Below are 226,999 nucleotides of genomic sequence, written 5' to 3' on the forward strand. Positions count from 1 at the left end.
CGTGGTCGACATGTGGCCGCCGACACCCTCGATTACCGTCATGACCATCCCCCGAAGAAGTGAGCCCTCGCCCACAGATGACTTGCTTCCCAGCAAGATCACTTCCCACACCTAGAGGGATACCCCCGACAGACCGTTCACTGGACAGACCCCCAAGCGGTCCTCGCAGAGCGTAGTAGGCGATACGGCTCACTGGGCATGCCGGTGTCTTACGGCTATCGGCCGGTGTACTGGCGGAGGTGGGTGGCGGTGAGGGTGTCGGCCTTGGTCACCAGGTCGGACGGGGGGCCGGTGAAGATGATCTGGCCGCCGTCGTGGCCGGCGCCGGGGCCGAGGTCGATGATCCAGTCGGCGTGGGCCATGACGGCCTGGTGGTGTTCGATGACGATGACGGTGTTGCCGTCGTCGACCAGGCGGTCGAGCAGGCCGAGCAGCTGGTCGACGTCGGCCAGGTGCAGGCCGGTGGTCGGCTCGTCCAGGACGTAGGTCGTGCCGTTCTTGGCCATGTGGATGGCGAGCTTGAGCCGCTGGCGCTCGCCGCCGGACAGCGTGGTGAGCGGCTGGCCGAGGCCGAGGTAGCCGAGGCCCACGGCCGCCAGGCGGTCGAGCACCACCCGGGCCTGCCCGGAGGGGAAGAACTCGCGGGCCTCGGCGACCGTCATGGCCAGCACCTCGCTGATGTCCTTGCCGCGCAGGCGGTACGACAGGACCTCGGGGGTGAAGCGCTTGCCCTCGCACCGCTCGCACACCGAGGCGACCTCGGCCATCATCATCAGGTCGGTGTAGATCAGGCCGATGCCCTTGCACGCCGGGCAGGCGCCCTCGGAGTTGGCGCTGAACAGCCCCGGCTTGACGCCGTTGGCCTTGGCGAACGCCGTCCTGATCGGGTCGAGCACCCCGGTGTAGGTGGCCGGGTTGCTTCGGCGCGAACCGCGGATCGGCGACTGGTCGGCGACCACGACGCCCTCGCGCCCGGCGACGTAGCCGTGGATGAGCGAGCTCTTGCCCGACCCGGCGACGCCGGTGACGACGGTGAGCACGCCGAGCGGGATGTCGACGCTCACGTCCCGCAGGTTGTGCAGGGAGGCGCCGGTGACCGGCAGCCATCCGGCGGGGGTGCGGACCTTCTCGCGCAGCTCGACCTTGTGGTCGAGGTAGCGGCCGGTGAGCGTGCCCGACGCGCGCAGCCCGGCCAGGTCGCCCGCGAAGCAGACCTCCCCGCCCGCCGAGCCGGCCCCGGGCCCGAGGTCGACCACGTGGTCGGCGATCGCGATGGTCTCGGGCTTGTGCTCGACCACGAGCACGGTGTTGCCCTTGTCGCGCAGCCGCAGCAGCAGGTCGTTCATGCGCTGGATGTCGTGCGGATGCAGCCCCGCCGTCGGCTCGTCGAAGACGTAGGTGACGTCGGACAGGCTGGAGCTGAGATGGCGCACCATCTTCACCCGCTGCGCCTCGCCGCCGGACAGCGTGGAGGACTCGCGGTCGAGGCTGAGGTAACCGAGGCCGATCTCGACCAGCGAGTCGAGGGTCTCGGCCAGGGTGTCGAGCATCGGGCCCACCGACCGGTCGCCGATCGCCCGCACGAACGCGGCCAGGTCGCTGATCTGCATCGACGAGCACTCGGTGATGGTGCGCCCGTCGATGACCGCCGACCGGGCGGCCTGGTTCAGCCGGGCGCCGCCGCAGGCCGGGCACTCCATCAGCTTGACCGCGCGGTCGGCGAACGCGCGCGCCTGCGCCTGCATCGACTCGCGGTCCTTGGCCAGGTACAGCCGCCGGACCTTGGGGATCAGCCCCTCGAAGGTGACGTTGTGCGTGCCCATCTTCACCTTGGTGGCGGGCTTGTGCAGGAAGTCCTCCCACTGGGCCGGGGGGTAGTCCTTCAGCTTGACGGCCGGGTCGAACAGGCCCGACTGCGCCATGAGCTGCCAGTACCAGGTGCCGACCCCGAACCCGGGCACCTTGACCGCGCCGTCGTCCAGCGACAGCTCGACGTCCACCAGTTCGGCGACGTCGATGTCGGACACCTTGCCCAGCCCTTCGCAGTCGGGGCACATGCCCTCGGCGCGGTTGAAGCTGAACGCCGACGGCGGGCCGACGTGCGGGGCGCCCAGGCGGCTGAACAGGACGCGCAGCATGGTGTGGGCGTCGGTGGCCGTGCCCACCGTGGAGCGGGCGTTGCCGCCCATGCGCTCCTGGTCGACGATGATCGCCGCGCTCAGGTTGCGCAGGGCCTCGACGTCGGGGCGGGCGCGGCTCGGCATGAAGTTCTGCAGGAACGCGGTGTAGGTCTCGTCGAAGAGCCGCCGCGACTCGGCGGCGATGGTGTCGAAGACGAGCGAGGACTTGCCGGAGCCGGACACGCCGGTGAAGACGGTGAGCCGTCGCTTGGGGATGTCCAGAGAGACGCCCTTGAGGTTGTTCTCGCGGGCGCCGCGCACCTGGATCAGGTCGTGACCGTCCGCCGCGGAGTGGTCGCGCTCGCGGAGCGGTTCATGGCTTCGGACGGGGCCGGCCTGCTGGCTGGACATCAACGGGACCTTCCATGGTCGAGAGAGGGGGAGGAGGGAGGAGGTGACGCCGAGGATAGGGGTCGGAACCGACAGAAGCCGGCCCGAGCCGTCCCCCGCCCTCTCCGGACGGAGAGGGGGGAGCAGCAACATCGTACAACGTACGGCGTGATGGCGAGGGCGTGATCACAGGGGGCGTTGCAGTGCTTTGGCGCGGCGGGCGGCGACCGCCGACCCCGACTCGCGGCGGGCCATCCGGCGCAACACGGCCGGTGCGAGCGCGAAGCCGAGCAGCGCCCAGGCGCCGAGGACGCCCGCCGTTTCCAGGTGCCGCCAGGAGTCGCCCACCTCGGCGGCGGCCAGCGCGTCCGGCAGCAGCGCCGAGCGCAGGCCGAGGCCGAGCCAGTAGACCGGGAAGACCTGTGCCACCACCTGCAGCCACCCGGGGAGCGCGGTGAGCGGGTAGAACACGCCCGAGACCGCCATCAGCGCCATCAGCGGCAGCGTGATGACGCCCATGGCCTGCGCGCTCTCGAACAGCGAGCCGAGCACCGCCCCGATCGGCAGCACCGCCACCAGCCCGATCGCCAGCACCCAGCTCAGCGTCAGCCAGGACGACACCTCGCCCAGCCGCAGCCCGTCGAACAGGAACGCCGCGGGGACCAGTGGGACGAGCGCGCCCGCCACCGCCATGCCGGCCCGGCTGAGCACCTTGCCGGTCAGGTAGCCGATCATGCCGTTCGGCGTGGCCTTGGCGCGCAGCAGGGTGCCGTCCTCGCGGTCCATGGTGAGCGTCATGGCCAGGGCCATCATGCCGCTGAACACCACGTTCAGGCCGAGGACGCCGGGGATGGACTGCGAGCCGAGGGAGAAGCCGGTGCCCGGCACTGTGTTGTGCCGCAGCAGGTACATCACGACCAGGGCGATGGCGGGCAGGAACAGCGCCCCCCACACGTCCTGCGCGCTCGTCGCGCTCTGCCGGAACTCGACCCGGGCCCGGTGCAGCCCCGCACGGAAGGCCACCACCCGCGCACCGACCCGGCCCCCGGGCGAGCCGGATTCAACTGGAGGAATGGACGGCGGGAAGGCCGCGGGTTCCGTGGTGCCGGAGGAGTGGGGAGCCGCGGCGTCGGGGGAGCGGGGAGCAGTGCGGTCGGACTCCGGAGGGGAGGCCGCGGGTTCCGGGGCGGTGTGGTCCGGGGGGCGCGGGGAGGAGGGCTCGGGAGTGGTCACGCCGGCACCTCCGCCAGCCGGCCGGGCACCTCGGCGTGCCCGGCGGACTCGAAGTCGCGCACCATCGCCAGGTACACCTCTTCCAGGCGCGTCCTGCGCACCTCAAGGTCGGTGACCGCGTCGCCGTGCCGCTCGAACAGGCCGCGCACATACCCGGCGGCGTCCTCGACCGACGCCGCGTGCCACTCGCCGTCCAGGTTGTAGCGCACCTCAGCCTTCCCCGAGACGCGCCGTGTCAGCTCGGCCGCGCCGCCGTCGGCGACGATCACGCCGCCCACGAGGATCAGGATGCGGTCGGCGAGCCTCTCGGCCTCGTCCAGGTCGTGCGTCGTGAGCAGGATGGTCGTGTCCTCCAGGTCGGCCAGCCGCCGCACCAGCTCGTGGAATTCCTGCCGCGCCTGGGGGTCGAAGCCCACGGTGGGCTCGTCCAGGAACAGCAGCTCCGGCCGTCCGACCAGCCCGATCGCCACGTCGAGCCTGCGCCGCTGCCCGCCGGAGAGCCGGGCGACGCTCGCCTCCGCCTGTCCTTCCAGCCCCACCAAGCCGATCAGCTCCTGCGGGTCGTACGGCCTGCGGCGCTCCGCCGTGCTGTAGGGGGTGTAGTAGCGGCCGAGTTGGTCCAGCAGCTCGCGCACCCGCCAGCGGCCGTGGTCGCGCCAGGACTGCAGCACGATGCCGAGCCGCGCGCGCCACGCCTCGTCGCCGTCGTCCGGGTCGGTGCCGAGGACGCGCACCTCGCCCGCGGACCGCCTGCGGAACCCTTCGAGGATCTCGATGGTCGTGGTCTTCCCGGCGCCGTTCGGCCCGAGCAGAGCCACCACCTCTCCGCGCCGCACCCGCAGATCCACCCCGCGCAGCACGTCGGCGGAGCCGTACCGCATCCTGAGACCACGGGTCTCTATGGCCGGCTCGTCCGGCTTTTCCTTCTCGATGTCGCCCGGATTCATGCCTTCAATTTTCTCATTGAAGTGCCCTCTTGAGAGTTCGTCGTCCAGCTGAGCTGACCTACTGGGCATTGCCCTGGATAACCTTCAAGTCCCTGGTGAACCCCGTCCGGGAAGGAAGATCGTTGGGCCGAGAAGGAGAGGCGAAGCTGCGCCCCGTCGACCTGGCGCGGCTGGTGGGCATCTCCGCCCAGCAGGTGCGCAACTACGCCGACACCGGCATCCTGCCCCCGGCGCCGCGCACGCCCGCCGGCTACCGCAGCTTCGGCGAGCGGCACCGCGCGGCCCTGCTCACCTACCGGGCGCTGGCGCCGGGGTACGGCTGGGACGCCGCGCGGTCGATCATGCAAGCCCTGCACACCGGCGACGTCGCCCACGCACTAGCCCTGGTGGACGCCGCCCACGCCGCCCTGCACGGGCAGCGCCTGTCGCTGCGGGCGACGGCGCGAGCGCTGGAGGAGGTCGCCGGACAGGAGCCCGAGCAGGGGCCAGAGGTGTCCGCGCGGTCGCGCCGGGGTCTGCGCGTCGGCGAGGTGGCCGCGCTGCTCGGGGTGCGCACCTCCGCGCTACGGCTGTGGGAGTCCGCCGGCCTGCTGACCCCGCGCCGCGAGCCCGGCACCCGGTACCGGAGTTACGCCCCGCCAGACGTCCGGGACGCGCGGATGGTCCACATGCTGCGCCAGGGACGCTACCCCCTGTCGCAGATCAAGGGCATCATCGAGGGCCTGCGCCGCACCGGCAGCCGTGACGCCCTCCGCGCGGCCGTCGAGCAGCGCGCCGCGGAACTGACCCGGAGAGCGGCCGGCATGCTCGAAGCCTCCAGCCACCTCCAGCACTACCTGACCGGCCGGTCGCCGGAGCCCTGACCGTCAGGCGTGTTCGGTGGCGAGGAGGTGGCGCAGGCCGAGGAGGTCGATGGCCTGTTCGCGGAGTTCGACCTTGCGGACCTTGCCGCTGATGGTCATGGGGTAGGAGTCCACGGCCTGGACGTAGCGGGGAATCTTGAAGTGGGCGAGTTTGCCCAGGCAGAACGTTCGCAGCGTCTCGGCGGTCAGCGGCTCGGCGTCCGGGCGCATGCGCAGGAACGCCATCAGCTCCTCGCCGTACCGCTCGTCGGGCACGCCGATGACCTGGACGTCCAGGATGTCGGGGTGGGAGTGCAGGAACTCCTCCACCTCGCGCGGGTAGACGTTCTCGCCGCCCCTGATCACCATGTCCTTGATGCGGCCGGTGATGCTGAGGTACCCCTCCTCGTCCATGATCCCGATGTCGCCGGTGTGCATCCAGCCGTCGGGGTCGACGGCCTCGGCGGTCTTGTCCGGCTGCCGCCAGTAGCCGAGCATCACCGAGTAGCCGCGGGTGCACACCTCGCCGGGCGTGCCGCGGGCGACGAGCGCGCCGGTCTCGGGGTCGACGACCTTCACCTCCAGGTGCGGCCCGACGCGGCCGACGGTGGACACGCGGCGCTCCAGCGAGTCGTCCGGGCGGGTCTGGGTGGCCACCGGGGAGGTCTCGGTCATCCCGTAGCAGATGGTCACCTCGGTCATGCCCATGCGCTCGACGACCTGGCGCATGATCTCCACCGGGCACGGCGAGCCGGACATGATGCCGGTGCGCAGCGACGACAGGTCGAAGGAGGCGAACCCGAGGTCGGCCAGCTCGGAGATGAACATCGTCGGCACGCCGTACAGCGACGTGCACCGCTCGGCCTGCACGGCCTCCAGCGTGGCGCGGGCGTCGAAGACGGGGGAGGGGATGACGACGCAGGCGCCGTGGCTGATGGCCGCGAGCGTGCCCATGGTCATCCCGAAGCAGTGGTAGAACGGCACCGGCACGCACACCCGGTCGGCGACGGTGTAGCGGCACAGCTCGCCGACGAAGAAGCCGTTGTTGAGGATGTTGCGGTGCGACAGCGTCGCGCCCTTCGGGAACCCGGTGGTGCCCGAGGTGTACTGGATGTTGATCGGGTCGTCGGGGGCGGTCGCCGCGGCGGCCTCCTCCAGTGCCCGCCGGTCGGCCCGCCGGCCGGCGTCCATCACCGCCCGCCAGGCGTCGCCGCCGATCAGCAGGACGTCCGACAGCTCGGGGCAGCGCGGCCGCACCTGGCCGATCATGCCGGCGTAGTCGGAGGTCTTGAACCGCTCCGCGGCCACCAGTGCCCGCACGCCGGCCTGGTTGAGCACGTACTCGACCTCGTGCGCCCGGTAGGCCGGGTTCAGGTTGACCAGGATCAGGCCGATCTTGGCGGCGGCGAACTGGGTCATCGTCCATTCGGCGCAGTTGGGCGCCCAGATGCCGATGCGGTCGCCCTTGACCAGGCCGAGGTCCAGCAGGCCGAGCGCGAGCGCGTCGACCTCCCCGGCCAGCGCGGCATAGGTCCACCGGCGGCCGGTGGTGCGGTCGACCAGCGCGTCCCGGCCGCCGTGGGCGGCCACGGCCCGGTCGAAGTTCGCTCCGATGGTCTCCTCGAGCAGTGGTGTGGTGCAGATGCCGGTCGCGAGACTGGGCAGGGACCCCGCGCTCGATGTGCCGGGGATCTCGCTTTCCACGATGGAGGCGGTCACGGATCTCACTCCTTCGGTTCGCGCGGCCGGAACGGCGCCGATCGGACGCGTGCGGCGCGGCCGTCCTCGGGGGACGGCCGCGCCGCGGCGGACCTCAGCGGGCCGCCGGGGGAGCCGGGTCGACCGGCACCTGTTCGGGCAGGTCGGGGGAGGAGGCGGGCGGCATCGGCAGCGGCACCCCCGGGCCGGTCCTGCCGTTGCGCGAGGAGGCGAAGCGCCGCATGATCGGCCGTTCCACCAGCGAGTACAGCGCCCACGACAGGCCCAGCGTGATGCCGGCCAGCACGGCCATCATCCCGAAGGCCGCCGGGGTGCTCCAGCCCTGCATGTTGCCGAACCACTGGCGGACGTAGATCAGCACCAGGAAGTGCCACATGTAGAAGGCGTAGGACACCTCGCCGAGCCAGACCATGACCTTGCTGCCGAGCCAGTTCGTCCGCCGATCGGCGTCGCCGACGGCGCCGGCCGCGATGATCAGGCCGAGCGGGACGACCGAGACGGCCACGACGTCGAAGCCGATCGGGAACTGCGGCGCGACGGCGTACAGGACGATGCCCAGGGCGAGCGCCCCGCCGAGGCCCACCGGCAGCCGCCTGCCGGTCATGACGATCCTCGCCAGGATCATGCCGAAGACGAACTCCAGCATCCGGACCGGCGGGAACTGCATGACGAACCACATCTCCAGCTCGGTCATGCCGAAGCCGGGGATGGGAGGCTGGGCCGGAAGCAGCTTGGCCACCAGCGGGACGGCGAAGATGGCCAGCACGGCCAGGCCCGCGTACCCCCACAGCCGCTCGGGCCTGATGCGCCCGATGTAGCGGGCCAGCAGCGGGAAGCACAGGTAGAACAGCGCCTCACACGACAGCGACCACGCGGGGGAGTTGAACGCCGTCCTGACGCTCAGGTTGGGCACGTAGGACTGCAGCAGCAGCGCGTGCAGCAGCGCCGTCCCGCCGTCGATGGCCTGCTTGCCCACCCAGCTCACCAGCACCAGCGCGGCGGCCAGCGTGATGATGTAGTTGGGGTAGATCTTCAGGAAGCGGCGGCGCAGGAAGGTCGCCGTGGTGTCGGAGGACCGCGCGGCGTAGGTCAGGACGAAGCCGCTGAGGATGAAGAAGTAGGAGACCGCCGCCCAGCCGCCCTGGATGACCACCGACATGTACGTGCCGGCGAACGCCGCGGAGGCGAACAGGCTCGCGCCGATGGCGTGGGTGAGGAAGACCATCCCCGCGGAGATGAACCGCATTCCCGTCAGCGACGGAAGGCGGGACGGCAGGGCTACAGGACGGGAACCGACGGATTGCGATAACTCCACCATTAGACGCACCTTCTCAAGTTCTGGCCGGCTCAGGTTCGATCAGCGGGCGGCCCGGCGTGCCCTTTCGCGCGGTCGATCGGGGAGCCACCGTTCATCGATCGGCAGGACTTGACCATTGCATCCCCGCGTACGGCGCCGCATTTTCCAAATTGCGCTCTTGGCGCGCGGCGGCGCGGTTCCCGGCGCGTACGGGAAACGGGTCCGCGCAGGTCAGCGGCCCCGTTCCCGGGCCGGCCCGGCGGGGAGCGGGCGCACACCGCATTCCAGGAGATGCCCGCGCGGCGGGCGGCGGTGAACGCTGGGCTGCACGGCACGATTCCCCGTCAGCCATTCGAGATGAAGGACTGCGCGCCAATGGCAGTGGCCACGAATGTTACCGAGCACGGAGTCGTCCTCCCGTCCGAGACCGCCCTCACGCCGGCCGAGATGGTCGCGCGGGCCGAAGCCATCGCGGCCACGCTCGTCGACCGCCAGGCCGAGACCGAGGAGCGCACCTTCTACGCGCAGGACACCCACGAGGAGTTCCTCAGGGCCGGCTTCTACCGCATCCTCGTCCCGCGGCGCTACGGCGGCCTGGAGTACGGCATCGACACCTTCATGCGGGTGACGATGGCCCTCACCAGGGGATGCCCGTCCACCGGCTGGATGTACTGCCTGGGCCACGCCCACGCCCTGGTCGTCGCCTCGCTGTTCGAGGAGCGCGCGCAGTCGGAGATCTTCGCGGGCGGCGACTTCATCTGCCCGGCCACGGTCGCGCCGAGCGGCACGGCCGAGCGCACCCCCGGCGGCGACTGGGTGCTCAACGGCACCTGGGGCTACAACTCGGGCGCGCCGTACGCGACGCACTTCATCGGCCACACCCTGGTGTCCCCCGGCGAGGGCCTGCCGCCGGCGCCCATGATGTTCATCGCCGAGCGCGGCCAGTGGCGCCGCCTGTCCGACTGGGGCAAGCAGCTCGGGCTCAAGGGGAGCGGCTCGCACAGCATCACCATGGAGAACGGCGTCGTCCCCGGCCACTTCACGCTGGACACCCACGTCAGCCAGGTGGACGTGTCCAAGGGCACCCCGGGGCGCACGCTGCACGGCAACCCCGAGTACGGCGGCGGCCAGCTCAGCTTCATGGTCATCGAGGACGCCATCCTCGCCGTCGGCATGGCGCTCGGCGCGCTCGACGCCTTCGAGGACCTGATGCGCAGCCGCGTCGCCCTGTTCCCGCCGAACCTGCCCCGTACCCAGGATCCCGACTACCAGTTCTGGTACGGCCAGGCCGCCGGGATGATCGCCACCGGCGAGGCGGCCGTTCTGAACGCCGTCCAGCAGTGGCGGGAGATCTGCGCGCTCGGCCCCGCGGCGGTCACCAAGGAGGTGGAGATGCGCATCGCCGCCATCTGCCACCAGGTGGTGGACCTGTGCTGGCACGCGGTCGAGAACTACCTGTTCCCGACCGCCGGTTCCAGCGCCGTGCGGCACGGTGAGCGCATCGAGCGGGTGTGGCGGGACATGTCCATGTTCCACAGTCACGCCGGCTTCGCCGTCTTCCTGTCCACCATCGCCAAGCGCGAGCTGGCCAAGGCCCGCTTCGGCGTGGAGGACCACGCCCACGCCTGACCCGCGCACGGGTCCCCGCGACCCTGCCGGCCGTGCCCACCGACGACGCTGCGCACGGCCGGCAGAGAACGTCCACCGAGCACACGAAGACCCGCGTCCCCCGGAACTCCCGGTGGGTGACGCGGGTCTTCGCGGTGCAGGGCCCGCCCGTCGCGTGACGGGCGGGCGGCGCGCTCGCGGCCGGGCCGGTGCGGTGACCACATCCGTGCACCGGGCCGGCTCCCCACCTCCGGCCACGTGCTGGAGGTGGACGGCGCCGGGTCGGCGGGTCGTGGTACGGCGATGCCGGCGCCGGCAGACGGCGCCCGGGCCGGTCGACGTCCGCTGGACGCCGTGCTAGCGGTTCGGCTTGCGGGCCGCGACGATGACGTACCCGATCTGGTCCTTGCGCGGGGCGAAGAAGCCCAGGTGGCGGCGGGAGAACTCGGCCAGGGCCTCCTCGCCGAACTTGGCGGCGATCGAGTCCCGGTGGTCCATGGCGGCCTTGATGTACTTGCTCTTCTTGCCGAACACGCGCGGGCCGCACTGGGTGTACTCCTCGACCTCGAAGCCGGCCCGGCGCGCGTGCTCGATCCACTGCGCCAGCGTGGGCAGTTCGCGCAGCTTCAGCGTGCTCATGAACCGGCGCACCCGCGCGGGCTCTGAGTCGGACTCCAGGCTGAAGTCGGAGAAGGAGATGCGGCCGCCGGGGCGCAGCACCCGGAACAGCTCCGACAGCACCCGCCCGAGGTCGGGGGCGTTCTGCAGCGACTCCAGCGCCAGGACGGCGTCGAAGGACCCGTCGGGGTAGGCCAGCTGGGTGTAGTCGCCGTACTCGAAGGTCACCCGGTCGGTCACCCCGTTGGTGACGGCGCGCTCGTTGGCCTTGTCGATCTCGAAGGAGCTGACGGTGATGCCGGTGACGCGGGCGCCGTAGTTCCTGGCCAGGAAGACCGCCGTCTCGCCCGGCCCGCACCCGGCGTCCAGGACGCGCTCGCCCGGGCGCAGCCCGAGGGTCTCGGCCACCTTGCGGCTGATGCGGTGGACGGCGTCCTTCAGCGGCGCGTCGTCGTCGTTGTCGTACCAGTACCACATGTGCAACTGGCCGTCGCGCAGCTCGTCGCCGATGGGGGAGCGCTCGTCGTAATGGGTGCCGATGGCGGCCGAGTCGATCAGTTCCCTGGTCATCAATCCCTCATTCCAGACGATGGGCGGCCGGTGGCGGGGCACGCAGAAGGGCCGGGGCGGCCGGCGGCCCGAAGGGATGCCGTCCCGCGGCCGAGGGCGAATGCGGACGCGTTTTCCCAAGGCTCATGGTGACCGCGCGGAGCCTTTCACGCATCTCCGCGGTTGCTGCCTGCGGGCGGCATCAGGGCAGCTCGGAAGGGGGGTCGGCGGTAAGCACGCTCGGAGAAGACTCCCCGCCGGGCCGGTGCGAAGATTTTCGTGGACGCAATTCTCGCCGGACCGGTACCGAACCGTCCTGGCCGTGGAAATCGGCCACCCGGCGGTGCGCATCGAAAAGTGCACATTGGGCGCGGCCGGCGTACGCCGGCGATTCCAGCCGTGCGGCCGCCCATTCTCCCTTCGTGAAAGGACGCGCACATGAGTGTTGCCACCACGGGGCCCGCTGTCGCCGAACTGCTGACCGATTTCACCACCGCGGAGCCGGCGAGCCTGGAGGCGGACTTCCACCGGCTGGTCTCGGCGCTGTGGCACCGTGGGGAGGCGGGTGACCGCGCCCTGACGGCCGTTCCCGCGCTCGTTGCCGCGCTGGAGGAGGCCGGCGACGACCGCAAGGGCCACCTGGCCGTCCTTCTCGGGCTGCTCGCCGAGGCCGACTACCCGGCCATCGACGGCCCGCTCACCGCGGCCGTCCGCGAGGGCCTGGACCGCTACTTGGACCTGCTGGCCCGCACCGGCAAGGACCGGCCGCTGACGCTCGCCCTGCTGTACCTGGTGTCGCACTTCCCCGGCGACCGCGAGCGCATCCTCGCCGCCGTCGCGCCCCTGGAGCTGGACCCCCCCGACCAGAGCCGGCTCGTGCGCGGCCTGGCCTCGCTCGACCACGACGACCCCGACATCGGCCGCATGTGGCCCTCCCCGTCGGTGTGGGACCTCAGCGCGGAGGACCTGGAGTTCCACCGGCAGCAGCTTCGCGCGCTCACCACGGCGCAGATCACCACGAACTGGGAGAACGACACCCGGATGCTGTGGGCCTACTCGGGCGCCATGGCGTACTGGGCCGTCCGTCACGGCATGCCGGTCGACCTCCCGCCGGCTCCCGGGACCGGTGAGGCGCCGGCCCCCGCCGCCGAGCTCGGCATCGAGACCTTCACCCAGTACGCGGACGCGCTGCGCTGCACCGCCTGCTCCGGCTCCGTCGAGTTCGACGGCGAAATCGTCCGCTGCCCGGCGTGTGCGGTCCGCTACCCGATCGCCCTGGGCATTCTGGACCTGTCCGACGGCATCAGCGAGGCCACGGCGGACCTGCCGCACGAGGCGACCGCCAACCTGCTGGCCAAGCTCGCCGAGATGCCCAGCCTCGGGGTGTACTACGAGAAGGTGCTGCGCCCGGCCTATCTGCGCATCGCGGGGGCCAACTGGGGCGGCGCGGTGACCCCGCAGGTCGAGGACGACTACATCACCCGGCAGATCCAACCGGTGGACGGCCCGGTGCTGGACCTCGCCTGCGGCGCCGGGCGGTGGACCACCGTGGTCGCCGCGGCCGTCGGCCAGGAGCGCCTGGTCGGCGTCGACATGGGACTGCCGATGCTCACCGTGATGCGCGGCAAGCTTCCCCAGGTGCCCGCGGTGCGGGGAAGCGCGCTGAACATCCCGTTCGCGGACGCCACCTTCGGCGCGGTGAACTGCTGGAACGCCCTGCAGGCGTTCCCCGACGACGCGGCGGACGCCATCGCGGAGGTCGGACGGGTGCTCAGGCCGGGCGGCACGTTCACGCTGATGACCTTCCTGTTCGACACCGACCCGATCGCCCGCCACTTCCAGGAGTCGCACTACTTCCCCAGCCGCCCCGAGGGCCAGCTGCTGTTCACCATGGAGGAGCTGGAGCGGTGGCTGGCCGACGCCGGCATGTCCATCGCCGACTCCTCGGGCCCCGGCAGCTTCGCCTTCATCACGGCCGTCCGCGGCTGACCGTTCCCGCCGGCCGCCCGCGGCCGACTCTTCATCATGGCCGTCCGCGGCCGGCCCTTCCGGCGGCCGCCCGCGGCCGGCCCTTCCCACGACCGAGCTGGAGGCAGGCGGCGATGACCACGGTCAGCGAGCGGGACACGGGCGTCTCCCTGCCCGGCGAGGCGTCCTACGAGGCCGCGACCCGGGTGTTCAACCTGGTCGCCCCCGCGCGGCCCGCCGCGGCGGTGACCGTGCGCACCCTCCAGGACGTCCGGGCCGCGCTGCGCTTCGCGGCGTCGGAGCGGATGCCGGTGCGGGTGCACACCACCGGGCACGCCTCGGCCACGGCACGCCCGATGGACGGCGCCCTGCTCATCCGGACCCGGATGGAGGGCGCCGTCGAGATCGACGCCTCGCGCCGGGTGGCCCGCATCCCCGCGGGGACGCTCTGGGGCGCGGTCGTCGAGGCGGCCTCCGCGCACGGCCTCACCCCGCCGCACGGCTCCTCGCCCGACGTGGGCGTCGTCGGCTACCTGCTGCGCGGCGGCATGAGCTTCTACAGCCGCAAGGTCGGTCTGGCGGTCAACAGCGTCCGCGCCGTCGAGCTCGTCACCGCCGACGGTGAGCGGCGCCGCGTGGACGACACCACCGACCCGGAGCTGTTCTGGGCGCTGCGCGGCGCGGGCGGCGGCTTCGGCGTCGTGACCGCCGTCGAGGTGGACCTGTTCCCGGTCGCCAAGGTGATCACCGGCGCCGCGTTCTGGCCGGCCGAGCACGCCTCCGCCCTGCTGCGCGCCTGGCGCCGGTGGACCGAGGACGCGCCGTGGGAGGTCGCCACCTCGGCACGGGTGATGAACCTGCCGGCCCTGCCCGACGTCCCGCCGGTCCTGGCCGCCGGGCCGGTGCTGTGCGTGGACGGCGTGGTGCTCGCCGAGTCGGACGGCGACCTGGCCGTGGCCCGCGAGCAGGCGGAGGACCTGCTGGGCCCGCTGCGCGCCGTGGCCGCCCCCGTGCTCGACACCTGGGAGCTCACCGACCCGGCCGGCGTGCTGCAGGCGCACATGGATCCCTCCGACCCGGTCCCGATCGTCGGGGACCACATGCTGCTCGGCGAGATCGGCGACGAGGGCGCGGAGGAGTTGCTGCGGGTGCTCGGCCCGGGCTCCGGGTCGCCGCTGGTCGTCGCGGGCCTGCGTCAGCTCGGCGGCGCGTACGCGGTGCCCCCCGTGGCGGGCGGGGCGCTCGGCCACTTCGACGCCCGGTACGCCTACTCGGGCGCGGGGGTGCCCGACGGCGGGCTCACCCGTGAGGCGATCTTGGAGCACTGCGCCACCGTGCGGGCCGCCCTCGCCCCCTGGGACACCGGCCGCACCGCGCCCACGTTCGTCGAGCGGCTCGACCAGCCGCAGGGCCACCTGAGCGGCGACCAGGTGGCCACCGCCGACCGGGTCCGCCTCCGCGTCGACCCCGAGGGCCTGTTCCGCCACGACGCCCTCCCGGCGACCACCGCCCTGATCTGACGGCCGCCCTGATCTGACGGTCCCCCCGTTCTGACCGGCCGTCCCGGTCCGACGGCCGTGCAGGTCGTGGCGTCGGACCGGCTGTGGCTCGCGTTCGCCGACGCCGGCCGTGGGCGGCGGTGACCTGCCGGTATCGTCGGTAACAGGCTCACCTGCGAGTGTCTCCGTCCCGGCCCGGCCGTCCGTCGCGAGAGGCGGTCCCGGGCGTGTCACCGCGCCCCGCGGGAAATACGGTACAAGGGTATGGTGTTGTCGTAGAGGAGAGCGAATCGGCTCATCGACGACAGGAGTGATCACGTTGACCACCACCACCTACACCGTCAAGGGCATGACCTGCGGCCACTGCGTCAGCTCGGTGAAGGAAGAGGTCGGCGAGGTGCCGGGCGTCACCGGCGTCGAGGTCGACCTGCCCACCGGCCTGGTCACGGTGCGAAGTGAGGAGCCCCTGGACGACGCCGCGGTCGCCGCCGCCGTCGAGGAGGCCGGTTACGCGGTCGTCAGCGGCTGAGGGGTCGACACCGGGCCCCGCCCGGACGAGGGGGAGAGCGATGGCTTCGATCACCGATCACGACCGGCCGGACGCCGGCGGCTCGGTCGAGCTCTCGATCGGCGGCATGACGTGCGCGTCGTGCGCCAACCGCATCGAGCGCAAGCTGAACAAGCTGGACGGCGTGACCGCGACGGTCAACTACGCCACCGAGAAGGCCAAGGTCACCTTCCCCGAGGGGCTGGAGGCGGCGGCCCTGATCGCCGAGGTCGAGAAGGCCGGGTACACCGCCGCGCTGCCCGCCCCGCCCAAGGAGGCGCGGCAGGCCGCCGAGACCGAGGAGCAGGCGGAGGCCGCGGAGCTGGCGCCGTTGCGTCAGCGGCTGGTCACGGCCGTGGTGCTGTCGGTCCCGGTCGTGGCGATGGCGATGATCCCGCCGCTGCAGTTCACCTACTGGCAGTGGATCTCGCTGACCCTCGCCGCCCCGGTCGTGGTGTACGCCGGGTGGCCGTTCCACAAGGCGGCCTGGACGAACCTGCGCCACGGCGCGGCGACCATGGACACGCTGGTCTCGCTCGGGACCATCGCCGCCCTCGGCTGGTCGCTGTGGGCGCTGTTGTTCGGCACCGCCGGCATGCCGGGGATGCGGCACCCGTTCGAACTGACCATCCAGCGCACCGACGGCTCGGGGAACATCTACCTGGAGGCCGCGGCGGGGGTGACGGCGTTCATCCTGGCCGGGCGCTACTTCGAGGCGCGTTCCAAGCGGCGGGCGGGAGCCGCCCTGCGCGCGCTGATGGAGCTGGGCGCCAAGGACGTGGCCCTGCTGCGCGACGGCGCCGAGGTGCGGGTGCCCGCCGACCGGCTCACCCCCGGCGACCGGTTCGTGGTGCGGCCGGGAGAGAAGATCGCCACCGACGGCGTGGTGGAGGAGGGCTCCTCGGCGGTGGACGCCTCCATGCTGACCGGCGAGTCGGTGCCGGTGGAGGTGCGTCCAGGGGACGCGGTCACCGGGGCGACCGTCAACGCCGGAGGCCGCCTGGTGGTCAGGGCCACCCGGGTCGGCGCCGACACCCGGCTCGCGCGCATGGCGCAGCTCGTGGAGCAGGCCCAGACCGGCAAGGCCGAGGTCCAGCGGCTGGCCGACCGCATCTCGGGCGTCTTCGTGCCCATCGTGATCGTGCTGGCGCTGGGCACGCTGGGATTCTGGCTGGGCTCCGGGGCCGGCGCGGGCGCCGCGTTCACCGCCGCCGTCGCCGTGCTGATCATCGCCTGCCCGTGCGCCCTCGGGCTGGCCACTCCCACCGCGCTGCTGGTCGGCACCGGGCGCGGCGCCCAGCTCGGCATCCTGATCAAGGGCCCGGAGGTGCTGGAGTCCACCCGGGCGGTCGACACCGTGGTGCTGGACAAGACCGGCACCGTCACCGAGGGCCGGATGACCCTCACCGAGGTGCACGTCGCCGACGGCGAGGACGAGGACGAGGTGCTGCGCCTGGCGGGGTCGCTGGAGCGCGCCTCCGAGCACCCGATCGCCCAGGCCGTCGCCCGCGGCGCGGCCGAGCGGGCCGGCGGGCTCCTCACCCCGGAGGACTTCGCCAACGTCGAAGGGCTCGGCGTGCAGGGGCTCGTGGACGGGCACGCGGTGCTGGTCGGCCGTCCCCGGCTGCTGGCCGAGTGGTCCCAGCACCTGCCCGCGGGCCTCGAACGGGCCGCGCGCGACGCCGAGGCCGCCGGACGCACCGCGGTCGCCGTCGGCTGGGACGGGCGGGCCCGCGCGGTGCTGGTGGTGGCCGACGTGGTCAAGCCGACCAGCAAGGAGGCGATCGAGCGGCTTCGCGGCCTCGGGCTGACCCCGGTGCTGCTGACCGGCGACAACCAGGCGGTGGCCCGCTCGGTCGCGGGCGAGGTGGGCATCGAGGAGGTCATCGCCGAGGTGCTGCCCGCCGACAAGATGGAGGTGGTCAAGCGCCTGCAGTCCGAGGGCCGCACGGTCGCCATGGTCGGCGACGGCGTCAACGACGCCGCCGCGCTCGCCCAGGCCGACCTGGGTCTCGCCATGGGCACCGGCACCGACGCCGCCATCGAGGCCTCCGACCTGACGCTGGTCCGCGGCGACCTGCGGGTGGCGGCCGACGCCATCCGGCTGTCGCGGCGCACCCTGCGCGTCATCAAGGGCAACCTGTTCTGGGCCTTCGCCTACAACGTGGCCGCCCTGCCCCTGGCCGCGGCCGGCCTGCTCAACCCGATGATCGCCGGAGGGGCCATGGCCTTCTCGTCGGTCTTCGTCGTCTCCAACAGTCTGCGCCTGCGCGGGTTCCGGTGATCCGTCCCTGACCGTCCGCCCGCCCGAGAACGGCGGCGGCCCGCTCGCCCTGTGGCACGTGCCCGCCGGATCGTCCCGCACACGCGCGAGAAGGCGTCCCCCTGGTGAGGGGGACGCCTTCCGGCCGCCGGAGGGGGTGCCCCTCGCGGAGCGCGAGGGGGGCGCCGGCGTCAGGAGAGGCCGAGCTCGCGGGCGATCAGCATGCGCTGGACCTCGCTCGTCCCCTCGCCGATCTCCAGGATCTTGGCGTCGCGGTAGAACCGCGCGACGGGGAAGTCGTTCATGAAGCCGTAGCCGCCGAAGATCTGCGTCGCCTCGCGGGAGTTGTCCATGGCGGCGTTGGAGGCCACCAGCTTGGCGATCGACGCCTCCTTCTTGAACGGCTCGCCGCGCAGCAGCTTGGAGGCGGCCTGGTAGTAGGCCAGCCGGGCGGTGTGCGTGCGCGCCTCCATGTCGGCGATCTTGAACTGGATCGCCTGGTACTCGCCGATCTTGCGCCCGAACGCCTCGCGCTCGCGGACGTACCGGACGCACTCGTCCACGCACCCCTGCGCGAGCCCGACGCTGACCGCCGACAGAGCCAGCCTGCTCTCGTCCAGGATCGACAGGAACTGCGCGTACCCGCGGCCGCGCTCGCCGAGCAGGTTGTCCGCCGGCACCCGGCAGTCGGCGAAGGCCAGCTCGTGGGTGTCGGAGGCGCACCAGCCGACCTTGGAGTACTTCGGCGCCACGGTGAAGCCGGGCGTCCCGGAGGGCACGATGATCGCCGAGATCTCCTTGCGGCCGCCCTCCCGGGTGCCGGTGACCGCGGTGACGGTGACCAGCCGCGTGATGGAGGTGCCGGAGTTGGTGATGAACGACTTGCTGCCGTCGATCACCCAGTGGTCGCCGTCCAGCGTGGCCCGCGTGCGCGTCGCGCCGGCGTCGGTGCCGCCGCCCGGCTCGGTCAGCCCGAACGCGGCCAGCGCCTCGCCCGCGCACAGGGAGGGCAGCCAGCGCTCCTTCTGCTCGCGCGTGCCGAAGCGGTACAGCGGCATCGCGCCCAGCGACACCCCGGCGGACAGGGCGACGGCCGTCGAGGAGTCGACGCGCGCCAGTTCCTCCAGCGCCACGCACAGGGCGAGGTAGTCGCCGCCGCCTCCGCCGTACTCCTCGGGGAAGGGCAGGCCGAACAGCCCCATCCGCGCCATCGTGGCGACCAGCGGGTAGGGGAACTCCTCGCGCTCGTAGTACCCCCCGATGACCGGGGCGACCTCCTCGTGGGCGAACTCCTCGACCGTCTTGCGCAAAGCTTCGTACTCGTCGTCCAACCGGAAGTCGATCACTGGTCTCCTCGCATGGTGGCACGGCGGCCAGAGTGGTGAAGGGCCAGGAGAGGGCCGCCGGGGCGGGGGGAGCCGAGGCGGCCCTCTCCGGCCCGGTCAGAGGGGGACGGAGGTGGTCAGGCCGCCGTCGACGACGATCTCCTGACCGGTGATGTAGGAGGCCCGCGAGGACAGCAGGAAGACCGCGGCGTCGGCGACGTCGGCCGCGGAGCCGAGCCGGCCGAGCGCCACGTGGCTGCGGCACTCCTCCTGCGCCTCCGGGGTGGTGGAGATCGCCTCGAACATCTCCGTCACGATGTAGCCGGGGCTCACGGCGTTCACCCGGATGCCGCGCACGCCGAGGTCGGGCGCGAGCGTGCGGGCCAGGTTGATCACCGCCGCCTTGGTGGCCGCGTAGACCGAGGTGAAGGCCAGCCCGCGGTGGGTCAGCCAGGACCCGTTGATCACGATGGAGCCGCCGTCCCGCAGCAGGGGCAGCGACTTCTGGATGGTGAAGTAGACGCCCTTGAAGTTGACGCCGACCAGGCCGTCGAAGTCCTCCTCGGTGACGTCGGCGCTGCGGGAGAACCCGGCGACGCCGGCGTTGGCGAACACGCCGTCCAGGCCGCCGAAGCGCTCGCCGATCCGCGCCGCCAGGCGGTCGAGGTCGGCGGTGCGCGAGACGTCGGCGGGGACGGCCAGGACGCGGTCGCCCGCGTCGAGGTCCTTGACCGCGGACTCCAGCCGGTCCTCGCTGCGTCCGGCGAGCACGACATCGGCGCCCGCGTCGAGGAGCCGCTGCGCGGTGGCGAGGCCCATGCCGCTGCCGCCACCGGTGATCAATACCGTCTTACCTGTGAACTCGGCCATGCGGTCAGGGTCACATCCGCGCCTCTTCCGGCACATCTCCAGAAATGCTTTTCACCGATTTCCTGCGGTTATCCGGCACTTCCAGGAGGGGTTCCCGGCGGGCGCCGCGCGGCTTCCGGGCAATGGTGCGATGAATTGAGAGCGGTTACGGCGCGGCGCGCCGAATTACCGGTGACCCGCCTTTCCCATCAGGAACTCCGGCACCGGTGCGCGACGCAGCACAGCATTTCGGGAGATGCGACGCCGCGCGATCGGGCGTGACGATGTAGCGGTGCTGACCGGCGGATGGACCGTTTCCCCGCCGCAGGGTCAAGGAAGGAGCCTGCCGTGCCTCGTACCCGTGGCTAGCATCGCCATCGGCATGCCGTCACGAGCCGGGCGGATTCCCCTCCGTCACGGGCCGGGCGGAATCAGCGCCGGGCCGTACGCCCATTCCCGGCCTGCGGATCGGCCCCGGAATCCCGCGGCCTGGGCGACACCATAACGTTCTTCGACTCCCATCTCCGGCCGTCGCCGGCCCCATCACGCGCCGGAAAGGCGCGGTGGATTTCGTGGCGTGAATTTCGCGGCCACGGCCGGCGGTTCGCGCGGCCGGAATGCCGGGACCTCGCGCCACCGGCAGCTCCCGCGGCCGCAGGCCGTGCGGGCGGCCGGCGCGGAACGCGGTTGGGGTGGGTGGTCACCAGGCAGAAAAGGGCCGGTACGTCACCGGCCGGCCGACAGCCGTAACGACGATGCCGGATCAAATACGGAAATTCGAGGAGATGACCACGATGGGCAACGACGCCAATACCCGCGCGGTGGTGCTCGGCGGCAGCCTTGGGGGACTGTTCGCGGCACGAGTGCTCGCCGACGCCTACGACGAGGTCGTCGTAGTCGACCGCGACCTGCTGGTCGATGTGAAGGAGCCCCGGCGCGGGTGCCCGCAAGGACGCCACATCAGCGGCCTGCTGACCCGCGGCCAGCGCGCGATCGAGAGCATGTACCCGGGCATCACCGAGGAGCTGTTCGCCGACGGCGTGCCCAAGGGCGACCTGGCCGGCACCGTGCGCTGGTACGTCCGCGGGAAGCGGCTCAAGCAGCAGGCCGCCGACATGCTCTGCGTGGGCGCGAGCCGCCCGATGCTGGAGTACCACGTCCGCCGGCGGACGCAGGCGCTGGGCAACGTCACCTTCCTCGAGCGGCACGACATCCTCGGCCTGGAGGCCACCCCCGACCGTCGCAAGATCGTCGGCGTGCGGGTGCAGAACCTCGACGGCGGCACGGGCGTCGAGGTCGTCGAGTCCGACCTGGTCGTCGACGCCAGCGGCCGCGGCTCCCGCACTCCGATCTGGCTGGAGGATCTCGGGTACCCCCGGGTCAAGGAGGACCGCAAGAAGATCGGCCTGGGCTACGTCACCCAGCACTACAAGCTGAACAACGACCCCTACAAGGGCGACCTGTCCATCAACGGCGTGGCCTACCCCGCCTCCCCCCGCGGCATCCTGTTCGCCAAGACCGACGGTGACCGGGCCGAGATGACCACCTACGGCATCCTCGGCGACCACCCGCCCACCGACCAGGAAGGGCTGTTCGAGTTCATCCGCTCGCTCGGCATCCCGGAGATCTACGACGCGATCGTCCAGGCAGAGCCGCTCGAGGAGCCCGTGCGGTTCGGCTTCCCGACGACCCTGCGCCGCCGCTACGAGGACATGGACCGTTTCCCCGACGGCCTGCTCGTCGTCGGCGACGCCGTCACCACCTTCAACCCGGTGTACGCGGGCGGGATGACCGTCGCCGCGCTGTCGGCGCTCACCATCCGCGAGCACCTGCACAGCGGCGCCACCCCCCAGCCGCTGGACTACTTCCGCGACCTCGCCCGCAACGTCATCGACCCGCCGTGGCAGATGACCCACAACGTCGACCTCGGCTTCCCCGGCGTGGAGGGCGAGCGCCCGCTGAGCCTGAAGCTGGAGCAGGCGTTCATGGCGCTGGTGCAGACCGCCGCCTCCCGCGACAGCCGGGTCACCGCCGGGTACATGCGGGTCGCCGGCCAGGTGGAGCACCCCAAGACGCTCATGAAGCCGAAGTTCCTGCTCCGCGTGGTGCTGGCCGCGCTCGGCCTGTCGAAGACGCCCGGGCCGCTGGTCACCACCCGGGAGATCGCGAAGGTTCCGGGAGCCGGCAAGCGCAAGGTCACGACCTCCTGAAAGCACGGCGTCCCGCCCCCGGGACGACGCGATGGGACCGGCCGCCGGCGATCCGCGTACGGCGGCCGAACCTCGAAGGGAACACGAGTGACTGAGGCATCTCCCGCCCGCGGCCCGGGCGCCCGGCGGGCGGTGACGTCCCGGGCGCAGGACGGGGCGTGGTTCCTCGACCGGCTGGTCCCCGGCTCGCCCGCGCACCACGTGCACCGGGCCTACCGGGTGACCGGCGACCTCGACCTCGTGGCGCTGGAGGCGGCCTGGCGCGAGGTGGCGGCCCGGCACGACATCCTCAGGACGACCCTGGTGGACGAGGCCGGACGCCCCGCCCAGCACATCGCCGCCCGGCCCGCGCCGGCCCTCACCCTCACCACCGTCGACCTGACGACCTCCCTCCTCGGCTCGACCGGCTCCATCCCGGCTCCGCGAAGTGCCGTTTCCGTCCTTACGGGGGGCGCGGTCGCGACCGGGAGGGGCGCCGTGCTTCCGGTCGCCGTCGAGGCGGCGGCGCTTCGGTGGTGCGCCGGGCAGGTCGCCGCTCCGTTCGACCTCGCCGCCGGGCCACTGGCCCGGCTCGCGGCCGCCCGGCTGGCGCCGGGGGAGTACGCCCTGGTCATGGTGCTGCACCGGGCGGTGGCCGACGACCGTTCCCTGACCCTGCTGGCCGAGGAGGTCTCGGCCTGCTACGCCGGCACGGCGGCCGGCCGCCCGCCGGGTGCGGCGCTGCCCCCGCCCGGCCTCCAGTACGCCGACTTCGCCCGCGGGCAGCGCGAGCGCGAGTCCACCCCCGAGTTCGCGCGGCTGCGCGACGCCTGGATCTCCGCCCTCCGCGCCCCGGAGTCGCCTCTGGCGGGCCCGCCGCTGCCGGTGGACCGGCCGCGTCCCGCCGGGCCGTCCCCCGAGGGCGACTCCATCCGCTTCGACTGGGGCCCCGAGCTCGCCCGCGACCTGGCCGCGCTCGCCCGCGCCGAGGGGACGACGCCGTTCGCCGTGCTGCTCGCGGCGTCGCAGTGCCTGTTCGGCCGGTACGGGCGCGAGGACCGGCCCGTGCTCGTCGTCACGGCCGACGCGCGCCCGCCCGGCCACGAGCGGGTCGCCGGTCCCTGCACCGACCTCCAACTGCTGCGCGGCGACCTGTCCGGAGCCCCGTCCTTCCGCGAGGTGCTCCGCAGGGCGGCGCGGCTGGCGCTGAAGGCGCAGGAGCACCGTGAGGTGCCCTTCGACGAACTGGTCCGGGCGCTCAACCCGGAGCGGGAGCCTTTCCGCGTCCCTCTGGCCGACGTCATGCTCGTCTGGCGCGAGCTGCCGGAGCCGGAGCTCGCGCTGGCCGGAACGGCCGTCCGGTCCGTCCCGGTGGACGGCGGCGCGGCCCGTAGCGACCTGGCCCTGGTCGTGGACCGCGCCTCGCCCTCGGTCCGGGGCTGCCTTGAGTACCGCGAGAGCCTGTTCGACCGGGCGTCCGCCCGCATGCTGCTCGGCCAGCTCCGCACGTTGCTGACCGCCGCGCTGCGCGAGCCGGACCTGCCCGCCGGCGCGCTGCCGCTGGAGGACCCCGCGCGGCTGGCCGCCGCGGTGCGCGACGCCGACCGCATCGCCGACGCGCCGCCCGCCCGCCCGGTCAACGACCTGTTCCACCGGCGGGCGCGGAGCCGGCCGGAGGCGGCGGCGGTGGCCTGGGACGGCGCCGAGGTCTCCTACCGGGAGATCGAGGAGCTGGCCGCGCCGCTCACCGCCGCGCTCCGGGCGGGCGGCGGTGTGGACGGGCTGCCGGTGGCGGTGCGGGTCCCGCAGGGCCCCCGCCAGGTGGCGGCGCTGCTCGGCGTGCTGGACGCGGGCGCGTACCTGGTGTGCCTGGGAACCGGCGACACCGGCGAACGCGGCAAGGCGGTCCTCGCCGACCTCACCCCGGCCCGCCTGGTGCTGGACGGCGAGGCGGCCGACGGCGAACTGGCGGGCTGGTACCGGCGGGAGCTGGGCGGGCAGGTCGTCGACCTGGCCGCCCTGCCGGCGACGGCCGCTCCTTCGACCGCCTACGAGACTTCGACCGGCCACGAGACTTCGACCGGCCACGAGACTTCTACCGCCCACGAGCGGCGGGCCTACGTCGCCTACACCTCGGGCTCGACGGGCAGGCCGAAGGGCATCCCGCAGTCCCACGCGGCGCTGGCGCGGTTCGTCACCTGGTTCGCGGCGGAGTTCCGCATCGGCCCCGGCGCGCGCGTCGCGCAGTGGGCCGCGCCCGGGTACGACGCGAGCCTGGTCGAGATCTTCGCGACGCTCGCGGCCGGCGCGACGCTGTGCCCCGTCCCCGACCGCACCCGGGCCAATCCCGACCGGATGGCCGGCTGGCTCGCCGCCGAACGCCTCACCCACTTCCAGACCGTCCCGAGCTTCGCCCGCCGGCTCCTCACCGCGGTCGCCGACCAGGGCGTGCAGGGGCTCCTCGGCGGGCTCGGTCACCTGCTGCTGGCGGGAGAGCCGCTGGCGGGAGAGGTGGTCGACCAGGTGCGCGCCACGCTGCCGTGGGTGCGGACGGTCAATCTGTACGGTCCGACCGAGACGATCCTGGCCACCTGGCACGAGGTCACCGGCCCGGTGCGCGGCGTCGCGCCGATCGGCCGGTCGATCCCCGGACGGCAGGTCCTGGTGCTGGACGACCAGGACCGGCCGTGCCCCGCGGGCGTCACCGGCCAGATCGTGATCCGCGGCCCGCACATCACCCCGGGGTACGTCGGCGCCGCGGCCGGTGAGCGGGCGCCGTTCCTGCCGCTCGCCGGCTTCGACCCGGCCTGCCGCGGCTACCGGACCGGCGACCTCGGCCGCCGCCGGTGGGACGGGACCCTGGAGTTCGGCGGGCGCGGCGACTTCCAGGTGAAGTTCAACGGCGTCCGCATGGAGCTGACCGACATCGAGGCCGCGCTGGCCGCGCATCCGTCGGTCGCGGAGTGCGCGGTCGTCGCGGTCGCCGACCGCACCGGCCTGGTGACCCGCCTGATCGGCTACGTCGTCCCCCGCCCGCCCGCGCCGGACCTCGGCGGGCCCGCTTCGCAGCGGCGGGAGGCGCCGGACGCCGGGGGTCCCCCGCCGGAAGGGCGGGCCGGGCCGGAGGTCTGGCGGGCGGCGCTGCGGCTCCGGTTCGGCAAGGCGATGCCGCCGGTGTCGTTCAAGACCCTGGACGCGCTGCCGCGAAACGTCGGCGGCAAGGTGGACCGGAACGCGCTGCCGCGCCCGGCCCCCTCCACCGCCCGCCCCGGCGGGCCGCCGCGCGGCCCCGTCGAGGCCGAGGTGGCCGCCGTCTGGTCCGAATTGCTCGGCGGCCGGCGCGTCGAGGCGGACACGACCTTCTTCGCGGCAGGCGGGCATTCCCTGCTGATCCCGCGGCTGCTCGATCGGATTCGCGGGCGTTTCGGAACGGCGATCTCGGTCGCGCGATTCCTCGCCGATCCGACGCCTGCCGGTCTGGCCGCCCTCGTCGAGGCGCGAGCCGTACCGAAAGAAGCTGTTATCCAAACCATGATGGGGTGAGAAGCGTGACTCTGGTGGAAACCGAAGTGTCCGTCGATTTCGACGGCGAGAGCCTGGAAATCGCCGACGTCCGCCGGGTGGCCGAGGACTGGGCGTCCGTCACCATCGCCCCCGCGGCGCTGGCCAGGGCCGCGACCAGCCGCCGGATGTTCGAGGACACCATCCGGCAGGGCATTCCCGTCTACGGAGTGACCACCGGTTACGGCGAGATGATCTACATGCTGGTCGACACCTCCAAGGAGGTGGAGCTGCAGACCAACCTGGTGCGCAGCCACAGCGCCGGCGTGGGGCCGCTGTTCGCCGAGGACGAGGCCAGGGCCATCCTGTCCGCCCGGCTGAACGCCCTGGCCCGCGGGTACTCGGCCGTGCGGCCGGAGCTGCTCGAGCGCCTGGCGCTGTACCTCAACCTCGGCATCACCCCGGCCATCCCGGAGATCGGCTCGCTCGGCGCGAGCGGCGACCTGGCGACCCTGGCGCACATCGCGACCACGCTGATCGGCGAGGGCTACGTGCTGCGCGAGGGCAAGCGGGTCGAGACCGGGACGGTGCTGCGCGAGCACGGCATCGAGCCGCTGCAGCTCCGCTTCAAAGAAGGCCTGTCGATGATCAACGGCACCTCCGGCATGACCGGGCTGGGGTCGCTGGTCGTCGGCCGCGCCATCGAGCAGGTGCGCCAGGCCGAGATCGTCACGGCGCTCGTGGTGGAGACGCTGCGCGGCTCGACCAGCCCCTTCCAGGCCGAGGGCCACGACCTCGCCCGTCCGCACCAGGGCCAGATGGACAACGCCGCCAACATGCGGGCGCTGATCAAGGGCAGCGGCCTCACCCTGGAGCACGCCGAGCTGCGCCGCCAGGCCCAGGAGCAGCGCGCGGGCAAGGGCGTGGACCGCACCGAGGTCTACATCCAGAAGGCGTACACGCTGCGGGCGATCCCGCAGGTCGTCGGCGCGGTCCGCGACAGCCTGTACTACGCCGCCGAGAAGCTGCGCATCGAGCTGAACTCCTCCAACGACAACCCCCTGTTCTTCGAGGGCGTGGAGGAGATCTTCCACGGCGCCAACTTCCACGGCCAGCCCATCGCGTTCGCGATGGACTACGTCACCATCGCGCTCACCCAGCTCGGTGTGTTCTCCGAGCGGCGGACCAACCGGATGCTGAACCGCTACCTCAGCGACGGCCTGCCGGAGTTCCTGGTCAAGGGCGACCCGGGACTGAACAGCGGCTTCGCCGGAGCGCAGTACCCGGCGACGGCGCTGGTGGCCGAGAACAGGACCATCGGCCCGGCCAGCACCCAGAGCGTCCCGTCCAACGGCGACAACCAGGACGTCGTCAGCATGGGCCTCATCGCGGCGCGCAACGCCCGCAGGGTGCTGTCCAACAACAACCGCATCCTGGCCGTGGAGTTCCTCGCCGCGGCGCAGGCCGTGGACGTGTCGGGCAGGTACGAGCAGCTCAGCCCGGCGGGCAAGGCCACCTACGGGCTGGTGCGCTCGCTGGTGCCGACCCTGGACGCCGACCGGTTCATGTCCGACGACATCGAGCTGATCGCCGCCGCGATCTCCCGCGGGGAGTTCCTGGCGGCCGCCTCCAGCGTCAACGTCGAACTGCGCTGAGCCGCGCGGAACGTCGGGCCGCGCTGAGCCGCGCGGAACACAGCAATACAGAAGAACAGTGACAGGGCCCGGGGTGGATAGAGTTCATGGATATGGCCGTGCGACCATTCTCCTCCCCGGGCCGGACCGCCCGATGAATTCCTCTGCGCATTTCCGGAATTCCACGCGGGCTCCCGGCGCCGGCGTCGGCCCGCGCAGACCCGAAGGAGGACCTGGAGCATCATGACGATTTCTGCGCCACCGCAGGCGCCGGCCGGCACGGCGGAACGAATTCCGCTCTCCTTCAACCAGGAATTCCTCTGCAATTTCGACGTGGGCGACGAGGAGGGGCCGTTCGGTCCCAAGTACAACATCGTCTGCGGCTGGCGCCTCACCGGCGCCGTCGACGTCGAGACGCTGCAGGACGCCCTGGACGACGTGGTGACGCGCCACGAGTCGCTGCGCACGATCATCGTCCGGTCGGCCGAGACCCGCTACCAGGAGGTCCTGCCGCCGACCCCGGCCGCGCTGCTGGTGCGCGACTTCACCGGCGTCGCCCCCGGCGACCGCGAGCTGCGCGCCGAACAGCTGCTCATCGAGCTGGAGGCGGGCGCGTACGGCATCGGCGAGCTGCCCCTGCTGCGCGCCGTCATCGGCCGGTTCGCCGACGACGACGCGGTGCTCGTGCTGATCGCCCACCACACCGCCGCCGACGAGTGGTCCATGCGCCTGATCATGCGCGACCTCGTCGGCTGCTACGCCTCGCGCTCCGGTCACCAGGTCGAGCTGCCCGAGGTGTGCCAGTACGGGGAGTACGCGCGCTGGGAGCAGGAGAGCGCCGCCGGGGCCGCGTCCGCGGACAAGCGCGCGTTCTGGCGCGAGCGGCTGCGCGGCGCCCGCATCCTGGCCACGCCCACCGACCACCCGCGCTCGGCCGGGCTGCCCAAGGCCACCGCCTGGCACCGCTTCTGGATCCCCGCCGAGCTGACCTCCGGGGTGTTCGAGATTGGCCGCGGCATGCGCAGCTCGCCGTTCATGGTCCTGCTCGCCGCCTACGCCACGCTGCTGCGCAAGGAGACGGGCGTCACCGACATCGTCGTGCCGACCTTCACCTCCGGCCGCGCCCAGCCGCGCTTCATGGACACCGTCGGGTCCTTCTTCAACTTCGTCCCGCTCCGCATCGACCTTTCCGGGTGCGACACCTTCCGCCAGGTCGTCGAGCGCACCCGGGCCACCTGCATCTCCGCCTACACCCACGACATCCCGTTCGCGCAGGTGCTGGAGGAGGCGCCGGAGCTGATGCTCCCCTCGATCGCCGACGACCGCGCCGTGTGCGCCTTCCAGGTCTTCCGGTCGCCGCTGGCCGGCCAGGAGGAGTCGGCCGGAGGTCTCGCCTACTCCGAGATCCGCCGGCGGCTGCTGTCCCAGCCCGTGGGCGGGGACATCCCCGACGGCGCGATGTGGCACCTGGAGATCGACTCCACGGGCGACATCGTCGGAACCCTCGGGTTCAACAGCAACCTGTTCGACAAGAGCACCATCACGCGCATGGCGTCGGAGTTCCACCAGGTGGTCGCGGACGCGGTCACCGCCCCCGACGCCCCGCTGCGGTGGGGCCCGCCACCGGGGGCCGTGACCGCCTGAGATCCGACCAACCAGCAAGCAGAGCCCGTCGAGCGATCGAGAAGCCTTGCCAGGCAAGCAGCGAGAGGACATCCAATGAGCACTGAGGGCACGGGGAAGTACACCGTCGAGGAGATCGAGAAGAAGGTCGAGGACATCTGGAGGTCGGTTCTCCAGGTGCCCGAGGGCCACGAGCGGGAGACCTTCTTCGAGCTGAACGGCGAGTCCATGGCCGCCAACCGGCTCGTGTCGCGCGTCGAGGGGGAGCTCGGCATCTTCATCGAGGTCGGCGACATCTTCGAGGAGGACCCCGACCTGGCCGGTTTCGTCCGCAGCGTCGTCGCGAAGGCCGGCGACCCCTCGCGGGTGTGACGTCAGTGGGCCGGTCATCGGCGGCGCCCGCGCGCGACCCGCGCGCGGGCGCGAGGACAACTCTCATCAGGAAAGGTGGTCTGCGATGGCGGGCCTGACCCGGGTGCGACCCGACGCCGACCTCGGTGAGGTCGTCGAGATCCTGGAGCGCGACGGCGCGGTCATCGTCGAGGACTTCGTCGACGACGGCACGCTCGCCGCGCTGTGGGACGATTTCGGACCGGCCCTCGACGCGTGCGAGTACAGCCAGGACTGGTACAACGGCAAGCGGACCCGCCGCGTGTCGTCGTTGTTCGCGCGCACCGCGCACCTCACCCCCGTGGTGACCCAGCCCCTGTACCTCGGGGCCGCGCGGGCGATCATGCAGAAGCCGGTGCCGATGTGGGTCGGCAAGTCGCGGGTCGAGATGACCCCGACGATCCAGATCAGCGGCACCCAGCTCATCCAGCTGCACGCCGGGCAGGGCAAGCAGCCCCTGCACCGGGACGACGCGCTGCACCTGCGCCGCCACCCCGGGCCGACCAGCCGGGTGCAGCTCATGCTGGCCATGAGCGAGTTCACCGCGGCCAACGGCGGCACCATGGTGATCCCCGGCAGCCACCACTGGGACGACGAGCGCGCCCCCGAGGCCTCCGAGGCGCTCCCCACCGAGATGCCGGCCGGCTCGGGCCTGATCTGGCTGGGCGGCGTCTACCACGGCGGCGGCCGCAACGACACCGAGACCCCGCGCACCGGCATGACGATCGCGCTGGACCTGGGCAACCTGCGCCAGGAGGAGAACCAGTACCTCGCCGTGCCCAAGGAGTCCGTGCTGGCCTACCCGGAGGAGGTGCGGCGCCTGCTCGGCTACGACCGCTGCCCGCCCGGCCTCGGCTGGTACGAGATGGACGACCCCTATCTCGCCCTGGAGAGCGACGCCCGCCCCGGCGTCCCCCTCGCCCCCGGCGTCCGCGTCTGACCGCCCCCGGCGTCCAGCACCCCCGAGACCGGCGAAGGCCCCGCCTCCGCCGGTCTTCCCATGCCCACCGGCCCGCGCGTGCCTGAGGTGCCCTCCTTCAACGTGGGCCGGCCGCGAGCGTGTCGCGAATCGCGTAGCGGTGCATCGTGACGCCCCGCTCGAACGAGCGCTGCTCGAGCAGGTCGAGCTCGACCGGCACGTCGTACTCGTCGAACAGCGGCCTGCCGAAGCCGAGGATCGCGGGATGGGTGAACAGCAGCAGCTCGTCGAGCAGCCTGGCGCGGAGCAGCTGGGTGGCGAGCGTCGCGCCGCCCACACCGATGGTGCCGTCGGTCTCGGCACGCAGGGCGGCGAGCTGCTCGATCGCGTCGTCTCCGCCGAAGACCCGGGTGTTGTGGTCGGCGCCGCGGCGGGTGCGCGAGACGAGCACCTTGGGCATGTCCGTCCAGATCTCGCCGTACTCACGCATGTAGTCCGGTAGCGACGCGTCATGACGCGCCTGCGGCCATGATTGCTCCATCGTCTCGTAGATGACCCGGCCCTGCACCATCGACGCGAGCTCCCGCGCCCGCGCGTTGAACTCCCGGTGCAGCTCCTCGCCGATGCGCAGCCATTCGCCCGCGCCGTCGTCCCCCGGAACCTGCTCGATCCGCAGGTCGAGGGACACGTTCATCCAATATGTGAAGCGACCCATCGTCTCCCCTTCCGCAATAGTGGTTGCAATCTGCAACTACTATAGGGGGGCAAACCACCTGTCAAGGAGGAGTCGTGGAACCACGGTCCGAGTGCCCGATCAACGCCGCCGTCGAGGTGCTCGGAGATCGCTGGTCGTTGATCGTTCTGCGCGACGTCATCTTCGGCGACCGCCGGTACTTCCGCGCGCTGCTCACCGGGTCGATCGAGGGCATCGCCTCCAACATCCTCGCCGACCGCCTCAAGCGGCTCATCGACGCGGGGATCCTCACCCGCGGCACCGCGGTCCGCGGACAGCGCGCGCGCTTCAGCCTCACCGAGGCCGGCATCCAGACGCTGCCGATCATCTACGCTCTCGGCAACTGGGGCCTCGACTGGACCAGCGGCGGCGCCGAGCTCCGAAGCCGGCAGCAGCTCATGCGCGACGGGGGCCCGGCGTTCGTCGAGGAGCTCATGGACGAGCTCCGCGTCCGCCACCTCGGCGCCCCCCCGAAGCCGCACGACGGTCCGAGCGCCTTCGACCGGCTCAACGCCGCCGACGCCGCCGAGCAGCAACAAGCCGATTGAACAGCCGGCGCCTAAACGGACTGACGCAGGTCCAGGTGTGGTCCGACGCCCACTGGTGCCCGGCCACCGGGGCGTGGGCGTGTTCCCAACCGACGATCACCCGACTAGGCTTGGCGTCGCTGCTATCTGCACTAACCGGACTGGATGTTCAGGGCGGGATGGCCAACGGAGCGACATACGGCAGGCCGATCGGTCGCGACGCTGAGCTCGGCCTCCTCGCGAGCGCCGTGTCCGGAGCCGCCGACGGAGCGCTACGGGCCGTGGCGGTGCGTGGCGACCCGGGAATGGGCAAGACCCGGCTGCTCGCCGAACTGGCCGACATGGCCCGGGCCCGTGGTTTCGCCGTCCATCACGGCCAGGCGACCGAGTTCGAGCGTGACGTGCCCTTCGGTGTCTACATCGCCGCGTTCGAACCCCAGCCGGGTGATCCGCGCCGGGACGCGCAGGGTGCGCTGACCGAGTTGCTGCTGGACGCCACAGGACCGTCCGAGGCGCGGCGCGCGGGGCTCGACCGCTACCGGCTCTTCCAGCGCGCGCGCCGGCTCATCGAGGACCAGGGGGCCGCCGGCCCGGTCGCCATCGTGCTCGACGACCTGCACTGGGCCGACCGGTCCTCCGTGGAGCTGACCGAGTATCTGCTGCGCCGCCCGCCGCGGGCGCCGTTGCTGCTGGCCACCGCCTACCGCACGGCGCAGGCGCCCGCGGGCATCGGGCGGGCCCTGGCCCAGCTCGGCGACGCGACCGTCCACATCGGCCTGGCCCCGCTGGGCGAGGCCGACGTGGCGGCGCTGTTACCGGGGGCCGACCGCGGCCGGCGGCGACTGCTGTACCGCACGACCCGCGGAAACCCGCTTTACCTCCAGGTGCTCGCCGACGCCGGGGTGGAGACGCTCACCGCGCTCGCGGAGGCCGGGGACGCGGCGACCGGCGCACCCGAGCGGGCACTGCTGGACGTGCTCAGCACCGAACTGACCGCCCTGACGCCCGATGTCCGGCAGGTGGCCTGCGCGGCGGCGGTGGCCGGTGAACCGATCTCCCTGGACCTGGTCGCCTCCATCACCGAACTGCCTGAGGCCGCCTTCGACCAGGCCATCGACCACCTGGTCGGCGTGGGCACGGTGGTGGAGGCCGACGCCTGTCTCCGCTTCCGCCACCCGCTGGTCCGGGCCGCGGCGTACTGGATGGCCGGCGCGGCCTGGCGCTCGCGCGCGCACGAGCGGGCGGCGGAGCATCTGCGCACCAACGGCGGCCCGCTGCAGCTGCTGGCCCACCACACCGCGCGATCGGCCAGACACGGCGACGTGCAGGCGGTGCGGACGCTGGAGGCGGCGGCCAGGGCGGCTCTGGACGCCGCTCCGTCCACCGCCGTCCGGCTGTTGCGCACGGCGATCCGGTTGCTGCCGGATGAGGCGGACCTGGCCTTGTGGCGGGTCCAGCTGCAATGGGCACTGGGCCGCGCCTTGGGGGTGACCGGCGAACTGGCGGCCAGCAGGCAGATCCTGCAGGAGGTGATACGGGCGCCGGGGCCGCTGCGTATCGCCGCGGTGAGCTTCTCCTCCATGGTCTATCGCCTCCTCGGCGACTTCGACGAGGCCAAGGCACTGCTCACCACCGAGCTGACCCGGCCGCACGCGCCCGACCGGTCGACCAGCCTGGCCCAGGTCGGGCTGGCCGCGGTCGAGTTGATGGGCCGTGAGCCGGCGAAGGCCCGGCGCACGGCCGCCGAGGCGATCCGGTCCCTGAAGGACGCGGACGACAAGGCGCTGGAAGCGGCCGCCGGCACCATCCAGGCGCTGGCCGGTCTGCGCGAGGGCCGCGTGGCACACAGCCGCGGCGAGACCGACCGGGCGGCGTGGCTGACCGACGCCATGACCGACGACGTGCTCGCCCCGCACCTGGAGTTCGTCGCGCCGCTGGCGTGGGTCGAGCTCCACCTGGGGCGCTACGACGACGCCTTGCGGCATCTGCGCCGCGGGCTGGACATCGCCTACCGTGCCGGGCGTAGCCACAGCGTGCCGTACCTGCTCATCGTCGTGTCCGCGCTGCACGAGCGGCAGGGCCGGCTGCCCGAGGCGGTGACCGCCGCCGAGGAGGCCCGCGAGGCGTCCCGGCTGATCCACAGCCGGGAGACCCTGGCCATGTCCAGCATCCTGCTCCTGCGTCCGCTGTTGTGGCGGGACGGACCGCGGGCCGCCCTGGAACACGCCGAACGGATCTCCGGGACCCGGCCCCGGTCGGGCTGGTGGTCAGGGCTGGCGACCCTCGACCTCGCCCTGGTCCACGCCGAGGCCGGGCGGCCCGACCGGGCCATGGCCGCGTTGACCGGGCAGGAGCCGGCCGACGAACCGACCACGACGTACTGCCTGGCCCTCCAGGCGGTGACCACGGCCGCCGCCGGCGGCGCCGGGTCCGAGGCCGACTCGCTCGCCGAAAGCGCCCTTCTCCGGGCGACGCGGTCCGGTCTGCCGCATCAGCTGGGGTTCGCGCACCGGGCGCGGGCGAAGGTGCTCATGCTCGCCGGGCGGTCGAAGGAGGCGGCCGTGCACGCGGCACGGGGCGCCGACCAGTTCGCCGCCGCCGGAGCCCCGGTGGAGGAGGGGCTCACGCGGCAACTCGCCGCCGAGCTGTACGCCGCCCTGGGCGCGGCCGGGAAGGTCCAGCACGAGATAGGCCGGGCCAAATCCCTGTACGCCGCCGCCGGGGCGACCTGGCTGTCGGCCTCGCTGGCGCGCGACGAACGCAGGCTGGCCGCCCGGGCGCCCCGGGGGCGGCGCCGGCCGGCCGGTCCGCTGTCCACGCTCACCACCCGGGAGCGGCAGATCGCCGACCTCGCGGTGGAGGGACTGACCAACCAGCAGATCGCGGAGCGGCTGTACCTGAGCCCCAAGACGGTGGAGGCCCACCTGTCGCGCACCTTCGCCAAGCTCGGCGTCCAGTCGCGCGTCACGCTCACCCAGCACCTGACGGCGGACGCCCGGTTCAGGGCCGAACGAGCCGCCGCCGGCCCGGACGCCGGGCCGATGTAGGGGGGTGCGGTAGGGAACCGCCCGATGCTAGCGACGGCCGCCGTGAAGCATGCTGCTGCGGCAAGCCACGCGATCATCGAGCGAGGTTCACATGTCACCCTCCCGTGTCCCGAGACGTACCCGGGTGTACGTCGTACTGGCGACGTTGTCCGCCGCCCTGGGGCTGCTCCTGCCGGCCACCGTGGCCAGCGCCGATCCGATACCGCTGCCGACCCGAGGTCCGTTGCCGACGCTCTCGCCGCTGCCATCGGGCGTTCCGTTTCCGACACGCCCGCCGCTGCCGGTCCCACTACCGTGCCCGCCGACCTGTGTCGTTCTGGGGCCGGATCCGTACGACGCGGTCGTCTACGGCGACAGCTACACCAGCGGCGAGGGCGCGAGCCACGACCACACGTACGTGACGAAGTCCGACGGCAGCGAGGACTGGACCCACAAGTCGGGCCTTGCCCCCTTCGCCGTGGCCTGGACGGCCCTGGAGATGAACCGCTACCCCTTGTACAGGCCGACCCTCACCTCGGACACGATGCGAACGACGTACGGGCGCGACCGGCTCTTCTTCAACGCCTCGTCCGGCGCGTGGATCAAACACCTCAACGAGCCGCAGATGGAGAAGGGCGGAACGGTCGTCCGTAATCCGCCACAGGCCCAGGACGTCCCGACCATGGCGAAGATCGCCTACTTCGGGCTCGGCGGCAACGACGCCGGTTTCGCCGACCTGGTCAGCACCGCGGCCGAGGCGTACCTGAACCCGGCCACCGGCCGTTTCGGGGTGTTCACCTGGCAGACCGACCAGGAGCAGGCGGTCGCCCTGGAGGTGGGCCGTCTGCAGTCGCGGATCACCCCCCTGCCGGGCAAGATCGCCCAGGGACTGGAGACCGTCCGGGAGACCCACCCGGTGGCGGAGATCGTCGTGGCGCTCTACCCGCTCCCGGTCAAGGAGTCGGGCAACACCGGCATGGAGGAGATCACCGGCCACACCATGGACCTGATGTATCCCTTCGCGACCAAGGTGAACCAGGCCATCCGGGACGGGGTGGCGCAGTTCCAGGCGAGCCATCCGAACACCCAGGTCCACATCTTCGACCCGAACACGGCCGGGCCGAACGGCACCAGCGTGGTCGCGGGACATGAGCTCGGCCGGCCGGACACCTACTTCCAGGGCCTCGTGCGCCGCCCGGACGTGCTGTGGAGCGGCAAGATCTTCAAGTCGTTCCAGGAGAGCTTCCACCCGAACGAGCTCGGTTCGGTGGCCATCGGCAAGGCGCTCGCGACCTTCCTGGCGGCCAGGATGCCGGCACTCTTCCCGCAGGGGCCGAACTTCGACCGCGTGACCATCGACCCGCAGCCGCTGGCCGACGCGACGCCGGATGAGATCCAGTCGGTCGGGCAATGGGCGTACACCAACTCCGCGCAGGTCTGCGAGGAGACCGACATCGACAGCGTGTGCCGCGCCATCTCCCCGACCGGCATCGTCCTGTCGACCGACCTCTGGTTCGATCCCCGCAAGGTCCTCCCGTACCCGCTGCCCGGCGAGCCGGTTCCGGGCGGCTCTGACACCGGTTCCCCCGGCGGCGGTGGCGGCGGCGGGTCGACGTGGATCCCGGCCGAGTACATTCCCAAGGACCCGTGCGACATCTTCCGGCCGGTCCGCTATCAGTTCTACACGGGCGTGCAGGTCAGGGGCGGACCGGTGCAGACCGCGACGGCCATCGACACCCTCATCTTCGCTCCCAAGAAACCCAAGTGCGTCCCAGGCGTGGGGCTGATCTTCGAGTAACCGCCGTCTCGTCACGGCCACGTGCCACCGCCCCGGCGGAAACCCGCCGGGGTGGTGGTCTCAGTGGTGAACGGGGTGGGCGGTCAGGGGTTGAGGGTGGTGCCGTTGCCGATGCGGCGGAGGTGGTCGAAGGAGGACAGGTCGGGGACCGTCCAGCCGTCGAGGTCGTACTCGCTGAGGCACTGGTCGACGAAGGCCTTGTAGCCGTCCACCTCGCCGCCCACCATTTGGGCGTTCAGCAGTTCGACGCGGGTGTTCTCGTGGTTGCCGGCGTAGTTGCGCTCGTACAGCTCGTGCCGGCCGCCGAACTCGGTGCCGATGGCGTCCCAGAGCAGCTTCATGACCTTGATGCGCTCGACCGCGTCGCTGCCGTCCGACCCGCGGATGTACTTGTCCAGGTAGGGCCGGATGTCGGGGTTCTTGAAGTCCTCGGAGCTGGAGTTGATGTAGATCAGCCCGCTGGCGATGTCCTGCTGGATGATCTCCTTGATCCGCGGGTAGCCGGTCTGCATGAACCAGCGGTAGGCCAGCCCGTACGCCGGGTTGGGCAGCAGGGCGCCGTCCTTCCACTCCACCGGGTTGCGCGCCGCGGCGTCGGAGAAGGCCCAGAACAGGTTGCGCCAGGCCAGGACCTCGCCGATGCGGGTCTGCACGCCGCGGAAGTCCTTGGTGCCCGTCATCTCGGTGGCCTTGATGAGCAGCCCGGCGATGAACTCCAGCTTCACGGCCAGCCGGGTGCAGCCGTGGAAGGTGAAGCGCTCGAAGAAGCCCGAGCGGCCGGTGAACAGCAGCGCCTTGCCCAGGTTGCCGTAGACGAAGACGTTCTCCCAGGGGATGAGCACCTTGTCCAGGACGAGGATGGTGTCGTTCTCGTCCAGCCGCGAGGAGAGCGGATAGTCGAACGGCGTGCCCATCACCGTGGCGGCGGTGGAGTAGGACGGCCGGCAGATGAGCTTCATGCCCTTCGCACCCATGGGGATGGTGGCGACGAGCGCGAACTTCTTGTCCTTGATGGGCAGCCCGTAGTGGGCGATGAAGTTGTAGTGGGTGAGCGCCGAGCCGGTGGCCACGACCTTGGCCCCGCTGACCACGAGCCCCGCGTCGGTCTCCTTCTCGACGTGCACGAAGACGTCGGCGACCTCGTCCGGCGGGCGGTTGCGGTCGACCGGCGGGTGGACGATCGCGTGGTTCCAGTACAGGACCTTCTCCTGCGATTCCTTGTACCAGCGCCGGGCGTTGTCGGAGAACGGCTCGTAGAAGTCGGCGTTGGCGCCGAGCGTGCCGAGGAAGGCCGCCTTGTAGTCGGGGCTGCGCCCCATCCAGCCGTAGCTCATGCGCGCCCACTCGGCGATGGCCCGCTGGTCGGCGACCAGGTCCTCGACGCTGTGCGGCGTGGTGTAGAACCGGTGGGTGTAGCCGTCGCTGCCGGTGTCGGTCGGCTTGGTCAGCACGGCCTGCTTGTCGGGGTCGTGCAGCGCGTCGTACAGCCGCGCCGTCATCCTGATGGGGTTGTGGAACGCCGGGTGCGCGGTGACGTCCTTCACCCGCTCGCCGTACAGGTAGATCTCCCGGTCGTCGCGCAGGCTCTCGATGTACTCCTCGCCGGTCAACGGGCGCGTCTTGGGCCGCTCCGCGGCCACGCCGGCCTCGGGGGCGGCCGTGTCGGCGGCTGCCGGACTTCTTTCCTCTACGTGCACCTCAACTCCTCGATGAATCGGTAGCCGTCGAGCCGGCCGTCCAGGGGAGGTGCCTGGAGGAAGCACGCCCCGAATGGACACGCCCGAAGAAAAGTCCGCTGTAGCACGCGTGCCGGCGGTCGGGCCGGGGCCGTGCTCGCCGGTGACACGTTCCGCTCGGCGCCGATGACGGGCGGGTACACCGGAAGCCTGCCGCGGAGCTTAATATTCACATCCGCCATTCCCGCGGCACATCTCTCACATTGCGGTCTCCGGCCTGCGGAATAGGGCTTTCGCATTCCAGAAGATGCGTGGCCGGAAGGCCGGTGCGACCGTCGGATGGTGAGCATCGGCGGCCGGCGATCCGGCCACGTGCCAATTCCGGGCCTTCCGGCGCGCCTGCCGGCGCCGCCTTTTCTCGCCGGTCTTTTCTAGGAGGATATGGTGCTGACGACCGAGGTTCCGACGCGGGACCAGCTCGTCCAACGCGCGTCCGAACTCGTGCCGCTCCTTCGCGGGCACGCGGCCTGGAACGAGGACAACCGCCGCGTCCACGAGGAGTCCATCCAGGCCCTGGCGGACGCCGGCGTCTTCAAGATGCGGGTCCCCGTCCGCTACGGCGGCTACGAGTCCGACACCCGTACGCTGATCGACGTCGCCACCGAGCTCGGCAGGGCCGACGGCTCCACCTCCTGGGTCGCGTCGGTGTACTGGATCCCGACGTGGATGGCCAGCATGTTCCCCGAGCCCGTCCTGGACGAGGTGTTCGCCACCCCCGACGTGCGCATCTGCGGGACGCTGAGCCCGACCGGCATGGCGGCGAAGGTCGACGGCGGCGTCATCGTCAACGGCAAGTGGGGCTTCATCAGCGGCGCCCTGCACGCCCACTACCAGGTCATCGTCGCGATCCAGATCGGCGGGGAGGGCGAGCCCATGCCGGTCGCCATCGTCGTGCCGATGTCGGACCTGACGATCGTCGACGACTGGCACACCTCGGGCCTCAAGGGCACCGGCAGCGTCACCACGATCGCCCAGGACCTGTTCATCCCCGACGCCCGCGTGCTGCCGCTGCCGCTGGTGCTGCAGGGCCAGGCCGCCTCGCCGGCCGTCCAGGGCCGCCCGATCTACAGCTCGCCGCTGCTCCCGGTCGCCTCGGCGTCCTCGGTCGGCACCCTGATCGGGCTCGCCAAGGCGGCCAAGGACACCTTCCTCGAGCGGCTGCCCGGACGCAAGATCACCTACACCGGATACGACAGCCAGGCCGAGGCGCCGCTGACCCACCTGCAGGTGGCCGAGGCGGTCAACAAGATCGACCAGGCGGAGTTCCACGCCCACCGGCTGTCGGGACTGGTCGACTCCAAGGGCGCCCAGGGCGCGGAGTGGACGATCGAGGAGCGGGCGCGGGCCCGCGGCGACATGGGCGCGGTGGTCAAGCTGGCCAAGGAGGCGGTGGACATCTTCGCCTCGGCGAGCGGCGGCTCGTCCATCTACAGCATCGTGCCGATCCAGCGCATCGCCCGCGACACCCACGCCGCGAACCTGCACGCCCTGATGCACCCGAACACCAACGCCGAGCTGTACGGGCGGATCCTCTGCGGTCTCGAGCCCAACACGCTCTACATCTGACGGCAGAGACGACCAAAGGATCCAGACATGGCCCCCACCAGCACCGCCACCGCCGCCCCCGCCGTGACCGACAAGGACAAGGCCGCCGTCGTCTCGGTCCCGAGCCGCATCGTCGCGGCGTGGGCGAGCCACAACGCCAAGGCCTTCGCCGAGGTGTTCACCCCCGACGGCACCATGATCCTTCCCGGGGCGTTCAGCAAGGGCACCGCGGACATCGAGGCGTACATGACCGCCGCCTTCGCCGGCCCGTACAAGGGCACCCAGGTCACCGGCCTTCCCATCGACATGCGGTTCCTGAACGCCGACACCGCCCTGGTGATCACCCAGGGCGGCGTGCTCGCCGCGGGTGAGAACAAGGTGCACCCCGACCGCGCCGTCCGCGCCACCTGGGTCGTCGCCCGGCACGAGGGGCAGTGGAAGCTCGCCGCCTACCAGAACAGCCCCCTCGAGTCCGCCTGAGGCGGACACGGGGAGCCGCCGGGCCGTGCCCGGCGCGCGCGGTGCGACCGCGGGCGCCGGCCGGCCCCTTCGGCGTTCCCCTCCGCCCACGGCGCGAGCCCGTGGTCTTCCCGGGCCCCCTTCTCCGACGGCCTCCCGGGCGGCTTTCCGCGCGGGCGCCGGGCGGCTCTTCTTCCACGTTGCTTGATACGCGGCAGCGCGTTGACGTGCGCTTCGCCGGCCATGTTCCATGGGAGTCGTGTCAGCACCTTGTGTGCGGTCCGCGGCACGAGCCGGGGTGCTTGATGCCGGGAAAGCCCGGCGTCGCGGCTCGGCCAGTGGCACGACCTCTCCGCCGGCGGCGTCCGGCCGTGGGCCGAGGGGCCCCAATGGGGTCTTCGGCGGTCCGCAGATCCGTCGCGAGGAGTTGACGATGGCGCCCACATCTGACAGTGCGCGATCGGCGATCTCGGCGTCACCGCCGGTGCGCGCTGAGGAGACCGCCGAGTGCCTGGGCGGGGAGGTGCACCTGGCCTACGCCCACCGTCCCGAGTCCGGCGTGCTGGCCGTCGCCGCGCACTTCTCGGCCGAGACCGCGCGGGGGAGGGCGCGGGTGCGGGCCGCGGCCCTGGACGCGCTGCACCGGCTGCCGGACGGCGTGGCCGTGCCCTGCCCGCCGGACGACCACAGGGAGCTGTGCCTGTCGGACTTCATGCCGGACCCGCCCTCCGGCCGCCACTCGCGCGTCGCGGGCATCGGGCTGCTCAGCCACGAACGGTACGTGCTCCCGGCCGAGGTCGTGTGGATGGGCGAGCGGGACTGCCGGGTGGAGCCCACGGCGGTGGGCGTCATCGGCGAGGAGGGCGTCTCCGGCGCGATCGCCGACCTGCTCGCGCACGACATGGTCACCCGCTGGTGGGCGAGCCCGCGCATGCCGCTGCTGCGCGTCTCCCAGCACCTGGCCACGATGATCCCCGGGGAGGCGGCCGAGGCCGCGGCCGCGCTGGGCCTGCGGGTGTCGGCGTTCGCGCTGCCCGGCCCGGACTTCCAGATCGCCGTCGTCGGCGTGAGCGGGGAGGGCACCACGATCGCCACGGCCGCCGCGCGCACGATCGGAGAGGCGGTCGCCGAGGCGTTCCTGCGCGCGCTGGCCGCGCGGGCCCAGCCGTGGGACAGCCTGTCCATCGCCGACTCGCTGCGCCGGCTGACCGTCTGGCACCGCGAGGTGGACTACCTGGCCTACCTGGAGTGGTCGGCGCTGGACGCCGACGGCTCGGCGATGGACCGGCCGATGCCGGGGGACGGGGAGTCGAGCTGGGCCGACATCGCCTGCCGCCGGTTCGGGCACGAGCCGATCGTGGTCACGCTCGGCGATACCGGCGAGGCGGTGAAGGTGGTGTGCCCCGGCGCGGCCTGCTACCGCACGGTGCCCCCGGGCACCACCTTGCCCTGCCCGGTGCCCTAGCCGCCGCCCGTCACCCTGCCCACGCCTTGGCCGCGAGGCGGCACCTTGCCCTGCCCGGTGCCCTAACCGCCGGACGCCGGTTCGCTTCGCGTGCCGGGGGAGAGGCCGCCGCGGTCGTGGACCAGGCGCCACAGGAACTGGCCGAACATCTCGCGCTCGCCGGGAGTGAACGGGGCCAGGAAGGTGTCAAGGGCGTTCAGCATGGCCGGGCCGAGCTTGTAGCGCAGCAGCGCCTGCCCCTCGCCGGTCAGGCCGATGGCGTACTTGCGCCGGTCGTCGGGGTTGCGCGCGCGCTGGACCAGGCCCAGGCGCTCCAGGCCGTCCACGACGCTGACCATGGTGGTGCGGTCGATGCCGTGGGTGCGGGCGAGCTGCTGCTGGGACTGCGGCCCCACGGAGTCGATGGCGGTGAGCACGATGACGTCCTTGGCGCGCAGCCCGAACGGCTCCACCGCGGCTTCCAGCAGCTCGGCGAACAGCTCGCCGGCCTTGGCGAGCAGGATGCCGGTGTCCCCGGAGGAGAATTCCGGCAGGGGGACGTCGGAGTTCGGGGAATCAACGCTCACAGACGTGCCTTCCGTGGTCACCGGTCACGAAATGTGCGGCATGCCGCACATCAAGCACGGCTCCGTCTGGCACGAGTGTCACACGCTGCGATGGGCAGCGCAACCGATGGTCAGCGTTCCAATCGTCAGTAAAGCTGATTGACAGTAGAGCTGATTGTCTGCGACCATACTTGTTAGCGTGAAGGGCGCCGGAGGGCTTCGACCAGGATTTCACCCATCGGTGGCGAGGGAGGGCCTCATGTCCGCTAGGCGACCCGTGCCGGACGCCGGGACCACGTGGGATGAGATACGTGACATCTGGGACGAAGTCCGAGAGATCGTGCTGGCGTGGGAACACGCGCGGGCGGCCGACGATCCCGAAGGCTGATCGCCCGCCGCTGGAGGGTTGAGCATGGGCGGGAACGCGCACGAGTCCGCGCCGACGGCGCGGGTCCTGGCCGAGTCCACCGGCTGGCTGCTCAACGACGTGGCGCGCGAGGTCACGCTGCGGCTGGAGGAGGCCCTCAAGGGCGATGACCTCCGCTGGCGCGACTACGGGGTGCTCGTCGTGCTGGAGTCGGCCGGGCCCATGTCCCAGCAGGAGATCGGCCGGCGGCTCGCCGTCGACCGCTCGACGATGGTCCACATCATCGATCTGCTGGAGCAGCGCGGGCTGGTGGCGCGCGGGCGCGACCGGGTCGACAGGCGCGCCTACGCCATCGAGCTGACCGTGGCCGGCCGCGCGCTTCTGGTGGAGGTCCTGCACCCGCTGACCGCCGAGGTGCACGAGCGGGTGCTGGGCCCCCTGACACCCGGGGAGCGGTCCGTCCTGACCCGTATTCTCGGCCGCCTCGCCCGAGGCGCCGATGAGAGCAATTTGCGAGAATAACAGACCATCTACATCTCTGATAGTTTGTAATTACACATATCTGTGGAGCCGGGCAAGGGTCGGAGGTACTGATCCCCCCTGGACGAGGGACATGGCCAGGAGGCGAGCCATGGACATTTCCGTCATCGGTGTTCCCGCGGAAGCATTGGAGATCTACCGGTACTTCCTGCGGCACCGTGGCGACGGCATCGGTTCGATCAGGCAGGCGCTCGACCTGGATCCCGACAGCATCGAGGCCGCCGTCGACACCCTTGACCGGCTGTCCCTGATCGACCTGACCGACCGGCACCGCGTCATGGCCACCGAGCCGCGCATCGGCATCGAGCGGCTCATCGAACAGCGCCTCAACGAGCTCAACTCCGAGATCCGCCGCGTGCTCGGCGCGCGGGACGTCATCTCCTCCCTCGTGGAGGACCAGCAGCACGGCGAGAACGCCAGCTCCATGCTGGACATCGAACGCGTCGAGGGCCTGGACCGGGTGCGCCAGCGACTCGACGACCTCGGGTTCTTCTCCTACAAGGAGACCCTGTGCCTGCACCCGGGCGGGCCGCTGTCGCGGGGCGCCATCGAGACGGCGCTGCCGCTGGACACCCGCTCGCTGCGCCGCGGGCTCGCGGTGAAGGCCGTCTACCACCCCAAGGCGCTCGACGACCCGAACATGGTGGCGTACCTGCGCGAGCTGACGAGCCTGGGCGGGCAGGTCCACATCACCGAAGACCCCTTCGACCGCATGCTGATCTTCGACCGCAGCGTCGCGGTGGTGCCCATCCATCCCAAGGAGAGCGCCCGCGGCGCGCTGCTGGTGAAGGAACCGGGCCTGGTGTCGCAGCTCGTCACCTATTTCGACGGCGTATGGGACGGCGCCACCGATTTCAAGGAATACACCGAGCCGAGCTCGGACGCGCCGCTCCTTTCCGATCTGGAGCGTCAAGTCCTCGCCGTCATGGCGACGGCGGACAAGGACGAGATCGCGGCGCGGGAAATCGACGTCTCCGTCCGCACATATCGCCGCTATGTCGCCGATCTCATGGCGCGGCTCGGCGCGGTCAATCGTTTCCAGGCCGCATTGCGCGCCAAAGAAGAAGGCTGGATCTGACGGCGTCGGCGCCCCCGCACACTCGGAGATGACAGGGGGTACTTACACCCTTTTGACTGGTGTGGATCAGAGGAGATGGTCTGATGCTGGTTTGCGTTACCGGAGGCACGGGATTCGTCGGCGCTCATTCGGTCGCCGCGCTGGTCCGCGGCGGCCACCGCGTCCGCATGCTGGTCCGCGACCCCGCCAGGACCGCCCCCGCTCTGGCCCCCTTCGACCTCGGCCCGACCGACGTCGAGACCGTCACCGGCGACGTCACCGACGAGGACTCCGTGGCACGGGCGGTGCGCGGCGCGGACGCCGTGCTGCACGCCGCGTCGGTGTACTCCTTCGACAGCAGGGACCACGCGCGGATGCGGCAGGTCAACGAGCGCGGCACGGGCGTCGTGCTGGACGCCGCGCGACGTGCGGGCTCGGGCCTGACCGTCCACGTGTCCAGCGTCGTCGCGCTGTTCCCCGCCCCCGGCCGCGTCGTGGACGAGGCGTCGCCCGTCGGCCACCCCCGCGAGACCTACATGGCGGGCAAGGCGGCGGCCGAGAGGATCGCCCGCCGGCACCAGGCCGAGGGCGCGCCGGTCGTCATCACCTACCCGCCCGCGCTGCTCGGGCCGCACGACCCCAAGATGGGCGACCAGGTGTCGCGCCTGCGGGCCGTCCTGCGCGGGCTGACGCCCCTGTGGCCGCTCGGCGGGTTCCCGGTGGGCGACGTCCGCGACACCGCGGCGCTGCACGCCGCCCTGGTCACCGCCCCCGGCCGGGCGCTGACGGCGGCCCGGCACTTCGGCCCGGGGGAGTACCTGACCACGCGGCGGTACATGGAGGTGCTGCGTGAGGTCACCGGGCGCGCGCTGCCGGCGGCGTTCCTGCCCGCCCGGGCGATGCTGCCGGTGGGCGCGCTCGCCGGCCTGCTCCAGCGGGTGTGGCCGTGGCACATCCCCGCCGAGTACGGGGCCATCTACACCTGCGCCTGCGCCACCAGGGTGGCCGACCACGCCGGCACGTTCGGCGTGCGCCCCCGGGCGATCGCCGAGACGGTCGGCGACACGGTGCGCTGGTTGCACGAGAACGGCCGCCTGTCGGCCCGCCAGGCGGGAATCCAACGGCCGAGCCTGACGTCCGCGGGCGCGCGATGATGGGAGAGGGCGCCATGACCGAGCAGATCGCGACGAGCCCGGACCTGCACCGTCCGGCACCGGAGCCGCTGACCGCCGTCGAGATCGACTTCGTCCCGGTGGCCGTGCCCCGGCGTCCCGGCCCGCAGGCCCGGCCCGGGGCGCAGGGCCGGCCGGCCGAGCAGGCGCCGCCCGCGCCGGAGCGGTCGATGGAGGCGCTGCGCGAACGGCACCGCGGGCTGCGCTCGGACATCGTCGCGGGCCGCCGCGAGGGCGTGGAGCGCCAGCACCGCCTGGGCAAGGGCACCGCCCGCGAGCGCATCGCGATGCTGCTGGACGAGGGCTCGTTCGTGGAGCTGGACATGTACCGCCGGCACCAGGCGCACGGCCTGCGGATGGAGGAGAGCCGGCCCTACACCGACGGCGTGGTCACCGGATCCGGCACGATCGACGGCCGCCGGGTTTTCGTCTACGCCCAGGACTTCACGATCATGGGCGGGTCGCTCGGCGCCGCCCACGCGGCGAAGATCCACAAGGTGATGGACCTTGCCATCTCCACCGGCTCCCCGATCATCGGCCTGATCGACAGCGGCGGGGCGCGCATCCAGGAGGGCGTGGTCTCGCTCAGCGGGTACGGCGGCATCTTCCAGCGCAGCGTCCAGGCGTCCGGGGTGATCCCGCAGATCAGCGTGGTCCTCGGGCCGTGCGCGGGCGGGGCCGCCTACACCGTGGCGCTGGCCGACTTCGCCTTCATGGTGCGCGACACCGCGCAGCTGTACCTCACCGGGCCCGACGTGGTCGCGGCCGTGACCGGCAAGCGGTACACCCACGCCGAGCTCGGCGGGGCCGACGTGCACGGCAAGAAGTCCGGCGTGGCCACCTTCGTGCACGACGACGAGGAGAGCTGCCTGGACGAGGTGCGCTACCTGGTCTCGCTGCTGCCGGGCAACAACCTTTCGTTCCCGCCCAGCGCGCCCCCCTGCGACGCGACCACCGACACCCGCCCCCGCCTCGCCGAGATCGTCCCGGTCGAGCCGAACAAGCCCTACGACATGCGGCTGATCGTCTCCGAACTGGTGGACGACGGCGAGTACCTGGAGATCCACGAAGGCTGGGCGCAGAACGTCATCTGCGTGCTGGCCCGCATCGACGGCGCGGTGGTCGGCATCGTCGGCAACCAGCCCATGGTGCTCGCCGGCGTGCTCGACGTCGCCGCCTCGCAGAAGGCCGCGCGCTTCGTCCGCTTCTGCGATGCCTTCGGCATCCCGCTGGTGTCCCTGATCGACGTGCCGGGCTTCCTTCCCGGGGCCGACCAGGAGTACGAGGGGATCATCCGGCACGGCGCCAAGCTGCTGTACGCCTACTGCGAGGCGACCGTGCCGCGCATCCACGTCGTCGTGCGCAAGGCCTACGGCGGCGCGTACATCGTGATGGACTCGCGCACCATCGGCACCGACCTGTCGCTGGCCTGGCCGACCAACGAGATCGCCGTCATGGGCGCCGAGGGCGCCGTCAACATCATCTTCCGCAAGGAGCTGGCCGCCGCCGCCGACCCCGCGAGCCTTCGGGCCGAGCTGGTCGCCGAGTACGCCGAACAGCTCATGCACCCGCACTACGCGGCCGAGCGCGGCCTGGTCGACGACGTCATCGACCCGGTGGAGACCCGCGCCGCGGTGGCCAGGGGCCTTGCGATGCTGCGCGACAAGCGCAAGCCCGCGCCGCAGCGCAAACACGGCAACGTGCCGTTGTGAAAGCACGCTGAAGCGGCTTTCGGCGGGCTTTCCGCCGAACACAGCAAATACGAAGAAGAACCGCCCGGCATCCGCCCGGAACAATTGACTTCGGCGATTCCCGGTATCCGCGCCCCCGCGCGGCCGGGAAAGCGCCCGTACGCGCCGGATCCTCTTCCCGCCGCGCACGGGCAAACGGTCAACTTTCCGGGAACGAGGTTTGCGCATGGCGACCGAGGCAGTTTCCGCGGCACCCGTCAAGGGGTCGGCGCTGAACACCCGCTACCACAGGATCGCGCTGAACATCTTCGCGTTCATCGTGATCGCCCACTGGGCGGAGCACATCGCCCAGGCGATCCAGCTGTGGGTGCTCGGCTGGCCCCCCAAGCAGGCGCTCGGCGTCATCGGGTCGCTGTACCCCCCGGCCTTCACCTCCGAGTGGATGCACTACGGCTACGCGCTGGTCATGCTCATCGGCCTCATCGCCCTGAGGAAGGCCTTCACCGGCACGGCACGCACGTGGTGGAACATCTCGCTCGGCATCCAGGTGTGGCACCACTTCGAGCACCTGCTCCTGCTGGTCCAGGCGCAGACCGGATGGCACCTGGCGGGCCGGCCCGTGCCCACCAGCATCCTGCAGCTCTTCGCGCCCCGCGTTGAGCTCCACCTGTTCTACAACGCGATCGTCTTCATCCCCATGGTCGTTGCCATGGTCCGCCACCTGCGCCCGTCCCCGTCCGAGCGCGCCCAGATGGCGTGCACCTGCGCGACGCCGGCATGACGGACGGTTCCGGCGCGAAGCAGGGACGCTCCCCGGTCTTCACCGTGGCGCTGACGCTCGTGGGAGCGTTCCTGCTGTACCTCGCCGTCCCCAACATCGGCCCGGTCGTCCGCGCGGCCCGGGCCGACGGGGTTCCCGGCGTGTTCACCGCCGAGACCCTGTCGTGCATCCAGCACCCCGGCCACGAGAGCTGCTCGTGGACCGGGGAGTTCCGCTCCGACGACGGCGCCGTCCAGCGCTCCGAGGTCGTCCTCTACGGCGCCGACCGGGAGACCCTGCGGCCCGGGGAGCGCGCCCGCGCGGTCGACACCGGGCGGGCGGGCCGGGTCTACGGGCCGGGCGGGTCCCGCGAGTGGGTCTTCACCGCCCTGCTCCTGCTCGCCGGCCTGGCGATCGTCCTGTTCCCCTACGCCCGCCCGCTGCGGCGGCTGCTGCGCCCCCCGGCCCCGCGGGCGGTGCCCGTGGGCGGCGGCCCCGGCCGGTGACCCACCCGCCGGCGCCGCCGTCCCTCCCGCCGGCGCCGCTGCCGCCCCTGCCGGGACGGGAGCCGGCCGTCCCGCACGTGATGATCGTGGGCGACTCCATCAGCCAGGGTCGCGAGGGCGACCGCACCTGGCGCTACCGGCTGTGGCGGACCCTGGTCGACCAGGGGACCGCCGTGCGCTTCGTCGGGCCGTGGAAGGGCACCTGGGTGCCCTCCGCGGTCTGGCCGGCCGAAGCCCCCGCCCAGCCCGCCCGTCCGGACAGCGGCCCAGCCCATCCGGACGACGGCCCCGCCCGCCGGGGTGACGGGCCCGCCCGTCCGGGCGGCCCGGACGACCCGGCGTACGCGGGCTCCTACCGGCGGGGCGTCCATTTCCCGGCGTGCCGCCACTACGCGAGCTGGGGCCGGCTGCTGCACGAGGCCAAGGACAACATCGAGGACGCGGTCGCCGCCCACGGACCGGGCTGGCTGATGGTCGCGCTGGGCTTCAACGACCTGGCGTGGGGCGTCTCGGGCCCAGGCCGGCTGCTCGCCGACATGGAGACCTTCGTCCTGCGCGCCCGTGCGGCCGATCCCGCTGTTCAGTTGTTGATCGGCAATGTCGTGCACCGCACGCCGCTGAGCGGCCTGCCCGATCTGGCCCGCGACACCGACTCCTACAACCGGGAGCTGCCGGGGCTGCTCGCCGCGCTGTCGACGGACCGGTCGAGGGCGGTGCCGGTCGATCTGGCCGGCGTCTACGACCCCCACCGCGACTCCTACGACGGCGTCCATCCGAACGACTCCGGTGAGGCGAGGATAGCCGCGGCGTTCGCCGCCGCCTTCGCCCCCGCGCTCGTGCATGCGGGGGGCGGCGTCTCCGGCCGGGTCCCCGCGCTCGGCTGAGGAGGACGGGCCGGCCGTCGTGCCGCGCTGATCTGCCGGGCCGGCGCCTTGCGGCCGGGTTGTGCGGCCGGCTTACGCGATCGCCTCGGGGGCCGGACGCGCCGGGCGGCGGTGGAGGTCACACGCGCTCGGCGGCGATGGAGGTCAGCAGCGAGACGAGCCGGTCAGGGGCCGACACCATCGGCCAGTGGCCGGTGTCGAGGGTGTGGAAGGTCCAGTTGGGCACGGCCCGCATGGCGGCGACGTCCTCGGAGACGCGCCCGTCGAAGTGCTCCTTGGAGCAGACGATGTAGCTCGCCCGCTGGTGCTCCAGCGGGCGGGTCAGGACGGCGGGCTCCGAGAGGGTGTGCCCGGGGTGGCCGACGAAGCGCTCGACCAGCCACTGCGCCTGGCGGGTGGACAGATCTTGCCCCTCGGCGACGATCGTGACGTCCGGGATCGGCCAGCGGCCGCTGTTCTCGGCGATCAGCCGCAGCTCCCCGGCGCGCACGCGCTCGGGGAAGGCGTGCAGCATCGACTTGCCGTCGTGCGGCAGGAATCCCTCGACGAACACCGTGCGGCTCACGCGCTCGGGCGCGCGGTCGGCCACCTGGCCGGCGACGATGCCCGAGTAGCTGTGCCCGACCACGATGACGTCGCGCAGATCGTGTTTCTCCATCAGGGTGAGCACGTCGTCGACGTGGGTGGCGAGGCCGACGGTGGAAACGTCGGCCTCGGGGTCGACCAATCCGGAAAGTGTGATCGCATGGACGTCATGGCCGAGCGTGCGCAGCCCGCGGGTCACCGGCTCCCAGACCCACGCGCCCGTCCACGGACCGGGAATCAGGATAATTGGATTTTTCACGGCAGGTCAGCTTCCTCTCCTTTACGGCTGGACTGCCTGAACGGTACGGAATTCGGACCTGGCGGGGCTTTTAGTATGCGGGCCGGGGCGACATGAATATCCGTAGTTATTGAACAGTCTCGTGCCGGATGGCGTCAACGGTGGTCAGGCGGCCACGGGGACCGCGGCGGACGGGCGAAGGGCGGCGGCGTCCCACTCGGACACCTTGATCGGCTGCGCGTCACCGAGGACGGCGACCACACCGGCGTAACCGTCACCGGGATAGATCGTGCGCATTTGAACGGTGTGCGGGGGAATGTCCAGCGGCCAGCTCAACAGCGCGGGCTCCTGCGACGGCGCGCTCACCTCGACCTTGTGCGGCGAGATCCGCAGGCCGTGGCCGGTGGCCTTGAGCACCGCCTCCTTGCACACCCACATACGGGCGAATCCGGCCTGCTGATGACGGTCGGGAAGGGTCTTCAGCACTTCCTGCTCGTCTCGCGACAGTGCGCATCCCACCAGCTCGCTGACCGGGGCGGTCGGCACCTGCTCGACGTCGACGCCCACGGGCCCGGCGGTGGTCAGGGCCACCGCGACGCGGTTGCCCGAGTGGGAGATCGAGGCGTGCAGCCCGTCGTCGGTCAGGATGTAGGGGCGGCCGTGCGGCTTGTCGCAGCTCATGCAGCGCCGCTCGATGGGCACCCGCTCGGGCGCGATGTCGAGCTGGGCGCCGGCGGCGGTGCGCAGCAGCCAGGCGGCGGTCACGAACCTCTGGCGGTCCTGCTCGCGCCGGTAGGCGGCGGCCCGCTTCAGCTCGGTGCCGTTCAGCACGCCGACCATGGACTCGAGCGCGTAGTCCTGCGGGTCGGCCCACCAGATCTGGCAGTCGACGGTCCGGAGAGCGATGGCGTTCATAAGCGTGTCCTCCTCGGGTTAGGGGCGGCCGTTGGTCAGGGTCCGGCAGGTCACCAGTTCCCAGTCGCTTACTTCGGGGTTGGTCAGGATCTGCGTCACCTCCGCGCGGATCTGCGCGTCGGTGGTCTCCTCATCGGTCTGCACGCGGATGGCGATGTCGCCGGTGACGTTCTTGAGGTCCTTTCGCCATTTCCTCGGGAGCAGGGCCAGGATTCTGATTCCGTCGACCGGCGAGTTCGGAAGCGGATCGCCGGCGGTCCTGCGGATGGTCAATTCGACGAGCATGTGGTCACCTCAGTCCCAGGTCGTGCCCGGCGTGACCGGCGCATGGCCCGGCGCGGCCCGGGTGAACGACATTTCGAATTCGGCCCGGCCGTTGTTCTCGCTTCGCATTTCGATCCCTTTTCTGTCGGCTGTGTGTTTTCTTCTCGCACAACCAACTCTGCGGGATCGGCGTCCGCCGGAACAGAAGAAGCGAAGTCAGCAAGCTGCAGGGTGGTTGCAGCTTCCTGCCACCCTTCCCGCGCCCCTCGCGAACGGCCTGCTCAGGCGGGGCGGTGCGCGGCAGGAGGGGCACCATGCCGGTGGAGGCGGCGGGCTGATAGAACGGAGACGCCCCGCACCGCCCGGCCCGGAGGAGGTGGACCCCTTGCGGCAGCTCAGCGCCCTCGACGCGCAGTTCCTCGCCTTCGAGACCGACACCAACGTCGCCAACGTGGCCGGCCTGTCGATCCTGGAAGGGCCGATCAGCCGGGAGGAGCTGCTGGGCCTGGTCGAGGAGCGGTCGGAGCTGGTCCCGCCGCTGCGGCAGCGCATCATGCGGGTGCCGTTCAACCTCGACCACCCCTACTGGGTGCAGGACGACACGCTCGACCTGGACTACCACGTGCGCGAGCTGGCCCTGCCCGCCCCCGGCACCGACCGGCAGCTCGCCGCGCAGGTGGCCCGGCTGCACGCCCGGCGCCTGGACCGGCGGCACCCGCTGTGGGAGATGTACCTCATCCACGGCCTCAAGGGCGGCCGCACCGCGCTGTACACCAAGCTGCACCACGCCGCGATCGACGGCATGGGCGGGGCGGACGTGCTGGCCGCCTTCATGGACCTGGAGCCCAACCCCAGGCCCCGCCCCCGCCCGGCCCCGGCCGAGCCCGAGCTCGCGCCCGAGACGGCGCAGATGCTGCTCAGGACCGCCGCCCGGCTGGCCGCCAACCCGGCCCACCTGCTGAGGTTCCTCGCCGAGGCGGCGCCCTACCTGGACGAGATCCCGCTCATCTCCCGGATCCCCGGCGCGGGCACCGTGTCGCGGGTCACCCGCCGGCTGGCCCGCGAGCTCGGCATCAGCGACGGGCAGGTGGTCCCCGAGCTGCCCAAGCTGGTCGTGCCGCGCACGCCGTTCAACGGCCCCGTCTCGGCGCACCGCCGCTTCGCCTTCGTGGAGCTGCCCCTCGACGAGGTGAAGAAGGTCAAGAACGCCTTCGGCGTCACGGTCAACGACGTCGTGATGACGCTGGCCGCCACGGCGGTGCGGCGCTGGCTGGTCGCCCATGACGCGCTGCCGGAGGACCCGCTGGTCGCCGGCGTGCCGTTCTCGCTGCGCGGCGTCGAGGGCACCGAGCCGGGCAACCAGGTCACCCTCATGATCACCTCGCTGGACACGCACATCGACGACCCGCGCGAGCGGCTGTTCGCCGTGCGCGACTCCATGCAGCGCATCAAGGACCGCTTCAGCCTGTCACCGGCGCGCTGGCTGCGCCACCTGAGCGAGAGCATGCCCGCCGCCCTCACCGGCCTGGCCGAACGCGCCGCCTTCGGCCTGGCCGCGCAGACCTCGCCGCCGGTGAACCTGCTGATCTCCAACGTCCCCGGCCCGCAGATCCCGCTGTACATATGCGGGCGGCGTCTGCTCGCCCAGTACCCGGTCTCCGTGGTGACCGACGCCAGCGGCGGCCTCAACATCACCGCCCTGTCCTACAACGGCCAGGTAGCCATCGGCATCATCGCCGACCGCACCATGGTCCCCGACATCTGGAAACTCCCCACCCACCTCCGCGAATCCCTCGACGAACTCATGTCCCTCACCTGAACTCCCGCTGCGGCGGGCCGGCTCAGTTCTGGGTCGTCGGGCGGATGACGATCTCGCCGATCTCCACCTCACGCGGCTGTTCGATGGCGAAGGCGACGGCGCGGGCGACGGCTTCCGGCGCGATGGCGTACTGGTTCATGTTGCGGAGGATCTCCTCACGGACCTCGGGGTCGTCGATGGAGTCGGCGAGTTCCGTACGCACGTAGCCCGGCGAGACCGCCGTCGTCCGCAGCACGCCGTCGGTCGACTCCTGCCGCAGCCCTTCCAGGAGGGTACGCACGGCGTTCTTGGTCGCGGCGTAGACCGCCATCGTGGGCGTGATCTTCAGCCCGGCGGTCGACACCGTGGTCACCAGGTGGCCCTGCCCCTGCTCGCGGAAGACCGGCAGCGCGGCGGCGATGCCGTACAGCACGCCGCGCAGGTTGACATCGATCATCGCCGACCAGCCGGCCACGTCGAGGTCGGCCACGGGGCCGATCTTGCTGATGCCGGCGTTGCCCACCAGCACGTCGAGCCGCCCGAACTCCGTCACGGCCAGTCCGACGAGCCGTTCGAGGTCCTCGCGCGCGGTGACGTCCACGGCGCGGGTGACGGCGCGCCCGCCGCGGTCGCGGATCTGGCGGGCGATCTCGTCGAGCCGCTCCGTTCGCCGTGCGCCGAGCACGACGGCGGCGCCCCGCTCGGCGAGCAGGCGCGCGGTGGCCTCGCCGATCCCGCTGCTCGCCCCGGTGATGGCCACGACCTTGCCCTCGATGGCTGACATGGGATCTCCTTCACAGTAAAGTGGACACGTGTCCGCTTGGGTCTGCCACCACCGTACCGGACATGTGTCCACTTAGTTCGACCCGCCCTGCGGAGGACCGATGAACGAACCCCGCCGCCGAGCCGACGCCACCGAGAACCGGGTACGGATCCTCCAGGCCGCACGAGAGGTCATCGCGAACGCGGACGAGGTGAGGCTCAACGAGATCGCCAAGCGGGCGGGCGTCGGCCAGGGCACCCTCTACCGTCATTTCCCGACCCGTGAGGCCCTGCTCGCCGAGGTCTACCGCAACGACGTAGACGCCCTCGTGTCCGCCGCGCCCGCACTGCTCGCCGAGCATGCGCCGCTGCCCGCTCTGGCCCGCTGGCTGGACCGGGTGGCCGAGTACGCGAAGGTCAAGCGCGGGGTGTTCGCGGCCGTCGAGGTGGGGGTGTGGCGGGATCTGTCCGCGCACAGCCTCGGCCCGATCGGGGAGGCGCTGACCCTGCTTCTCGACGCGGGCAAAGCCGATGACGTCATCCGCCCCGACGTGGACGCCCGCGACGTGATCCTCCTCATCGGCTACCTGACCCGCCTGGAGCCCGAGGAGTGGGACGCCCGCGCCCACCACCTCCTGGAGGTCATCCTCAACGGCCTGCGCCCTCACACCTGAGCGGCTTCACCGCCGAGCGCGCTCCGCGCCGCCTCCCGGATCGGCGGCCCCCTCCGCCAAGGCGGCGAAACGCTCCTACGTGTTGTTTCCCTTGAGTTCGCAAATCGTCGGCCGAGCGCCAAGCGAGGGAGAAACGCCAAGCCTTTCGGTCCCCGCGCTGATCGGCGCGTAGGGTCTTCCGGCCGCCACCGGTCAGGAGACGTGCCCCACGCCGGCCGCCAGTCCGCTTGTGACGTCCCCCGCGTGGTCCACGATGCCGTCGGCGAGTCGAGCGACCGAGTAGACCACTTCCCCTTTCGAGAACGTCCGGCCGCCCGGTACTCGCTTCTCACTCAGGTAGAGGCCGCGCAGCCCGAGGAAAGCGTACGTGTTCGGGTCGATGATGATCTCGCGGCGGAATCCCTCCTCATCCGTGTAGATCCCGATCCCCTCCCGGCCCACGAGATCGCGCACCTTGTCCTCCACCCCGACGCCGTCCAGTCGCGAGATGACGGTGTAGAGGGCGGCGCGCAAGCGGGGCGGAGGGGTGACACCTTGGAGGAGGAGTTGAACCTGGTGGAACACCGCGACCGTCTCCAACCGGCGGGTACCACTTGTGCTGTCGTCCTTTTTCAGGCGTTCGAGCAGGGCGGACGGCTCCAGGGGAAGCGAGCGCAGGTAAGCGGGGCCGAGCTGCTGCGGGTTGCGTTTCCGCTCATTCACGGTCGCCGTGACCAACCTGCCGTTTCCAAGACGATGCGCCGTCTTCTTTCCGTCGCCCCGGGCCCACAGTTCCACTGTGTATCGTGATCCGATCTTTCCTCCGCCGATCGGCGCGACCTTCGACTTGGCCATCGTCTGCGGATCGGTGTAGATGGTGTTCTTGACGTAGATCCACTGATCGGCCCGGGGGTAGACGTCCGCGGCTTTCGCCGCCGCCTCGGTCGCCCGCTTGGCGAGGGTCTCCGCGTTCGCCGCGGGCAGCCATGCCGGGGCGCCGATGGTTCCCCTCCTCCCGCCGTCCGCACCGAGGTTCTGCGCCACCGCGACGCTTGTGGTGATCGCGACGCCGAGGGCGCCGACCGCCGCCACGCGCAGTGCCGTACGGGGGACCGCCCTGCGAACCCGGGGCCGGCGGGCCATTGAGGCCAGCACTCGCCGGCGTACGGCGCGCAGATCCTTCTCTTCGGTCTGCCGCACCTGTGAGCGCAGGTCGCGGACGATGTCCAGGTCGTTCATCGGGCCTCCTCCATCGCTTCTGTGGGGTTGCTGCCGCCCAGAGCGTGGGCGACCTTGCGGCGGGCGCGGGACAGGCGGGAGCGTACGGTGCCGACGGGTACATTGAGCGCCTGCGCGGTCTCCTCATAGGTGAGGTCGCCCCAGGCGATCAGCAGCAGCACGTGACGCTCCCCCTGTCCGAGCCGGGCCAGCGCGGCGGCGAGCCGTTTGCGGATGGCCGAGGCCGTGACCTCGGCGACCACCCGCTCGTCGAAGGCCACCAGCACGGGGTCCTCACCGGTGCGGGCAAGCGCCCGGTACCCCCGTACCTCAGCCCTCCGATGAGTGCCGATGATGTTGGTGGCGATCCCGTACAGCCAAGGCAGCGCGTCGGCGCGATGGATGGCGTACTTGTGCCGCTTCTCGAACGCTCTCGTGAACGTCTCGGCGACCACGTCCTCGGCGTGGTCGGGCCCGAGGCGCCGCACGACGTAGCGGTGCAGCACAGCGGCGTGCCGGTCGAACAGCTCGGCGAACCGCTCCGGCTCTCGGAGCGACGCTTGGATGACCCCCGAGTCCGACTCAGGCGTATGTTCGCGTATTCGTGGCCGTGCCGGTGCCGTCATGTTCAGCGTCAGGCCCCGGAAGGCCGGCTCCTCGTGGGGAATTGATGTCACGACCGTACTTATCCGGATGCCTACAAAGGGTTCCAAACCGACTATGGCGGTGCCCGAGAAGGTCTCATGCCCACGGTCGACGCCATCATCGCTACGGCCGCAGGCGCACGCTCGATCTGCTCAAGATCGAGCGTGCGGGATCGAACCGACCAGGTCACGAACTCGCCGACACTCTCATTCCGCTCAGCCGCCTTCGCCTTGGCGGTGGGAACCGCGAGATAGGCGTGAGTCGGCATCTCCAACGTCCCCGGCCCGCAGATCCCGCTGTACGTGTGCGGGAGGATGAGGTGAGACCGGCGGTCGAGACGTCAGAGACGAACGCGACCGGTCCCTCGCCGACGTCGGCCAGATCGGGGAAACCTGTGGGGCGCCAGAGAAGCACGCATTCGGTGGAGATGCACGGCGACGTTGTGGTCAAGCGCTTCCGCCGGTCGGACCACGATCGTCCCGGACGCGAATGGCGGGCGTTGACGTTGCTCGACCGGCACGCGCCCGGGGTGGCGCCCGCGCCGCTGACCGCCGACTTGGACGCGCATCCACCGATCGTGGTGATGTCGCGGCTGGCCGGTACGGTCTTGGACGGGCCGATCACGGGACGTGTGGCCGACGCGCTGGCGGACGCTGTCACGAAGGTTCAGGAGGCGATCCCCAGGCGAGTGCTGGATCGTGTGCCCGCTCGTGCCGGGCATCCGGTCGAACTCCTCCAGCAGGTGCGCGAATCGTCGGCCGTGATGCCGCCTTCCAACGAGAGTGCGCTGGTCGCTGAGGCGTTCCGCGTGGCCGCGGACTGGGTCGGACGGCCGATGCTGGACAGATCGTTCGCGCAGCCGATCGACGGGACGTTCGGCACCGGCGACGGGAATCTGGCCAACTACCTGTGGGACGGAACCGACGTCCGTGTCGTCGATTTCGAGTACTCCGGACGCAGTGACCGCGCCTTCGAACTCGCCGAGATCTGCGAGCACATCTCGGTCTGGGCCAACGACCCGGCGGGCCTGACAGCGGTGCTGGGGCGGTTCGAACTGGGCGGGTCCGAGGCCGCCAGGCTCACAGATTGCCGCCGGCTCCTCAGGCTGTACTGGTTGCTGCGGTCGCACGGTCAACCGCGCGACGATCAGGCGAGCCGCCTGCTGGCCCTCCTGTAGCCACCCGAGACGACTGCTACCCACCCGCGGCACGTGTCCGAAAGAGGCCGTCAAGCCTCGGTGGATGAGAATGATTATTCGATGACTCAGGCTCAACCCGGCCGGCCAACTCACCGAAACCACGTCACGTCGTCCACAATCGAGGCGGCGCCGCCGCGTGTGAACTGCAAGCGGGATGAAATGGCTCGATCGTTTACCTGTCGGTCCGCTCCCGGTTCTCGATGTGGGGGTGTGGCAGGACTTGTCTGCGCAAGCCTCGGCCCTATCGGAGAGGCGCTGACCATGCTCCTCGACGCGGGCAAGGCAGAGGGCGTCATCCGCTCCGATATGGACGCCCGCGACGCTCCGCGCCGATTTCCCAAATCGGCAGCACTCTCCGCCAAGGCGGCTAAGCGCTCGTACGCGTGGTTTCTCCTGAGTTCGCAACTCGTCGGCCGAGCACGAAGCGGGCGCAGCAGGGGATTCAGAGAGTGATGCGGTCGACGCGAACTGCGCGGTCGCCGGGGAGGACGATGGGGTCGGCGACTTCGACCACGCGGCCGCTCGCGAGCATCTGGCGGGTGATGGCGAACACCGGTATGCCGGAGCCGATGCCGAGCACCTCGGCTTCCTCGGGGGTCGGCATGCGGACCGCCGTCTCTTCCACGATGTCGTCGACGTCGATTCCGAGCGTACGCAACTGCGCGATGTTGCCGCCCGGCCAAGGCTCGTTATCCGGGTTGGCGACCGGCGTCGCCTCGACATCGGACGCCAGGAGGCAGGTCCGGGAAATTTGCGAGGGGACGTCGGCGGCGTAGAACACAAAGCGGCGTTCCAGGACTCGGGCGCCTACTTCGACATTGAACAGGGTGGCCAGGCGCCCGTCGGCCGAGATCCAGCGGAACGCCTTGTCGAGCCGATACTGGGTCCACGTGATGCCCTGGTCCTGGGTGAAGCTCGTCCGTGGCACGGTCTGCGCGCCGGCGTCGGCCAGGTAACGCTCCATGGAGACGCGCCGAACCGGCGGCCGCTCGCGCACGAAGGTGCCCGCCCCGCGACGGGATTCGACCAGGCCTTCATTGCGCAGCAGGTCCAGCGCACGCCTGATGAGGATCTCGGAGACGTCGTGCTCTTCGGCCAAGACGCGATGCGCGGGTAGGCGGGCGCCCGGCGCGAGATCGCCGTTGCGTATCCGTTGACGCAGGTGATCAGCGATTCGCAGGTAGGCGTGCTCGGTCACATGCCGTCCTAGTTTCGAGATTGGCTTGACAGGAGCGTACACGGGCGGGCAACTTCGTATACGAACTGTGCTGTCACGTATACGTTCTGTAGTCGACTGGAGTGTCGATGACCGTCCCCTGCGATCCGACGCATCACGTCCGACCTGCTCACGCCTTGGGTGATGAGCGTGGTGCGCGCCTCGAGCCGACTTCGGCGACGCGCGAGAACGCCTGGAGTCTGGAGGCCGGTCCAGGGTCCGTGGCCCAAGCGCGGGCCCTCGTCCGAGATGCCGTGGTCGGGTGGGGCCTGTCCGAGCTCGCGGACGAGGCGGTGCTCATCGTCAGCGAGCTGTGCACCAACGCGGTCCGGCACGGTCGCCCTCCGGTCACCCTTGTGCTGCGCGCCTCTGGCCGGTGCCTCGGGGGAGAGGTCGCCGACCACGGAGAGAGCTTCGCCATTCCTCGACCTCGGGCGAGTGACGAAGACGAGGGTGGCCGGGGGTTGCAGATCGTTGAGCACCTGACCGACGAATGGGGAGTGGATTCCGGCGTGCATGGCGTCGGGAAAGCCGTGTGGTGGAGGAGGTGTCGCTGATCGCGAACGGCCTGCACGCCGCGTGGCCCGAAGCGCCATGGTCTCCGATGTGGGGGGAGTCCCGCCGGGCCGCGAGAGGCCCTCGACGAACTCATGGCAACGGTCGTGCGGCTGACCTCCGCGAGGCTCGGCTTGCTAAGGGGAACGGTGTTCCGTATGTTGGGTAGCGGAACATGGATCCGTTTGTTGGCGATGCCAGGACGGGTGCCCCGTGGTCTGGCCGTTTGTGGCCGTTCGTGTCGCCTTTTCAGGAGAAACACCCATGAACCAGCTCGATGGAGTCGTCATCTCGGTGCGTCCGGTGGTGCTGCCCGCCTCGGAGCGCGGCGCGGATCTGCAGGTGCGGGTGTCGGCCCCGGTGGCCGGCGGTGACCTGCCCGTCATCGTGTTCTCGCACGGGTTCGGCCAGTCGATGGACGGCTATGCTCCGCTGGTCGACTTCTGGGCCGCTCGCGGGTTCGTGGTCGTCCAGCCCACCCACCTCGACTCGCGGACGCTGGACGTCACGCCGGACGACCCTCGCCACCCGGAGATCTGGCGGTTCCGGGTGCGGGACCTGACGTGCGTCCTCGACCACCTGGATCTCGTCGAGGCCTCGGTCCCCGGCCTCGCGGGACGGATCGACCGCGGCCGCATCGCGGTCGCCGGGCACTCCTGGGGCGCGCAGACGGCGAGCATGCTGCTGGGCGCGCGGGTCCTGGACGCCGAGGGCGCGCCCGGCGAGGACATGTCCGACCCCCGGATCAGGGCCGGTGTGCTGCTCGCCGTGCCGGGGACGGGCGGCGCCGACCTGACGCCGTTCGCCGCCGAGCACTTCTCCTTCATGAACCCGGACTTCACACAGATGACCCCGCCGGCCCTGGTGGTCGCGGGGGACAAGGACCAGTCCGCCCTGAGCGTCCGGGGCCCGGAGTGGTTCACGGACGCCTATTACCTGAGCCCGGGCGCCAAGAGCCTGCTCACCCTGTTCGGGGCGGAGCACTCGCTGGGCGGGGTCGCCGGCCACGCCGTCACGGAGACGACGGACGAGAGCCCCGAACGGGTTGCCCTGATCCAGCGGCTCACGTCGGCCTTCCTGCGCAGCATGCTCTACCCGGCGGACGACGGCTGGTCCGTGGTGAGCGCCGAGCCGGCGCGGAGCACCGATGCCGTGGGCCGTGTCGAATCCAAGTGACGTTCCGGGATGCTCGCCGCCGTCGTCGGACGACGGGCGGCAGGCCTTCTGCCAGCAGAGAGGATCCACGGCACCATGCCCAGCTTCGGCATCATGACCGCCCCCATGCAGGTCGGCTACCACGACGTCCTTCGGGTGTGGCGGGAGGCGGACGCCATTCCCGAGATCGAGCACGCGTGGTTGTTCGACCACCTCCTGCCGATCGCCGGCGAGCTGAACGGACCGGCGTACGAGGGCTGGACGCTGCTGTCGGCGCTCGCTGCGCAGACCCGGCGGCTGCGTCTCGGACTGCTGGTGACCAGCAACCGGTTCCGGCCGCCCGCGATGCTGGCCAAGATCGCCGCGACGGTCGACGTCGTCTCCGGCGGGCGGCTCGACTTCGGCATCGGCGCGGGCTCACGTCCGGACCACCCGCTGGCCCGCCGGGAGTACGAGGCGCACGGCCTGCCCTTCCACGACTTCGCCCACTCGGTGGGCAGCCTCGCCGAGGCGTGCACCGTCATCCGCCGGATGTGGACCGCGACCGAGCCGTTCGACTTCGACGGCGCCTACGTCCGGCTCACCGGCGCCTTCTGCAACCCCAAGCCGGTCCAGCGGCCCGGTCCGCCGATCGTGATCGGCGGACGCTCGTCCGCGACGCTGCGCGTGGTCGCCGAGCACGCCGACGTGTGGAACATCCCCGGTGGAGACGCCAGAGACATCGACGACGTCGCCGGCCGCAGCGCCCTGCTGGACCGCTACTGCGCCGAGATCGGCCGCGACCCCGCCTCCATCACCCGGTCGATTCACCTGCCGGTCTCCTACGACCGGCCACAGGCGACGCGGGAGGCGATCGGCGAGGCGGTCGCCGCCGGCTTCCAGCACGTCGTCCTCGGCCTGTCCGCCCCTTACCCCGCCGGCGTCGCACGCTGGGTCGCCGACGAGCTCGTCACGGCGCGGTGAGCCGGAGGGGCCGGTGGGCCGCCCATGGGGAGCATCGGCCCATCCTGCCGGCGCGGGCGGTGGCTTCGGCGCCGTACGCCTGTCGGAGGACGGGGATCCATCCACCAATCCCAACCGGTTCGAGGGACGAATAAGGACCGCGCCGGCTGAGACGCCGGACGCGCGGACCGAGAAGGGAGTCCCTATGAAGCTGGTCATCAAGGTCGCGGCGCTGTTCGCCGCCCTGCTCCTCGCGGCGGGGGTGACGGGCGCGTCGGTGGCGGTGGCCGCCCCGTTACCACCGAAAGATCCGTACCCGGCCGTCAAGATCGACCCGGCGATCTGCAAGGTCGAGGCGCTTCGGGTGAAGAAGGCCCAGATCAGGCGCGACTTCGCCGCGAAGAGGTACGACCGGGCCGAGGAGGCCCTCAACAAGGGAGTGGGCTCCCGCGACGATTTCCGCAAGGCCGAGACGGAACTGGCCAAGCGGGACATCGAGCTGACCGACGCGAAGTACGCCGAGGCGAGCTGCCAGCTGAACAAGGGCGCCAGGCCGAAGCAGTCCTGCGAGGCGATGGCCTTGGAGCTGAACCGGCTCCTGGACCAACTGGCGAACCGCAAGAAGCTGGAGGCGGCGGCCAAGGAGGCCTACGAGAAGGCCAAGACCGCACCCGGGGGCTTCGGCGTCGAGCAACTGGAGTCGCTGGACGAGGCGGCACGGATCGCCGAGGTCGAGCGCCAGGAGACCGAGCAGGGCATCCAGGACCAGCGCGACCTGATCAAGGCCGACCCCGCGTGCAAGGATTTCCCCGCCGAGCGCCCGGAGGTCCTGCCACCGCCACGGGAGGTCCCGCCGGGCACGCCCACCCCGGCGCCCACGACCCAGCCGACCACCACCCCCGCCCCGACCACCACCTCCGACCCGGCCATCCCGGCCCCGACCACCACCGCCGTCCCGACCCCCACCCTGGAGACGGGGGACGCGCGAACACGGTGAACCCTCTGGGACGGTGACCGGCTCCACGGCCACCGTCCCCGGCAGGAGTGGTGGTCGGCCGTACCTGGGCGGGGAGGAAGGTTCGGATTCAGGCTTGCCATTCCCGCGCCGCAGAGGCATCGGCGCGGGAACCGCCGGTCAGCTCAGGTCGTTCGAGGGGAGGACAGCAGGGCCATGCGGGCGGCGCCTATGAGGCCGGCGTCGCGGGCGAGGGCGGCGGGGGTGACGCGGAGGCGCCGGACGAACTCCAGGCTGGTGCGTTCGGCGACGGCGCGGCCGAGCGGGGCGAACAGGACCTCGCCGGCCGCGGCGACGCCGCCGCCCACGACGACCTGGTCCAGGTCGCAGACCGTGGCGACCGCGACGATGGCGGTGGCCAGCGCGCCGGCCGCCCGGTCGAAGGCGGCCAGGGGTACGGCCTCACCCTGGCCCGCCGCCCGCGCCAGCTCGCGGGCGTCGGCGCCGTGCCAGCCGTTCTCGCGGGCCCAGCGCACCATCGACGGGCCGCTCGCGATCGTCTCGACGCAGCCGGTCCCGCCGCACGGGCAGGGCGCGCCGGCGGGGTCCACCACGATGTGCCCGATGTGCCCGGCGTTCCCGGTCGGCCCGGTGTAGGGGCGTCCGTCCAGCACCAGGCCGCCGCCGATGCCGGTGGAGACGACGATGCCGAGCATGGCCCTGGATTCGCGCCCCGCGCCGCGCCAGTGCTCGCCGGCGGCCGCCGCGACGGCGTCGCCGAACAGGTGGCACGGCGCCCCGGGCACGGCGTCGGAGACCCGGGCAAGCAGCGGGAAGTGCCGCCAGGCGGGGATGTTCACCGGGCTCACCGTGCCCGCCTGCGGGTCAAGCGGGCCGGCGGAGGCCACGCCCACGGCCACGGGCGGCACCTCGCCGGCGACCTCGCGCAGCAGCCCGATCAGGGCGTCGCTCACCACGCCGGGGTGGCCGGGCGGCGCGGCCGGGGTCGGCACCTCGCGGCCGCGCAGCACCGTCCCGTCCTTGCCGACCAGGGCCGCGGCCAGCTTGGTGCCGCCGATGTCGGCGGCCAGCACGTACGAAGTCATGGGCTCCTCGTCGTTCAGCAGGTCGGGCGAAGGGCGCCTGGCACGGGCCCGGCGGGCGAAGGACGGCACCGCCGGCCCGGCGCGTCCGGCGCGGTGACGTCAAGCGATGAGTGTGTCACGGAGTCAGCAGCGCGCCCAGGCGGGGGGCGTAGGTGGCGTGGAAGACCAGGGAGGCGGCGCCGATCGCCGCGGCGTCGGCGGCGATGGGGGAGGTGACCACCTGCACCTGGTGCAGCCGCCGGGCCAGCGGCCGGGTGGCCACGGCGGCCGCGATGGCCTGGTGGTAGATGTGGCCGATGTCGTGCATGGCGGGCCCGCCGAGCACGAGCAGGTCGATGTCCAGCACGTTGACCAGGCTCACCGCGGCGGCGGCGAGCCGCTCGCCCACCTCGCGGATGACGCTCAGAGCGAGCGCATCGCCCGCCGCGGCGGCCGCGCAGATGGCGGCGTGGTCGGGGGCAGGGAAGACCGGAGACCGTTCACGATCCGCGACGGCCGGGGCGTGGGCGTTCTCACGAGCTGGGGCGGAGGTGTTGCCAGGGGTCGGGGCAAGGCCGTTCTCAGGGGCGGCGTTCTCAGTGACCTCGGTGAGGATGCTCTGTTCGCCTTGGGCGAGGCGGGTGCGGACGGTGGCCTCGATGGCGCCGGGGCAGCATAAGGCCTCGATGCAGCCGCGGTTGCCGCAGTAGCAGTCGGGCCCGTCGGGCATCACCGTGATGTGGCCGAACTCGGCGGCGTTCAGCGAGCTGCCGCGGTAGATCTGGTTGTCCAGGAACAGGCCGCCGCCGATGCCGGTGCCGAGGTACAGGTAGGCGAAGCTCGGGGTCGAGCGGGCCGAACCGGCCCACCGCTCGCCGATGGCGGCCGCCGCGGCGTCGTTGTCGAAGGTCACCGGGAAGCCGGTGTGCTCTTCCAGCAGCCGCCTGATGGGCACGTGGTCCCAGCCGGTCAGACGGGGCGGGAAGTTCATCACGCCGTCGGCGTCCAGCGGGCCCGGGCAGGCCAGGCCGATGCCGAGCACCTTGTCGTCGGGCACCCCCGCGCGGCTCAGCATGTCGCGGGCCGTGCGGGCCATCTGACGGATCACCGTGTCGGGCGCGAGGCCGGGGGGCACGGCCTCGCGCCGCATGGTGACCGGCTGACCGGCCAGGTCGGCGAGGACGTAGGACAGCTCGCCGGGGTCGAAGTGGATGCCGACGGCGTACCCGGCGCCCGGGTCCACCCGCAGGATGGTGCGCGGCTTGCCGCCGCTGGAGGGCAGCGAGCCGTCCTCGACGACCAGCCCGTCCTCCAGCAGCCTGCGCACGATGACCGAGACGGTCTGCGCGGTCAGCCCGCTGCGCTCGGCGATCTGGACGCGGCTGATGCCGTCGGAGACCTGGATCGCCTCCAGGACGACGGCGCGGTTGTAGCTGCCCACCCTCGGCAGGTTGGTGCCCATCTGCATGCGCTGCTCCTGGCGTCCTGGATCTCTTCCGGGCAATATCGCACAGACCGTTGACTTAGTAAATCAAAAAGATTTAACTACTCGTCACCCAGGGAAACACGGCCGAAACACGTGTCGACCGGACGCTCCTGGCGCGGGGATCGGGGCCCCGCGCCCGCGACCTCATGGTCGGCCGCCAGGCCGGAGAAGGAGTCCGATGAGACGAGCGATGGTTGCCTCGACACTGGCGGTCGTGGTCGCCGCCACGGCCGGTGCGTGCGGCGGCGGTGACAAGGCCGGCGGCCAGGGCGCGAACGGGGCCAAGGAGATCGAGGTCCTGTACAAGATGGAACCCACCTGGCCCTACATGGACAAGGTGCTCAAGCAGGCCAAGGCCGACTACGAGGCCGCGCACACGGGCGTGACGATCAAGCTGACCGCGGTGCAGGGCAACAACGAGGTGTACTACACCAAGCTCGCCCTGCTGAACCGCTCGGCCGACTCCGCGCCCGACGTCTACCTGCACGACACCTTCCAGGTCAACGCCGACGTCGCCGCAGGGAAGCTGGCCCCGCTCGACGACTACCTGAAGTCGTGGCCCGACTGGAGCACCCAGTACTCCGAGGCGGTCCAGCAGGCCGCCAAGGGCCCCGACGGCAAGATCTACGGGGTGCCGATCAGCACCGACACCCGCGGCCTGTGGTACAGCAAGGACGTGTTCGCCAAGGCGGGCCTGCCGGTGCCGTGGGAGCCCAAGACCTGGGCGGACGTGCTGAGCGCGGCCCGCGCCATCAAGCAGAAGGCGCCGGAGGCGATCCCGTTCAGCATGTACTCGACCAAGCCGCACGGCGAGGCCGCCACGATGCAGGGCTTCGAGATGCTGCTCTACGGCACCCCCGGCGGCACCCTGTACGACGACACGCAGAAGAAGTGGGTGGCCACCGGCAAGGGCATCACCGACTCGCTCGGCTTCATCAACACGATCTACCGGGAGAACCTCGGCCCGAAGCAGGCCGACGCGTTCAGCACCAAGCTCTACGACAAGGTCACCATGGAGTGGTTCCCGAACGCCAAGCTCGGCATCGACCTGGACGGCGCGTGGGTGTCCTCGGCGTGGAAGCCGACCGGCAGCAAGCCGTGGCCGCAGTGGACCGAGAAGATCGGCTGGACGCCCATGCCGACGCAGAACGGCGAGGCCCCCGGCGCGGTCAGCATGTCCGGCGGCTGGGTCATGGCGATGAGCTCCTACGCCAAGGACAAGAAGGACGCCTTCGACTTCATCAGCGTGGTGACCGGCAAGAAGAACACGCTGACCTACTCGGTGGGCTCCGGTGACCTCGCCCCCCGCAAGGACGTCGCCGCCGACCCCTCCTACACGGCCGGCAACCCCGCGGTGAAGTTCTGGACCGACCTCGCCTCGGTCACCCACTACCGCCCGGCGTACGAGGTGTACCCGAAGGTCTCGGCCGAGGTGCAGAAGGCCATGGAGGCCATGACCACCGGCTCCAAGACCCCCGAGGCCGCGGCCAAGGAGTACGCCGACGCGCTGCCCGCCGTCGTCGGCGGACCCGACAAGGTGCTCGCCGGCTCATGACCGCCGCCACCGTGACCTCGTCACGGCCGCCCGGCTCCCTCGACCGGAGGGAGCCGGACCGGCCGGCCGGCGGGAACCTTCGCCGGCTGCTCCCGCTGCTGCCCGCGCTGCTGCTGCTGGTGGTCTTCATGGCCGGGCCCATCCTGTGGAGCGTCTACATCGCCTTCACCAACGAGACGCTGACCGGCGCCGCGTCGGTGAACTCGCGGTTCGTCGGCTTCGCCAACTTCGTGAAGATGTTCGGCGACGAGGACTTCCGCAACTCCTTCCTGCTCACGTTCGTCTTCGTGATCGGCTCGGCCGTCGTCGGGCAGAACACCCTCGGCCTGATCATCGCGCTGCTCCAGCGGGGGCGCGGCCGGGCCGTCCGCAGCGTGGTGAACGGCGTGGTGATCGCGGCCTGGGTGGTGCCCGAGGTGGTCGCCGCGGCGTGCTGGTACTCCTTCCTGTCGGAGGAGGGCACGCTGAACGAGCTGCTCGGCGTCCTCGGGCTCTCGCAGGACTGGCTGTTCACGGCGCCGATGATCGCGATCATCCTGGCCAACATCTGGCGGGGCACGGCGTTCTCGATGCTGGTGTACTCCGCGGCGCTGTCGGACGTCCCCGCCGACCTGCTGGAGGCCGCCGCGGTGGACGGGGCGAGCAACTGGAGCAGGCTGGTGCACATCACGCTGCCGCTGATCCGCCGCTCGATCATGTCCAACCTCATGCTCATCACGCTGCAGACGCTGGCGAGCTTCGGCCTCATCTACGCCCTCACGGGCGGCGGACCGGGGACGGCCAGCCAGACGACGCCGCTGTACATGTACGAGCAGGCCTTCCGCTACTTCGAGATCGGGTACGGCAGCGCGATGGCCCTGGTCATGCTCGTCATCGGCGCGGTGTTCTCCCTGGTGTACCTGCGCCTGATCAAGGCGGACGCGTGATGGCGCCCCGCGCGTTCGATCAGGACCCTAGGGTGATCGTCGGCAGCGCCCGCGAGCTGGACCGCCGGATGCCGGCCGCCCGCGCGTTGCCCGGCGCCGGCACGCGAGCCGGGGAGGCGCGCCCATGACCCGCGTGGCCGCCCGCACCGCGGCGCTGCTGTCACTCCTGGTGATCACCCTCGCCTTCGTCGGCCCGTTCCTGTGGGTGCTGCTCGCCTCGGTGCAGCCGGAGGCGAACCTCACCGCCGAGCCGAGCCTTGCGTTCTCGCTGCGGAACTTCTCCGAGGTGCTGACCTGGGAGACCATCTACCTGCCGGTGCTCAACTCGATCGTCATCTCCGGCGCCACCGCGCTGCTGACCGTGCTGGTCTCGGGCCTGGCGGCCTATCCGCTCTCGCGGTACAAGCTGCGCTTCAAGCGGCACTTCATGCTGACGCTGCTGTTCACCACCGGCCTGCCGGTCACGGCGATCATGGTCCCGGTGTACAGCATGTTCTTCCGGTTCAACCTGTACGGGTCGGTCCCCGCCATGGTGTTGTTCCTGACGGCCAGCGCGCTGCCGTTCGCCATCTGGATGATGAAGAACTTCATGGACAGCGTGCCGATCAGCCTGGAGGAGGCCGCCTGGGTCGACGGGGCCGGGTGGGTGCAGTCGCTCGCCCGCGTCGTCGGGCCGCTCATGGCGCCCGGCGTCGCGGTCGTGGCGATCTTCGTCTTCGTCGGCCAGTGGGGGAACTTCTTCGTTCCCTTCGTCCTGCTGGACACCCCGGAGAAGCAGCCGGCGGCCGTGACGATCTACACCTTCTTCTCGCAGTACGGCCAGGTCGCCTACGGGCAGCTCGCCGCGTTCTCGATCATCTACACCGCTCCGGCCGTCGTCCTCTACGTCGCCGTGAACAAGTATCTCGCCGGTTCGTTCAGCTTCGCCGGATCAGTGAAGGGTTGACCCTTGCGTATCACCAGCGTCGAATCCACCGAGCTCTTCGTCGAGGCGGGGCAGGTCGTCCGCGTCCACGTCGACGGACCACCGGGTGAGATCGAGGTCCGCGTCACCGGGCCCGGCGTCGCCGGCGGCGCCCGCACGGCGGGCCGTCCGGCCGAGGTGGCGGTGTCCGCGGACGCCGCGCCCGGCACGCGCGTCCCGATCGAGGTCACGGTCTCCGGCGCGGCCGGCGATGTCGCGCACGGTGACGTCCTCGCCGGGGACGGGTCCGGCGGGGGCGCCGTCGCGACGGGCGAGCTGGTGGTGGCCGAGTCCGGCTGGACGGTGTGGATGGTGCCGCACTTCCACTATGACCCGGTCTGGTGGAACACCCAGGCCGCCTACACCACCTCCTGGGACCAGGCGGGCCCGGTCTCCCAGGAGTTCCGGTGGGACGGGCAGAAGGCCGGGTTCGACCTGATGCGCGAGTACCTGGACACCGCGCGCCGCGACCCGGACTTCAAGTTCGTGCTGGCCGAGGTCGACTACCTCAAGCCCTACTGGGACGCTCACCCCGAGGACCGCGGGCACCTGCGCCGGCTGCTCGCCGAGGGCCGCGTCGAGCTGATGGGCGGCACCTACAACGAGCCCAACACCAACCTCACCTCGGCCGAGTCGACGATCCGCAACATCGTCTACGGCGTGGGCTTCCAGCGCGACGTCGTCGGAGGTGACCCGGCCACGGCCTGGCAGCTCGACGTGTTCGGCCACGACCCGCAGTTCCCCGGACTGATCGCCGAGGCCGGGCTCACCTCCAGCTCCTGGGCGCGCGGGCCGTACCACCAGTGGGGGCCGATGCTCACCGGCCGCGACCGCGAGCGCGACGGCTGGGGCGACCCGGACACCATGCAGTTCCCCGCCGAGTTCGAGTGGCTGTCGCCGTCCGGCAAGGGCGTGCTCACCCACTACATGCCCGCGCACTACAGCGCCGGCTGGTGGATGGACTCGGCCGCCGACCTCGCCGCCGCCGAGGAGGCGGTGTACGAGCTGTTCGTCCGGCTGAGGAAGGTCGCGGCCACGCGCAACTTGCTGCTGCCCATCGGCAGCGACTACACCCCGCCCAACAAGTGGGTGACCGCGATCCACCGCGACTGGAACGCCCGATATGTCTCGCCGAGGTTCGTCGTCGGGCTGCCCAAGGAGTTTTTTGCCGCCGTCCGCGACTCGCTGACCGAGGTCTCGCCGCAGACCCGGGACATGAACCCGGTCTACACCGGCAAGGACGTCTCCTTCATCGACACCAAGCAGGCCCAGCGCGCGGCCGAGTCGCTGGTCGGCGACGCCGAGAAGTTCGCCACGCTCGCCGCCGCGACCACCGGGGCCCGCTACCCGCACGCCGCCCTGGACAAGGCGTGGCGGCAGCTCGTCTACGGCGCCCACCACGACGCGATCACCGGCTCGGAGTCCGACCAGGTGTACCTGGACCTGCTCACCGGCTGGCGCGAGGCCCACGACCTGGGCCGCGACGTGCTCGCCGCCTCGCTCGGCGAGCTGACCGCCCGCGTGGACACCCGCGGCGAGGGCACGGCCGTGGTCGTGTGGAACCCCTCGTCCTGGGCGCGCACCGACCTGGTCCGCGTACGGCTCGCGCTGCCCGCGCCGGGCGCGCACGGCGTCCGCGTCACCGACCCCGAGACCGGTGAGCTGCCGGTCCTGCTGGAGAACCCCGAGCGGCACGAGGACGGCAGCCTGCTGGCCGTCGACGTCGTCGTGCTCGCCCGCGACGTGCCCTCACTCGGCTGCCGTACCCTGCGGGCCGAGCCGGTCGCCGAGGCCGCCCCGGCCGGCTGGGCCGCCCGCGAGGGCGCCGCCATCGCCAACGGCTTCCACCTGGTCGAGGTGGACCCGGCGCGCGGCGGCTGCGTGTCGCGGTTCTACGACGTCGCCCGCGACCGCGAGCTGCTCCAGCCCGGCAGGGTCGGCAACGAGCTGGTCGTCCACGACGAGTACTCCGCGCATCCCGAGTTCCACGAAGGCCCCTGGCACCTGGTGCCCAAGGGAACCGCCACCGGCTCGGCCGCACGTCCGGCGACGTCGGTCCTCGTCGAGACGTGCGCCCTGGCCGAGCGCGTCACCGTCACCGGCCGCGTCGGCCCCGCCGCCTACACCCAGGTGATCACCCTGTGGCACGGCCTGGACCGCGTCGACTGCGTCACCCACCTGGACGAGTGGGAGGGCGCCGACCAGCTCGTCCGGCTGCGCTGGCCCGCCCGCGTGCCCGGCGCGCTGCCGGTCAGCGAGGTCGGCGACGCCGTGGTCGGCCGCGGCTTCGGCCTCATCGACGTCGACTCCGGCGAGCACCCCTGGACGCTGGACAACCCCGCGGGCGGCTGGTTCGCGCTGTCCTCCACCGCCCGGGTCGCGCTGCGCGGCGAGGACGGCGCCATGGTCGGCGAGCGGGCCATCGGCATCGCCGAGATCATCGGCGGTGAGCCGCGCGAGGTGGCCGTGGCGCTGGTCCGCAAGGGCGTCACCGCCACCTGCTCCCGTGCCACCGGCCCCCGCTACGGCGACCTCGGCGTCGACTCCAACCTTCCCGACGTCCGCGTCGCGCTCGGCACACCGGAGGAGAACCCGTTCGTCGCGCGGGTTCTGGAGGCCGCCGCCCCCGGGTACGCCGAGTTGCTGCGCCGGCGGCTGGCCGCCGGCGGGCGGGCGCGTGTCTGGGTCCCCGCGGCCGAGCCGCTGGAGAAGGTCTGGGTGCCGAGCGCCGACCTCACCGGCCCGCGCGCGCTCCCGGTGCTCATCGTCGCCGGCGACGGCGCGGCCGAGGAGCTCGCCGCCGACCTGGACGACGCGGTCATCGAGGTCACCCAGCCCGCCGAGCTGACCGTCCTCACCGAGCCGGCGCTGGACGACTACACCATCGGCGTGGTCAACCGCGGCATCCCCGGCTTCGCCGTCGACGCGAGCGGCGCGCTGCACCTGTCGCTGCTGCGCTCGTGCACCGGCTGGCCGTCCGGGGTGTGGATCGACCCGCCCCGGCGCACCGCCCCCGACGGGACGAACTTCCAGCTCCAGCACTGGACGCACTCCTTCGAGTACTCGCTGGTCACCGGGGCGGGCGACTGGCGCAGGGCAGGGCTGGTCGGCCGTGGCCACGACGTCAACCATCCGCTGGCCGCCCTCTCCGCACCCGCGCACGACGGCGAACTGCCCGCGACGACGTCGCTGCTGTCGGTCGAGCCGGCCGGCAAGGTCGTGCTCGCGGCCCTGAAGGCGGCCGGCAACCCGCTGGCCTCCGGACGCCCGGCGGGCGGGCGGCCCGAGGGCGTCACCCTGCGCCTGTACGAGGCGCAGGGCGACCACGTCACCGCACGCGTGACCACCGCCCTGCCCCTGGCGGACGTCCACCGCGCCGACCTGCTCGAACGTCCTTCGGCCGAGCTGGACCCGGCCGCCTTCCCTCTGGCGCCGATGGAGATCGCCACCCTCACCGCCCCCCTCGCCGCGGGAGACGCCGCCGGGGAGGCCGCCGGGGGGCCGGGCGTCGCGCTCGGGCCGGAGGCGGAGCCCTACCAGCCCGTCTACACCCGCTACTGGCTCGACAACACCGGCCCCGCGCCCGTCGGCAACGTGCCCGTGGCGGTCCACCTCGCCGCGGCCGGTGCGGCGGTCGCGGGGCCGGTCGAGCTGGAGGTGTCGGTCGCCTCGGGGCTGACCGAGGGCGAGGCGTCCGGCGTCGTCACCCTCGTCGCCCCCGAAGGGTGGGCCTGCGAGCCGGCCGAGCGGCCGTACGCGCTCCCGCCCGGCGGGCACGCCGTCTTCACCGTGCGGGTGACGCCTCCGGGCGACGCCGAGCCGGGCGAGTACTGGCTGGGCGCCCGCGTCGCCCACGGCGGGCAGGAGTACCAGGACGTGGCCCGGCTGCGCGTCGGCGAGGCTGAGGACGCCGCGCTCGAGGTGACGCTGGAGACGCCGGTCGTGCGGCTGGTCCCCGGCGGCGCCGGCGCGGCCGAGGTGGTCGTGCGCTCCGCGGCCCGGACGGAGGTGTCGGCGCGGGCCCAGCTCATCAGCCCCTGGCACACCTTCGAGCTGGTCCCCGAGTGGAACACCGGCGTGGTCGTCCCCGCCCGCGGCGAGGCGCGGGTCCGCTTCGACCTCCAGGCCCCGCCCGGCGCGCGCCCCGGCCACTGGTGGGCCGTCGTCAAGATCGCCTGCGCCGGCCGGCTCCACTACACCGAGGCCGTGCGCGTCGAGGTCGAGGCGTAATGGGCGGCGCCGTCACGGCCCGCGCGGCGACGGTCGCCGCGCGGGTGGGGGAGCGGGTCGTCCCGGTCGCGCACGTCGACGCGCGCGAGGCCGAACTGCGCGCGGGGCCGCTGGCCTCGCGCCTGCCGCGCCCGCACAGCGCCGAGGGACGCAACCTGCGCCGCTGGCTGGTCCAGGTGCTGGTCACCGAGGCGCTGATCGAGCAGGAGGCCGCCGCGCTCGGCGTCGCCGAGGCCGGCGACGGCCCGGGGACCCGGCCCGCGCCCGCGCCGGCGCTGACGCTGTCGGCCGCGCTGCGCACCGGGGGCGTGGTCGCGGCCGTGACGGTCGCGATGCCGCTCGCGCGGGCGCTGCGCGACGCGGTCACCGCCGGGGTGCGGGCGCCGGAGGAGGAGGTCCGCGGCTACTACGAGCGCAACCTCGACCGCTTCACCGTCCCCGAGACGCGCCACGTCAGCCGGGTGGAGGGCGGGCGCGTGTCGCCGTTCGGCCCGGTGCGGCGCGGCGAGCTGGCGGGACCGCTGGAGCTCGCGATCTTCTCCGCGCGGGAGGGCGAGACCGTCGGCCCGGTCGACGGCCCCGGCGGGCCGTGGACGCTGCGGGTGGACCGTGTCGAGCCGGGCGGGCGGCGGCCGTACGAGGCGGTCAGGCAGGCCGTCGCGGCCGAGCTGACCGCGGTCGCGGCCGAGCGGTTCTTCGCCGAATGGCTGGAGCGCCGTTACGCGGAGAAGGTCCGCCTGCACCCCGGCTACGAGCACCCCGCCGACCCCCGCCACCCCGACGCCACCCACCACCACTGACGGTGAGCGGTCAGGGTGGGGAGTCGGTCAGGGCGGAGGGTCGGTCAGGGCGGGGGGTCGGTCAGGACGGTGGCGCGGAAGTCCTCGCGGGCGTTCGAGCGCGGGAACGGCCGATCGGGCACCGGGACGCCGAGGAACGCGCACAGCGGCTCCCAGCCCTGCTCCACGCGGAAGTCCAGCAGCCGTCCGGCGGGCACCGTGCGCCGGACGTCCTCGTTGTGCCGCTCGTAACACCCGATGACGTGGTCGCGGTCGTCGATGCGCCCCTCGAAGGAGCGGCCGATCAGGCCGGCCTCCCGGAAGTCGGCGAGCTGGTCGGCCGCCTCGAACGCGCGGAACCGCTCGGCCGTCTCGGGGAAGGCCCCGTTGATGGCCGCGAACACGGTGGTGCGCATCGACTCGTACCAGTCGCCGGCGTCCCTGGTGGTGAGGATCACCTTGGCCCGCGGGTACGCCTCGGCCAGCTCGCGCCAGAACGTCACGCCCGGCCAGTCGGCGGTGGCCGCGTACCCCTCCAGCGGCACGCGCCAGGCCCCGGGCCGGCCGTGCGCCGCCGCGGCCCAGTGACGCAGGTGCTCAGGGTGGGCGAACACCTCGGTGAAGTGGTAGCACGGCCCGAAGCCGAGCGCGCACAGCGCCGTTCTCAGCGTCATTGTGCCCGTCCGGCCGAAGCCGGCGCCGATGACTCGCAACATGGAAACCCCCCGATCACGACAGCAGAGCCCGGAGCCTTCCGCCAAGCCGAGCGCGCCGGTCATAGCGTGTCTTGGAGGGATAGCGAATGATGTGACCGTTTCTTGGGGGACGGCGGGCTGGATCATGGATTCGAGGGGTCGTACAGTTCCGGCATGATGTCTACCCGCTTTGCGGTGTCTGGGATGGTATGCACCATCGATCACCTGGCGTCCGGGGCGGGGCTGGCCGCGCTCGACCGGGGCGGCTCGGCGGCGGACGCCGCGATCGCGGCCAACGCCGTGCTCGCCGTCACGGCCCCGCACGCCTGCGGGCTCGGCGGCGACCTGTTCGCCCTCGTCCACGACGGCGACGGCGCGCCCGAGGCGCTGAACGCCTCCGGCCGCGCCGGGTCGGGCGCCGACCCCGTGCGGCTGCGCGCCGAGGGGCATGACCGGATGCCGTTCCAGCACGACATCCGATCGGTCCCGGTGCCCGGCTGCGCCGACGGCTGGCTCGCCCTGCACGCCCGCTACGGGCGGCTGCCGTTCGCCGACCTGCTCGCTCCCGCCGCCCGGTACGCCGAGGAGGGCTTCCCCGCATCGCCGGCGCTCGCCCCGGCGGCGGGCGTGCTGCCGGGCGTCGGCGGCCCGCTGGAGCCGGGCGACCTGGTCCGGCGGCCCGGCGTCGCCCGGGCGCTGCGGGCGCTGGCCGACGGCGGGCGGGACGGCTTCTACCTCGGCGAGTTCGGCCGGGGTCTGCTCGCCCTCGGCCGCGACGGCGCGGTGGGCGGGTCGGCCGCGGGGGAGTACAGCGACGACGATCTGGCCCGGGTGAACGCCGGCTGGGTGGAGCCGCTGCGCGCCCGGGCCTACGGGCACGACGTGTGGACCGTCCCGCCGAACTCGCAGGGCTATCTGGTGCTGCTGGCGCTGGCCATCGCCGACGGGCTCGACCTGCCCGCCGACCCTGCCGACCCCCTGTGGGCCCACCTGCTCGCCGAGGCGGCCAGGGCCGCCGGGCACGACCGTCCCGACGTGCTGTTCGAGGGCGCGCCGATGAAGGAGGTGCTGGCCTCGGCGGACGCGCGGCGCGCGGGCATCGACTCCGGCCGCCGGGCGCGGCTGCGCGACCTGGTCGCGCCGGGCGACACCACCTATCTGTGCGCCGTGGACGCCGACGGCATGGGCGTCTCGCTCATCCAGTCGAACGCCGCGGGCTTCGGCAGCATGCTCTTCGAGCCGGCGACCGGGATCAACCTGCACAACCGGGGCCTCGGCTTCTCCCTGGTCCCCGGCCACCCGGCCGAGTACGGTCCCGGGCGCCGCCCGCCGCACACCCTCGCCCCCGTCCTGGTCACCCGGCCGGACGGCTCGCTGCGCACCGTCGCGGGGACGATGGGAGGCGACTCCCAGCCGCAGATCCTGCTGCAGGTGCTCACCCGCCTGCTGGCCGCCGGGCAGGCGCCCGGAGAGGCCGTCGCCGCCCCCCGGTGGCGGCTCGGGCCCGGCCTCACCGGCTTCGACGCCTGGAGCACGCCGGACGAGGCGTCCCTGGACGTCGAGGAAGGTGAGCCCTGGTCGCAGGGGCTGCGCCAGCGGGGCCACGAGGTGCGGCCGCTGCCGTACGGCGGGTCCTTCGGGCACGCGCACCTGATCGACGTGCGCCCGGACGGCGTGCTCGCCGGCGCCGCCGACCCTCGCGCCCTCATCTCCAGCGTCGCCGCCCGCTGAAGGCATGGCGGTCACCGCCGTCCGCTGAGCGCGGCGCGATCGCCGCCGCCCGCTGACGGCATCGCCGTGCCCGCCGTCGGCTGACCGGCATCGGGGTCGCCCGCCGGGCCCCGGGACGGCGCGGAGGGCGGCCACGCCGCGCCGTCCCCGGCGGCGGAGGCTCGCGGAAGCGTCCGAGAATTTCTCGGCCGGCGGGGAATGACCGCCGGCGGATCGCGGTTACATGAATCGTGACCGGTGTGTCCGGTGTCCCCGGGCCTCACCTATTGCCTTCGCGGATTACCGTTCGGCTGGAGCCGCGTTGAGCCTTTCGCCGAGAGGCGACCCGCACACCGGTTCGCACTCGTGAGAAGACCCCGCCGGGCGACCGGCGGGGTCTTCTTCGTCTCGCCGGTCCTCCCGAAGGCCCCGGGTCAGCCCAGCGACACCAGGCGGGCGCCGCCGTCGGCCTCGATCACGGTGCCGGTGATGTTGCGGTTGGTGGCCGCCAGCACGACGGCCTCGGCGACGTCGTCGGCCGTGGCGATCCGTCCGGTCGGCAGCGCCCGCGCGGACTGCGCGAAGTAGGCCTCCCGCGCGTCGTCGGGCAGGGCGCTCCACCAGGGGGTGTCGACCAGTCCGGGCGAGACCGCGTTGACCCGGATCGGCGCCAGTTCCACGGCCAGCGGCTTGACCACGGCCTCGACGGCCCCGTTGACGGCGGCGAGGCCTGCGGTGCCCGGGATGGCGGCGCGGGCCGAGATCGCGCCGATCAGAGTGATCGACCCGGTGGGCGCCAGGCGGGGCAGGACGGCCTGCACCGTGGTGAGGTGCCCGAAGAGCTTGGCGTCGAAGGCCCGGCGCAGCGCCGACAGGTCCAGCTCGGCGATCGGCCCGGCCCCCTCGCCGCCGCTGAGGCTCACGACCAGCCAGTCGATGGCGCCGACGGCCTCGGCCACGGCGCCGATCTCGCCCGCGTCGCCGCCGTCGGCGCGGTGGCGGACCAGCTCGGGATCGCTCGCCGCGACCGCGTCCAGCCTCGCCTTGTCGCGCCCGGCGACGTGCACCCGGGCGCCCATGGCGCGCAGCCGCCGGGCGGTGGCCAGGCCGATGCCCGACGTGCCGCCGACGACCAGCGCGGTGTGCTCGTTCATGATGACCCCTCATTTCGAACCGTTGCGTCTCGTTATTTACGCTAACATCGGTTCACGATGAACGACAATCCCGGTCCCGACCACGCCGCAGGCCGCGCCAGGCCGGGTCGCAAGCGCAGCGAGGACAGCCGGCGCGCGATCCTGGCGGCCGCGTTCCAGATCTTCACCGAGGCCGGGTACGCCGGACTGACCGTCGAGGGCATCGCCGCGCGGGCCGGCTGCGGCAAGCAGACGATCTACCGCTGGTGGAAGACCAAGGCCGACGTGCTGTTCGACGCCCTCGCCCAGAAGAGCGAACTGCACATCCCGCTCACCGACACCGGCACCTACGAGGGCGACCTGCGGGCCTTTCTCACCGCGACCTTCGCCCTGGGCGACACGCCGCAGGTCAGGGACATGCTGTGCGCTCTGATGGCCGAGGCGCAGATCGACCCGGAGTTCGGCGAGCGGTTCCGCACCGCGTTCCTCCAGCGCCGCCGCGACGCGCTCGGCGTCGTGCTCGGCCGCGCCCGCGCCCGCGGCGAGCCCGGCCCGGTGCCGGGGCTGTCGACGAGCACGATCATGGACATCGTCTTCGGGACGCTCTGGTACCGCGTCCTGGCCACCCGCGAGCCGCTCGACCAGGCGCTCGTCGAGGAACTGCTCGCCGTACTCGCGCCTTCACGCGACTGAGAGACGCGCCGACTGAGAGACGCGCCGACTGAGAGACGCGCCGACTGAGAGACGCGCCGACCGAGAGAGCCACCGACTGAGAGACGCACGTCGAGGCGTGCGGCGCGGGGATGCCGGCCTCGGATCAATGCGGGTCGGGACTCCTCCGGTGGTGGTGACCGGTGTCCGCGCCGTGTTTGGCCTGGCCGGTGGTGCTGGGTAGCGTGGAGGCCGATGCCGCACCAGCGGCGTCCCGGACGAGGGCGTGTCGTACCCGGCCTGCGAAGACGACCGTGTCGAAGGGCTCGGTCATCATGTCGTGGTTGGTGCTGGTCGTCTCGGGTGTTCTGGAAGCGGTGTGGGCCGTGGCGCTCGGCAGGTCCGCCGGCTTCACCCGTCCGCTCCCCTCGTCGGTCTTCGTCGTCGCCCTGGTGCTCAGCATGATCGGCTTGGGCTACGCCTTGCGCACCGTTCCGGTCGGCACCGGCTACGCGATCTGGGTGGGCATCGGCGCCGCGGGTACGGCGATCTTCGGGATGCTCTTCCTCGGTGAGCCGGCGAACGGGATGCGGGTGCTGTCCTTGCTGCTCGTGCTCGCCGGGGTCGTCGGTCTCAAGCTCTTCCACTGACGAGCCGGGGGTGTGCGCCCGATGATCTCCACCGGCGCCGCGACCGCTCAGGGTCGGAAGCCGTCGACGCATCAAGGCCCGCACCCCCGGCTTCGCCGACCTCTGAAGTACGCCGGAGCCCTTCGGGCGATCAGGACCCGTTGCCCGGGGCCTCGCTGTCGAGGTGGCTCATCTGGGCCGTGGCGTACCGGTCGCCGGCGGCGGCCCCGGCGGGGACGGCCCGCTCGATGTCCGCGAGATCCTGCGGGGTCAGCGCCAGGTCTGCGGCGGCCAGCGACTCCGCCAGCCGGTCGCGGCGGCGGGCGCCGACGAGCGGGATGATGTCCTCGCCCTGGGCGGCGACCCAGGCCAGGGCGAGCTGCGCGACGCTCGCCCCCTTGGCCTCGGCGACGCGGCGCAGCGCCTCCACCAGGTCGAGGTTGCGCTGGAGGTTCTCCTGCTGGAAGCGCGGGCTCATGCCGCGGAAGTCGCCCGCGCCGAGCGCCCGGCCGGGGCTCCAGTGCCCGCTCAGCAGCCCCCTGGACAGCACGCCGTAGGCGGTGACGCCGATGCCGAGCTCGCGCGCGGCCGGCAGGATGTCCCGTTCGATGCCCCGCGACAGCAGGGAGTACTCGATCTGCAGGTCGGAGATCGGGTGTACGGCATGGGCGCGCCGCAGGGTCTCGGCGCCCACCTCCGACAGGCCGATGTGCCGCACATGACCGGCCTTCACCATCTCGGCGATGGCTCCGACCGTCTCCTCGACGGGGACGTCCGGGTCCAGCCGGGCGGGACGGTAGACGTCGACGTGGTCGGTGCCGAGGCGGCGCAGGGTGTAGGCCAGGAAGTTCTTCACGGCCTGCGGGCGGCCGTCGTTGCCGCTCCAGCCGCCGTCGGGGTCGCGCAGGGCGCCGAACTTGACGCTGATGACGACCTGCTCGCGGGCCCGCCCCTTGAGCGCGTCGCGGAGCAGCATCTCGTTGTGCCCCATGCCGTAGAAGTCGCCGGTGTCCATCAGGGTGATGCCGGCGTCGAGCGCGGCGTGGATGGTGGCGATCGACTCGGCCTCGTCGGCCGGCCCGTACAGGTCGGACATGCCCATCAGTCCGAGGCCCAGCTCGGAGACGGCCGGTCCGGTGGTGCCGAGAGTGCGCGTACGCATTGCGGTGTCCAATCGTCCGCTTCTTTCCGTTGCTAACGGAGTAAAGGTATCACTGCTAACTTAGCGGCGCTACCGGTGGTCTGTTAACTTTGTTCTATGTCCGTCGAGACGCCGAGCACCCGAGAGCGCATCCTGCGCGCCGCCGCCGACCTGCTGACCCAAGGGGGCAGGGAGGCGGTCTCCACCCGCGCGGTCGGCGCCGCCGCCGGCGTCCAGGCGCCCACGCTTTACCGCCTGTTCGGCGACAAGGACGGACTGCTGGCGGCCGTCGCCTCCTACGGCTTCGAGGAGTACCTGTCGGCCAAGCGGGCCCAGGGACGCTCCGGCGACCCCGTCGCCGACCTGCGCCGCGGCTGGGACCTGCATGTGGACTTCGGGCTCTCTCGGCCCGCCTTCTACGTGCTGATGTACGGCGACGCGCGGCCGGGGGCCGGCTCCCCGGCCGCGCGCGAGTCCGAGAGGATCCTCGCCGGGCTGATCGGGCGCATCGCCGCCGCCGGGCGGCTGCGGCTCCCGGTGGACCGGGCGGCGCGGATGGTCCACGCCGCCAGCGTCGGCGTCACGCTCGCCCTGATCGCCACCGACCCCGGCGCGCGCGACCCTGAGCTGTCCACCCTCTCCAGGGAGGCCGTCCTGAGCGCGATCACCACCGACCCGCCGGGCGACGGCGGCGGGGCCGGGGTCGCCGGCCGGGCCGTGGCGCTGCAGGCGGCCCTCGCCCCGGACGACCCCCGGCTCACTCCCGGCGAGCGGACCCTGCTCGCCGAATGGCTCGACCGCCTGTCACGCTGACCCGGCGCGCCGCCGTACCATCCAGAGTCCGGAAGAGCTTTCTGTGCGCGCCGGCTCTCGGCCGAGAGAAGGTCCGGCCCGTCGGCGGCCGGGGTCGCGCACGAGACCGCCGGCCGGGGAGACCTGGTCAGCCGTGGCAGGCGGTAAACCCGTTGTGACATGGTTGATCATCTCCCGATAATGGCCGGCATGGAGGGGATCGAGGTCGTCGTCGCCCATAAGGAGCGGGCGACCCTGCGCGTCGGTGATGTGTTCCTGAAGGTCGACGTCGACCAGACGCGCACCGACGTCGAGGTCGAGGCGATGGCCATGGTGCCGATCCCGACTCCGGAGGTGCTGTGGCGCAAGCCGCCCGTGCTGGCGCTCGCCGCCCTGCCCGGCACGGCACTCGGCGTCCTCGGCGAGCCGTCGACCGCGTCGCCGGGGGCGTGGGCCGCGGCGGGCGCCGCCACACGGCTGCTGCACGAGGCGCCGCTGCCGCCCTGGCCCGGCCGGTCACTCGACGACATCGCATCGCGCCTCGACGGCGAATGCGCGTGGCTCGTCGGGAACGGCGTCCTTCCCGCCGACCTGGTCACGCAGAACCGCCGGGTCGCCGAGGCCGCGCTTCGGCCGTGGACACCGGCGTTCATTCACGGCGACCTGCAGGTCGGCCACGTGTTCGTCGACGGTGACGAGGTCACCGGCGTGATCGACTGGTCCGAGGCGGCGCCGGGCGACGCCCTGTACGACCTCGCCGTCCTGACGCTCGGACACGAGGAGCACCTTGGCGACGTCGTCGCCGGCTACGGCACCGGCGTCGACCTCGACGTGGTCCGTGCGTGGTGGTCGTTGCGAAGCCTGCTGGCGATCCGCTGGCTGGTCGAGAACGGCTTCGACCCGTCTCTGCCGGGCTGCGAGATCGACGTGCTGCGAGCCCGGATGTGAGGCCCGCACGGGTCCGGCGGTGGCTTCGCCGATAGCGCGACGGCCGTTCCCGCCGGTGCCCTGACGCCGTCCCCCGATTACGGCGAGAGGCACCGGCCCGGCCCTCCGCCGCCGCGGAGAGCCGTCCGTTGTGATGGCCCGCCTGCTAACGCGCAGGGCCGTCCGAGGCGCGCTCCGCCAGCGACCGGGACGCCTTAGGGTGGATCAGGAACTCTAGGCAAAGCGCTGACGCTATGCACTGATCTGTGTACGCTTTGCTGTCATGTCCTGTGATCCGGAGCTGGAGGCGAAGGCGTGCCTGGCAGGCCCCTCTCCAGAGTCTTGTATCCCCGATGGCCTGACGCTCACCCAGCAGACATTCCGTATACCGGTCTTCAGGGATGCTCCGGAGCGACCGGGTGAGCGGGATGTGTCCCTGCTCACAGGTAGGCTGACCATAGAGGATGCCTCACACTACGTGAACCCCAGGAGCAGTAAAGAAGCTCGTGCTCTTCGCCGGGCTGGGGTAAGGTACACAACAGCGGGCAGGCTGAGAGAACTGGGGTTCGCGGTCCTGCACACACCGGGAAGAGTCACAGGCGATCCTCCGGAAACGGTGCGAGAGGTATCGGCGTGCCGGGAACCTAAGACGCATGTCTCGGTGGTGTGGCCGAACGCGGCGCCTCTGGAGCGACAAGACATCCCGTGGCTCGATGAGGTGGTGCAACGCTTCGTCGGGTGTTTTGACGGGTATATGACGATGGGAGGTGACACGGATGAACCTAGACTCGGTAGCTAAGGCGGGCTGCTATCCCTGGAAGCCTCAGGTAGGTGCGACGGACCTGGACGTCTGGCACAAGTACGAGGTACCTCTGACCGGCACCTTCCGTCTCGGCGCGACAACCATGCTCTTCACGCAGGTCTATGACAGCTTCCAAGGCTTCGCCGTATGGGCTTATGTGTGTCTACCTCACGATACAGCTGATGGGCTGTTGTTCTCCTCGGTCGATGATCTGACCTCTTATGTCGATGCCGCATTCAGTGAGAAGGAAGCTGTCTTCGTCCTGACTCACAACGACCGCATCACGCGGTGGGGTCGACATGAGGTTGCCGACGACCTCTTGAAGGCTGCAGCAGAATTTCTCGAGACACTGACTCAAAGCCAGAGTGCAGAAGGCCGTGTAGAGGCCCAGTTCGCTGCTATCGCTGCCTCGGAACTGCTGTACGCCTGATCAGGCAACATAGGACGGGCTCGTGCGCACTTGTGCACGAGCCTTATCGCGTCCATCCCCTTTTCCATCGCCCCTGCGGAGTGGCAGCGGGCGGGTAACGAAAGTTGCCGCCCTTGACCAGGCGTCCGGCTGTGGAGAACACGCCCGGCCGCAGCCGTTTCCGTTCCCACCGGCGGACGGGTTGATCATTGAGGGCGAGCATGGTGCGCGCCACCGCTCCAGTGCCTGCGACAGGCCCTTGCCCAGGTCACCCGCAGTAGCAGGCCGCTGGTCTTGCAGACGATTCCCTTGCCGTCGGTAGACAGGGCGATCTTGGGGCGAGGAGCGATGGACTGCGCGCGAATAGTGCCTCTCGAACTGGTGTGGATGGACCCTGGACAAGTCCTATTCTCCCAGCTCAAGGCGTCTTTCTCATGTAAACGATCAACCTCGGCCAAATGCGCCACGAAAGCCTGAGACTAACGGGGAGGGCCGTCCGAGGCGCGCTCGGCGGCGGTGACGGCGTTGCGGAAGAGCATCGCGACGGTGGTGGGGCCCACGCCGCCCACCCGGGGCGTGATCGCGCCCGCGACGCGCTCGCAGGACTCGTCCACGTCGGGCAGCAGCCGGCGTCCGGCGTACCGGACGCCGCCGCCGATCACCACCGAACCCGGCCTGACGTGCTCGGGGGTGATGATGCCCGGCACGCCCGCCGCCGCGATCAGGATGTCGGCGCGCAGGGTGTAGCGCGGCCAGTCGGGCACTCCGGTGTGCACGACGGTGACGGCGGCGTTCGCGGTCGGGCGCTTCTGGGCGAGCAGCATGGCGAGGGGCCGGCCGAGGGTGGCGCCGCGGCCGAGGATGACGACCTCCTTGCCGGCGACCGGGACGCCGTAGTGGGCCAGCAGCGCCTCGATGCCGGCGGGAGTGCAGGGGAGCGGCCCCGGAATGCCGAGCGCCAGGCGCCCCATGTTGAGCGGGTGCATGCCGTCGACGTCCTTGTCGGGGTCCATCGACTGCAGGGCGCGGTCGTAGTCGAGGTGCCCCGGCACGGGGTGCTGCACCAGGAGCCCGTGGACGGCCGGGTCGGCGCTGAAGGCGGCGATGGCGGCGTGCAGGTCGGCCTGGGTCGCGGTGGCCGGCAGGTGCTCGTGCGGCGAGGTGAAGCCGAGCTCGGCGGCCTGCCGCTGCTTGATGCGGATGTACCCGGCGCTGGCGTCGTCGTCGCCGACCAGGATCGTGGCCAGCGCGGGGGTCACGCCCCGCTCTCTCAGCGCGGACACCCGCCCGGCGACGTCGGCGAGGATCGCCTCCGCCACCGGTCCGCCCGCCAGGATGCGCGCGGACCCCTCCGGCGACGCGGAAACTCCGGCGGAGCCGGCGGGCACGGAGGACGCCGACGCGGAGGACGCTGACGCGGAAGAAGCGGACGCGGAAGAAGAGGGAACGGATGAACCGGAGGGCGGGGGGCGGTGGCCAGGGGTGGCGTGGTCATGGGCGGACGGGGACATGGTCGCTCCTCGCCGTGGGCGCCCAGGCGGTCGACTCCCACGAGCAGGCTCCCCGATGGTCGGTGCCATCCCCTTGCCGCCAGTCGCGCGGCTTCCAGCATGCCCGATCCGCGCGCCGCCATGCCAGCCGTCCCCGCCGGGTCGCCGCGAAACGCGGGCTCACCCGCCGCTCAGGAACGGCCGGGGCGGACGGAGTCGTCGCCGCGCGTGCTCTTCCACCACTCGCCCTCCACCAGGGCGTACGACACCGAGACCATGGTGAGCAGGATGCCGCAGAGGAACAGCCACCAGAGCTGGGCGATCCCCGCGTAGAGACTGAGGGCCAGGAAGGCTATGAACGCGCACACGGCGACGATCAGCCTGATGTTCAGTCGTCGGTCCATGTCCGCCCCCTACCCCCTCACGGCGGCTCAACCAGGGTCCGTCGCCCACCGGCCGGCCCGCCGGGCGCCGGGACGCGGGCCGCTCGGACCGGCCCGCGTGGTCGGTGGCCGGCGCGTGGTCAGTGGCCGGCGGTGTCGAGCCTGGCGCGCTGTTCCGGGGTCAGTTCGAGGTCCGCGGCGGCGAGGGTCTCGTCGAGCTGGGCCACCGAGGAGGCGCCCACCAGCGGGATCATCGGGATCTCGCCGCCGATCAGCCAGGCGAGCACCACCTGGTTCGGGGTGGCGCCGGTCTGCTTCGCCACCTCGCGCAGGGCGGTCAGGCGGGCCGGCGTTCCCGCGTGGTCATGGCCGGCGCCGAGGGGCCGGTCGTCACGGACGTAGGCGCCCTTCAGCAGAGGGGAGTAGGCGACCATGGCCAGATCCGGCTCGGCCCGCAGATAACTGAGCAGGTCGGGACCGGTCACGCCCTGGTTTCCGTCCGGGGAGCGCAGGCTGGGCAGGTCGGTGCGGTGCCGCAGGTAGCTGTGGTGGTACTGCAGCACCTCGTAGCCGGGCAGCCCGGACGCCGCCGCCAGGGCCCGGGCGCGCTCCACCCGCCAGGCCCAGTGGTTGCTCACCCCGAGCAGGCCGACGGCGCCCTCGGCGACCAGTTCGGCGAACCCCTCGACGGTCTCCCGCAGGGAGACCCGCGGGTCCTCGATGTGCGCGTACAGCAGGTCCAGGCGGTCCACCCCGAGCCGTTCCCTGCTGCGCTCCGCGGACTCCCTGATCACCTTGGCGGACAGCCCCTCGACGTCCGGGCCGAAGGTGGTGCCGGGGGCCAGGGGCCGCGCGCCGAGCTTGGTGGCGATGACGATCTCGTCTCCCACGCCCCGGTCGCGGCGCCAGCGGCCGAGCAGTTCCTCGCTCTCGCCGCCCTGGGTGCCGTTCACCCAGAACGCGTAGTTGTCGGAGGTGTCGATGAAGGTGCCGCCGGCCTCCAGATACCGGTCGAGGATGGCGAAGGACGTCGCCTCGTCGGTGACCGTGCCGAACAGCATCGCGCCGAGGCTGATCACGCTGACCTCGCGGCGCGTGCGCGGGTCGGTGCCGATCGCGCGGTACTTCACGGGCTCTCCTCTCGGCGGGCCGGCCGTGCGCCGGCGCGTCGTGCAGGAGTCTGGACGCTGGAGCGCGCTCCAGGTCAACCCCGGTGCTCCGCCGGCGTGGCGGAGTGGCCGGGAAACGGGACGCGAGCACGTTCCATCCCTGGCCACTCCGGTGACGCGACGGCCTGTCCCCGGCGGCTAGTACCGGTCCCTGTCCCGGTCCCTGGTGCTGCTCCGGTCCCGGTCGCGCTCGCGTTCTCTGGTTCTCCTCTCGCTGCCGCGGTCCCTGTCGCGGTCCCTGCTGCTCCTGTCGCGCTCCCGCTCCCGCTCTCTGCTTCTCTTCTCGCTGCCGCGGTCCCTGTCGCGGTCCCGGTCGCGCTCTCGCATCCTTCTCTCGCTGCCTCGGTCGCGATCTCTGTCACGGTCTCTGTCGCGGTCCCTGCTGCTCCTGTCGCGTTCGCGCTCGCGCTCTCTGGTCCTCTTCTCGCTGCCGCGGTCGCGGTCGCGGTCCCTGCGGCTGCTTCTGCCCCGGTCCCCGTTGTCGGTGCGCAGGTCGTTCAGGGAGCTGACCGACTGCGCCGTCCGGTTCGTGGTCGGGGCGCCGGCCGCGCTCGCCGCCGTCTGGAGCGTCGCGGTCAGGCAACAGGTGCCCAGTGCGCCGACGAACGCCTTCCGGATGGTTCTGTTCATGTCGCCGTCCCCTTTCGTGGCCGCTGCTTCGACCCCTCCGCGGATGAGTCGACGTGGCTTCACCATGAGGCACGGGACGTCATGGCGGCGTGACGCCGGCGTGACGGCGCCACCTCGCGGAGCCTTCCCGCGAGGTGGCGCCGAGCCGGTCAGACGGAGAAGGGGCCTCTGCGGGGGCCGCCGCCGCGCGACAGCGCCACACCCAGGCCGATCATGACGATGCCGAGCAGGAAGTGCAGCCAGTTGTCGGCGGTGTTGAACGGCACGAAGTTGGCCGTGCTCCCGTGGCCGACCAGCAGTCCGTAGATCCACAGCAGCAGGTAGATGACGCCGCCCCAGACCAGGAAGTTGCGCGCCCCGGTCCAACCGCGGGCCAGCGCCAGCCCCACGACGCCGTAGACCAAGTGCACGATGTTGTGCAGGACGGATGTCTGGAACAGCCCCAGCAGGTAGGCCCCCGAGTTGTGCCCGGCGAACCTCATGGCGCCGTAGTCGGTGGTGATGCCGGGAATGAAACCGAGGATGCCGACCGCGAGGAAGATGATCCCCATGACGAGCGCGGCGGTCTGCAGCGGTGTCCGGGTCATCTGACGCGTGTGCGCGCTCATGACGCCTCCTGCGTAGATCTTGCTGATGTGATGGGTCGTGGCCGGATGGAAGCCGCCGCCGGACCGCTGATCGCGCCGGCCGCCGGACGGGCGGGCCGGCGCGATCGCCGGGAGCGGCGTCAGTGGTGGGTGCGGACGGTGTGCATCCGGACCGTGGCCGGCAGGCGGTCGGTCTCCAGCGAGCGCCGCAGCCGGGCCACGGCGTTCTGGATGCCCTGGCGGGCCGCGGCCGGGTCGGACTCGTCGGGCAGGACGACGGCCAGCGTCAGGCTGGGCGCGCTGGGCGCCCCCCCGAGGCGGGCCCGTACCCGTTCGGCGGGCGCGCGGCGCCCGCGTCCGGCGCCGTGCCCGCGTCCGGCGCCCTGCGTGTCCGCAGGGCCGTGCCCGGGCTCGGCACCGGTCGCGGCCGGTCGCTCCGAGATGGCGGGGACCTCGCGCATGGCCAGGACGAGGTCGTCCTCGACCGCCTCGGCGGCGGCCCTGGCCGACAGGTGGGTGGCGCCGTGCCCGGGGTCCTCCTCCAGATCCAGGTGGCGGATGGCGTTCCTGCGCGCCTGCATGAGCAGCCAGCGCAGGGCCAGCAGCTCCACCACCAGCCCGGCGACGGCCACCGCGGGCCAGAACCAGCCGGTGCGGGACGCGAACGCGGCGACCTGGCCGGAGATCACCGGCTGGCCGCGCGCGCCGAGCAGCCCGAGACCCTTGGCCAGCGCCGCGGCGCCCGCCAGAAGCAGGATCAGGCCGACGATCGCCAGCCCGGTGCGGTTGACGCCGGCGTGGCGGCTGTGAAGGTGGCTCACCGCTCATCCCCCCTTCCGGCGTACGGCGACCCGTACGCGCATCGGCCGCAGTGGCCGCAGCTCGGCCAGGCGGCCCTCGACGGCCTGGCCGACCTCGCCCGGCAGCTCGCCGGGGTCGCGCAGCGGCGTCGCGACCGTCACCTCCGCGGCGCGCCGCCGCAGGCGTACCCGGGCGCGGGAGACGCCGTCCACCGCCGCCGCGACGGCGGCCAGGTGGCGGCGCAGGCCGGACCGGGTGATGCCGGTGACCGTCTGCGGGTCCTCCGACGCCAGTGCGACCAGCCGGGGCCGTCCGGGCTTGAACGCGGCGATCAGCAGCACGATGCCGAGCAGGCCGGCCACGGCCGCGGTCGTGAGCGCCATCGGGTCGTCCCAGCGCGCCCGGCCGAGCGGAGCCAGCCAGGTCAGCGCGGGCAGCCCCGCGCGGGTGCGGGCCGCCGCCGTCACCGCGCCGACCATGGTGACGATGCCGGCCGCCGCCAGCAGGAGCGCGACCAGGGTCGCGGGAAGCGTCCGGTGCGATCGGAACGCCCGCGCCGCCGCCCTGCGCCGGGCCCGGTCGGCGGGCGCCGCCTCACGGTCGCGCCCGACCACACCGGTCATCGCCGGCGGGCCCGCGTGCTCGTGCGGCGGGGGGCTTACGGCCTGGTCCTGCGGCGGCATGCCCTCCGTGGTGGCCTCGTGGGTCTCCCGTGGCATGCCTTCGGCGGCCGCCTCGTGGGGCGGTCCGCCGGTGGCGGGCTCGTGGACCGGCCCCTCTCCGGAGGGCCGGGAGGCGGGGTCGCCCGGGCCCGGTGTGGTGGTCATCGCACCCGCCTCCCCGGTTCGTCCGGGTGGATCAGGCGGGTGACGTCGATGTCCACCTGCCGTGCCTCCAGGCCGGTCAGCTCCCTGACCCGGCTGACGACGTGCTCGCGCACGCGGTGGACGACCTGGCGGATCGGCGCGGGGTAGGCCACCGACAGGGTGACCCGCACGATGGCCATCCGGCCCTCCACATGCCCGCTGACCCGGGGGTCCGCCCGCCCTGCGTCCCGTCCGAGCGGCACGCCGAGCATCCGGGGCGCCGCCCCGCCGACCTGCTCCACCTCGCGCACCGCGCATGCGGCGACGCGTTCGAGCACGCGGTCGGTGATGCCGGTGTGCCCGCGGCCCTCCGGGGACGCGACGGCGCCCGCGGACGCGGGTCCGGTGCTCGCGCCTGCGGCGCTGCGCCCCTCGGCGGGAGGCGCGGCCGTCCCGGCGCCGCCGGGCGCCATCGGGTCCTGAGCCGGCGACGGCCGGCCCGGCCCGGTGTTCATGTGCGTCTCCGGCCGCCCAGCAGGCCGCTCATGTCCAGCTCGCCGGTCAGCGCCCGGCCCACCAGGAACCCCAGCACGCCGAGCACGAGTACGACGAGGAACGCCGTGAGGCCGCCGACCACCACGGCGAACCCGAGCGCGGCCCCGAACAGCAGGCCGACCGCGGGCCACAGACGGTTGTCATCCATCTCGCTCACCTTCTCCTGTCTCTGAGCGATCGCTGCGCGGCGGCGCCCGCCGCCGGCCGCCACCCGCTCCTGGGGCATGGCCCGCCTCGCCCTGGGCGGAACGGCCCCCCTCGTCTCCCGCGGGGCCGTCCGCCTTGCCGGCGGGCCGGTGCGCCTCGCCCTTGGCGGGGCGGGCGGTCTCCTCCGTGGCGGCATCGGCCCGCGCGGCCGGCGGGGCGGCGGATTCCTCGCCGGTCAGGGCCTCCTGGCCGGGCAGGGTGATGTCGTCTATGCGGACGTGGACCGGCAGACCGGGCACCAGCGGTTCGACCGCGGAGCGCACCTCGGCGGCGACCTCGGTGAGCGGCCGGCCGTACCGGACGACCACGGCCACCTCCACCTCGGCGTCCCGCACGGCGATCCCGGCGACCGTCCGCCCGGCCAGGTAGGTCGCCACCGGGCCTCCCGCGAGGGAGGCGACGTCCGGGCAGCCTTCCACCGCCTGGGCGATGCGGTCCGCCAGCCGCTCCACCTCGGGCTTCTCGCGGACGCCCGTGGGCGGTGTCATCGGACCCGCGCCTCCTGGGGCTCGCCGGTCTCCTCGCCGGGCAGGTGGAGGTCGTCCACGGTGATGTTGACCTCGGTGACCTCCAGGCCGCACATGTTCTCCACGGCGTCGATCACGTTGCGGCGCACGCCGGCCGCGAGGTCGGGAATGGACACCCCGTACTCGACGATCACGTCCAGATCGGCCGCGGCCTGGCGCTCGCCGACCTCGACCGCGACACCCTGCGTGCTGGCCGTGCCGCCGCCCCCGGTGAGGGCCTCGCGTACCGCGCCCAGCGCCCGGGACATGCCCGCACCCATGGCGTACACGCCGGACACCTGGCGGGCCGCCATGCCCGCGATCTTGGCCACCACGGTGTCGGCGATGGTCGTCCTGCCGTGTTCGCTGACGAGTTCGGCGTTGCCCCGATGCGTCATCGGCCGGGCGGTCGTGACGTCGGGCGCCTGGGTCTTGGTCTGGTTCATCTGTGTGCTCACCTCGTTGCCTCCGTTCCAGCAGGACTGGCCTGCGTCGCCGAATAGGAAGGCACAACCGGCGTAAGTGAGCACGTACCCGTAAATAGGGAGATATATGGTTATTTATGGCAAATGTCTGATTATCGGCGTGTCAGTGCCGGGCGTGCGCGCCCACCGGAGCCGACCACCGGCCCATCAGGTCCCGGTAGAGCTCCGAGGCGGCGACCATCTCCTCGTGCGTCCCGGCCCGCGCCCGCGCGCCGTCCATGACCAGCACCCGCTTCGCGCGCAGGGCCGAGGTGAGCCGGTGGGCGATCACGATGAGCGTCCCGCCGCGCGCGGCGAACGCCTCCTCGGCCCGCGCCTCGGCCGCCGGGTCGAGGTGGCAGGTCGCCTCGTCGAGCAGAACCAGCCGCGCGGGCGACAGGTAGGCGCGGGTGAGCGCGATGAGCTGGCGCTCTCCCGACGACAGCTCGCCCGGGTCCACCTCGGCGTCGTAGCCGCCCAGCCTCCGGGCCAGCTCGGTCATGCCGACCGCCTCCACCGCCCGGTCGAGCTCCGCGTGCTCCGTGAGCTCCGCGTGCTCCGTGAGCTCCGCGAGCTCCGCCGGTTCCGCGTGCTCCCCCCGGGACCGGCCGTCCGCCAGGTAGGTCAGGTTGTCGCGCAGCGTGCCGCGGAACACGTACGCCTCCTGCGGGATCAGGACCCGTGCCCGGCACATGGCGGCGCGGTCCATCTCCCCGACCGCCACCCCGCCGATGAGCACCCGCCCGGCGTCCGGGCGCAGGACGCCGGCCACCAGCGCCGCCACCGTCGACTTGCCGATGCCGCTCGGCCCCACGACGGCCAGGTGGTCGCCCTCGACCACCGTCAGGTCCAGGTCGGCGACCACCGGGTCGGCGCCCGGTCCGTAGGCGAACCTCACCCCCTGAAGACGCAGCTCCACGCCCTCCGGCCCGCCCGTGCGGCGGGTCGCCGCCGCCGGGGGCCGGTCGCTGGTCGCCGCGATGCGCTGGAGCGCCGTCACCAGGCGCACGCCGTTGACCCCCGCTCCCTGCACCAGGCTGCCCAGGGCGGGGGTGAGCGACTGCGCGACGTAGGTCAGCGTGCCCAGGATCACCCCGGCGGTCGCGCCCTGCCGCACCAGCGACGGCGTGGCGAGCAGCACCAGCAGGACGGGCAGCCACCCGCCCACCGCGAGCGAGACGGTGCGCACGGCCGTGAGCCCGGCCAGCGTGCGGGCGACCCGGGCCTGGCGCTCGACGTCCACCCCGACCCGGTCCGCCACGCGGTCCTCGGCCCCGCACGCGGTGACGTCCCGCAGCCCGTCCACCATGGCCGCCAGCGACGAGGCGGTCCGCTCCTCGGCCAGGATGAGCTCGCGCTGCGCCCGGGCCATCGCGGGCAGCGAGAGCGCGAACAGCACGAGCCCCGCGGCCAGCGGCAGCAGCACCAGCGGCAGCACCGCGCCCATCAGCGTCAGCACGCCGAGCGCCACGCCGGCCACCGAGAACAGGAACGACCTGACCACGGCGATCACGGCGCCGAACGCGTCGCGGGCCAGCTCCACCTGGCGGTTCAGCCGGGCCACCGCGGCGCTGTCGGGTCGCAGGCCCGAGGCCGCGGCCCGGTGCAGGGTGCCGTCGACGACGCGGCGCAGCAGGTCGTCCCGGAACGGCTCGACGATCCCCCCGATCGCCAGCAGCACCTGCCGCGCGCCGAGCGCCGCGGCCAGCCAGGCGGCGGCCAGCACGGCCAGCCAGCCGAGACCGGTCACCGGACGCCCGGCGGCGAACCCGTCGTCCAGGGCGCGCGCGACCGCCTGGCCCGAGACGAACGACGGCGCGGCCTCGGCGAACGACCAGCCGAGCAGCCGCGCCAGGTGGCGCGGGCGCGCGCGCACCGCCCGCCACAGCGGCTCCCGGACGCTCATGCCCGCTCCGCCACCGGAACGCCCTCCGCGCCCCGCGAGGCGGAGGACGGACCGGCGCCCGACGGCCGTCCTCCCTCAGCGGAGGCCGGGGGCGCGGTGGGGCGGGTGGCCTCGTCTCGGCGGGAGGCGGCGGGGTCGGGGGTCTGGAAGACGGCGCGGTAGGCGGGGTCGCGCCACAACGTCTCGTGGCTGCCGCGTCCCCGGATCCGCCCGTCCTCCAGCCAGACGACCAGGTCGGCGCGCGCCGCCGTCGTGGCCCGGTGCGCGACGATCACTCTGGTGCGGTCGCGCAGCTTCTCGGTGAGCGCCCGCGCCACCTGGTACTCGGTGACGGTGTCCAGGCTGGAGGTGGCGTCGTCCAGGATCAGCAGCCGGCCGCCGTGCGCGAAGGCCCTGGCCAGCCCGACGCGCTGGCGCTCGCCGCCCGACATGGGGGCCTCGTCGACCGGGGTGGCGTAGGAGCGGGGGAGCTTGCGGATGAAGGGGTCGGCCGCGGCGTCCCGGGCGGCGTCCCTGGCCAGGCCCTCCGGGCGGCCCACGGCGATCGCCTCGGCCAGCGTGGAGCCGAAGAGCACCGGCCGCTCGAAGGCGTAGCCGACGGCCCCGCGCAGGGCGGCGCGCTGCAGCCGCCGCAGCGGCACCCCGTCGAGCAGCACCTCGCCCTCGTCGGGGTCCACCAGCCGCCCGGCGACGGCGGCGAGCAGCGACTTGCCGCTGCCCGACCTGCCGACCACGGCGAGCGTGGCGCCGCCCGGCACGGTCAGGCCGATGTCGCGCAGCGCGGGACGCCCGTCCACGCGCACGCTCACGCCGCGCAGCTCCAGCCGGCCGCGCTCGTCCGGCGCGCCGTCCCCCGTCAGGGCGCCCGTGTCCTCGTCCTCGAAGAGCCCGGAGCAGGGGCCGGCCGGGGGGCGCAGGCGGGCCTCGCCGTAGGCCGTCGCCGGCCGGTCGAGGACCTCGCTGACGCGCCGGGCCGCCGAACGGGCGCGGGCGAGGCGGTTCAGGTACCCGAGCGCCGAGCCGATGCCGGCGCCCAGCACGGCGTAGCGGGCCGCGGCGAACAGGTCTCCGACGCTCATCGCGCCGGCGGCCAGCCGGAAGCCGCTCACCCCGATGACGGCGATCTCCAGCAGCGGCACGACGATGGCCGCCTGCACCCCGGCGCGGGCGTTGACCCGCCACAGGGCCATGCCGCTGGCGCGCAGGCGCGGCAGCGGCTGGAGCACGCGGCGCACCTCCAGGTCCTCGGTGCCGGCCGCGGCGATGGTGCGCGCCCCCGACAGCGCGTCGATCAGCCGGGAGGCGATGTCGCTCTGCGCCTGCTGGTATCCGCCGGCGACGGCGGTGGTCTCGCGGAGGAACGCGCGAAGCACGAGCCCGATCAGGGCGAGGCCCGCCACGAAGGCCACCGCGGGCCAGGGGTCGATGAGCGCGAGCGCGACCAGCGAGCCGGCCGCGGGAACGAGCAGCGCCACGGCGGTGATGAGGGCCTCGGGGGCCGCGCCGACCTCCTCGGCGTTGCCGCCCGCCCGGGTGACCAGGTCGCCCGCGGAGAAGCGCCGGGAGATGGCCGGGCCGACGCCGAGCATGTGCCGCACGACTCGCAGGCGCAGCCCGCGCGCGGCTTGGGCTCCGCCGGCGCCGGCCGCGAACACGGCCACGGCGTCGCAGGCCACCAGCGCGGCGACGAGCAGGACGCAGTGCAGCAGGGGGCCGCCGGTCAGGGCGAGAACCCCCGAAGATGAGGGGCCGGTGGCATCGGGGGAGCCGCCGGGGGTGACCAGGACGTCCACCGCGCCACCCAGTGCGGCCGGGAGCAGCAGCTCCACGACGGCGCCGGACAGCGCGGTGACGGCGTACACGGCGGGCCACCGGCCGCTGCGGCGGAGCACCTCGAAGAGAAGCCCGTCCGACCCCGTCCGGCGTGGCAAAGGTTTCCCCTCCGTGTCGTGCGGGAATGGTCAGGCCTGGAGCGGCCGGATGAGGGCCGCCCCAGGCACTGGCTCAGATATCAGCCGATATCAGCCGCAGAGGATGCTGAGGCTGCTGTTCTCGTGGGGGGTGCACCCCACGAGGCTCAGGTTGCTGCCGCCGCCGCCGTGGCCGCCGGGGATCTCCATGTCCTGCAGGTCGAGAAGCGCCATTCGAGTCACGCCCTTTCGTGGTGCTTGGAGGGTTTGGGGGATCAGCCGCAGAGGATGCTGAGGCTGCTGTTCTCGTGGGGCGTGCAGCCCACGAGGCTCAGGTTGCTGCCGCCGCCGCCACCGCCGGTGGGGATCTCCATGTCCTGCAGGTCGAGAAGCGCCATTCGAGTCACGCCCTTTCGTGGTGCTTGGAGGGTTTGGGGGATCAGCCACACAGGATGCTGAGGCTGCTGTTCTCGTGGGGGGTGCACCCGACGAGGCTCAGGTTGCTGCCGCCGCCGCCGTGGCCGCCGGCGAGCTCCATCTCCTGGAGGTCGAGGAGAGCCATTACCGATCACCTCCTTCCGTGGTGGTCGCAGGGAGCCCCGTTCCGGCCGGAGCGCCGGACGGGGAGATCAGAGGCACGGTCACCGGCCGGTCGTGCAGCACGGTGCCCAGTGCGAGCAGGACGCCGGCGGTGCCGGTCGCCAGGTCCATCGACAGCCGCAGGAGCTGGTTGCCGGGGAAGGCGAGCCCGCCGCCGTAGGGCATGGCGTGCCAGCCGAGCCGCGCGATCTGGCCGCTCACCTCGGGCGAGGTGGGCCCGACGCCGGGCCGCAGCCCGAGGGCGAGCGCCGCGATCATGCCGGCCCGCCCGGCGAACAGCCCCGACTGCACGTAGTAGTCCAGGGTCGCCACCGGGCCGGTGTCGGTCAGCGCCTGCCGCAGGTCGTCGTCCTCGCGGTGGGCCAGGTACCGGGCCAGCACCACGCCGATGCCGGCCGAGCCCTCGTCCAGGTAGGGGTTGGTCCGCCAGCCCTGCTGCACCTGGAGCTGCCCGTCGGAGCGGTGGGTGCAGCGCCGCAGGTCCTGCCGCAGCGCGACGTTCGCGTGGTCCAGCAGCCCGGCGTCGCCGGTCGTCTCGTACGCCCGCAGGAACAGCAGGGCCGGGCCCGACGAGCCGCGCATCAGCCCGGCGTGCGGGTTGCCGCTGCCGCTGACCTCCGGCACGCTGTCGACCGCGCCGAGGCGGCCGGCCACCATGTCGGCGATCCGCAGGGCGGCGCCGGTCAGCTCGCGGTCGCCGGTCGCCTCGCCCAGGTGCAGCAGGTTGAGCCCCATGCCGGACAGGCCGGCGTACAGGCTCTGGCCGAGCTGCTCCCACTTCTCGCGCAGGCACAGGGTGACCAGCTCCAGGGCGTCATCCCTGCGGCCGAGCGCCTCGAAGGCGTAGGCCACGCCGTGCAGGCCGTCGTAGAAGCCGAGTCCGGTGCCCGGCCGCGGCGTCATGGCGCGCTCGCGCAGCCAGGTCTCGTACTCGGGGAACCGGCCGGCGCCGGTCTGGGCGAGCGCGTACAGCACGCCGGCGGCGCCGTTGGCCAGGTTGAGCCCGCCGCCCGGCTGGAACTGCGCGGCGTCGCCGGGGAACAGCCGGTCGGCGCGGCCGGGGGTGGCGGAGGCCAGGATGGCGCGGTGGGCCGCCTGCCGCACCGCGGACCACGAGGCGCGGCCCGGCAGGGGCAGCTCGCGCATCGCGCCCAGGTCGTGGGCCGGGGAGGACGTGCGCGCGGGAGCGGTCCCCGCGGGCGACACGGCGGCCCCGTTCGCGGGCGCGGGCGCCTCCGGTGCGGCGGAGGCGCGGTCCGCGACCTGGCCAGGGTCGCCGCCGAGGATCGTGCGCACGGCCTCCTCGACGAAGGCGCGCGGCACCGGGAAGGTGTCGCCGACCAGCTCGGCCAGGTGGATGACCTTGGCGCGCTGCAGAGGGATCAGCACCGTGGACATCGGGGCGAACAGGTTCAGCCGCATGCACGCCAGCGCGTACTGGTCGGCCGCGATGCCGAGCCGGTCCGGGGGCGGGCAGAAGCCCGGGTGGGCGAGGGTCGGCCGGCTGTTGTTCTCGGCCAGCCCGGCCACCTCGAAGTCGATCAGCACGACCCGGTCGTCCTCGACCAGCACGTTGAACGGGTGCAGGTCGCCGAAGACGACCCCGCGCTCGTGCAGCGCGGTCACCGCCCGTTCGACCCGGGCCAGCATGTCCAGCGCCCATTCGGTGTACTCGGCGGCGTCCTCGGGGGTGAGCGTGGCGCGGGTCAGGGGGTGCCGGTGCACCGACTCCTGGCTGAGCGTCGTCCCGTCGATGAACTCCTGGACCAGGAAGTGGTGCTCGCCCAGGGTGAAGTAGTCGAGCAGCGCGGGCACGACGTCGAGCCCTTCCAGGCGCCGCAGGATGTCGGCCTCGTGGCGCAGGCGGGCGACCGCGTCGCGGCCGGCGGCGTCGAGCCCGGCGTGCGGCCTGGCCTCCTTCAGGACGACCGGGCGGTCGGTGCGCGTGTCGCGCGCCTTGTACACCCCGCCGCCGTTGGAGAAGTGCAGCACCTTCTCGATCTCGTACGGCAGGCCGGCGAGCGTCACCGAGTTGCGGGCTTCCAGGTGCGGCCGGAGGAAGTCCGGCAGGGTCACCCACGACGGCGGCGAGAAGGAGGGGCCCCGGCGGTCGGGCACCAGGGTGCCGTCCGCGTCGGCGATCGCCAGGACGCGGTCCCGGTTGGGGGTCAGGCAGTAGCGTTCGGCGAAGCCGCCGTAGCGCACGTACAGGGGACCCTCGCCGTAGCGCAGGTCGCTGAGGATGTACGGGCCGCGCACGCCGTGCAGCAGCTCGCCCAGCTCCTTGAGCACGATCTCCAGCTCGGCCTCGTCGGCCGGGTAGAGGGTGGCGAGCTTGCCGCTGCTGCCCCGCTCGGCGTACTTGGAGTTGAGCATCATGACCACGCGGGGGCCGCGCAGGAACTTGAAGCTGAGCCGGCGGCCCACGCAGTAGTCCCAGATCGCGGCGAGCGTCTTCTCGGCGTCGTCCAGACAGGCGGACACGTGGATCTTCCATCCCTGCAGGGGGAGGGAGCGGTCCTCGGGCCCGTAGTGCAGCCAGGTGTCGGTGGCGCGGTGCTCCCAGCCGACCGGCACCTCTCTGCCCGATATGGGAAAGTCGGGATACTTTGTACGCTGAGTGTCAAGGGTGTCGTAAAACAGTGGATCGGCGAGGCAATAGATCTCGTACCTGTCGATCACGTCCCGCACCCCTCTCTTCGCTCGGTTCTGCTCGGCGCTAAGAGGAGAGTTACGGATAGCCCCAGCCGTGCCTAGTGACCGGACCCATAGTCGTCATATGCCAGTGTCACTATTGTTTTCGTGATAACTGTCATAGTTATCTACCTTGACCAGTGGATCTTTACCGAGGCTACAATGTCGATGACATTGCGAAAAATCGAGGGTTGACACACTTTGCCGGGTCGCGGCACCCCCCGGCCCGGCCTCTGCCTGGGCCTCCGGCCGCTCGGTCCTACTGGCGAGTAGGGGTTCGCGGTGATTCCGGCGACGTCAGGGGCTGGGTGTTTACGGCGCCTGAACGGTTTCTGGGCGCTATATAGGGTCATTTCGGACAGATGGTATCAAGCATCCTCCGTGGCCGCCGGGACAATGTTGAATGCGATTCGGTTTCGACGGCAAAGATTCGGGCAGTCTCGCTTGCCGACGTGGAATGTCGGGTTTCTCTATCTCCGCGACGGACAGGAACTACCTCGCGACAAAGGAGGAAGCATGACGCAGGTGGACTTCATCCACGTTCAGAAATTCCTGTCCGGCGTTGACTACCCGGCCAGCAAGGAACAGCTCGTCGAGCACGCCAAGTCGAAGAACGCGGACGAGCAGGCGATGGACGCGTTGCGCCGGCTTCCCGACAAGGAGTACGAAGGACCGAGCGGGATCAGCAAGGAACTGGCCAGGTCCTGACGAGGTCAGTCAGACGCCTGGCCGCCGTCGAGGTCCTGAGCGGACCGCTCCCGCGGCCTGCCGCACCCCTGAGATCAGGTGATCTGGTACAGCAGCTCGGGCCGCCCCAGGCCGCCGTACTGGGGCACCCGGCGCGCGACGCCGTTACCGACGAGATGCTCCAGGTAGCGGCGGGCCGTCACCCGCGAGACCCCGATCGCGGTGCCCATCGCCTGCGCCGACATCCCCCCGGGGGTCCTGCGCAGCTCGCCCGCCACCGCCTCCAGCGTCGCCTCGGCCATTCCCTTGGGCAGGCCGGTGCGCGCCGTCCCGCGCAGCGCCGACAGCGCCCTGTCCACCTCGCTCTGGCCGCTGACCTCGCCCGCCCCGTCCATGGACGAGCGGAAGGCGGCGTAGTGCCGCAGCTTCTCGCTCAGCGTGGCGAAGGTGAACGGCTTGAGCAGGTACTGCACGACCCCGACCGACACCGCCGAGCGCACCACCGACAGGTCCCGCGCCGAGGTGACGGCGATGACGTCGCAGAACACCCCCGCCGCCCGCAGCGTCCTGCACACGTCCAGCCCGTGCATGTCGGGCAGGAACAGGTCCAGCAGCACCAGGTCGGCCGGGCGGCGCCGCAGGAACCGCAGCGCCTCGCCGCCCGAGCGGGCCACGCCCACGACCGTGAACCCGGGCACCCGCTCGACGTAGAGGCGGTTGGCCTCGGCGGTGAGCTCCTCGTCCTCGACGATCAGCACCGAGATCACGCCGCACCGCCCGGAACCGCGGGGAGCGGCAGGCGGACGGTGAACACGGCGCCCTCGCCCGGCTCCCCGTCCGCGCCGCCCCTGCCGATCTCGATCGTGCCGCCGAGGCGGCGCACCGCCTGGCCGGTCATGGCCAGCCCCAGGCCGCGGCCGTCGCCCTTGGTGGTCCAGCCCCGCCGGAAGACGTCCTCGACGGCCGCCGCGTCCACGCCCGGCCCGCTGTCTCTCACCTGGACCAGGAAGGCGCCGTCCTCGGCGCGCAGGTGAACGCGCACGCGGGCCGGGGCGGCGCCGGTCATGGCGGCCTCCACGGCGTTGTCCACCAGGTTGCCGAGGATGGTCACCAGGTCGCGGCCGTCGAGCGCGACGTCGTCCAGCCCGCTGTCCGGGCTGATCGCCAGCTCCACGCCGCGCTCGGCGGCCTCGGCGGTCTTGCCCAGCAGCAGCGCCGCCAGCACCGGCTCGCGCACGGCTCCGACGACGCGGTCGGTGAGCTGCTGGGCGGTCTTGAGCTCGGCGGTGGCGAACGCGACGGCCTGCTCGGCGCGTCCGAGCTCCACCAGGGTGACCACGGTGTGCAGCCGGTTGGCGGCCTCGTGCGCGGCCGAGCGCAGCGACTCGGCGAAGCCGCGCTCGGCGTCGAGCTGGCCGGTGAGCGCCTGCAGCTCGGTGTGGTCGCGCAGCGTCACCACCGTGCCCAGCGGCCGCGCGCCCGAGCGCACCTGCGCGGAGCTGACCACAAGCACGCGGTCGCCGGTCAGGTGGATGTCGTCCGCGCGGTCCTCGCCGGAGGCCAGCGACCCGGCCAGCGACGGCGGCAGCCCGAGCTCGGCGATCGGCCGCCCCTCGGCGTCCGCGGGCAGCCCGAGCAGCTCGCGCGCCCCGTCGTTGGCCAGCGTCAGGCGGCGCTCGCCGTCGATGAGCAGCAGCCCCTCGCGCACCGCGTGCAAGATCGCGTTGTGGTGCTCGTACATGCGGTTCAGCTCCGAGGAGCGCAGGCCGTGCGTGTGACGGCGCAGGCGCGCCCCCACCAGGTAGGTGCCCGCGGTGCCTGCGGACAGGCCGACCACCCCGGTCAGCAGCGCCGCCGCGATCTGCTCGCGGAGCTGGGCGCTGATCTTGTCGACGAAGATGCCGGCGCTCACCAGCGCGCGGACGCGGCCGGAGGCGTCGCGCACCGGCGTGACGGCCCGCACCGAGGGGCCGAGCGTGCCGGTGTAGGTCTCGGTGAAGGTGCGCCCGGCCAGCGCGGGCGCGATCGTGCCGAGGAACCGCCCGCCGATCCGCCGCGGGTTCGGATGGCTGTACCTGCGGCCCTCGGTGCTCATGATCGTGATGAAGTCCATGCCGGCCTCGCGGCGGACCCGCTCGGCGTAGGGCTGCAGGACGGCCGAGGGGTCGGGGTCGTCCAGGGCGGCGAGCACGGTGGGGGAGTCGGCCACGCTGATCGCCATCCGCCTGGAGGTGGAGGCGGCCTGCTCGTCGATCAGCCGGCCGGTGTGCAGCAGGGCCAGGGCGGTGCCGCCCGCCACGGTGACCCCGACGACGACGATCTGGAGCACGAGCATCTGCCGCGCCAGGCTCCAGCCCCGCAGCCGGGAGCTGATCGCGGTCACGGCCTCACCTCCGCCGGGTCCCGAGGTGGCCCGCGCACGCCGCCGGGCCGTTGCCGTGCGACAGCGGCAACGTACGAAATGTACGCAATAGTGACCCAGGTCACTGACTCGGCGCATAGTCACTCGATCGAACCCCCCATCCACCCGTACGAACGTACGCGCACGAACAGACAAGGAGCGTCGAGTGACCATCACGGCCTCACCCCCGGCGCGCCGGGACCCCACCCGCTATCTCTACCTCGCCGTCATCGTGGCGGTGGTCGCCGGCGTCCTGATCGGACTTCTCGCGCCCGAGACGGGCGTGGCGCTCAAGCCGCTCGGCACGGCCTTCGTGGCGCTGATCAAGATGATGATCAGCCCGATCATCTTCTGCACCATCGTCCTCGGCGTCGGCTCGGTCGCCCAGGCGGCCAAGGTCGGCAAGGTGGGCGGCCTGGCCATCGGCTACTTCCTGGTCATGTCGACCGTCGCCCTGGTGATCGGCCTGGTCGTCGGCAACATGCTGCACCCCGGCGAGGGGCTCCAGCTCACCGACGCCCTGCGCAAGGCGGGCGAGGAGCAGGCGGCCAAGGGCGGTGAGAGCGGCGACAGCGTCTCGTTCCTGATCGGCATCATCCCGACCACGTTCGTCTCGGCGTTCACCGGCGGCCAGGTGCTGCAGACCTTGCTGGTCGCGCTGCTCACCGGCTTCGCCCTCCAGCGTATGGGCCCGCGCGGCACGCCGATCCTGCGCGGCCTGGAGCACGTCCAGCGGCTCGTCTTCCGCGTCCTGGCCATGATCATGTGGGCGGCGCCCGTCGGCGCGTTCGGCGCGATGGCCGCCGTGGCCGGCGCGGGCGGGTGGGAGGCCCTGCGCAGCCTCGCCATCCTCATGGGCGGCTTCTACCTCACCTGCCTGCTGTTCGTCGGCATCGTCCTCGGGGCGATCCTCTGGCTGGTCGCCAGGATCAACCTGCTGACCCTGCTGCGCTACCTCGGCCGCGAGTTCCTGCTGATCCTGTCGACCTCCTCCTCGGAGTCGGCGCTGCCGCGCCTGATCGCCAAGATGGAGCACCTCGGCGTGAGCCGCGCCGTCGTCGGCATCACCGTGCCGACCGGCTACTCCTTCAACCTCGACGGCACCGCCATCTACCTCACGATGGCCACGCTGTTCGTCGCCAGCGCCACCGGCGCCCCGCTGTCGGTCGGCGAGCAGATCTCCCTGCTCGTCTTCATGATCATCGCCTCGAAGGGCGCGGCGGGCGTCACCGGGGCCGGTCTGGCCACGCTCGCCGGCGGGCTGCAGTCCCACCGGCCCGAACTGGTCGACGGCGTCGGCCTGATCGTGGGCATCGACCGGTTCATGTCCGAGGCCCGCGCGCTGACCAACTTCGCCGGCAACGCGGTGGCCACCGTGGTGATCGGCACGTGGGTGCAGGACTTCGACCGTGAGCGCGCCACGGAGGTGCTGGCCGGACGCGACCCGTTCGACGAGGCCACCTTCGTGGACGACCACGGCCCCGGCGAGGCGCACGGCCCGGGGGACGGCGACGGCCCAGGCGACGGGAACGGCCCCGCGGAGCCCCGCGGGGACGCCCCGGACGCCGTCGCCCCGGAGCGCGCGGCGCGGGCCGAGGGCGAGACCGTCGCCCGCTGATCGGCGAATCGGTGATCGGCCGCCTCGATGATCGGCGGAACCGGTGATCGGCGGAACCGGTGATCGCCGGGCCGCGTCGAACCCGTGATTCGGCGGGCTGCGCCGAACCCGTGGCCCGCCGGGCCGCGCGGCCCCGCCGACGGCGAGGCCGCGCGGGAATGGGGATGAACCCGTGACCTCCCGGCCGCGTACCTCGGGATGTCGTGCCCGCGGACGCCCGTCGTCACGCCGTCATGGAGGAGACCCCTGTTGGCCGGTTCCACCGATCTCAGCCCGCTGCGCGCGGAGGCGAACGGCCCGTCGTCCTTCTCGCACCAGCGCGGGACCACCGGGGCCCAGGGCGCCCCGGTGGACTTCCGCCACCCCCGCAACCCGCACTTCCCCACGCCCGAGATGTGCGAGCGGCTGGAACGCGACGCCGCCGCCGTCCTGCGCCGCCACCCGGCCGACGCCGACGCCGTCGCCGCCGAGCTCTGCGCGGTGCTCGGGCTCAAGCCGCAGACGGTCGTGATGGGCAACGGGACCAGCGAGCTGATCACCTGGATCGACCACCTGCTGGTCCAGGAGAGCCTGGCCGTGCCCATCCCGGCCCCCGGCCGGTGGACCGAGCAGCCGCTCGGCACCGGCAAGCGCGTCGACATGTTCCCCCTCCAGGAGGACCAGGGCTTCGCGCTCGACCCCGAGGCCTACACCCGCTTCGTCCGCAGGCGCGGGTCGCGGGTCGCGGTCATCTGCACCCCCAACGACCCCGACGGCGGCCACCTGTCCCGCACGCGGGTCGTCGAGCTTCTGGACGGCCTGTCCGACCTCGACCTGATCGTCGTGGACGAGTCCCTGGCCGACTTCGTCGACGCCGAGGCCGCCCCCGGCGTCGCCGGCGAGGCCGCCATCAGGCCCAACGTGATCGTGCTGCGGAGCCTGGACCGGGCGCTCGGACTGCCCGGCGCCCGCCTCGGCTACCTGGTCGCCAACCCGGCGCTCGCGGGGAAGATCCGGTCCGTGCTGCCCCGGTGGAACCTCAACTCCTGCGCCGAGTCGCTGGTGTTCCTGCTCAGGGAGCACCTGCGGGACCACCGGGAGAGCCTGCGCGCGCTCGCCGAGGACCGCCGGTCGATGTCCCAGCGGCTCGCGACGCTCCCCGGCGTGACGGTGTACCCCTCGCAGGCGGACTTCGTGATGGTGCGCCTGCCCGAGGGCAAGGACGGCCGCGCGATCAGCGAGCACCTGCTGTCGGCCCACAATCTGCTGGTCCGCGAGTGCGGCGACAAGCTCGGCTCCAGCAGCGACTTCCTGCGGCTCGCGGTGCGGCCCCGCGAGGACGTGCAGCGCCTGATCGACGGGCTGCACGCGTGCCTGTTCTCGGTGGGCAACGGCCGGGCCGCCGCCGCCATCGGCGCGGGGTCCTCCTACCAGCAGGCCTACGCCGCCCCGGCGTCCGCGGCCAAGGACCCGCTGACCTACTCGTCCTACTCCTCCGAGCCGGCCGTGACGCCGTCCGCGATCGCCCCGGCCGCCTACCTCTCCGAGACCACGGCCCCCTACCCGCGGGACACCGCGTCGACCGCGTACACCCGGGAGCCCGCGTCGACCGCGTACTCGCGGGACACCGCTTCGGCCTCGTACTCGCGGGACCCGGCCCCGGCCTCCTACACCCGGGAGGCCGCCGCGTCTTCGTACACCCGGGAGTCCGCGTCGACCTCGTACTCGCGGGACTCCGCCTCGGCCTCGTACACCCGGGAGTCCGCCGCGTCCTCGTACGGCCGGGAGGCCGCGTCGACCGCGTACTCGCGGGACTCCGCTTCGGACGCGTACTCGCGCGACTCCGCTTCGGCCTCGTACTCGCGGGACTCGGCCCCGATCTCGTACACCCGAGAGTCCGCGTCTTCGTACACCCGGGAGGCCGCGTCGACCTCGTACTCGCGGGACTCCGCCGCGTCGTCATCGTCGAGGGACGCGGGATCGTCCGGGTACGCGCGGACCCCGGCCCCGTCCTCGTATCCGGCGGACGCCGGCTCCCCCTCGTACACATGGCCGGCCGCTCCGTCCTCCTACACGCTGGAGCCGGGCCCGTCCTCCTACTCGCGTGACCCGTCCCCGTCGTCCTACCGGCCGGAGGCCGCCTCCTCCTACCAGGCCGAGCCGGCGTCCTCCCACCAGTGGGAGGGGTCCTCCTCCTACCGGCGCGAGGCGCCGTCGGGCGCCTCCCGCCGGCCGGACGACGCCTACGCCGCGCCCGCCCAGACCGACCCGTTCGTGGTCGGCAGGGACGACCCCCGGCACGGGCGCCTGGACCCGCTGGACACCTCGGCGCGGTGGAGGTTCGACGAGAACACCGAGCCCTTCGACGCCGTGCTCGGCACCTGGACCGACGGCCCTCAGCGCGGGCGGCCGGCCAGGTAGACCTGCCTGGCCAGGGTGGTCAGCCGCGCGGCCGAGCCGCTGTAGGAGGCGCCCGCCGGCTGGAGGGTGAGCACCACGATGATCAGGCGGTCGCCCGCGCCGACCAGCCCGGTGGTGTGCAGCACCGGCCGGAGCAGGTTCACCGGCGGACGCGCGGGCGCGACCGCCGTGGCGCCGGCCGCCGTGGAACCGGTTACCCCGGCGACGGCCACCGAGGCGGCCCCGGTCGCCGCGTCGGGGACGGCGGTCCCGGGAGCCGCGACGGGGGAGGCGTTCCCGGACGCGGTGGCGGGAAGGGCGTCCCCGGACGCGGTGGCGGAGGCGGTGGAGCGCGCGCCGGAGCAGCGCACGGCCGGGGTGGCGCCGTAGCCGGACCAGCCCTGCTTGACGGCCCATGGCCGCGGCACGGCGCGCGGGATGCCGAAGTACTGGTCGAAGTCGTCGCTCGCGCACCGCGTGGCGTGCCGCAGGTGGCCGAGGATGAGATCGCGGATCTTCGGGTCGGCCCGGTCGAGCAGATAGCGGTAGGTCAGCACGACGTCGGAGGCGCTGAGCGCGGTGTAGCCCCAGAAGCCCGGCCGGGAGGCGGGCGGCGCTTCGGTGTCCCGCAGGCCCAGCCGGCGCACCATGCGGTCGATGATCGCCCGCCGGCCGCCGCGCCGCCAGAACTCCGAGGCCGCGTCGTCGTCGCTGGAGCGCAACATGTCCCGGAGCAGCCGCTGGTCGGCGGCGGGAATCGCCTGGCCCGGCCTGCGCGACTGCAGGTGGTCCAGCGCGATGAGGATCTTGACCACGGAGGCCGACCGGAAGCGGCCGTGGATGTTGTGGGCGAGCGTCGTCGCGCGCGTCGTGCGGTCGAAGACCATGTAGCCCGCGGTCGTGCCGGCCGGTACACGGGGGACGGGGCGCGCCTCAGGGGCGCCCGCGGACGCCCGCGCGGGCGGGGCCGGCAGGCAGGTCATGGCGAGCGCGGCGGACAGCAGCAGCGTCAGCGGTCTGAGCAAGTACGGCATCATGCGCACGATAGCGGTAATAAGACGATGACGGCTCGACGAGGAGTGGACATGGACGTGCTGGGAATCGACATCGGCGGATCGGGCATCAAGGGCGCCCCCGTCGACACGGCGGCCGGGAGGCTGTCGCGCGAGCGCCTGCGGGTGCCGACGCCGAGCCCCTCGGCGCCGAAGGAGGTCGCCGGCGTCGTCCGGCAGATCGTGGAGCACTTCGCCTGGACCGGCCCGGTCGGCGTGACCTTCCCCGGAGTCGTGCTGGACGGGGTGACCAGGACGGCGGCCAACGTCGACCGCTCCTGGATCGGCCTGGACGCGCGCGGGCTGTTCGCCGACGCGACGGGCCTTCCCGTCACCGTGCTCAACGACGCGGACGCGGCGGGCCTGGCCGAGGCCAGGTTCGGGGCCGGGCACGGCCGGGCGGGGATGGTGGCGATGTTCACCTTCGGCACCGGCATCGGCAGCGCGCTGATCGTGGACGGGCTGCTGGTCCCCAACACCGAGTTCGGGCACCTGGAGATCGACGGCCACGAGGCCGAGCGCCGCGCCTCCGACCACGCCAGGGAGAAGCACGACCTGAGCTGGGAGCACTGGGCCGAACGGGTGCAGAGGTACCTGGAGCACATCCAGATGCTGCTGTCCCCGTCGCTGATCATCGTCGGTGGCGGCGTCAGCAAGAAGGCCGACAAGTGGCTGCCCCTGATCGAGCTGCCGGGGACGCCCATCGTGCCGGCGGCGCTGCTCAACGAGGCGGGCATCATCGGGGCGGCGCTCGCCGCCGAGACCGCCGCGCACGCGCACCGCTGACCCACCCCGCGCGCAGCCGCGGCCCCGGGGGGAGCCGCGGCCCCGCACAGCCGCGCACGCGCGTCCCCGGCCGCGCGGACCTCTCCCCGGTCCCCGCGCGCGGCCCGCGCGGGCCGGTATCCGCGCGTGCCGGTCCCGGCGATCGTTCTGACCGGCTCTGGGGAGATTGTTCGCGGGGCAGGGATGACCGGACGCCGACCGCGGCGCGGACCTCATCACCTTCCGTTTCCGCGTTTGTCCCCTGTCCTGGGGGCACCTTTAGTGACGTGGGCGGAAAGGAGAAATCATGGAGGTGACCATCGCATTGCGCTTGCCGCGCGATGCGGCGAGCGTGTCGGTGACCCGGCAGATCCTCGGGGCCGAGCTGGAGGTGCTCGGCGTCGAGCAACAGATCAGGGACGACATCCTGCTGATGCTGACCGAGGCCTGCTCCAACGTCATCAAGCACGCCACGGACGGCGACGAGTACACCGTCAGCGCGCAGCTCGTGTCGGAGAAGTTCGTGATCACCGTGCTGGACACCGGGGGTGGCTTCGACCCGGACAAGATCGGGGAGCGTCCGCCGATGGCCGAGGGCGGACGGGGGCTGCAGATCATGCGCGCGCTGGCCGACGACGTGCGCTTCATCAATCGGCCTCGCCAGGGCGCGATCGTGTGCCTGGAGAAGGCGCTCAAGTACACCCACGACTCCCCCGGCGAGCTGTTGCGCGCCGCCCGCTGACCCCGGCGTCCCGCCGGCAGGTGGTCGCCGCCGGCGGGGCCGGGGATTCGCGGAAGGCGCACCGAGGGGAAGCAGAGGGGTAAGAGCGCAGGTCAGGGAGGGCAGGGGCGAAATCGGGGTACGGGGCGCCGGTAAACCGTTGGCGGAGAGCCGGGGAAGGTTGCTTATCCTTGCCGGTGGCGGTCGTTCGACGAGACGGCCGGGAAAGCGACCATGGGAACGTCTTCGTTGAAATCGCCCCTGACCGATCTGCGCGAGCGGCTGCCCGCGCTCATGCTGCGCGATGAGATCCGGCTGCGCCGCCGCATCGACGGCGCGCGCCGCGTGCGCGACGGCAAGGCCCTGCGCTCCATCGCCGACCAGGTGGCCACCGAGATCGACGCGGCCGAGGCCCGGGTCGCGGCCCGCCGGGCGCTGGTGCCCGCTCTCACCTATCCCGAGAACCTGCCGGTCAGCGGGCGCAAGGACGACATCCTGGAGGCGCTCCGCGACCACCAGGTGGTGATCGTCGCGGGGGAGACCGGCTCCGGCAAGACCACCCAGATCCCCAAGATCTGCCTGGAGCTCGGGCGGGGCGTCAAGGGGCAGATCGGTCACACCCAGCCGCGCCGCATCGCGGCCCGCACCGTGGCCGAGCGCATCGCCGAGGAACTCGACATCCCGCTCGGCGACGCCGTCGGCTACAAGGTGCGCTTCACCGACCACTCCGGCGACGACACGCTGGTCAAGCTGATGACCGACGGCATCCTGCTCGCCGAGATGCAGCGCGACCGGCTCCTGTCCCGGTACGACACGCTGATCATCGACGAGGCGCACGAGCGCAGCCTCAACATCGACTTCATCCTGGGCTACCTCAAGCAGCTCCTGCCCAAGCGGCCCGACCTCAAGGTCGTCATCACCTCGGCGACCATCGACCCCGCGCGCTTCTCCCGCCATTTCGGCGACGCGCCGATCGTCGAGGTCTCCGGCCGCACCTATCCCGTCGAGGTGCGCTACCGCCCGATCCGCGAGGACCAGGAGGACCAGGCGCAGGCCATCGTCGAGGCGGTGGACGAGCTGTGCCGGGAGGGGCCGGGCGACATCCTGGTCTTCCTCAGCGGCGAGCGCGAGATCAGGGACACCGCCGAGGCGCTCAAGGGCCGGCCCGAGGAGGTCCTCCCGCTGTACGCGCGGCTGTCGGCCGGCGAGCAGCACCGGGTCTTCCAGGCCCACCGGGGCCGGCGCGTCGTCCTGGCGACCAACGTGGCCGAGACCTCGCTCACCGTCCCGGGCATCAAGTACGTGGTCGACCCCGGCTTCGCCCGCGTCTCGCGCTACAGTCACCGGCTGAAGGTCCAGCGGCTGCCGATCGAGGCGATCTCGCAGGCGTCGGCCAACCAGCGCAAGGGCCGTTGCGGCCGCACCTCCGACGGCGTGTGCATCCGGCTGTACGACGAGGAGGACTTCCTCGGCCGGCCGGAGTTCACCGACCCCGAGATCCTGCGCACCAACCTCGCCTCGGTCATCCTGCAGATGACCTCGCTCGGCCTCGGCGACATCGCGGCGTTCCCGTTCGTCGAGCCGCCCGACCAGCGGCAGGTGAAGGACGGCGTCAACCTGCTGCAGGAACTGGGCGCCTTCGACGAGCACCGCAAGCTCACGGCGATCGGCGGCAAGCTCGCCCAGCTTCCCATCGACCCGAGGCTCGCGCGCATGGTGCTGGCGGCGGACGGCAACGGCTGCGCCACCGAGGTCATGGTCATCGCCGCGGCGCTGTCCATCCAGGACCCGCGCGAGCGCCCGGCCGACAAGCAGGCCCAGGCCGACCAGAAGCACGCCAGGTTCGCCGACAAGGAGTCGGACTTCCTGAGCTACCTCACCCTCTGGGACCACCTGCGCGAGCAGCAGCGCGAGCTGTCATCGAGCCAGTTCCGGCGCATGTGCAAGGCCGACTACCTCAACTACCTGCGCGTACGCGAGTGGCAGGACATCTACAGCCAGCTCAAGCAGGTCGCCAAGGGGCTCGGCGTCACGCTGAACACCACGCGCCCCGACCCCTACCAGATCCACGTGTCGCTGTTGGCCGGCATGCTGTCCCACATCGGCGTGCTGGACGTCGAGAAGTCCGACAAGAACGAGGCGGGGCCGCGGCGGCGCCCGGTGCGCGAGTACATCGGCGCCCGCAACGCCCGCTTCGCGATCTTCCCGGGGTCGGCGCTGTTCCGCAAGCAGCCCCGGTGGGTGATGGCGGGCGAGCTGGTGGAGACCTCCCGGCTGTGGGCGCGGGTGGTCGCCAAGATCGAGCCCGAGTGGGTCGAGCCGCTGGCGCAGCACCTGGTCAAGCGCACCTACAGCGAGCCGCACTGGGAGAAGAACCAGGGCGCGGTCATGGCCTACGAGAAGGTCACGCTGTACGGCGTGCCGATCGTGGTCGACCGGAAGATCAACTATGGCCGGGTGGACCCCGAGCTGTCGCGTGAGCTGTTCATCCGCCACGCCCTGGTCGAGGGCGACTGGGAGACCCACCACCGCTTCCTTAAGGAGAACCGCCGGCTGCTGTCGGAGGTCGAGGAGCTGGAGAACCGCGCCCGCCGCCGCGACATCATGGTGGACGACGAGACGCTGTTCGACTTCTACGACAAGCGGGTGCCCGAGACCGTCGTGTCGGCCGCCCACTTCGACAGCTGGTGGAAGCGGAAGAAGCAGGACGAGCCCGACCTGCTGACCTTCTCAGCAGAGATGCTGATCAACCAGGGCGCGGACGCCGGCGACCTCCAGCAGGCCTACCCCGACGCCTGGCGGCAGGGCGGCCAGCGCATGCGGCTCACCTACCAGTTCGAGCCCGGCGCCGACGCCGACGGCGTCACCGTCCACGTCCCGCTCCAGGTGCTCAACCAGGTCGAGGACGACGGGTTCGACTGGCAGATCCCGGGCCTTCGCGAGGAGCTCGTCACCGAGCTGATCCGCTCGCTGCCCAAGGTCGTCCGGCGCAACTTCGTCCCCGCCCCCAACTACGCCAAGGCCGTGCTCGAGCGGGTGACGCCGGGCGGCGAGCCGCTGGCGGAGGCCGTGGCCCGCGAGCTGTTCGCCCTCACCGGGGTGCGGGTGCAGCCGGACGCCTTCGACCCGAGCCGGCTGCCCGACCACCTGCGGGTCACCTACCGGGTCGTGGACGAGCGCAAGCGCACGGTCGCCGAGGACAAGGACCTCCCGGCGCTGAAGCGGCGGCTGGCGCCCAAGCTGCGCGCCACGCTGTCACGCGCGGGCGAGAGCCTCGAACGCACGGGCCTGCGCTCCTGGACCTTCGGCGAGCTGCCCAAGCTGTTCGAGCAAGGGCGCATCAAGGCCTACCCGGCGCTGGTCGACGAGGGGAGCAGCGTCGCGGTCCGCGTCTTCGAGACCGAGGAAGAGCAGCGCGCGGCGATGTGGGCGGGCATGCGGCGGCTGGTCCTGCTGAACGTCACCTCGCCGGCCAAGGCCATCCTGCGCGGGCTCACCACCCAGCAGAAGCTCGCGCTGAGCCACAGCCCGCACCGCGACGCCGCCGAGCTGTTCGAAGACTGCGTCACCTGCGCGGCCGACAAGCTCATCGCCGAGGCCGGCGGCCCGGCGTGGGGCGCGGCCGCCTTCACACGCGTGCACGACCACGTGCGGGCCGAGCTCTACGACACGACGGCCGAGGTGGTGGCGAGGGTCGAGCGCATCCTGGCCGTCTGGCAGAAGGCCCGCGCGACGCTCTCGCCCATGAAGGACCCGCAGGACATCCTGGAGGAGATCGAGGAGCACCTGTCGTCGCTGGTCTTCCCCGGCTTCGTCACCGCCACCGGCTACACGCGCCTGCCCGACCTGCAGCGGTACCTACGGGCGGTCGAGCGGCGGCTGGAGAAGCTGCCCGACGACCCCTACCGCGACCGCGAGCGCATGCTGAGGCTCGACGAGATCCGCATGGCCTACGAGGAGACCGTCGACCGCCTGCCCCCGGCGCGGCGCTCGGAGCGGGCGGTGACCGACATCCGCTGGATGCTGGAGGAGCTGAGGGTCAGCTACTTCGCCCAGACCCTCGGCACTCCTTACCCCGTCTCCGACAAGCGCATCCAGAAGGCGATGGCCCAGCTCATCGCCTGACCGCGAACCAGGGTGACGGGGCGCCGAAACCTTTCGAGAATTTCATCGGCGTTTCATGAGGTCATGTCCTCCTTAAGCGGTTAAGCCGCTTGAAATGTTTCTTCATCTCATTGACATGTTTCGAGGCGGTCCGCAGAATGGCGCGCAGGCCGGCCGCCGTACGCACATGCCATGTCGACGATCAGCGTTCCAGTGGAGGAACAGACATGATCGACAGTGCCGCCCCCCTCGGCGGAACTCGCGGGCGCCTGTCCGGTGTCCGCAAACTGCTCATCGCCGTCGCCGCCTGCGTCCTGGGCGCGAGCTTCGCCGTGAGCCTGTCGTCCTCGGCCAGCGCCGCCGACTGCAGCGCCGGCTACGTCGGCCTCACCTACGACGACGGACCCAACCCCAACAACACCAACAACCTGCTGAACACCCTGAAGTCCAACGGTCTGCGCGCCACGTTCTTCAACATCGGGCAGAACGCCCAGAACAACCAGGGACTGGTCCGGGCCCAGCGGGACGCCGGAATGTGGATCGGCAACCACAGCTACACCCACCCGCACCTGACCCAGATGAGCAGCTCGCAGATCCAGTCGGAGCTGCAGCGGACCCAGCAGGCCATCCAGCAGGCCACCGGCACCGCGCCCCGGCTGTTCCGCCCGCCCTACGGAGAGACCAACGGCACGCTGAAGTCGGTGGAGCAGCAGCTCGGCCTCACCGAGATCATCTGGGACGTCGACTCGCAGGACTGGAACGGCGCCAGCACCGCCCAGATCGTCCAGGCCGCCGGCCGGTTGCAGAACGGCCAGATCATCCTCATGCACGACCAGTACGCCACGACGGTGCAGGCGATCTCGCAGATCGCCGCGAACCTGCGCAGCCGCAACCTGTGCGCCGGCATGATCTCCCCCTCCACCGGCCGGGCCGTCGCGCCCGACGGAGGCGGCACCCCCTCCAGCCCTCCGCCCTCCAGCCCTCCGCCCAGCGGCGGCGGCAGCTGCACCGCCACCCTCTCGGCGGGCCAGTCGTGGAGCGACCGCTACAACCTCAACGTCGCGGTCTCCGGCTCCAGCAACTGGACCGTCACGCTGAACATCCCCTCGCCCGCCAAGGTCATCGCCACCTGGAACACCAGCGCGAGCTTCCCCAGCGCCCAGGTGATGACCGCCAGGCCCAACGGCAGCGGCAACAACTTCGGCCTCACCATCCAGCACAACGGCAACTGGAACTGGCCCTCGGTCTCCTGTCAGGCCGGGTGAACGTCGCCCGGCGGCCCTGAGCGGGGCCGCCGGGCGAGAGCAGACGTGGCGTGGCGCCGCGGCGGTCGCCACGCCACTGCCGTTTCCCCGGCAAGTAAGGTCGGACACACGCATACGGGAGGAGTGTCGTGATTCGCGCGCTGGTGTTCGACGTCGGGGAGACGCTGATCGACGAGACCCGCATCTGGACGCGCTGGGCCGACCGGCTGGGGGTCTCGCGTTTCACCATGCTCGGCGTGCTCGGCGGGATGGCCGCGCTCGACCGGTCCTACAGTGAGGCGTTCGAGATCGTCCGCCCCGGTCTGGACGTCGAGGCCGAGGTGGAGGCCTGGCGTGAGGACGACCCGGACGGCCTGCGGGAGAACTTCGACGCCGGCGACCTGTACCCCGACGCGCGGCCCGGCCTCGCCCAGCTCCGCGCGGCCGGATACGAGCTGATCATCGCGGGCAACCAGCCGCCGCAGGCCTACGACGCGCTCGTCGCGATGGACCTGCCGGTCGACGCCGTCCACACCTCGGCGGGATGGGGCGTCAGCAAGCCCCACCCGGACTTCTTCGCCAAGGTGGTCGCGGTCGCCGGCCGCGAGCCCGGCGAGATCCTGTACGTGGGGGACCGGCTGGACAACGACGTGCTCCCGGCCCGCGAGGCCGGCCTGCGCACCGCCCTGTTCCGCCGCGGCCCGTGGGGCCACCTGCACGCCGACCGCCCCGAGGCGGCCACCGCCGACCTGGTGATCGACGACCTGCCCCACCTTGCCGCCCTCCTCGCCGAGGGTCGCCTGGACGGCGCCCGCTCCTGATCACCCGCCGGGCCGCCCGCGGCTCCTGGCGGTGATCACAGACGATCGCCCGGCCCTTTCCCGGTCACGTGAGGTGGCCGGGCCCGGTCCTGGTCACATGAGGTGGCCGGGCTCGGGCGCCGGCGCGTGGCGGGCGTCCGGCTCGCGGCGGGTCTCCGGCTCGTGGTCGGGGTCCGGGGGCAGGTCGTCGGCCGTGGTGATGATCAGCTCGTGCGGCACCAGGACGACGGCGGTGGTGCCGCCGTACGGGGAGCGGCGCAACGTGATCTTGACCTTGTGCCGCTCGGCGAGCTGGCTGACCACGAACAGGCCGAGCCGGTCGCTGTCGGCCAGGTCGAACTCGGGCGGGTTGGCCAGGCGCCGGTTGAGCTCGGCGCGGTCCTCCTCGCCCATGCCGAGGCCGCGGTCCTCCACCTCGACGACGAAGCCCCGGCCGACCAGCTCCCCGCGGATGTTGACCCGGGTGCTGGGCGGGGAGAAGACCGTGGCGTTCTCGATCAGCTCCGCGAGCAGGTGGATGACGTCGGCGACGGCCGTGCCGATCAGCGAGGCGTCCGACATGGGCAGCACGGTGACCCGCGTGTAGTCCTCGACCTCCGCGACCGCCCCCCGCACGACGTCGTGCATCGGCACGGGTTTGCGCCAGGCCCGCCCCGCGGGGGCGCCGGACAGGATGATCAGGCCCTCCGCCTGACGGCGCATGCGGGTGGTCAGGTGGTCCAGCCGGAACAGGTCGGCGAGCGCGTCGGGCGCGCTGGTCTTGCGCTGCATCCCGTCGAGCTGGGTGAGCTGGCGGTGCAGCAGCGACTGGTTGCGCCGGGCCAGGTTGCGGAAGACCAGGCTGACCCCCTTGCGCAGCTCCGCCTGGCCGACGGCGGCCTCCACGGCGGTGCGGCGCACGGTGGTGAACGCCTGGGCGACGTCCTGCACCTCCATGGTGGTGCCGGTGGCCAGGATCGGCGGCGCCTCGCTCTCGACGTCGACCGGCTGGCTCTCGCGCAGCTTGGCCACGACCCGGGGGAGCCGCACGTCGGCCAGGTCGATGGCGGCGCTGCGCAGGTCGGCCAGCTCCTGGGCCAGGCCGCGCCCGAACCGGGCCGACAGCACGACGGCCAGCAGGATGGCGACCAGGCCGAGGCCGGCGGCGGCGACGATCTGCGCGATGATGCCCGAGGCCGTGGCGTCGGTGCGGGTGTTCAGCAGCGTCGCGCGGTCGGTGGCGAGCTGGTCGAGCCGTGACCCCAGCGTGCCGGCGAGCGGCTGCCAGGCGGCCGCCTGCGCGGGGGTCCCGCCTCGCGAGATCACCTGGTTCTCCATGGTGGTCAGCCGCTTGTAGTCGGCCGAGGCCACCAGGTCGTCGTAGGGGCGGCGCAGTTCGGCGTCCAGGGCCTCGGCCCCCCGGGCGAGCAGCAGGCGGCGCCCGGACACCATGTCGGCGAAGACGCGCCGCTCCTCGTCGCCGAGCGAGTTCTGCTGGATGGCCCCCGACAGCAGGGCGTCCTCCTGGGACAGCAGCTCGCGGGACCTGGCGATGGTCTGCAACCCGTTGGACTTGCGGTACAGCGCCAGGTCGGGCACGGTGATCAGCTCGTCGTACATCTGGTACAGCGCGTCCTGGATCTTGGTGTACTCCTGGATGGCCGACAGGCGGCTCAGCGTGCGGCCGTCGACGTCCTGGCGCACCGAGCTGAGCCTCAGCAACTGCCTCTCCAGCTCCGCGAGGCTCTGCACCACCTCGGGCCCGGTCGCCGACTGCCCCTCCAGCGAGGTGGACCGCTGGTGGAACAGCCGCGCGGCCAGGTCGGTCTGCTCGCGCGCGGCCGACAGGCGCCCGCCGTCGGGGGCGCTGCCGCTGAGGAAGATCGCCGAGAGCTGGCGTTCCTGCTGCACGTGGTCGGCCAGCACTCCGGCGGGGGTGGCCACCTGGTCGAACAGCGTGACCGCCCTGCGCAGGTCGAAGAAGACGCCCACGAGGTGCGCGGTCATCACGACCCAGAGCAGGATGAGCGCGACGATCGGCAGGCTGAGCAGCGAGTACAGCTTGAAGCGAATGGTGCGATTCTGGGAAGCCATGTCTCCGCGCCTTGCGTGGAGGCCTACGGGAGGCCTTCGGGGGAATGCCGCGCGCACTTTCGTGGAGATCGCGGCGAGGTCAGTGCCCATGGCGCCGCTCCTGGGTCGAGCCGGCCAGGTGCACCCGTCCGGACGGGTCGCCGCCGGTCACCGTCGCGACGCACCTTCCCGGCCCGTCCTGGATCAGGGCGAGGTAGGGGTCGCGTTCGCCGGGATCGAGCGGGAAGACGGCGAAGTCGCAGCGCGAGCCCGCCGCCAGGACGCCGATGCGTCCAGGGCCCTCGTCCAGGCCGAGCGCGCGGGCGCCGCCGGCGGTGGCGGCCTCCACCAGGCGGCGCGGCAGGTCCTGGCCGCGGTATCCCTGCCGCCGGGCGAGCTGGTGCAGCAGCCGCACGTCCTCCAGCAGGTCCAGCGACGGGCTGGAGGCCAGCGAGTCGGTGCCCACGGCGATCGGGGAGCCCTCTTCCAGCAGGGCCGCGATCGGCGGTCCGTCCAGGCCGAGGGTGCGGTTGGAGCGGGGACACAGCGCGACGCTCACCCCGCGCTCGCGCAGCAGCGCCCGCTCGGCGGCGTCCAGGTGGACGCCGTGCGCGACGTGGCAGCGCCGGCCGAGCAGGCCGAGGGCGTCCAGGAAGTCGACCGGCCCCTGCCCGGTGCCGCCCGCGCGCAGGATCTCGAAGTCGAAGCCGAGGTCGCGCACCAGGCGGGCGATCGGCCCGGTGCCCGAGACGGTGTACTCGCGTTCGTGGGCCGACTCCAGCAGGTGGATGTGCTGGCGCAGGTCGTACCTGCGGGCCAGGACGCCGAGGTCGGCGAGCACGCCGGTGTCCAGGGTGTAGGGGGCGTGCGGGGCCAGCCCGACGAGCCCCGCCCGCGGGGCGTCCCCGGCGCCGCGCAGTTCGCGCACCGTGGAGGTCAGGTGGTCGCGGCCGGTCCCGGCCCAGCTCTCGTCGGTGTCGCCGAGCACCTCCAGGTAGGAGACCCCGGCCAGCCCCGCCTGGTGCAGCACCGGCATGGCCTCGATGTCGGTGACCACGTCGGCGGCGGCCGTGGTGCCGTGGCGCAGCGCGAGCCGCGCCCCCTCGCGGGCGCTGGCCGCCCAGTCGGCGCCGCCGGAGGAGAAGTAGACCGCGTCGAAGGTGGTGGACCACTCCTCGAAGGAGCCGTACACGCGCGCGCCGACCTTCGCCATGCGGGTGAACTGCAGGTGGGTGTGCGCGTTGACGAGCCCGGCCACGACCATGCCCGGCCAGCGCAGCTCCTGCGCGCCCGGATGGGCGGTCAGCATCTCGCGCCGCTGGCCGGTCGCCAGCACCCGGCCGTCCCGCACGGCCACGGCGCCGTCGCGGATCGGCGGGCGGGCGATGGGGAGCAGGAGCGGCGCGGAGTGGATCACGGCGCCCATATGGTGCCCGTCAGGCCGAGGATCTTGGCGGTGACCATGACCGCGGTCATGGCGGCGAAGCCGGCCAGCACCAGCAGGTCGACGCGGTCGAAGGCCAGCTCGCGCATCCAGGTGCGGTGCCGGCCGCCGAAGCCGCGCAGGTCCATGGCGTTCACCGTGTCCTCCGCGTCGATCAGCGCGTTCACCGTCAGGGGGATGACCACCGGCCGCAGCGACAGCAGCCGCCGCACCGGGTTGCGGCTGCGGCTGTGCTCGTACCCCCGGATGCGCTGGGCGTCGATGGTCTCGTGCAGGCTCGCCCAGGTGGAGGGCAGGAACCGGAAGGTCAGGTCCACCCCGTAGGCCAGCCGCTGCGACAGCCCGAGCCGCGCGAAGGCCACCCCGAAGTCCGACGGCGCGATGTTGAACGCCACCGGGAAGCTCACCATGGCCAGCGAGATGTAGCGGACCAGGGTGGTGGCGGCGTACGACAGGGCGGCCCAGGTGATGGGGGTATGGGTGAGCGGGACGGTGAACAGCACCTCGCCGGTGCCGCCGCCGCGGCTGATGGACGAGGTCAGGACGCTGTTCACCAGGACCAGGACCGTGGTGACGGTCAGCATGAACGCCCAGTTGGCCCGCACACCGCGCCACGGGATGCCCGCGGCGCGGTAGTACAGCAGGGCGGCCGCCGTGCACGCCAGCACGGCGCGCAGGTCGTCGACCCCCGCCACGGCCACGATGTAGAACACGGGAACCAGCAGGAGCACCCGCGGATCGCGGCGGCTCAGGAAAGAACCCGCGCCCAGGTAACGCGGCGTGACGTCCACCCGGTTACCGTCCGGTCCGCTTGGACAGCGGCTCCCAGATGGCGTCCAGCGCGGGGGTGAGGATGACGACGGCGATGGCGTCGGCGATCAGCGCGGGGACGTAGTTGATCGAGATGACGGTCGAGACGTCGATGTTCTGCACCCAGATGTCGGTGAACACGAACAGCAGGCCGATGGCGGTGGCCAGCAGAGATCCGAGCGCGGTGACGACCAGACGCAGCGCCTCGCCGGCGATCGGCGGCAGGTAGGCGAAGAACAGCCCGGCGAAGGCGCCGACCAGGCCGTTGGCGACGCTCCAGTTCCAGTACGTCAGGCCGTACCCGGAGATCAGGTCGATGATGGCGTTGCCGACCAGGCCGACGAAGAAGCCGGCGATCACGCCGAAGCGCTTGCCGAAGAACGGCACCAGCGCGAACGCGGGTCGCACCGTGACGGCCTGCGTGCCGGGGATCAGGAAGCTGAACAGGCCGAGCACGCCGTACAGCGCCGCGCCGACCGCGCCGAAGACGACGGTCCGGGAGGAGATCGATAAGACGGGCTCTCGCGGGGTGGTTGCGTCTGTGCTCATGAGGGGGTGGTTCCTTCCGTGGGGGAAGAGGGGGAAGGGGTGAGGAGGGAGACCCGGCGGGCCAGGTCGAAGGGATGGGCGATCGCCCCCGAGGCGGGCGGGTGGTCGCGCACCGCGGCCACCAGGCTGGTCGCCGCCAGGCCCGCCCGCGACCAGAGGGCGCCTTCGGCGGCCAGCTCGGCCGGGGAGGCGTCGGCGGCGACGCCGCCCTGGTCCACGACGATGATGCGGTCGGCGTAGGTGAGGGCGAGATCGACGTCGTGGGTGATGAAGTACAGGCTCTCCACGCTGGGGGCGGCGAGCGCGTGGCCCATGAACTCGGTCGTGGTGCGCAGGTCCTGCCCGGCGGTGGGCTCGTCCAGGATCAGCGTGCGCGGCCGCATGGCCAGGGCGAGGGCGACGGTGAGGCGGCGCTGCTGGCCGAACGACAGCGTGCGCGGCGGCCGGTCCATGATGTCCTTCTCGTCGTCGAGCAGCACGGCGCGCAGCGCGGCGCGCGCGTCGGCGTCGATCTCCTCGGGGTCGCGGCCGAGGTTGCGCGGGCCGAACGCCAGCTCCTGGCCGACGGTGGCGCTGAACAGGGCCTGGCCGGGGTTCTGGAACACGTAGCCGAAGGTGGTGGCCAGGTTCCTCACCGAGCGCTCGGCGACGGGGGAGCCGTCCACCAGCACCTCGCCGCGCGAGGCCGTGATGAGCATGACGGCGGCGCGCAGCAGGGTCGACTTGCCGGCGCCGTTCGGGCCGAGGACGGCGACCCGCTCGCACGGGCCGAGCGCGAGGTCGACGCCCGACAGCACCGTGCGCTCGCCGTACCCGAGGCTCACCCCGCGGTATTCCAGCCGGGGGGTCGTCGTGTCGGCGGCCCGCTCCGGCGGTTCGGGGACGGCGGGCAGCTCGGCGGCGCGCGACACCAGTGTGGCGAAGGGCAGCTTGACGTGGCCGACGGGGGCCACGCGCAGGAAGCCCTCCACCGGGCCCTGGTAGCGGGGGGCGCCTTCCTCCAGGTAGAGCACCTTGGTGGGGGAGAACTCCAGGATCTCCTCGACGCGGTGCTCGACGACGACGACCGCGCCGCCCTCGTCGGCGAACCTGCGCAGTTCGCGCATCAGGCGCAGGCCGGCCGCCGGGTCGAGGTTGGCCAGCGGCTCGTCCACGACGACCGCCTTCGGCCGCATCGCCAGCACGCCGGCGAAGGCGACCATCTGCAGCTCACCGCCGCTGAGCCCGGCGGTGGCGCGGTCGAGCAGGTGGCCGATGCCGACGCGGCCGGCGACCTCGGCGATCCGCTCGCGGATCTCGGCGCGGGGCAGGCCCAGGTTCTCCGGCCCGAAGGCGATCTCGGCGGCCACGGTGGTGCCGACGATCTGCTTGCGCGGGTCCTGGAGCATCGTGCCGACGACGGTGGAGAGCTCGCGGATGGTGCGGCCGGCGACGGGCAGGCCGCCGACCAGGACCTCGCCGGTCACCTCGGCGCGGTAGGAGTGCGGGATGAGGCCGTTGACCAGGCGGAGCAGGGTGCTCTTGCCACAGCCGGACGGGCCGCTGACCAGGGCCAGGTCGCCGGGGCGCACGGTCAGGCCGGCTCCGCGGAGCGCCGTCTGACCGGTCGAGAGGTAGCGGACGCTCGCGTCACGGACCTCGATGAGCGCGGTCATGACGGATCACCCTTCTCCCTCCCGTGTTCTGGTGCCGGGCGGTGCGCGCCGGACATCGGTCCAGTGCAGATTAAAGGGGAGATCCATTGTCTTGCGCAATTGCTGGTGAAAGGCCGGGATTTGAGTGGCATGGCCGAATCGTGGCGTTTCGGGCGGCTCGATTACGCGCACATGAACCGGCTGCCCAGACCGGTTACGGGACCGTTTCCGTGGCAGGCGTAAGCCACCTTTCATGGATTATTGCCGACGAAATGGACTTTCAGGGTTTATAGCGGACGTGAGGCGCGTTACATCGCATTCCCGTCATGCGGCCGAAAGTAGGAGGAGATGGGTGCCGGCCCGCCGAGCCTCCTCGATGCTGCTGCGGAAGACCCGCTCCACCTCGTGGGCCTGCCCGCTCAGCCCCTCCACGGCGGGCAGCGCCGTCTGGTCATCGGCGGTCTCCGCCAGCAGCCGCTCGTAGTCCGGGATGCGCTCCCGCAGCACCCCGAGCTGCCGGTAGGCCCGGTACACCGCGTCCGCCCGCCGCACCTCGCGGGCGTAGTCCTCCAAGGACTCCACGCGGGCGGCCAGCGAGCGGTGCGCCCGTTCGAGCACCTCGTCGTAGGGCGTGAACATCCCGGCGATGTCGGCCGGCACGTCCCTGGGCACGATGCGCTCGTGCTCGCGCCGGGTCCGGGTGAGGTCGGCCAGCCGCACGCCGAGCCGCCACAGCTCCGAGGGGAGGGTCACGGTGTTGGCGATCGCGTCCAGCAGGCCGTCACGGTGGACCCTGGACTCCAGCACCTCCGCGACCGCCCGCTGGGCCCTGGCCAGCAGTTCGCCGCATCGCTCGTCCAGGTCCTCGGGAAGGACGTACCGGCCGGCGTGCCGGTGCGCCACGCGCAGCCGGCGGCGGGCCTCGCGCAGTTTCGGGTCGCCCGCGAGGGCCTGGGCGCCGCCGAGGCCGGTGACGGCGGCGCCGAGCGCGATCATGCCCCACGGGCCGGTCAGCGCGAGGGCGAGCAGCAGCAGCACGGTGACGGCGCAGACCAGGGCGGGGTTCGGGGCGTAGGGCCGGGGCGCCGCCCCCGCGCGCACCGCGTGGAGCGCGTCCGGGCTGGTCCGCAGGGTGGCGGCGACCTCGGCGGGCAGCGCCGGGTCGAGCACGAGCCGGGGAAAGGGCGCGGATGTGTCCACCATGACCTCCTTCGGGGAAGGCGGTTGAGTCGGCGAGCCCCAGGCTCCGGGGGGCGCGGACCCCGGAAGGGCCCGCTCCTTTACATCACGGCCGGGCCGGCGTCACGATGGCAGCCGCCACGTAACGGACATGTTCTTTTGACACTCTGCCCCTGTCGCCTTCTTCGCGCGGACATATAGCGCATATAGGGTTGGATGTGATGAATGAACTAACGAGGTGGATAGCCCTTGACGGCGCCGTGAACGTGCGAGACCTCGGCGGTCTCCCCACGATCGACGGCCGGACGACGCGGTTCGGGCGGGTGATGCGCTCGGACAACCTGCAGGGATTGACCGACGCCGACGTGCAGCGGCTCGTCGGCGAGCTGAAGCTGCGCGACGTGGTGGACCTGCGCTCCTCCGCCGAGGTCGAGCTGGAAGGCCCCGGCCCGCTGACCCGGGTGCCCGAGGTGAGCATCCATCACCTCACCCTGTTCCCCGAGGGCGGCCGCCACACCGACGTCGAGGCCGACACCCCCGCCCAGGACGCCGACCCCGTGGAGGGCACGGCCGCGGGCGCCGGGAACGGGCCGGACGGCCGCGCGCGTCCCCGCATCGAAGGCGACCGCGTGCTGCCCTGGCAGACCAGGAACGAGGAACGCGCCGAGATCAGGGTGCTCGGGTTCTACTACGCCTACCTGCTCGACCGGCCCGACTCGGTGCTCGCCGCCCTGCGCGTGCCGGCGTACGGCGACGGCTCGGCCCTCGTGCACTGCGCGGCCGGCAAGGACCGCACCGGCGTGGTCTGCGCGCTCGCGCTGTCGGTGGCCGGCGTCGCCCGCGACGCCATCGTGGCCGACTACGCGGCGACCGGCGAGCGCATGGAGGCCATCCTCGCCCGCCTGCGCGCCAGCGACACCTACCGCGACGACCTGGACTCCCGCCCGGCCGACAGCCACCTGCCCCGCCCCGAGTACATGGACCATTTCCTGCAGATGCTGGAGACCAGGGACGACGGCCCGCTCGGCTGGCTCGCCCGCAACGGCTGGACCCCCGAGGACTCCGCCGCCCTGCGCTCTCGCCTGCTCGACTGACACCGGACCCGTCATCGCCCGGGGTGCGCCACCTGCGGGTCCAGGGGGATGACGCGGCGTTCCGCCGCCGAGACGCGCGCCGCGCCGAGGACGGCGAGGGCCTCGGCGACCTCCACCGGGTCGACCGGCGGCGGCGCCTCCTCGGTCAGCGCGGCCACGACGCCGGCGTAGAAGTCCTGGTAAGCACCGGGCAGTGTCTCGACCCTGCGGGCCTCCCCGTCCACGCCGAGCAGGCCCCAGCGGTCGGCGGGCTCGGCGCCCCACCCGGGGCCGCCCGGCCGCTCGCCGGCGCGCAGACGCTCCTCCTGCGGGTCCAGCCCCCACTTGACGTAGGCGCCACGCGAGCCGAGCACCCGGAACCTCGGCCCGAGCCGCGCGGCGACCGCGCTCATCCACAGGTGCGACCGGGCGCCGTTCGCATGGGTGAGCGCGATGAACGCGTCGTCGTCCGCGCCCACCCCGGCCCGCCGCACGTCGGCCTCGGCGTACACGTCGGTGACCGGGCCGAGGAACCGCAGCGCCTGGTCGACCAGGTGGCTGCCCAGGTCGTACAGCAGGCCGCCCAGCTCCTCCGGGCCGCCGTTCTCGCGCCACCCGCCCTTGGGCACCGGCCGCCAGCGCTCGAAGCGCGACTCCAGGCGGTGGACCTCGCCGAGGTCCAGAGTGCCCAGGGTGCGGAAGTCGCCGTCCCAGCGGCGGTTCTGGAACGCCGTCAGCATCAGGCCGCGCCCGCGCGCCAGCTCGGCCAGTTCCAGGGCCTCGGCGGCGGTGGCGGCCATCGGCTTGTCCACCACCACGGGGACCCCGGCCGACAGGGCCTGCCGGGCGAGGGGAACGTGGGTGCGGTTGGGGGAGGCGACGACGACCAGGCCAGGGCCGCGGGCGAGCAGCTCGTCCACCGAGGAGACGACCGCGGCGTCCGGGTGATCGCGCGCGACCTGGGCCGCCCGCTCCGCGCTGCGCGTCACCACGGCGGAAAGACGCAGCCCGGGGGTGGCCGCGATCAGAGGCGCGTGGAAGAACGCCCCGGCCGGGCCGTATCCGGCCAGGCCGACATCGATCATGAGTCCTTCTCGTCCCGCTCGGCCAGGAAGCGCTCGAACTGGGCGGCAAGCTCGTCACCGGTCGGCATCGGCGTGCTCTCGGCCATGAGGTTCTCCCGCTCGGCGCCGGCGTTGAAGGCGTCGTACTGCTGCTCAAGACCCTGGATGGCCGTCGAGAGCTCGGTCGAGGCGATGATCTGCTCCTCGATCTCGGCCGTGGTCTTCTCGGCGGCGTCGCGCAGGCCGTCCAGCGGGAACACCAGGCCGGTGCCGCGGCTGATCGCCTCCAGCGCCGTCACCGCCGCGCTCGGGTACTCGGCCTGGGCCAGGTAGTGCGGGACGTGGATGGCGTAGCCGACCGCGTCGTGCCCCCGGGCGCCGAGCCGCAGCTCCAGCAGGGCGGCGGCGCTGCCGGGCACCTGGATGCGGCCGAACGGGCTTCCCGGGCCGGCGGCCAGGCCGGGCCGGGTGCCGTGCGCGGTCATGCCGAGGGGGCGGGTGTGCGGCGCGGCCATCGGGATGCCGTGCGCGGTGACCAGCCTGCCGACGTTGAGCCGGGTGGCGAGCGTGCCGATCGCCTCCACGAACAGCTCCCACTCGCGGTCGGGCTCCGGGCCGCTCATCACCAGGAACGGGGTGCCCGAGGCGTCATGGGCCAGATGCACCGCCAGCTCGGGCGACTCGCAGTCGACCCAGCGGTCGGTGTCGAAGGTCATCAGAGGGCGGCGCGAGCGGTAGTCCAGCAGCCGGTCGACGTCGAACGTCGCCACGACCCGGTGCTCCAGCTCGGCGAGCAGGTGACCCACGGCGAGCCGTCCGGCTCCTCCGGCGTCCACGAAACCCTCGAAGTGGTAGAGCAGCACCGGATCGGTCAGCTCAGGGACATCACCGCTGAGCCGGTAAAGATCCGTCGGGTCGAACACCTTGGGTCCCAGCCTTTCTATCGTCTCTCAACACAGAACCTATGGGATGCGCCGACGATTCCGCCCGGGCGGTCTCCGGCTACGGGAAGCGGCCTCCACCCGCGGCGCCACCGGCGACCCCGCCGCGGCCCGGGGGTCGCTCGCGGGACCGCCCGGCGGGCCGGTGCACGATGGAGGCCGTGCGGGGGCGGGGACGTTCGAGGAGCTCGCCACCCGGACGTTCCAGATGGCCAGGCCGGGCAGGCTGATCGGTCGTGGGCCTACCTGGACGCCGGGTGCCGGGTCGACCTCCACGACGACAACGGCGGCACCCTGCTGATGCTCGACGCCTGCCACGGGCACGCGGCGACCGTCCGGGCGCTGCTCGCGCGGGGCGCCGACCCCGAGCGGGTCGGCGACCGCGGTCGGAGACCGCTCGCCGGGGCCGTGTGACAGGCCGTGTTCCAGAAGAAGCCCGAGGTGGTGGGCGCTCTGCTGGAGGCGGGCGCGGGCCCCGCGCGGGGCACCCCGTCCGCGTGGGAGACGGCCAAGGTGTTCGGACACGCCGAATTCCGGGAATGGTTCGCACGTGAAACGAAATAACCGCGCACATCCGGGCCTATCGCCGTGTAGTTATATGGGCCCTTTGTTGTCATGATGTGGGGATGGCTGATTTAGCGCCGTCCAAGCTCCTTCTTCCGCCTTTGTCGTCTCCATTCCCCAGCCTGGTCAGCCCCTACGCGGAACAGATCGACGCCGAGACCTTCTCCTGGCTGGTCGCCAGCCGGATGATCGTCGACCCCGCCGAACTCGACCGCTACCGCGAGGCCGGATACGGCTGGCTGGGCGCCCGCACCTACCCCTACGCCGCCCACGACATGCTCCGGCTGGTCACCGACTGGTGCGTCTGGCTGTTCGCCTTCGACGACGCCTTCTGCGAGTGCGACCGCCGCGCCGCGGAGATCGCCCGCGCGCTGCCGCAACTGCTCGCCGTCCTCGACGAGGACCCCGCTCCGGGCACGCCCGTGGACAACCCCTTCGCCCGCGCCATGCTGGACATCAAGGGCCGCGTGCGCGCCGCCGGCAGCCCCGACCAGCTCGACCGCTGGCGCACCGTCACCAAGGACTACCTGTTCGCCCAGGTGTGGGAGGCGGCCAACCGCGAGGACGCCGTGGTCCCCACCGTCGGCGACTACATCTTCATGCGCCGCAGGACGGGGGCCATGCTGACGGTCTTCGCGCTGATCGACCTGGCCACCGGGCGCCCGCTCACCCCGGACGAGTGGCGGCAGCCGGACCTCGCCGCGATCACCGAGAGCGCCAACGACGTGGTGGTGTGGGACAACGACCTGCTCTCCTACGCCAAGGAGCGGCGCGGCGTCAACGCCCGCAACAACCTCGTCAACGTGCTCGCCCGCCACCGGCACCGCTCGATCCAGGAGTCGATGAACCAGATCGGCAGGATGCGCGACGCCGCCGTCACCCGGATGGTCGCCCTCCGGGCCGTCCTGGAGGCACTGGGCTCGCCCGCCGTCTCGGCCTACGTCCGGGGCCTGGAGCACTGGATCAGCGGCAGCGTCGCCTACTCGCTCACCAGCAGCCGGTACACCAAGGCCTGGCAGGGAGCAATGCCCGTGTGCGCCGGCCACGCCGGGACGAACTGAACCCCGCCCCGGGCGCCTGACCACCGCGTCGGGGCGAGCGGCCACGCGGAGACCGACCGAATCCCACGCCGGACGTGAGAGGCCGGGCGGGGATCTCCGCGGGGTCGCCCGCCCACGGCGTGGTGGAGCGGCTAGGTGTACTCGGTCACCAACCTGGTGACCGAGTACAGCTAGGAGATGACCTCGCCCGGGTCGATCTCGCCCATGGCGTAGCTGACGGCCTCCTCGAAGTTCATCAGAGAGCCCTGCTGGTAGTGCTCCAGGTAGAGCTCGTCGCCGAGCAGCCGCTTGCACTCCTTCACGCACGCCTCGTGCTCGGTGCCGAAGAACGGCGAGCCGAACTGCGGCAGGCCGAACAGGCGCCAGTTCGCCTGGGCGGCGCCGAGGATGCGCGCCGCCCTCGCCGGCTCGCCCTGGTCGACGGCGAGCTGCGACAGCGTCTCCATCGCCAGGACGGCGCCCAGCACGTCGTGGAAGTGCCGCTTGATGCGCAGCGACTCCTGCGCGCTCTGCACGGCGTCGTGCGTGCGGCCGGTCATCCGCTCGATCGCCGAGGTCGCCCACACCGCGTACGAGCGCAGCCACAGCTCGCCGCGCTCGGTGCAGAGCTGGCGGCAGTCGCGCAGCAGCGACTCGGCCTCGGTCAGCTCGTTCTGCTGGGTCAGCACGACCGCCAGCTCGACGATGGCGGGCAGCAGGCCGGGGTTCAGCTCGCGCCCGCTGCGGTGGAACTCGATGGCCACCCCCAGCAGGGCCGTCGCCTTGTGCAGGTCACCCTGCAGGAACGCGGCGGACCCCTGCATCTTCGTCGCCAGGATGACCGCGATCGAGTCGCCCACGCGTACGGCGTCGGTCGCGCACGCCTCGGCGGCGTCCAGCGCGGCCGCGGTGTCGCCCTGGGCGCTGCGGACGTAGGCGAGGACCCACAGTGCCTTGCAGCGCTCCTTGCTGGGCTGGGGGCTCGCGTGCAGCGCCCGCTCCAGATACAGCCGGCCCTCGCGGGCGAAACCGCAGGCGACCCACATGAACCACAGGGACGACAGCAGTTCGAGGCCGGTGCGCGCCTCGGCCGGGTCGCTCAGGCAGTAGTCCAGCGCGGCGCGGATGTTGTCGTGCTCCTGGCGCATGCGCCCGAACCAGTAGACCTGCCGCGGCCCCGACCAGGCGTGCTCGCCCCGTTCGGCGAGCTGCAGGTAGTACTCGCGGTGGCGGCGCCTGACCCGGTCGGTCTCGCCGAGCTTGTCCAGCCACTCCTTGCCGTAGTGCCGCAGCGTGTCGATGAGGCGGTAGCGGACCCCGGCCCGCTCGTTGCTGCTCAGCAGGATGGACTTCTCCACCAGGCCGGAGATGAGGTCCATGACGTTCTCTGCGGGCAGGTCCTCACTGGCGCAGACGTAGCGGGCGGCCTCCAGCTCGAAGTCGCCGGAGAAGATGGAAAGGCGCGCCCACAGCAGCCGCTCGGCCGGCTCGCACAGCTCGTGGCTCCAGCCGATGGCCGCGCGCAGCGTCTGGTGGCGGGGCAGCGCCGTACGGCTGGCGCCCGCGAGCAGGCTGAAGCGGTCGGTCAGTAACGTGAGGATCTGCTCCACCGACAGCGCGCGCAGGCGCACCGAGGCCAGCTCGATGGCCAGCGGGATGCCGTCGAGCCTGCGGCACAGCTCCGACACCGCGGCGATGTTCTCCTCGTCCACCGTGAAGCCGGGCAGGACCGCGCAGGCGCGCTCGGTGAACAGCTGGACCGACTCGTTGACGAACGGGCTCTCGCCGCCGTCGTCGCCGGGCACCAGCAGCGGCGCCACCGGGATCGTCTGCTCGCCCTGCACGCCGAGCGACTGCCTGCTGGTGGCCAGCACCCGGACGTGCGGGGCGTCGCGCAGCAGTTGCTGGATCAGATGCGCGCACGGGTCGAGCAGGTGCTCGCAGGAGTCGAGGACGACCAGCAGATCGCGCGGGGTCATCCACTCGGTGAGCGTCTCGACCTCGGGCCGGGCGGACTGGTCGGCGATGCCGAGCGCGGCGTTGACGGCGTGCGGCACCATCGTCGGGTCCTGCAGCCGGGACAGGTCGACGTACCAGACGCCGTCGGTGAACTGCGGACCCACCTGGTGGGCGATGCGCAGCGCGGTGCGCGACTTGCCGACGCCTCCGATGCCGGTCACCGTGACGAGGCGGGACTCCTGGAGGCGCTGCCTGATGGTGGCCAGCAGGCGTTCTCTGCCGACGAAGCTGGTGAGCTCCGCGGGCAGGTTGCCCTCTCTGCGCCATCCTGACGGGGGTGCCATGGGCCGCCTCACGGGGGTCGTTCCGGCGTGCTACCTGCTTCCGCATCGTACCTGTGCGAGCGGTTGGCTGTCCTTGCGCCGCGAATGAACGGCGGCGCGTGGTCCCGGTGGTGACTCTGGGACCGATGGTGCCGGTGGGGGTGGCGATCGCACCGCCCGCCGGCCGCGTAGCATTGTCCCCGTGACTGTGCATGAGCCGGATGACCTGCGTCCGGTGGACCTCTTCGATGAGGGGCTGCCGGTGCTGCCAGACCAGACGAGCGACGACACCGACTCCGGTTGGGGCGAGTGGCGCTCATCCGACGATGTGTCCCACCTGCTGGAAGAGCGCCCACCCCACTGGGGCTGACGCCGGGAAGGCCCGCGAACGGCCACCTGGAGAAGCGGCCTTCGAGCCGGGGGCTCACACCGTCGCCCGGGCTTCGCGGCTCGCGGAGCCCATCACCTGTTCGTCACGGCCCGAAGGTCCTCAACCGGCCTTCGGGCCGCCGCCGTCTTCCCCGGCTTTCTTCCTCCGCCTACCCTCTGCCTTCCCTCCGCCTTCCGGCCGCGCGGTCAGGCGCCGACGGCGTCGGCCGCCGGGGCCGAGCCGTTCACGCTGAGCACGCGCTCACGCTGCTCGGTGCGTTCCGCCTTGTCGGGCACCACGATCGCGGGGAAGGTGCCGGTGTCGACGATGCCGTGCTCGTTGTAGGCGATCTCGATGAGCGCGTGGGCGCGCGGCTCCAGCTTCCACAGCGCGCGGTACTCCCTGGCCGTGGTGAGCGAGATGCCGATCTCCCTGGCGATGTCGGCCGCCCGAGGGACGATCTTGCGCTCGATCTGCCGGTCCCAGTAGGACCGGGCCGCGCGCAGCAGGGCGGCACGCTGGGCGGTGTCCACCACCTGCGGGGCGGACTCGGCCTCCATGATCTCGGCCTCCTCGTCGTCGTCGGCGATGTACGCCGCGACGGGGGAGGCGGCCACCGGCAGCGCGTGCTGCCGCTCCTCCTCCGGCTCGGGGCCCCACGGCACCGGCGGGCGCAGGTCGATGAGGGCGCTGGTGTTGTACAGCGCGCCGATCTGCTGGAGCAGGGCCTCCTGGCGCCCGGCGTCCACCGCCAGGCCGGTGTGCTCCACGGCCTGGTCCATGACGCGGTCGAGCCTGGCGAGCGCGGCCCGCATCTTGCGGTCGGGGGCGCCGGCCTCGCGCAGCGCGCGCGCCCGCTTGGCGGCCAGGGCGACGCGGGTGAGCCTGCGATGGGCGTCGACCTCGCTGGCGGTGCGGTCGCTGACCTCGGCCAGCCCGAGCCGGACCATGGCGCGTTCGGGCGTCAGCCGCCACTTGATGCGGGAACGGCCGGTGATGCGGTGCCGTTCGATCGCCATGCCGCGCTCCCACAGCCACGCGGCGACCAGCGGAGCGGCCAGACGGAAGATGGCCTCGGCCATGCTGCGGGCGTCCAGGCTGGACAGCACCGCGGAAAGGCTCGTCAGCGCCCACACGGCGATGCCGTCGATGCCGGCCGAGAAGTTCTCGCGCATGTTGCGGCGGGCGCGCACCGCGCTGGTGATCACCGCGACCTCGATGAACGCGAACAGCAGCAGCCGCAGCGGGCCGTCGAAGCCGAGGACGTCGCCGGAGAAGCGCCACATGCCCTGCGCGGACACGCCGGTGGCGATGCTGGCGGCGACGATGGTGAGGATGTCCTCCGCCGGGCGGTTCTCGGCGAACTTGCGGTAGGCGCGGGAGCCGGCGCGGTAGGCGGTGCGAAGGGCGAAGAAAGTCAGAACCAGAACGACCAGGGCGGACACACAGATGATGGCCGTCTGACCCGGATGTTCGGCTGCGAACGTAGATATCTGCTCGAAGGGGGGCATCAGCTCTGTCCGTCATTCTCGATGTCCGACAGGATTACCGAGAGGATCATTCCAGAATATCGCCGGGTTGTTCACACCAATGCGCATTCGTCTCCGGAAAGTCACATCGCACACCAGCCCCAGGCGCCCCGCGCGTGCACCCATGGCCGGAGGATCCCCCCAGGGCCAGCGGATTAGCCCACGGCAGGTGGGTTCCCCCATGGCCCGCGGGTTCGCCCATGGCCGGTGGGTTCACCCAAGCCTCCGCGCCGCGCCGCCGGCCATCAATGCCGCACAGGCCCCCGCGCCGGCATGCCCACCACGGCTCCCTGAGTGCCGCCGCGACCTTCCGCCACCGCCCGGTACCGGAACCGTAGTAGACATCAGTGCTATCCGTATTTCGTTCGGGTCGAGGAGCTGATCCCATGGAGTACCGCCCCTTCGGACGCACCGGCGTGAAGGTCAGCCCGCTGTGCCTCGGCGGCATGATGTTCGGCTGGTGGGGTGAGAACGGCTACGACGAGTCGGCGAAGATCATGCAGCGGGCGCTCGACGCCGGCGTCAACTTCATCGACACGGCCGACATCTACTCCGGCGGCGAGTCCGAGGAGCTGATCGGCAGGTTCCTTGCCGAGAACGGCCTGCGCGAGCGCGTCTTCCTCGCCACCAAGGTGCACGGCCAGATGGGCGAGGACCCCAACCAGGGCGGCAACAGCCGCCGCTGGATCATGCGCGCCGTCGAGGACAGCCTGCGCCGCCTGCGCACCGACCACATCGACCTCTACCAGGTGCACCGCCCCGATCCCACCGTCGACATCGACGAGACGCTCGGCGTCCTGACCGATCTGGTGCGGGCGGGCAAGGTCCGCTCCATCGGCACCTCGACCTTCCCCGCCCACCAGGTGGTCGAGGCGCAGTGGACGGCCGAGCGGCGCGGCAGGGAGCGGTTCGCCGCCGAGCAGCCGCCCTACTCGGTCGTGGCCCGCGGCATCGAAGCCGACCTGCTGCCCGTCTGTCAGCGGTACGGCCTGGGCGTGCTCGCCTGGAGCCCGCTGGCCGGCGGATGGCTCACCGGCCGTTACCGGCAGGAGGCCGAGCTGCCCCAGAGTAGGCGCTCAGCCCTCCTGCCCGCCCGCTACGACATCGAGCTCCCCGAGAACCGGCGCAAGCTCGCCGCCGTCGAGGCGCTCGCCCGGCTCGCCGAAGACAGCGGGCTGACCCTCATCGAGCTGTCGCTGCGCTTCGTGCTCCAGCACCCGGCCGTCACCTCCGCCATCATCGGCCCGCGCACGCTGGAGCACCTTGAAAGCCAGCTCACCGCCCCCGATGCCCCGCTTCCCGCGGACGTGCTGGACCGGGTGGACGAGATCGTGCCGCCCGGCCTGACCATCAACCCCGCCGACGCCGGCTGGCAGCCCCCCGAACTGACCACCCCCTCCCTGCGCCGCCGCCAGGGCTGACCCCTCCCGCCCCCCCGCAGGCGGGCACGACCCGCTCCCACGACGCCACCATCGGGGGAAGCACACCCACTTCCACGACGCCACCATCACCGCGAGGCCCCGCTGCCGAGCCGCTGAGCGCCGGAGCGGGCGAGGGGTCAGGACACGACGTCCTTGTGACGGAAGCGGCGGAAGGCCAGCGCCGTCAGCACCGACGCGTACGTCACCGACAGCGCCGCCCCCTTGGCCATGCCGCTCCAGTCGAGCTCGGGGACCAGGGCGTCCAGCCAGGCGGTGTTCCAGAAGGTCGGCAGGAACTCCCGCAGCGCGCCGAGCGCCTCCACCGCCTGCAGGATGTTGCTGACGATCACCAGCCCCACCGCGCCGCCGACCGCGCCCAGCGGCGAGTCGGTGCTCACCGACAACAGGAACGCCAGCGCCGCCACGACGAGCTGGCTGACCAGGGCGTACCCGACGACGATGGCGAATCGCGGCAGCACCGCGGTCGCCGGGAAGACCTCCCCGGTGCCGGGCAACCGCACATCGTTCCACCCGAAGGTCACCGTGCCGGCGAGCAACGCCATCAGCGGCACGGTGATCACCGCCACCGCGGAGAAGCCGAGGGCGACCAATAGCTTCTGCCGCAGCAGCCGGCCGCGCGGCACCGGGGCGGCCAGCAGGTAGCGCAGCGACGACCAGCTCGCCTCGCTCGCCACGGTGTCCCCGCAGAACAGGGCGACCGCCACCACCAGCAGGAACGTGGCCGACACCGACAGCGTGAACGCCGCGAAGTTGAGCCCGCCCTGTGTGGCGAGATCGGACAGCCTCAGAGAGTTCTGCTGCGTCGGCGCGGGGCCGAGCGAGAACGCCACGACCAGCACCCACGGCAGGGCCAGCAACAGCCCGAACATCACCGCCGTCCGGCGCCGCTTGAGCTGGCGCACGATCTCCACCCGCAGCGGCAGCGTGCGCCCCGGCGCATACGACACCCCCGCCGGGACATCACGAGCCCCCCCGGCCGCCACCCCCGGCGGCGTCACGCCACGTCCCCCATCAGTCCGAAGAAGACGCCTCCAAGACGTCCCCCAAACCCGTCGGCCATCCCGCCCGCCAGGCGTGTCATGCCGTGTCTCCGATCAACTCCGGAGAAGACGTCTCGAAGACGTCCCCGAAAGCCGTTGCACATCTCGCCCTCTGGAGTGTCATGCCGTGTTGCCGGTCAACTCTGGAGAAGACGTCTTGAGGACGTACCTGGAAGCCGTCGGACATCTCGACTTTCAGGGCTGTCATGCCGTGTCTCCGGGTCGGCTTGAGGAGGACGTCTTGAGGAGGCCCCTGGGAGCCGTCGGACATCTCGACCTTCGGCGGTGTCATGCCTTGTCTCCGATCAGGTCGAGGAAGACGTCTTCGAGACGTCCCCTGGAGCCGTTGGAGGGGGCCGTGCCGCCGAGCAGGTCGGTGACCGGGCCGGCGGTGACCAGGCGGCCGCGGTGCATCACCACCACGTGATCGCAGGTCTGCTCGACCTCGGCCAGCAGGTGGCTGGAGACGATCACCGTGCGGCCCGCGGCGGCGTAGCGGGTCAGGACGCGGCGCATCTCGGCGATCTGCGGCGGGTCCAGGCCGTTGGTCGGCTCGTCCAGCACCAGCAGGTCGGGCAGGCCCAGCATCGCCTGCGCGATGGCCAGGCGCTGGCGCATGCCCTGGGAGTAGGTGCGCACGGCGCGGTCGAGCGCCGCGCCGAGGCCCGCGATCTCCAGTGCCTCTTCCATATGGGCGTCGCCCTTCGGCCGGCCGGTGGCCCGCCAGTAGAGCTCGAGGTTCTCCCGGCCGGACAGGTGGGGAAGGAAGCCCGGCCCCTCGACGAAGGAGCCCAGCCGGGACAGCACCGGCGCCCCCGGCGTGACGCGGTGGCCGAAGATGCGGATCTCGCCCGCGTCCGGGTGGATGAGCCCCATCATCATGCGCATGGTGGTGGTCTTGCCCGCGCCGTTCGGGCCGAGCAGGCCGAGCACCTGCCCCCGGTCGACCTGGAACGACAGCTCGTCCACGGCGGGATCGCCGTCGCGGTACCTCTTGGTCAGGCCGGTGATGCGCAGCGGCACCCCGGCCAGCGCCGGGTCGAGGTCGTCCGCGCGGCGCCGCCGCCCGGTGAGCACGATGGCGGCGGCGACGGCCAGCGCGGCCAGGGGCAGGGCCCAGGTCCACCAGCCGAGACCGCCGCCCGCCGCGCGCAGCGCCGGGTCGGTGGGCGCGGTCAGCGTCGGGGAGGCCAGCCCGACGCGGTGGACGGCCGGCGCGGTGGGGGAGGCGTACCCCATGTCCGTGGTGCTCAGCACCAGGCGCAGCCGGTGCCCGGCGTCGAACCGGTGGTCGATGACCGGCAGAGTGAGCGCGACCGGCGTGCCCGCCGGGGTCGCCGTGACCCGGAAGGGCGCCACCAGGCCCTGGGGCAGCGACGGGCGCTGCCCGCCCACGTCGTACAGCTTGGCGAACAGCGTGACCTCGCCCTCGCCGTACACCTTCACCGTGGCCGACGGCGTGCCGGTGACCTCCAGCGGCGCGGCCAGCGGCGCCGACTCGAACGCCGCGGCCTGGCCCGGCATGTCGATCGCCACGCCGTCGCCGGCGAGCCCGCCGAGCAGGCCGCTCATGCCCGGCACTGTGGAGATCGCGGCAGGAGAGCCGCCCGGCGGGCCCGCCACCTGCTGGTCGGGGCCGGCGAGCCGCACCGACGCGGACGACGCGCCGGCCAGGCCGGAGTAGCGGCTCGCCGCGGCGTGCACCAGGACGGGACGACGCGTGCCCGGATCGCGGCCGCCGTCCCGGGTGACGGTGAAGGCGTCGCCGAGCGGTGTGCCGTCCTTCTTCAGCCAGTGGCCGAACCAGGCGATGGTGCGCTCGGCCACCCAGTCGGGTTCGCCGTCACCGCCGTCGTGGCCGCCGTCGAACCACGCCACCTGGACAGGAGCGCCGGTGGCCGCGATCGCCCGGGCGTTGGCGTCGGCGTGCGAGAGGGGGAAGAGGGAGTCGTGCTCGCCCTGGATGAGCAGGGTGGGCACGCGGATCCTTCCCGGCACGGAGATGGGGCTCGACCTGCGCAGGGTCTCGACGGCCGCCGGGGTGGCGCGCCCGGTCTCGGCCACCTGCAGGTACATGTCGCAGATGGCCGGCAGGAACCGCCCGCACTGCGCCTCCCGCGCCCCGGCATCCGTCCCCGTCCCCCCGTCTGGAATCCCGCCGGAGGTGCCGGAGGAGGTCTTGTCGGACGTTCCGCCGGACGTTCCGCCGGACGTTCCGCCGGACGTTCCGCCGGACGTTCCGCCGGACGTTCCGCTGGAGGTGCCGGTGGGCGGGGCGCTCGAGGTGGTGGTCGGCTGGGCGGGGTCGGTGGGCCCGTTTGGACCGTCGGCGCCTGGGGCGAGGGGGGAGTCGGCCGCGCGGCTGAAGAACAGGCCGGCCCACATGCGCTTGAAGACGCCCTCGGCCGGGCCGGCGCCGGTCGCGTCGGGGAACAGCGCGTCGGCCAGGTCGTGCCAGGTGATCTGCGGGACGATGGCGTCGACGCGGCCGTCGTAGGCGGCGGCCATCAGCGTGATCGCCCCGCCGTACGAGCCGCCCGCCAGGCCGAGCCGGGGGTCGCCGGGGCCGTCCAGCAGGACCTCGGGACGGCGGGCCACCCAGTCGATCAGCTGCTTGACGTCCTTGACCTCGTAGTCGGGGGAGTTGAGCGCGATCTGCCCGGTGGAGGCGCCGAAGCCCCTGGCCGACCAGGTGAGAACGGCGTACCCCTCCCGCGCCAGCCGCACGGCCTCGTCGCGCACGCTGCGCTTGCTGCCGCCGAAGCCGTGCGCGAGGAGCACGACCGGGCCCTTCCCCCCGGTGGCCGGGGGGAAGAAGGTGGTGTCCAGCAGCACGTGCTGGTCGCCCGAGGGGCCGTCGGCGACCGGAATCACCTGGTCGAACGCCCGCACCGCCGGCGAGGGCCAGACCGCCCACGCCACCGCGCCGATCACCGCCGCCACCACGGCCGCCAGCGCGACCCGCGGTCTCCCCCGAACCCTCATGCCGAGAGCCTACTTACCCGCCGCTGAGAGATCGCTGAGACGCCAACCCCGAGGTGGATACAGGGTTATCTCGGGGTAACTCCCGATTGCGGAGCATGTACGGTGACCGGCATCATGCTTGGCGTGAAGCAAGGCGCAGGTAACGAGGCCGAGGCCACCCGGACGGGCGGTCGCGCGCCCTCCCCATGGCAGTGGGGCAGGGGCAAGGCCGTCGAAGCCCTCGAATGGGCCCGCCCCTACTGGACGCGGGGGGAGGCCGGCCGCGAGACGCCGCCGGAGCTGCTCCGCGTCCTCTACCTGAGCTGGGTCGCCGCGTTCGTCCTGAAGGTCCTCGGGGCCTCGTGGGACGTGTCGTGGCACTTCAAGTGGCTGCGCGACGACCTGGCGCCGCCGCACCTGCTCAACAGCGCGGGCACGGCCATCGTGCTGGCCCTCACGATCGTGCACAGCTACACGGGGTACGGCGTCGACCGCACCGCCCAGCGGCTGGTCCAGTGGGGCACCGGCGCCTTCCTCATCGCGGTGCCCATCGACCTGATCAATCACCGGATCAACGGGGTGGACATCACCTCGTGGAGCCCGTCGCACATGCTGCTGTACATCGGCACGGCGTTCATGATCGCCGGAGTGATCCGGGGCTGGTACCTCTACGCGCCCGAGGGCAGGGCGCGCACGGTCGTGCTGGGCGCCCTGTTCGTCTTCATGCTGGAGAACACGCTCTTCCCGAGCGAGCACCAGGAGTACGGCGTGCTGGAGCTGGCCTCCTTCGTCCGCGGGGCGCCGTACGCCGAGCCGACACTGCTGGACTTCGCGGCCAAGCAGATGGGCCGGCCCATCGACGTCACCATGGCCGAGAAGTTCTCGCTTCCGGTGCCCGACTGGGTGTACCCGATGTGGTTCGGCATCGCCGCGGTGCTGGTGCTGGTCATGGCCCGGGCGCTGGTCGGCCACCGGTGGACCGCCACCGCGGTGGCGGGCGTCTACGTCGGCTACCGCGCCCTCATCTGGCCGATGTTGTACTTCACCGGCTTCCCGCCCTCGGCCGTCCCGTTCTTCCTGCTCGCCGCCGCCGTCTGCGTGGACGTGGCGTTCCTGCTGCGGCTGCCGGTCGCGCGGGCGGCGCTCGGCGCCGCCCTGGTCACCGTGGGCGTCTACGGCGGCCTCGCCGTGCAGGACCGGCTGCTGGAAGCCCCGCCGTACCTGCTGGCCTCGGCCCCGGTGACCCTCGTCGCGCTGGGCGCGGCCTGGTACGGGGTGGAGTGGTACCGCCGCCGCCGTTCCGGCGAGCCCGAGACCCCCGCCGCCCTGCCCCTCGGCACCCCCGCCGCCCCCGGCCCGGCGACCCCCTGACACAACCCCGGCCCGGCGTCTCCCGCGAGAGGCCGGGCCGGGGCCGTCCTGTGCCTTCGCGCCGAACGGGTGCCGCAGTCCGCGTGCCGAACGGGTGCCGCGGTCCCGCGTCAGGCCACGGGGGCGCGGGTGAGGGCGACGGCCACGCCGTAGGCGACGCCCATCACCGTCACCTCGAGCGCCGCCCAGGCGGCGAACGCCGTCGCCCGCCGCTGGACGACGGCCGGAAGCAGGCGCCAGCGGATGTTCGCCCCCAGCAGGGCGACCGCGCCCACGCAGAGGACCTTGACGATCACCAGTTGGCCGTAGTGCGTGGTCAACAGCGACCCGGGCAGCCGCGTGGTAGGCGACAAGGCCAGCTCGACCAGCCCGTTGAACAGCCCGGACAGGGCCACCACCGCCAGGGCCACGGTGGCCAGCCGGGAGAACCTCGGCAGGGCCCGGGCCAGCAGGTCGCGGTGCCGGGCGAGCAGCACGGCCATCGCCACCAGGCCGCCCGTCCACATCGCGGCGGCGACGACGTGCAACTCCATCGAGACCATGCTCAGCTCGTGCCAGTACCAGTTGGACGCGTGCCCGCTGACCGGCAGGGGGAGCAGGCCGAACACCGCGACGACCACCCGGATCTCGGCGGGCACGTTCTCGCCGAAGCGCACGGCCAGCAGGCCGAAGAAGGTGAAGGCCAGGGCGCACGCGGCGCTCATCACCAGCCCCTGGCCCGAGCCGATGGCCTCGACGTAGGCCGCCGGGTCGGGCGCTCGGCCGGGGGAGAGCTCGGCCGCGCTGAGCACCATGGCGGCCAGCGCCGTGACGGTCCAGCCGAAGGCCGCGAGCACCGCCCAGGTGCGGGCCGTGGACAGGACGGGCTCGGTGCGCCCCGGGTCGTCGAAGCCGACCAGCTTGGGCAGCAGGCTGAGCCCGATGGCGGCCAGGGCGCACAGATTCATGGCCAGGCGGGTCACCGGCAGGCCGTACTCCACCAGCGGCCCCGGGATCGCGATGCCGGGAACGCTGTCAGGCGAGGTCCACCACGTCGCTACCAGCACCGCCACCAGCGCCGCCCCGGCCAGCCCCCACACCGGCCCGCGCCGCGCTCCTCGCGAGGCCGTCACGACGCCACGCCCGGCGGTGTCCCTCCCCCCTCCGGGGCCGTCATCCGCGCGGGGGCCGACGGGCGGGGGAGTCCGGTCGGTGCCGGAGTGCCGGGGGACGGTCGCGCTGGTGGTCTCGTCGGCGGGGCTCACGCGTCGCCTCCGGGGGCCGGGCGGCTCTGGCGAGCGACGACGAGGATGCCGAGGCCCGACAGCAGCAGGGCGGCGACGAGCAGCCCCCATACCCAGCCGCCGCCGCTCGTCCCCGGTGCCGCCGCGCCGGCGATCGGCTGCGCGGCAGGGGGAGCCTGCCCCGCTACCCCGGACGGCGCCGGTGGCTGCCCCGCTCCGCCGGGGACGGTCGCCGGTGTCGTCCCGCCGGGTTCGGCGGGGCCGGTGGAGGGCGTCGTGGACGGGGGGAGGGGAGCCGCGGACCCGGTGCCGGCGACGGTGAAGCCGATCTTGCCGGTGACCGGATGCCCGTCGTTGGAGACGATCTGGTATCCGATGACGTACGCGCCGGCCGCGCCCGCCGCGACCGACGCCGGCACCTCGGCCGTCACCTTGGCGTCCACGACCCGCACGGCCGCCTTGGCGACCCTGCCGTCGGGCCCGGTCAGCGCCACCTGGGCGAAGTCGGCCCGCACCGGTTGGTCGAAGGTCAGCGTCACCTGGGCGGGCAAGGAAGCGAGCCGGGCGCCGTCCTTGGGGTCGCTGCCCGTCAGCACGTTGTGCGCCAGGGCGGGCGCGACCGCCACCGCGAGCGCCGCGAAGGCCACCGCCAGGACCGTCAGCAGTCGTCTCACATCGGCCGGCGCGGCGCTCCGGCCGTGACAGGACCTCAATTGACTTGACCTTTCCGTCGTTTCCACCGGACGCTGCCATGGTGCCACCTGTGAGTCCCGGTGAGGCGGCCGAGGGCGTGGCTAGGATTGGCGGGTGGAGCCAAGGCTGCTGTACGACGGCGCGGCCGCGCATTACCGCCGCTACCGCAACGCATACGGCGACGAGGTCATCGCCTACATCGCGCGCGTGCTGGCCCTCGGCAAGCGCTCCCGGGTGCTCGATCTCGGCTGCGGTCCCGGCACGCTGGCCATCCCGCTGTCCCGCTTCGCCGGCACGGTCCTCGCCGTCGACCCGAGCGAGGACATGCTCGCCGAGGGTTCGCGCCTGGCGCCGTCCGGCGTCCACTGGATGCAGGGTGACTCCACCCGTCTCGCGGGGCTGCCGCTCGGCCGTGTCGACCACGTCGTCATGGGCCGCTCGTTCCACTGGATGCGGCGCGCGCGGGTGCTGGCCGACCTGGACGCGATGCTCCCGCCGGACGGGGCCGTCGTGCTCGTGGGGCCGACCCGCGATCCGGTGGAGCCGCCGTGGGAGCCGGTGGTGCAGGCGGTGCGCAACCGGTTCGGCCTCGAATGGCGGGTGAACGACGAGTCCTTCCGGCAGTCGGGGCGCCATCACAGGGAGGTGGTGGCCGAGTCGGCGTTCCGCGACATCTCCACGGCGCGGTTCGACCGCGTGGTGCGGCGCGACACCGAGCAGGTGGTGGGGTTGCAGCTGTCGTTCTCCTACTCCACGCCGGCCCGGCTCGGCGACCGCACCCTCGACTTCGTCGAGGCCCTGGGCGCGGCCCTGGCGGCCGCCAACCCCGGCGGCGTCTGGGAGGAGCGCTTCACCACCGAGGTCCTCACCGCCCGCCGCCCCCCGCCCCCCGGCTCCTGACGACGCCCTCGGTTCGGGGGAGAAGTGGGTCTTTATCGGAGGGGGGTGCGGCGACTACCATCCGGGCACGCCTCGTCACTCAGGAGCCGCGCCGGTGAGCACCCTTCCCCCCGTCACCCCGCCGTACGACCCGCCTCTCGCCCTGGCCGAGCCGGTCAGGCGGGTCGGCCCGCGCTGGGTCGCCTTCATCTCGCTGGCCAACCTGGTCCTGTGGATGGCGTACTTCGGCCCGCTCCAGGTGCTGCTGCCACGGCAGATCGCGCTGGTGACGGACCTGGGCGGCAAAGAGAGCGCCCTGGCGTGGGTGACCGGCGCCGGCGCCGCCGTGGCGATGGTGTTCAACCCGGTGGCCGGGGCGTTGTCCGACCGCACCGCCGGGCGTTTCGGCAGGCGCCACCCGTGGACGCTGCTCGGGGCGGTGGCCGGTGGCCTCGGCCTGGCCTTTCTCGGCTTCCAGGGCTCGTTCGCGGGCGTGCTCATCGGCTGGTGTCTCGCGCAGGCCGGGCTGAACGCCATGCAGGCCGCGCTGACGGCCGGCGTCCCCGACCACGTGCCGGTGGGCCAGCGCGGCGAGGTGTCGGGGTGGATCGGCGTGCCGCAGACGCTCGGGGTGGTGCTGGCGGTCGTGCTGGTGACGATGGTCGCGACGACCACGGGGGCCGGATACCTGCTGATCGCCGCCCTGGTGCCGCTGGGCGTGCTGCCGTTCGTCCTGACCACGCGGGACGCGCCGCTGCCGGCGCGGCTGCGGCCGCCGTTCAGCCTGAGGGGGTTCGTGGGCGGTCTGTGGGTGAGCCCGCGCGCGCACCCCGACTTCGCCTGGGCCTGGCTGACCCGCTTCCTGATGCAGCTCGGCAACGCCGTCGCGCTGTTGTACCTGCTGTACTTCCTCACCGACGCGGTCGGCTACGAGCGGCTGTTCCCCGGGAGCAGGGCCGAGGACGGCCTGCTGGTCCTCATCCTGATCTACACCGCGGCGGTGGTGGTCACCGCCGTGGCCGGCGGGGTGGTCTCCGACCGGATGGGACGGCGCAAGATGCTCGTCACGGTCTCGGGCGCGATCAGCGCGGTGCCTTTCGTGATCATGGCGTTCTGGCCGCTGTGGCCGATGGTCGTGGCGGCCGCCGTGATCATGGGCATCGGCTTCGGCATCTACCTCGCGGTGGACAACGCCCTGGTCACCCAGGTGCTGCCCGCGGCGACCGGCCGGGCCAAGGACCTGGGCGTGATCAACATCGCCAACTCGGGTCCCCAGGTGCTGGGGCCAGTGATCGCCGGCCCGGTCGTGTCGGGCCTGGGCGGCTATCCGGTGCTCTATCTCACCGCGGCCGCGCTGACGCTGCTCGGCGCCGGGCTGGTGTGGAAGATCCGCGCCGTTCCCTGATCGCTCATTCGCCCAGCCGGTAGGTCTCAAGGCGCCCGCACATGCCGAGACGCGGCTCGGCGGCCGCGGACATGACGCGCGCCTGCCTGAGGTGCGCGGTGTCGCCGTCGCGAAGCGCCCGCAGGTGGGCGCCGGTGGCCTCGGCCGCCCGCAGGGCCCCCGACCGCCACCGCTCCTCGAAGGAGCCGAGCTTGCCCGACACGATGCGCGCCGCCTGCCGGTGGAAGGCGGCGAGCCCCTCCTGGCCGCGCTCGCGCAGCGCGAGGAACCCCTCGATGGCGACGTCCCTGCGCCGCCGCGCGTCGGCCTCGCCCGTGACCGCCGCCATCTCGGCGTACGCCGCCGGGTCGTCGAGCACGTCGGGCGGGAAGGTGAACACGGCGTCACCCGCCTCGGGCAGGCCGCTGTTCTGCATGACGACCACGATGCGCAGGCGGGCGTCGTCGTTGACCAGCCGATGGATGGTGCCCGGGGTGAACCACACGACCGCGCCGGGCGCGAGCGGGGTCTCGTCGTACCCCTCCCACGTCAGCGTCTGGACCGAGCCGGCGCCCTCCACGACGACGTACGCCTCCGAGCACAGCAGGTGCATGTGCGGGGAGCCGCCGCAGGCGCCGTCAGCCGAGGGCCAGTCGTAGACGCGCAGACCGGAGACGCCGACACCGCCGGGAAAGCCCATGACGGGACCCATGGCGGGACCCATGACGGGGCCAATGGCAGAGGGCGTGGCGGTGGGCATGGTGGAGGGCATGGTGGAGGGCACCTCGAGCGCCCTTGAGATGCCCTCCACGTCTTGGGCGGCCGGCTCGCGGACCATGCCGGCCGAGGACTCCGCGTACGCCGGGGCCCCTTCGGGCGTCGGGGACTCGGAGGACTCACGCGACTCCGGAGCCTCTCCGGCTCTGGGACCTTCCGGGTGCCCGCCAGGGCGTCGGTGCGCACTCATCGGGCGGCGTCCCCGGAGAGACGGGCCTGCCGGCGCTCCTCGGACGCGACCGTGGCGACCCCGTCCCGGAGCGGCGCTGGAAGATCACGGCGGCGCAGGTGCCGCTCTCCGCCGCCGTGATCCGATCGTGTCCCGCCGGCGACGGGCGTCGCGGCCGGCGTCCCGCCGGGGACTCTGGCGCCGGGGACGGTGGCGGCGGGGACGGGGATGGCGGGCGCGATCGCGCGGCCTGCGCGCGTGCAGGCGGTGGCCTGGCCGGACGCGCCGTCCGTCCGAGACGTGGCGGCCCGCGCTCGTCTGCGCACCCGACCCTCCGAAACATTTCAGAAGTTTTATGACAGTTTTCGTGGCAGCAACCTAAAACGGCCGGGCGATAAACGTCAAGGCCGTCCACCCGTGGGGTGGACGGCTGAAAGTTTCACGGACGGGACGCGACGGGCCGTCAGAGCTGCGGCCGGGCGGTGCTGTCGCGGATGAGCAGGTCGGTGGCCAGTTCGACCCGCCGGGTCTCCAGCGAGTCGCCGCGCGAGATCTCCAGGGCCATGCGGGTGGCCAGCGCGGCCATCTCCTCCAGCGGCTGGCGCACGGTGGTCAGTGGCGGCCACGCCGAGCGGGCCAGGGGCAGGTCGTCGAACCCCACGACGCTCAGGTCGTCGGGCACGCGGAGCCCGGCCCGGCGCACGGCCTCGAACACGCCGAACGCCTGCATGTCGCTGCCGGCGAAGACCGCGGTGGGCCGGTCGGGCAGCTCCAGGAACGCCTTGCCGTGGATGTGGCCCGAGTCGACCAGGAAGTCGCCGTAGCGGATCAGCTCGGGGTCGACGGCCACCCCGGCGGTCTCCAGAGCGGCGCGGTAGCCGTCGATGCGCGCCCGGCTGCACAGCATCTCGGCCGGCCCGCCGATCATCCCGATGCGGCGGTGGCCCAGCTCCAGCAGATGGCGGGTCGCCGCCAGGCCGCCGTGCCAGTTGGTCGCGCCGACCGAGGCGACGTCGGGAGCGGGCTCGCCCTCGGGGTCGACGATGACGAAGGGGATGGACCGCGCGAGGAGCTGGCCGTGCTGGCGGCGGGTCAGCTTCGAGGCGACCAGGACGACGCCGTCGGTGCGGCGGGCGGCGATGCGGTCGAGCCAGTCGCGGCCCGGCCCGGAATGGGTGTGCAGCACGGAGACCACCACGGCCGCGTCGGCCTCGCGGGCCGCCGTCTCGGCGCCGCGGATGATCTCCATGGCCCACGGGCTCTCTATCTCGGCGAAGACCAGGTCGATGAGGCCGACCGGGCCGTCCCCCTGGCCGGTGCGGCGCCGGTAACCGTGTTCGTGGAGCAGGCGCTCGACCCGGCGGCGCGTCTCGGGCGCCACCTCGGGGCGGCCGTTGACGACCTTGGACACCGTCGGGACCGAGACTCCGGCCTCCTCGGCGATCAGAGCGATGGTGACCCGCCTCTTCGCTGACATGCGACGGAGTGTATCCGAAAGCTTTCGGAATTTCCCGGCCGGGGCCACTGTTCCGTTCGGCCCTCGGGACGCCATGCTGTCCTCGGCATCGCGAACCCGTTCCTGTGTGGCTATTGACGTGTTACGTGCGGTTTACGTACTCTCCGGGTCACGAAATATTCGGGGGTGCCAAAGAAACTTTCAAAGTTCTCGGGGCGGAGTACGGAGCTCTCGCAGCGGGTGCGTTATGAGGAAGGAACCACGAGGATGTCGTTGAGTCGGCGAAGTGTGGTCTTACTGGCCGCGACGGCGGCGCTGCTGGCGGGAGGCTGCGGCGGGCAGACGAACACGGGCGGCGCGGCGACGGGGACCGCGTCGGCGGGCAAGGTCACCGTCGAGTGGTGGAACATCTCCACCACCGAACCCATGAAAAGCTTCTACGCGCAGAAGGTCAAGGAGTACCAGACCGCACACCCGAACGTCACGATCAAGAACGTCCCCATCGAGAACGAGGCGTTCAAGGCCAAGCTCGCCACGGTGACGCAGTCGGGGAAGACCCCCGACGTGTACACCACCTGGGGTGGTGGCGTGCTGAAGCAGCAGATCGACGCCGGGCTGGTGAAGGACCTCTCCTCCGAGGCCGCCACCTGGATCGCCGACTTCACTCCGGCCTCCCTGGCGGCCTACCAGTTCGACCAGAAGACCTACGCCATCCCGCAGGACATCGGCATGGTCGGCTTCTGGTACAACAAGGACCTGTTCAAGAAGGCCGGCATCGCCGCGGCGCCCGCCACCTGGACCGAGTTCATCGACGCCGTCAAGAAGCTCAAGGCGGCGGGCGTCACCCCCATCGCCCTCGCCGGCAAGGAGAAGTGGCCCGGCCACTACTACTGGGCCTACCTCGCCATGCGCATCGCGGGCCTGGACGCGCTCAAGCAGGCCGCGGTCGACCACGACTTCAACAAGCCCGACTTCGTCGCGGCCGGCCAGAAGCTCAAGGAGCTGGCCGACCTGCAGCCCTTCCAGAAGGGCTACCTCGGCGCCGCCTACTCCACTCCCGACGGCCAGGCCGCCCTCATGGGCAACGGCAAGACCGCCATGGAGCTGATGGGCCAGTGGGCGCCGACCGTCGAGAAGGACGCGAGCAAGAAGGACCTGGGCGACAAGCTCGGCTTCTTCACCTTCCCGTCCGTCGACGGCGGTAAGGGCTCGGCCACCGACGCCTTCGGCGGCGGCGGCGGGTACGCGGTCGGCGTGAACGCCCCGCCCGCGGCCGTCGACTTCCTGAAGTTCCTCTCCAGCAAGGACGTCCACGCCGCGGCGGTGGAGACCGGAGGCATCCAGCCCGTGCTCAAGGGCGAGGAGAGCGTCGTGAAGGACCCGAACCTCGCCGTCGTCGCCAAGACGCTGGCCAGTGCATCCGGGTTCCAGCTCTACCTCGACCAGGCCTACCCGCCCGCCGTCGGGCAGGAGGTCAACGACAGCGTGGCCGCGCTGATCGCCGGCTCCAAGACCCCCGAGCAGGTCACCCAGGCCGTCACCGAGACCGCCAAGTCCGAATAGCCGGAAGGCGGACGGGGGACCACGCGCGCCGGGACGGGCGCGCGTGGTCCCCCATCCGCGGCCCGCCCCCCATCGACCACCGAGCGGCACCGCGCCGCTCTTCCCCAGGGCTGCGCCCCGGGCTCCACGCTGAGGAAGACGATGACACGACCCGCGCTGACCGACAGGCCCGCGGCCGCGGCCGACCTGCCGCGCCGGGCCGGCCCAGGCTCCGCGCCCTCCGCACGCCGTCGCCGGTTCAGGGGTCTGGCGACGATCACGCTGTTCCTGTTGCCGGCGCTCGTGCTGTTCGTGGTGCTGGTGCTGGCGCCGATCGCCATCGCGGCGTACACGAGCTTCTACAAGTGGAACGGGCTCGGCGGCCTGCCGCAGAACTGGATCGGGCTGGACAACTACACCCGGATGTTCGCCGACGATGTGTTCCTCGGCGACCTCCGCCGCGGCGCCGTGCTGATCATCCTGTCCCTGGTGATCCAGCTTCCGCTCGCCCTGGCGATCGCCATGCTGCTCAACCAGAAGATGCGCGGCCGGGCGTTCTACCGTCTGCTGTTCTTCGCCCCGTACGTGCTCTCCGAAGTGATCACCGGCGTGCTGTTCAGCCTGATCCTGTCGCCGGAGGCGGGCCTGGCCAACCAGATCCTCGGCGCCATCGGCCTGTCGAGCCTGGAGTCGAGCTGGCTGGCCGAGCCCGACACGGTCATGATGTCGCTGTTCCTGGTCATGATCTGGAAGTACTTCGGCTTCCACATGATCCTTTACTTGGCCGGCCGCCAGTCCATTCCCAAGGAGCTGGGCGAGGCGGCCGCGATCGACGGCGCCGGCCCCTGGAAGCAGTTCCGGTACGTCACCTTGCCGCTGCTCGGGCCGACGATCCGCATCAGTGTGTTCCTGTCCATCATCGGGGCGATCCAGCTCTTCGACCTGGTGTGGGTGCTCACCGCCGGCGGGCCCATCCACTCCTCCGAGACCATGGCCGTCACGATGTTCCAGTTCGGCTTCAAGCGCTCCCAGATCGGCTACGGCAGCGCCATCAGCGTCGTGATGTTCCTGATCAGCCTGGTGTTCGCGCTCGGCTATCAGCGGTTCGTCATGCGCCGCGACATACAGGGAGCGATCACCACCATGGGAGACCAGCGATGACCACGCACGCCGCCGAGCGAACCGGGCCCCGCGCCGGCCGGCTCCGCTCCATCTCGCTGCACGCGGTCGTGATCATCCTCGGCGCGTTCGTCGTGGTGCCACTGCTGTTCGCCGTGCTCGGCGGGTTCAAGGACACCGGCCAGCTCTCGACCAACGCCTTCGGCCTGCCCGCGCCCTGGGTCCCGGAGAACTACACCGACGTGCTGTTCTCCGGCTCCTTCTGGCGCCAGATCGTCAACAGCGTCTTCGTCGCGCTGGCCACGACCCTCATCGTCGTCGGGCTGTCGGCCATGGCGGCGTACGTTTTCGCCCGCTTCGCCTTCCGCGGCAGGGAGTTGCTGTACACGCTGTTCGCGATGGGGCTGATGTTCCCCTTCACCGTGGCCATCCTGCCGCTGTTCGTCCTGCTGCGGACCATGGGACTGCTCGACAATCCCTTCGGCGTGATCCTGCCGCAGGCCGCCTTCGGGCTGCCCATGACGATCATCATCCTGCGCGCCTTCTTCCGCACCATCCCCCGGGAGGTGGAGGAGGCCGCGACGATCGACGGCTGCACTTCGTTCGGTTTCTTCTGGCGCATCCTGCTGCCGATGGCCCGGCCCGCCCTGGCCACCGTGTCGGTGCTGGCGGTCGTGGCGAGCTGGAACAACTTCTTCCTGCCGCTGGTGATCTTCAACGACCCCAACTGGTGGACCATCCCGCTCGGAGTGCAGCAGTTCACCGGGCAGTACTCCGCCGACACCGCCCGGATCCTCGCCTACATCGTCCTGGCGATGGTGCCCGCCCTCGCGTTCTACGCCGTGGCGGAGCGCCAGCTCATCGGCGGACTCACCGCGGGAGCGACGAAGGGGTGACCGACCCGAACGACATACCGAGCTTCCACGGCCGATAAGGCCATCTCCGAAGGAGCGCTGATGACCCTGCGTGTGTCCGGACCCCAGTTAGTCGCCGCCGACGGTACCCCGGTGCGGCTGCGCGGAGTGGGTCTCGGGGGCTGGATGAACATGGAGAACTTCATCACCGGCTACCCGGCCAACGAGTCGACCATGCGCGACGCCGTGCGCGACGTGCTGGGGGAGGAGCGGGCGGCGCTGTTCTTCGACCGGTTGCTCACCTCATTCTTCGGCCCCGACGACGCCGCCCTGCTCGCCGCCATGGGAGCCAACTGCGTCCGGATCCCGGTGAACTACCGTCACTTCGAGTCCGACGACCGGCCGATGGAGATCATCGAGGACGGCTTCCGCCACCTCGACCGCGTGATCGGGCTGCTGGCCGAGCGGCGCATCTACAGCGTCATCGACCTGCACGCCCTGCCCGGCGCGCAGAACCAGCACTGGCACTCCGACAACCCCACCCACGTCGCGTCGTTCTGGCGGCACCGGCACTTCCAGGACCGCGCGGTCCACCTGTGGGAGGTCATCGCCGACCGCTACAAGGACAACCCGTGGGTCGCCGGGTACAACCCGATCAACGAGCCCGGCGACGTCGGCGGCCGGGTCATCGGGCCGTTCTACGACCGCCTGGTCAAGGCGCTGCGCGCCGTGGACCCCGCCCACGTGCTGTTCCTGGACGGCAACACCTACTCCACCGACTTCTCGATCTTCCGTGAGGTGTACGAGAACACGGTGTTCGTCTGCCACGACTACGCGCTCGCCGGGTTCGCCCACGGCGGCCCGTACCCGGGGTACACGCGCGGCGAGTGGGTGGACCGCGGCGAGCTGGAACGGGCCTTCGAGAAGCGCACCACCTTCCAGCGGCAGACCGGCACCCCGCTGTGGGTCGGCGAGTTCGGCCCGGTCTACACCGGCGACCCCGCGATCGACGCGCAGCGCTACCAGATCCTGGCCGACCAGCTGGAGATCTTCGACGGCTACCAGGCCGGCTGGTCGCTGTGGACCTACAAGGACGTCGGCTTGCAGGGCCTGGTGCACGCCGACCCCGAGGGGCCCTACCTGCGGCGCTTCGGCGACTTCGTGGCCAAGAAGAAGCGGCTGGGCGCCGACCGCTGGGGTTCCACGATGGAGGAGTCCTCCGACGTGCTCGCCCCGCTGCACCGGCTGGTCGAGGAGGAGTTCCCGCACTGGGAGCCCTACCCGTGGGGCGCCCGCTACCAGACCGACGACCTGCTCCGGCACATTTTGGTCGCCCAGGCGCTGGTGCCGGAGTACGCCGCGCTGTTCGGCGGCCTGGACGACAGCGAGCTGCTCGCCCTGGCCGACTCCTTCGCCCTGGCCGGCTGCGCGCGGCGCGACCGGCTCATCGAGCTGCTCACCGCCAACCTCACCTCGGGCGCCGCCTGACCGCGGGACCCGCCACGACCCGAAGTGCTCCTGCGACCGGTTCCCCGCGCTCCTCCGGCACCTGACCTCGGGGGAGGCGTCAGAAGCAGGACCGCCCGTATATCCGGCGCATGATCGCCGGGGCCGACGCCGGCCCCGGCGATCACTGTTGACCGGCCCGCTCCATCCATGGCCCTACTCGGCCTGAACCTGAGGAGACCAGTCATGCGCTTCCCGCGCTCGTGGGCGGCGGCCGCCTTGTTATGCCTCCCGCTGTCCCTGTCGCCGTGCATCACGGCCGGGACGGCACAGGCCGCGGCGCCGGTGACGATAGCGAGCTACGACTTCGAGGACGGCACCGCCCAGGGCTGGTCGCCGCGCGGCTCGGGGGTGTCGGTCGCGGCCGTCCAGGACGCCGCCCACTCGGGCTCGGCGTCGCTGCTGACCACCGGCCGCACCGAGACCTGGAACGGCGCCTCCGTCACCCCGCCCCTGGAGAAGGGGGTCACCTACTCGGTCACCGCCCACGCGCGGCTGACCGCGGGGACGTCCGCGAACACCATCGCCCTGACCGTGCAGCGCACGCCCGACGGCGGCACGACCACCTACGAGCGGGTCGGCGCGGGCACCGTCACCGACGCCGCCTGGGTGGAGATCAGCGGCACCTACTCCTTCACCACCGACTCGCCCGACCTGTTGCTGTACGCCGAGAGCTCCGACGCCACCGCCTCGTTCTACCTCGACGACGTCACCATCACCGCCGACACCGACCCCGGACGGTCCGGCGTGACCACCGACTTCGAGACCGGCACCGCCCAGGGCTGGTCGCCGCGCGCCTCGGCCACGCTGACCGTCGCCACCGACCAGGCCCACGGCGGGACCGCCGCACTGCTCGCCACCGCCAGGAGCGCCTCCTGGGACGGCCCGGCGCGGAGCGTCCTGGGCAAGATGACCAAGGGGTCGAAGTACACGCTGTCGGTGTGGGTGCGGCTCGGACCTGACACGACCGCCGGCGACCTCGGGCTGTCGGTCGAACGCCGGATGAACGGGACGGCGAGCTACGACCAGGTCGCCGCGCCCACCGCGATCGCCGCGGGCGGATGGACGCAGCTGAAAGGTTCATACACCCTGGCCTACGACGTGGACTTCCTCAGCGTCTACGTCGAGTCGTCCAGCGGAACCTTCCCGTTCTACATCGACGACTTCACACTGACGTACGTGCCCGCCAAGCCCATCCAGACCGACATCCCGGCGGTCAAGGACACACTGCCGTTCCAGGTCGGCGCCGCCATCTCCCGCGCCCAGACCCTCGGCGGCCATGAGGAACTGCTGACCCGGCACTTCGACAGCGTCACCCCGGGCAATGCGCTGAAGTGGGACGCCACCGAGCCCCGCGAGGGCGAGTTCACCTTCGCCGACGGCGACTACCTGGTCGACTACGCCGCCGCGCACGGCCTGCGGTTCCGCGGGCACACCCTCGCCTGGCACAGCCAGACCCCCGACTGGGTGTTCAAGGACGGCGACCGGCCCCTCACCGCCACCCCCGCAGACAAGGCCCTGCTGCTCAAGCGGCTGGAGAACCACATCAGGGCCGTGATGGGCCGCTACAAGGGCAGGATCCAGACCTGGGACGTCGTCAACGAGGTCGTGGACGAGAACCAGCCCGACGACATGCGCCGCAGCCCGTGGTTCCAGGTCACCGGCTACGACTTCATCCGCACGGCCTTCCGCGTCGCCCGCGAGGCCGACCCGGCGGCCAAGCTGGTGCTCAACGACTACAACACCGAGCTGCCGCGCAAGCGCCAGGCGGTCTTCAACCTGGTCAAGAAGCTCAGGGCCGAAGGCGTGCCGATCGACGCCGTCGGCCACCAGCTCCACGTCAACATCGAGCAGCCCGCCGCCGCCGAGATCGAGAAGACCATCGAGCTGTTCGCCGGGCTCGGCGTGGACCAGCAGGTCACTGAGCTGGACGTGAGCGTCTACACCGACTTCGTCTCCACCTACACCACCGTCCCGCCGGAGGTCCTTGCGCTCCAGGGGTACCGCTACAAGGAGATCTTCGACGTCTTCCGCCGCCAGGCCGCCCGGCTGTCCTCGGTGACGCTCTGGGGCCTGGCAGACGACGGCACCTGGCTGTCCACCTTCCCGATCACCCGGCTCAACGCGCCGCTGCCGTTCGACGACGAACTGCAGGCCAAGCCGGCGTACTGGGGCATCGTCGACCCTGCCCAGTTGCCGCCGCTGACCCGCCGCCTGGACGCGCCGCAGGCGAGCGTGAAGATCGACGCCGAGCGCGAGCAGCAGTGGAACCTGCTGCCCGACACGCCGGTCGCCCGGGTGGGCGACCTGGCCGCCCGCTTCCAGGCCCGCTGGTCGGCCGCCGGCCTGGCCGTGCTCGCCGAGGTGGACGACCGCACCTGCGACAAGGCCGACACGCTCACCCTGCGGCTCGGCGGCGCGAGCCGCGTGGTCGCGCGGGACGGCCGCGCCTCCTGGTACCGCACCGCCGCCCTCACGGGCGGATACCGCGCCGAGGCGCTGCTCCCCGCCTCCGCCGCGCTCGGCGGGAAGCTGCCGTTCGAACTGGTCGCCCACGACGCCAAGGGCGGCAAGGACGTCTCCTGGAAGGGCGAGCTGACGCTGACCGCGCCGGTCAAGGCGACCACCGCCGCCAAGGGCACCCCGGTCGTCGACGGCGTCGCCGACGCCGCCTGGTCCAGGGCCCCCGAGGTCACCACCGCCACCTGGATCCAGGGCGGCTCCGGCGCGACCGCCAAGGTGCGGGCCCTGTGGGACGCCGGGCACCTGTACGTGCTCGCCCGCGTCACCGACCCCACGCTCAGCGAGGAGTCGCAGAACGCGTGGGAGCAGGACTCCGTCGAGGTCTTCGTCGACCCGGGCAACGGCAAGAGCAAGGGATACGACGATGACGACGGGCAGTACCGCGTCTCCTTCTCCGGCCGGCAGACCATCGGGGGCACCTTCGACGCCGCGGGCGTGAAGAACAACCTGGTGAGCGCGGCCAAGGTCGTGCCCGGCGGGTACGTCGTCGAGGCGTCGGTCGCGCTGCCGACCGTCACCCCCGCGAAGGGGGACCTGCTGGGATTCGACGTCCAGGTCAACGACGCGACGGGGGCCGCCCGCACCGGCGCCGTCACGTGGAACGACTCCTCCGGCCGGTCCTATCTGAGCACGGCGGGATGGGGAGTGCTCGAACTGGGCAAGTAGCCCGGATCGTACAGATCGCAACGAGAAAGGCCGTCCGTGGTGCGCTTCAGCAACCCGATCCTGCCGGGGTTCCATCCGGACCCCTCGATCTGCCGGGTGGACGAGGACTACTACCTGGTGACGTCGAGCTTCGAGTGGTTCCCCGGGGTGCCGATCTTCCACAGCAAGGATCTGGTGCACTGGCGGCAGCTCGGTCACGTGCTCGACCGGGCGTCGCAGCTGCCCCTGGACGGCGTACGGCCCAGCGGAGGCATCTACGCACCCACGCTGCGCCACCACGACGGCCTCTTCTACATGATCACCACGCTGGTCGACGGGCTGATGGAGTCGGGCAACTTCATCGTCACCGCCGCCGACCCCGCCGGGCCGTGGAGCGAGCCCTACTGGCTGCCCGAGACCGAGGGCTTCGACCCGTCGCTGTTCTTCGACGACGACGGCCGGGCGTGGGTGCACGGCGCGCGCCCCGCCCGGCAACAGCGCCACGAGGGCCACACCGAGGTCTGGCTCCGCGAGCTGGACCTCGACGGCATGAAGCTCGTCGGCGAGGAGCACATCCTGTGGGACGGCGCCGTCAAGGGCGCCGTCTGGGCCGAGGGGCCGCACCTCTACAAGATCGGCGGGGCCTACTACCTGCTGGTGTCCGAAGGCGGCACCGAGCACGACCACGCCATCAGCGTCGCCCGCGCCGGCAAGGTCACCGGCCCCTACACCGGCAGCACCCGCAACCCGATCCTGACCCACCGCAACCTCGGCCGCGACCACCCGATCGTGGGCACCGGCCACGGCGACCTCGTGCAGACCCCCGGCGGCGACTGGTGGATGGTGCTGCTGGCCATGCGCCCGTACGGCGGCTACCACTACAACCTCGGCAGGGAGACCTTCCTGACCCCGGTGCGCTGGGAGGACGGCTGGCCGGTCGCCGGCCTCGTCGAGCCCGCCGGTGACGCCCCCTCCGTCCCGCCCTGCCGCTGGCCCGCCCCGCCGGCCTGCGACAACTTCGACACCCCGCGGCTGATGCCCCAGTGGAACCACCTGCGCACGCCCCGCGAGCCGTACTGGACCCTCACCGAGCGCCCCGGCTTCCTGCGGCTGCGCGGCCGCCCCGAGTCGATCACCGAGCGGACCAACCCCAGCCTCATCGCCCGGCGGCAGGAGCACGCGCACTTCGCCGCGCACACCGCCATGGAGTTCGTCCCGGAGAACCGCGAGCGGGCCGGGCTGGCCCTGGTGCAGAACGACGACTTCCACATCCTGCTCGTCATGACCGCCTCCGGCCTGACGGTGATCCGCAGGCAGGACGGCGTGGACCACACCATGGTCCAGGCCGACGTGCCCCCGGGCCGGCTGTGGCTCGGCGTGGAGGCCCACGGGCAGGAGTACCAGATGCTGTACGGCACCCGGCCGGGCGAGTGGCGCCGGCTCGGCGAGCCGGTCGACGGGCGTGTGCTCAGCAGCAGCATGGCGGGCGGCTTCATCGGCGCCTACATCGGCATGTACCTCAGCGGCGAGAACCACCCCACCGGCAACGTCGCCGACTTCGACTGGTTCGAGTACCTCCCCCTCCCGGAGCACTGAGTCACTCCGGCCGCCGGCGGGGCATCGGCCGGCGGCCGCGGCGGGATCGTGGTCGCGCGTCTCTCGTCCGCGACGCCCGGTGGACCGCGGCGGTCCCGCGCACACCGTGGGGTCCGGGCTGCAACTTTCAGACGGGATGCGGCGTCGGCGCAGCTCGCGTGATCACGGCTCGTCCCATGCTTGACAGAGATCCAGTGCCGAAGCACTCTCCACTGGACCACCTACGCCTTGCGTCCGTGACCCACCCGGCGATCGATTGTTAGCGCTAACAATCGCAAGCCGCCGGTCCGGACGGCGCTCGTCCAGCCTGCCGGACCGAACCGGCCGCCCCGCACCCCCGAGGAGCCTCTTTGCACAGCAAACGGATACGCGCCATTCTCGCCCCGGTCGCCACCGCGGCCCTGGTCCTGGCGTCGGGTGCCGCGGCCGTGACCGCCGCCGCGCCGGCGCAGGCCCTGGAGAACGGTGTGGCGCGTACGCCGCCGATGGGCTGGAACAGTTGGAACACCTTCGGCTGCAACATCAGCGAGTCGCTGATCAAGCAGATGGCCGACGCGATCGTGAATTCGGGGATGCGTGATCTGGGTTACCAGTACGTGGTGGTGGACGACTGCTGGATGAACTCCACCCGTGACTCCGCCGGGAACCTGCAGGCCAACTCCTCGCGGTTCCCCAGCGGGATGAAGGCGCTGGGAGACTACCTGCACGGCAAGGGGCTGAAGTTCGGCATCTACCAGGCTCCGCTGGACAAGACCTGCGCGCAGTATTTCAACAGCTACCCCGGCGCCACCGGCGCCCAGGGGCACGAGGTCCAAGACGCCAGGCAGTTCGCCGCCTGGGGGGTGGACTACCTGAAGTACGACTGGTGCTCGCCGAGCGGCACCATCGACGACCAGGTGCGCACGTTCGCCAAGATGCGCGACGCGCTGGCGTCCTCCGGGCGGCAGATCCTCTACAGCATCAACTCCAACAGCGTGCACGACAAGACCGGGCCACGACGCAACTGGGGCGACATCGCCAACATCTGGCGCACCACCGAGGACATCACCAACGAGTGGGACACCGGCCAGACCAACGGCTACCCGATGGGCATCCAGAACATCGTCAACGTCACCGTCCCGCTCGCCTCCTACGCCAAGCCGGGGGCGTTCATCGACCCGGACATGATGGAGATCGGCCGCGGCGGCATGACCGACACCGAGATGCGCAGCCACTTCGCCCTCTGGGCGATGATGGCCTCCCCACTGATCATGGGCAACGATGTGCGCACCATGGACTCCGCCACCCAGACGATTCTGAAGAACGCGAACCTGATCGCGATCAACCAGGACACCCTCGGCCTGCAGGCGACCCAGATCAGCAACGACGGCACCCGCCGCGTACTGGCCAAGAAGCTCAGCAACGGCGACGTCGCGGTCGCCCTGTTCAACCAGAGCGGCAGCACCACCACCATCTCCACCACCGCCTCCGCGATCGGCAAGTCGGGCAGCTCGTTCACCTTGACCGACGCCTGGACCAACGCCACCACCAGCAGCACCGGCTCCATCTCGGCCGGCGTCCCGGCGCACGGCACCGTGGTGTACCGCGTCAGCGGCGGCGGCACCGTCACCCCGTCCCCCACGCCGTCGAGCACGCCGTCGAGCACGCTGGTCAGCGCGGCGTCCGGTCGTTGCCTGGACGTGCCCAACAGCAGCACCACCAACGGCACCCAGCCGGTCATCTGGGACTGCAATGGCCAGGCGAACCAGCGCTGGACGTTCAGCGGGCAGAGCATCCAGGCTCTCGGCAAGTGCCTGGACGCGCCGTCCGGAGCCACGGCCGGTACGAAGGTGCAGATCTGGGACTGCAACGGCGGAACCAACCAGCAGTGGAACCTCACCGCCGAGGGCACGATCCGCAGCGTGCAGTTCAGCAACCTGTGCCTGGACGTCTACAACAACAACACCGCCAACGGCACCACGGTGATCCTGTGGACCTGTGGCTCCGCTGCGAACCAGCGATGGAGCCGGGTGTAGGCGAGCCGCGGCCACCGGCCACGGAGTTCCGCGAGACAGGCCGTCGCGCGGCGGGCAGGGTCGACGTCCTGCCCGCCGCGCCGGCGGGTCAGGCGGCCACGGTCAACGCGCGCTGGTCTCCCAGACCTGGTTGAGCTGACCGCTCAGTGGCGTGTAGTCGATTCTGACGGCGACGGGGCGCCTCGCGGACCTCAGGGCCTTGGTGAAGTCCGCCGTCGAGCAGTACTTGTGGCCGAGGCCGTTCTTCTGGGCGTTGTGGCGGTCGGCCGCCCAGGCGGCGCCGCACGAGCGGGTGGTGCGGCTGAACGACAGCCCCGTGTACCCGAGCTTGATCGACTTCCCGCCCCTGGTGAACATGACCGTCGTGTCGTTCACCCGCTTGATCGTGCCGTAGGCGGTCTTCGGCGAGCCGGGCATGGCGAGGACCTCGTAGACGCGCGTGGTGGCGCCGAGCGAGATCCTGACCGGCGTGGGCCCGAGGCCGAGCGCGAACGTGAGATCGGCCGGCTTGCAGCGGGTGGTGCCGAGCCCCTTGGCGTCGACCTTGACGACGCCCTCGGTCTCCTTCAGGTCGCACGCCGAGGTGACCCTGCGGACGTCGGCACGCGCGTAGGCGACGCGCTTCTCCTTGGCGCCCGCGATGGGAGCGAAGGTGTAGCGAGGCGGGCCACCCTTCGTGTGGAGGGTGGCCTTGAGCGGCGTGACACGCAGGACACCCTTCCCGTCCGCCCACGCGAACCCGTAGATCACCCTGGCCCCGGACGTGGCGAAGCCCGCGGACGTCGCGGAACCCGCGGACGACGGTGAGGCCACGGCCGGCGCGGCCGGCGCGGCCGCCTCAGCCGAGCCGGTGAGCGAACCAACGGCGCAGAACGCGGCGAGCGCGGTGACCACGAGCGGGCGCGACATGAAGATGATCTCCTGAGAGTGGATCCGGGCAAACGTACGGCCCGACCCTATCCACCCTGATCGCCCACCCAATAGGGACAAATACTCATAAAAAGAGTGTCGGCCGGAGATTCGAGACGCCTTCCTGCTCGTCGGCGTACATCCGTCCGGCGTCACCGGCCCGCCGGCCGAAAGGGGATTACGATGAGACACCACCCGGCTACGCGGATCGGCGAAAAGCCTGCGACGGCCGCCGTCGTACAGTGATGATATGGCTGTGTTGACCGTGCAGATCGATGCGAAGACCGAGAAGGCTCTCGCAGAGCTGACCGCCGACGGCAGGTCGGCCACGGACGTGGTCCGGGAGGCGCTGCTCATCGCCAACCGCCTGCGCCGCATGGAAGTCGCCCGCCTGGAGGCGCAGGAACTCGCCGCCGATCCAGAGGACCTCGCGGAGATCCGTGCCGTACGTCGCGACCTGGGCGAAGACTGTGCGCGGTGACGTCTGCAAAGTGCGCATGCCCCGCGAAGCCGTGGGTCATGAGCAGCGAGGTGAGAGATTCGCGGTGCTTCTGCAGTCCGACGCGCTCGCCTCGTTCTCTACGCTGATCGTCGCCCCCACGTCGACCAGCGCTCGTCCGATGACGTTCCGGCCCGAGATCGAGCTGAACGGAAAGACCACACGGGTCCTCGTCGATCAACTCACCGCTCTGGACATCACCCAACTCGGCGACTTCGCAGGTAGCTTGTATCCGGCCGAGATCGAGGAACTCAACGAAGCGCTACATGTGATGCTCGGCCTCTTCGCGTGAATTGACGAACCTCATCGCCGGGTCTTCGGTCACGGACCGGCGCCCGGCTCAGGATTCCCCCGCTCAGAAGGCGGCACGGGCCGGCGTGGATCAGAAGCTCCTTTTCGCACTCCGGCTGATCGTTTCGACGGCCTCGGTGATCTCTCTTCCCATCCGTGCCTCGGTTATCACCTCTCGATAGGTCTTCGAGAAATCGTGCCCTTCGGTGGGGTGAAGCCCGACCCGACGGAACGACTCGCGACGGTGATCGTCCGTCCGCGGTGGTCTTGCGCGTGCTCTACGGCCACTACATTACAGTTGTAATGGAGGTGGGCATGGGAGAACGGTGGATGCCCGATGCGCGCCGCACCGCGGTCGCCGACGCGGTGGGAAGGCTCCTGATGCGCGGCCACGGCACGTTCCCCGGCATGCGGGAGATCGCCGCCGAGGCGGGGGTGACGACCGGGACCCTGCAACACCACTTCAGCACCAAGGAGGAGATGCTCCTCTTCGCGCTGGAACACCACTGCCGGCGCTGCGCCGACCGGCTCCGGGCCCAGTCAGGAGAAGGCACACGATCCCCGCGTCGGGTGCTGTCCGCGATCGTCACGGCGTTGCTTCCACTCGATGAGGAGCGCGCCGCCGAGACGAGCGTGGCCAAGGCGTTCGTGTCGCACGCCACGACCCACCCGGGCTTCGCCGAGCACTACCGCGCGCAGCGGGAGATCCTGCTCGATCTGCTCAGGGAACAGTTCGAGCGCGCGCACGTCCCGCGTCCCGCGGTCGCCGCCACGATCCTGTCGCAGGCGATCGAGGGGATGCGTACGGACTGCCTGCTCCTCGGCCCGGACGCCGTCCAGATCGACGCCGTCATCGACCAGCTCCTTCCGCGCGCGTGACGCCAACGCCACGCCGTCTTCGCACTTACCCTCGTTCACCGGGATGCCGCATGAGAAGCGTCGAGTTCAGCACCACGACGATCCTGTCCGCTGCCGTCGAGGAGGTCTTCGAGCACCTGGCCGACCCGGACAACCACGTCGGCCTGTCCCCGCTGGTCGTCGAGGTCCGCGACATCCGCCGCGGGCCGGACGCGGTGCACTTCACGGCGGTCGAGCGGTTCACCTTGGGGCCGTTGCGTCACGACAACGTCATCGAGGTCACGCTGCACCTGGGGGAGGGCGCCATAACCGGCGACGTGGTCAGCCCCGGCGGCGTCCGGGTGGCCTACGGCTACCACATCGACCCGGTGCCCGGTGGAACCCGGGTGGTCGACCACTACCGGCTGTCGGCGCCCTTCGGACTGCTGCGGTTCGCGACGAGCCAGGCGAAGAAGGTACAGGTGGCACGCGGCAGGGAACTGGCACGCCGTTTCGCGGCGAAGCGCTCCCAGGCATGACAACAGCGTGTGCTCCGCGTGCCGGAAGACGCAATTCTGGTTCTGCACATCGTGATGTGCAGAACCAGAGCGGAAGCCAGGGACCGGCGCTCGGACTTACACGGAAGGAGACGTGGCATTGAGTTAGGAGAGGTCGGGCAAGAGCCAGGAGATCGGCTTTATTTTGGAGACGCTGACAGACATGCCGACGAGCTTCGTGTCGACCGTCGCGACGTCGGTGATATGAAGGCGCTCGGCCATCGCGATCACGGCGGCGTCGACGTACCCCATCGGGGCGTTGGCCATCTGCCGCACCAGCTGAGCGACGCGGAGCAGGTCCTCGTGGGTTGTCATGACCACTTTGAAGGGGCCGGAACCCGAACTCATATGGTCAAGCAGTTGTGCCTCGTAGTCAGCGCCTCGACGGAAGTTGTTACGGACGAACCCGCACGTCTCCACGAGCACAGGCTCAGGGACGACGACGGGCCCCGGCCAGCTTGCCAGCAGCCTGCTGCAACGCACATGGTGCACATCACCCGGCGAGTAAGTAGCGATCAAGGGGCCAGAGTCGATCAGAAGCTCCTTCACGCACTCCGCCTGATCGTTTCGACGGCCTCGATGATCTCTCTCCCCATCCGTGCCTCGGCCATCACCTCTCGATAGGTCTTCGAGAAATCGTGCTCTTCAGTGGGGCCGAGCCCGACCCAGGGGAAGCGCTGCCGGATGGCTTCGTAGTCGAGCGGAGCCTCGTCTGCCGCCGCGGTGCTCTCGTCCATGGTTTGAGTGTAGACAAACACGTTCCGACCTTAGATGACTACGGTGCGCCATGTAGGGGTTTCCGTGGCTGGTCTGGAGTGCTCGCTGATTGGGCGGCCCTCACGCCTTCCTTCAAGACCTCAGGGTGCGATAACCGTAACCGCCGACTTCGGATCGGTCCGGTTCCAGGCGTACGGGTCGCCGGGTGGTGCGCCTGGAACCGGACACCGGTGGTGCGGGGAGTCAGGTGCGGGCGACGGCCACGACGTTGTACGGGGTGGTGGGGGTGGGGGGTGTGGTGAAGCGGCCGTTGGGGAGGTAGAGGCGGTCGCCGAAGGCGGCGATCGTGGTGGGGATGTCGAAGCGGTCGTCCACCAGCCTGCGCACCACCTTCCCTGAGGTGGCGCCCCGGTCCAGGAGCAGGGACGTCACGGTGTTCAGGCTGTTCTGCACGACGTGCAGGACGCGGCCGTCCAGCAGCAGGCCGTCGCCGTCGATCAGGGACTCGCCGCCGAGGTCGATCGTGGTGGCGACGCCCGTCGAGGGGACGACGCGGAACAGCTTGCCGGTGCCCGACTGGACGATGATCAGGCCCGTGCCGTCGGGGGTGGGGGCGATGCCGTTGACGTTGAAGCCGGCCGTGTAGACGATGTCGCCGGTCAGGGGCACCCGCACCACCTCGGTCGGCAGCGCTCCGCCGCGTCCGAACGGCAGTTTGTACAGCACCGGGTTGACCGAGTCGGTGAAGTACGCCGCGTCAGGGGTGAGCACGACGTCGTTCACGAACGAGGCCTCGGTGGCCAGGCGGTAGCTCGCGAGCACCGCGCCGCTGCGGGTGTCGATCACGCGGGCGTCGCCGCCGGTGCCGCCGGCGACGAACAGCCGGCCGCGCGGGTCGATCTTCAGGCCGAGCGAGGGGGTGCCCGGGCCGGGGCTGATGACGCGGCCCTGGCCCGTGCGCAGGTCCGCCCGGTAGATCTCACCGGTCGCGCGGGAGCCGAAGTACGCGACAGGGCCCGGGCCGATGGCGATGCCCTCGGGCGGGAAGCCGTCAGGGAGAGGGAACTCGCTCGGATAGGGCTGGTGAGCCGGCGCGCCCGCGGGGGTGAAGGTTCCGGAGATGGAGGTCGGGGACGTTCCGGGGCTCGCTCCTGTCTCGGCCGTCGCGGCGGCCGGCGCTCCGACGAGCAGACCCAGGAACCCGGCTAAGAGAACTGCCACCTTCATCAGACAACATCCCATCTGTCGACAGTGCGGCGAGTGTGGTGATCGTATCCGACGCCCTCCCGGCTGATCCGTTCTGCTGTAGGAGTGAGCGCCTGCGGGTTGCGGACTACTGCGGTGGGGTGAGGGCGATCACCTGCGGAGCCCCCTGGAGATTGGTGACCTTCCGGAATGGGTTGAACGCGTTACGTGATATCGTTTAACCTTTACTTGTGACGGTTAAAGTAAAGGTTATGGAGCCTAAGAAGGGAGGGCGTGCCCGGCGTGCGGGGCCGGTGCACATCTCCAGCAAGAACCAGGTCACCCTTCCGGCGGCCATACTGCGGCGACTCGGGCTCGGGCCGGGCGACCCCATCGACATCACCGAAGAGGGCGGTCACATCGTCATCCGGCGACATCGCAGCCGCTTCGATGGCGTCATCGGGACGATTCCCGGTCTCACCGAGGCCGTGGACGTCGAGGCCAGTCGCGAGAGCTGGACCTGACCCGTGCCCCTGGTGATGCTTGACACCAATATCATCTCAGGTCTCCTCGACCCCGACGACGCACTTAACCTCAATGCGCGCGATGCGGTACGCCGTTGGGAAGACCAGGCGGCTTCTTTCGCCATTTCTGTGGTGACATGGAGCGAATTGCGGGTTGGTGTGATCCGCAAAGGCGCCGCAGCGGAGAAGGCACTGGCGGCGTTCTGTAGCGCCGTGATCGATCAGGTCATGCCGGTGGACGAGGCGACGGCCGAGAGGGCCGCGGCCATCAGGTCGGCGGATCTCACCATTCGCGTGCCGGATGCGCTCATCATCGCCGGCGCTCACGAGATCGGCGCCGACGCGTTGCTCACCGCCGATCGCAAGTTCCCGCGCATCGCTCCCGATCTTGTCGAACTCGTGTGTCCTCCTTGATCCGCTGATCGCTCGGCGGAAGGTGCTCGCATTCGGCCGCGTGCCCCGGAAGAGAGACGGGGATGGGGGTGTTGTGGGGGGTCGGGCGTCCGGGGAGGTGCCGGGGGCCGCGAAAGGAGAGGTCGATGAGCTACGAGGAGTACCAGCGCGGGTGCCTGTTCTTCGAGGCCAGGGACTATGCCGAGGCGGCGCGCATCCTGGCGCCGGTGGTGGCCGCCGAGCCGGGCAACCGGGCGGCCGTCGAGCTGCTGGGCAGGGCCTACTTCCACAGCGCCCAGCTCGGCCGCGCCGAGCAGAGCTTCCGTCGCCTGCTGGAGCTCGACCCGGCCAACGGCTGGGCCCATGAGGTGCTGGCCCGCACCCTGGAGCGCCGCAGCCGCCACGACGAGGCCGACCGCTACCGCAAGCTGGCCCGCGCGATGGGCGCGGAGGAGGTCGAGGGCGCCGACGTGTCGGTGTACGCCGCGAACCTCGCCTAGCGAGTGCACCCCGGCCCCGAACGAGCACGGGTCCGGCGCCGTAGACGGCGCCGGCCTCGCCGTACCACGACTCGCCGACCCGGCGCCGATCACCTCCAGCAGGTAGCACGGTGGAGAGCCGCGCCGGGTGAGGCCGGGTGGTCACGGCATCTGGTGCGTTGTGGTTCGTCGGGCCGGGTGCTGTAGGTGTCCGGTACGTGCCGGGGGGAGGGGCGTGTCCGGTGGTGGTGACCTGGGTGGTCACGGCATCTGGTGCGTTGTGGTTCGTCGGGCCGGGTGCTGTAGGTGTCCGGTACGTGCCGGGGGGGAGGGGCGTGTCCGGTGAAGGGGCGCAAGCTTTGGCAGGGGGTTGTCACGAATGTGGGGGGTGGTCGGTCTCAGTGGGTGACCGGCCGATGATGCGCCGACCCGAGCGGGGACTCGACCCGGGCGGAAGGGCGGGAGGCCGTGGTCTGCGGGCCGTACCGCACGCCTAGGCCGTTGGCATCGTCGGGATCTCTGGGGGGAGTGCATGATGACCTTGACATGTGTGGATCCGGCCGTCGAGCGGGACCTCGTCCGGCAGCGCCGGTTCGCCGCCGACGCCGCCCATGAGCTCCGCACGCCCCTCGCCGGGCTGCGGGTCAAGCTCGAGGAGGCCGGGCTTCATCCCGAGCAGACCGACCTGCCCGCGCTCATGGTGGCGGCGCTCGACGATGTCGACCGGCTCCAGGCGATCGTCCGCGATCTGCTGTTGCTCACGGGGATGACGGCGGAGGCGCCCTCCCCCCATCAGCCCGTCGACCTCGCCGCGGCGGTCCGCGACCAGGTCGTCCCGAGGCAGGGCGGTCCGGACGTCCGGCTGCGCACCGTCGCCGCGGTGACCGTGGACGTGGTTCCCGCCCACCTCGGCAGGCTGCTCGCCAACCTGCTCGACAACGCGCGCAAGCACGCCCGGCGGTGGATCCAGGTCCAGATCCGCCCGCACGACGCCATCGCCGAGCTCACCGTCACCGACGACGGGCCGGGCATCCCCGCCCATGAGCGTGAACGGGTGTTCGAGCTCTTCGCCCGCCTCGACGCCGCCCGGTGCCGCGACGCCGGCGGCACCGGTCTCGGCCTGGCCATCGCCCGCGACATCGCGAGGGCGCACGAGGGCACCCTGCATGTGGAGGACGGGCCCGGCGGCGGCGCCCGCTTCGTACTCCGGCTCCCGCTGGCCGCCCGCCCAGCCCTGGGGACCTGCTGACCTGCCGTGACGGAGATGGCCGCCCGTCCCGTCCGCTCGGCGTCCGGGCTCCGGTGGAGGTGGCGGTGCCGGCCCTTTATAGGGTGCTTTGTGGAGGGGAGACGGGAAGCGGGGAGGCGAGCACGATCATGCAGTCCGGAGATCCGCGGGCGGCCGGTGAGCTCGACCAGGCCGTTTCGGTCTTCGCCGGACTGCGTCCCCGGCTGTTCGGCATCGCCTACCGGGTCCTCGGCAGCACCACGGAGGCCGAGGACGTCGTGCAGGAGATCTGGGTGCGGTGGCAGACCACCGACCGCGACGTCGTCGCCGACCCCGCGGCGTTCCTGGCCACGGCGACCACCCGCCTGGCCATCAACGTCGCCATGTCCGCTCGCAAGCGGCGCGAGGTCTACGTCGGCCCGTGGCTGCCCGAACCGGTGGACACCGGCTCCGGCCCCGAGACCGGAGCCGAGCAGGGCGCCGAGCTGGAGCTGGCCGTCCTGTTCCTCCTGGAGCGGCTCTCGCCCACGGAACGGGCGGCGTACGTCCTGCGGGAGTCCTTCGACTACCCCTATGGCGACATCGCGGGCATCCTCGGGCTCAGCGAGGCGAACACCCGGCAGTTGGTGAGCCGGGCGCGCAAGCACCTCGCCGCCGAGCGCCGCAAGCCGGTCAGCTCGACCGCGCACCGGCGGCTGCTGAAGGCGTTTCTCGCGGCGGCTCGGAAGGGCGACCTCGCCGCCCTGGAGGAGCTCCTGGCCGCGGACGTCGTCAGCTACTCCGACAGCGGGAAGGCCATGCGGAACGTCGCCCGGGTGCCCGTGGCCGGGCGTACGCGGGTCGCGAAGTTCATGGTCGCGTTCGCGCCGAGGTTCTGGCCGGGCACGGAGATCACGTGGATCGAGGCGAACGGGCGCCCCGCGGTGCTGATCTCGCAGGGCGAGAACGTCACCGCGTTCCTGACCATCAGCGCCTCCTCGGAGGGCATCGACCGGCTCCTGTGGGTGATGAATCCGGACAAGCTCGCGGTCATCGCGCCGGCGGGAGTGGGGTCGGGCTAGGCGTACCGCGACGGGCCCGGCCATACCGTGCAATACCGCCTCAGGCGGGCTATTTCGGGGTATTCAGAGTATTCCGGGCAGGAGCGTATCCGCGTCGGCCCCGCTGTGCCGGGCCGTTCGGTGACGTGATTTGGGCGGGTTGGGGCCTCTACTGGCGAGTATTCAATGCCATTTCCGGTACTCGTGGGTCTGATGGGATCACGTGCACCACAATGGAAATATGGCTTATCCTCCCCAGTCGCCCCAGCCCCAGCCGAGGGATGAGGACCCGTACCAGCCGATGGGAGGGCCCCCGGCGCCGCCACCCGGATACGGCTCGCCGGCCGATGCGCCGCAGGGGCAGGGGCACGGGACATACCCGCCGCCGGGAGCGGAGCCGCACCCGGGGATGGGATATCCGCCGCCGGAGGCGGGACCGTATCCCGGCCAGGGGTATCCGCCATCGGGAGCAGGGCCGTTCCATGGTGGAGGAATGTCCCAGGGCGGAGGAGCGCCCCAGGGTGGGGCGCCGTATCCCGGTGCGGGGTACCCGCCGAGCGGCGGAAGGCCGTATCCCGAGCAGGGGCGCCAGTTGCCCGGCGGGTGGCCGTATCCCGAGCAGGGGTACCAGATGCCGGGCGGGGGGCCGTATCCGGGCGGGGGATATCCGATGCCTGGCCAGGGGACGCCGCCGCCCGCCAAGAGCGGTAAGGGTGTGCTCGTCGGGCTGATCATCGGTTTCACCGTCGTGCTGCTGGGCGGCGGGGCCGTGCTGGCGGTCATCTACGCCAACTCCAAGCCGGCCAGGCGCGACGTGGCGGTGCAGGTGCCGACCTTCGATCCGCCCACGGACCGGGTGGCGCCGTCCGCCGACCCCTCCGCCGAGGAGTCGCCCGCGAGTGAGCCCGGCGAGCCGACGGCGGCTCCCAGCCAGACCGCGACGTCGCGCCGGACCGAGCCGGGGACCCGGCTCACCAGCGCGGAGTTCGACGACTGGAACTTCAAGTTAGGGAGCGTCAAGTACAGCGCGCGCAAGGTCGGCGGCTGGGACTACGACAGCTGCGCTTCCGTCGACGGCAAGGGCGTGCTGGCCAGGTACGGCTGCGACCGCGCCGTCCAGGTCGCCTACTCGGCCTACGGCGGCAACCTCAAGGCCGTGCAGATCCTGCTGGCCTTCTCCGCCGAGACGGACGCCAAGACGGTCGCCGCCCGGCTGCAGAAGCTCTCGTCCGACGCGGTGAGATGGCGCCGGGACCAGACGCACGCGAGCTACGCCTACGGCAAGATCCGCTGGGGTCAGACCGGGAACTACGTGGTGGTCACGGTCGTCACCGCCACCAGGGCGGCGGCCGCGAAGGCCCCGAAGTTCCACGGCTATCTGCAGTCGGACACCCAGAGCTACTTCGTGTTCCGGCACTAGCGGCCGCCGGCGGGGAACGTCCGAGGGGGTCCTGCTCATCAGGACCCCGGCCACGAGACCTTCCGCCCACAGACGCTCCCGCGCGTTGGGGCGCAGTCAGGGGCCGGTGAGCAGGGGGAGCCGCAGGACGAAGCGGGTGCCGACCGGGGAGTCCTCGATGTCCAGCGTCCCGTCGTGGTGCTGGGCGATGTCGCGGGCGATGGCCAGCCCGAGGCCGGTGCCCTGAATGTCCTTCTCGCGGCCCGAGGGCAACCGGGTGAAGCGCTGGAACACCAGCTCCCGCTTGTCGGGAGGGATGCCCTCCCCGTCGTCGATCACCTGGAGCTCGGCGGTCGCGCTGTGACGTTCGACGATGACGGTCACCGTGGAGGTGGCGTGCCGCTCGGCGTTGTCCAGCAGGTTGGTCAGCAGCCGCAGCAACTGGAGCCGGTCGCCGCTGACGACCACGCCGGGACGCAGGTGGAGCACGACGCGCCTGCGCCGGGGGCGGCGGCCGACCTCGGTGCGCACCAGTTCGGCCAGGTTGATGTAGCTGCGCGAGATCTTCTCACCGGCGTCGAGCTTGGCCAGCACCAGCAGGTCGGTGACGATCGCCTGCAGCCGGTCCAGGCTCGAGACCAGAGCCTCGGCGATCTTGACCCAGTCGGCGTCCTCGGGGTGCAGCAGGGCCTCCTCCACCTGCGTGCGCATGGCGGTGATGGGGCTGCGCAGGTCGTGGCCGGCGTCGGAGGCGAAGCGCCGCTGTTGCTCGACCGCCTGCTGCAGGCGGTCCAGGGTCTGGTTGACGGTGACGGCGAGGGCGCCGATCTCGTCGTGGCGCGCGGAGACCGGCACCCGGCGGCTGAGATCCGAGACGGTGATCTCGGCCAGCTCGAGGCACACGTTCTCGACGGGCGCGAGCGCCCAGCGCACAAGACGGTGCGTCCCGACGGCGGTGGCTCCGGTCAGCGCGAGGCAGGCGCTGCCGACCAGCAGGAACAGGACAGGGTTGACGTACCAGGGGATGGGCTCCCCGACGCCGTACATCGTGTAGTCGCCCTCGGGCCGGTAGACGCGCAGCGCCACGACGTCCGGGCACCTGTCCGGGAATCCCGGCGGTGAGCAGACCCTCTGGAAGGCGACCACGGCCTTCTCCGACGGGACGAACCGGGCCATCGGCGGCAGGCCCCGCAGATCGGGGGTCGCCGCCAGCACACGGCCCGAGTTGTCCACGACCTGGATGTGCCATGCCTGGCCCTCAGGCGGCAGGACGGACGTCATTTTGCCCTCGTGGAGCATGCGGGAGACGTGCATGAGGTTCGCCACGATCTCCTGGCGCTGGTGGGACTCCGCGAGCCGGTACAGTCCGATGAAAACGAGCACGCTCGCGCCCACGCATAGCAAGGCCGTCATGACGCTGGCGACCCACGTCAGCCTGGTCCGCACGGACCAGTCGCGCCAGAGCCTCACTGAGCCCCCTTGTCCGCCTCGTGATCACCCTAAATCCGCATCATTCGAGGTCAGGCCAGTGAAAGGGCAAGATGACACAAACTATGGATCAAGGACATGTAGTGTGCGGGGTGCGTGGTTCATCGTCCGCACCCCACTTTCGGTGCATTCCACTACGTCTCCGACTCGCGCTCCGTAAAGGTCGGGTACCTGGATCCCCGGCTCGACCGTCAGGGTCATGCCCGGGGCGAGCACGGTGCGGTCGGCGGCGGTGAGCCAGGGGCCCTCCTGCGGCTCCAGCCCGACGCCCTGCCCCGTCGCCCGTGTGACGTAGGGCCCGTACCCGCTCTCGTCCAGCACCCTCCAGGCGGCCGCGTCCACCTCGGCGGCCGTCGCGCCCGGTCGCACGGCTTCGGCGGCGGCGTCGCGGGCCGACAGCAGCACCGCGTGCAGCGCCTCGAAGTCCTCCGGCGGCTCGGCCACGACGAACGCGCGGCTCGCGTGGGCGTGGTAGCCGCCCGACCGCGCCGTGACCCGCACCGCCACCGCGTCGCCGGGGTTGATGACGCGGCCGGAGGGCACGTGCCGCGGCCGCGCCGTGTTCTCGCCGGCCGCCACCACCACCGAGACCCGGGCCTCGCCGCCCGCCTCCGCGGCCAGGCGGCGGGCCATGCCCTCCTCGGTGGCGCCGAACCAGGACGGCTCGCGCGCGGCCGACAGGACGCGGTCGGCCGCCGCGGCGGCCCGTTCGATCGCGGCGACCTCCTCGGGGCGCTTGCGCATCCGCAGCGGGTCCAGCACCGCCGAGGCCAGCACCAGGTCGGCGTCCACCCGCAGCACGAACAGCTCGTGCGCCCGCATCTGCGCGTCCACCCCCACCCGCGACACCGAGGCGGGGATCAGCCCGGCCGCCTCGGCGGCGTCGGAGGCGAACCCCGGCGGCAGGCCGGGGACCAGCACGAGGAACCCCGAGGCGTCGTGCCCGGCGACGTACCGCAGGTCGGGCGAGGGGCGCAGCACCATCGCGTCCAGGCCCGTCTCGGCCATCCGCGCGAGGACGGCCTCCATGACCTCCCCGGTCATGCGGGCGGATGCAGCCAGCACGCCACCGGCCCGAACGCCGGCTCCTTCTCGGCGCACACGTCCATCGCCACCGGGCACCGCGGATGGAAGCGGCATCCGGACGGCGGGTCCGCCGGGTCGGGCACGTCCCCGGGCAGCTCCTCCGGAAGCCGACCGAGGCCGTCCGGCTCGGGGATGGCCCGCAGCAGCGCCTGGGTGTAGGGGTGGCGGGGCTCGGCCCAGACCTCGGCGGTCGGCCCGGTCTCCACGATCTTCCCCAGGTACATCACCGCGATGCGGTCGGCGATCAGCCGCACCACCGACAGGTCGTGGCTGATGAACAGCAGCCCCGCGCCCGACTCCACCGCGAGGTTGCGCATCAGCGTGGCCACCTGCGCCTGGGCGGAGGCGTCCAGCGCCGAGATCGGCTCGTCGCCGATGAGCAGCGACGGGCGGGCCGCCAGCGCCCGGGCGATCGCGATGCGCTGGCGCTGCCCGCCGGAGAACTCGTGCGGGTAGCGCTCGGCCATGTGCCCGCGCAGGCCGACCCGTTCCAGCATGCCGGCGGGCGTGGTCTCGCGGTCGCCGGCCGCCGCCAGGCCGTCGGCGATCTGGGCGCCGACCCGCCGCCGCGGGTTCAGCGAGGCGTAGGGGTCCTGGAACACCATCTGGATCTTGGCGAGCGCCGGGTCCCTGCGGCGCAGGCCGAGCGGGCTGACCGGGCCGCCCTCGAACGCGATGGCGCCGCCGCCGGCCGGGACCAGCCCGCACACGGCGCGGGCCAGCGTCGACTTGCCGCAGCCGGACTCCCCGACCAGGCCGACCACCTCGCCGGCCGCCACGCTGAGGCTGGCCCCCGCGACCGCCCGCACGGCCGGCCTGCCGGGCGTCCGGTGGTCCACGACCAGGTCCCGCACGTCCAGCATGCTCATGACTCCTCCCTCGGCAGCGCGTCCAGTAGCGCCCGGGTGTAGGGATGCTCCGGTTCCCGCAGGACCCGGCCGCGCGGTCCGGTCTCCAGGACCAGGCCCTCCCGCATCACGCTGACGTCGTCGGCGACCGCCGACATGACGCCGAGGTCGTGCGTCACCAGCAGCACGGCGAGCCCGAGGTCGTCGCACAGGCTCCTGATCAGGCGCAGCACGCCCGCCTGGACGGTCACGTCCAGCGCGGTGGTCGGCTCGTCGGCGATCAGCACCTTCGGGCCGCAGGCCAGGGCGATCGCGATCGCGACGCGCTGGCGCATGCCGCCGGAGAACTGGTGCGGATAGCGGTCGAAGGCCGCCGCCGGACCGGGGATGCGCACCTTCCCGAGCAGGTCGACCGCCCGCGCCCGCGCCTCGGCCCTGCCCAGGCGCAGGTGGTGCCGCATGTGCTCGGTGATCTGCCGGCCGACGGTCAGCATCGGATGCAGGCTCGTCGCCGGGTCCTGGAACACCATGGCGATGTCACGTCCCCGCACGGCGTTCAGGTCGCGCTGCGAAAGGGCGAGCAGGTCGCGGCCCTCCAGCGCGACGCGGCCGCCCGCGCGGGCGCCGTGCGGCAGCAGCCCGAGCGCGGCCAGCCCGGTCATCGTCTTGCCCGAGCCGCTCTCGCCGGCCAGTCCGTGCACGCGTCCCGGGCGCAGCAGCAGGTCCACCCCGCGCAGGATCTCGTGCCCGCCGATCGAGACGGTCAGCCCTTCGACGCTCAGCACCGGCGCGGCGTCCTCGCGGTCGTCGGAGCGGCCATCAGGGCGGTCGTTCACGGTCACAGCGCACGCTCCTTGATGGCGCGCGCCGTGCGCGGGTCCAGGGCGTCGCGCAGCGTGTCGCCGAGGAAGTTGAAGGCGAGCACCACGGTCAGGATGGCCAGGCCCGGGAAGGTCGCGACCCACCAGCTGTCGAAGACCTCGACGCCGGAGGCGACCATCGCGCCCCACTCGGGGGAGGGCGGCTTGGCGCCGAGCCCGAGGAAGGACAGGCCCGACAGCAGCAGCAGCGCGGTGCCGATGTCCAGCGTCGCCAGCACCAGGATGGGGCCGGTCACGTTGGGCAGCACGTCCACGCGCAGCGACTTCCAGGCCGAGAAGCCGAGCAGCCGGCCGCTGAGCACGAACTCGCGCTCGCGCATGCCGAGCACCAGGCCGCGCGTCACCCGGGCGTAGGCGGGCCAGGCCACCACCAGCACGGCCAGCACCGCGTTGGTGAGGCTGGCGCCGAGGGCGGCGGCGACGACCATGGCGAGGATGACGGTGGGGAAGGCGAAGACCAGGTCGGCCAGCCGCATGATCCCCTCGCCGACCCATCTACCGAAATATCCGGCGCAGGCGCCGAGGACGCCGCCGATCAGCAGCGACAGCACCACCAGCAGCAACGTCAGCGGGATGGACACCCGCGCCCCGTACATGACCCGGGACAGGATGTCGCGGCCGAGCTGGTCGGTGCCGAACCAGTGCCCGGGACCGGGGGAGGCCAGCCTCGGCAGGTCCTGCGCCAGCGGGTCGTGCGGCGCGAGCAGCGGGGCCGCGACGGCGACGACCAGCCAGGCGAGCGCGACCACAGCGCCCACGACGGCGAGCGGCTGCCGCCACGCCTCCGGCAGGCGCGCCAGCACGCCCTTCCTGTCGGGCGGGCCGGGAAGGATCCTCACGCCGGCTCCCCTCCGCGGCGGACGCGGGCGATCACGACAGCCTCACTCTCGGGTCGATGATCCCGTACAGGACGTCGACCACCAGGTTGATCAGGACGTACACCAGGCCGACCACCAGGCCGACGCCCATGACGGCGGGCAGGTCGAGCGTCGTGGCGCTCTTGTAGGCGTACTGGCCGATGCCGGGACGGGCGAAGACCGACTCCACCAGCACCGTGCCCGACAGCAGGCTGCCGAACGCCAGACCGGCCACCGTGATGATCGGCACCAGCGCCGACCGCAGCACGTACCGGAAAAGGATCACCCGTCCGGGCAGGCCCTTGGCCCGCGCCGCGCGCACGTAGTCCTGCCCGAGCACCTCCAGCACCGCCGAGCGCGTGAAGCGGGTCAGCAGGCCGATGGTGTAGGCGGCCAGCACCAGCGCCGGGGTGATCAGGTGCCCCGCGGCCGAGGCGAACACGTCCCACTGGCCGGCGATCGCGGCGTCGAGCGTGTAGAGCCCCGTGACGGCCGGCGGCGCGCTGAGGTCCGGCGCGACGCGGCCGCTGCCCGGGGTGATCTGCAGCCGGAAGAAGAACACGTAGAAGGCGACCAGCGCCAGCCAGAAGGTCGGCACCGAGATGCCGACCAGGCTCAGCACGCGCAGCACCTGGTCCGACAGCCGGTCGCGGCGCAACGCGGCGACCACGCCGAACGCGACGCCCGCCACCAGCGAGATCAGGATCGCCCCGCCCGCCAGCTCGATCGTCGCCGGCACGAACTCCGCCAGGTCGTCCAGCACCGGACGGTGGCTCTGCTGGCTCAGCCCGAGGTCGCCGTGCAGCAGCCCGCCGAGGTAGGTCAGGTACTGCGCCGGCAGCGGCTTGTCCAGGCCGTGCTCGGCCCGGAACTGCGCCACGATCGCCGGGTCGCCGAGGGCCCGCTGGCCGAGGTTGGCCGTGACCGGGTCGCCGGGGACCAGGTTGGTCAGGACGAAGGTGACCAGCGTGATGCCGAACCCGAGCAGCACCGCGACCGCGATCCGGCGGGCCAGGAACCGCGCCAGAGGGTGCCGCCGGCGACCGCGCCCGCCCGCCCGCGGGCCGCCCCCGCCGTTCACGCGGGCGCCGTCGTCGTCGTGCTTCGCGCCGTCGTCGCGCGCGTCCGGACCGGTGCCACCGTCGTGGTCGCCGGGACGTGCGCCGCCGTCGTCCTGGTCGCCCGGCCGGGCGGCACGGCCTCGCGCCGCGCCGCCCGCCGGGTCGTCACTTGGCGCCGAGGGCCGCGACATCGACCGTCCACACCGGGTGGAACTGGAGCCCGGTCACCGAGGCCGCCGTCACGATGTTCTGGCTCGGCTGGATCAGCGGGATGAACGGACCGGAGGCGTTGAGCTTGTTCTGGATGTCGGTGTAGAGCTGCTTGCGGGTGTCGTCGCCGACCGTCGAGGCCGCCTTGTCGCCCAGGGCCGACAGGTCCTTGTCGGCCCCGTCCTTCCATCCGGCGCGCAGGCCGACCGTCTTGCCGGGCAGGAAGGCCAGGTAGTCCGTCGGGTCCGGGTAGTCGGGGCCCCAGTACCACAGGCCCAGCTCCTCCTTGCCGTTGCGGTAGTTGTCCAGCGCGGTCGCCACCGGCCCGGGGGCCAGTTCGACGGTGATGCCGACCTCCTTGAGGTTGGCCTGGATCCGCTCGGCGAACGGCTGGAACGACAGGCCCTGCAGGGTGAGGTCGCTCGGGTACTCCAGCTTGATCGTCGGGTTGCTCACCCCGCTGGCCGCCACGGCCGCCTTGGCGCCCTCGACGTCCCGCTTGACCGCCTGGTCGGCGGGCAGCGCGCCCAGCAGCATCGTCGGGATGACGCCCGGCGCCTGCACCGAGCCCTCGCCGGCCAGCTCCAGCAGGCCCTGGTAGTCGACGCCCTTGCGGACGGCCTCGACGATCTTGGGGTTGCTGGTGACCGCGCTGACGCCCGGGTTCTGGTTGGCCAGCAGGAACACGACGTTGGCCGAGGCGGTCTTGACGGTCGGCAGGTTCGCGGGGACGCCCTTGACCTGGTCGCCGGACAGGTCCAGCGCGACCTGGCTGTCGCCCCGCTGGACGTTCAGCTTCTGGGTGGCCGACTCGACGTTGCGGATGACCACCTTGGTGTAGGTGGGCTTGCGGGCGCCCCAGTACTTCGGATTGACCTTCAGCACCACCTGCGAGGAGGTGTTGAAGGACTCGATCTCGTAGGGCCCGGAGCCGGCGGAGGCGCCGTTGAGGTACTGCTCGGCCTTGTCGGAGGAGTCGGCGGTGCCGCCGTGCTCCTTGACGACCTTGGAGTTCAGGATGCCCAGCGCCGGGTTCGGCAGGATGAACGGCAGCTCGGGCCGCGGCGTCTTGGAGGTCAGCGTGACCGTCGACTCGTCGGTCTTGGCCACCTCGACGCCGTCCAGCAGGAAGGACGGGTTGCCCTTCAGGTCGCGGACGCGGTTGAGGGAGAACACGACGTCGTCGGCGGTGACGGGGGAGCCGTCGGAGAACGTGGCGCCCTGGCGCAGCTTCAGCGTCAGCGTCTTGCCGTCCGGGGACTGCTCGTAGGACTCGGCGAGGGAGGGGACCGGCTTGGTGACGTCCGAGCCCTCGAAGGTCAGCAGGGTGTCGTAGAGCGCCTTGCCGATGATCAGTCCGGTCGGCTCGTAGTTGCGGCCGGGGTCGGCGGTCTTGAGGGTGAAGGACGCGTCCATCACCAGGGTCTTGCTCGTGCCGCCGCCGCCCTGCGACGACGTGGTGGACGTGCTGCCACCGGAGCAGGCGGCGAGGGAGAGCGCGCCGGTGAGCAGGACCGGCAGCAGAGCCGCCCTCGCCTGCCATGCCGTACGGCGCCGCGAGCGGGTCGCCATTCTGTGTCCTCCGGAATTGGGCTATGTAGACGATTGTTAGCGTGTGGTCCAGGATTGTCCGATAAAACGTCCAGCTCATGGCAGAGGGCCGAGACGGATAGAGCGCATGGGAACGATGTATGACCGAAATGTCAAGCACGCCACCGTCCGGGACCGGGGTCCCTGGACGGATCGGCATCGGCCTGCAGCTCGACGCCGTCCACATGAAGATCCTGCAGGTGCTGCGGGAGAACGGCCGCATCTCCGTGGCGGCCCTCGCCGAACGGGTCGGGATCTCCCGGGCGAGCGCCTACACCAGGTTCGAGGCGCTGCGCGCCGACGGGGTGATCAAGAAGTTCACCGCCGAGGTCGACCACGTGCGCGCCGGGCTCGGCATCACCGCCCTGGTCTTCGTCACCGTGCGCCAGCAGATGTGGAAGCAGTTCCGCGCCCAGCTCGCCCAGATGCCCGAGGTGGAGTACTGCGCGATCACCACCGGGCAGCACGACGCGATGATCCAGGTGCGGATGCCCGACGTCGCCGCCGTGCACGCGCTGGTCACCGAGCGGCTGGCGAGCATCCCCGCGGTCAAGGCCACCGAGACCGTCTTCATCCTGGACGAGGTGCTCAAGCGGCCCTACGTGCTGCCCTCCGACGGCCGCCCCCGCCAGGCCCCCCGCCGCCCGCCCGCCGCCGACCCGGCCCCGCAGCCCCCGTCGAACGTCCCCCTCGGCAAGATGCGCTTCGTGGGCGCCGCCGAAGGCCGCGCCCACCTCCACAAGGAGCCCTGACCTCAGGCCGGCCGGATCTCCTCGCAGACGCTGACCTGCGGGGTGTCGTCGCCGTCGAAGGCGAACTCCTCGACCAGGCGCAGGCGGCCGTCGGGCAGCGCCTCGATCCGGCTGGTGCTGCGGCCGGCCGCCCTGCCGCCGGCCTTGAGCGCGTGCGCGTAGGTGAGCTCGATCCGGTCGTCGTCCCGGGTGCCGACGAAGCGGCCGTGGATGACGGTGTCGCCGGTGTAGCCGCCCCAGATGACCCCGTTGGCCTCCCGGTAGTGGAAGCGCGTGGGCTCGTCGGCGTTCACCTCGCTCGCGGTCGAGCTGACCATCGCGAAGGCGCGGCCGTCGAGCAGGTCGCCGGAGGCGCCGGGCGGACCAGAGGTGTCGGGAGAACCGGAGAGGCCGGGGGAAGGGGTCGTGTCGCTCACGTCTCCGCATCGTGCCCGTCTGGGCGACGGGCGCAAGCCGGGTTGGACGTTTCGCTCACCGAGCCGGAGTCGCGCGGTGATCTGTCTGCGGCGTCCCACCGGACCGAGCGATGTTCTGTACAACGGGCTCCGGGGGTTCAGGAGAGCAATGTTCTGGGGACGGAGTATCTGAGCCGGCTCCGCGCCTCGGCCGACCGTCCCGGGACGGGGAGCGGAGAGGGCGGACCGGCCGCACGCCTCGACCACCGCCCGCGACGAGGAGCGCCCATGGACATCAGCGAGCTGCCCGGCTTCTACGCGATCGCCGCCGCCGACCCCGGCCGCAGCGCCGTCGTCGACGCCGACGGCGCGGTCACCACCTACGGCGAGCTGCTGGCCCGCGCGAACCAGGTCTCCCACGGGTTGCGGGCCCACGGCCTGGTCAAGGGCGACGTCGTGGCGGGCGTGCTGCCGAACGGGATCGACGCCGTGGCCATGCTGCTGGCGATCGGGCAGATCGGCCTGTACTACGTGCCCGTCAACTGGCACCTGACCGCCGCCGAGATCGCCTACATCCTCGGCGACTGCGACGCCCGCGTCGTCGTCCACGGCGACACCGCCGACGGCGCGCTCGCGGGCACCGTCAAGGACGCCTGCGCCGCCGCCGGGATCGCGGCCGAGGCGACCTTCGCAGGGTGCGCCGGCCTGGCCGAGGGCATGCCGGCCGGTCCGCCGCCGGACCGGTCGAGCGGCTCGGTCATGTGGTACACCTCGGGCACCACCGGCTTCCCCAAGGGCGTGCAGCGGCCGCTTCCGGCCTCCCCGCCCGAGCGGTCCGTCCCGGGCACCAGGTTCTTCGTCGGCGAGGTCTGCGACCTGCGGCCCGGCGACGAGGTCCACCTGGTCACCTCGCCGATGTACCACTCGGCGCCGTGCGCGCACACCCAGATCGCCCTCCACCTCGGGCACACCGTGGTCATCGCCCCCCGGTTCGACCCGGTGGTCATCCTGGAACTGATCGAGCGCCACCGGGTGACCAACGCGATGATGGTGCCGACCATGTTCCACCGCATGCTCCGCCTGCCCGACGAGGTCAAGAAGCGGTACGACCTGTCCTCGCTGCGCCAGGTGGTCCACACCGGCGCCGCCTGCCCGTTGGCGGTCAAGAAGGCGATCATGGACTGGTGGGGGCCGGTGCTCTACGAGTACTACGGCTCCACCGAGTCCGCCATCGCCTTCGCCGTCAAGCCCCGCGAGTGGCTGGCCCGCCCGGGCACCGTCGGCCGTCCCGCGCCGTCCTTCGAGGTGCGGGTCCTGGACGAGCACGGTGACGAGCTGCCACCCGGCGAGCCCGGCATGATCTACCTCTCCTCCTCCCTCGGGGCCTTCCAGTACCGCAAGGACCCCGCCCGGACCGCCGCGAGCAGGCGCGGAGAGTGGTACGCGCCCGGCGACATCGGCTACCTCGACCAGGACGGCTACCTGTTCCTGTGCGACCGCCGCACCGACCTGATCATCTCGGGCGGGGTGAACATCTACCCCGCCGAGGTCGAGGCCGCGCTGCTGGAGCACCCCGCCGTCGCGGACGTCGCCGTGATCGGCGTCCCGGACCAGGAGTGGGGGCAGAAGGCCGTCGCGCTGGTCCAGCCCGCCCCCGGCACACCCACCGGCCCGGAGCTGACCGCCGAGCTGCTGGCCCACTGCGAGCCGCGCATCGCCCGCTTCAAGCACCCCCGGGTCATCGAGTACCGCGACGAACTGCCCCGCACCCCCACCGGCAAGCTCTCCCGCTCCCGCGTCCGCGACGCCTACCTCGACGGCCGCTGACCCTCACCGCCTCGGCCGGACGCGGCCCGGGTGAGAAAGGATCATGGTCACGAGCGATTGATCGCGATGTCCCGGTGGGGGAGGATGCGTCCCGTACCTTCCTGCCGTGGTCGGTGCGATGTCCGCCGGGTGAAGGGGGAGCCATGCCGTCTCGACCGGTCGGTACCGTCTTGTCGGTCCTGGTCCTGGTGGCCGCCGGAGCCGCGGGCGTGGCGGCGTCCCTGGCGACCTCCCCCCAGGTCTCGGCGAGCGCCTCCCCCGATCTGATGGACTCTCCCTACCTGATCCCGGTCTTCCTCCTGCTCGCGCTGCTCACGGGGCTCGTCGAGTGGTGGGCCGGACGCAAGGGGTTCTGGTGGGGCATGGTGGCGCCGGCCCCGTTCCTGGCCTGGTTCGCCGTGGTCGTCGTCCGCGACGAGATGGACGGCGGGAGCCAGGGCCTGTGGCCGGTCGGGCTGCTCTTCCTGCTGGTGCTCTCGCTGGTCCACGCGGCCATCGCGCTCGCGGCGGTCTCCGTGATCCCGAAGCACCGCCGCAGGCCGTCCGCGGGCTGACCCGCGCGGGCCGCCCCCGGACGGACGCCACGCGGCCTCCGTGGCCATCCCCGCCTCTGGAGACGGACGGCCGTCCGGGCCCGCCGCTGCGGGTGCGGGGTGCTCACAGGAGGGCGAGCGCCTTGGCCAGGGCCGGGTCGCGTCCCGTGGCGACGTCGAGGGCGGTCAGCGGGACATAGTGGTCGACCGGCACGCCGATCGTGTCGATGATCTCGCGGTCCGGCCCGAGGTGCCGGACCTGCGGCAGGAGCACGACGCCGCCGTCGTCGAGGAGGTACCCCCGCGCCGGGCCGGAGACCGCTCCGGCGGTGCGCGTGCCGATGAGGGGGCCGATGCCGTTGTCCTTGACCGCCGCGCTGAAGTCCTCGCAGGCGGAGGCGCATCCGCGGTCGGTGAGCACGACCAGGCGCAGGCCGAGCAGCGGGACGGTGTCGTCGGTGCGGTTGGGCGCGCACTCACCCGTCAGCGGGCAGAAGTAGCTGGTCACCTTGCCGTGGGCGAAGGCGCCGAGCAGGCGCGTCACCTCCCGGGGCGACCCGCCGCCGTTGCCGCGCAGGTCCAGCACCACCGCCCTGCGCGCCTTCCGCGAGGCGGCGATGACCTTGTCGGCGGCGCCGTCGGCGAAGGCGGGCAACCGGACGTACACCACACCGCCGGGAAGCGCCTTGGACGTCACCTCCCGGGACGGCGGCGTGACCGGTCCCTCGCGCACTTCGACCGCGCGCACCCGTCCCGTCGTCGGCCGCTTGAGGGTCAGCCGCAGCGCCGGGGAGGCGAGGGCGTCGATGACGGCCTGGTTCGGCTTGGCCCCGACGAACGGGGGCATGCCGTTGGCCTTCAGCACGATGTCGCCGGGCCGCACGCCGGCCTTGGCGGCGGGGCTGTCCGGCAGGACGCGGGTGACGAACATCGGCGGCCGGGCCGCCGGGTCGAGCTGCGGCCCCCGCAGCGCCGACGCGCCCACGATGCCCGTCCCGGCCGGGCCGCCCGCCGGGGGCGGGGTGGGCCACATCACGCGGGCGTGATCGTCCTGCAGCCCGGCGACCATGCCGGTGATCGCGGCTCGCACCGCGGCGGGGTCGCCTGTGCCCAGGATTTTCGCGAAGGCGGTCCAGTCGGCGTCGCGCTCGCCGGTCAGCGCCGGTAGCCGCAGGTCGGCGCGGTCGGCGCCGCGCCGCTGCAGGTCCTGGGTGTAGGACGCGAGTGCGTTCTTCAGCAGCGTCCCTGGGTCGATGACCGGGCCGCTGTAGTAGTCGTCCAGCACGCAGTGGTACGCCTGCCGGAGCGTGTCGACCGTGGTCGGCGGCAGGGGTTCCTGCGGGGGCGCCGTGGCGGGGACGCACCCGGCGACCGTGGCGGGGGTCGCGGCGGGTGTCGCGGCAAGGGGAGCCGCCGGGGCCGCCGGCTTCAGGTGCGGGGCCGGTGAGGTCGCCGGCTTCAGATGGGGAGCCGGCGCGGAGGCCGGCTTCACCAGGACGGCGGCGGCGGGGGCCGGCGGGGCCGTCGGCTTCGGGTAGGGCGTCGCGGCCGCGGCGGGGGCGGACACGGAGCAGGCCGCGGCCAGCACGGCGGCGCACAGGGTTGTGTTCATGGCGGCCAGCGTCGCCGCAGGCGGGTTGCGCGGCCATGAACGGAATCGTTAACGCCGCTGTTACCCCGGATCGGGTACCAACAACGGCATGCGGGTGCTGGTGGTGGAGGACGAACGCGACCTCGCCGATCTCGTGGCGACGGGGCTGCGCCGCCACGCGATGGCCGTCGACGTGGTGTACGACGGAGCCGCCGCGGCCGAACGGCTGGCGGTGCACGACTACGACGTCCTCGTGCTCGACCGGGACCTGCCGGAGACGCACGGCGACGAGGTGTGCCGCGAGCTGGTCGCGCGGGGGAGCCGCACGCGGATCCTGATGATGACGGCCGCGGCGTCGGTGCCGGAGCGGGTCGAGGGCCTCGGCATGGGGGCCGACGACTACCTGCCCAAGCCGTTCGACTACGCCGAGCTGGTCGCGCGCGTGCAGGCGCTGGGACGGCGCAGCAGGTCGCGGGTCCCGCCCGTGCTGAGCCGGCACGGCATCGTGCTGGACGCCCACCGGGTGCAGGCCTCGCGGGACGGCCGCCATCTGCGCCTGTCGCTCAAGGAGTTCGCCGTCCTTGAGGTGCTGATGAGGGCCGACGGCGCCGTCGTGAGCTCCGAACGGCTGCTCGAGGAGGCCTGGGACGAGAACGCCGACCCCTTCACCACCGTCGTGCGGGTCGTGGTCAGCCGCCTGCGCGCCAAGCTGGGCGACCCACCGTGCATCCAGACGGTCCCCGGCGCCGGATACCTGCTGTGACCGCGCGCCGGCCCTCCGCCGCGGCGACGGGCAGGCCGTACGCGAGGGTGACGAACGGGGCGGATGCCGTGACCCCGGTCAGGTCGTCGGCCGCGGCGACGGTGCGGGTGCGGCTCACGCTGATCTACTCGGGGCTGTTCCTGCTCACCTCGGTGGTGCTGCTGGTCACGGTCAACGTGCTGGTGAGCCAGGCGCTGCGGTCACACATCGCGCGGCTCCCCGTGGCGCCGGGCGCGCCGCCGGCGCCGGGCGGGCCGGTGGCGCGCCTGGTGCCGCAGGGACCGCCGGACCCGATCCCCGGGCTGGTGGAGGACGTGGTCGGCTACCAGTGGGAGATGGCCACGCTCTTGGCCGGCGCGCTGGCGCTGGTGTCGGTCGTCGTCGGGTGGCTGGTCGCCGGGCGCGTCCTGCGGCCCGTCCACAGGATCACCGCCACCGCCCGCCGGCTGTCGGCGTCGAACCTGCACGAACGCATCGCGCTCACCGGGCCGAAGGACGAGCTGAAGGAGCTGGCCGACACCTTCGACGCGATGCTCGACCGGCTCGAACGCTCCGTCGAGGCGCAGCGCCGGTTCATCGCCAACGCCTCCCACGAGCTGCGGACCCCGCTGGCCGTCCAGCGGGCGGCGATCGAGATCGGCCTGCCCGAGGACGTCGGCGAGATCCGCGACACCCTCCTGCTCCACAACCGCCGCTCCGAGAACCTCATCGACGCCCTGCTGGTGCTCGCCCAGGCGGAACACGGCCTGGACGGCGCCGGGCCGGTCGCCCTGGACGAGGTGACGCGGCTGATCGCGGCCGAGGCCGGCACCGGCGAGGTGAGCGTCACGGCGCACGTGGAGCCGCTGGTCGTCGACGGGGACCCGGTGCTGCTGACCCGGCTGGTCACCAATCTGGTCGACAACGCCGTCCGCTACAACCACCCCGGCGGAACGGTCGCGATCACGCTCTTCCAGGGAGTCCTCACCGTCCGCAACACCGGCCCTGAGGTGCCGCCGGAACGTCTCGGCGACCTCTTCGCGCCCTTCCGGCGCCTGCACACGACCCGCGAACAGGGCAGTGGCCTCGGCCTGTCGATCGTCGCCTCGATCGCCAAAGCGCACGGCGCCGCCGTCCGCGCCACCCCCAACCCGGACGGCGGCCTGGAACTGTCGATCTTCTTCCCGCCCGGCGGGGCCGTCACGACGGCAGGGGAGGCGGCCGGCCTCAGGCGGTGATGCGATCAGGGAGACGCGGTCGGCCTCAGCCGGTGATGCGCATGAGGGAGACGCGGTCGTCCTCGACGGTGAAGGCGAAGTCGGAGGGGCCGTTGAAGCCGTCGCCGCCGACCATGGCCGACACGACCACCGTGTCGCCGTTCTGGCGCACGCCCGTGACGGTCAGGCTCACCCGGACGCCGATGAACTCCTTGTCGCTCCAGCCGCGGATGGCCGCGGGGCCGCGGAACACCCGCCCCCAGTCGTCGACGGCGCCGTCCTCGGCGAAGGAGCCGAGGAAGTCCTCGATGTCGCCGGCGTTGGCGGCGTCCACCGCCCGCAGGACGGCGGGCGGAAGGGTGAAGGGCGTCATGGTCGTGCCTCCATGGTGCAAGATCGGTCCACGACGTTACTCCCCGTCACCGGCCCGCCCGACGCCCGCGGGCCGCAGCCGGACCGCGAGGCGGCGCACGTCGATCTGGACCCGCTCGCGGATCGGGCGCGGCGTGGCCGGGGTCAGACGGGAAGCCACCGCGTCGAGGTGGTGACCTCGGCGAGGACGTCCGGCAGCGGGTCCACGCCCAGGCCGGGTCCGGTGGGGACGGCCAGGTGGCCGTCGTCCAGGACGAACGGCTCGGTGACGTCGGTGGCGTAGTAGCGGCGGGAGCCGGAGGTGTCGCCGGGCAGCGTGAAGCCCGGCAGCGCGGCCAGCGCGAGGTTGGCCGCCCGGCCGAGGCCCGTCTCCAGCATGCCGCCGCACCACACCGCGACGCCGTTCGCCCGGCACAGGTCGTGGATGCGGCGGGCCTCCAGATAGCCGCCCACCCGCCCCGGCTTGACGTTGATGATGGAGCACGCGCCGAGCGAGATGGCGGCGGCGGCGTCGCGCGCGGACTCGATCGATTCGTCCAGGCAGACAGGCGTGCGCAGCCGCCGGGCCAGGGCCGCGTGCTGCACCAGGTCGTCCTCGGGCAGCGGCTGCTCGACCAGCAGCAGGCCGAACTCGTCCAGCCGGGCCAGGTGCGGGGCGTCGGCCAGGGTGTAGGCGGCGTTGGCGTCCACCTGGAGAAGCAGGTCGTCCCCGAACCGCTCGCGCACCGCCCGTACCGGTTCCACGTCCCAGCCGGGCTCGATCTTGAGCTTCACGCGCACATAGCCCTCGTCCACGTACCCGGCCACCGCGTCGAGCAGCCGGGGGACCGAGTCCATGATGCCGACGGAGACCCCGCACGGCACCCGGTCGCGGGCGGCGCCGAGGAAGTCGGCGAACGAGGTGCCCGTGGCGCGCAGCTCGGCGTCCAGCACGGCCGTCAGCAGGGCGGCCTTGGCCATGCGGTGGCCCTTGAACGGCGCCAGCGCCCGCTCGGCGGCGTGGGCGCCGGCGCCGGGCAGCGCGGCGAGCGCGGGCACCAGGAAACGCCGCAGCACCTCGGCGGCCCCGTCGACGTACTCGGAGGAGTAGAGCGGATCGGACATCGCCACGCACTCGCCCCACCCCTCGCCCTCAGGGGTGACCACCCTGACCAGCAGCACGTCACGCTCGGTCTCGGTGCCGAACGACGTGCGGAACGGCGCGACCAGCGGCATCGCCACCCTGCGCAGCTCCACTCCAGTGATCTTCACGTGCGCTCCCTCACGTCCCCACACCTCTGCGCGACGGCGCCGCGGCACGTCACGATCGTTCCACGATGTAGTGGCCGCCGGCGGTGAACCCGGTCACCTGGGCGCCGTCCTCCAGCAGCCCGCCGAGCACGTCCCGGACGGCGTGCCGCCATGCCCTGGCCGTCGCCGGGTCGCGGGGCCGGAGCGTCTCGATGTCCCTCGGCGTCCCCACCAGCAGCGTCCGGCCGTCCATGGAGCCCCGCGCCGGGCGGCCGTCCTCCTCCGCCAGCGCCACCACCGCGCCGCCGGGCACGGCCACCGGCCGCGCCGCCCCCGAGCAGGCGGCCTCGACGCGCGGATCGTCCAGCGGCCACACCGCGAGCAGCCGGTCGGACTCGTCGCCGGCGTTGATGGCGTCCCCCATGGCCCCGTAGAAGGACTCCAGGTAGCGCTCCGGGCGGGCGCCGAGCTTGGTGAGGTTGAAGTGTGCGTTGCGGCGCACCAGCGGGTCGTAGGTCCAGGAGATCACGCCGAGGCCGCGCGTCAGGGCCCAGGCCCGCTGGTGGAGCTTGAGGGCGAACCCGATGCCCCGGCCGCGGGCGCAGCCGGTGACGTGGGAGTGCAGGGCCCGGCCGGAGGGAGCCGCGAAGAAGCCGACGCTCGCGCCCACCAGGCCGCCGTCCCCGAACGCGCCGCTGACGTAGTTGCCGCTGTGGGCGAAGGCGATCAGCAGCTCGACGTTGATCGGGGCGTGGCCGGGCTCGGTCTCCCAGATGCCGTCGTACAGCTCGACGACCTGCTCGAACTCGGCGATCTCCCGCAGTTCGCGCACCTTGACGCCCGCCCGCCGGGCCGCCGCCTCGAACCGGCCGGTGGCCGCGTCGCCCCGCCCGGAGGGGGAGTCGGCGGGCTTCCCGGCCTGGTTCACCGGCTGTGCTCGGAGGCGCCGGCCGCCGCCGGCACGCCGGGAGCGTGCTCCGCCGGGCGGCCGAGCTCCGCGCGGAACAGGCGCATGACGTTGCCGCCGAGGATCTTGCGGATGTCCTGCTCGGCCACGCCCCGCCGGAGCAGCTCCCGCGTGACCAGCGGCATGCCCCGCGGCCCGTCCAGGCCGGGGATGGTCGCCATGGTGTCCAGCCCCGTGGTGCTGTACGACTCGCAGGGCGGGGTCAGGTCCAGCAGCACCTCGCGTATGAAGTCGGGGCCGAGGCCGACGTGGTCGACGCCGGCGACGTCCGCGATGTGCAGGATGTGGTCGGCGAGGCGTTCGATCGTGTACCCCTCCGGCCGGTCCGACAGGAACGCGGCCAGGAAGTTGACGCAGACCACCCCGCCGCCCGCGGCGACCGCGCGCAGCTGCTCGTCGGTCAGGTTGCGGTGGTGGTCGCGCAGCACGCGGGCGGAGGAGTGCGTCGCGATCACCGGGCGGGTGGCGATCTCCAGGACGTGCGCCACGCCCGACGCGCCCAGGTGCGAGACGTCGAACACCATGCCCAGCCGTTCCATCTCGCGCAGCACCGCGACGCCGTGGCTGGTCAGGCGGCTCTCGGTGTCGTCCTCGCCGCTGCCGTCGGCGAGCGGCGTGCGTCCCCAGTGGGCGATGGACGCCACCCGGACGCCGAGGCGGTGCAGAGTGGGCAGCAGCTCCACGCTGGCGTCCAGGCCCGGCATGCTCTCCAGGGCGATGACCAGGGCGATCTTGCCTTCGGTGAGCGCCTGGTCGATCTCGCTCCCGTCGAGGCAGACGCGCACCTCGTCGCCGTTGCCCTCGGCCAGGACGTGGGCGCACTCGATCATGCGCAGGGTCTGCCGGAGCGCGCCCTCGGGGCGGAAGTGCACGTCGATGAAGGCCGGCAGCACCTGCACGTCCACGCCGCCCTCGCGAAGCTGCGGCAGCCACTGCTCGCGGAAGAACGACGCCCACGTCTCCGGGGGCCGCGCGGAGACGGTCATCAGCAGGTCGTTGTGGGTGTCCGCCACGATGGCGTCCCGATGCAGGTCTGCGTACACGTGGATCCTCCCCGGCGCCGGCGCCGCTCCCTCGCGCTCCTCGCTCCGACGGTATACGCACGCCGGTACCACCGGTGTCCAGGGGCCGGACGAGGAGGTGACCTGGGCGGGGCGGGACGGCGCCGGCCGGACGAACCTCCCCGGAGTCGCGGCCGGCCGGCGGCGACCTCCCGGGCGGCGTTCGACGCCTCCCCGGATCCGCGGACGGGACCCGGCGAGGGTCACCCGAAGCGGTACGCCTCGCGGCGCGGCGCGCGGGTGATGCGGCGGTACACGGTGGTCGGCCGCGGCCAGTTGTTGGTCACCCGGCCCGCGTCGTTCTTGTACCAGCTGTGGCAGCTCGCCTGCCACACCGTGCGCTCCATGGCGGCGTGGAGCGCCCGGCGCCAGGCGTCCATGGCGGTCTGCCGTACCTCCATCGGGCCGTGCGCCCGCAGCAGCGTCAGGCAGCCCATGATGTACCGGACCTGCGACTCGATCATGAGGATGATCGAGTTGTGGCCCAGGTTGGTGTTCGGCCCGTACAGCAGGAACAGGTTGGGGAAGCGCGGCATGGCGATGCCCAGGTACGCCTCCGCGCCGCCCTTCCACGTCTCGGCCAGCCGGTGGCCGTCCCGTCCGGTGATCTCGATCGGGGCCAGGAAGTCGGTCGTGTGGAACCCGGTGGCGAAGATCAGCGTGTCGGCCTCGCGCACCCGGCCGCCGGCCGTCTCGACACCGCCCGGGACGACCCGGGTGATCGGATCGGTGACCAGGTCCACGTTGGCGCGGGTCAGCGCCGGGTAGAAGTCGTTGTCGATGACGATGCGCTTGCAGCCGATGGGATAACCGGGCGTCAGTTCGGCGCGCAGCTGCGGGTCCTTCACCTGCCGCCGGAGGTGCTCCTGCGCCCGCCGGGTGACCAGGTTCCTGCTCCAGCCGTCCACCAGCGCCGGGAAGATGACGGTCTCCACGAACCTGAAGACCCGCTCGCGCTCGGCGCGCTGCAGCAACGGCACATGCTGGAAGGCCAGCCGCTCGCGTTCGCCGTACGCTCCGCCGGCCTTGGGGATCACCCAGTTCGGCGTGCGCTGGTACACGTCCAGGTGGCCGGCGACGGGCGCGATGCGCGGGATGAACTGCGCCGCCGAGGAGCCGTTGCCGATCACGGCGACGCGGCGCCCGGCCAGGTCGTGCCCGTGGTCCCAGCGGGCCGAGTGGAAGCTCGTCCCCTCGAAGGTCTCCACGCCGGGTATGCCGGGCAGGCGCGGGCGGTTCAGCTGGCCCACCCCCGAGACGACCACGTCGAACGCCCGCCGCTCGCCGCCGGCCGTCGTCACCTGCCACAGGTTCGCCCGCTCGTCGTACTCCGCGGCCGTGACCTCGGTGTTCAGCCGGAGGTGCGGGCGCAGGCCGTACTTGTCGGCGCAGTGCTCCAGGTAGGCCAGCAGCTCCGGCTGGGCCGGGTAGCGCCCCGACCAGCCCCGGTGCGGCTCGAAGGAGTAGGAGTACAGGTGGGAGGGCACGTCACAGGCCGCCCCCGGGTAGGTGTTGTCGCGCCACGTGCCGCCCAGGCCGTCCGCCTTCTCGAACACCGTGAAGGTGGTGATCCCCGCCTTCCGGAGCCGGATCGCCATGCACAGCCCGCCGAAGCCGGCGCCGATGATCGCTACCGTTGGTGCCATTCGCCAGCCCTCCGGGTGTCAGGACGTACTTACGGTAGATCGTGCCGGTAGTCTGCGCACGTGTCCCCGACAGCGTTGTCCGCGATCATCGCGGAACTTGAATCGACGTATGACCCCGCTTGGGCGGAGCCCTGGGACGCTGTGGGCCTGGTTTGCGGAGACCCCGCCCAACCTGTACGGAAGATCCTGTTCGCCGTGGACCCGGTGGCGAGCGTCGCCGACGAGGCGGTGTCCTGGGGCGCCGACCTCGTCGTCACCCACCATCCGCTGTTCCTGCGCGGCACGACGACCGTGGCCGCCGACACCGCCAAAGGCGCGCTGGTCCACCGGCTGATCAAGAACGACATCGCCCTGCACACCGCCCACACCAACGCCGACGTCGCCGATCCCGGCGTCTCCGACGCCCTGGCCAGGGCCGTCGGGCTCACCGGGGCGCTGCGCCCGCTCCAGCCCTCCTCCGGCGACCCGGCCCGCGGCCTCGGGCGCGTCGGCGACCTGGCGGCGCCCACGACCCTCGGCGACTTCGCCGCCCGGGCCGCGCGGGGCCTGCCGCGCACCGCCTGGGGCCTGCGGGTCGCCGGCGACCCGTCCCGCAAGGTGCGCACGGTCGCCGTCAGCGGCGGCGCGGGCGACTCCCTGCTCGGCACCGCCGCCGCCGCGGGCGTCGACGTCTTCCTCACCGCCGATCTGCGGCACCATCCGGCCGGCGAGTTCATGGAGTCCGGGGGCTTCGCGGGCGGCCCGGCCCTGATCGACGCGGCCCACTGGGCGACCGAATGGCCCTGGCTGGGTCAGGCCGCCCGCATTCTCACGTCCGGGTTGGCCGCCAAGGGGATTAATGTGGAGACGCGCGTTTCCGCGACGGTGACGGACGCCTGGACGACAACAGCACAGTGCGAGGATTAAGTGAAAGCTGCCCCTGAAGCACAGAAGCGCCTGCTCGAGCTCGCCGAGCTCGACGCCGTCCTGGACAGGCTGGCCCATCGCCGCCGCACGCTTCCCGAGCTGGCCGAGATCGACGAGCGCGCCGCCAAGCTCGCCCGGCTCGCCACCGAGGTGATCGGCGCCGAGACCCGCGCGGGTGACCTCGCCCGCGAGCAGACCAAGGCCGAGTCCGACGTGGACGCCGTCCGGGTGCGCTCCGAGCGCGACCAGAAGCGCCTGGACTCCGGCCAGGTCTCCTCGCCCAAGGACCTGTCCAACCTGCAGTCCGAGATCGCCTCGCTGCACCGCCGCCAGGGCGACCTGGAGGACGTCGTCCTTGAGATCATGGAGCGCCGGGAGGCCGCGGAGGCCAACGTCGCGCGCCTGTCCGCCGAGCGCACCGAGATCGGCGCGGGCCTGACCACGCTGGAGGAGAAGCGCGACATCGCCCTCGCCGAGCTGGACAAGGAGAGCGGGGAGGCCAAGGGCCGGCGCGGAGGCATCACCGCCGACATCCCCGCCGACCTGCTCGCCCTGTACGAGAAGCTGCGCGGGCAGTACGGCGTCGGCGCCGCCATGCTGCACGGCGGGCGCTGCCAGGGCTGCAAGGTGTCGCTTTCGATCGCCGACCTCAACCGCATCAGGGCCGCCGCCCACGACGAGGTCGTCCGCTGCGAGGAGTGCCGCAGGATCCTGGTGCGCACGCCCGAGTCCGGCCTGTGAACCTCGTCGTCGAGGCCGACGGCGGCTCCCGCGGCAACCCCGGCCCCGCCGGGTACGGCGCGGTCGTCAAGGACACCGACGGCCAGGTGCTGGCCGAGGCCGCCGACGCCCTCGGCGTCGCCACCAACAACGTCGCCGAGTACCAGGGCCTGATCGCCGGCCTGCGGTCGGCCCTCGCGCTCGGCGGCGAGGGCGCCGCGGTCGAGGTCCGCATGGACTCCAAGCTGGTCATCGAGCAGATGGCCGGCCGGTGGAAGATCAAGCACGAGGGCCTGCGGCCGCTCGCCCGCGAGGCCGCCGCGCTGGCCGGTCGCCTGCGGGTCAGCTGGACGTGGATCCCCCGCGAGCGCAACCGCGACGCCGACCGGCTGGCCAACGAGGCCATGGACGCCGCCGCCCAAGGCGACCGCTGGCGTCCCGGCTCCCGCACGGCGCCCCCGTCGAGCCCCCAGCCCACGACCCCGCCCGGTCTGAGCCCCACAGCACCGCCGAACCTCGCGGCCACGGCCCCGCCCGGTGCCGGGCCCACGGCACCGTCGAGTTCGGGAACCACCACACCGCCCGGCGCGGGCGCCGTACCGTCGAACCTGCAGACCGACCTCCAGGCCGCTCTGCACCCCGCGGTGTCGTCCGGCGCGCGGGCGACGGCGTCCTCGGACGGCACGGGCAGCGGATGGATGGGCCCGGCGCGCACCGCCACGACCTTCCTGCTGCTGCGGCACGGCGAGACGCCGTTCTCCGTCGAACGCCGCTTCTCCGGCACCGGCGACCCCGAGCTGACCCCCAAGGGCGTCGCCCAGGCCGAGGCCGCCGCCGCCCGGCTGTCCCGTCCGCCGTACGAGATCGACGTGATCGTCAGCTCTCCGCTCCGGCGCGCCCAGGGCACCGCCGAGATCGTCGCCGCGCGCGCCGGCCTGAAGGTCGCCGTCGACCAGGGGCTGCGCGAGGTCGACTTCGGCGCGTGGGAGGGGCACACCTTCACCGAGATCCAGCGCCGCTGGCCCGCCGAGCTCGAGGCATGGCTCGCCGACCCGTCGGTGGCCCCGCCCGGCGGCGAGAGCTTCGACCAGGCGGCGGCCCGCGTCCAGGCCGCCAAGGAACGCCTGCTGCTCGACCACAAGGGCAAGAAGGTCCTGGTCGTGTCGCACGTGACGCCCATCAAGCTGCTGCTGCGCTTCGCGCTGCTCGCGCCCTCCGCCGCGCTGTACCGCATGCACCTCGACGTCGCGTCCCTGTCCACCGTCGACTACTTCCCCGACGGCCCCGAGCTGGTCAGATCCCTCAACGACACCGCCCACCTCCGCTGACCCCGCACTCCTGACGCGCTTCGCCGCCTGCCGGCGCCGTCCCGGCATGCCGCGACGACGCGGAGGCGTGGACGCTCACCGCGGCGCCCGTCCCATATGGCCTGGTCGTGCTTGTCATCGGGTTGGCGGCGACTTGTGATCCGATAGAGTGGGACGACAGCGGACGAGTCGGCCGGGCGACCGCGTCGGGGCTCTTCGAGCCCCGCCGAGGAAGGTCCGGGCTCCACAGGGCAAGGTGGTCGGTAACGCCGACCCGGGGTGACCCGCGGGACAGTGCCACAGAAAACAGACCGCCTCCCCTTCGCGGGAGGTAAGGGTGAAACGGTGGTGTAAGAGACCACCAGCGCCCACGGTGACGTGGGCGGCTAGGTAAACCCCACCTGGAGCAAGGTCAAGAAGGGGTCTCTTCGGAGACCCCGCGCGCGGCGTTCGAGGGTGACCCGCCCGAGTCGCGCGGGTAGACCGCTTGAGGCCACCGGCAACGGCGGTCCTAGATGGATGGTCGCCCCTTTGCACCAGCAAAGGACAAAACCCGGCCTACAGGCCGACTCGCCCGCTGTCACCCCTCTGACCAGGGCTTCAATGCCCGAGACCTCGTTGGCTGTGTTCCTGCATGGTCGTTAGCTGATCCTCTGCACGGTGGCACCCCGTCGGATGGCGCGGGGGATCTCGGCGACGGAGTCCACGATGTCGATCAGGTGGGCGATGCTCCCGGCTGGGGCAGTGGAGCTGACGTCGACGGTGTAGGTGATCCCGGTTGACCGCCAGCTCTCGATATCGAAGCCGCCGGCTGCGGAAACGCGCACTCCCAGGAGTTCGATTCCCAGTGCGGCGGCCTCCCGGTAAAGGTCGTTGAGGACGCATCCCGCCGCCGCGAGGTGAAGGAGATGTCCTCCGGTGAAGTCCGCCCTGACGCTCACGCCCTCGGGCGTCCATCGATGAGGGAAATGCACCGCGTGCTCGTCCGTCACCTTCAGCGATCCTGCACTCACGATCACGTTGAAACGATCATCCATGATTCCGCTCCCGGCCCCTCAGGCGTACGTGAACCACTCCCGTACGTTGCTGACCATAGATGACCGCTTTGCCATGCCTTGCCATAGAACTTCTTACTGTGTCTAGCGTGGAAAACCTGTTAGGCGAGTTCCTGCGTGCCCGACGGCAGGCGACGACCGTCGAACGGGCGGGGCTACTGCGAGGCGCGGGCAGTCGCCGCACGCCAGGGTTGCGCCGCGACGAGGTCGCAGTGCTGGCAGGAGTCAGCATCGACTACTACACGCGACTGGAGCAGGGAAGGGAACGCAGCCCCTCCGATGCTGTGCTGAACGCCTTGGCCGGAGTCTTCGGCCTTGACTACGAGGCCACAGAACACCTGCACGAGCTTGCCCGTTCTGCGCGAGGAAGCTTCAGACGTACGCATGTGGCCGACCACGCCTGCCCGTCCGTTCTCCGCCTCGTGAACAACTGGGAGCATGCCCTGGCGTTTGTGGTAAGCCGCCGGTTGGACATCCTCGTCCAAAACGCCGAGACCGCAGCATTTCTTGAGGGTTTGTCCCATAGTGACAACTTGCTTCGACTGACCTTCCTCAACCCGGCGTCACGCGAATTCTTCCTCGACTGGGAACAGGAGGCACGGTTCAAGGTCGCTCATATGCGCGCTGCAGTCGGTGCAGACCTGGACGACCCATCGGTTCTCGCCCTGGTGGAGGAGCTATCGCTCGCAAGCGAGGACTTTCGCCGAATGTGGGAAAGCCATGACATACAGGTCAAAGCGCACGAGACGGGGCGCTACCACCATCATCGCGTCGGCGATCTGACTCTCTGGCATGCGACGTTCGCCATCGACGGTGTCCCCGGCCAGCGACTCTTTGTCGCACACGCCGAGCCCGGCACCCCATCCGACGACGCCCTGGCCAGGTTGTCCGCCGGCCGGCGCGCCTATCGGGACTCATGAAAGAACCTGGCTTACAGGCCGGCTCGTCCGCTGTCGTGTGCTTCGCTCAGAGTCTGGGAGGGGGCCGGCCGGCTCGTTGGGCGGGCGGCCGGCCCGGTTCGGGTCAGGCGGGGATCTGCTTCTCGTTCCAGGTGTAGTAGATGTAGGTGCTGCCGGGGCCGGTCATCGTGCCGTAGATCTGCCAGAAGGTGTTGGCGCCGGGAGAGAAGTGGAGGACCTTGTCTCCGGGCCGGTCGTCCAGGAACACGCTGGTGGACCCGTCGGCGGCCCGGATGTGCGCCTCGATCGTGAAGGTCGAGGTGTCCGGGATGTCGAGGCAGATCTCGTAGGTGTAGGCCGTCGGACCGGTGATGTTGTAGATACGGCCGTCCACGGCTCCCCGTTGGATGTTGGTGGGGATGTAGGTGTTCAGGACCCGGGTGTAGCCGCCCGTGGAGCAGTCGACCGCGGGGGCGGCCGCGGACGCGGGGATGACGCCGGCGAGCATGGCGCCGAGGACGCCGGTGGTGACGGCGAGAACAGAGATGGTGCGCTTCATGCCTCTCCTCATCCGTGCAGTGACCCTCGACCAGATAGTTGAAGGCTGAACTGATTTTGGCCTGGTTGCCGTATCTGGACAAGTGGGGGGCAGAGATTGTGCATTTTCGAGTCAGACGGGCGGCAGGGGTCCCCGTAGGCCTCTGGAACAGCCGACACCGGACCGAAGATTTCTCTGGCCACGTGCCTTCGCGGTCGGGTGCGGGGGCGTCTCCGCCTCTCAGAGAGGGGCCGGCGAGGTCGAGGGGCCGGTGTCCGGGGGTGGGAGGTCGCGCAGGCGGGGTTTCAGGATCTTTCCTGAGGCGGTCTTCGGGAGGTCGTCGGTGAGGTCGAAATAGCGGGGGATCTTGTACTTGGCCAGGCGGGGGCGGAGGAAGGCGCGCAGTTCGTCGGGGGTGACGCTCGCGCCGGGGCGCAGGACCACGAACGCGCGGCCGACCTCGCCCCATTCGGCGTCGGGTACGCCGAGTACGGCGGTCTCGGCGATGGCGGGATGCTCGAAGAGCGCCGCCTCGACCTCGGCCGGGTAGACGTTCTCCCCGCCTGAGATGTACATGTCCTTGAGCCGGTCCATGACGTACAGGTGGCCCTCCTCGTCGAGCACGGCGACGTCGCCGGAGCGGAACCAGTCGCCGTCGGTGAACGCCGCCGTGGTCGCCTCCGGGTCGCGCCAGTAGCCGGGCGTCACGTTCGGTCCCTGGATGAGCACCTCGCCCGGCTGTCCCGCCGCCGCGTCCGTACCGTCGGGCCGGACGACCCGCACGTTGGCGAAGAACACCGGCACCCCCGCCGAGCCGACTTTGCGCACGCTCTGGTCGGCCTCGAGGAAGGTGGCGCCGGGAGCGGTCTCGGTGAGCCCGTATCCCTGGCAGAACACCAGGCCCCGTTCCTGGTAGGTGCGGATGAGCGCGGCGGGGACCGCCGCGCCCCCGGCCATGAGGTGGCGCAGCGACGACAGGTCCGCGCCGATCCACCGGGGCGAGCGGGCGAACGCGGCGAACATCGTGGTGACCCCGAACATCCAGGTGACACCGTGCTTCTCCATGATGTCGTAGCACTCCTCCACGTCCCACGACGGGGTGATGACCGAGCGGCCGCCCTTGAGGAAGGTCGGCAGCAGGGTCTGGTCCAGGGCGGCGACGTGGAAGAGCGGCGCGCTGATCAGCGTCACCTCCTCGCTCGTGACGTCGACGCCGGACAGGAGGTTGAAACAGTTCCACACGAGGTTGCCGTGGGTGAGCATCGCCCCTTTGGGGCGCCCGGTCGTGCCCGAGGTGTAGAGGATGAGCGCCGTGTCCTCCAGCCGCACAGGCGTGTCGATCGCAGTGGGCTCCCCCTCCTGGAGCCAGGTCTCGTAATGCCGTTCCCCCGGCCCGGGGGCACCGAGGGCCACGATCAGCCGCAGGGGAGCCGTGGTGCCGGGAAGGGCTCGGACGATCTCGGTGCACTCGGGCGCGTAGACCAGGACCTCGGCGCCCGAGTGGTCCAGCATGTAAGTGATCTCGGGGGCGGCCAGACGGAAGTTCAGCGGCACGAAGATCGCCCCGAGCAGGTGCGAGGCGAACATCGTCTCGACGAGGGCGAGGTGGTTGCGGCCGAGGTAGGCGACCCGGTCACCGGCCCGCACCCCCGCGGCGCGCAGCCGCGACGCCAGCCGCGTCGTCCGCTCATGGACCTCGGCGTAGGTGACGGGCCGGTCCGCGAAGACGAACGCGGTCCGGTCCGGGGTCATCAGGGCCCGGCGGGCGGGCCACCCTCCCAGTCCGGCGTTGCGCATCGGTGGTGGACCTCCTGTGAGCCTGGGAGTCGTCGAAAGGCGGTCGGGGAGTCGTCGAGAGGCGGCGCCCGAGCGTGGGTCAGGCGTAGTGCCGGTAAATGGCGCGGGCGACGCAGGCGGGCTTGTCCGCGCCTTCGATCTCGACGGTGCAGTCGAGCCCCATCTGCACGCCGTCGCCGGGAACGTCCTCGACCGAGGCGACGGTGGCGCCCAGGCGGATCTTGGCGCCCACCTTGACCGGGCTGGGGAAGCGGACCTTGTCCAGGCCGTAGTTGACGCTCATCTTCACGCCCTGGATGTCGAGCAGCTCGTTGAACAGCGGGATGACCAGGGACAGGGTCAGGTACCCGTGGGCGATGGGGCCGCCGAACGGCCCGCCCTTGGCCCTGTCGGGGTCGACGTGGATCCACTGGTGGTCGTCGGTGGCGTCGGCGAAGGTGTTCACGCGGTCCTGGGTGATCTCCAGCCAGCCGCTGTGGCCGAGATCCCTGCCCGCCAGCGCCTTGATCTCGTCCAGCCCGTTCGCCGTGGTGGTCATCTGTCTGTCGTCCTCTCCTGGGAGCCGAGCCCGAGCAGGCGTACGGCGTTGTCCTTCAGAATCCTCGGGCGGACCTCAGGCTTGATCTCCAGCTTGGCGAAGTCGGCCAGCCAGCGGTCGGGGGTGATCACGGGGTAGTCGGAGCCGAAGAGCACCTTGTCCTTCAGCAGCGTGTTGGCGTACCGCACGAGCTGCGGGGGGAAGTACTTCGGCGACCACCCCGACAGGTCGATGTAGACGTACGGCTTGTGGGTGGCGACGGCCAGCGCCTCGTCCTGCCAGGGGAACGACGGGTGGGCCAGGATGATCCGCAGCTCGGGGAAGTCGACGGCCACGTCGTCCACCAGCATCGGGTTGCCGTACTTGAGCCGGATGCCGCCCCCGCCCGGGACGCCGGCCCCGATGCCGGTCTGCCCGGTGTGGAACAGCGCCGGGACGCCGAGCTCCTCGATCGCCTCGTACAGCGGGTAGGCCACGGGGTCGTTGGGGGCGATGCCCTGGATGCTCGGGTGGAACTTGAACCCGCGCACGCCGTGCTCCGCGACCAGCCGCCGCGCCTCGCGCGCGCCCGCCCTGCCCTTCCAGGGGTCGACGCTGGCGAAGGGGATCAGCACGTCGGCGTGCTCGGCGCAGCTCTCCGCGACCTCTTCGTTCGCGATGCGCGGGTGCCCGGTGGCGTGCTCGGCGTCCACGGTGAACACCACCGCGGCCATCTTCCGCTCCCGGTAGTACGCGGCCATCTCCGCGATGGTGGGCTGCCGGTGCCCGTGGGCCTTGAAGTGGTCCGCCGAGGCCCCGAACAGCTCCGGGCTCAGCGAGCCGTGCCCGTCCTTGGAGACCTCCGCGTGGGTGTGCACGTCGATCGCGACCAGTTCGGCGAGGTTCATGACCGTCATGTCAGGCTCCCTGAGCCTCCGCGGCCGGGACCGCGGGCGCGGGGATTCCGTAGGTCTCCGGCTCGGCGCCGACGCCCGACCGCCAGGAGGCCGCGATGGCCTCGGCGGTCCATCCTCCGTCGGCGAAAGCGACGGCCTTCTCCGCCGGGTGCGACCACAGCGCGAGGCGGTCGCCGCCGATGCCGATCGCCTGGCCGGTCACGCCGGCGGAGGCGTCCGAGGCGAGGAACACCACCAGGCCCGCCACGTCCTGGACCGTGCCCAGGCCTTCGTCTTTACGCAGCCACTCGGGCAGCGGCCCGCCGGTGCGCTCCGCCTCCTCGATGATCGGCGCGAACACGGGAATGCTCTTGGTCATCTCGGTGGCCGCCACCGGGACGACCGCGTTCACGGTGATGTGCGCCCGGGCCAGTTCCATCGCCCATGTCCTGGCCATCGCCACGATGCCGGCCTTGGCGGCCGCGTAGTTGGTCTGGCCGAAGTTCCCGCGCTGCCCGGCCGGCGAGGAGATCAGGACCAGCCGGCCGCCGGTCCCCTGCTCGCGCATCCGCACCGCCGCGGCCCGCGCGCAGGTGAACGTGCCGCGCAGATGCACCTCGACCACCGCGTCGAAGTCGTCGTCCGACATCTTCCACAGGACCCGGTCGCGCAGGATGCCCGCGTTGGTGACCATCACGTCCAGCCGGCCGAACTCCTCGGCGGCGGTGGCGACCAGCCGGTCGGCCACCTCGGCGGATCCGACGGGGGCGACGACGCTCCGTGCCCTGCCGCCGTCGGCGGTGATGGCGTCGACGACCTGTGCGGCCGCTTCGCCGTCCACGTCGTTGACGACCACGGCCGCCCCGGCCGCGGCCAGCGCCTCGGCGTACGCGCGGCCGAGGCCGCGGCCCGCACCGGTGACGACGGCGACCTTGCCGGATAGATCCATGGGACTCCCCCTGAGTTGGGACGGCGAATGGTGCGAATATAAGTCACTTGAATGACGATCGTCAAAAATCTGTTCAGCGTTTGGTCGTGTGGACGTGCCCGTGCACGCGCCGGGTCCATTCCGGCTCTCATGGCGGAGCAGAGAACCGGCACGGCCTGCGCTTCAGCGCATGGAGAAGACGCGGGTCAGGCCAGGACGACCTGCTCCAGCCACCGGCCGACGCGCTCGGCCACCTCGTCGCCGAAGGTGCGCGTGTCGACGTTGTCGGCGTGGATCTCGATCACCGGGAACCCGGCCGCCTCCAGTGCGCGGGCGGTGAAGTAGCTGCCCCGAGGGTCGTCGGACACCAGGTGCACCACGCCGTCGATGCCGTGCAGGCGGGCCTCCTTCACGTACCACTCGCTGGACCACGGCGGCGTGTAGAGCTGGTCGGTGAAGGCGGCGAAGCGCGCCGCCAGCGCCCTCATGGGGTCCTCGCCATGGCGGATGTACCCGTCGGCGGCGATGGCCAGGTACATCGACCAGACGAACACCGCGCCGTACTGCTCCTCGAAGCGCTGGTAGAAGCCCATGTCGTACCAGAGGCCGCGGCCGATCCACATCAGCCGGGCCCGCTCGCCCGGGCACACGGCATGACCGGCCTCGACTCGGTCGCGCACCTCCTCGTAGAAGCGCCTGGCGATGTCCCTGGCCCACTCGGTGCCGCGGTGCCACTGGGGGAGCATGACGCTGGGGATGCTGTCGACGACGCCGAGCGGGGCGGGCCGGGCGCGGGCGATGAGGTCGCGCGTCTTGCGGTTCCACTCTTCCTGCTCGTTGACCAGCGCCATCACCTCACGGAAACGGGACTGGCGGAATCGCCTGCCGGTGGTGGTCTCCAGGAACCTCACGAGGTTCTCCAGTTCCGCGGTGAGCAGGTCCAGCCTCGCCGGGCCGACGGCCTGCTCCCACCGGTGCGGCATGAGCTCCCACCAGTTGGCGGGGACCTCGTTCTCGGCGGCGCTTTCCAGCGGGTAGAAGGTGACCCCGGGCTCCTGACCCCAGATGTCGAAGATCTTGCGGGTGAGGTCGCCGGAGGCGTCGCCGACGATGATGTCCGGCCTCGGCAGGCCGCCCCACGGGCCGGAGTCCGGTTCCGGATCGAAGGCCGAGCCCAGGGTGACCGAGTTGTACTGCTCGGAGTAGTCGGGATAGCCGCGCTGCCGCACCAGCTCCAGGTAGTGCCCTGAGCGCTGCTTGGCGGCCGCCAGGGACGCCCACCATTGGCCGACCGCGTACGGGATGTCCATCGTGCGGAAGATCTCGTGGGGGACGTCCGCGTTCAGCAGGGCGAACGGCTCGCCGGCGGCGACCCGCCTGCGCAGGTCGGCGAACCATTCGCGCTGGTGCCTGCCCGCCTCGGCCGCCGTCGCGAGGGATTTCACACTGCGCATGGATCGTCCTTCCGCAGGGCCGTCAGGTCGGCACGCCCGTACTCCTGGCGCTCCAGCGAGACCGCGGGGATGCCGGCCGCCGCGCGCTGCGCGGGGAAGTCCCACGCCGGAGCCTCGTCGCCGGCCCTGGAATAGGCGAGGAGCAGCTCGGCCCGGCAGCGGCGTACGGCCGTCGCCACGTGCGCGGCGCGCTCGGCCGCCGTCGCCCGGTGGGCGGTCGGACCGCTGTGGTGGTAGTGCTCGGCCAGGGCGTCGAGGCCGCCCCCGCCGACCGGCTCGGCGCGGAGCGGCTCGCCGAAGGAGTGGTCCTCACCGACGATCACATGGCCCTCGGACTCGATGGCCTCGTAGACGTGCGGGGTGTCGTGGTCGCTGCCGCTCAGGAAGACCCGCCGCCCGGTGTGCTCCGCGAGCCGTCCGGCCTCGGCCAGCAGCCGTTCCAGCAGCGCGATGTGCTCCTCCACGGGCAGGGCCGCGCCGGCCACCGCGAGGAACTGCCGCCCCGTCAGCCGGGCGGGAACCGCCCTGCGCAGCTCGGCGGCGGCGGCCAGCAGACGGCGCCGCTCGTCGTGCGCCGCCACCGCCCCGGCCAGGTCGAGGGGACGGCCGGTCCAGGCTTCGAGCCTGGCGGCGAACTCGCCGATCCGGCGACGGTTGTAAAGGGCGGTCGTGCGGTGCGGCAGGTGCAGGATGTCCACCAGGTACACCTCGGGCAGCCTTCTGCCCGGCTCCACGCGGGACAGCTCGCGCAGCGCGTAGAACAGCCGCAGGGACGCCTCGCAGTCGCGGGAGACCACCACGCGATCGAGGTCGCCGAAGGACCCGGCGAGCAGCCGGGCGAGCACCGAGCGGGCGATCGGGTCCACCCCGCGGCCCAGGTACCGGTCTCCGAGCGCGGAATCGGACTCCGGGTCGCCGGTGAGGCGGAACGCGCGGACGCCGGCGGCGGTCAGCAGTTCGACCGGCATGTCCGCCCCGACGTAGCCGACGACCGGCGCCCCCGCGCCGGTGCGGCCCTCGAAGGGGGCGCCGCGCCGGGCGTACGCCTCCTCCAGCGCGGCGAGCGCTGCGAGCACGTCAGATCACCCCCTTCTCGGCCAGCGTCGTGAGTTCGTCCTCGGAGTAGCCGAGCAGGCCGCCGTAGATCTCGGCGTTGTTCTCGCCGAGGGCGGGCGCCGGCCGGTCGAGCGCCGCCTCGCAGGCGGAGAAGCGGATCGGCACGCCGGTCCCGTACAGGTCCGCGGGGCGGCCGTGGCGCGGATGCTCCAGTGGCACGACCTCCTCGCGCTCGAGCACGAGCGGGTCGCGCACGGCGGCGCCGGGCTCGCGGACCTCGGCGGCGGGGACGCCGTGCCGGGCGAGCAGGTCCAGGACCACGGCGAGCGGGCGGTCCGCGGCCCACGAGCCCACCAGCTTGTGCAGCTCGCCGGCGTTGGCCACGCGCGCGTCCCGGGAGGCGAACCGCGGATCCGCGGCCAGATCGTCGCGCTCCATCGCCGCGAACAGGCCGCGGGCGAACGCGTCGGTGGGGCCGCACAGCGCGAACCAGCCGTCCGCGGCCGCGAAGGTGCCGAACGGCGCCAGCCTGGGCACGGTCATTCCCGTGCGCATGGGCAGGCCGAGCTTCTCGTAGGCGTCGAACGGCTCGCACGCGACCATCGAGGTGAGCGCCCCCAGCATGGACACGTCCACGTGCTGGCCCTGGCCGGTCGCGTCGGCCCGCAGGACCGCGGCCAGCGTGCCGATCACCGCGTACAGCGGCGCGACCAGGTCGCCCACCGGCAGCCCGAAGCGGACGGGCGGCTCTCCGGGCGCGCCCGCGGTCATCATCACGCCGCTGAGCGCCTGGACGATGGTGTCCATCGCCTTTCCCGAGCCCGGACCGCCCTGGGCGCCGAAACCGCTGATCGACGTGCACACGATGCGCGGGTTGATCGCGCTCGCCCAGTCGTGGCCGATGCCGAGCCGCGCCATGACCCCGGCGCTGTAGTTGTCGATCATGACGTCGGCCGTCCGTATTAGACCGGCCAGGATCTCGCGGGCCTCGGGATGCTTGAGGTTGAGGGTGACGCTCTGCTTGTTGCGGCCGCGCAGGAGCATCGACACCGACATGTCGTCCTCCCCGTGCCGGGCGAGCGCCAGCCCCTCGGCGCCGAGGTAGGGGGCGTTGTTGCGGGAGGTGTCGCCGCCGGTCAGCGGGTTCTCCACCTTGATCACGCGGGCGCCGAGGCCGGCCATCAGCAGGGTCGCGTACGGCCCGGACAGCGCGGTGGTCAGATCGATCACCGTGCGGCCGGCGAGCGGACGGTCAGCCACGCAGCACCACCTCCTCGCCCTCCCAGCGGAACTCCGTCGCAAGGCCCGCCCGCCGCGTGATGTGCTCGATGTAGGACACGACCCGCCGCCCTTCCTCCTCGTCGCCGAGCGGCACCGGCCGGCCCGCGCCGTCGATCCGGCAGGGGATGACGCCGGCCGAGACCAGGCCGTCGCGGTCGAACCGGCAGACCGCGATCGCGGTGTTCCGGCTCTCGGGATGGAAGGGGTAGTACGGCATGTCCGGGTCGGGGGCGAAGCCGTACAGCTCGACTCTGCGGCGCGCCCACGCGGCCCGTTCGCCCTCGTCGCCCGTCGCGGGCGTCAGCGCGCGGGTGACGGTCACGAAGTTGCCCAGCCCGTGGTAGATCGGCCTGCCCCGGTACATCTCGACGCCGCGCATGATGTGGGCGTGGTGGGCGAACACGGCGTGCGCGCCGGCGTCGATGACGGCATGGGCGACGGGCCGCTCGTACATCGCCAGGACGGCGGGGGTGTGCCCGACGCCCTTGTGCAGTGACACCAGGACGACATCGACCTCGGCGGCCAGGGCCGCCACCTCCCCGGCCACGCGCTCCAGGCCGGCGGGATCGGCGAAGGTGTAGACGGCGGGCGGCCCGCCGGGGCTGGCGTGGTCGAGTTCGTAGTGCGTCAGCACCTTGATGTAGGCACAGCCGGGTTTGCGGCTGGTCGCCCAGGATTCGCGCGGGCCGACGCAGTTGTAGCTCAGCACGCCGACGCGCAGCCCGTCGCGCTCCACGACGGCGGGACGACGGGCCTCCTCGAGGGTCATGCCGGCGCCCGCGGTGGTCAGCCCGGCCCCGGTCGCGTACGTGATCGTGTCGGCCACCCCCTGGTCGCCGGCGTCGTAGACGTGGTTGCCCGCGAGCGTCACCACGTGGAAGCCCGCGCCGGCGACCGCGGCCAGCGCGGCGGGGTCGGAGGGCGGAGCGGGGACGTCGGTGCTCACCTGGGCGGTGGACGTGCTGTGGGGCACCTCGATGTGGCCGATCACCACATCGCCCCGGCCGAGGGTCGCCCGGGCCGGGGCGAAGAAGGACGCGGGGTCGGGCTCGTCGACGATGAGGTCGCCGACGGCCATTACCGTGAGACTCAAGAGCTGGTCTCCTCCTCAAGCATGCGTTCGTTGGAGTTCTGCGCCGCGGAGAAGCGCGACAGGAAGGCCCGGAGGCGGGGGGAGGCGGGCTTGTCGAAGATCTCCTCAGGAGTGCCGGCCTCGATCACCCGGCCCTTCTCCATGAAGACGCACCGGTCGGCCACCTCGCGGGCGAAGCTCATCTCGTGGGTCACGATGATCATGGTCATGCCGCCGCGGGCCAGGTCGCGCACGACGCTCAGCACCTCGTCCACCAGCTCGGGATCCAGCGCGCTGGTGGGCTCGTCGAACAGCATGATCCGCGGGTGGGTGGCCAGGGCCCTGGCGATGGCGACGCGCTGCTGCTGGCCCCCGGAGAGCGTCCGGGGATGGGCGTCCGCCTTGTCGGCGAGCCCCACGCGGTCCAGCAGCCTCAGCGCCTCCTCGCGCGCCTCGCGGGGGTCGCGGCGGTGGACCAGCACCTGCGCCTCGGTGACGTTGCGCAGCACGTTCCAGTGCGGGAACAGGTTGAACTGCTGGAAGACCATGCCCATGCGGCCGCGCTGGGCGGCCACGCGCCGGTCCGGCAGGGGACGCAGGTGGCCCCTGTGCATCTCGTGGCCGAGCAGCTCTCCGTCGAGGTACATGGCCCCGCCGTCGATGCCCTCCAGCTGGTGGACGCAGCGGACCAGAGTGGACTTGCCCGATCCGGACGGGCCGATCACCGTGACGACCTCGCCCTCGTGCACGTCCAGACTGAACTCGTCGAGCACCACGTGGCCGCCGAACCGCTTGCGCACCTCACGGACGCGCAGGACCGGTGTGTCGCTCACCGCTACCCCTTCCCGAAGTGCCGCTCCAGGCGCCGCTGGCCGAGCGACAGAACGGTGACCACCGCCAGGTACCACGCGCAGGCGACGATGAGCAGCGGCACGATCTCGTAGGTCCTGTTGTAGATCACCTGCACCGAGTACAGCAGGTCGGCCATCGCGATCACGCTGACCAGGGAGGTGCCCTTGAGCAGGCTGATGAACTGGCTGCCGGTGGGCGGGACGATCACGCGCATCGCCTGCGGGAGCACGACCTTGGCGAAGCTCTGCCTGGCCGTGAACCCCATCGCGCGCGCGGCGTCGCGCTGGCCGCCGTCCACGGCGATGATGCCCGCCCTGACGATCTCGGCCATGTACGCGGCCTCGTGCAGGGTGAGCCCGATGAGGGCCGCGGTCAGCGAGCTGATCACCGAATTGGTCGGCCAGGAGACGAAGGTCGGGCCGAAGGGCACACCCAGGGAGATCCGCGGCAGCAGGTAGCCGAGGTTGAACCAGAAGATCAGCTGGACCAGGGGCGGTATGCCGCGGAAGACCGCGACATAGACGGCGCAGGCCCAGGCCACCGGCGTGAAGCCGCTCAGCCTGCCCGCCGCGAGGAGCACCCCGAGCGCGCTGCCCAGCACCATCCCGATGACGGTGAGCAACAGCGACATGCCGAGGCCGCGCAGAATGTTCGGGTCGAACAGGTACTCGCCCGCAACCGGCCATTCGAACCGCGGGTTGGTGACGAGGAACCAGGCGAACTGCGCGACCAGGACGAGCAGCACCACTGCGGCCACCCAGCGCAGAGGGCGGGGGCGAGGCCGGGCGGCGGCGACGTCCACGACGTCGCCGACCTGCCGGGTCATGGTCATTGCGTCGCCGCTGCGTTCAGCTTGGGCTCCTCCACCGCCACCTTCTGCAACCCGTACTTGTCCATGATCTTCTTGTACTCGCCGTTCTTGAAGATCTCCTTGAACGCCTCGAACATGACCGGGCCGAGACCGCCGGACTTGGGCACGAGCATCGCCAGCTGGTCGATGCCGGCACCCTGCTCGTCGGTCTGCGTCACGTACGTGAAGGCGTCCTTCTCCTTGCTGATCACGTCGAGCGCCGCGCTCTCGGTCACGCTTGCCGCGTCGGCGCGGCCGGACTTGGCGGCGAGGATGGTGCCGTTCGTGTCGGCGAAGCCGATGAACTCGAGCGCCGGCTTCCCCTGCTTGGCGCACCATTCGGTCAGGCGCTTGGCCTGGTCCTCCGTGATGCTGCCGGAGGTGCCGGCGACGCGCTTGCCGCACAGGTCGCCCGCGCTCTTGATGGACGAGGACCCGGCCTTGGGGATCAGATAGGAGGTCCGGGTGACCATCCACACGAGCGCGTCGAACTGCTTCTCACGTTCGGCGCTGTCCTTGACCGGACCGTTGAAGGCGTCGTACCTGGAGGCGAGCATCCCGGAGAGCGCCGCGGGCAGGCCGTTGACGATCGAGATCTCGGTACGGACCCCCAGCACCTTGCCGAGGGCGTCCTGCAGGTCCTTGTCGATGCCCGTGACGGTCTTGCCGTCGTTGGCGACGATCCGATACGGCGGGTGGGAATCCCCGGCGAATCGGATGACGCCCGCATCCTTGATGTCATCCGGCAGGGCGTCGTAGAGCGCCGTCCCGCCGGCCGGGCGTGGCGTCTCACCGCCGCCTGCACCGCACGCCGCGGCGCCGGCGAGGGCCGAAGCCGCCACACCCGCGAGGATGGTCCTGGACAATCTCATGGTGGTCCTCCCGCGACCGGATAATGCGGCAGTTAATCTTGCGGTCGTGGGGACAAATGTCACACCTAGGGGTGCACGACTGTCAAGGGGCGGTTGTGCGAGGCGGAGACGAGCACGGCGGGCGGAGCCGCCGGCTCCACGTCTCCGGGGGCGATCAGGTGAGCGCGAGGATGGAGCCGGTCCGGTGGTGGGCCACCAGCTCGGCCAGGGCCGGCTCGAACTCCGCGACGATCTGCCTGACGCGGAACTCCGCGAGCGGCCCGAGGGTGTCGTAGACCTCCACGAACAGATCTCTGGCCGCGGCGCGCGGCCAGTCGGCGGGCAGCAGCTCCGCCGGCAGGTCGGGGTCGTGGTTGGGGAACCGCCGCCAGGTGTCCATGATCCCCGTGCGCGCCACCAGCGCCTCCGAGGCGCCGACCACGCCCCTGCGGACGCGTTCCAGAAGCGGCGAGTACCGCGCCACGAACTCCTCGTAGCCGCGCCGGAGCTCGTCGAAGTCCCATGCCTCCTGTGGGGCGCGCATGCCCGCGGTGCTCAGGGCCTCGGCGCGGAAGACCGTCGCCATGGGGATCTCCAGCTCGGTGAGCACCGCCGCCGCGCTGTCGGCGTTCGCCGCCGGGGAGACCCACAGCCCGTCGTAGAGCGGGGCGAAGCCGAGCCAGCGCAGCCTCGCGCGCAGTGCGTGGCGCAGGTCGCGCTGTTCCTCGGAGATGGAGAAGGCCGCCATCACCCATCGTCCATCCCACGCGCCCTGTTCCAGGCCGAAGGACATGATCCGCTGCCGCCCCTCCACCATCACCGCGGCGGCCCGGTCCGTCAGGCGGTAGTAGGTGCGCCGCCCCACCTTGGACGACTCCAGCAGGTCCCTCTTGGTGAGGCGGCTGAGCGCGGCCCTGGCCGCCACGGCGGAGACGCCGAACTCCTCGGCCAGCCGCACCAGGGCGGCGGACGGCAGTTGCTCGGCCCGGCTGATCCAGTAGTCCCCGAGAAGCGTCGTGATCAAGTGCTGCGGGGGCGTGCCCACCTGGGAGCGCGGGAAATCGACGTCCTCTGCCTCGGACCTCTCGCGATGATTCACCACACGAGTATATTGACGACGCTTGCAGACGCGTACGTTACTCGATTGTCATGCTTCTGCTGGTCTCGCGCCGCACCGGCACGAAGCTCCAACGTCCTGCCGCCACAGGCCCGCCATGGAGCCATCGGCGCCGGCGGCCGTCCGGCCCGCCGCGATCACCGCTGGTCGCGCCGGCCGTCGCCGCGGCCGCCGGCGAGGAGGTCCAGCCGATCACGGTCGGTCGTCTCGTCGAAACTCGTGTGACGGCGAATCGCCGGCGACTTCAGGGCCGACACCTGCGCGAAGGTGTGATGCGCGGCCAGCTTGGCCAGCCCGGGGTCGAACTCCGCGAGGATCTCGCGGAACCGTCGCTCCGCGGACTCCCCGAGCGAGTCGTAGATGCGCACGCACAGCCGCCTGGCCTCGTCGCGCGGCCAGCCCGCGGGGAGCAGTTCGGAGGGAAGGTCGGGATCGAGCGTGGGGAACACCCGCCAGTCGGTCATGATCGCGGTCCGCAGCAGCAGCGCCTCGGCGGGGGAGGGGCCGCCGGCCGCCAGCCGCTCGGCGACCGGCCGGTGGGCGTCGATGAAGCGCAGGTAGCGCTCGCGCAGCCCGGCGATGTCGAAGGCGCGATGCGGCACCGGGTCCAGGTCGTCGTCGGCGACCGTGCGGGCCCGGAACACCACCGTCCCCCGCACGCCGAGCCTGCGCACGAGTTCGACGACGTCGTCGGTCCTGTCGTGCGGCGACACCCACACCGCGTCGAACACCATGCCGAAGTGCAGCAGGCGCAGCCCGTCGCGCAGCGCCCGGCGGGTGTCGCGCTGGTGCTCGGGCACCGAGAACGTGACGACCGTCCACCGCCCATCCCAGCGCGGGGTGGTGGCGCCGAACGTCAGCAGGCGGCGCGCGTGCGCCACGATCACGTCGGACGCCCGGGGCGGCAGTCCGTAGGCCGTGGTGCGCCCGTTGCGCGAGCTCTCCAGCAGCCCACGTGCGGCGACCCGCCGCAGGGCGGCGCGGGCGCTGGTGGCGGTGATGCCGAACTCCTCCAGCAGGGCGACCAGCGCCGCCGACGGGATGTGCTCCTGCCGCCAGAACCAGTAGTCGCCCAGCAGCGTGGTCAGCAGGCGCTGAGGCTCGGCCCCTTGCCGGGCTCTGGGCAGGGAGCCGGGTTCCGGCGACGCGGTCACCAGGCGTCCTTCCATCGTCAGACTCCTCGGCCGGTGCGGGCACCCGTTCGACGACGTGCGGGGGCGAACGGGCTTACCGGGTTCGACCTGCGTGAATCCTACGTCACCGGCTCCGCGTCCGGGCTGTTCCCGGTGATCGGGGGATTGACATCGGTGACATAAGACTGAACGATCGTCTCCACTAGCGGTGGCATTCGTCCCGCGACGGCCGCCAGGCGGGCCGCCGGCCGTTCGCGGACCCGGCCGGACCCGGCCGGGCCTCGGGCCGCACTCCCGCCCGTCCATCGACTGTGGAGGAAACACACCATGGGAACCGAGTCGAAGGGGGCCGCCGCCGCGATACGCCGTGGAGCGGCCGTGTGCCTGGCCGTCGCGCTGGCGACCGCCGCCGGGAGCGGAACCGCCGCCGCCTCCGCCCGGCCCCCCGGCGGCACACCGTGCCTGGCCGAGTCCCCTGCCCATCCCACCTGCATCAGCGGCGCCCTCGATGACGGCACTCCCTACGAGTTCGTCGTGCCGGCCGCCTGGAACGGCACCGTGGTGGTCGCCCTCGACTTCGCCGGCGCGGGCCGGGACGAACCGCTGACCGCGCGGCTGCTGGCCGACGGCGTGGCCCGCGGCGGGACGAGCCGGGCCATCACCGGCTGGAACCTCCGGTCCGCCATCGACAACCAGGCCGAGGCGCTGACCCGCTTCGAGGCCGCCTACGGCCCGGCCCGCAGGGCGATCGCCGCCGGGACCTCGATGGGCGGGTTCATCGCGGCCGGCGTCGCCCAGATCCACCCCGACGCCTTCGACGCCGCCGTCCCGATGTGCGGCGGCCTCGGCGGGTCCGTCGGCCAGTGGAACCAGAAGCTCGACACGGTCTTCGTGCTCGAGCGCCTGGTCGCCCCGGGGCTGCCGGTCATCGACATCCCCCAAGACGTCGAGTCGGCCCGGAAGGCATGGATCGACGCCCTGACCGCGGCGCAGCGGACCCCTGAGGGGCGGGCCCGCATCGCGCTGGCCGCCGCGATCGGCCAGTTGCCGGCCTGGGGCCGCAACCCCGACGGATCGGCGACACCGCCTCCGGACGGCAGGGACGCCGGCGGTCTGGAGCAGGGCGCCTACCTCGCGCTCGCCGGCGGGCCTCTGCCCTACATCGGGCAGGCCATGGGCAGCCGGCGCCAGCTCATGGCGGTGGTCGGCGGAAACCCGTCCTGGAACACCGGCGTTGACTACGCCGGGCAACTGCGCCTGGCCGAGCCCGCCCTCCGGCGCGCCGTCCGCGAACTGTACAAGGCGGCGGGTTTGGAGCTCGGGGCCGACCTGCGGAACCTGGCCGCCGCGCCCCGCGTCGCGGCCGACCCCGAGGCCGTCAGGCGGTTCGCCGACGGCCTCGTCCTGGACGGCCACCTGCGGATCCCCGTGCTGACCGTGTCCGCCACCGGCGACCAGATCTCCACCGTCGCCCAGCAGCAGTCGTACGAGGAGAAGGTGCGCCGTGCGGGAGCCGGCTCGCTGCTGCGCCAGACGTACACCCGCACCGTCGGCCACTGCGACTTCTCGCCGGCGGAGCAGGAAGCGGCGCTGGTGACGATGTTCGACCGGCTGCGGAGCGGTCACTGGCCGGCGACGTCCGCCCCGGCGATGAACGCCCGCGCGGCGGCACTGGCGGCCGACCCCGCCCCGCGGTATGTCCCGTTCACCCCGCCCCGCTTCAACCGCCCCTACCCCGGCTGACCCGCGGGAGCCGTGACGGGGCGGTGGCGGCGGGCTAGGAGAAGCGTTCGACCATCACGGGGATCAGTCCGCCTGTGTGACGCAGGGTCGTGGTGAGCCGTCGCAGCAGGGGGCCGATGGCCGCGTCCGAGGAGGTCGCGAGGCACGCGGTCAGGTCGAGGGCGCAGGCGCCGCCGGGGCCGACGCGGCGCAGTTCCCAGGTGAAGACGTCGCCGGCGACCTGAACGCGGGCCGTGCCGAGGACCCGGGTGCGGGGGTCGGCGGCGTCGCCGGTGAGGGTCATCCCCCAGGCCGCCTGGAGAGCGGGGAGGCGGCCGGGAGTGAGGTCGCCGGCGAACAGCACGCGATGCAGGCGCTTGTCGTGGAAGCCCTCGGGAACCCGCGCGTCTTCCAGCCGCAGGGGAGCCGAGCCGGGGACGGGCAGGCGGTCGGTGAACAGGGTGCGCAGAGCCGGCTCGCCGGGCAGTTCGCGGCCGTGGGTCAGCCGGTAGGCGTCCTCGGCGTCACGCCGGGGGACCGGCACGACACGCAGGCGCAGGGCCGGGTCGCCGCGCAGGTCGCGGCTGAGGGCCGCCGAACTGCGCCAGGCGCCGTCGGACGCCGACCAGCAGGCGGTGTCCAGGCCGACCGTGGTGTGGTCGTCGTCGAAGACGAACTCCTCGACGACGATGCCGTCCACCGTCGCCGCGGCGGACACGGGGGTCACGAGCGCCGCGGGGGCGCGGTGGCCGGGGACGACCAGGTAGTAGTCGAGTGGCGGCCGGGAGCCGGTCGCGCCCGGCGCCTCGCCGGTCCGGTTCCCGGCGGCCGTCCCCTCCGCCTGGTCGGGAGTGGCCGGGCCGTCTGGTCGTTCCGTGTCGGTGGGCATGGCTCATTGTCGCCGGACGGCGTTGTCCGCGCAGGACGTGGGGGGATGGCGATCAGCCGCCGTCGCGGGCGGCGGGAACGCCGCGGGGGAGAGCCGCGGCGCCGGTGATGATCAGTTCGAGGCCGTCGCGGAAGGCGCGGTCGCGGAGCTCTCTGGGCCGGGCGTCGGTGCGGGCCGCGCGGGCTTGTTCCTCGGTCGTGTAGCCGTTGACGTACGCCACGACGGTGTCCACGGCGACGGCGGCCGTGTCCGCGGGCACGCCTGCGGCGGACAGGGCGGCGATGAGGCCGTGGTAGAAGCGGACGGCCTCTTTGCCCGGATCGTGGAAGGTGGACATGAGGCGCGCGCCGTCGCGGTGGGCCAGCATGAGCTCGCGCATGCCGATCGCGAGGCCGCGCAGTCGCTCCTCCCAGGGGCCGTCGAGTGGCGGGACGGCGTCGGCCGGCGGGGTGACCAGGTGCGCGACCATGGCGTCCAGCAGGGCCTGCTTGCTGGGGTAGTGCCGGTAGAGCGCGCCCGCGCGCACGCCGAGCCGACCGGCCAGGAGTCGCATGGTGAGACCGTCCAGGCCGACCTCGTCGAGCAGTTCGATCGCCGCCCGCAGCACCTGGGCGCGTCGCTCGCCCATCGGATCCCCCTTGTCGCGGTCGGTTGACAGCTCGGTCCCGCGTAGGTGAACAATGTACACGTGAACGTTGTTCACGTAGGAGGGGGAGGGCGTCATGAGGGAGCTGGGCGCGGGGCCGGTGCTGATCGGCGCCGACGGCGGGAACTCCGTGGTGCGGCGACACCCGGTGCCGGAGGTGGGACTCGCCGACGCGGACCTGTGCGGGGCGATGGGGCGCACTCCGCTCACCGATCGCTTCCCGGCGCCGGCGGGGTACCGGGAGGACCTGCTGGAGCGCGGAAACGCGGCCGTGGAGGTCGGCAAGCAGGCACAGAAGAGGTTCGTCCCGGCCGCGGACGAGGTGACACGGTGAAGACCTCCCCCCAGATCGCGCGCGACTACAGCAAAGGTCAGGTTCGTTCCGCCGACGGGACGACGATCGGCTACCGGCAACGCGGCCGCGGCCCCGCATTGATCCTCGTGCACGGTGGCATGCAGGCATCGCAACACTTCACGAGGCTCGCTGCCACCCTGTCGGCCCACTTCACCGTCTATGTGCCCGACCGGCGGGGACGCGGGCTGAGCGGACCCCACGGTGACCACTACAGCGTGCTGCGCGAGGTCGACGACCTGCGGGCACTAGTCGCGGCGACCGGGGCCTCGCGGATCTTCGGCCTGAGCTCGGGAGCGCTCATCACCCTGCGCGCGGCGCCGGCCATCCCCGCACTCGATCGGGTCGCCCTGTACGAACCTCCGTTGTCCGTCGGCGGCTCGGTGCCGATGGACTGGGTGCCGCGTCTCCATCGCGAGATCGCCGCAGGCAAGATCATCTCCGCCCTGGTCACAGCGCTGAAGGGCCTGGGCACCGAACCGGTGTTCGATCGAGTTCCGCGATCGGTTCTCGTGCCGCTCATGGCGGCCGGCTCGCGCCTGCGACGCGATGTGCCCGAAGACGAGGTACCGATCGAAGCGCTCGTCCCCACGCAGCGCTTCGATATGCAGATAATCCGGGAGATGGCTGACACGGTGCAGGACTACGCGGCGCTCGACGCGCGGGTTCTGCTGCTCGACGGCGCCAAGAGCCCGGCATATTTCCGCGTCGCGCTGGACGCGCTTTCCGCTGTGCTCCCGCATGCGCGACGTGTCTCGTTCCCGGGCCTTGGGCATTCAGGTCCGGACGACGACGGAGACCCGCAGCGCGTGGGGGCGGCTTTGGCCGATTTCTTCGGCGCGCAATAGTGGTCACCGATGGCGTCCATAGTATCGGCGTCCATCATCGTGGGTGGCTCGCACCTTCGGACGGGACGGGCCGGTGGAGGCGTGGGTGGTTCGGAGCTCCTCGCGTCAGGACGTTCCCGGTATGCCGCCTGGTCAAGGGCGAGGTCGGTTGCGGGTCATCGTCGCCGATAACGGGAAAGCCGCCGAAGTCCTCGATAGCGGACGGATTCCCGTCTAATGGGTATTCCGGAATGACGTGACCCTGGAGTCGGGTTTCTTTTCTTTATTGTGTTCGTCTGTTTTTCCTATCAGTGCGCCGCTGCGGCGTCGCTGGTTCGCTGAATGGGTATTCCCTGGTCGCAGTGCTGCCGCGGTGGCACGGAAATAGTCCGATTCATCGGAATTCAAGCGATATGGGGGAACCGAGTGATTCCTCGGGAAACAGGTCCTTTCATAGGTAAGCGCGTGTTCACTGTGGCGTTCGCGACCGCGATCGCCGGTGGAGTGCTCGCGCTGTCGCTCCCGGCCATGGCGCAGGCCGGTACGGAGACGCGGGGCGTCCCGGGGCACCGGGCGCACCACGTCGCGCCGGCCCACGCTCCCGCCACCGGTGTCGCCGTCGTCGCGCAGAAGAAGGCCCGCGGGGGCGACGGCGACGAGGACGGCAAGAAGAAGTGCTGCAAGCACTGTCCTCCCGGTCCCCCCGGACCTCCCGGTACTCCCGGGCGCAGCGCCGGAATCGACACGGCGTTCCAGGGGAACAACAAGTTCGTGGGCTACGCCCAGGGCAACGGTCCGACGTTCGTCCGGGACCCGAGAACCACCCCGCCCTGGCATGACCTCTCCACGCTGCCGGGATATCCGGGCAACGCCAGCGACGTCAGCCTCGCGGTGATGGGGAACACCCTCCACGTCACGGTGCTCAGCACGACCGGTCTGATCCGCCAGACGGCATGCACCGTCAACCCCACGCCCGGCACCGGCAACAACCCGGCCTGGCCGGGCAACTGCGGTTCCTTCGTGGAACTCACTCCGCCGCTCTAGGCCCTGCGCGGGCTGATGGAGCGAACGCGCGTGCCGCATCCGGGGCGTCCCGGATGCGGCACCGCCGTACCGGCGGGCCTTCACATGAGGGGCCGGTGGATGTGCTCGCGAGGACGGCGGGCGTGCTCCGGGAACCCGGCGGCGTCTATGCGGGGTCGGCGGGCTCCATGGAGCGCCGGGGCGCCCGGGAGTCGCCGGGGCGGAACTCCACCTCCAGGGCGTCGGTGAAGATGCCGATCGGGTCCTCCCATCCGCCGTCGGTCCAGTCACCGTTGACGTTGATCGCGAGCATGTGCTCGCCGTCGCGGGTGCCGTAGGTGTAGGAGAACGAGCCGAACAGGGCCCCGCCCATGCCCCACACCGTCGTGCCGCACGACAGCGTCACCGAGGAGATGCCCAGGCCGTAGGCGCTGCCGGCGATCCAGTCCTTGGTGGGGACCATGGTGAACATCTCCCGCTGCTGCGCCGCGGGCAGGAGCCGTCCGGACAGCAGCGCGCGGAAGAACCGGTTCAGATCGCCGGCCGTGGAGATCATGGCGCCGGTCGCCCAGAACAGCGAGGTGTCCATCTCGGTCGCGTCGTAGATCACGGCGTCGGGGCCGGTCTGGAACTTCTTCGTGTAGTGCTGAGAGTGCGGCCCGTGGATCACCGGGTCGGCGCCGCGCGGCAGGTACGTCCCGGCCAGGCGCAGCGGGCGGGCGATCCGCGTGGCGATCTCGTCGGCCAGCGTCCCGCCGGACGCCCGCTCGATGATCAGCCCGGCGAGGATGTAGTTGGTGTTGGAGTACGCCCAGCTCGTCCCGGGGACGAAGGCCGGCGGGTGGGACATCGCGATGTCCAGGAGCTGCTCGGGCGTGGGGCTCGGGTACCGGCTCAGCGCCGCCTGGTCGTCGGTGTAGTTGAAGATCCCGCTGGTGTGGTCGAGCAGCCGCCGGACGGTGATCGCGCCGCCGTCGTGGCCGTTGCCGCGCACCACGCCGGGCAGCCACCTGTCGACGGTGTCGTCCAGGCTCACCCTGTGCTCGGCCACCAGCTGCAGCATCACCGTGGCCACGAACGTCTTGGTGGTGCTGCCGATGCGGTACCGGTCACGCGCCCGACGCGCGCGGCCGGTCGCGGTGTCGGCGACCCCCGCCGTGCCGGACCAGCGCCGTCCGCCGTCCCTGACCTCGGCGAGGATGCCCGGGACGCCGCCCACGGCCACGGCCCGGTCGAGCAGGCGCTGGAGCGCGGCGTGCTCATGGGTGGCCGCGGCGGCGGAGGCGGACGAGGGGGACGGCGTCATCATGGCGATATTCGCCACGGTCGTCCCGGCGATGAGCAGGCCGAGGCGGACGCGGGTCGCGCGTGTGAGCATGGGTTCGTTCCTTCTGGGATAGGGGGCGGGCCGCCTGGGCCCGGACCGAGGATCGGCGGACCGCGTCATGAGGCCCTGTACGAGGGCACGGCGAAGCCGCCTGCGGTGCCGGTGTGCTCCCCGACGGCAGGAGACGGGCCGGCCGCTCGCGGGGGAGGGGCGCGGCGTCCGCGGGTCGCGGTGGGAGCCGGTGTGGGGGAAAGGACGTGTCTCAGCGCGTCGCGGCGGGAGCTGATGGGGAGAAGGACGTGTCTCAGCGCGTCGCGGTGGGAGCTGGTGTGGGGAAGGACGTGCCTTGGCGCGTCGCGGCGGGAGAGTGGGGTGCGCGTCGGTCTGGGCGGTCGGACCGGGCGTCGGTGGGGGTCAGTCGTCCTGGCCGGTGATCGTCCGGCGTGCCTGGGCCGCCAGGGCGTGCCGGTCGACGCCCGCGAGGGTGAGCGCGCGCGGGACCGTGCCGACCTCGGCCTGCAGGATGCCGAGCAGCAGGTGTGCCGGTCGCAGGTCCTTCTTGCGGAAGGTTCCCACCATGCGTTCGAGCACGAGCCTGGCCGACGCGCCGAGCTGCGACGGGAGCTTGGCGGCGCGGCTCGGGCGGGGGAGATCGAAGGCCCCGAGGGACACTCCCGCCGCGCTCAGGCTGTGCTCGAACTCCCGGTCCAGGGCCTCGCGGATCGCCTGGTGGTCCAGGCTGGCCGAGACGAGGACCTGACGTGTGGTGGCCTCTCCCTCGGCGGCGACGGCCAGCAGGAGATGCTCCGCCTCGATCGTCGCCGACCCGGCCTGGCGAGCCTCGCGCGCCCCCTCCTCCATGATCGTCGCAAGATAGTGGTCGAACGTGCTGGACATCCTCAGCGCCTCCTCAGCTGGACGCCGGCCTCGATGAGCCGTTTGGCGTGCTTCTTGTGGACCGCCTGGCGCGTCACTCCGAGCGCCTCGGCGACCTGCGGCCAGCTCCAGCCCTCACGCATCGCCTGTTCGACGGCGGCGTCCTCGAGTTGGTCGGCGAGGCGCCTGAGGGCGGCGACGGCCGCCAGCGCGTCGGCGGGCTCCCGGGACGCGGAGTTCTCAACACCGGACATGTAAGCAACCGTAGTTGACTAATTCCCTCTTAGTCAACCCGAGTTGCTTGATGCCGGAACGTTGCCGCCCCAGAGAAGACCAGGGCACGGCGCGGCCGTCGGCGAGATCACGGTGAGGCGCAGGCCCGGGAGAGATCGCGGTACGGCGCCGCCACCGGGAAGGGGGGCCAAGGCGCCGCCGCCGGCGACGGTACGGCCGCCGAGACCGCCGTACGGCGAAGCGGGCCGGCCGAGGAGATCGCCGTAGGCGAAGCCGACCGGCTGAGGGAGGTGTCATGACCGCCGGGCCGGAGGGCCCCGGCGCGGGTCAGGCGTTGATGACCATGCCGGGGGGCACCAGCAGGAAGACCTTGTGCGCGATGCGGTCCATGTCCCCGCGCCGGCCGAAGACCAGCCCGGCCGCGAAGTCCACCAGCGGCTTGGCGTCGGCGTCCGACATGCCTGTGAGGTCCATGACCACCGGCATGCCCTTGCGGAAGAAGTGCCCCACGTACAGGACCTCGTTGTAGTCCTGTGGGCGCAGCGTCTTCACGTACGACATGTCGGGCCTAGGGCTGGTGAAGGCCCTCGGCTTCTCGTGCTGGTCCGGACCGCCGGTCTCCACGTCTGCCACGTCGCCGACGCTAACACCCGCAGACCGGCCGTAGCGATCACATCGGTCAAAACCCCTCTACAGCGGCGGAGTGACTAGGAGAGGCGTCATACCTCTGCACTAGTGCGTGGGCACTCCGCCGAGCACGTTCTCCCGGCCCCACGCGCCGAGCGGCGCCAGCGCCTCGTTGAGCGACACGCCTAGCGGCGTCAGCGAGTACTCGACGTGCGGCGGCACCTCGTCGTAGGCCTCCCGGTGCACGACGCCGTCCGCCTCCAGTTCCCGCAGATGGGAGGCGAGCACCTTCTCGCTCACCCCCGGCAGCAGCCTGCGCAGCTCGCCGAAGCGGCACGGCCGCTGGTTCAGCGCCCAGAGGATCAGCACCTTCCACTTGCCGCCGATGACGTCCATCGCCGCGTCGATGCCGCACACGTACGTCCCCGGCCTCCGCGCGGTCGTCATGGTCCATCCCTCCCGCCTGCTCCCTTACCCCGGCGTAACCACCCACTTCACAGTGCGTACTTGATCGTTCCGGGGGCGGTCGCAAGTGTAATCGCCATGGATGACGACACTTCTGACAAGCCCCGGCTCACCCTCCTCGGGCTGGGCGCCATGGGCTCCGCGCTCGCCCGCGCCTGGCTGGCCGCCGGGCATCCGCTGACCGTGTGGAACCGCGGTCCCGGCCGGGCCGCGCCACTCGCCGCCGAGGGCGCGGCGGTCGCGCGGACGGCCGCCGGGGCCGTGGCCGCGAGCGGTCTCGTAGTCGTCTGCCTGCTCGACCACGCCTCGGTGGACGAGGCCCTGGCCGGCGCCGACCTGCGGGGCAAGGACCTGGTCGACCTCACCACCGGCACCCCCGCCCAGGCCCGCGCCCGCGCCGCCTGGGCCGAGGACCGCGGCGCCCGTTTCCTGGACGGCGGCGTCATGGCGGTTCCGCCGATGATCGGCGTGCCCGGATCGGGCGGCTACGTCCTCTACAGCGGGTCCCGCGCGGTCTTCGACGCCCACCACGACGTGCTGGCCGTACCCGCCGGCACCAGGTACGTCGGCCAGGACCCGGGCTCGGCCGCCCTCCACGACGTGGCCCTGCTGAGCGCGATGACCGGGATGTTCGCCGGGGTCTCGCACTCCTTCGCGCTGATTCGCGGGGGCGGCCTCCCGCCCGGGGAGTTCGCCCCGCTGCTCGTCGGCTGGCTCACCGCCATGGCCCCCTACGCCTACCGGGTCGCCGACCAGTTGGAGAGCGGCGACTACGCCAAGGGCGTGACCTCCAGCCTCGCCATGATGGTCCAGGGCAACGCGACGCTGCTGCGCACGGCCGAGGAGCAGGGGGTCAGCGCCGAGCTGCTGACCCCGTTCACGGCCCTGATGGAGCGCCGCCTCGCCGGCGGCCACGGGGACGAGGGCACCGCGGGCGTGATCGACCTGCTCACCCGCTGAGACGCCGCGCGCCCGCCGTGGAAGGGACGGTCACCGGGTGGCCGCCCAGGCGGTGAGGAGGGCCGCCTCCTTGTCCGGGGCGAGACCGTGACTACTCCAGCGCGGGTAGCGGGCCCGCAGGGCCGCCTCGTCGTGACCTTTGATCCAGTCCCAGGTGTCGCGCACGGTCTCGGCCACCGGACGGCAGCGCAGCCCCGCGGCCTCGGCCTTCCCGGCCGAGATCTTCCACACGCCCGCCGCGTCGGGCTCGGCCGGTAGCCACAGCGGCATCTCGACCCACGGCTGCACGTCCTGGCCGGCGAGGAAGCGGTCGTCGACCCACACCAGCTCGGCGTCCGAGCCGGTCACCTCGGCGCACTCGGCCAGCCACCGCCCGAAGGTGGTGTTCCCGGGCGGGCCGGTGGTGATGAACCGGTCGCTCACCCCCTTCTCGGTCTGGTCGAGGGTGAACACCGCGATGTCACGGGCGTCGATGAGCTGCATGCGCGTCTCGGGGTCGCCGGGGGCCAGCACACGGCCGCCGCGGGCGATGCGGAGCAGCCACGACGGCAGGCGGCCGACGTTCTCCCACGGGCCCAGGATCAGCCCCGGCGCGATGATCAGCGCGGCGCCCTCGAAGTAGCGTTCGACCGCCCGCTCGCACCCGGCCTTGAGCACCCCGTAGTCGCCGTCCTGCGGGCCGGCGTCCGGCGAGCACTCCCACAGCGGCGAGGACTCGTCGGCCGGCTGCGCGGGGTAGCTGGAGATCGCCGAGACGGTGGAGATGAACGTGTAGGTGCCGGCATGGCCGGACAGGGCGCGGGCCGACTCGGCGACCACCTTCGGCGTGTACCCGCACACGTCCACGACGGCGTCCCACTCGCGCCCCGCCGCCAGCACCCGCAGGTCGTCGGGGACCTCCCGGTCGCCCCGGACGGCCGTCACCCCCGGCCGGTCCTCGCCGGAGCGCCCCCGGTTGAACGTCGTGACGTCGTGGCCGCGGCGCAGCGCCTCTTCGACGATGGCCCGGCCGAGGAACACCGAGCCACCGATCACCAGAATCCTCATGTCCACCACTGTCGCCCCCTGCGGCCGCCGCGCCGCACGTTTTCACGGTGAGCGGATCTCCGGCCGGCCGCCGGAGCGCGCCGTTCACCGTGAGCGATCACCGCCGGCCGTCCGCCGCGGGCGGCGCCCGCCGGCCGTGCGCGTCGCCCTGGGCCGTCCGCGCCGCGGTGGGCCTGTCCGGTCAGCGGGGGCAGGTGGTCACAGGGGAGAAGCCCTCGCGGTCCAGGACGTGCACGCGGGCCGCGCCGATGTCGAAGTACAGGCCGACGAGCTGCACCCGCCCGGAGTCCACCAGCCTGGCCACCGACGGGTGGGTGCGCAGGTTGTCCAGCTGCTGGGCGACGTTCACCCTGCACAGCCGGTCGAGCGGCCCGTGGTCCTCGCCGGCGGGGTCGGACAGGATGTAGCGGGCGAGCGTGTGGTCGCCGTGCCGCAGCCAGTTGCCCAGGCCCGGCAGGGCGCCGATGTTCTCGCCCCCGCAGAGCAACGCGGCCATCGCCCCGCACCCCGAGTGGCCGCACACCGTGATCGTGGAGACGTTCAGCGCCGCGGTCGCGTACTCGATGGCCGCGACCACCGAGTCGTCCGGCGGGGCCGCGCCGTGCCGGGGCACCAGGTTGCCGATGTTGCGCACCGTGAACAGGTCGCCGGGACCGCTCGCGGTGATCAGGTTCGGGACCACGCGGGAGTCGGCGCAGGTGATGAACAGGTGCGAGGGCTCCTGCGTGCGCGCCATGCGGTTGAGGAAGGGACGCACCAGGGGAGCGGTGCGCCGCTGGAAGTCCGCGGTGCCGGCGAGCAGGTCGGGCACGGCGCCCCCGTGCGGGCCGGTCTCGTCGCCGCCTTCCCGGGAGGGCATCCAGGTCTGCCCGTGCCGTACGGGGATGCGCGACAGCGGGCCGCCCCGCCGGTACGCACGGGGCAGCCACCAGCGATCCGGCGCTCGCGGCGGCGTCTTGGCCGCCGACACCCGCGTCCCGCTCGCGGCCGCCGTGGTGTACCACTGGTCGTGGATCTCGTCGATGGCGATGGTGCCGCCGCCGCGCTCGTGCTCCAGACGCCAGCCGTGCAGGGCCTCGAAGGCGGCGTTGTCCATGAAGTCGACGTTGAGGTCGAGATCGACGGCGGCGCCCGCCGGGATGGCCCGCAGGCTGGAGGTCAGGGACGGCACGCCCACGAACGTCAGCGACCCGGTGACCACGACGTGCCAGCGGTCGTCCGGCTCCAGCCGCACCTGGATCGACACCCGGGTGAGGCGCCGCAGGGCGAACAGCGCGGCCAGGCCGAGGCCGAGCAGCACCCCCTCGGCCAGGCCCACCACGACGACCGCGCCCATGGTCAGCACGTAGATCGGCAGCTCGCCGTGCCCGTGCAGGCCGCGGACGGTGCCCAGGTTGACCATGCGGACGCCGATGAAGACGAGCAGGGCCGCCAGCGCCTCCAGCGGGATCAGCGTGACGCACCACCCGAGGCAGACCGCGAACAGCAGCACCCACACGCCGTGCAGGGTCGCCGACCACCGGGAGCGGGCCCCCGCCCGCACGTTCGTGGTGGTGCGGACGATGACGCCCGCCACGGGCAGGCCGCCGAGCGCCCCCGAGACGAGGTTCGCCAGGCCCTGGCCGGTCAGCTCGCGGTCGAGGTTGGCGCGCGGCCCGTCCTGCAGGCGGTCGGCCGCCACGCAGCAGAGCAGCGACTCGACGCCGGCGAGGAGCGCGACCAGCAGCACGGCTCCGGCGATGCCGTGCCAGTCGCCCGTGGGCGGCGCCGGCGTCGCCCAGTCGGTGAACCCCCGCGACAGGTCGGCGCGGGCGACGTCCCAGCCCAGCAGGCCGGCAGTCAGCGCGGCGATGGACAGCGCCGCCAGCGGGGCCGGGACCACGTTGACGCGCGGCAGGCGCGGCCACAGGACGAGAAGGGCGATGGTGAGCACGCCCACCGCCACCGCGTGGCTGTGGTTGTCGGCGATCTGCGCGGGCAGCTCCAGGATGTTCTCCACGGCCGACCGCTGCGGCTGCCCGCCGAGCACCACGTGGAGCTGCGACAGGGCGATCACCACGCCCACCCCGGCGAGCATGCCGTGCACCACCGCGGGCGACACCGCGAGCGCCGTGCGGGCCACCTTGAAGGCGCCGAGGACGACCTGCAGCGCGCCCGCCATCAGGGTGATCATGCAGGTGGCGCGCCAGCCGTAGGTGCGCACCAGCTCGGACACCACAAGGGCCAGGCCGGCCGCGGGCCCGCTGACCTGGACGACCGACCCGCCGAGCGGCCCGGCCACCAGGCCGCCGACCACCGCCGCGACCAGGCCCGCGATCAGCGGCGCGCCGCTGGTGACGGCGATGCCCAAAGAGAGCGGGATGGCGACCAGGAAGACCACCAGCGAGGCCGGAAGGTCGTGCCGGAGCACCGATCGAATACGCTGAGTCTTACTCTCGTCACATTCTGTATGCCCGGTCATGCTGTGACCATACGACGCGGCGGCCGGCCGATTAAGGCTTTGGCCGCCGCGTTTTCCATCTACCGATGGAATGCTGGGTGATCAGCGGTAATAGTCGGGATAGTCGGTGTCGGTGGGCCGGCGGTGGCCGCCACGTGACGGCGTGCCCTTCGACGACTGGATGGTCGGGTCCTCGGTGCCGCCCGCCGCCGTGCCGTACAGCTCGCCGTAGGAAGGCCAGCTGCCGCCGGTGTTGTTCTGCCGGGGCTGCGCCCACGACCCGGACGTGGCGCCGGAGGAGGAGGCGCGATCGGCCTCGTAGCCGCCGCCGTAGCCCTGCCCCTGCCCGCCCGGCCCCGGGCGCGCGTCGTCGCCCCTGGCCGGCCGGCCGGCCGGTGCGTCATACGCCTGGGGGCCGCGGGAGGAGCCGGTGGGCATGCCCGCCGGAGGAGTCGGCCCGCCGGCCGCGTCGGAGTCGTCGATCGTCGCCCACCCCGGGCGCACCTCGTAGGACGGGGCGCTGGGCCCGGCCGGCGTCCCCGCCGCGTACCCGTCGTAGGAGGGCAGCTGGTAGTCCGACGTCTTCCAGGTCTCGCCGGAGGAAGCCGCCGAGGACGCGGGCCCGTCCAGGATGTCGTAGGAGCCGGCGGCCGGGTAGGCCGGGCGGGCCGGCCATGACTGGTCCGCCGCCGGTGAGGCGGGGAACTCGCCGGTGGCGGAGTTCGGGGTCGAGCCGCGGGAGTCTCCCGCCGCCCCGAACGAACCGGACACCGGATGCGGGCCGGTGCCGCGCGCGGAGCCACCCGCCCGGGGGGCCTCGTAGGAGCCGGTCGAGGAACGGCCCGCGTCGAAGGGGCCGGTCGCCGCGCGGGAACCGTCCGGGGGGCCGCCCGGACGCGACCCGGTGGAGTTCGCACCGGCCTGACGGGAACCTGGGCCGGTGGGCAGCGGGCCGCGGGACGTCGCCGCCCCGGAGACGGCGCCGCCGGACGGCGCCCTGCCCGCGGGCGAGCCGCCCAGCGGATCGCGCGAGCTCAGCGGGTCACGGGAGGCCAGCGGGTCACGGGATGCGGCGCCGCCGGACAGCGGGCCGCTGGACAGCGGGTCGTTCGCGAGCGACCCCGTGGGGTGCGCGCCCGCCAGCGGCCCGGTGGACAACGGGTCGATGCGCGGCTGGGTGGTGAGCGGGTCGACCCGAGGGCCGGTGGCCTGCGGGTCCGTACGTGCGGGCTCGGGACGGCCGTCGGCGGCGCGATCGTCCTCGGCGGGCCTGCCCGCGCCCGTGCGCCTGCGCGGTTCGGCGGGACGGCCCGGAGCCGCGGGACGGCCGGGGTCGCCGCCGCCGGACTCCGGACGCCGCCGGGGCTTGGCGCGGCCGGTGTCGGTGATGCCCAGCGGGTCCGCCGGGTCGGGACGCGAGCCGCGGCGGGTGCGGCCCGGCGACTGGGCCGAGCCGATGGCGCCCAGGACGTCGCCCGCCGAGGCGGCCGCGACCGCGCCGGGCGGCGCGGCTGGGGATGACGGCGCGGGGACCGGGGCGGAGAAGGCGACCGTGCGGTCGGCGGCCGCCGCGCCCGAGGAGGACGGCGGCGCGCTCGCGCGCGAGGGCTCCGCCACGCCCGAGCGGCCGGGCGAGCGAGTGGGAAGGGGCGCCTGGACGGTGGCGGCGTTGGCGTCCACCTCGTCCTTGTCCTTCGGCGCGGGGGGCTTGGCGGCCGAGGACGGGGAGGGGACGTCGGGACGGCTCGCGCCGACCCGGGCGGCGATCGTGCCGCCGAAGGCGCCGTCGTCCGCGCGGACGCGCGTCCAGTAGTCGTCGTCGTAGTCGTCGGCGTCGCCCCACTCGTCCACGCCGCGGCGTCCGCGCGAGGACGCCTGCTTGCCGCGCGGAGCGGGACGGCCGCCCGGCCGCCCGGCGGGACGGGCGCCGGCCTTGTTGCCGCCCGGCCGCAGCCGCGCGGTGGCGCGCTCGGGTTCGGTGAAGGCGTCGAAGCCCTCGGGGAAGCTCTCGAAGAACGTCTCCTCGGCGGGACGGCCGGGACGCTTGGCCGATGGGTCCTCCGCCTGCTTGGCGAGCTTCTCCAGGCGCTCGGGAGGAAGGTTGCTCTCGCGGCGGTTCATGGACCGCATGCCGAATGCAACGACCATCAGTACGAGCAGCACGACGGCGACCAGGCCGAAAATGACCGCGATCATTGCACCACCTTCATGGCCATCGCCTTCCAGTGGCGCTGAGGAGACCGCGCGGCCATCGACGCGATCTGCCCCCGTTGACCACCTGCGCTCGAGGATTGCATCTGATTCTGTCCGACCACTATGAGCGTTGTCACACCCTACGAGAAGATCCGGTATCCATTACTACCTGCGGTGCTCAGCATGTCACTCGATGTGCGCCGCCGAGAGCCGCCCGCGCGCGATCGTGTGCTGGGCGATCTGCTCCAGCGTCTCGCGGAGCCCGGCGCCGTTCTTGAGAGCGAGTTCGGCGTTCAGCGCGTACACGCTGAACCGGTAGGTGTCCTCGGGACGGCACGGAGGCGCGTAACCCACCTTGCCGTTGGAGGACAGCCCCTGCAGGGCGCCCTTGGGCACACTGTTCGGCGCGAGTTCGGTGGTGAGCGAGTCGACGTTGAACAGGACCCAATGCGCCTCCACCGCTCCCTGCGCGTTGGTGGCGTCGACCACCAGGGCGATCGACCTGGTCTGCTTCTGCGGCACGCCCGACCAGCGCAGCGGCGGATTGCCCGACTGCCCGGTGCAGGAGAACTCCGAAGGAAGGGGCGCCTGGTCGCGGAAGCGCGGGCTCGAGACGCTGAGCCCGTCCAGCGAGTTCTCGGTGGGCGAGCCGCCGCCCACGATGCCGCAACCGGCCGACAGCGCCACCGCCGTCGCCGCGGCGACGGCGATGCGTCGGTGTCCCATGCGTCCAATCCGCACGGTGTTTCTCGGCAGCCCCATGGTCGCTGATGCTACGCGCGTTCCGGGGGTGGCCTGACCCCATCGCCGGAATGGGCGGCGCCGCGAAGCGGTGGGATCGGCCACAATCGAGGCATGGATGCGGCGGCGCCCAAGACGCGCCTGAGCTTCGCGCTGCTCGGCCCGCTGGAGGTCGTTCACGACGGCGTGCCGCTCGCGATCGGAGGGCGGCGGCTGCGTGCCCTGCTCGCGTCGTTGCTGCTCAACGCCGGTCGCACCGTGCCTGTCGACATGCTCGTCTCCGCCGTGTGGGACACCGGCCCGCCCAGCGGCGCGGGCAACGCTCTACAGGCGCTCGTCTCGCGTCTGCGAGCCGCCCTGGGACGCGATGTGGTGGCCGCCGAAGCGTCAGGTTACCGGTTGGTTATATCTCCGGATCAGGTGGACGTCCACCGGTTCGTCCGTCTGGCCGCCGAAGGCCGCGAAGCCCTGGCTCGCGGAGAGGCCGCCGGGGCCGCGGACATCCTCGGGGAGGCCCTGGCGCTGTGGCGGGGCCCGGCGCTCACCGACCTCACGGTCGCCGGGGAGGCCGACGCGGAGATCGCCTCGCAGATCACCCGCCTCGAAGGGCTGCGGCTGGCCGCCGTCGAGGACCGCGCCGAAGCCGGCCTGCTGCTCGGGCGGCACGCCGATCTGCCGGCCGAGCTGCCCGCGCTCATCGCCGCCCACCCGCTGCGCGAACGGCCGCACGGCCTGCTGATGCGCACGCTGTACGCGGCCGGACGCCGCGTGGAGGCGCTCGCCGCCTACCAGGCCGCCCGCGACACCTTCGCCGCCCACCTCGGCGCCGACCCCTCGCCCGCCCTCGCCGCCCTCCACCTGTCCATGCTCCGCGGCACCCACCGAGAACCCGCCGCACCACCCCGGCGAACCGCCGGAACCGCGTCCGCTGCGATGAACCTCGCCGCCGGAGGCGAAGACGGGGGTGTCGCCGGCAGCTCGCCGCCCGTGGTCACTCAGGGCGGTGACGGTGCTCACGGCGGTGGCGGTGTCGCGGCCGGCGCGGTGGACGTGGCCGGTCATGGCGGCAAGGGGAACGAGCCGGGTGGGGCGGGGGCGCGGAGGGGCAACCTGCGGGCGCGGCTGACCAGCTTCGTCGGCCGGGACAAGGATCTGAGACACGCCGCCGAACTGCTCGGCCGCCATCGCCTGGTCACCCTGCTCGGCCCCGGCGGCGCCGGGAAGACCCGCCTCGCCGTCGAGGCGGGGGAGAGGCTGACCGGGCTCATGCCCGCGGGCGTCTGGCTGGCGGAGCTGGCGCCCGTGCGTGACCCCGAGGACGTGCCGCGCGCGCTGCTCGCCGCGCTCGGCCTGCGCGACACCGGCCGCGCCCCCATGCGCGCGCAGGCTCCCGTGCCGTTCGAGACGGCGGACCTGACCGCGACCGTGGTGGCCGCCCTCGGCCCCGGGGAACGGCTCATCATCCTGGACAACTGCGAGCACGTCGTCGAGGCGGCCGCGCGGCTGGCCGACCGCATCCTCGCCGACCGCCCCCAGGTGCGCATCCTGGCCACCAGCCGCGAGCCGCTCCGCATCGGCGGCGAGCTGCTGTGGCACGTCCCGCCGCTCGACCATGAGCACGCCCGCAGCCTGTTCGCCGACCGCGCCGCCATGGCCCGCCCCGGCCACACGCCGGACGACGAGGCGGTCGCGCGCATCTGCCGCGAACTGGACGGCATGCCGCTGGCCATCGAACTGGCCGCCGCCCGCCTGCGCACTCTGTCGGCCGGCCAGATCGCCGACCGCCTCGACGACAGGTTCCGCCTGCTCACCGGCGGCAGCCGCACGGCGCTGCCCCGCCACCAGACCCTGCGCGCCGTCGTCGAGTGGAGCTGGGACCTGCTGGACGAACCCGAACGGGTGCTCGCCCGCCGGTTGGCCGTCTTCGCCGGGGGCGCCACCTTCGAGGCCGTCGAGACGGTGTGCGCGGACGGCGTGCTGACCCGCGCCGAGGTGCTCGACACCTTGGGCAGGCTGGTCGACAAGTCGCTCGTCGCCTTCGATGACGAGCGCTACCGGATGCTCGAGACCATCAGGGCGTACGCCACCGAGCGGCTCGCGGAGTCGGGCGAGGAGCCCGGCGTGCGGCTCGCGCACGCCCGCTTCTACACCGCTCTGGCCGAGACCGCCGAGCCGCGGCTGCGCCGGGCCGACCAGGTGGAATGGCTGGCCTGCCTGTCGGCCGAGCACGACAACCTCACCGCGGCGCTTCGCTGGGCCGTCGGAGCGGACGGCCGCGACCTCGCGCTCCGGCTGGTCGGCGCGCTCGGTTGGTACTGGTTCCTCATGGGACGCCGCACGGAGGGCGCCCAGCGGGCCGCGGAGGTGATGGCCCTGGTGGAGGGGGCCGACGACGCCGGGCCGCGCGAACGGGCGGTCGCCATGGCCGTCCAGGGGATCCTCATGGCGGGCGGCACCACCCAGTGGCGGGAGTCCGGGGACGTTCTGGAGAAGGCGCTGCGCCTGGCCAGGTCGTCGGTGGTGCGTCCCTGGCCCGCGATGCTCTCGCTCGCCGAGCCGGTGCTGGCCCTGTTCGTCACGCACGCCGCAGGCCCCGGGCGGCTGCTGGGCGAGATGTTCGGCGACCCCGACCCGTGGGTGGTGGCCTCCGCCCACCTGCTGCGCGCGCACCTGCGCTACAACACCGGCCGCCTCGCCGAAGGAGAGGCTGATGTGCGGGCCGCGCTCGAAGGCTTCCGCGACGTGGGCGACCGGTGGGGCGTCAGCACCGCCATGGCCGCCCTGGCCGAGGTCAGCACGCTGCGTGGGGACAACGCCACCACCATTGCGACGATAAGCGAGGCGCTGACCCTGGTGGAGGAGATCGGCGCCGTGGAGGACACCCCGTACATGCGCACCCGGCTCGCGATGGCCCTGCACGCCTCGGGCGACCGCGCCGCGGCCCACGCGGTGCTCGACCGCGCGATGGACACCTGCCGCATATCGGGTGACCTCATGGCGGAGTCGGGGGTGCACAGCGTGCGCGGCGACTTCGCCCGCGAGGAGGACGACCTGCCGCTGGCCCGGTTCCACTACGAACGGGCCCTGGCCCGCGCCTCCGACGACCTGATGCCCGCGCCGTTCCGCGCCGTGCTGCACTCGTCCATGGGACTGCTCGCCGAACAGGAAGGCGAGCCGAAGGCCGCCCGCGAGGCGCACGCCGAGGCGCTGCGCCTCGCCTGGTCGACGCACGACGCAGGGGCGCTCGGCCTGGCGCTCATCGCCGTCGCCGGCCTGGTCGTGCGCGAGGACGCCACGGCCGCCGCGATGCTGCTCGGGGCCGCCGCCCGCGTACGCGGCCTCGACGACGTGGTCGGCCACGACCACGTCCGCATCGCCGGCGCCGCGGTCGCCGCGCTCGGCTCGCAGGAGTACCGGCTCGCCCACGAACGAGGCCGCGCCCTGCCCCCGTCCGCCCTGCGCACCCTGCTCGACCGCCACCTGCACCCACCCCCCGCCCTAGCCCCCGACCCCTGACCCACCCCACCCCCGACACCCCCGGGTTCTACGCCCCCGTGCTCGACTGCCGTGCCCGACGTCCCCGCGTCGGGCGTCCCCGTGGCTCGACGTCGTGGTGTGGTGACGAGGGGGGAGGAGGACGCGGGTGGCGGACGCTCTGCTGCGGGTCTCCGCTGGGATGGCGGCGGAGCCTCGGCCCGGATCTCAGCCGCGGGAGCGGAAGGCGCGCAGGGACAGGGGGGCGAAGACGAGGGCGATGCCGAGCCCCCAGGCCAGCGAGATCGTCGCGTGGCCGGCCACCGGCCCACCGCTGAGCAGGCCGCGGACCGCGTCGGCCAGATGGGTGACGGGGTTGACCTCGACCCACCGCTGCAGCCATTCGGGCAGCGTCTTGGTGGGGACGAAGGCGTTGGAGGTGAAGGTCAGCGGCATCATCACCGAGAACGCGATGATCTGCACCTTCTCGGGCTCGGAGGCGGTCAGGCCGATCAGGACCGACAGCCAGGACATCGCCAGGGCGAAGCCGAGCAGCAGGGCCAGCGCGCCCAGCACCCCGGCGAACCCGGTGTGGACGCGGAACCCCAGCACGGTGCCGAGGCCCACGAACAGGGCGAACGCCCACACCTGCTTCAGCGTGTCGGCGACGATGCGGCCGGCCAGCGGCGCCGACCGCGCGATCGGCAGGCTGCGCAGCCGGTCGAACACGCCCTTGTTGATGTCGGTGCTCAGCCCGATGGCGGTGGTCAGCGTGGCGAACAGCATGTTCTGCACCACCAGCCCCGGCAGCGAGAACTGGAGGTACTCGGAGGTGGACCCGGAGATCGCCCCGCCGAACACATAGGTGAACAGCAGCAGGAACATGATGGGCTGCACCGACAGGTCCAGGAGCTCCATCGGGTTGTGCTTGATCTGCACCAGGCTGCGCCAGGCGAGCGTCATGGTGTGCCGGAACGCGGCGGCCGGGCCGACGCGGGCGGCGATGGCGGGCGCTGGAACGGCATCGGTCAGCGTGGTCACGCGGGCACCTCTTCCTTCTGCTCGGTGTGCCGCGCGGAGGCGTCGTCCTCGACGGCGCGGTGGCCGGTCAGGGCCAGGAACACCTCGTCAAGGCTGGACTTGCGCAGGCTCAGCTCGGAGGCGACCACACCCAGATCGTCCAGGCGGCGAACGATCACGGGCACCACCTTGGGGTCATTGACGTTCACGGTCGCGAGGCCCCCGCTCACCTCGGGCCGCGCCCCGATCACGTCGGTGATCACATCGGCCACCAGCCGCATGTGCTCGCCGAGCAGGGGCCGCACCTGGAGGACCTGCGCGCCGGTGGTGGCCTTCAGCTCGTCGGAGGTGCCGGAGGCGATGACGCGGCCGTGGTCGAACACCACGATGTCGTCGGCGAGCTCGTCGGCCTCCTGGAGGTACTGCGTGGTGAGCAGCACGGTGACGCCCTCGGCCATCAGGCCGCGCACGACCTCCCACAGCTCGGTGCGGCTGCGCGGGTCGAGGCCCGTGGTCGGCTCGTCCAGGAACAGCACCTGGGGCCGGCCGACGAGGCTCGCCGCCAGGTCGAGGCGACGGCGCATGCCCCCCGAGTAGGTCTTGGCGGCGCGCCCGCCGGCGTCGGTCAGGTCGAACCGTGACAGCAACTCCTCGGCGCGCCGCCGCGCGCCCGCGCGGGAGATGCCGAGCAGGCGGCCGATCATCACGAGGTTCTCCACGCCGGTCAGCGTCTCGTCCACGGCGGCGTACTGCCCGGTGAGGCCGATGAGGGAACGGACCTTGTGCGCCTCGCGAGCCACGTCGAACCCCCCGACCGACGCCCGGCCCGCGTCGGGCCTGAGCAGGGTCGCGAGGATCCGCACGGCGGTCGTCTTGCCGGCGCCGTTCGGGCCGAGAACACCCAGCAGCCGGCCTTCGGGGACGACGAGATCGACCCCGTCGAGCGCGCGCGTCTCGCCGTAGTGTTTCACCAGGCCTTCCGCCTGGACCGCATATCGCATCGCTTCGAGCTCCTCAAGTGAAGGGGAAAGACCGTCACTCTCGGCTCGCGGCCCGGGTGACTGACCAGAATTCTGCTGGACGGCACTGACATTTCCCTGAGGACCGACCATCGCCCGGCTCCGGCCGCTGACAGATCGCTGACACCGCCACGTCCGCGCGATAGGGGATCTCGTTAGGCTGGGGGCGTGACTGCTCCCCTGCGTGATCCCGCTCACCGCGTCTCGCGCCGCGCGATCACGCTGTGGCTGCTGGAGGCGCTCGTCGGGTACGTCCTGCTGGTCGGGGGCACCGCTCTGGTGGCGTCCTGGATCTCCGGTTCCGGCTGGTCCTGGGTGCCGCTGTGGATCCGCGAGCACATCTGGTGGCTGCCCGGGGTGCTCGGCGTCGTGGAGCTTCCGTTCATAGTGATCGAGCCGCTGTGGCGGTACGCCGTCCACCGATGGGAGTTCGCGGACGACGTCGTCTACGCCAGGTCCGGGTGGTTCAGCCGCCAGTGGGTGTTCGTGCCGGTCAGCCGCATCCAGACGGTGGACAAGGAGCAGGGCTGGTTCGAGCGCCTTCTGGGTCTGGCCACGGTCGAGATCCGCACGGCGTCCTACGCCGGTTCGTCGACCATCAAGGGCCTCGACTTCACCGTGGCGGCCCGGCTGGCCGAGGACCTCGCGCACCGGGCCCACGAACTGAGGGACGACGCCACTTGACCGAGGATCCCGCTCCCCGCGACGAGCCGTCCCAGCCCTCGCACCGTCCCGTCCCCCCAGGTCCGGCCGGTCCGGCCGGTACGACTGACCCCGCCAGCCCCGCCAGCCCCGCCAGCCCCCTCAGTCCTGGAAGTCCTGGAAGTCCTGGAAGTCCTAAGCCTCCGGGGCCTCCCGGCCCTCCTGGAGGGCCTGCGGATGCGGCATGGGGGGCGCCGTCGCGGGTGAGCCCGCTGGTGCTGCTGACAGATCTGGCGCGCATGCTGCCTTCGTTGTTCTTTCCCCTGATGGGCGTGCTGTTCGTGGGCGGCTTCTCACCGTCGTCGTTCCTCTGGGCCGCCTTCGGCGTCGTCGGGTCGATCGGGTACGCCGTGGTGCGCTGGGTCACCTTCACCTTCCGGGTCGCCGGTGACCGGCTGGAGATCACGCGGTCCCTGGTGAGCCGATCGGTCCGGACGATCCCGCTCCACCGTGTCAGGGGCGTGGACGTCACCACCCCGCCTCTGCACCGCCTCTTCGGCCTCGCCGTCGTCCGCATCGACACCGGCGCGGGCGGAGGTGACAAGCAGGAGGGCGAACTGGACGGGCTCCCCTTCGCCGAGGCCGGACGCCTGCGCGAGGTGCTCCTGCGGCGCAGCCGTGCCGCGCGGCACGACGCCGACCCCGCGGCCGCGACGGGCGGAGTGGGCGCGGCGGGTGCGACGGGTGCGGC

199 protein-coding genes, 1 other RNA gene and 2 riboswitches (1 of these 202 cut by a window edge) are annotated in these 226,999 nt (G+C 72.1%); of the genes, 94 read left to right on the top strand and 106 right to left on the bottom strand.

The genetic code is table 11. From position 1 onward, the window contains the following. Positions 1-215 precede the first annotated feature (215 nt). The 3 genes from ACFQSB_RS02715 to ACFQSB_RS02725 form a co-directional block, all read right to left on the bottom strand. Entirely contained in the window at positions 216-2,531 is a 2,316-nt protein-coding gene (locus tag ACFQSB_RS02715; RefSeq protein ID WP_380824056.1) for an ATP-binding cassette domain-containing protein, read from the bottom strand. Between the two features lie 165 nt (positions 2,532-2,696). Then, positions 2,697-3,743, bottom strand: coding sequence for an ABC transporter permease (locus tag ACFQSB_RS02720; protein ID WP_380824057.1), 1,047 nt, complete (start codon positions 3,741-3,743; stop codon positions 2,697-2,699). Then, on the bottom strand, positions 3,740-4,690 hold the full coding sequence (locus ACFQSB_RS02725) for an ABC transporter ATP-binding protein (RefSeq protein ID WP_380824058.1): 951 nt from the start codon (positions 4,688-4,690) through the stop codon (positions 3,740-3,742). The genes ACFQSB_RS02720 and ACFQSB_RS02725 overlap by 4 nt, the downstream gene beginning before the upstream one ends. Positions 4,691-4,812: 122 nt before the next feature. Here ACFQSB_RS02725 and ACFQSB_RS02730 point away from each other — a divergent pair, with 122 nt between their 5' ends. After that, positions 4,813-5,553, top strand: a complete 741-nt coding sequence (locus ACFQSB_RS02730; protein ID WP_380824059.1) for a MerR family transcriptional regulator — start codon at positions 4,813-4,815, stop codon at positions 5,551-5,553. 3 nt (positions 5,554-5,556) lie between these two features. On the opposite strand, the gene ACFQSB_RS02735 is transcribed toward ACFQSB_RS02730, so the two are convergent. Beyond that, entirely contained in the window at positions 5,557-7,251 is a 1,695-nt protein-coding gene (locus tag ACFQSB_RS02735) for an AMP-binding protein (protein ID WP_380824060.1), read from the bottom strand. Positions 7,252-7,345: 94 nt separating this feature from the next. Beyond that, on the bottom strand, positions 7,346-8,497 hold the full coding sequence (locus tag ACFQSB_RS02740) for an acyltransferase family protein (RefSeq protein WP_380824061.1): 1,152 nt from the start codon (positions 8,495-8,497) through the stop codon (positions 7,346-7,348). A 426-nt stretch (positions 8,498-8,923) separates the two neighbouring features. On the opposite strand from ACFQSB_RS02740, the gene ACFQSB_RS02745 reads away from it, so the two are divergent. Continuing rightward, the gene (locus ACFQSB_RS02745) at positions 8,924-10,177 is read left to right on the top strand and encodes an acyl-CoA dehydrogenase family protein (protein ID WP_380824062.1); all 1,254 of its coding nucleotides are present in this window, start codon (positions 8,924-8,926) and stop codon (positions 10,175-10,177) included. A 336-nt stretch (positions 10,178-10,513) separates the two neighbouring features. Here ACFQSB_RS02745 and ACFQSB_RS02750 read toward each other — a convergent pair whose 3' ends face one another. Then, positions 10,514-11,344, bottom strand: a complete 831-nt coding sequence (locus tag ACFQSB_RS02750) for a methyltransferase domain-containing protein (RefSeq protein ID WP_354851115.1) — start codon at positions 11,342-11,344, stop codon at positions 10,514-10,516. Positions 11,345-11,761: 417 nt separating this feature from the next. Between ACFQSB_RS02750 and ACFQSB_RS02755 the strand changes: the two genes are divergently transcribed. The 4 genes from ACFQSB_RS02755 (at position 11,762) to ACFQSB_RS02770 (ending at position 17,621) form a co-directional block, all read left to right on the top strand. Continuing rightward, entirely contained in the window at positions 11,762-13,312 is a 1,551-nt protein-coding gene (locus tag ACFQSB_RS02755; protein WP_380824063.1) for a class I SAM-dependent methyltransferase, read from the top strand. 113 nt (positions 13,313-13,425) lie between these two features. Further along, on the top strand, positions 13,426-14,811 hold the full coding sequence (locus ACFQSB_RS02760) for an FAD-binding oxidoreductase (protein ID WP_380824064.1): 1,386 nt from the start codon (positions 13,426-13,428) through the stop codon (positions 14,809-14,811). Positions 14,812-15,109: 298 nt separating this feature from the next. Beyond that, positions 15,110-15,319, top strand: coding sequence for a heavy-metal-associated domain-containing protein (locus ACFQSB_RS02765; RefSeq protein WP_354851123.1), 210 nt, complete (start codon positions 15,110-15,112; stop codon positions 15,317-15,319). Positions 15,320-15,359: 40 nt separating this feature from the next. Further along, a complete protein-coding gene (locus ACFQSB_RS02770) occupies positions 15,360-17,621 on the top strand; it encodes a heavy metal translocating P-type ATPase (RefSeq protein ID WP_380824065.1) in 2,262 nt (753 codons plus the stop codon). 170 nt (positions 17,622-17,791) lie between these two features. On the opposite strand, the gene ACFQSB_RS02775 is transcribed toward ACFQSB_RS02770, so the two are convergent. Then, positions 17,792-18,943, bottom strand: coding sequence for an acyl-CoA dehydrogenase family protein (locus ACFQSB_RS02775; protein ID WP_380824506.1), 1,152 nt, complete (start codon positions 18,941-18,943; stop codon positions 17,792-17,794). A 99-nt stretch (positions 18,944-19,042) separates the two neighbouring features. Then, a complete protein-coding gene (locus ACFQSB_RS02780) occupies positions 19,043-19,795 on the bottom strand; it encodes an SDR family NAD(P)-dependent oxidoreductase (protein WP_354851133.1) in 753 nt (250 codons plus the stop codon). Positions 19,796-20,559: 764 nt separating this feature from the next. Between ACFQSB_RS02780 and ACFQSB_RS02785 the strand changes: the two genes are divergently transcribed. The 6 genes from ACFQSB_RS02785 to ACFQSB_RS02810 all read left to right on the top strand — a co-directional run bounded on the left by ACFQSB_RS02785 (position 20,560) and on the right by ACFQSB_RS02810 (position 30,051). Continuing rightward, positions 20,560-21,984, top strand: coding sequence for an NAD(P)/FAD-dependent oxidoreductase (locus ACFQSB_RS02785; protein WP_380824066.1), 1,425 nt, complete (start codon positions 20,560-20,562; stop codon positions 21,982-21,984). 87 nt (positions 21,985-22,071) lie between these two features. Continuing rightward, positions 22,072-25,506 (top strand): non-ribosomal peptide synthetase, encoded by a 3,435-nt coding sequence (locus ACFQSB_RS02790; RefSeq protein WP_380824067.1) that lies wholly within the window; start codon positions 22,072-22,074, stop codon positions 25,504-25,506. A 5-nt stretch (positions 25,507-25,511) separates the two neighbouring features. Continuing rightward, on the top strand, positions 25,512-27,119 hold the full coding sequence (gene cmdF, locus ACFQSB_RS02795) for a tyrosine 2,3-aminomutase (protein WP_380824068.1): 1,608 nt from the start codon (positions 25,512-25,514) through the stop codon (positions 27,117-27,119). Positions 27,120-27,341: 222 nt separating this feature from the next. Beyond that, the gene (locus ACFQSB_RS02800; protein WP_380824069.1) at positions 27,342-28,742 is read left to right on the top strand and encodes a condensation domain-containing protein; all 1,401 of its coding nucleotides are present in this window, start codon (positions 27,342-27,344) and stop codon (positions 28,740-28,742) included. Positions 28,743-28,817: 75 nt separating this feature from the next. Beyond that, the gene (locus ACFQSB_RS02805) at positions 28,818-29,093 is read left to right on the top strand and encodes a phosphopantetheine-binding protein (protein ID WP_354926473.1); all 276 of its coding nucleotides are present in this window, start codon (positions 28,818-28,820) and stop codon (positions 29,091-29,093) included. Positions 29,094-29,178: 85 nt separating this feature from the next. Then, positions 29,179-30,051 carry a phytanoyl-CoA dioxygenase family protein gene (locus ACFQSB_RS02810; protein WP_380824070.1) on the top strand — a complete coding sequence of 291 codons (873 nt, stop codon included), beginning with the start codon at positions 29,179-29,181 and terminating at the stop codon, positions 30,049-30,051. Positions 30,052-30,148: 97 nt separating this feature from the next. Here ACFQSB_RS02810 and ACFQSB_RS02815 read toward each other — a convergent pair whose 3' ends face one another. Then, positions 30,149-30,745, bottom strand: a complete 597-nt coding sequence (locus tag ACFQSB_RS02815) for a dihydrofolate reductase family protein (protein ID WP_380824071.1) — start codon at positions 30,743-30,745, stop codon at positions 30,149-30,151. A gap of 74 nt (positions 30,746-30,819) precedes the next feature. On the opposite strand from ACFQSB_RS02815, the gene ACFQSB_RS02820 reads away from it, so the two are divergent. The 3 genes from ACFQSB_RS02820 to ACFQSB_RS02830 all read left to right on the top strand — a co-directional run bounded on the left by ACFQSB_RS02820 (position 30,820) and on the right by ACFQSB_RS02830 (position 36,114). Continuing rightward, positions 30,820-31,311 carry a winged helix-turn-helix transcriptional regulator gene (locus tag ACFQSB_RS02820; RefSeq protein WP_380824072.1) on the top strand — a complete coding sequence of 164 codons (492 nt, stop codon included), beginning with the start codon at positions 30,820-30,822 and terminating at the stop codon, positions 31,309-31,311. A gap of 158 nt (positions 31,312-31,469) precedes the next feature. After that, positions 31,470-34,337, top strand: coding sequence for an AAA family ATPase (locus ACFQSB_RS02825; protein ID WP_380824073.1), 2,868 nt, complete (start codon positions 31,470-31,472; stop codon positions 34,335-34,337). Positions 34,338-34,428: 91 nt separating this feature from the next. Beyond that, positions 34,429-36,114 (top strand): SGNH/GDSL hydrolase family protein, encoded by a 1,686-nt coding sequence (locus ACFQSB_RS02830; RefSeq protein ID WP_380824074.1) that lies wholly within the window; start codon positions 34,429-34,431, stop codon positions 36,112-36,114. 83 nt (positions 36,115-36,197) lie between these two features. Here ACFQSB_RS02830 and ACFQSB_RS02835 read toward each other — a convergent pair whose 3' ends face one another. Next, positions 36,198-37,811, bottom strand: coding sequence for a 4-hydroxyphenylacetate 3-hydroxylase family protein (locus tag ACFQSB_RS02835; RefSeq protein WP_380824075.1), 1,614 nt, complete (start codon positions 37,809-37,811; stop codon positions 36,198-36,200). A 420-nt stretch (positions 37,812-38,231) separates the two neighbouring features. On the opposite strand from ACFQSB_RS02835, the gene ACFQSB_RS02840 reads away from it, so the two are divergent. From ACFQSB_RS02840 to ACFQSB_RS02850, 3 genes are all read left to right on the top strand, one after another. Further along, positions 38,232-39,416, top strand: a complete 1,185-nt coding sequence (locus ACFQSB_RS02840; protein WP_354851169.1) for an acyl-CoA dehydrogenase family protein — start codon at positions 38,232-38,234, stop codon at positions 39,414-39,416. Positions 39,417-39,443: 27 nt separating this feature from the next. Continuing rightward, complete coding sequence (locus ACFQSB_RS02845) at positions 39,444-39,875, top strand: SgcJ/EcaC family oxidoreductase (RefSeq protein WP_354851172.1); 432 nt, start codon at positions 39,444-39,446, stop codon at positions 39,873-39,875. A gap of 412 nt (positions 39,876-40,287) precedes the next feature. After that, complete coding sequence (locus tag ACFQSB_RS02850) at positions 40,288-41,319, top strand: hypothetical protein (protein ID WP_380824076.1); 1,032 nt, start codon at positions 40,288-40,290, stop codon at positions 41,317-41,319. 62 nt (positions 41,320-41,381) lie between these two features. Here the strand turns inward: ACFQSB_RS02850 and ACFQSB_RS02855 are convergent, their stop codons facing one another. Next, a complete protein-coding gene (locus ACFQSB_RS02855; protein WP_380824077.1) occupies positions 41,382-41,885 on the bottom strand; it encodes a MarR family winged helix-turn-helix transcriptional regulator in 504 nt (167 codons plus the stop codon). A gap of 238 nt (positions 41,886-42,123) precedes the next feature. Here ACFQSB_RS02855 and ACFQSB_RS02860 point away from each other — a divergent pair, with 238 nt between their 5' ends. The 8 genes from ACFQSB_RS02860 to ACFQSB_RS02895 all read left to right on the top strand — a co-directional run bounded on the left by ACFQSB_RS02860 (position 42,124) and on the right by ACFQSB_RS02895 (position 48,841). Next, a complete protein-coding gene (locus ACFQSB_RS02860) occupies positions 42,124-42,252 on the top strand; it encodes a hypothetical protein (RefSeq protein WP_380824078.1) in 129 nt (42 codons plus the stop codon). A gap of 24 nt (positions 42,253-42,276) precedes the next feature. Then, positions 42,277-42,753: a MarR family winged helix-turn-helix transcriptional regulator gene (locus tag ACFQSB_RS02865; RefSeq protein WP_380824079.1), complete on the top strand. Its 477-nt coding sequence runs from the start codon at positions 42,277-42,279 to the stop codon at positions 42,751-42,753. A gap of 109 nt (positions 42,754-42,862) precedes the next feature. Continuing rightward, positions 42,863-43,849, top strand: a complete 987-nt coding sequence (locus tag ACFQSB_RS02870; RefSeq protein WP_380824080.1) for a helix-turn-helix transcriptional regulator — start codon at positions 42,863-42,865, stop codon at positions 43,847-43,849. A gap of 83 nt (positions 43,850-43,932) precedes the next feature. Next, positions 43,933-44,982 (top strand): SDR family NAD(P)-dependent oxidoreductase, encoded by a 1,050-nt coding sequence (locus ACFQSB_RS02875; RefSeq protein ID WP_380824081.1) that lies wholly within the window; start codon positions 43,933-43,935, stop codon positions 44,980-44,982. Positions 44,983-45,026: 44 nt separating this feature from the next. Beyond that, on the top strand, positions 45,027-46,712 hold the full coding sequence (locus ACFQSB_RS02880; protein ID WP_459117324.1) for an acyl-CoA carboxylase subunit beta: 1,686 nt from the start codon (positions 45,027-45,029) through the stop codon (positions 46,710-46,712). 205 nt (positions 46,713-46,917) lie between these two features. After that, positions 46,918-47,472, top strand: a complete 555-nt coding sequence (locus tag ACFQSB_RS02885; RefSeq protein ID WP_380824082.1) for a hypothetical protein — start codon at positions 46,918-46,920, stop codon at positions 47,470-47,472. Continuing rightward, the gene (locus tag ACFQSB_RS02890) at positions 47,469-47,957 is read left to right on the top strand and encodes a hypothetical protein (protein WP_354851196.1); all 489 of its coding nucleotides are present in this window, start codon (positions 47,469-47,471) and stop codon (positions 47,955-47,957) included. The genes ACFQSB_RS02885 and ACFQSB_RS02890 overlap by 4 nt, the downstream gene beginning before the upstream one ends. Further along, positions 47,954-48,841 carry a GDSL-type esterase/lipase family protein gene (locus ACFQSB_RS02895; protein WP_380824083.1) on the top strand — a complete coding sequence of 296 codons (888 nt, stop codon included), beginning with the start codon at positions 47,954-47,956 and terminating at the stop codon, positions 48,839-48,841. Before ACFQSB_RS02890 ends, ACFQSB_RS02895 begins: the two co-directional genes overlap by 4 nt. 118 nt (positions 48,842-48,959) lie before the next feature. Here ACFQSB_RS02895 and ACFQSB_RS02900 read toward each other — a convergent pair whose 3' ends face one another. The 3 genes from ACFQSB_RS02900 to ACFQSB_RS02910 form a co-directional block, all read right to left on the bottom strand. After that, positions 48,960-49,685: an alpha/beta fold hydrolase gene (locus ACFQSB_RS02900; protein ID WP_380824084.1), complete on the bottom strand. Its 726-nt coding sequence runs from the start codon at positions 49,683-49,685 to the stop codon at positions 48,960-48,962. A gap of 144 nt (positions 49,686-49,829) precedes the next feature. Next, positions 49,830-50,579 carry a 4'-phosphopantetheinyl transferase family protein gene (locus ACFQSB_RS02905; RefSeq protein WP_354851204.1) on the bottom strand — a complete coding sequence of 250 codons (750 nt, stop codon included), beginning with the start codon at positions 50,577-50,579 and terminating at the stop codon, positions 49,830-49,832. Between the two features lie 18 nt (positions 50,580-50,597). After that, entirely contained in the window at positions 50,598-50,864 is a 267-nt protein-coding gene (locus tag ACFQSB_RS02910; RefSeq protein ID WP_354851207.1) for a hypothetical protein, read from the bottom strand. Positions 50,865-51,228: 364 nt separating this feature from the next. Between ACFQSB_RS02910 and ACFQSB_RS02915 the strand changes: the two genes are divergently transcribed. Beyond that, the gene (locus tag ACFQSB_RS02915; RefSeq protein WP_380824085.1) at positions 51,229-52,662 is read left to right on the top strand and encodes a WS/DGAT/MGAT family O-acyltransferase; all 1,434 of its coding nucleotides are present in this window, start codon (positions 51,229-51,231) and stop codon (positions 52,660-52,662) included. Between the two features lie 22 nt (positions 52,663-52,684). Here the strand turns inward: ACFQSB_RS02915 and ACFQSB_RS02920 are convergent, their stop codons facing one another. Continuing rightward, positions 52,685-53,425, bottom strand: coding sequence for an SDR family oxidoreductase (locus ACFQSB_RS02920; RefSeq protein ID WP_380824086.1), 741 nt, complete (start codon positions 53,423-53,425; stop codon positions 52,685-52,687). A gap of 100 nt (positions 53,426-53,525) precedes the next feature. On the opposite strand from ACFQSB_RS02920, the gene ACFQSB_RS02925 reads away from it, so the two are divergent. Beyond that, on the top strand, positions 53,526-54,077 hold the full coding sequence (locus ACFQSB_RS02925; protein WP_354851216.1) for a TetR/AcrR family transcriptional regulator: 552 nt from the start codon (positions 53,526-53,528) through the stop codon (positions 54,075-54,077). A gap of 192 nt (positions 54,078-54,269) precedes the next feature. On the opposite strand, the gene ACFQSB_RS02930 is transcribed toward ACFQSB_RS02925, so the two are convergent. Together ACFQSB_RS02930 and ACFQSB_RS02935 are read right to left on the bottom strand one after the other, a co-directional pair. Beyond that, positions 54,270-55,295: a CU044_5270 family protein gene (locus tag ACFQSB_RS02930; RefSeq protein ID WP_380824087.1), complete on the bottom strand. Its 1,026-nt coding sequence runs from the start codon at positions 55,293-55,295 to the stop codon at positions 54,270-54,272. Then, positions 55,292-55,951 carry an RNA polymerase sigma factor gene (locus tag ACFQSB_RS02935; protein ID WP_380824088.1) on the bottom strand — a complete coding sequence of 220 codons (660 nt, stop codon included), beginning with the start codon at positions 55,949-55,951 and terminating at the stop codon, positions 55,292-55,294. The genes ACFQSB_RS02930 and ACFQSB_RS02935 overlap by 4 nt, the downstream gene beginning before the upstream one ends. A gap of 395 nt (positions 55,952-56,346) precedes the next feature. Here ACFQSB_RS02935 and ACFQSB_RS02940 point away from each other — a divergent pair, with 395 nt between their 5' ends. Then, positions 56,347-57,096, top strand: coding sequence for an aminoglycoside phosphotransferase family protein (locus ACFQSB_RS02940; protein WP_380824508.1), 750 nt, complete (start codon positions 56,347-56,349; stop codon positions 57,094-57,096). A 463-nt stretch (positions 57,097-57,559) separates the two neighbouring features. On the opposite strand, the gene ACFQSB_RS02945 is transcribed toward ACFQSB_RS02940, so the two are convergent. Further along, positions 57,560-58,315 (bottom strand): GntR family transcriptional regulator, encoded by a 756-nt coding sequence (locus ACFQSB_RS02945; RefSeq protein ID WP_380824089.1) that lies wholly within the window; start codon positions 58,313-58,315, stop codon positions 57,560-57,562. A 107-nt stretch (positions 58,316-58,422) separates the two neighbouring features. Between ACFQSB_RS02945 and ACFQSB_RS02950 the strand changes: the two genes are divergently transcribed. The 4 genes from ACFQSB_RS02950 (at position 58,423) to ACFQSB_RS02965 (ending at position 61,982) form a co-directional block, all read left to right on the top strand. Then, a complete protein-coding gene (locus tag ACFQSB_RS02950; RefSeq protein ID WP_380824090.1) occupies positions 58,423-58,890 on the top strand; it encodes an ATP-binding protein in 468 nt (155 codons plus the stop codon). 262 nt (positions 58,891-59,152) lie between these two features. Further along, the gene (locus ACFQSB_RS02955; RefSeq protein ID WP_380824091.1) at positions 59,153-60,064 is read left to right on the top strand and encodes an alpha/beta hydrolase family protein; all 912 of its coding nucleotides are present in this window, start codon (positions 59,153-59,155) and stop codon (positions 60,062-60,064) included. A 75-nt stretch (positions 60,065-60,139) separates the two neighbouring features. After that, entirely contained in the window at positions 60,140-61,006 is an 867-nt protein-coding gene (locus tag ACFQSB_RS02960) for an LLM class flavin-dependent oxidoreductase (RefSeq protein ID WP_380824092.1), read from the top strand. A 184-nt stretch (positions 61,007-61,190) separates the two neighbouring features. Beyond that, positions 61,191-61,982: a hypothetical protein gene (locus ACFQSB_RS02965; protein ID WP_380824093.1), complete on the top strand. Its 792-nt coding sequence runs from the start codon at positions 61,191-61,193 to the stop codon at positions 61,980-61,982. Between the two features lie 143 nt (positions 61,983-62,125). Here the strand turns inward: ACFQSB_RS02965 and ACFQSB_RS02970 are convergent, their stop codons facing one another. Both ACFQSB_RS02970 and ACFQSB_RS02975 read right to left on the bottom strand, forming a co-directional pair. Next, a complete protein-coding gene (locus tag ACFQSB_RS02970) occupies positions 62,126-63,046 on the bottom strand; it encodes an ROK family protein (RefSeq protein ID WP_380824094.1) in 921 nt (306 codons plus the stop codon). 115 nt (positions 63,047-63,161) lie between these two features. After that, complete coding sequence (locus tag ACFQSB_RS02975; protein ID WP_380824095.1) at positions 63,162-64,493, bottom strand: ROK family transcriptional regulator; 1,332 nt, start codon at positions 64,491-64,493, stop codon at positions 63,162-63,164. Between the two features lie 208 nt (positions 64,494-64,701). Between ACFQSB_RS02975 and ACFQSB_RS02980 the strand changes: the two genes are divergently transcribed. The 5 genes from ACFQSB_RS02980 (at position 64,702) to ACFQSB_RS03000 (ending at position 72,986) form a co-directional block, all read left to right on the top strand. Continuing rightward, entirely contained in the window at positions 64,702-66,066 is a 1,365-nt protein-coding gene (locus tag ACFQSB_RS02980; protein ID WP_380824096.1) for an extracellular solute-binding protein, read from the top strand. Beyond that, positions 66,063-66,992: a carbohydrate ABC transporter permease gene (locus ACFQSB_RS02985; protein ID WP_380824097.1), complete on the top strand. Its 930-nt coding sequence runs from the start codon at positions 66,063-66,065 to the stop codon at positions 66,990-66,992. The genes ACFQSB_RS02980 and ACFQSB_RS02985 overlap by 4 nt, the downstream gene beginning before the upstream one ends. Positions 66,993-67,116: 124 nt before the next feature. Continuing rightward, complete coding sequence (locus ACFQSB_RS02990) at positions 67,117-67,938, top strand: carbohydrate ABC transporter permease (RefSeq protein WP_380824098.1); 822 nt, start codon at positions 67,117-67,119, stop codon at positions 67,936-67,938. A gap of 3 nt (positions 67,939-67,941) precedes the next feature. Further along, on the top strand, positions 67,942-72,186 hold the full coding sequence (locus ACFQSB_RS02995) for a glycoside hydrolase family 38 N-terminal domain-containing protein (protein WP_380824099.1): 4,245 nt from the start codon (positions 67,942-67,944) through the stop codon (positions 72,184-72,186). After that, on the top strand, positions 72,186-72,986 hold the full coding sequence (locus tag ACFQSB_RS03000; RefSeq protein WP_380824100.1) for a DUF7158 domain-containing protein: 801 nt from the start codon (positions 72,186-72,188) through the stop codon (positions 72,984-72,986). The genes ACFQSB_RS02995 and ACFQSB_RS03000 overlap by 1 nt, the downstream gene beginning before the upstream one ends. Positions 72,987-73,030: 44 nt before the next feature. Here ACFQSB_RS03000 and ACFQSB_RS03005 read toward each other — a convergent pair whose 3' ends face one another. Then, a complete protein-coding gene (locus ACFQSB_RS03005; protein ID WP_380824101.1) occupies positions 73,031-73,681 on the bottom strand; it encodes a sulfotransferase family protein in 651 nt (216 codons plus the stop codon). Between the two features lie 183 nt (positions 73,682-73,864). Here ACFQSB_RS03005 and ACFQSB_RS03010 point away from each other — a divergent pair, with 183 nt between their 5' ends. Continuing rightward, positions 73,865-75,391 (top strand): gamma-glutamyltransferase family protein, encoded by a 1,527-nt coding sequence (locus tag ACFQSB_RS03010; protein WP_380824510.1) that lies wholly within the window; start codon positions 73,865-73,867, stop codon positions 75,389-75,391. A gap of 413 nt (positions 75,392-75,804) precedes the next feature. Here ACFQSB_RS03010 and ACFQSB_RS03015 read toward each other — a convergent pair whose 3' ends face one another. Further along, entirely contained in the window at positions 75,805-76,524 is a 720-nt protein-coding gene (locus ACFQSB_RS03015; protein ID WP_380824102.1) for an SDR family oxidoreductase, read from the bottom strand. Positions 76,525-76,581: 57 nt separating this feature from the next. Here ACFQSB_RS03015 and ACFQSB_RS03020 point away from each other — a divergent pair, with 57 nt between their 5' ends. Further along, positions 76,582-77,196 (top strand): TetR/AcrR family transcriptional regulator, encoded by a 615-nt coding sequence (locus ACFQSB_RS03020; RefSeq protein ID WP_380824103.1) that lies wholly within the window; start codon positions 76,582-76,584, stop codon positions 77,194-77,196. Between the two features lie 210 nt (positions 77,197-77,406). Next, positions 77,407-77,472: riboswitch (guanidine-III (ykkC-III) riboswitch) on the top strand. Positions 77,473-77,489: 17 nt separating this feature from the next. Beyond that, complete coding sequence (locus ACFQSB_RS03025) at positions 77,490-77,804, top strand: DMT family transporter (RefSeq protein WP_380824104.1); 315 nt, start codon at positions 77,490-77,492, stop codon at positions 77,802-77,804. Between the two features lie 130 nt (positions 77,805-77,934). Here the strand turns inward: ACFQSB_RS03025 and ACFQSB_RS03030 are convergent, their stop codons facing one another. Next, positions 77,935-78,945 (bottom strand): aldo/keto reductase, encoded by a 1,011-nt coding sequence (locus tag ACFQSB_RS03030; protein WP_380824105.1) that lies wholly within the window; start codon positions 78,943-78,945, stop codon positions 77,935-77,937. 96 nt (positions 78,946-79,041) lie between these two features. On the opposite strand from ACFQSB_RS03030, the gene ACFQSB_RS03035 reads away from it, so the two are divergent. The 3 genes from ACFQSB_RS03035 (at position 79,042) to ACFQSB_RS03045 (ending at position 81,875) form a co-directional block, all read left to right on the top strand. Continuing rightward, positions 79,042-79,737: a TetR/AcrR family transcriptional regulator gene (locus ACFQSB_RS03035; RefSeq protein ID WP_380824106.1), complete on the top strand. Its 696-nt coding sequence runs from the start codon at positions 79,042-79,044 to the stop codon at positions 79,735-79,737. A 189-nt stretch (positions 79,738-79,926) separates the two neighbouring features. Beyond that, positions 79,927-80,664: a phosphotransferase gene (locus ACFQSB_RS03040; protein ID WP_380824107.1), complete on the top strand. Its 738-nt coding sequence runs from the start codon at positions 79,927-79,929 to the stop codon at positions 80,662-80,664. Between the two features lie 755 nt (positions 80,665-81,419). Next, positions 81,420-81,875: a hypothetical protein gene (locus ACFQSB_RS03045; RefSeq protein ID WP_380824108.1), complete on the top strand. Its 456-nt coding sequence runs from the start codon at positions 81,420-81,422 to the stop codon at positions 81,873-81,875. A 458-nt stretch (positions 81,876-82,333) separates the two neighbouring features. Here the strand turns inward: ACFQSB_RS03045 and ACFQSB_RS03050 are convergent, their stop codons facing one another. The 17 genes from ACFQSB_RS03050 to lanKC all read right to left on the bottom strand — a co-directional run bounded on the left by ACFQSB_RS03050 (position 82,334) and on the right by lanKC (position 96,559). Beyond that, positions 82,334-83,173, bottom strand: coding sequence for a bifunctional 5,10-methylenetetrahydrofolate dehydrogenase/5,10-methenyltetrahydrofolate cyclohydrolase (locus ACFQSB_RS03050; RefSeq protein ID WP_380824109.1), 840 nt, complete (start codon positions 83,171-83,173; stop codon positions 82,334-82,336). A gap of 205 nt (positions 83,174-83,378) precedes the next feature. Then, positions 83,379-83,462, bottom strand: a riboswitch (ZMP/ZTP riboswitch). 73 nt (positions 83,463-83,535) lie between these two features. Beyond that, complete coding sequence (locus tag ACFQSB_RS03055; protein ID WP_354851280.1) at positions 83,536-83,748, bottom strand: hypothetical protein; 213 nt, start codon at positions 83,746-83,748, stop codon at positions 83,536-83,538. Between the two features lie 119 nt (positions 83,749-83,867). Further along, the gene (locus tag ACFQSB_RS03060) at positions 83,868-84,857 is read right to left on the bottom strand and encodes an aldo/keto reductase (protein ID WP_380824110.1); all 990 of its coding nucleotides are present in this window, start codon (positions 84,855-84,857) and stop codon (positions 83,868-83,870) included. A 177-nt stretch (positions 84,858-85,034) separates the two neighbouring features. Further along, entirely contained in the window at positions 85,035-85,526 is a 492-nt protein-coding gene (locus tag ACFQSB_RS03065) for a hypothetical protein (RefSeq protein WP_380824111.1), read from the bottom strand. Between the two features lie 149 nt (positions 85,527-85,675). Then, a complete protein-coding gene (locus tag ACFQSB_RS03070) occupies positions 85,676-86,134 on the bottom strand; it encodes a DUF4383 domain-containing protein (RefSeq protein ID WP_354851293.1) in 459 nt (152 codons plus the stop codon). 119 nt (positions 86,135-86,253) lie between these two features. Further along, on the bottom strand, positions 86,254-86,934 hold the full coding sequence (locus tag ACFQSB_RS03075) for a hypothetical protein (protein WP_380824112.1): 681 nt from the start codon (positions 86,932-86,934) through the stop codon (positions 86,254-86,256). A gap of 3 nt (positions 86,935-86,937) precedes the next feature. Beyond that, the gene (locus ACFQSB_RS03080) at positions 86,938-87,741 is read right to left on the bottom strand and encodes a DUF6286 domain-containing protein (protein WP_380824113.1); all 804 of its coding nucleotides are present in this window, start codon (positions 87,739-87,741) and stop codon (positions 86,938-86,940) included. Then, positions 87,738-88,235, bottom strand: coding sequence for an Asp23/Gls24 family envelope stress response protein (locus ACFQSB_RS03085; protein ID WP_380824114.1), 498 nt, complete (start codon positions 88,233-88,235; stop codon positions 87,738-87,740). The genes ACFQSB_RS03080 and ACFQSB_RS03085 overlap by 4 nt, the downstream gene beginning before the upstream one ends. Continuing rightward, positions 88,232-88,423, bottom strand: coding sequence for a hypothetical protein (locus ACFQSB_RS03090; RefSeq protein ID WP_354851397.1), 192 nt, complete (start codon positions 88,421-88,423; stop codon positions 88,232-88,234). Before ACFQSB_RS03090 ends, ACFQSB_RS03085 begins: the two co-directional genes overlap by 4 nt. Continuing rightward, entirely contained in the window at positions 88,416-88,970 is a 555-nt protein-coding gene (locus tag ACFQSB_RS03095; protein WP_380824115.1) for a hypothetical protein, read from the bottom strand. Before ACFQSB_RS03095 ends, ACFQSB_RS03090 begins: the two co-directional genes overlap by 8 nt. Beyond that, on the bottom strand, positions 88,967-89,434 hold the full coding sequence (locus ACFQSB_RS03100) for an Asp23/Gls24 family envelope stress response protein (RefSeq protein ID WP_354851391.1): 468 nt from the start codon (positions 89,432-89,434) through the stop codon (positions 88,967-88,969). Before ACFQSB_RS03100 ends, ACFQSB_RS03095 begins: the two co-directional genes overlap by 4 nt. Positions 89,435-89,576: 142 nt before the next feature. Further along, on the bottom strand, positions 89,577-91,358 hold the full coding sequence (locus tag ACFQSB_RS03105) for an ATP-binding cassette domain-containing protein (protein WP_380824116.1): 1,782 nt from the start codon (positions 91,356-91,358) through the stop codon (positions 89,577-89,579). Next, a complete protein-coding gene (locus ACFQSB_RS03110; protein ID WP_380824117.1) occupies positions 91,355-93,289 on the bottom strand; it encodes an ABC transporter ATP-binding protein in 1,935 nt (644 codons plus the stop codon). Before ACFQSB_RS03110 ends, ACFQSB_RS03105 begins: the two co-directional genes overlap by 4 nt. A gap of 90 nt (positions 93,290-93,379) precedes the next feature. After that, positions 93,380-93,502, bottom strand: coding sequence for a SapB/AmfS family lanthipeptide (locus tag ACFQSB_RS03115; protein WP_354851312.1), 123 nt, complete (start codon positions 93,500-93,502; stop codon positions 93,380-93,382). A 41-nt stretch (positions 93,503-93,543) separates the two neighbouring features. Continuing rightward, positions 93,544-93,666: a SapB/AmfS family lanthipeptide gene (locus ACFQSB_RS03120; RefSeq protein WP_380824511.1), complete on the bottom strand. Its 123-nt coding sequence runs from the start codon at positions 93,664-93,666 to the stop codon at positions 93,544-93,546. A gap of 41 nt (positions 93,667-93,707) precedes the next feature. Then, entirely contained in the window at positions 93,708-93,830 is a 123-nt protein-coding gene (locus tag ACFQSB_RS03125; protein WP_354851318.1) for a SapB/AmfS family lanthipeptide, read from the bottom strand. After that, complete coding sequence (gene lanKC, locus ACFQSB_RS03130) at positions 93,830-96,559, bottom strand: class III lanthionine synthetase LanKC (RefSeq protein WP_380824118.1); 2,730 nt, start codon at positions 96,557-96,559, stop codon at positions 93,830-93,832. Before lanKC ends, ACFQSB_RS03125 begins: the two co-directional genes overlap by 1 nt. Before the next feature lie 519 nt (positions 96,560-97,078). On the opposite strand from lanKC, the gene ACFQSB_RS03135 reads away from it, so the two are divergent. Further along, complete coding sequence (locus ACFQSB_RS03135) at positions 97,079-97,270, top strand: DUF2795 domain-containing protein (protein ID WP_380824119.1); 192 nt, start codon at positions 97,079-97,081, stop codon at positions 97,268-97,270. Positions 97,271-97,344: 74 nt separating this feature from the next. On the opposite strand, the gene ACFQSB_RS03140 is transcribed toward ACFQSB_RS03135, so the two are convergent. Then, positions 97,345-98,016, bottom strand: a complete 672-nt coding sequence (locus ACFQSB_RS03140) for a response regulator (protein WP_354851328.1) — start codon at positions 98,014-98,016, stop codon at positions 97,345-97,347. Further along, on the bottom strand, positions 98,013-99,632 hold the full coding sequence (locus ACFQSB_RS03145) for an ATP-binding protein (RefSeq protein ID WP_380824120.1): 1,620 nt from the start codon (positions 99,630-99,632) through the stop codon (positions 98,013-98,015). The genes ACFQSB_RS03140 and ACFQSB_RS03145 overlap by 4 nt, the downstream gene beginning before the upstream one ends. Positions 99,633-99,816: 184 nt before the next feature. Between ACFQSB_RS03145 and ACFQSB_RS03150 the strand changes: the two genes are divergently transcribed. After that, positions 99,817-101,268, top strand: a complete 1,452-nt coding sequence (locus ACFQSB_RS03150; protein WP_380824121.1) for a cation:dicarboxylate symporter family transporter — start codon at positions 99,817-99,819, stop codon at positions 101,266-101,268. 249 nt (positions 101,269-101,517) lie between these two features. Then, positions 101,518-103,668 carry an aminotransferase class I/II-fold pyridoxal phosphate-dependent enzyme gene (locus tag ACFQSB_RS03155; RefSeq protein WP_380824122.1) on the top strand — a complete coding sequence of 717 codons (2,151 nt, stop codon included), beginning with the start codon at positions 101,518-101,520 and terminating at the stop codon, positions 103,666-103,668. Here ACFQSB_RS03155 and ACFQSB_RS03160 read toward each other — a convergent pair. Further along, positions 103,644-104,681 (bottom strand): hypothetical protein, encoded by a 1,038-nt coding sequence (locus tag ACFQSB_RS03160; RefSeq protein WP_380824123.1) that lies wholly within the window; start codon positions 104,679-104,681, stop codon positions 103,644-103,646. The genes ACFQSB_RS03155 and ACFQSB_RS03160 overlap by 25 nt on opposite strands. 51 nt (positions 104,682-104,732) lie before the next feature. Between ACFQSB_RS03160 and ppgK the strand changes: the two genes are divergently transcribed. The 5 genes from ppgK to ACFQSB_RS03185 all read left to right on the top strand — a co-directional run bounded on the left by ppgK (position 104,733) and on the right by ACFQSB_RS03185 (position 112,354). Then, positions 104,733-105,485: a polyphosphate--glucose phosphotransferase gene (gene ppgK / locus ACFQSB_RS03165; RefSeq protein WP_380824124.1), complete on the top strand. Its 753-nt coding sequence runs from the start codon at positions 104,733-104,735 to the stop codon at positions 105,483-105,485. Positions 105,486-105,771: 286 nt separating this feature from the next. Further along, positions 105,772-106,206, top strand: a complete 435-nt coding sequence (locus ACFQSB_RS03170) for an ATP-binding protein (protein ID WP_380824125.1) — start codon at positions 105,772-105,774, stop codon at positions 106,204-106,206. A gap of 213 nt (positions 106,207-106,419) precedes the next feature. Next, positions 106,420-110,310 (top strand): ATP-dependent RNA helicase HrpA, encoded by a 3,891-nt coding sequence (gene hrpA, locus ACFQSB_RS03175; protein ID WP_380824126.1) that lies wholly within the window; start codon positions 106,420-106,422, stop codon positions 110,308-110,310. Positions 110,311-110,516: 206 nt separating this feature from the next. After that, positions 110,517-111,554 carry a polysaccharide deacetylase family protein gene (locus ACFQSB_RS03180; protein ID WP_380824127.1) on the top strand — a complete coding sequence of 346 codons (1,038 nt, stop codon included), beginning with the start codon at positions 110,517-110,519 and terminating at the stop codon, positions 111,552-111,554. 128 nt (positions 111,555-111,682) lie between these two features. Then, positions 111,683-112,354 carry an HAD family hydrolase gene (locus ACFQSB_RS03185; RefSeq protein WP_380824128.1) on the top strand — a complete coding sequence of 224 codons (672 nt, stop codon included), beginning with the start codon at positions 111,683-111,685 and terminating at the stop codon, positions 112,352-112,354. 93 nt (positions 112,355-112,447) lie between these two features. On the opposite strand, the gene ACFQSB_RS03190 is transcribed toward ACFQSB_RS03185, so the two are convergent. From ACFQSB_RS03190 to ACFQSB_RS03215, 6 genes are all read right to left on the bottom strand, one after another. Then, complete coding sequence (locus ACFQSB_RS03190; RefSeq protein WP_354919316.1) at positions 112,448-114,427, bottom strand: sensor histidine kinase; 1,980 nt, start codon at positions 114,425-114,427, stop codon at positions 112,448-112,450. Positions 114,428-114,506: 79 nt separating this feature from the next. Further along, positions 114,507-115,832: an amidohydrolase family protein gene (locus ACFQSB_RS03195; RefSeq protein ID WP_380824129.1), complete on the bottom strand. Its 1,326-nt coding sequence runs from the start codon at positions 115,830-115,832 to the stop codon at positions 114,507-114,509. Next, positions 115,820-116,641 (bottom strand): energy-coupling factor transporter transmembrane component T family protein, encoded by an 822-nt coding sequence (locus ACFQSB_RS03200; RefSeq protein WP_380824130.1) that lies wholly within the window; start codon positions 116,639-116,641, stop codon positions 115,820-115,822. The genes ACFQSB_RS03195 and ACFQSB_RS03200 overlap by 13 nt, the downstream gene beginning before the upstream one ends. Before the next feature lie 4 nt (positions 116,642-116,645). Continuing rightward, positions 116,646-117,209, bottom strand: coding sequence for an ECF transporter S component (locus ACFQSB_RS03205; protein WP_380824131.1), 564 nt, complete (start codon positions 117,207-117,209; stop codon positions 116,646-116,648). Then, complete coding sequence (locus ACFQSB_RS03210) at positions 117,206-118,864, bottom strand: ABC transporter ATP-binding protein (protein WP_380824132.1); 1,659 nt, start codon at positions 118,862-118,864, stop codon at positions 117,206-117,208. Before ACFQSB_RS03210 ends, ACFQSB_RS03205 begins: the two co-directional genes overlap by 4 nt. Before the next feature lie 303 nt (positions 118,865-119,167). Further along, positions 119,168-120,046, bottom strand: coding sequence for a hypothetical protein (locus ACFQSB_RS03215; protein WP_380824133.1), 879 nt, complete (start codon positions 120,044-120,046; stop codon positions 119,168-119,170). A 197-nt stretch (positions 120,047-120,243) separates the two neighbouring features. Here ACFQSB_RS03215 and ACFQSB_RS03220 point away from each other — a divergent pair, with 197 nt between their 5' ends. After that, on the top strand, positions 120,244-121,116 hold the full coding sequence (locus ACFQSB_RS03220) for a tyrosine-protein phosphatase (RefSeq protein ID WP_380824134.1): 873 nt from the start codon (positions 120,244-120,246) through the stop codon (positions 121,114-121,116). A gap of 11 nt (positions 121,117-121,127) precedes the next feature. Here ACFQSB_RS03220 and ACFQSB_RS03225 read toward each other — a convergent pair whose 3' ends face one another. Both ACFQSB_RS03225 and ACFQSB_RS03230 read right to left on the bottom strand, forming a co-directional pair. Beyond that, on the bottom strand, positions 121,128-122,180 hold the full coding sequence (locus ACFQSB_RS03225) for a Gfo/Idh/MocA family oxidoreductase (RefSeq protein WP_380824135.1): 1,053 nt from the start codon (positions 122,178-122,180) through the stop codon (positions 121,128-121,130). Continuing rightward, positions 122,177-123,082, bottom strand: coding sequence for a proteasome assembly chaperone family protein (locus ACFQSB_RS03230; RefSeq protein ID WP_354851379.1), 906 nt, complete (start codon positions 123,080-123,082; stop codon positions 122,177-122,179). Before ACFQSB_RS03230 ends, ACFQSB_RS03225 begins: the two co-directional genes overlap by 4 nt. A gap of 683 nt (positions 123,083-123,765) precedes the next feature. Between ACFQSB_RS03230 and ACFQSB_RS03235 the strand changes: the two genes are divergently transcribed. Beyond that, positions 123,766-124,725 (top strand): 4-epi-cubebol synthase, encoded by a 960-nt coding sequence (locus ACFQSB_RS03235; RefSeq protein ID WP_380824136.1) that lies wholly within the window; start codon positions 123,766-123,768, stop codon positions 124,723-124,725. Between the two features lie 170 nt (positions 124,726-124,895). On the opposite strand, the gene ACFQSB_RS03240 is transcribed toward ACFQSB_RS03235, so the two are convergent. Beyond that, complete coding sequence (locus ACFQSB_RS03240) at positions 124,896-127,007, bottom strand: ATP-binding protein (protein ID WP_380824137.1); 2,112 nt, start codon at positions 127,005-127,007, stop codon at positions 124,896-124,898. A 181-nt stretch (positions 127,008-127,188) separates the two neighbouring features. Here ACFQSB_RS03240 and ACFQSB_RS03245 point away from each other — a divergent pair, with 181 nt between their 5' ends. Continuing rightward, complete coding sequence (locus ACFQSB_RS03245) at positions 127,189-127,356, top strand: hypothetical protein (protein ID WP_354851080.1); 168 nt, start codon at positions 127,189-127,191, stop codon at positions 127,354-127,356. Positions 127,357-127,562: 206 nt separating this feature from the next. On the opposite strand, the gene ACFQSB_RS03250 is transcribed toward ACFQSB_RS03245, so the two are convergent. Continuing rightward, positions 127,563-128,801 (bottom strand): hypothetical protein, encoded by a 1,239-nt coding sequence (locus ACFQSB_RS03250; RefSeq protein ID WP_380824138.1) that lies wholly within the window; start codon positions 128,799-128,801, stop codon positions 127,563-127,565. Positions 128,802-129,271: 470 nt separating this feature from the next. Here ACFQSB_RS03250 and ACFQSB_RS03255 point away from each other — a divergent pair, with 470 nt between their 5' ends. Next, complete coding sequence (locus ACFQSB_RS03255; protein ID WP_380824139.1) at positions 129,272-130,306, top strand: aldo/keto reductase; 1,035 nt, start codon at positions 129,272-129,274, stop codon at positions 130,304-130,306. Positions 130,307-130,443: 137 nt separating this feature from the next. Here ACFQSB_RS03255 and ACFQSB_RS03260 read toward each other — a convergent pair whose 3' ends face one another. Then, positions 130,444-131,274 (bottom strand): ABC transporter permease, encoded by an 831-nt coding sequence (locus ACFQSB_RS03260; protein WP_354850766.1) that lies wholly within the window; start codon positions 131,272-131,274, stop codon positions 130,444-130,446. A 381-nt stretch (positions 131,275-131,655) separates the two neighbouring features. Then, positions 131,656-134,352, bottom strand: coding sequence for an alpha/beta fold hydrolase (locus ACFQSB_RS03265; RefSeq protein ID WP_380824140.1), 2,697 nt, complete (start codon positions 134,350-134,352; stop codon positions 131,656-131,658). A 123-nt stretch (positions 134,353-134,475) separates the two neighbouring features. On the opposite strand from ACFQSB_RS03265, the gene ACFQSB_RS03270 reads away from it, so the two are divergent. Beyond that, the gene (locus ACFQSB_RS03270; RefSeq protein ID WP_380824141.1) at positions 134,476-135,702 is read left to right on the top strand and encodes a hypothetical protein; all 1,227 of its coding nucleotides are present in this window, start codon (positions 134,476-134,478) and stop codon (positions 135,700-135,702) included. Between the two features lie 110 nt (positions 135,703-135,812). Here the strand turns inward: ACFQSB_RS03270 and ACFQSB_RS03275 are convergent, their stop codons facing one another. Both ACFQSB_RS03275 and ACFQSB_RS03280 read right to left on the bottom strand, forming a co-directional pair. Further along, positions 135,813-136,946 carry a copper resistance D family protein gene (locus ACFQSB_RS03275; protein WP_380824142.1) on the bottom strand — a complete coding sequence of 378 codons (1,134 nt, stop codon included), beginning with the start codon at positions 136,944-136,946 and terminating at the stop codon, positions 135,813-135,815. Then, positions 136,943-137,599 carry a copper resistance CopC family protein gene (locus tag ACFQSB_RS03280; RefSeq protein ID WP_380824143.1) on the bottom strand — a complete coding sequence of 219 codons (657 nt, stop codon included), beginning with the start codon at positions 137,597-137,599 and terminating at the stop codon, positions 136,943-136,945. The genes ACFQSB_RS03275 and ACFQSB_RS03280 overlap by 4 nt, the downstream gene beginning before the upstream one ends. Positions 137,600-137,732: 133 nt before the next feature. Between ACFQSB_RS03280 and ACFQSB_RS03285 the strand changes: the two genes are divergently transcribed. After that, on the top strand, positions 137,733-138,518 hold the full coding sequence (locus tag ACFQSB_RS03285; protein ID WP_380824144.1) for a class I SAM-dependent methyltransferase: 786 nt from the start codon (positions 137,733-137,735) through the stop codon (positions 138,516-138,518). Between the two features lie 94 nt (positions 138,519-138,612). Continuing rightward, the gene (locus tag ACFQSB_RS03290; RefSeq protein ID WP_380824145.1) at positions 138,613-139,902 is read left to right on the top strand and encodes an MFS transporter; all 1,290 of its coding nucleotides are present in this window, start codon (positions 138,613-138,615) and stop codon (positions 139,900-139,902) included. Positions 139,903-139,906: 4 nt separating this feature from the next. Here ACFQSB_RS03290 and ACFQSB_RS03295 read toward each other — a convergent pair whose 3' ends face one another. After that, positions 139,907-140,593, bottom strand: coding sequence for a cupin domain-containing protein (locus ACFQSB_RS03295; protein ID WP_380824146.1), 687 nt, complete (start codon positions 140,591-140,593; stop codon positions 139,907-139,909). Between the two features lie 697 nt (positions 140,594-141,290). Beyond that, positions 141,291-142,304: a LacI family DNA-binding transcriptional regulator gene (locus ACFQSB_RS03300; RefSeq protein ID WP_354850789.1), complete on the bottom strand. Its 1,014-nt coding sequence runs from the start codon at positions 142,302-142,304 to the stop codon at positions 141,291-141,293. A gap of 246 nt (positions 142,305-142,550) precedes the next feature. Here ACFQSB_RS03300 and ACFQSB_RS03305 point away from each other — a divergent pair, with 246 nt between their 5' ends. The 7 genes from ACFQSB_RS03305 (at position 142,551) to ACFQSB_RS03335 (ending at position 154,083) form a co-directional block, all read left to right on the top strand. Beyond that, positions 142,551-143,846 carry an extracellular solute-binding protein gene (locus ACFQSB_RS03305; RefSeq protein WP_380824147.1) on the top strand — a complete coding sequence of 432 codons (1,296 nt, stop codon included), beginning with the start codon at positions 142,551-142,553 and terminating at the stop codon, positions 143,844-143,846. Positions 143,847-143,987: 141 nt separating this feature from the next. Then, on the top strand, positions 143,988-144,986 hold the full coding sequence (locus ACFQSB_RS03310; protein WP_380824148.1) for a carbohydrate ABC transporter permease: 999 nt from the start codon (positions 143,988-143,990) through the stop codon (positions 144,984-144,986). After that, positions 144,983-145,840 carry a carbohydrate ABC transporter permease gene (locus tag ACFQSB_RS03315; RefSeq protein ID WP_380824149.1) on the top strand — a complete coding sequence of 286 codons (858 nt, stop codon included), beginning with the start codon at positions 144,983-144,985 and terminating at the stop codon, positions 145,838-145,840. Before ACFQSB_RS03310 ends, ACFQSB_RS03315 begins: the two co-directional genes overlap by 4 nt. A gap of 60 nt (positions 145,841-145,900) precedes the next feature. Beyond that, on the top strand, positions 145,901-147,286 hold the full coding sequence (locus tag ACFQSB_RS03320) for a glycoside hydrolase family 5 protein (RefSeq protein WP_380824150.1): 1,386 nt from the start codon (positions 145,901-145,903) through the stop codon (positions 147,284-147,286). A 204-nt stretch (positions 147,287-147,490) separates the two neighbouring features. Next, positions 147,491-150,493: an endo-1,4-beta-xylanase gene (locus ACFQSB_RS03325; protein ID WP_380824151.1), complete on the top strand. Its 3,003-nt coding sequence runs from the start codon at positions 147,491-147,493 to the stop codon at positions 150,491-150,493. 36 nt (positions 150,494-150,529) lie between these two features. After that, positions 150,530-152,068, top strand: coding sequence for a glycoside hydrolase family 43 protein (locus ACFQSB_RS03330; RefSeq protein ID WP_380824152.1), 1,539 nt, complete (start codon positions 150,530-150,532; stop codon positions 152,066-152,068). A gap of 350 nt (positions 152,069-152,418) precedes the next feature. Further along, positions 152,419-154,083: a glycoside hydrolase family 27 protein gene (locus tag ACFQSB_RS03335; protein WP_380824153.1), complete on the top strand. Its 1,665-nt coding sequence runs from the start codon at positions 152,419-152,421 to the stop codon at positions 154,081-154,083. 102 nt (positions 154,084-154,185) lie between these two features. Here ACFQSB_RS03335 and ACFQSB_RS03340 read toward each other — a convergent pair whose 3' ends face one another. After that, positions 154,186-154,992 carry a hypothetical protein gene (locus ACFQSB_RS03340; protein ID WP_380824154.1) on the bottom strand — a complete coding sequence of 269 codons (807 nt, stop codon included), beginning with the start codon at positions 154,990-154,992 and terminating at the stop codon, positions 154,186-154,188. A 250-nt stretch (positions 154,993-155,242) separates the two neighbouring features. Between ACFQSB_RS03340 and ACFQSB_RS03345 the strand changes: the two genes are divergently transcribed. The 4 genes from ACFQSB_RS03345 to ACFQSB_RS03360 all read left to right on the top strand — a co-directional run bounded on the left by ACFQSB_RS03345 (position 155,243) and on the right by ACFQSB_RS03360 (position 157,158). Beyond that, positions 155,243-155,473, top strand: coding sequence for a hypothetical protein (locus ACFQSB_RS03345; protein ID WP_380824155.1), 231 nt, complete (start codon positions 155,243-155,245; stop codon positions 155,471-155,473). 16 nt (positions 155,474-155,489) lie between these two features. Beyond that, a complete protein-coding gene (locus ACFQSB_RS03350; protein ID WP_380824156.1) occupies positions 155,490-155,783 on the top strand; it encodes a type II toxin-antitoxin system PemK/MazF family toxin in 294 nt (97 codons plus the stop codon). A gap of 314 nt (positions 155,784-156,097) precedes the next feature. Next, positions 156,098-156,661 carry a TetR/AcrR family transcriptional regulator gene (locus ACFQSB_RS03355; protein WP_380824157.1) on the top strand — a complete coding sequence of 188 codons (564 nt, stop codon included), beginning with the start codon at positions 156,098-156,100 and terminating at the stop codon, positions 156,659-156,661. 50 nt (positions 156,662-156,711) lie between these two features. Next, the gene (locus ACFQSB_RS03360) at positions 156,712-157,158 is read left to right on the top strand and encodes an SRPBCC family protein (RefSeq protein WP_380824158.1); all 447 of its coding nucleotides are present in this window, start codon (positions 156,712-156,714) and stop codon (positions 157,156-157,158) included. A gap of 123 nt (positions 157,159-157,281) precedes the next feature. Here ACFQSB_RS03360 and ACFQSB_RS03365 read toward each other — a convergent pair whose 3' ends face one another. The 3 genes from ACFQSB_RS03365 to ACFQSB_RS03375 form a co-directional block, all read right to left on the bottom strand. Next, positions 157,282-157,725, bottom strand: coding sequence for a type II toxin-antitoxin system VapC family toxin (locus ACFQSB_RS03365; RefSeq protein WP_380824159.1), 444 nt, complete (start codon positions 157,723-157,725; stop codon positions 157,282-157,284). Further along, positions 157,722-157,913: a hypothetical protein gene (locus tag ACFQSB_RS03370; RefSeq protein WP_380824160.1), complete on the bottom strand. Its 192-nt coding sequence runs from the start codon at positions 157,911-157,913 to the stop codon at positions 157,722-157,724. The genes ACFQSB_RS03365 and ACFQSB_RS03370 overlap by 4 nt, the downstream gene beginning before the upstream one ends. Positions 157,914-158,136: 223 nt before the next feature. Continuing rightward, positions 158,137-159,120 (bottom strand): NHL repeat-containing protein, encoded by a 984-nt coding sequence (locus ACFQSB_RS03375; RefSeq protein WP_380824161.1) that lies wholly within the window; start codon positions 159,118-159,120, stop codon positions 158,137-158,139. A 230-nt stretch (positions 159,121-159,350) separates the two neighbouring features. On the opposite strand from ACFQSB_RS03375, the gene ACFQSB_RS03380 reads away from it, so the two are divergent. The 6 genes from ACFQSB_RS03380 to ACFQSB_RS03405 all read left to right on the top strand — a co-directional run bounded on the left by ACFQSB_RS03380 (position 159,351) and on the right by ACFQSB_RS03405 (position 164,162). After that, positions 159,351-159,602 carry an AbrB/MazE/SpoVT family DNA-binding domain-containing protein gene (locus tag ACFQSB_RS03380; protein ID WP_380824162.1) on the top strand — a complete coding sequence of 84 codons (252 nt, stop codon included), beginning with the start codon at positions 159,351-159,353 and terminating at the stop codon, positions 159,600-159,602. 3 nt (positions 159,603-159,605) lie between these two features. Continuing rightward, a complete protein-coding gene (locus ACFQSB_RS03385) occupies positions 159,606-160,016 on the top strand; it encodes a type II toxin-antitoxin system VapC family toxin (RefSeq protein ID WP_380824163.1) in 411 nt (136 codons plus the stop codon). Positions 160,017-160,141: 125 nt separating this feature from the next. Continuing rightward, the gene (locus ACFQSB_RS03390) at positions 160,142-160,495 is read left to right on the top strand and encodes a tetratricopeptide repeat protein (protein ID WP_380824164.1); all 354 of its coding nucleotides are present in this window, start codon (positions 160,142-160,144) and stop codon (positions 160,493-160,495) included. Positions 160,496-161,009: 514 nt separating this feature from the next. Then, positions 161,010-161,723, top strand: a complete 714-nt coding sequence (locus ACFQSB_RS03395; RefSeq protein ID WP_380824165.1) for a sensor histidine kinase — start codon at positions 161,010-161,012, stop codon at positions 161,721-161,723. 128 nt (positions 161,724-161,851) lie between these two features. Continuing rightward, the gene (locus ACFQSB_RS03400) at positions 161,852-162,763 is read left to right on the top strand and encodes an RNA polymerase sigma-70 factor (protein ID WP_380824166.1); all 912 of its coding nucleotides are present in this window, start codon (positions 161,852-161,854) and stop codon (positions 162,761-162,763) included. 649 nt (positions 162,764-163,412) lie between these two features. Beyond that, on the top strand, positions 163,413-164,162 hold the full coding sequence (locus tag ACFQSB_RS03405) for a hypothetical protein (protein WP_380824167.1): 750 nt from the start codon (positions 163,413-163,415) through the stop codon (positions 164,160-164,162). 96 nt (positions 164,163-164,258) lie between these two features. Here the strand turns inward: ACFQSB_RS03405 and ACFQSB_RS03410 are convergent, their stop codons facing one another. From ACFQSB_RS03410 to ACFQSB_RS03440, 7 genes are all read right to left on the bottom strand, one after another. Continuing rightward, complete coding sequence (locus tag ACFQSB_RS03410; protein WP_380824168.1) at positions 164,259-165,524, bottom strand: sensor histidine kinase; 1,266 nt, start codon at positions 165,522-165,524, stop codon at positions 164,259-164,261. Between the two features lie 168 nt (positions 165,525-165,692). Beyond that, positions 165,693-166,673 (bottom strand): M24 family metallopeptidase, encoded by a 981-nt coding sequence (locus tag ACFQSB_RS03415; RefSeq protein WP_380824169.1) that lies wholly within the window; start codon positions 166,671-166,673, stop codon positions 165,693-165,695. Then, on the bottom strand, positions 166,670-167,584 hold the full coding sequence (locus ACFQSB_RS03420; RefSeq protein ID WP_380824170.1) for an ABC transporter ATP-binding protein: 915 nt from the start codon (positions 167,582-167,584) through the stop codon (positions 166,670-166,672). Before ACFQSB_RS03420 ends, ACFQSB_RS03415 begins: the two co-directional genes overlap by 4 nt. Beyond that, a complete protein-coding gene (locus ACFQSB_RS03425) occupies positions 167,581-168,405 on the bottom strand; it encodes an ABC transporter ATP-binding protein (RefSeq protein WP_380824171.1) in 825 nt (274 codons plus the stop codon). The genes ACFQSB_RS03420 and ACFQSB_RS03425 overlap by 4 nt, the downstream gene beginning before the upstream one ends. Further along, on the bottom strand, positions 168,402-169,283 hold the full coding sequence (locus tag ACFQSB_RS03430; RefSeq protein WP_354850843.1) for an ABC transporter permease: 882 nt from the start codon (positions 169,281-169,283) through the stop codon (positions 168,402-168,404). The genes ACFQSB_RS03425 and ACFQSB_RS03430 overlap by 4 nt, the downstream gene beginning before the upstream one ends. Positions 169,284-169,314: 31 nt before the next feature. Continuing rightward, positions 169,315-170,553, bottom strand: a complete 1,239-nt coding sequence (locus ACFQSB_RS03435; RefSeq protein ID WP_380824172.1) for an ABC transporter permease — start codon at positions 170,551-170,553, stop codon at positions 169,315-169,317. Continuing rightward, positions 170,528-172,144, bottom strand: a complete 1,617-nt coding sequence (locus tag ACFQSB_RS03440; RefSeq protein ID WP_354850848.1) for an ABC transporter substrate-binding protein — start codon at positions 172,142-172,144, stop codon at positions 170,528-170,530. Before ACFQSB_RS03440 ends, ACFQSB_RS03435 begins: the two co-directional genes overlap by 26 nt. Positions 172,145-172,263: 119 nt before the next feature. Here ACFQSB_RS03440 and ACFQSB_RS03445 point away from each other — a divergent pair, with 119 nt between their 5' ends. Continuing rightward, positions 172,264-172,914, top strand: a complete 651-nt coding sequence (locus ACFQSB_RS03445; RefSeq protein ID WP_380824173.1) for an Lrp/AsnC family transcriptional regulator — start codon at positions 172,264-172,266, stop codon at positions 172,912-172,914. 2 nt (positions 172,915-172,916) lie between these two features. On the opposite strand, the gene ACFQSB_RS03450 is transcribed toward ACFQSB_RS03445, so the two are convergent. Beyond that, positions 172,917-173,330 (bottom strand): hypothetical protein, encoded by a 414-nt coding sequence (locus ACFQSB_RS03450; protein WP_380824174.1) that lies wholly within the window; start codon positions 173,328-173,330, stop codon positions 172,917-172,919. 267 nt (positions 173,331-173,597) lie between these two features. Between ACFQSB_RS03450 and ACFQSB_RS03455 the strand changes: the two genes are divergently transcribed. Continuing rightward, positions 173,598-175,136, top strand: coding sequence for an AMP-binding protein (locus ACFQSB_RS03455; protein ID WP_380824175.1), 1,539 nt, complete (start codon positions 173,598-173,600; stop codon positions 175,134-175,136). Positions 175,137-175,279: 143 nt separating this feature from the next. After that, the gene (locus ACFQSB_RS03460) at positions 175,280-175,690 is read left to right on the top strand and encodes a hypothetical protein (RefSeq protein ID WP_380824176.1); all 411 of its coding nucleotides are present in this window, start codon (positions 175,280-175,282) and stop codon (positions 175,688-175,690) included. Positions 175,691-175,793: 103 nt separating this feature from the next. Here the strand turns inward: ACFQSB_RS03460 and ACFQSB_RS03465 are convergent, their stop codons facing one another. Further along, positions 175,794-177,281 (bottom strand): S41 family peptidase, encoded by a 1,488-nt coding sequence (locus ACFQSB_RS03465; RefSeq protein ID WP_380824177.1) that lies wholly within the window; start codon positions 177,279-177,281, stop codon positions 175,794-175,796. 88 nt (positions 177,282-177,369) lie between these two features. Here ACFQSB_RS03465 and ACFQSB_RS03470 point away from each other — a divergent pair, with 88 nt between their 5' ends. Beyond that, on the top strand, positions 177,370-178,023 hold the full coding sequence (locus ACFQSB_RS03470) for a response regulator transcription factor (protein ID WP_380824178.1): 654 nt from the start codon (positions 177,370-177,372) through the stop codon (positions 178,021-178,023). A 68-nt stretch (positions 178,024-178,091) separates the two neighbouring features. After that, a complete protein-coding gene (locus ACFQSB_RS03475) occupies positions 178,092-179,240 on the top strand; it encodes a HAMP domain-containing sensor histidine kinase (RefSeq protein ID WP_380824179.1) in 1,149 nt (382 codons plus the stop codon). Positions 179,241-179,265: 25 nt separating this feature from the next. On the opposite strand, the gene ACFQSB_RS03480 is transcribed toward ACFQSB_RS03475, so the two are convergent. The 6 genes from ACFQSB_RS03480 to ACFQSB_RS03505 all read right to left on the bottom strand — a co-directional run bounded on the left by ACFQSB_RS03480 (position 179,266) and on the right by ACFQSB_RS03505 (position 184,495). Beyond that, positions 179,266-179,592, bottom strand: a complete 327-nt coding sequence (locus ACFQSB_RS03480; RefSeq protein ID WP_380824180.1) for a nuclear transport factor 2 family protein — start codon at positions 179,590-179,592, stop codon at positions 179,266-179,268. Positions 179,593-179,628: 36 nt separating this feature from the next. After that, positions 179,629-179,751, bottom strand: a complete 123-nt coding sequence (locus ACFQSB_RS03485; RefSeq protein ID WP_354850873.1) for a hypothetical protein — start codon at positions 179,749-179,751, stop codon at positions 179,629-179,631. Next, on the bottom strand, positions 179,736-180,842 hold the full coding sequence (gene menC / locus ACFQSB_RS03490; RefSeq protein ID WP_380824181.1) for an o-succinylbenzoate synthase: 1,107 nt from the start codon (positions 180,840-180,842) through the stop codon (positions 179,736-179,738). Before menC ends, ACFQSB_RS03485 begins: the two co-directional genes overlap by 16 nt. Before the next feature lie 49 nt (positions 180,843-180,891). Next, positions 180,892-181,749, bottom strand: a complete 858-nt coding sequence (locus tag ACFQSB_RS03495; protein WP_380824182.1) for a GNAT family N-acetyltransferase — start codon at positions 181,747-181,749, stop codon at positions 180,892-180,894. Beyond that, positions 181,746-182,831, bottom strand: a complete 1,086-nt coding sequence (locus tag ACFQSB_RS03500) for a dipeptidase (RefSeq protein WP_380824183.1) — start codon at positions 182,829-182,831, stop codon at positions 181,746-181,748. Before ACFQSB_RS03500 ends, ACFQSB_RS03495 begins: the two co-directional genes overlap by 4 nt. Before the next feature lie 221 nt (positions 182,832-183,052). Continuing rightward, a complete protein-coding gene (locus ACFQSB_RS03505; RefSeq protein ID WP_380824184.1) occupies positions 183,053-184,495 on the bottom strand; it encodes a flavin-containing monooxygenase in 1,443 nt (480 codons plus the stop codon). A gap of 60 nt (positions 184,496-184,555) precedes the next feature. Between ACFQSB_RS03505 and ACFQSB_RS03510 the strand changes: the two genes are divergently transcribed. The 4 genes from ACFQSB_RS03510 to rnpB all read left to right on the top strand — a co-directional run bounded on the left by ACFQSB_RS03510 (position 184,556) and on the right by rnpB (position 188,005). Continuing rightward, positions 184,556-185,401, top strand: a complete 846-nt coding sequence (locus tag ACFQSB_RS03510; protein ID WP_380824185.1) for a Nif3-like dinuclear metal center hexameric protein — start codon at positions 184,556-184,558, stop codon at positions 185,399-185,401. After that, entirely contained in the window at positions 185,402-186,142 is a 741-nt protein-coding gene (locus tag ACFQSB_RS03515) for a zinc ribbon domain-containing protein (RefSeq protein WP_380824186.1), read from the top strand. After that, positions 186,139-187,449, top strand: coding sequence for a bifunctional RNase H/acid phosphatase (locus ACFQSB_RS03520; protein ID WP_380824187.1), 1,311 nt, complete (start codon positions 186,139-186,141; stop codon positions 187,447-187,449). Before ACFQSB_RS03515 ends, ACFQSB_RS03520 begins: the two co-directional genes overlap by 4 nt. 164 nt (positions 187,450-187,613) lie before the next feature. Continuing rightward, an RNA gene (gene rnpB / locus ACFQSB_RS03525) (RNase P RNA component class A) lies at positions 187,614-188,005 on the top strand. 64 nt (positions 188,006-188,069) lie between these two features. On the opposite strand, the gene ACFQSB_RS03530 is transcribed toward rnpB, so the two are convergent. Continuing rightward, positions 188,070-188,465, bottom strand: coding sequence for a hypothetical protein (locus ACFQSB_RS03530; protein ID WP_354850898.1), 396 nt, complete (start codon positions 188,463-188,465; stop codon positions 188,070-188,072). 107 nt (positions 188,466-188,572) lie between these two features. Between ACFQSB_RS03530 and ACFQSB_RS03535 the strand changes: the two genes are divergently transcribed. Next, on the top strand, positions 188,573-189,403 hold the full coding sequence (locus ACFQSB_RS03535; RefSeq protein WP_380824188.1) for a helix-turn-helix transcriptional regulator: 831 nt from the start codon (positions 188,573-188,575) through the stop codon (positions 189,401-189,403). Between the two features lie 103 nt (positions 189,404-189,506). Here ACFQSB_RS03535 and ACFQSB_RS03540 read toward each other — a convergent pair whose 3' ends face one another. The 14 genes from ACFQSB_RS03540 to ACFQSB_RS03605 form a co-directional block, all read right to left on the bottom strand. Next, positions 189,507-189,941: a hypothetical protein gene (locus ACFQSB_RS03540; RefSeq protein ID WP_380824189.1), complete on the bottom strand. Its 435-nt coding sequence runs from the start codon at positions 189,939-189,941 to the stop codon at positions 189,507-189,509. A 219-nt stretch (positions 189,942-190,160) separates the two neighbouring features. Beyond that, on the bottom strand, positions 190,161-191,717 hold the full coding sequence (locus ACFQSB_RS03545; protein WP_380824190.1) for an acyl-CoA synthetase: 1,557 nt from the start codon (positions 191,715-191,717) through the stop codon (positions 190,161-190,163). A 79-nt stretch (positions 191,718-191,796) separates the two neighbouring features. Further along, positions 191,797-192,255, bottom strand: coding sequence for a MaoC family dehydratase (locus ACFQSB_RS03550; protein WP_354850909.1), 459 nt, complete (start codon positions 192,253-192,255; stop codon positions 191,797-191,799). Then, positions 192,252-193,142: an amidohydrolase family protein gene (locus ACFQSB_RS03555; RefSeq protein ID WP_380824513.1), complete on the bottom strand. Its 891-nt coding sequence runs from the start codon at positions 193,140-193,142 to the stop codon at positions 192,252-192,254. Before ACFQSB_RS03555 ends, ACFQSB_RS03550 begins: the two co-directional genes overlap by 4 nt. A gap of 10 nt (positions 193,143-193,152) precedes the next feature. Then, positions 193,153-194,079 (bottom strand): SDR family oxidoreductase, encoded by a 927-nt coding sequence (locus tag ACFQSB_RS03560; protein WP_380824191.1) that lies wholly within the window; start codon positions 194,077-194,079, stop codon positions 193,153-193,155. A 185-nt stretch (positions 194,080-194,264) separates the two neighbouring features. Next, on the bottom strand, positions 194,265-195,512 hold the full coding sequence (locus ACFQSB_RS03565; RefSeq protein ID WP_380824192.1) for a 2-hydroxyacyl-CoA dehydratase: 1,248 nt from the start codon (positions 195,510-195,512) through the stop codon (positions 194,265-194,267). Further along, positions 195,500-196,588: a 2-hydroxyacyl-CoA dehydratase gene (locus ACFQSB_RS03570; protein ID WP_380824193.1), complete on the bottom strand. Its 1,089-nt coding sequence runs from the start codon at positions 196,586-196,588 to the stop codon at positions 195,500-195,502. Before ACFQSB_RS03570 ends, ACFQSB_RS03565 begins: the two co-directional genes overlap by 13 nt. Before the next feature lies 1 nt (position 196,589). After that, on the bottom strand, positions 196,590-197,828 hold the full coding sequence (locus ACFQSB_RS03575) for a CaiB/BaiF CoA transferase family protein (protein ID WP_380824194.1): 1,239 nt from the start codon (positions 197,826-197,828) through the stop codon (positions 196,590-196,592). Beyond that, a complete protein-coding gene (locus ACFQSB_RS03580) occupies positions 197,821-198,942 on the bottom strand; it encodes a CapA family protein (protein ID WP_380824195.1) in 1,122 nt (373 codons plus the stop codon). The genes ACFQSB_RS03575 and ACFQSB_RS03580 overlap by 8 nt, the downstream gene beginning before the upstream one ends. After that, positions 198,939-199,754, bottom strand: coding sequence for an amino acid ABC transporter ATP-binding protein (locus tag ACFQSB_RS03585; protein WP_380824196.1), 816 nt, complete (start codon positions 199,752-199,754; stop codon positions 198,939-198,941). The genes ACFQSB_RS03580 and ACFQSB_RS03585 overlap by 4 nt, the downstream gene beginning before the upstream one ends. A gap of 2 nt (positions 199,755-199,756) precedes the next feature. Beyond that, the gene (locus ACFQSB_RS03590) at positions 199,757-200,599 is read right to left on the bottom strand and encodes an amino acid ABC transporter permease (RefSeq protein ID WP_380824197.1); all 843 of its coding nucleotides are present in this window, start codon (positions 200,597-200,599) and stop codon (positions 199,757-199,759) included. A gap of 2 nt (positions 200,600-200,601) precedes the next feature. Continuing rightward, positions 200,602-201,495: a transporter substrate-binding domain-containing protein gene (locus ACFQSB_RS03595; RefSeq protein ID WP_380824198.1), complete on the bottom strand. Its 894-nt coding sequence runs from the start codon at positions 201,493-201,495 to the stop codon at positions 200,602-200,604. Positions 201,496-201,649: 154 nt separating this feature from the next. Continuing rightward, a complete protein-coding gene (locus tag ACFQSB_RS03600) occupies positions 201,650-202,573 on the bottom strand; it encodes a PaaX family transcriptional regulator (RefSeq protein WP_380824199.1) in 924 nt (307 codons plus the stop codon). A 155-nt stretch (positions 202,574-202,728) separates the two neighbouring features. Further along, a complete protein-coding gene (locus tag ACFQSB_RS03605) occupies positions 202,729-203,760 on the bottom strand; it encodes a PaaX family transcriptional regulator (protein ID WP_380824200.1) in 1,032 nt (343 codons plus the stop codon). Positions 203,761-204,051: 291 nt separating this feature from the next. Between ACFQSB_RS03605 and ACFQSB_RS03610 the strand changes: the two genes are divergently transcribed. Continuing rightward, a complete protein-coding gene (locus ACFQSB_RS03610) occupies positions 204,052-205,467 on the top strand; it encodes an alpha/beta fold hydrolase (protein WP_380824201.1) in 1,416 nt (471 codons plus the stop codon). A 34-nt stretch (positions 205,468-205,501) separates the two neighbouring features. Here the strand turns inward: ACFQSB_RS03610 and ACFQSB_RS03615 are convergent, their stop codons facing one another. Continuing rightward, positions 205,502-206,335: a hypothetical protein gene (locus ACFQSB_RS03615; protein WP_380824202.1), complete on the bottom strand. Its 834-nt coding sequence runs from the start codon at positions 206,333-206,335 to the stop codon at positions 205,502-205,504. Between the two features lie 52 nt (positions 206,336-206,387). Next, positions 206,388-206,963, bottom strand: coding sequence for a TetR/AcrR family transcriptional regulator C-terminal domain-containing protein (locus tag ACFQSB_RS03620; RefSeq protein WP_380824203.1), 576 nt, complete (start codon positions 206,961-206,963; stop codon positions 206,388-206,390). A 94-nt stretch (positions 206,964-207,057) separates the two neighbouring features. On the opposite strand from ACFQSB_RS03620, the gene ACFQSB_RS03625 reads away from it, so the two are divergent. The 3 genes from ACFQSB_RS03625 to ACFQSB_RS03635 all read left to right on the top strand — a co-directional run bounded on the left by ACFQSB_RS03625 (position 207,058) and on the right by ACFQSB_RS03635 (position 209,204). Beyond that, positions 207,058-207,315, top strand: a complete 258-nt coding sequence (locus ACFQSB_RS03625) for a hypothetical protein (RefSeq protein WP_380824204.1) — start codon at positions 207,058-207,060, stop codon at positions 207,313-207,315. Then, positions 207,312-208,181, top strand: a complete 870-nt coding sequence (locus ACFQSB_RS03630; RefSeq protein ID WP_380824205.1) for an alpha/beta fold hydrolase — start codon at positions 207,312-207,314, stop codon at positions 208,179-208,181. Before ACFQSB_RS03625 ends, ACFQSB_RS03630 begins: the two co-directional genes overlap by 4 nt. A 444-nt stretch (positions 208,182-208,625) precedes the next feature. Continuing rightward, on the top strand, positions 208,626-209,204 hold the full coding sequence (locus ACFQSB_RS03635) for a hypothetical protein (protein WP_380824206.1): 579 nt from the start codon (positions 208,626-208,628) through the stop codon (positions 209,202-209,204). Positions 209,205-209,349: 145 nt separating this feature from the next. Here ACFQSB_RS03635 and ACFQSB_RS03640 read toward each other — a convergent pair whose 3' ends face one another. The 5 genes from ACFQSB_RS03640 to ACFQSB_RS03660 all read right to left on the bottom strand — a co-directional run bounded on the left by ACFQSB_RS03640 (position 209,350) and on the right by ACFQSB_RS03660 (position 212,694). Then, positions 209,350-210,561, bottom strand: coding sequence for a serine hydrolase domain-containing protein (locus tag ACFQSB_RS03640; RefSeq protein ID WP_380824207.1), 1,212 nt, complete (start codon positions 210,559-210,561; stop codon positions 209,350-209,352). 363 nt (positions 210,562-210,924) lie between these two features. Then, positions 210,925-211,407 carry a Clp protease N-terminal domain-containing protein gene (locus ACFQSB_RS03645; RefSeq protein WP_380824208.1) on the bottom strand — a complete coding sequence of 161 codons (483 nt, stop codon included), beginning with the start codon at positions 211,405-211,407 and terminating at the stop codon, positions 210,925-210,927. Positions 211,408-211,409: 2 nt separating this feature from the next. Beyond that, a complete protein-coding gene (locus ACFQSB_RS03650; RefSeq protein ID WP_354850958.1) occupies positions 211,410-211,640 on the bottom strand; it encodes a hypothetical protein in 231 nt (76 codons plus the stop codon). A gap of 307 nt (positions 211,641-211,947) precedes the next feature. Further along, entirely contained in the window at positions 211,948-212,253 is a 306-nt protein-coding gene (locus ACFQSB_RS03655; protein ID WP_354850960.1) for a cell division protein SepF, read from the bottom strand. A 99-nt stretch (positions 212,254-212,352) separates the two neighbouring features. Continuing rightward, positions 212,353-212,694, bottom strand: a complete 342-nt coding sequence (locus ACFQSB_RS03660) for a winged helix-turn-helix transcriptional regulator (RefSeq protein ID WP_380824209.1) — start codon at positions 212,692-212,694, stop codon at positions 212,353-212,355. Positions 212,695-212,790: 96 nt separating this feature from the next. Between ACFQSB_RS03660 and ACFQSB_RS03665 the strand changes: the two genes are divergently transcribed. Beyond that, positions 212,791-213,672, top strand: a complete 882-nt coding sequence (locus tag ACFQSB_RS03665) for an NAD(P)-dependent oxidoreductase (protein WP_380824210.1) — start codon at positions 212,791-212,793, stop codon at positions 213,670-213,672. Between the two features lie 30 nt (positions 213,673-213,702). Here the strand turns inward: ACFQSB_RS03665 and ACFQSB_RS03670 are convergent, their stop codons facing one another. The 4 genes from ACFQSB_RS03670 to ACFQSB_RS03685 form a co-directional block, all read right to left on the bottom strand. Then, positions 213,703-214,719, bottom strand: coding sequence for an NAD-dependent epimerase/dehydratase family protein (locus ACFQSB_RS03670; RefSeq protein WP_380824211.1), 1,017 nt, complete (start codon positions 214,717-214,719; stop codon positions 213,703-213,705). A gap of 181 nt (positions 214,720-214,900) precedes the next feature. After that, positions 214,901-217,180, bottom strand: coding sequence for a SulP family inorganic anion transporter (locus tag ACFQSB_RS03675; RefSeq protein ID WP_417774564.1), 2,280 nt, complete (start codon positions 217,178-217,180; stop codon positions 214,901-214,903). 81 nt (positions 217,181-217,261) lie between these two features. Beyond that, positions 217,262-219,355 carry a hypothetical protein gene (locus ACFQSB_RS03680; RefSeq protein ID WP_380824213.1) on the bottom strand — a complete coding sequence of 698 codons (2,094 nt, stop codon included), beginning with the start codon at positions 219,353-219,355 and terminating at the stop codon, positions 217,262-217,264. A 183-nt stretch (positions 219,356-219,538) separates the two neighbouring features. After that, positions 219,539-220,078 carry a YbhB/YbcL family Raf kinase inhibitor-like protein gene (locus ACFQSB_RS03685; protein ID WP_380824214.1) on the bottom strand — a complete coding sequence of 180 codons (540 nt, stop codon included), beginning with the start codon at positions 220,076-220,078 and terminating at the stop codon, positions 219,539-219,541. A 129-nt stretch (positions 220,079-220,207) separates the two neighbouring features. On the opposite strand from ACFQSB_RS03685, the gene ACFQSB_RS03690 reads away from it, so the two are divergent. Next, positions 220,208-223,609 carry an AfsR/SARP family transcriptional regulator gene (locus ACFQSB_RS03690; protein ID WP_380824215.1) on the top strand — a complete coding sequence of 1,134 codons (3,402 nt, stop codon included), beginning with the start codon at positions 220,208-220,210 and terminating at the stop codon, positions 223,607-223,609. A 186-nt stretch (positions 223,610-223,795) separates the two neighbouring features. Here ACFQSB_RS03690 and ACFQSB_RS03695 read toward each other — a convergent pair whose 3' ends face one another. Then, entirely contained in the window at positions 223,796-224,608 is an 813-nt protein-coding gene (locus tag ACFQSB_RS03695; RefSeq protein ID WP_380824216.1) for an ABC transporter permease, read from the bottom strand. Further along, positions 224,605-225,588, bottom strand: a complete 984-nt coding sequence (locus tag ACFQSB_RS03700; protein WP_380824217.1) for an ATP-binding cassette domain-containing protein — start codon at positions 225,586-225,588, stop codon at positions 224,605-224,607. Before ACFQSB_RS03700 ends, ACFQSB_RS03695 begins: the two co-directional genes overlap by 4 nt. Before the next feature lie 186 nt (positions 225,589-225,774). Between ACFQSB_RS03700 and ACFQSB_RS03705 the strand changes: the two genes are divergently transcribed. Beyond that, positions 225,775-226,290 (top strand): PH domain-containing protein, encoded by a 516-nt coding sequence (locus ACFQSB_RS03705; RefSeq protein WP_354850989.1) that lies wholly within the window; start codon positions 225,775-225,777, stop codon positions 226,288-226,290. Positions 226,291-226,523: 233 nt separating this feature from the next. Continuing rightward, on the top strand, positions 226,524-226,999 hold the start of the coding sequence (locus ACFQSB_RS03710; RefSeq protein ID WP_380824218.1) for a PH domain-containing protein. The gene runs 1,123 nt beyond the window's last position; only the first 476 of its 1,599 coding nucleotides appear in the window; the start codon lies at positions 226,524-226,526; its stop codon lies beyond the right edge, outside the window.

The sequence above is a fragment of the Sphaerisporangium rhizosphaerae genome (genome assembly GCF_042665155.1).
Classification (GTDB): Bacteria; Actinomycetota; Actinomycetes; order Streptosporangiales; family Streptosporangiaceae; genus Sphaerisporangium; species Sphaerisporangium rhizosphaerae.

What these genes read in the sequence shown, in the direction of transcription:
- ACFQSB_RS03000 (WP_380824100.1), top strand. Translation starts at nt 72,186, where the DNA reads ATGGGCGGCGCCGTCACGGCCCGCGCGGCGACGGTCGCCGCGCGGGTG.
- ACFQSB_RS03530 (WP_354850898.1), bottom strand. Translation starts at nt 188,465, where the DNA reads ATGGATGATCGTTTCAACGTGATCGTGAGTGCAGGATCGCTGAAGGTG.
- ACFQSB_RS03315 (WP_380824149.1), top strand. Translation starts at nt 144,983, where the DNA reads ATGACCACGCACGCCGCCGAGCGAACCGGGCCCCGCGCCGGCCGGCTC.
- ACFQSB_RS03340 (WP_380824154.1), bottom strand. Translation starts at nt 154,992, where the DNA reads ATGTCGCGCCCGCTCGTGGTCACCGCGCTCGCCGCGTTCTGCGCCGTT.
- ACFQSB_RS03025 (WP_380824104.1), top strand. Translation starts at nt 77,490, where the DNA reads ATGTCGTGGTTGGTGCTGGTCGTCTCGGGTGTTCTGGAAGCGGTGTGG.
- ACFQSB_RS02750 (WP_354851115.1), bottom strand. Translation starts at nt 11,344, where the DNA reads ATGACCAGGGAACTGATCGACTCGGCCGCCATCGGCACCCATTACGAC.
- ACFQSB_RS03205 (WP_380824131.1), bottom strand. Translation starts at nt 117,209, where the DNA reads ATGAGCACAGACGCAACCACCCCGCGAGAGCCCGTCTTATCGATCTCC.
- ACFQSB_RS02875 (WP_380824081.1), top strand. Translation starts at nt 43,933, where the DNA reads ATGCTGGTTTGCGTTACCGGAGGCACGGGATTCGTCGGCGCTCATTCG.
- ACFQSB_RS02885 (WP_380824082.1), top strand. Translation starts at nt 46,918, where the DNA reads ATGGCGACCGAGGCAGTTTCCGCGGCACCCGTCAAGGGGTCGGCGCTG.
- ACFQSB_RS02925 (WP_354851216.1), top strand. Translation starts at nt 53,526, where the DNA reads ATGAACGAACCCCGCCGCCGAGCCGACGCCACCGAGAACCGGGTACGG.
- ACFQSB_RS03040 (WP_380824107.1), top strand. Translation starts at nt 79,927, where the DNA reads ATGGAGGGGATCGAGGTCGTCGTCGCCCATAAGGAGCGGGCGACCCTG.
- ACFQSB_RS03540 (WP_380824189.1), bottom strand. Translation starts at nt 189,941, where the DNA reads ATGAAGCGCACCATCTCTGTTCTCGCCGTCACCACCGGCGTCCTCGGC.
- ACFQSB_RS03090 (WP_354851397.1), bottom strand. Translation starts at nt 88,423, where the DNA reads ATGGATGACAACCGTCTGTGGCCCGCGGTCGGCCTGCTGTTCGGGGCC.
- ACFQSB_RS03405 (WP_380824167.1), top strand. Translation starts at nt 163,413, where the DNA reads ATGCCTGGCCAGGGGACGCCGCCGCCCGCCAAGAGCGGTAAGGGTGTG.
- ACFQSB_RS03255 (WP_380824139.1), top strand. Translation starts at nt 129,272, where the DNA reads ATGGAGTACCGCCCCTTCGGACGCACCGGCGTGAAGGTCAGCCCGCTG.
- ACFQSB_RS03210 (WP_380824132.1), bottom strand. Translation starts at nt 118,864, where the DNA reads ATGACCGCGCTCATCGAGGTCCGTGACGCGAGCGTCCGCTACCTCTCG.
- ACFQSB_RS02970 (WP_380824094.1), bottom strand. Translation starts at nt 63,046, where the DNA reads ATGACTTCGTACGTGCTGGCCGCCGACATCGGCGGCACCAAGCTGGCC.
- ACFQSB_RS02920 (WP_380824086.1), bottom strand. Translation starts at nt 53,425, where the DNA reads ATGTCAGCCATCGAGGGCAAGGTCGTGGCCATCACCGGGGCGAGCAGC.
- ACFQSB_RS02800 (WP_380824069.1), top strand. Translation starts at nt 27,342, where the DNA reads ATGACGATTTCTGCGCCACCGCAGGCGCCGGCCGGCACGGCGGAACGA.
- ACFQSB_RS03105 (WP_380824116.1), bottom strand. Translation starts at nt 91,358, where the DNA reads ATGAGCGTCCGGGAGCCGCTGTGGCGGGCGGTGCGCGCGCGCCCGCGC.
- hrpA (WP_380824126.1), top strand. Translation starts at nt 106,420, where the DNA reads ATGGGAACGTCTTCGTTGAAATCGCCCCTGACCGATCTGCGCGAGCGG.
- ACFQSB_RS02715 (WP_380824056.1), bottom strand. Translation starts at nt 2,531, where the DNA reads ATGTCCAGCCAGCAGGCCGGCCCCGTCCGAAGCCATGAACCGCTCCGC.
- ACFQSB_RS03095 (WP_380824115.1), bottom strand. Translation starts at nt 88,970, where the DNA reads ATGACACCGCCCACGGGCGTCCGCGAGAAGCCCGAGGTGGAGCGGCTG.
- ACFQSB_RS02865 (WP_380824079.1), top strand. Translation starts at nt 42,277, where the DNA reads ATGGGCGGGAACGCGCACGAGTCCGCGCCGACGGCGCGGGTCCTGGCC.
- ACFQSB_RS03415 (WP_380824169.1), bottom strand. Translation starts at nt 166,673, where the DNA reads ATGACCGGGGAGGTCATGGAGGCCGTCCTCGCGCGGATGGCCGAGACG.
- ACFQSB_RS03215 (WP_380824133.1), bottom strand. Translation starts at nt 120,046, where the DNA reads ATGGTGGACACATCCGCGCCCTTTCCCCGGCTCGTGCTCGACCCGGCG.
- ACFQSB_RS02975 (WP_380824095.1), bottom strand. Translation starts at nt 64,493, where the DNA reads ATGCAGATGGGCACCAACCTGCCGAGGGTGGGCAGCTACAACCGCGCC.
- ACFQSB_RS03120 (WP_380824511.1), bottom strand. Translation starts at nt 93,666, where the DNA reads ATGGCGCTTCTCGACCTGCAGGACATGGAGATCCCCACCGGCGGTGGC.
- ACFQSB_RS03325 (WP_380824151.1), top strand. Translation starts at nt 147,491, where the DNA reads ATGCGCTTCCCGCGCTCGTGGGCGGCGGCCGCCTTGTTATGCCTCCCG.
- ACFQSB_RS03085 (WP_380824114.1), bottom strand. Translation starts at nt 88,235, where the DNA reads ATGAACACCGGGCCGGGCCGGCCGTCGCCGGCTCAGGACCCGATGGCG.
- ACFQSB_RS02745 (WP_380824062.1), top strand. Translation starts at nt 8,924, where the DNA reads ATGGCAGTGGCCACGAATGTTACCGAGCACGGAGTCGTCCTCCCGTCC.
- ACFQSB_RS03650 (WP_354850958.1), bottom strand. Translation starts at nt 211,640, where the DNA reads ATGTCCGGTGTTGAGAACTCCGCGTCCCGGGAGCCCGCCGACGCGCTG.
- ACFQSB_RS03565 (WP_380824192.1), bottom strand. Translation starts at nt 195,512, where the DNA reads ATGCGCAGTGTGAAATCCCTCGCGACGGCGGCCGAGGCGGGCAGGCAC.
- ACFQSB_RS02910 (WP_354851207.1), bottom strand. Translation starts at nt 50,864, where the DNA reads ATGCTCGTCGAATTGACCATCCGCAGGACCGCCGGCGATCCGCTTCCG.
- ACFQSB_RS03560 (WP_380824191.1), bottom strand. Translation starts at nt 194,079, where the DNA reads ATGGATCTATCCGGCAAGGTCGCCGTCGTCACCGGTGCGGGCCGCGGC.
- ACFQSB_RS03390 (WP_380824164.1), top strand. Translation starts at nt 160,142, where the DNA reads ATGAGCTACGAGGAGTACCAGCGCGGGTGCCTGTTCTTCGAGGCCAGG.
- ACFQSB_RS02990 (WP_380824098.1), top strand. Translation starts at nt 67,117, where the DNA reads ATGACCCGCGTGGCCGCCCGCACCGCGGCGCTGCTGTCACTCCTGGTG.
- ACFQSB_RS03670 (WP_380824211.1), bottom strand. Translation starts at nt 214,719, where the DNA reads ATGAGGATTCTGGTGATCGGTGGCTCGGTGTTCCTCGGCCGGGCCATC.
- ACFQSB_RS02860 (WP_380824078.1), top strand. Translation starts at nt 42,124, where the DNA reads ATGTCCGCTAGGCGACCCGTGCCGGACGCCGGGACCACGTGGGATGAG.
- ACFQSB_RS03070 (WP_354851293.1), bottom strand. Translation starts at nt 86,134, where the DNA reads ATGAGCGCGCACACGCGTCAGATGACCCGGACACCGCTGCAGACCGCC.
- ACFQSB_RS03300 (WP_354850789.1), bottom strand. Translation starts at nt 142,304, where the DNA reads ATGTCAGCGAAGAGGCGGGTCACCATCGCTCTGATCGCCGAGGAGGCC.
- ACFQSB_RS02850 (WP_380824076.1), top strand. Translation starts at nt 40,288, where the DNA reads ATGGCGCCCACATCTGACAGTGCGCGATCGGCGATCTCGGCGTCACCG.
- ACFQSB_RS03700 (WP_380824217.1), bottom strand. Translation starts at nt 225,588, where the DNA reads ATGCGATATGCGGTCCAGGCGGAAGGCCTGGTGAAACACTACGGCGAG.
- ACFQSB_RS03190 (WP_354919316.1), bottom strand. Translation starts at nt 114,427, where the DNA reads ATGGCTTCCCAGAATCGCACCATTCGCTTCAAGCTGTACTCGCTGCTC.
- ACFQSB_RS02785 (WP_380824066.1), top strand. Translation starts at nt 20,560, where the DNA reads ATGACCACGATGGGCAACGACGCCAATACCCGCGCGGTGGTGCTCGGC.
- ACFQSB_RS02955 (WP_380824091.1), top strand. Translation starts at nt 59,153, where the DNA reads ATGAACCAGCTCGATGGAGTCGTCATCTCGGTGCGTCCGGTGGTGCTG.
- ACFQSB_RS03470 (WP_380824178.1), top strand. Translation starts at nt 177,370, where the DNA reads ATGCGGGTGCTGGTGGTGGAGGACGAACGCGACCTCGCCGATCTCGTG.
- ACFQSB_RS03080 (WP_380824113.1), bottom strand. Translation starts at nt 87,741, where the DNA reads ATGACCACCACACCGGGCCCGGGCGACCCCGCCTCCCGGCCCTCCGGA.
- ACFQSB_RS03690 (WP_380824215.1), top strand. Translation starts at nt 220,208, where the DNA reads ATGGATGCGGCGGCGCCCAAGACGCGCCTGAGCTTCGCGCTGCTCGGC.
- ACFQSB_RS03380 (WP_380824162.1), top strand. Translation starts at nt 159,351, where the DNA reads ATGGAGCCTAAGAAGGGAGGGCGTGCCCGGCGTGCGGGGCCGGTGCAC.
- ACFQSB_RS02815 (WP_380824071.1), bottom strand. Translation starts at nt 30,745, where the DNA reads ATGGGTCGCTTCACATATTGGATGAACGTGTCCCTCGACCTGCGGATC.
- ACFQSB_RS03555 (WP_380824513.1), bottom strand. Translation starts at nt 193,142, where the DNA reads ATGAACCTCGCCGAACTGGTCGCGATCGACGTGCACACCCACGCGGAG.
- ACFQSB_RS03465 (WP_380824177.1), bottom strand. Translation starts at nt 177,281, where the DNA reads ATGAACACAACCCTGTGCGCCGCCGTGCTGGCCGCGGCCTGCTCCGTG.
- ACFQSB_RS03605 (WP_380824200.1), bottom strand. Translation starts at nt 203,760, where the DNA reads ATGGAAGGACGCCTGGTGACCGCGTCGCCGGAACCCGGCTCCCTGCCC.
- ACFQSB_RS03455 (WP_380824175.1), top strand. Translation starts at nt 173,598, where the DNA reads ATGGACATCAGCGAGCTGCCCGGCTTCTACGCGATCGCCGCCGCCGAC.
- ACFQSB_RS03375 (WP_380824161.1), bottom strand. Translation starts at nt 159,120, where the DNA reads ATGAAGGTGGCAGTTCTCTTAGCCGGGTTCCTGGGTCTGCTCGTCGGA.
- ACFQSB_RS03665 (WP_380824210.1), top strand. Translation starts at nt 212,791, where the DNA reads ATGGATGACGACACTTCTGACAAGCCCCGGCTCACCCTCCTCGGGCTG.
- ACFQSB_RS03225 (WP_380824135.1), bottom strand. Translation starts at nt 122,180, where the DNA reads ATGATCGATGTCGGCCTGGCCGGATACGGCCCGGCCGGGGCGTTCTTC.
- ACFQSB_RS03035 (WP_380824106.1), top strand. Translation starts at nt 79,042, where the DNA reads ATGTCCGTCGAGACGCCGAGCACCCGAGAGCGCATCCTGCGCGCCGCC.
- ACFQSB_RS03625 (WP_380824204.1), top strand. Translation starts at nt 207,058, where the DNA reads ATGAGGGAGCTGGGCGCGGGGCCGGTGCTGATCGGCGCCGACGGCGGG.
- ACFQSB_RS02845 (WP_354851172.1), top strand. Translation starts at nt 39,444, where the DNA reads ATGGCCCCCACCAGCACCGCCACCGCCGCCCCCGCCGTGACCGACAAG.
- ACFQSB_RS03640 (WP_380824207.1), bottom strand. Translation starts at nt 210,561, where the DNA reads ATGCTCACACGCGCGACCCGCGTCCGCCTCGGCCTGCTCATCGCCGGG.
- ACFQSB_RS03435 (WP_380824172.1), bottom strand. Translation starts at nt 170,553, where the DNA reads ATGTCGCGGCCCTCGGCGCCAAGTGACGACCCGGCGGGCGGCGCGGCG.
- ACFQSB_RS03595 (WP_380824198.1), bottom strand. Translation starts at nt 201,495, where the DNA reads ATGAGATTGTCCAGGACCATCCTCGCGGGTGTGGCGGCTTCGGCCCTC.
- ACFQSB_RS03005 (WP_380824101.1), bottom strand. Translation starts at nt 73,681, where the DNA reads ATGTTGCGAGTCATCGGCGCCGGCTTCGGCCGGACGGGCACAATGACG.
- ACFQSB_RS02725 (WP_380824058.1), bottom strand. Translation starts at nt 4,690, where the DNA reads ATGAATCCGGGCGACATCGAGAAGGAAAAGCCGGACGAGCCGGCCATA.
- ACFQSB_RS02905 (WP_354851204.1), bottom strand. Translation starts at nt 50,579, where the DNA reads ATGAACGCCATCGCTCTCCGGACCGTCGACTGCCAGATCTGGTGGGCC.
- ACFQSB_RS03610 (WP_380824201.1), top strand. Translation starts at nt 204,052, where the DNA reads ATGGGAACCGAGTCGAAGGGGGCCGCCGCCGCGATACGCCGTGGAGCG.
- ACFQSB_RS03445 (WP_380824173.1), top strand. Translation starts at nt 172,264, where the DNA reads ATGACCGAAATGTCAAGCACGCCACCGTCCGGGACCGGGGTCCCTGGA.
- ACFQSB_RS03320 (WP_380824150.1), top strand. Translation starts at nt 145,901, where the DNA reads ATGACCCTGCGTGTGTCCGGACCCCAGTTAGTCGCCGCCGACGGTACC.
- ACFQSB_RS03295 (WP_380824146.1), bottom strand. Translation starts at nt 140,593, where the DNA reads ATGGGTCCCGTCATGGGCTTTCCCGGCGGTGTCGGCGTCTCCGGTCTG.
- ACFQSB_RS03460 (WP_380824176.1), top strand. Translation starts at nt 175,280, where the DNA reads ATGCCGTCTCGACCGGTCGGTACCGTCTTGTCGGTCCTGGTCCTGGTG.
- ACFQSB_RS03020 (WP_380824103.1), top strand. Translation starts at nt 76,582, where the DNA reads ATGAACGACAATCCCGGTCCCGACCACGCCGCAGGCCGCGCCAGGCCG.
- ACFQSB_RS02755 (WP_380824063.1), top strand. Translation starts at nt 11,762, where the DNA reads ATGAGTGTTGCCACCACGGGGCCCGCTGTCGCCGAACTGCTGACCGAT.
- ACFQSB_RS03355 (WP_380824157.1), top strand. Translation starts at nt 156,098, where the DNA reads ATGGGAGAACGGTGGATGCCCGATGCGCGCCGCACCGCGGTCGCCGAC.
- ACFQSB_RS03395 (WP_380824165.1), top strand. Translation starts at nt 161,010, where the DNA reads ATGACCTTGACATGTGTGGATCCGGCCGTCGAGCGGGACCTCGTCCGG.
- ACFQSB_RS03440 (WP_354850848.1), bottom strand. Translation starts at nt 172,144, where the DNA reads ATGGCGACCCGCTCGCGGCGCCGTACGGCATGGCAGGCGAGGGCGGCT.
- ACFQSB_RS03125 (WP_354851318.1), bottom strand. Translation starts at nt 93,830, where the DNA reads ATGGCTCTCCTCGACCTCCAGGAGATGGAGCTCGCCGGCGGCCACGGC.
- ACFQSB_RS03350 (WP_380824156.1), top strand. Translation starts at nt 155,490, where the DNA reads ATGCCCCGCGAAGCCGTGGGTCATGAGCAGCGAGGTGAGAGATTCGCG.
- ACFQSB_RS03240 (WP_380824137.1), bottom strand. Translation starts at nt 127,007, where the DNA reads ATGGCACCCCCGTCAGGATGGCGCAGAGAGGGCAACCTGCCCGCGGAG.
- ACFQSB_RS03100 (WP_354851391.1), bottom strand. Translation starts at nt 89,434, where the DNA reads ATGAACCAGACCAAGACCCAGGCGCCCGACGTCACGACCGCCCGGCCG.
- ACFQSB_RS03685 (WP_380824214.1), bottom strand. Translation starts at nt 220,078, where the DNA reads ATGGGACACCGACGCATCGCCGTCGCCGCGGCGACGGCGGTGGCGCTG.
- ACFQSB_RS02890 (WP_354851196.1), top strand. Translation starts at nt 47,469, where the DNA reads ATGACGGACGGTTCCGGCGCGAAGCAGGGACGCTCCCCGGTCTTCACC.
- ACFQSB_RS03265 (WP_380824140.1), bottom strand. Translation starts at nt 134,352, where the DNA reads ATGAGGGTTCGGGGGAGACCGCGGGTCGCGCTGGCGGCCGTGGTGGCG.
- ACFQSB_RS03030 (WP_380824105.1), bottom strand. Translation starts at nt 78,945, where the DNA reads ATGCGTACGCGCACTCTCGGCACCACCGGACCGGCCGTCTCCGAGCTG.
- ACFQSB_RS02740 (WP_380824061.1), bottom strand. Translation starts at nt 8,497, where the DNA reads ATGCGGTTCATCTCCGCGGGGATGGTCTTCCTCACCCACGCCATCGGC.
- ACFQSB_RS03195 (WP_380824129.1), bottom strand. Translation starts at nt 115,832, where the DNA reads ATGGGCGCCGTGATCCACTCCGCGCCGCTCCTGCTCCCCATCGCCCGC.
- ACFQSB_RS03645 (WP_380824208.1), bottom strand. Translation starts at nt 211,407, where the DNA reads ATGTCCAGCACGTTCGACCACTATCTTGCGACGATCATGGAGGAGGGG.
- ACFQSB_RS02870 (WP_380824080.1), top strand. Translation starts at nt 42,863, where the DNA reads ATGGACATTTCCGTCATCGGTGTTCCCGCGGAAGCATTGGAGATCTAC.
- ACFQSB_RS03345 (WP_380824155.1), top strand. Translation starts at nt 155,243, where the DNA reads ATGGCTGTGTTGACCGTGCAGATCGATGCGAAGACCGAGAAGGCTCTC.
- ACFQSB_RS03420 (WP_380824170.1), bottom strand. Translation starts at nt 167,584, where the DNA reads ATGAGCATGCTGGACGTGCGGGACCTGGTCGTGGACCACCGGACGCCC.
- ACFQSB_RS03115 (WP_354851312.1), bottom strand. Translation starts at nt 93,502, where the DNA reads ATGGCGCTTCTCGACCTGCAGGACATGGAGATCCCCGGCGGCCACGGC.
- ACFQSB_RS03620 (WP_380824203.1), bottom strand. Translation starts at nt 206,963, where the DNA reads ATGGGCGAGCGACGCGCCCAGGTGCTGCGGGCGGCGATCGAACTGCTC.
- ACFQSB_RS03545 (WP_380824190.1), bottom strand. Translation starts at nt 191,717, where the DNA reads ATGCGCAACGCCGGACTGGGAGGGTGGCCCGCCCGCCGGGCCCTGATG.
- ACFQSB_RS02840 (WP_354851169.1), top strand. Translation starts at nt 38,232, where the DNA reads ATGGTGCTGACGACCGAGGTTCCGACGCGGGACCAGCTCGTCCAACGC.
- ACFQSB_RS03310 (WP_380824148.1), top strand. Translation starts at nt 143,988, where the DNA reads ATGACACGACCCGCGCTGACCGACAGGCCCGCGGCCGCGGCCGACCTG.
- ACFQSB_RS02770 (WP_380824065.1), top strand. Translation starts at nt 15,360, where the DNA reads ATGGCTTCGATCACCGATCACGACCGGCCGGACGCCGGCGGCTCGGTC.
- ACFQSB_RS03680 (WP_380824213.1), bottom strand. Translation starts at nt 219,355, where the DNA reads ATGATCGCGGTCATTTTCGGCCTGGTCGCCGTCGTGCTGCTCGTACTG.
- ACFQSB_RS03015 (WP_380824102.1), bottom strand. Translation starts at nt 76,524, where the DNA reads ATGAACGAGCACACCGCGCTGGTCGTCGGCGGCACGTCGGGCATCGGC.
- ACFQSB_RS02985 (WP_380824097.1), top strand. Translation starts at nt 66,063, where the DNA reads ATGACCGCCGCCACCGTGACCTCGTCACGGCCGCCCGGCTCCCTCGAC.
- ACFQSB_RS02760 (WP_380824064.1), top strand. Translation starts at nt 13,426, where the DNA reads ATGACCACGGTCAGCGAGCGGGACACGGGCGTCTCCCTGCCCGGCGAG.
- ACFQSB_RS03675 (WP_417774564.1), bottom strand. Translation starts at nt 217,180, where the DNA reads ATGACCGGGCATACAGAATGTGACGAGAGTAAGACTCAGCGTATTCGA.
- ACFQSB_RS03010 (WP_380824510.1), top strand. Translation starts at nt 73,865, where the DNA reads ATGGTATGCACCATCGATCACCTGGCGTCCGGGGCGGGGCTGGCCGCG.
- ACFQSB_RS02965 (WP_380824093.1), top strand. Translation starts at nt 61,191, where the DNA reads ATGAAGCTGGTCATCAAGGTCGCGGCGCTGTTCGCCGCCCTGCTCCTC.
- ACFQSB_RS03660 (WP_380824209.1), bottom strand. Translation starts at nt 212,694, where the DNA reads ATGACGACCGCGCGGAGGCCGGGGACGTACGTGTGCGGCATCGACGCG.
- ACFQSB_RS03480 (WP_380824180.1), bottom strand. Translation starts at nt 179,592, where the DNA reads ATGACGCCCTTCACCCTTCCGCCCGCCGTCCTGCGGGCGGTGGACGCC.
- ppgK (WP_380824124.1), top strand. Translation starts at nt 104,733, where the DNA reads ATGGACGTGCTGGGAATCGACATCGGCGGATCGGGCATCAAGGGCGCC.
- ACFQSB_RS03220 (WP_380824134.1), top strand. Translation starts at nt 120,244, where the DNA reads ATGAATGAACTAACGAGGTGGATAGCCCTTGACGGCGCCGTGAACGTG.
- ACFQSB_RS03170 (WP_380824125.1), top strand. Translation starts at nt 105,772, where the DNA reads ATGGAGGTGACCATCGCATTGCGCTTGCCGCGCGATGCGGCGAGCGTG.
- ACFQSB_RS03505 (WP_380824184.1), bottom strand. Translation starts at nt 184,495, where the DNA reads ATGGCACCAACGGTAGCGATCATCGGCGCCGGCTTCGGCGGGCTGTGC.
- ACFQSB_RS03590 (WP_380824197.1), bottom strand. Translation starts at nt 200,599, where the DNA reads ATGACCCGGCAGGTCGGCGACGTCGTGGACGTCGCCGCCGCCCGGCCT.
- ACFQSB_RS03550 (WP_354850909.1), bottom strand. Translation starts at nt 192,255, where the DNA reads ATGACCACCACGGCGAACGGGCTGGACGAGATCAAGGCGCTGGCGGGC.
- ACFQSB_RS03180 (WP_380824127.1), top strand. Translation starts at nt 110,517, where the DNA reads ATGATCGACAGTGCCGCCCCCCTCGGCGGAACTCGCGGGCGCCTGTCC.
- ACFQSB_RS02960 (WP_380824092.1), top strand. Translation starts at nt 60,140, where the DNA reads ATGCCCAGCTTCGGCATCATGACCGCCCCCATGCAGGTCGGCTACCAC.
- ACFQSB_RS02980 (WP_380824096.1), top strand. Translation starts at nt 64,702, where the DNA reads ATGGTTGCCTCGACACTGGCGGTCGTGGTCGCCGCCACGGCCGGTGCG.
- ACFQSB_RS02805 (WP_354926473.1), top strand. Translation starts at nt 28,818, where the DNA reads ATGAGCACTGAGGGCACGGGGAAGTACACCGTCGAGGAGATCGAGAAG.
- ACFQSB_RS02950 (WP_380824090.1), top strand. Translation starts at nt 58,423, where the DNA reads ATGACCGTCCCCTGCGATCCGACGCATCACGTCCGACCTGCTCACGCC.
- ACFQSB_RS03045 (WP_380824108.1), top strand. Translation starts at nt 81,420, where the DNA reads ATGAACCTAGACTCGGTAGCTAAGGCGGGCTGCTATCCCTGGAAGCCT.
- ACFQSB_RS03065 (WP_380824111.1), bottom strand. Translation starts at nt 85,526, where the DNA reads ATGAACAGAACCATCCGGAAGGCGTTCGTCGGCGCACTGGGCACCTGT.
- ACFQSB_RS02930 (WP_380824087.1), bottom strand. Translation starts at nt 55,295, where the DNA reads ATGAACGACCTGGACATCGTCCGCGACCTGCGCTCACAGGTGCGGCAG.
- ACFQSB_RS03615 (WP_380824202.1), bottom strand. Translation starts at nt 206,335, where the DNA reads ATGCCCACCGACACGGAACGACCAGACGGCCCGGCCACTCCCGACCAG.
- ACFQSB_RS03055 (WP_354851280.1), bottom strand. Translation starts at nt 83,748, where the DNA reads ATGGACCGACGACTGAACATCAGGCTGATCGTCGCCGTGTGCGCGTTC.
- ACFQSB_RS03400 (WP_380824166.1), top strand. Translation starts at nt 161,852, where the DNA reads ATGCAGTCCGGAGATCCGCGGGCGGCCGGTGAGCTCGACCAGGCCGTT.
- ACFQSB_RS03370 (WP_380824160.1), bottom strand. Translation starts at nt 157,913, where the DNA reads ATGGACGAGAGCACCGCGGCGGCAGACGAGGCTCCGCTCGACTACGAA.
- ACFQSB_RS02810 (WP_380824070.1), top strand. Translation starts at nt 29,179, where the DNA reads ATGGCGGGCCTGACCCGGGTGCGACCCGACGCCGACCTCGGTGAGGTC.
- ACFQSB_RS02940 (WP_380824508.1), top strand. Translation starts at nt 56,347, where the DNA reads ATGCACGGCGACGTTGTGGTCAAGCGCTTCCGCCGGTCGGACCACGAT.
- ACFQSB_RS02830 (WP_380824074.1), top strand. Translation starts at nt 34,429, where the DNA reads ATGTCACCCTCCCGTGTCCCGAGACGTACCCGGGTGTACGTCGTACTG.
- ACFQSB_RS03160 (WP_380824123.1), bottom strand. Translation starts at nt 104,681, where the DNA reads ATGCCGTACTTGCTCAGACCGCTGACGCTGCTGCTGTCCGCCGCGCTC.
- ACFQSB_RS03135 (WP_380824119.1), top strand. Translation starts at nt 97,079, where the DNA reads ATGACGCAGGTGGACTTCATCCACGTTCAGAAATTCCTGTCCGGCGTT.
- ACFQSB_RS02780 (WP_354851133.1), bottom strand. Translation starts at nt 19,795, where the DNA reads ATGGCCGAGTTCACAGGTAAGACGGTATTGATCACCGGTGGCGGCAGC.
- ACFQSB_RS03305 (WP_380824147.1), top strand. Translation starts at nt 142,551, where the DNA reads ATGTCGTTGAGTCGGCGAAGTGTGGTCTTACTGGCCGCGACGGCGGCG.
- ACFQSB_RS02825 (WP_380824073.1), top strand. Translation starts at nt 31,470, where the DNA reads ATGGCCAACGGAGCGACATACGGCAGGCCGATCGGTCGCGACGCTGAG.
- ACFQSB_RS03360 (WP_380824158.1), top strand. Translation starts at nt 156,712, where the DNA reads ATGAGAAGCGTCGAGTTCAGCACCACGACGATCCTGTCCGCTGCCGTC.